We start from the raw sequence: 224,027 nt of genomic DNA, 5'->3' as shown, positions 1-224,027 counted from the left end.
GCCGGCCTGCCAGCCGCGCGGGGCCTTGAAGCCCGCGAGCACGACGCCGAGGGTCAGGCGCTCCTTGTCCGCCAGATAGCGACGGCCGACCTCGAACAGGCGGACGCTGGTGGCGCCGCGCTTGAGGTTGCGCTCCGCCGCCGCGAGCAGCCCCGGCAGCAGCGAGGGGCGCATGACCTTCATGTCCTCGCTGATCGGGTTGGCGAGCGTCCAGGCGCCGCCGCCGAACACCGCCGCCTGGGCTTCGGGGAGGAAGCTCCAGGTGATCGCCTCGTGGAGCCCGCGCGCGGCAGCGGTGCGGCGCATCCGGCGCTCGAGCTTCTGCTCGGGCGTGGCGGTGGGGGTCGCGACGCCGGGGGTGCGGGGCAGCGGGACCGACGGCACGTTGTCGATGCCGGCGATGCGGATCACTTCCTCGACGATGTCGGCCGGGCCGTCGACGTCGCGGCGCCAGCTCGGCGCGGTGACGTTCCAGTCGGCGTCGACCGCGAAGCCGAGCCCTTCGAGGATCGCGCGCTGACGGTCCGCCGCGACGGCGAGGCCGCCGAGCGTCTCCGCCAGATTCGGATCATAGCCGACGACCGCGCCGACCCTGGGCGGGGTGCCGCTGCGGGTCACTTCGCTCGGCGTGCCGCCGCACAGCGCCAGCACGAGCCGGGTGGCGATCGCCAGACCCTCGTCGAGGAACGCAGGATCGACGCCGCGCTCGAAGCGGGTGCGCGCATCGCTGGTCAGCAGCAGCTTCTGGCCGGTGCGGGCGATATGCTCGGGGTCGAAATAGGCGCATTCGATCAGCACGTCGGTCGTCTCGTCCGAACAGCCCGAATGCTCGCCGCCCATGATGCCGCCGATGTCGTGGACGGCCGTATCGTCGGCGATCACGGTCATCGAGTCGGTGAGGCTGTAGGTCTTGCCGTTCAGCGCCAGCACGGTCTCGCCGTCCTTCGCCTTGCGCGCGACCAGCCCGCCGGAGAGCTTCGCCATGTCGTAGACGTGGAGCGGACGGCCGAGCCCGAACATCACGAAGTTGGTGATGTCGACCAGCGCCGAGATGGGCTTCTGCCCCACTGCCTTGAGGCGCTGCTGGAGCCAGTCGGGCGACGGCCCGTTCTTCACGCCGCGCACGATCTGGCCGTAAAAGGCCGGGCAGCCTGCGGTATCGTCGGTGCGCACGTCCGGACCCGCGCCCTGCGGCACGATCGCCGGCAGCTCCGCCACCACCGCCTCGAGCGGCTTGAGCGTGCCGAGGCCCGCCGCGGCGAGATCGCGCGCAATGCCGCGCACGCCCATGCAGTCCTGGCGATTGGGCGTGATCGAGACGTCGATGACGGGATCGTCGAGGCCCGCATAGTCCGCAAAGGCCGTGCCGACCGGCGCATCCGCCGGCAGCTCGATGATGCCGTCATGGTCGTCGCCGAGCTCCAGCTCGCGGGTCGAGCACATCATGCCGTTCGATTCGATGCCGCGCACCGCCGCGACCTTGAGCGTCATGCCGTTGGCCGGCACCACCGCGCCGGGGAGCCCCAGCACGCCGACCAGCCCCGCCCGCGCGTTCGGCGCGCCGCAGACGACCTGCAACGGCCCCTCGCCGAAATCGACGCTGAGCACCTGCAGCTTGTCCGCCTGCGGGTGACGCTCGGCGGTGAGCACGCGGGCGACACGGAAGCCCTTCAGCCGTTCGGCGGGGTTCTCGACGCCTTCGACCTCGAGGCCGACATGCGTCAGCGCCTCGAGGATCTCGGTGAGCGACGCCTGGGTGTCCAGATGCTCCTTGAGCCAAGAGAGGGTGAACTTCATGCGCCGACTCCCCCGCTGAGCGTGGGTACGTCGAGCGCCGAGAAGCCGTAATGCCTGAGCCAGCGCAGATCGCCGTCGAAGAAGGCGCGCAAGTCGTCCATCCCATATTTGAGCATCGCCAGCCGGTCGACGCCGGTGCCGAAGGCGAAGCCCTGCCATTCGTTCGGATCGAGCCCGCAGGCCTCGATCACTCGCCGGTGCACCATGCCGCTGCCCAGCACTTCCATCCAGCCGCCGCCGGGCGCGTCGCCGCTGCCGCCGATCACGCGCTTGCCGTCCTTCCAGGTGAAGCCGACATCGACTTCGGCCGAAGGCTCGGTGAAGGGGAAATAGCTGGGGCGCAGGCGCAGCACGATATCGTCGCGCTCGAAGAAGGCCTTGAGGAAGGTCTCCAGCGTCCACTTCAGGTGACCCAGCGTGATGCCCTTGTCGATCACCAGGCCTTCGATCTGGTGGAACATCGGCGTGTGCGTCGCGTCCGAATCCGAACGATAGACGCGGCCCGGCGCGATGATGCGGATCGGGGGCTTCTGGCTCGTCATCGTGCGGATCTGCACCGGCGAGGTATGCGTGCGCAGCACCATCGGCCGCTCATGCTCGCCGGCGATGTAGAAAGTGTCGTGCATCGCGCGCGCCGGATGCGTCTCCGGAATGTTGAGCGCGGTGAAATTGTGCCAGTCGTCCTCGACCTCGGGACCGGAGGCGACGGTGAAGCCCAGATCGGCGAAGATCTCGGCCAGCTCGTCCATCACCTGGGAAACGGGGTGGACCGAGCCGGGCGCGACGCCGTCGACCGGCAGCGTCATGTCGAGCGTCTCGCTGGCGAGGCGCGCGTCGAGCGCGGCCTGTTCGAGCGCCGCCTTGCGCGCGGCCAGCGCCTCGGTCACCGCCTCGCGCAGCCCGTGGATGCGCGGCCCCTGCACCTGGCGCTCGTCGGCGCTCATGCCGCCCAGCGTCTTGAGCAGACCGGTGATCGCCCCCTGCTTGCCGAGCGCCTGAACGCGCACCGCCTCGAGCGCGTCGAGCGCCCCGGCGGCGTCGATCGCGGCGAGAAGATCGCTGCGCAGTTGATCGAGATCGCTACTCACTGTTCCTCCGTCCTTCCCGGCCCCGCGCGGGAAACGATGATGGCCCGCCGGCGCGGCGCGGTTGCGGCCATGCCCCGGCCCGCCGTGATGGCGCGGCGTTCGCCCTGCCCGTACCGGCTGCGCAAGCCCCGGATCAACCCCCCGCTTGGCCGCGGGTGGGACAGGATCAGCCGGTTTCGCCCGGCACGTCCGGCGACGGTTCGGCGCGGCCCTTGAACCCCTGTGCCACGACATACCATTCGACCGAGCCCTTGCGGCTGGCGGGCGGCTTGGCATGCTTCACCGTCGCGAAATTGCGCTTCATTTCGGCGACCAGCGTCGAATCGGCACCGCCCGCGAACACCTTGGCGACGAAATCGCCGCCGGGAACGAGCGTGCGCACCGCGAAATCGAGCGCGGTTTCGACCAGCGCCATCGTGCGCAGCGCATCGGTCTGCGGATGGCCGACCGTGTTCGCCGCCATGTCCGACACGATCAGGTCGGGCGCGCCGCCGAGTGATTCGATCAGCCGGTCGGGCGCGGCATCGTCCATGAAATCCATCTGGAGGATCACCGCACCCTCGATCGGATCGACGGGCAGCAGGTCGATGCCGACCACCGCCGCCTGCGGCAGCCGCCGCCGGACCACCTGCGTCCAGCCGCCGGGCGCGATGCCCAGATCGACGATGCGCTTCTTGCCGCGCAGGAAGCCGAACTTCTCGTCAAGCTCGATCAGCTTGTACGCCGCGCGGCTGCGATAGCCCTCGGCCTTGGCGCGACGCACATAGGGGTCGTTGAGCTGGCGTTCGAGCCAGCGCGTCGATTGTGCGGTGCGCCCGCGCGCGGTCCGCACGCGGACATGGCCGCCCCCGCCGCCGCGGCTCACAGCGTGTTCCCGCTGATGAGGCGGCGCAAAATGCCTTCACGAATACCGCGGTCGGCGATGCCGAGCCGTTCGGCGGGCCAAAGATCCAAGATCGTCTCCAGAATTGCGCAGCCCGCCACCACCAGATCGGCGCGTTCCGAACCGATACAGGGCACCTGGCTGCGTTCGGCCATGCTGAGCCCGGACAGCCGCTGGCTGACCGCGCGCATGGCGGCGGTGGGAATGATGAGGCCGTCGATCGCCGAACGGTCATAGGCCGGCAGGCCGAGATGGACGCTGGCAAGCGTGGTGACGGTGCCGCTGGTGCCGAGCAGCCGCGGCGTTCCCCGCGGCGGCCGCAGCCGCGCGGCAAAGGGTGCGAAGCTGGCGGCGACGCGCGCGCGCATTTCGGCATAGATCGCCGCGCCGCGTTCGGCGCCGTCGGCAAGCCCCACCGCCTCGGTAAGCGACACCACGCCCCAGGGCGCGCTGTGCCAGTCGAGCACGCGCGGCACCGGCGACCGCGAATCGATCAGGACCAGTTCGGTCGAGCCGCCGCCGATGTCGAACACGAGCGCCGGGCCGTCGCCGGGTTCGAGCAGCGCGTGGCAGCCGAGCACCGCCAGCCGCGCCTCTTCCTCGGCGCTGATGATGTCGAGCGCGATGCCGGTTTCGCGATAGACGCGCTGGATGAACTCCGGCCCGTTCGCCGCCTGTCGGCACGCCTCGGTCGCGACCGAGCGGGCGAGCGCGACATGGCGGCGCCTGAGCTTGTCGGCGCAGACGCGCAGCGCGGCGATCGTGCGTTCGATCGCGGCATCGGACAGGCGGCCGGTGGTGGCGAGCCCCTCTCCCAGCCGGACGATGCGCGAAAAGGCGTCGATGACGGCAAAGCCGCTCCCCTGGGGCCGCGCGATGAGCAGGCGACAATTGTTGGTGCCGAGATCGAGCGCGGCATAGTGCCGCGCCTCGGGCCAGCGCGTCTGCGGCTGGCGTGCCTGGGGCGGTCTGGGAACGGGGCGGGAAGCGCCGTTGTTCCGCCCGCGGGGCATTCTGGCGGAGCCATCCCCCATCGCTACAACTCACTCGATTCGATTGTTCTATCTATATCCGCCACAAAGGTTTGAACGCCTTCGCCCGGTGCTTGGTCGCGAGGCTAGCGCAGCCCCGCCGACAGGGCAAGGCACAGGCATCAAATCCCCCGTTGACAGACCCGACCGGGCCGCCTATCTGGCGCGCCTCCGATGCCCCGTCGTCTAAAGGTAAGACTACGGACTCTGACTCCGTCAATTGAGGTTCGAATCCTCACGGGGCATCCAGCTTTCCGGTATTATGGCGCAATTGCACCGGACTCCAAGGTGCTGAATCTGCGTTATTTTGTCCGCTATGGGCATCACAAACACTCGGCTGAACCTTGAGAACCAAGTCGCTCGCTACAAGGGCGAACGCGACGCCACTGCCGCACAGGTAGTGAGGATCGAAGCATCGATAGAATCGCTGCCGGCCCCCAAGGATCGTGTCGCGCACCTCGACAGCCTCATCACTGCCGCCGAACGACTTGTCCGGGAGAGCCAGCCCGACTGATCTGCCGACGCCGTTAAGCCGCTTCGGAAGACCGATCGAGATTCCCCTAGTCGCGTCTTGTTCTCGCACGAGCGGAGTGTTTTGACCGCAATATCGCGTATCCAAGTGGTGCTGGACGCATGAAAGGGCATCGGGGATGAGCATCGCTCAAGACATTTTCCGCTTGGCAACGTCCTCGACAGGTAAGGCCGCGATACTATCGACGTTCAGCGCCGGTCTTGGTTGGACCGCAAGTTTCGTCACCGGCTGGTGGAAAAGTCGAGATCGCTATCGCGCTTATGTCACATGGCAGACTGGAGAGACCATGTATGGCCCGCAAGAAATGCCGGTCATCATGATTCAGAGTATCCATTCGCTGCCGATCAACGTGACACGTGTTAGGATACGTAACGGCTTCCGATGGAGAACCAAAGCGTGGGCCTTCGACAGCGAGGACCCCGACTACCCGGACCTGCCTCGCGTGATAGAGCCTATGAAGCAAACTACCTTTTGGCTTAACGCGGACGCGCTCAACAATGCTGCCGAGCAGAGCCGCATACTGAACTGGTTGTGCGTTCCACGGGTGTACGTTGGTGTTGAAACTATGGGGCGAGGAGAACGGCTGTTCGTGGCCGAGGGAGGTCTTAAATGGGACGCCCGCCGGGATCGGTATCGCCGATGATTTCGGTCTTTCCAGAGAATGCCCGCGACCTGCTTGAGCCCTGCACGAAAGGGCTTCTTGGACGAATGCTGCGGAACCGGGGCTACAAGCTGGAGATCACACACTACAAGAAGGACAAGGGCCTATCTCGCGTCTACATGTATGATCCATGGCGGACCCCGCGCTCGTCCAAATCGGCACCTTCGAGAAGGGTGAGACGCACGATTGGGCTTCGATGTATGACGAAGCCACGTACCTGCACCTTGAGCGTAAGCGCGATGGGACCCGCTACGGCAAGTAGCCTACGTGCAACTCGACAAATTAGCTATATTCGGCCCGCGCGCGAAGCGGCACGTTGGTGCATTTGCTACCTAATACCGCAGCTTTCCGATATTAGGTAGCAAACGCGCCAAGATTCCCTCGCAAGAATCCGTTGGCGGCTGACGGTCTGCTGACGCATTCTCAGGGAATGATCACTTCATATTTCCTCATGCTATTCGCAGCGTCGGCAAGTCAAAGCGAATGGCGGCCAGTTCCGCCAGAGACCGACACCGCTTGGCTAGGATTTAGCGGTGCCATGCTGTCGATACGATCTGTCGACGATCCTTCGCGAAAGGGCACGGCAAGGCGACGGCTGACGTTAACGCTTCCAAATGGTCGAAAGCGTTCAATGCACTTGCAAGATGGCGGCGGTTACATCGGCAACAATGGGTTCAATCTGTACCATCTCGATCAGGACCAGTTCCTTTTGGTGAGTCGACGCGATTGTGTGCGGATCGATCCTATATGGGGGCAGCTTCAAAGGTGCGAACGATCTGCTGCTTGTGTCGCCAAACGACAGTATTTGGGTCGTTTTGACTGGATGAACGGCTTTGACCCGCCGCGCGGCAACTTTCATTTCGGGTTCCGGTATCTGCCGAGTTATGACGCCATAGAGAATGAAGGCTGCTAACGACGTTGGGTCCTAGGCAACCTGCCGATCACGAATCTACCGCGACCACGAGGTGAATGCGATTGGTGGGGGTCATCAAGCCGCTTCCCCGGGATTCGGCGAATCCGCCCCGCGCTCACGCGGCGCCGGCATCGTCATGCTGATGCGCGATGCGCACGGACGCGCCACGGGACGGCGCCGCATGCTTGATGCAGCGCCGCCCCGTGGCGACCGGAGATCGTGGCCGGGGGTCGGCGGGCCTCAGAAGCCCTTGCGCACCTGAGCCCCCGCCGATGCGGCGCGCTCGCCGCTGGCGCCGCGCAGCCCCAGGTTGAGCGCGAACGCCCAGTCCGAGGGCAGCCGGAGTTCGAGCGCCGGCGAGAGCGCGAACTGGTCGCGCGACCAGCCCTGCTCGCGCAGGCTGTAGGCCGAGAGGCCGGCAACATCGGCATAATCGACGCCCTGGCCGGCATTGCCGTTGAACTCGTGCTGCCATTCGCCGCGCAGCGTGGCGGACAGCAGGCCGATCGACAGCTGCCGGCGATAGGTGGTGCGGAAGCCGAGCACGCCGGTGGTGGAGCGGATATCGCGACGATCGTAGCGCAGATCGTAGATGCCGGCGCCGTGCTCGCGATAGGCGGCGAGCGTGCCGCTCATATATTCCGCCCGCCCGTAGAGCGACCACAGCAGCGGCCCGGCGACGCGCTCGATCCCCGCGGACAAGGCGCCGGTGGTGAAGCTGCCGTCGCGGCGGCTCGTCGCGGTGAGGCCGGTGGTCGCATCGAGACGGCGGACGTCGAAATCGAGCCAGCCGTGCGCGATCATCGCGTCGACGAACAGCCCGGACACCGGCGTGACGCTGCCATAGAGCGCGATCGTCGTCGCATCGCCGGCGACATGCCCCTTGCCGCCCGCAATCCGGCTGCCGTCATGGCCGAAGCCGCCGCCGATGCCGAGCGTGATGCCCCGGGCGACGCGCGCGTCGATGCCGCCGCTCACGCCCGCAGTCGTGGCGGTGATCCGCGAGCGACCGCTGGCCGCGTCGCGCGTGCTGATGTCGATCGACCCTCCGGTCCAGGCGGCAATGGCACCCCCGCAACGATCGGCGGCGGCGCGAGGCCGGCGCGCGGCGTCCCGCCCCGCCGGGTCGGGCCGCTTGGTGCCGCGCAGCGCGGCCAGGTCGGTCGTGTCCTTGCCGTCTGGCTGGTAGGCGCGACCGTCCGAGGCGCTGAGCCGCAGACCGTTGGCCGAGGCCAGGCAGTCGCCATGCAGTCCTTCCGCGCATCGCATGAAGTTCGCGACCTGCGCCCGCGAGAAGCGGCGCGCCGCCTCGGCCTGGGCGCCGTCGATCGCCTGCACCACCGCGTCCGCCGCAGGATCGGGACGGCGGGTGACGTCGACCGTCACCACTGCCGGCGCCGAGGTGCCGAACGCGTTGGTGAGCGTATAGGCGATCCGGATGGCGCCGCCGAAGCGGGCCTTGGGCGTGACCGTCAGGCGGAAGGTCCGTGCATCGGCCGGGCCGCCCGCCACGATCGCCGTGGCGGCCTGGTCCGCGGGCGTGACGCTCACGATCGTCGCGGCGGTGAAGGGGCCGTCGACCGCGCCGGCGGTGAGTTCGACCGAGACCGGCTGGCCGTCGATCGTGCTCGCGCTCTGGGCACGCGCGGTGGGCGCCCGTCCGACCACCTCGATCGCGACCGTGGCCGGTGTCGAGGTGCCGCCCGGGCCGACCGCGACGAACTGGAAGCTGTCGGCGCCCTGGTAATTGGCCTCGGGCGTGTAGACCGCGATGACCTGACCCGGAGCCGATCCGAGTGCCAGCGCCATCGCCAGGACGCCGCCGCCGCCGCGCATCGCCAGCGTGCGCGATATCGCGACGGTGCCATGCCGGGGCTGGGTGACGATGCGGATCTCGTCATACTGGCCGCTGACGAGGCTCGAAAGGTCGATGCCGACATTCTGGCCGGCCGCGGTCCGGGTGTTCGCCGGGACGGTGGCCGAGGTCGAATCCGCGGCGACCGGCGGCTGGGCCTTGATCGTGACCGTGTAGCGCGCCGAGCCGGTGGCGCCGTTCGCGTCGACGACGGTGACGGTGATCGTATCGGTGCCGGCGGTGGTCGGCGTGCCGGTGATCGCGCCGGTCGAGGCGTCGATCGTCAGACCGGCGGGAAGGCCGGCGGCCGTGAAGCGATAGGGCGCCATGCCCCCCGCGACCGTCAGGGTCTGGCTCCAGCCGGTGCCGGCGGTGCCCTCGGGCAGCGCGCCCGGCGCGGGGGTGAAGACCAGCGTCGGCGCGCCGACGGTGATGCTCACCGTGGCAGGCGCGCTCGTGCCCGAGGCGTTGGTCGCGGTGTAGGTGAAGCTGTCGGCGCCCGAATAGCCCGCGGTCGGCGTGTAGCGGTTCCAGCCTTGCGTTCCGAAGCCGATCAAACCCGCCATGAAAATTGCCGATCCCAAAAGAAGCAGCGTATTTCCTAGGCGGCACGGTTAACGAATCCTTCAAGGAGCCGTCCCCGGCTTGTACGGAATATTAGCACTACGTAGCCACGATCCTGAATTGGATCGAATTATTACAAATCGATAGCGTACGCGGCTGAGGAAATCGTACCGATGACGCAACAAACCTTGCACCTGCCGCCCCGATGGGCCCGCAACGACCATGGTCGCTTGCCGAGATTCTTGACGAGGACGCATCTTCGATCGTCAAATCCATGCCGGAGGGGCGGGCATTGCGCACGCCGATAACGGCCGGATCGTCGGCTTCGGTCGGCGCGTCCGTCCCCGCACCGCGCCGTGGATGCGACGGCGCATCGCGCGAGAATGCGAGGCACGAGGTCAGGCTCCAGGCGCCGTCCCAGGCTATCCGGGGCGACCGGATGCGCGGCCCGCAAGCCGCCGCGAAACCACCCCATCTTTGCAGCCGCGCGCGCTTGGGCTAAGGCCGGCATGTTCTGGCGGGGGATGAGGCAGCGCAAATTCGCGCCGCCGCCCCGGTGCTAGGCAAGGCAATCGCCGCGGCGCAAGGGGCCACGCCGCGCTGGATTTTCAGGACATGACGCAGCAGCAACACACCCCCTCTTCCGCCACGGCGCCCACCCATCGCCGCCCGTTCCTGCTCGCTTCGATCCACGATGTCGGACCGCGATCGGAAGCGCAGGTCGACCAGCTCGTCGACCTGTATGCGCGCCACATGGATGCGCCGCGCTATGCGATGCTGGTGGTTCCCGACCATTGGGGCGAGGCGCCGCTGGTGCCCGGGTCGCCCTTTGCCACGCGGCTGCGCGGCTGGGCCGATGCGGGCGTCGAGATGTTCCTGCACGGCTGGTTCCACCGCGACGACAGCGCGCATGCCGGCGCGGCGGAGCGGTTCAAGGCGCGCCACATGACCGCGGGCGAGGGCGAGTTCTTGGGCCTCGATTATGCCACCGCGCACGACCGGATGGCGCGCGGGCGCGCGCTGGTCGAGGACGTGATCGGGCGTCCGGTGACGGGCTTCATCGCGCCCGCCTGGCTTTACGGCGAAGGCGCGCGCGCCGCAGCGCGCGACCTGGGATTCGCGCTGGCCGAGGATCATATGCGCGTGTGGGAACCGGCGAGCGGGCGCATCGTCGCGCGCGGGCCGGTGATCACCTGGGCAAGCCGCAGCCGGTGGCGGATCGCATCGTCGCTGGCGGTCGCCGCCGCTGCGCGCGCGCTGTTGCCGCGGCGGCCGGCGATGCGAATGGCGGTGCATCCCGGCGACACGCGCGTGCCCGCGCTGCTGACCAGCATCGACCGCACGATCGCCGCGCTGTCGCGCGCGGGCGGTTTCGGCCGCTATGCCGACCTGATCGGGGGCGCCGGCTGATGCGCATCCTGGACGTCTGCGCCTTTTTCAGCCCCGAGGGCGGGGGCGTGAAAACCTATGTCCGCCGCAAGATGAAGGCCGGTGCGGCGCGGGGGCACGAGATCATCATCCTGGCGCCCGGCGCGCGCGACGAGATCGTCGAGGAGCGCGACGGCGCGGTGCTGGCGACGATCGCCGCGCCGCTGTTCCCGCTCGACCGGCGCTATCGCTATTTCGACGACGAGCCCCGGCTGCACGCCGCGCTCGACCAATGGCAACCCGACGTGGTCGAGGCGTCATCGCCCTGGGGCAGCGCGTCGATGGTCGCGCGCTGGCCCGGACCGGCGCGCAAGTCGCTGGTGATGCACGCCGACCCGCTTGCCGCCTATGCCTATCGCTGGTTCGGCAGCTTTGCCTCGCAACAGGCGATCGACTGGGGCTTCGCGCCCTTCTGGCAGCATCTGCGCAAGCTCGACGAGGGTTTCGACCTGGTGGTGACCGCGGGCCAGGACCTGACCCGGCGGCTGATCGAGGGCGGGCTGGAAAAGGTGGTGACGGTGCCGATGGGCGTCGAGCCGGGCATTTTTTCCCCCGACTATCGCGACGACGCGCTGCGCGCGCAGCTGCTCCAGCATTGCGACCTGGGGCCGGAGGCGACGCTGCTCATCGGGCTGGGGCGGCTGGGCGCCGAGAAACGCTGGCCGATGGTCATCCGCGCGTTCGAAGGCGCGGCGACGGCACGCCCGGTGGGGCTGGTGCTGTTCGGCAACGGGCCGCAGCACGAGCGCGTGCGGCGCGCGATCGGGTATAACCCGCACGCCAACCTGTTCGCCCCGATCAAGGACCGCGTGCGGCTGGCGCAGGTGCTCGCCAGCGCCGACGCGCTGATCCACGGGTGCGAGGCGGAGACCTTCTGCATGGTCGCGGCCGAGGCGCGCGCGAGCGGGCTGCCGCTGATCGTCCCCGATCGCGGCGGCGCATCGGACCAGTTCGTGCCGGGACGCGGCGCCATCTATCTGTCGGGCGACCAGGGCGACCTGCGGGACAAGATCGTCGATTTCGTCGCGGACGATCCCGCCGCGCATCGTGCACGCGCCACCGCCGATGCGGGGCAGGTGCGCACGATGGACGAGCATTTCCAGGAACTGTTCGACATCTACGCCAAGCAGCTCGTCCGGCGCGCCGCCTGACGGGCGGACGGCGCGCCGGGTACGCGCGGGCGATCAGCCAGTGGCCGCCGGCTGCGGCGCCGCCGCATCGGCCGCGCCACGGCGCGCGTGGCGGCCATAGACGCGTTCGAACAACGGGCTGGCCATCACCGTCGTGACCACCGCCATCAGCACCAGCATCGCGAACAGCCCGGGGCCGATGATGCCCTTTTGCAGCCCGATATTGACGATGATGAGCTCCATCAGCCCGCGCGCATTCATCAGCGCGCCGATGCCGAGCGCGGTGCGGTTGTCCTCCCCCGCAATCCGCGCGGCGAGCCAGCACGCACCGAACTTGGCAAGCACCGACCCGGCGAGCACCACGAGCGCGATCGCCAGCAGCCCGGGCGCGGTCATCAGGTCCATCCGCGTGTTGAGCCCCGAATAGGTAAAGAAGATGGGGAGCAGCAGCACGGTCGCGATTGGTTCGACCTGACGCTGAAGCGCCGCCGAGAAGCGCCCGCGCGGCATCACCACGCCGAGGATGAAGCCGCCGAAGATCGCATGGATGCCGATCGCGTCCATCAGGAAGGCCGACAGGCAGAAGGCGGCGAGCGTCAGCCCGAGCACCCCGCCGCCCATCGTCCCGTCGGCGCCGATCGCGCGGCCCAGCGGCGCGAACAGCCGCGGACCGAACAGCAGGATGAACGCGGCATAGGCGATCCCCCCGCCGATCGCGAGCAGCGCCACGCCCGCGCCGGCGCCGAAGGTGGCGAGCACGACCGCGAGCAGGCACCACGACACCGCATCGTCGAACGCCCCCGCGGTGAGCGCGAGCGCGCCGAGCCGCGTTCCCGCCAGCCCGCGCTCGGCGATGATCCGCGCCAGCATGGGGAAGGCGGTGAGCGCAATGCACGCACTGAGGAACAGCGTGGCGTTGAAACGCGAGATGCCCGCCGCGAACAGCCCCGGCGTCGCCACCAGCCACGGCGCGAGCACGATCGCGACGATCACCGGCACGCCGATCCCCGCCGCCGAGACGCCCACGGCGCTGCGCGCGCGCTCGCGGAAATGCGCGGGATCGAGCGCGTTGCCGACGAGAAACATGTACAGCCCGACGCCGAGCTGGGCCGCGGCATAGAGCAGCGGGCGGAGTTCGTTCGGAAAGACCAGCGCCTGGACCTGCGGCGCGACCATGCCGAACAGCGACGGGCCGAGCAGCACGCCGGCGATCATCTCGCCCACCACCTGCGGCTGGCCGAACCAGCGCCGTGCGATCCATCCCACGAGGCGGCTGGCGAGCAGGATGACGGCCAGCGCGAGGAAGAAGTGGACGCTGTAGTCCGCCGGCGCAAAGGTGCGCGCGCCGCCCGGCCCCGGCGGGCCATGCGCCACGAACGCATCGGCAAAGGCGCGCAGCGCGTCGTGAACCAGCGTTTCAGCCATCATTTCCCCCAACGATCTCTTGCGATGCCGGCCACTTCGGGGCGGTCATCGACGCCGCGTGTTGGCACGCCGCGCGATGCCTGGGAAGCCGGCAGGCGATCAGCCGGGCGGGATCCGGCGACGCCGCGGCTGGAGCGAGCCGAAATTGAGCCGGCGCGTGACGTTGTAGTCGAGCACCGCCATCACGAAATAGGCACCGAACTGGAACAGCCGCGTCCACCATCCCGACCGCGCGCGATGCAGTTCGGGCGTGATCCGTTCCGATCGCGCCGCCTCGCCGTCGACAAAGGCGCGGACATGCGCGGCAAAGGCGGGATCGTCGATCCGCAGCATCAGTTCGAGGTTGAGGAACATCGAACGGATGTCGAAATTGGCCGAGCCGATATGGACGACATCGTCGATCACGAAGAGCTTGGTGTGGAGCTTGGTCGGCAGATATTCGTAGATCTCGACGCCCTTGCGCAGCAGCCCCGCATAGGTGAAGCGCGCCGCCCAGACCGCGGCGCCGTGATCGAGCTTCGACGGCAGCACCAGCCGCACGCGGCCGCGCTGTCCCACCTTGTCGAGCCGGCGCAGCATCGCCGGGCTGGGCGCGAAATAGGCGGCCATCAGGTCGATCCGCCGCGCGTGCTGCATGTCGTGCTTGACCACGCGCGCCCAGGGCGAGAGCCGCCGCATCGGCCCGCCGAGCAGCCAGCGCGCCCGCCCGGCGGGCTCGCTCCAGTTGCGCAGCGTGCGGGCGAGCGCGCGCATCGGTGCGCGCGGCTGTTGCGCCCAGGCGGCGAGCGCGTCGAAATAGCCGACGAGCCGCTCGGCCGCCGGCCCTTCGACGAGCAGCCCCATGTCGCGCCACGCGCCCTCCTCGATCGTGCCGAAATAGTCGCTTTCGATGTTGAAGCCGCCGATGATGACGCGCGCCTCGTCGGCGAGCGCGAGCTTCTGGTGGTTGCGGAACAGATAACGCCGGCCGAGCCGCGGCACGAAGCGGCACATCTCGACCCCCGCCTCGGTCAGCGGCGCAAAGAAGCCGCGCTGCGCCGCGCCCTCGCTGCCCAGTCCGTCGACGATCAGATGGACGCGCACGCCGCGCGCCGCCGCGGCGATCAGCGCGTCGCGAACCGCGCGCCCGGCGGCGTCGTCGACATAGATGTAATAGAGGACGCGCAGGCTGTGCCGCGCCCCGTCGATGAGCGCGAGCAGCGCGGTCATGCGCGCCGGCCCCTCGGTCAGCAGCGTCAGCCGGTTGCCGTCGACCAGGTAGGGGGAGCCAGCGGCGTCCATCGCCGCACCATGGCCGGGCGCCGCGGCGGCGGCAAGCGGATCGGCGTCGGGCGCGAACGGCGCGGGCGAGGACCGGCGAATGGCAGCTTCCTTCCACGGCAAGAACGGACGGCGTGGCATCAATCGCCGAGCGCGCCCGAAGTTCAGCGACGGGCGGGCGCGGCGGTTTCCTTGACAAACCGCGCCCCCGCGCCTATTTCGCCGCCTTTCCCGGACACCCTTATTCCAAGGAAGCGTAGATGGCGCGCGTCACTGTCGAGGATTGCGTCGACAAGGTCCCCAACCGTTTCGACCTGGTGCTGTTCGCAGCGCAGCGGGCGCGGCAGATCTCGGGCGGCGCCGAACTGACGCTCGACCGCGACCGCGACAAGAACCCCGTCGTCGCGCTGCGCGAGATCGCCGAAGAGACGGTTTCGCCCAAGCAGCTCGAGGAAGCGGTGGTGACGAGCCTGCAGCGCGTCCAGATCGACGACGAGGAAGCCCCCGACGAGCTGGGCTCGCTGGCGGCGTCGGCAGAGGCGCTGCGGCTGACCGCGGCGGCCCCGCCCCGCAACCAGAATCTGGGCGCCGACTACGACGGCTGAGCCCGGGTCGACGACAAGCAGAACACCGCGAACGGCCCCGAAGCGATTCGGGGCCGTTCGTGTATCCGCCGCCGATGGCGCCCGATGCCCCCTCCCAATCGGGTGACGATCAGCGCCGATCGCGCGCGAAAGGCGCCGTTGCGCGCCACGCAGGGGCAGAAAGCCAGCAAAAAGGGCGCCGGAACCCGCGGTTCCAGCGCCCTTCCTGACTATCGGTCGTGTCCCGGTGCCTGGGGATCAGGCAGCCTGGGGCAGCGCCGCCTTCGCCTGTGCGACGATCGCGGAGAAAGCCTCCGCCTCGTGCATCGCGATGTCGGCCAGCACCTTGCGATCGAGTTCGACGCCCGCGAGCTTCAGCCCGTGCATGAACTGCGAATAGGTGAGGCCTTCGGCGCGGACGCCCGCGTTGATGCGCTGAATCCACAGCGCGCGGAACGAACGCTTCTTAACCTTGCGGTCGCGATAGGCATACTGGCCGGCCTTTTCGACGGCCTGACGCGCGATGCGGATCGTGTTCTTGCGACGGCCATAATAGCCCTTCGCCTGATCCAGAATCCGCTTGTGCTTCGCCTTGGTGGTCGTACCACGCTTCACTCGTGCCATTTTTCAGGACTCCCTTACTTCAGGCCGTAGGGCGCCCACGCCTTGACGTGAGCCACGTCGGCGTCGGCCAGCACGCTGGTGCCGCGGTTGGTACGGATATACTTCGCGTTGTGCGAAATCAGGCGGTGGCGCTTGCCGGCGACTCCATGCTTCACCTTGCCAGTGGCGGTGAACTTGAAGCGCTTCTTCACGCCGCTCTTCGTCTTGAGCTTGGGCATTTTCGTCTCCTTATGTTCGACGATTGCGGACAGCCGCGGCAGCCCTTGTGGCCGGACGGTCCCTCGATCGCGGAAAGCGGGGCGCATAGCGGAACCCCGGGGGCAATGCAACCGCCGCGGGCGCATGGCGACGGAACCGCGTGCGCCCCCAGCCTTTTTTGTCCCCATGGCCGCGCCCGACGCCCCGCCCGCCCCCGCTTCGCCCGCGCCGCGCGGCCACGAGTCGCGGCGGGCGATGCGCACCCCGGTCGCCGCGGCGATCGCCGTCGCGGCGACGCTCGCCGGACTGGTCGTGCTGGCCTGGGCGATCCTGTTCGTCACGCGCGGCCGCTTTCTGAAACACCCGTTCGAGCGAATCGCCAGCGCGCAGGCCAAGCGCCCGGTGCGCGTCGCGGGGGACTTCCAGCTCTATTTCGCGCCGTTCGACCTGCGCTTCGTCGCCGAGGGGCTGACGATCGCCAATCCCGACTGGGCCGGCCCCCGCCCCTTCCTCGCCGCGCGGCGAATCGACAGCCGCATCGCGAGCTGGTCGCTGCTGTTCGGGCGGCGGCGGATCAACTGGCTGGCGCTCGACGGCGCCGCGGTCGACCTGCGCTGGGACGCGGCGGGCCGGCGCAACAGCTGGACCTTCGGCGACGGCGGCGGCAAGCCGCTGGAGCTGCCGCTGATCCACCGCGCGCTCGTGGCGGGCACGATGCTGCAATATCGCGATCCGCGCGCGCGGATCGACGCGCAGGTCCGGCTGCACAATATCGAGGCGCGCGACACGCGCTTTGCCAGCGCGGTGGGATTCGACGGGCGCGGGACGATGCGCGGCGCGCCGTTCCGGCTGACGGGCGCGCTGCGCAGCCCCGACGCGACGCTGCGCGGCGGCCGCAACGCGCTGACGCTGCACGTCGAGGCGGTGGGCAGCACCGCCGACATCGCGGGGACGCTGCCCGGCGCGACCGAGATCGACGGCGCGATGCTGCGCATCGACCTGCGCGGGCGCAACCTGGCCGACGTCTTTGCGCTGGCCGGGATCGCGGTGCCCGACACGCGCCGCTATCGCCTGCAGTCGGCGGTCGAGCACCGGGCCGCGCAATGGCATTTCCGCGACCTGCGCGGCCGGTTCGGCGACAGCGACCTGGCGGGGACGCTCGACATCGCCGCGACGCGGCCGCGGCTGAAGCTGACCGCCGACCTCAACACGCGGCGGCTCGACATCCTCGATGCCGGGCCGTTCATCGGCTATGACCCGCAGCGGCTCGATGCCGAGGGCGCCAGGGGCGCGGTGCGGCGCGAGGGCGGCACCCCGCGCGTGCTGCCCGATGCGCGCCTGCGGATCGACGCGCTCGACAATTTCGACGCCGAGGTCCGCTGGAAGGTCGCGACCGTGCGCGCCGAGGCGTTGCCGATCGCGAACGTCACGCTGGGGCTGACGCTCGACCACCGGCTGTTGCGGCTCGACCCGCTCGACCTCACCGTCGCGCGCGGCGCCATCCGCTCGCAGATCGAGATCGATGCGCGCCAGCGCCCGGTACGCACGCGCTATGACATCCGCCTGTCGCCGACGCCGATGGGCGTGCTGCTCGCCGGGCTGGGCGTCGCCGAGGCGGGGACGACGGGAACGCTGAAGGCGCGCGCGCTGCTGACCGGACGCGGCGACAGCGTCCACGAATCGCTGGCCCATGCCGACGGACGGATCGCGGTGATCCTGCCCAAGGGCAGCTTCTGGACGCGCAACATCCAGCTTTCCGAGCTCGACCTCGGCGTGTTCGCGCAGAAGATGTTCGAGAAGAAGCTGACCGAGCCGGTGCAGATCAATTGCGGGCTGGTCGCCTTTTCGGTGCGCGACGGGATCGCGGCGGCCGACCCGATCCTGATCGACACGCAGAAGAACGTGATGCTGGGCCGCGGCGGCTTCAGTTTCCGCAACGAGAGCCTCGACCTTGCCTTTCGCGCCGACGGCAAGACGTTCAGCCTGTTTTCGGCGCAGTCGCCGGTAGGGATCGGCGGCCAGTTCGCGGCGCCGCGGCTGAACGTGCTGAGCCCCGAGCTGGTGGCGCGCGCGGGCGCCGGACTGGGGCTGGGGCTGGGGCTGGCGGCGAGCCCGGTGGCGGGCATGCTCGCCTTTGTCGATTTCGGCGACGCCAAGGCGGCCGATTGCGGCCCGGTGCTGGCGGGCGCCACCGCGCGCGGCCAGCGCGACACCAAGGGGCGACCGCGCGACGATGTCGGCCGCGGCACCCCCGCCAAGTCCGAAAGCGGGCAGGACGGCGCCGAGACACGCCGCGCCCAGCGCCACCGGTTCCTGGGGCTGTTCTAGACCCGCCCCGGACCCGCGGATCGTCCCGCCCGGCGCCGCGCGGCGCCGGACGGACGGAACGGCGCGATCAGTGCCCGCCGCGGCAGGCGAGCAGCTCGAGAATCTCGTCGATGCGCGCCGGATCGCCCGCGGCAATCACCTCGCCCGTGCTCGCGGCGGTGAGCGGATCGCCGTTCCAGTCGCACATGCGGCCGCCCGCGCCCTCGACCACCGGCACCAGCGCGGCGAAGTCGTGCAGCTTGAGCCCCGCCTCGACCACGATGTCGAGCCAGCCGCTGGCGACACAGGCATAGTTGTAGCAGTCGCCGCCGAGCACGGTGCTCATCACCGCGGCGTCGAGATGTTCGAAGGCGTGAAGCTGATCGTCGGCGAACAGCGCGGGCGAGGTGGTGCCGAGCACGGCCGAGCGCAGGTCGCGGCACGCGCGCGTCGCCGCGGGCTTGCCGTTGAACAGCGTCGGGCGCCCCGCGACGCCGATCCAGCGTTCGCGCGTGATCGGCTGATCGATCACGCCGAGCACCGGCCAGCCGTCGACGACGAGCGCGATCAGCGTGCCGAAGATCGGCCGCCCGGCGATGAAGGCGCGCGTGCCGTCGATCGGATCGAGCACCCATTGGCGCCCGCTTGTCCCCTCGCGCACGCCGAACTCCTCGCCATGGATCGCATCCTTGGGACATTCGGCGACGAGCAGGCGGCGCATCGCCTCCTCGGCCGCGCGATCGGCGAGCGTGACGGGCGAATCGTCGGACTTTGCCTCGACCCCGTGCTGTCCGCGGAAATAGGGTCGGATCGCGGCGCCCGCGGCGTCGGCGAGGCGCTGCGCCAGCGCAATGTCGGTTTCGGATACGGCCATGCCCGTCGCCTAGCCCGGCGGCGCGCGCTTCGCCAGCCGCGTTTTTTTCTCGCCATCGTCATAAAGCCCTGTCAACGCATGGGCGATGCGCCGCCTTGTCCTTTCGTCGCCCTGGCTTGCCGTCACCGCCATCGCCGCGCCCGCGGCGGCGCAGGTGCGCGCCGTGCCCGCGCAGCCCGCGTCCGAACAGGCCGCGCTGCGCGGCGTCGAGGTGTTCCTGGTCAACGAGGGGAGCACGCCCGCGAGCGAGCCCGGCCCGCGCGAGATCGAGGTGACCGCCGCCGACGGCACGCGGCTGAAGCTCGAGCGCGCGCCGGGGCCGGTGCCGGTGATCGCCCCCGGCGGCTTTGCCAAGGCGCGGTACGTGCCGGTGAGCCTGGTCCGCATGGTCCCCCCCGCCGACGCACACCCGCCCGCGCCGATCCCGCCCGGCGAGGTGCGCGTCGCGGACGACCGCGGATCGGCGTCGGGCTTTCTCGACCGCTTCGCACCGCACGAGCCCGTCTATGCCGCCGCCGGCGCGGGCACGGCGGGCGCCAAGCTGCAGTTCAGCTTTGCCTTCCGTCCCTTTGCCGAGGACGCGCCGCTGAAGCTCGGCGCGTTGCGCGTCGCCTATACGCAGACGATGTTCTGGGCGATCGACCGGCCGTCGGCGCCGTTCGTCGCGACGATCTATAGCCCCGAAGTCTATGCGCAGAGCGCGCTCGACGACACGGCGACGGTCGCGCTCGGCTATCGCCACGATTCGAACGGCGGCGACCCGGAACATTCGGTCGACCTCAACCGGCTGTTCATCCGGCTGGGCAAGCGGTTCGACCTGGGCGACGACTGGCAGCTCGACCTGGTGCCGCAGGCATGGGTCAACGTCGCGACCGTCGCGGCGGCGCGCGACGTCGTCGATTATTACGGCCAGGCCGGGCTGGGGCTGGCGATCGGCCGGCGCGACGGGCTGAAGCTGGCGCTCAACGCGCGCGGCAATTTCCGCACGCGCCGGGCAAGCGCCGAGGCGTTCGTCTCCTATCCGCTCGCGCGGATCGGCGGCGCCGGATTCTACCTCTTTGGACAGGTCTTCACCGGCTATGGTGAAGCGCTAGAGGATTATCGACGCAACCAGACGCGCGCGCGGTTGGGCATCGCACTGACGCGGTGAGCGGCGCGCCGACGAGACGACCACGAGGAGGGATGACCATGCGGATCAAGTCGCTTTTCGCCACCATCGCGCTGCCGATCGCCGCGCTGGGCCTTGCCGCGCCGGGGATCGCCGCGCTGGCGCCGGGGACCAGCGCCCCGCTGTTCACCGCGCCGGGCGCCGTCGCGGGCAAGCCGATGACGGTCGACCTGAAGGCCGCGCTGCGCAAGGGGCCGGTGGTGCTGTATTTCTTCCCCGCCGCCTTCACCCCCGGCTGCAACGCCGAGGCGCACGCCTTTGCCGAGGCGCTGCCCGAGTTCCGCAAGGCCGGGGCGAGCGTGATCGGGATGACCGCGGGCAATGTCGACCAGCTCGCGCGCTTTTCGAGCGAGCAATGCGCGGGCAAGTTCGCGGTGGCGGCGGCAAGCCCGACGATCGCGCGCGGCTATGACGTGCTGCGCCGCGCCGCCGACGGCAGCGTGGGGACAATGACGACGCGCACCAGCTTCGTGATCGCGCCCAGCGGCAAGATCCTGTTCGTGCACGACAATGCGAGTCCCGCCGACCATATCCGGCTGACGCTGGAAGCGGTGCGCAAGTATCGCGCGGCGAAAAAGGGATAGATCAAACTGGTTTAGTCCACGCTCACGCAAAATTAGCAGTTTGCGTGCAGCTTCGGCCCCCAGAAAACGGTCATGACGAAGTCTCACGGATTCGTCATGGCCGTGCATTGGGACCGATTGGGGGCTGGAAAGGCATATGGCCGGCGCGAAGGTGTTACGGTTCACGGGAAGCGGCGGCTTCTCGCAAAGCCTGTACGAACGCATCGGAAACTTCCTGTTCGACCAACGGCTTGCCGCGACTCCTGCAAACTATGCCTTTGCCTATCACCTGCTCGCCGACCCCGACGGGCCGCTGGCGCGCGCGGTCGATGCGCTGACCGAAGGCGGCGTGCGGCTGACCCAGCGCGACGTCGAATCGCTGGGCGTCGAGCTCCACCCCGAACCCGCCAAGCAGCCCGAGTCGGACGGCGGCCGCGCGCAGCGGGCCGAAGGGCTGATGGCGCGCACCCAGATGCAGGTCGAGGGATTCCAGGACATGGTGTCGGCGATGCGCGCCGAGACCGCCGATTTCGGCCGCAACCTGGCGGCGAGCGCCGAGGCGATCACGCGCAACGTCGATGCCGGCATTTACGAGACGCTCAACATCGACGAGGTCGCGCGGATCACCGGCGCGATGCTGCGGCGCGTGCGCACCGCCGAGGCGCGGCTGGAAGTCGTGACGCGCGAGGCGAGCGAACTGCGCCTAAAGCTGGAGGAAGCGCGCGACAATGCGCGACGCGACCCGTTGACCGACCTGCCCAACCGTCGCGCGTTCGAGGAAGCCTATGCCGCGCAGTCGGCGGCGGGCGCGGCGATCTGTATCGCGGTGTGCGACGTCGACCATTTCAAGTCGGTCAACGACCGGTTCGGCCACGCCGTCGGCGACCGCGTGCTCAAGGCGATCGGCGAGGTGCTGAGCCAGTCGTGCACCGGGCATCTGGTCGCGCGCTATGGCGGCGAGGAGTTCGCGGTGCTGTTCACCGGGCTTTCGGTCGACGAGGCGCGCGACACGCTCGACGTCGCGCGCAGCCGCGTCGCGGCCAAACGCTATCGGCTGCGCGACACCGACGCGCCGCTGGGCGAGATCACCTTTTCGGCGGGGCTGACGCCGGCGCGCGAAAACGAGGCCTATGGCACCGCCTTTGCGCGCGCGGACAAGCTGCTCTATCGCGCCAAGTCGGCGGGGCGGAACCGGCTTCAGTCGGAATAAATACCGCTATTCGGCGTTTTTCGCCATTATCGAATGGCGGAATTTGCGATTCCTTCCCGCGCCGGAAATACGAATCCTTGAAAATCAGCATGTTATAAAACTGGCACGAGGAATGCAAATCACTGGGTATCGACCGGATCGGCCGGTCGCGAAAATGCCCAAGGAGATTTGCCATGACCCGCATCGGTTCGTTCCAGCACAGCCTCGCTTTCGTCGGCGCGACGGTGATGACGCTTGCGATCCTCGCCTATTCGACGGCGATGCCCTTTGCCTGATCGCGGGCGGCGCAGCAATCCGCATCCCCCGAGCAATACCCGCACGGCGCCGCGCGCCGACCTGCCCTCCCGGCGCCGGCGGCAGCCCTGTCCCCGGGTCGTCCATCGAATCCCCGCGCGGGCCTGCCGCGATCCCGGCAGGCCCCGCCGCACCGACCAACCGCCTGTCGTGAAACGACATTTCCACTTTGTGACAGTTTTTCCCAAGGTTTACGCCGCGCCCATCAAACTCTTCCTATGAAGAGATAAGGCGACTGCCCGATCGCGCGGGGAAGCGATCGGATGCGTCACAGCCGCCGGGTTTCGTCCGCGTAAAAACCCCACGACACAAAGGGAAGTCCGACCGAAACCAGCATCGCCAAGTCCCCGTCCGCGATCCGCCCGTCACCGGGCATCCCCATTCCCAGCGTCCGACACGACCCCGTGCCGCATGATCCGCGTGATCGTGCGGGCGAGCGCCGTCACGCGGGCGCGGACAGGATCCCCCGCCGGCCCCTGGCCGGAACCTTCCTGCCGGGTCCGCCGGCAGCTTCACGACAGGAACCAAGAGACTTGAAAACCCAATCGACCCCGTTCCGCCGGACTGCATGGCGCCGCCGTGCGGTCCTGATGCTCAGCTCGGCGATCGTCAGCAGCGCCGGCCTGGCCGCGGCGCCCGCGATGGCCGACGTCGCGCCGCAGCCGATCGCGCCGCCGATGGCGCCGCCCGCGCCGATCGTCCTGACCCCGAGCTCGCAGCCGGGCTCGCCGGACTATGCCGCCGGCACGTCGGTGACGGTGACGGGCGGACTGGTCTCGTTCGGCGGTGATTCGACGCGCGACATGACGATCGGCACGACGATCATCGGCGACGGCGGCATCCAGAAGGACGGCACGAAGTCGATGCTGCTGAGCGCGCCCCAGAGCTATCAGGGCGGCACGGTGATCAACGGCGGCGAAGTGGTCGCGGGCGTGACGGGCGCGCTGCCCACCGGCGGGGCCGTGACGGTCAACACCGGCGGCACGCTGAAGCTGCAGACCGACCAGACGATCGGCGCGCTGTCCGGCAACGGCACGGTCCGGGTCGGCAATTCGCGCCTGACCGTCGGCGCCGACGGCAGCTCGAGCGAGTTCGCGGGCTCGATCCGCAGCGACGACATCCGTTACATGGGTTCGTGGAAGGTCTCGGACGGCCCGAACTATTTCACAGCGCCGCCGACCTATTCGGGCGTCGCGGCTGCGGCATTTCTGTTCGGCGGCAATGCGTCGAACTACATGATTTCGACCGTTTCCGACCAGGTCGCCGACATCAACCACAAGGCGTGGGTCGACGTCTATGGCTTGCCCACCGAGGAAGTGGCCGACGATTACTTCGTCGATACCGAGGGCCCCGGCTATGATACCGTCGGCGACACCTCTGCCTATATCAAGGACCACAGCAGCAACCAGATCAACTATGCGTTCGCCTATGAGGTCCTCAACGGCGGGCTGGCCAAGGTCGGCGCGGGCACGCTGACGCTTTCGGGCACCAACACCTATCTCGGCGTCACCGAGGTGATCGAGGGTACGCTCGCCGTTCGCGGCGGCGCGGCGATTTCGGACCAGTCGACGGTCGCGGTTTCGAGCGGTGCGACCTTCCATGTGATCGACGCCGAGACGATCGGCGGCCTGTCGGGCGAGGGCGCGGTCGTCATCGACCATGACCTGACCGTCAACACGGTGCCGCAGGTGGACCGGCGCGCCGAGACGAACGTGTTCAACGGCGCGATCTCGGGCGCGGGCGGGCTGATCAAGACGGGCGACGATTCGCTGCGCCTGGGCGGCACCAACACCTATACCGGCGGCACGCGCGTCGAGGGCGGCACGCTGATCGTCACCGCGCCGGGCGCGCTGACGCACGGCGGTGCGGTCGCGGTCAACGGCACCGGCACGCTGAAGCTCGAGGCCGACCAGACGATCGGCGGGCTGACCGGCAACGGCGCGATCAACCTGGGCAATTCGCGCCTGACCGTCGGCGCCGACGGCAGCTCGACCACCTTTGCCGGCTCGATCGGTTCGAAGGCGTTCGGCTTTGTCGGTTCGTGGAAGGTCTCGGACGGTCCGGCCTGGAGTTCGCATCCGGCCGTGCTTTCGGGCGTCGAGACGGCGGCACTGCTGTTCGGCGGCAATCCCGGCGACTATATGATCTCGACGGTTTCGGACCGGATCGAAGACATCAACCACCTGACCTGGGTGGACGGCTATGCCGCGCATAACCTGGCCCCCGTCGCCGAGACGGCGAAGTCGGACGCGGGCGCGCCCGGCTATGGCGGCCCGGGCGACTTTTCGGCCTATGTGAACGACGGCAGCCGCAAGACCAACTATGCCTTTGGCGACACGATCGGCACGGGCGGGCTGACCAAGGTCGGTGCGGGCACGCTGACGCTCACCGGCGTCAACACCTATATCGGCACGACCGAAGTGGCCGAGGGCACGCTGGCCGTCGCCGGCGGCCAGGCGATTTCGGACAAGTCGCAGGTACTCGTCGCCAAGGGCGCGACCTTCCACGTGATCGAAGCCGAGGCGATCGGCGGGCTGAACGGCGAGGGCACGGCGCAGATCGACCAGAACCTGACGATCAACGCCGCGGCCGACAGCGCCTTTGCCGGCACGATCACCGGCGCGGGCGGGCTGATCAAGACCGGCTCGGGCACGCTGTCGCTGACGGGCACCAACGACTATCGCGGCAACACGCTGATCGCGGCGGGCATCCTGCGCGGCAACGCGGCGTCGATCGCGGGTGACGTCGAGAACCACGGCGCGCTGATCTTTACCCAGAACGACGATGCGAGCTTTGGCGGCGTCATCTCGGGCGACGGTGGCGTCGGCTATGTCGGCACCGGCACGCTGCGCCTGACCGGCGCCAACACCTATACCGGCGTCACCGAGGTGGCGAACGGCCGCCTCGTCGCCAATTCGGCGATCATCCACGGCGATATCGGCACCGCCGCGGGCGGCACGTTCGAGTTCGCGCAGGATTTCGACGGGACGTTCGCCGGCGGGATCAGCGCGGCCGACGGCCGGATCGTCAAGTCGGGCACCGGCACGCTGACCGTCACCGGGATGCTGTCCGCCAAGGACGGCGTCGTCGTCGACGGCGGCCGACTGGTCGGGACGACCGAGAATCTGACCGGTCACCTGGTCAGCAACGCGACGATCGAGTTCCGCCAGGACGACTTCGGCTATTTCATGGGCACGATCGACGGCACCGGCACGCTGATCAAGTCGGGCACGGGCACGGTCCGGGTCATCGGCGCCCTCGCGACGGCGGGCGGCGTCAAGATCCTGGAAGGCGGGCTGACCGCCAGCCCCGACCAGCTCACGAGCGACGTCGAGAACCACGGCATCCTGACGCTCGCGTCGGAAGGCAACGGCACCTATGCCGGCAAGCTGACCGGCGAAGGCCAGTTCGTCACCTATGCCGACGAAGGCGCGATGACGCTGACGGGCGACTCGTCGGCCTTTACCGGCACGACGACGTCGGATGCGGGCGACATCGTCCTGTCCGGCGCGCTGGGCGGCACGGTCATCGTCCGTAACGGGATGAACTTCAACGTGGTCGGCCAGGGCAACCTGCTCGCTTCGGCGACGGTCGCCGGCACGCTGGGCTTCCTCGGCAACGGCGACACGACCTATGGCGGCGTGCTGAGCGGCAGCGGCTCGGTCGTCAAGCAGGGCGAGGGCACGCTGACGCTGACCGGCGCCAACAGCTTCACCGGCGCGCTGCGTGTCAACGAAGGCAAGGTGATCGGCGACACGACCAGCCTGACCGGGTCGATCGCGAACAACGGCACCGTCGAATTCGCCCAGGCGAAGGACGGCACCTATGCCGGCACGATCTGGGGTTCGGGCACGCTGATCAAGTCGGGCACCGGCGTCCTGACGATGTCGGGCGACGGCAGCGAGTTTGCCGGGCAGACGCACATCACCGACGGCAGCATCGTGCTGACCGGCACGCTGGCCGGCACGGTCCAGATCGACCGGACCGCGACGCTGCAGCTCGGCAACGACACCGCGACCGGCAACCTGCTGGCCAGCACGGTCAACAACGGCCTGCTGATCTTCGCGCGCCCCGACGACTATATCTATTCGGGTGCGCTGTCGGGCGACGGCACGCTGGTGAAGCGCGGCGACGGCGTGCTGACGCTGGCGGGCGACTATCAGTATCGCGGCGCGACCGTCGTGCAGGGCGGCAAGATCGTGATGCTGTCGGCGCTGCCGACCACCACCGACCTGCAGATGAGCAACGGCACGTTCGACCTCAACGGTCGTTCGCAGACCGTGGCGTCGCTGTCGGGTGAGGGCGGCCAGGTCGTCATTTCGCCCGAGACGGCGCTGACGATCAACCAGAACAGCACCACGCGCTATGCCGGCACGATCAGCGGCAACGGCATTCTGGTGAAGAGCGGCGCGGGCTCGCTCGACCTGCGCGGCGACAACGACTTCACCGGCAACGTCCAGGTGCAGGCGGGCCGACTGGCGGTCAACGGCAGCCTGGCGGGCAACATCGTCGTCGCGTCGGGCGGCACGCTGGGCGGCAACGGCACGATGGGCGGGATCATCTTCCGTCGCGGCGCCGTCGCGGCCCCGGGCAACTCGATCGGCACGATCCACTCGACGGGCAACGTGACGTTCGAGGCGGGCTCGGCCTATCAGCTCGAGGTCGATGCCACGGGTGCGGGCGACAAGATCGTCACCACCGGCCAGGCGATCATCCAGGGCGGCACCGTCCAGGTCGTGGCGGCAGCGGGCAACTACAAGCCGCTGACGCACTACACGCTGGTCAGCGCCGATCAGGGCGTGCAGGGCAAGTTCGAGGGCGCGACGTCGAACCTCGCCTTCCTGTCGCCGATGCTCGGCTATGACGCCAAGACGGTGTTCCTCGACCTGGTGCGCAACGACATCAGCTTCACCGACATCGCGGCAACCGCCAACCAGCGCGCCGTGGCCGGCAAGGCCAGCGGGCTGGGCGTCGCCAACCCGATCTATCGCGAGCTGATCTTCATGGATGCGGCGTCGGCGCGCGAGACGCTCGACCAGCTTTCGGGTGAGATCCACCCGTCGGCCCGCAACGCGATGGTCGAGGACACCGGGCTGGTCCGCACCGCGGTGCTCGACCGGATGGCCGATGCCGAACCGGCGCGCGGCGTGTGGCTGCAGGGCCTTGCCAACTGGAGCCAGAACGACTTCGACGGCAATGCCGCGCGCGAGAAGAGCGATACCCAGGGCATCCTGGGCGGTCTCGACATCGCGGTCGGCGCCGCCAAGGCGTGGCGCGTGGGCGTGGCCGGCGGCTATACGCATGACGATGTGACCGCGCGCAGCGTGGGCAGCACCGCCAAGGTGAAGAGCACGCACGTCCTCGGCTATGCTGCGGGTTCGATCGGCGGGTTCAAGCTCCGCATCGGCGGCGGCTATGCCCATGTCACCACCGACACGGTGCGCAACCTCGCGTTCGGGGCGATCGCCGAGACGCTCAAGGCCGACTATGACGCCAACCTGGTGCATGGCTTTGGCGAAATCGCCCGTCCGTTCGAGGTTTCGGGCGCGAAGGTCGAGCCGTTCGCCAATGTCGCGGTCGTCCATGTGGCGCGTGACGGCTTTGCCGAAAGCGCCGGCACCACCGCGGTGAAGGGCGGCAAAACCACCGACACGACCACCCAGTCGGCGCTGGGCACCCGGTTCGAGGTCGCGCCGATGGCGCGCCTGTCGATCCGCGGCAAGCTGGCCTGGGAGCATGTGTGGGGCACGCTGGCGCCCAAGGCCGACCTGGCGCTGACCGGCACCACGGGCACCTTCGGCGTCGCGGGTGCGTCGCTGTGGCGCAACGCCGGTGCGCTGGGCCTCGATGCCGTGCTGCGCGTGACCGACAAGGTCGCCGCCAGCGTCGGCTATGACGGCCGCCTGGGCACGCATGGCCAGGCCCACGCCGCCAAGGCGACGCTCTCGATCGCGTTCTGATCGACGCGTGGCCAGCCCCGGCCGGTCCGGGGCTGACCGCGACCGCGCGGCCCCGTCCGCCCGTCCCGCTCGACCGAGCGGGACGGGCGCGGCGGGGCCGATCGCGTTTCAGGGCTTCCGCCGCAGCGGACCCGCGCCCTGCCGAAGCCGGCGCCCCGAAGCGGACCCGCGCCGCCGCCGCAGGGGTTTCCCCGTCTGAGCCATCGCCAGCCGAGGAACCCGATCATGACCGACACCGAATTCGCCGCGCCGATCCATGAGGACGGCCTGCCCGGCCACGAATCGACGCTGGAGCCCAAGCCCGACTGGACGCCGCGCTTCCCCGGATCGGGGCGGCTGGCGGGCAAGGTCGCGATCGTCACCGGCGCCGACAGCGGCATCGGCCGGGCGGTGGCCGCGCTGTTCGCGCGCGAGGGCGCCGATGTCGCGATCCTCTATCTGTGCGAGCATGACGATGCCGAGCGGACGGCGCAGATCGTGCGCGACGAAGGCCGCGAGGCGCTGACGATCGCCGGCGACGTCGGCGACAAGGCGTTCTGTACCGACGCGGTGCGGCAGGTCATGGCGCGGTTCGGCCGGATCGACGTGCTGGTGAACAATGCCGGCGAGCAGCATCCCGACACCGACATCACCGACATCACCGAGGACCAGCTTCGCCGGACGTTCCAGACCAACATCTTCGGCATGTTCTTCATGGTGCAGGCGGCGTTGCCGCACCTGAACGACGGCGCGGCGATCGTGAACTGCACCTCGGTGACCATGTACCAGGGCTCGCCCGAGCTGCTCGACTATTCGAGCACCAAGGGCGCGATCACGGCGTTCACGCGCAGCCTGTCGATGAACCTGGCCGCGAAGGGCATCCGCGTGAACGCGGTAGCGCCGGGGCCGATCTGGACCCCGCTCAACCCCTCGGGCGGGGCCACGCCCGAAAAGCTCGAATCGTTCGGCGAGAGCACGCCGATGGGGCGGCCGGGCCAGCCGAACGAGGTCGCCCCGGCGTTCCTGTTCCTCGCCTGTGCCGATTCGAGCTACATGTCGGGGCAGGTGCTCCACCCCAATGGCGGCACCGTCGTCAACGGCTGACGAGCCCGGTCGCGACCGCCGCCCCCACCGGGCCGACCGGCGCCGCCTCGCCGCGCGAGTAGGTGCCGGTCAACAGCCCCGCGGCAAGGACATGGCCGCGCATCGCCGCCAGCATCGCGCCGCGGCCGAAGGCGTCGCCGAGTTCGGGCGCGGCATCGAGCGCGAAGAGCTGGAAGGCATAATGGTGCGGGCCATGGCCGTTGGGCGGATCGGGCGGCAGCCAGCCCTGGCCCAGCAGGCTGTGGCGCCCCGCCGCCGCGCCCGCCGCCGCCCCCGCTGTCGCAGGGTCATGCGCGCCGATCGCGCCTTCGCCCAGCATCCCCGCCGCCGGATCGATCCGCCAGGCGAGCGCGTGGACGAGCGGCTGCGGCGCGGGCGCGTCGGCATCCTCGACGATAAGCGCCAGCGCCGCGGTGCCGGCGGGCAGCGCGTACCACAGCAGCGGCGGCGACACGCCGTCGCCGTCGGCGGTGAAGCGTTCGGGCAACCGCGCCCCGTCGGCAAAGGCCGGGCTTTCGAGGCGGAGCCGCGCAAAGGGACCGAGCCCCGCCTGTGCGACCGCCAGCTTTTCCGGGCCGGCGCGCAAGCCGCGCAGCGCCGCGCCCAGCCAATGGGGAAGATGTTCGAGCATTGCCGCCTCCGGGACGCGCCCCCTGCCCCCAACGCGCGACCGGGCGCGACTATCCCGGCGGCACGCGGCCCGACCGCGCGGCATCGCCGTGGCTGGCGCCGCGCGGCGTCTTGGGCTAGCCCGCGGGCATGTCCGCACCCCATATCGTCGCCCTGGGCGGCACGCTCCGCCGGGAATCCTCGACCAGCCGCCTGCTCGCCGCCGCGCTCGCGCTCGCCGAGGAACGCGGCGCGCGCACCACGCTGATCACCGGGCCGGACCTTGCCTTTCCGCATTACGAGCCCGGCTGTGCCGAGGGGAACCCGGCGATCGAGCATTTCGTCGCGGCGCTGCGCAGCGCCGATGCGGTGATCGTCGGGTCGCCCGGCTATCACGGCACGCTGTCGGGGCTGGTCAAGAACGCGCTCGACTATGTCGAGGAGCTGCGCGGCGACAGCCGGGTCTATCTCGACGGGCGGCCGATCGGGCTCGTCGCGACCGCCGCCGGATGGCAGGGCGCGGTGTCGACGTTGCAGGCGCTGCGCATGGTGACGCACGCGCTGCGCGGCTGGCCGACGCCGATGGGGGTGACGGTCAACACCGCCGAGCCGGGCGACTGCGTCGCGCGCGCCGAGCCGGGGCTGCGCATCATGGTGGGGCAGCTTTTCGACTTTCTGGGACGCTGACGCCCCGCCGCGACGCCGTCTAGCGGTCGAACCAGTGGCGCCGCATGAAATAGAGCGTCACTGCCGCCGCGATCACCACGCAGAACAGGACCACGCCCCAAAAGGCCCAGGGCGCATGGGCATAGGGGATGCCGTCGACGTTCATCCCCAGCAGCCCGGTGACGAAGGTGAGCGGCAGGAAGACGAGCGCCACCACCGCGACGATGAGCGAGCGCTGGTCGATCTGTTCGGCGCGCAGATCGGTCAGCGTTTCGTGGATCAGCGCGGCGCGTTCACGGATGCTCTCGAGCTCCTCGGCCATGCGCGCGGCGCGGTCGGCCGCGGCGTTGAGGTGGAGCCGGTCGTCGTCGCGCAACCATTCGGCGGGCAGCCCAGCGAGCTTTTCGAGCGCCGCGCGCTGGGGGTTGAGAAAGCGGCGATAGCCGATCGCCTCGGCCCGCGCGGCGGTGACGGTGCGGCGCAGTTCGAACGCGTTGCGCGCCGCGATCCGCGCCTCGCAATCGTCGAGCGAATCGCCGAGCGCGGCGACGACGGGGTCGAGTTCCTCGGTGATCGCCAGCGCGATCGCGGCGATCAGGTCGCCGGGATCGAGCACCTGCCCCGCCTCGATCTGCGCGCGCACCGGGGCGAGCGCGTTAAGCGGCTTGCGCGTCACCGAGATCACGCGGCAACCGCGCGCATAGAGGCGGATCGAGGCGAGCGGATCGGACGCGGCCATCTTTTCGGACGAGAGGCCGCGCAGGTTGATTACCGCGCCGTCGCCGACGCCGTCGGAGCGCGGGCGCGTTTCGGCCGCGGTCAGCGCCTCGACCAGATAGGGCGACAGGCCGGCATTGTTGCCCAGCCAGCTGCGGGCGCGCGCATCGTTGGTGGTGAGGTGAACCCAGGCAAGGTCGGCATCGCTCCCCAGCGCCTCGTGCATCGGCACCGTGCGCGCGACGCCGCGTTCGACCAGATAGGCGAAACCGCTCATTCCCCTTCCACCTCCAGATCGACCGACAGGCCCGGCCCGGCCTCGGCCGGCGGCGCGGCGCAGACGATACGGGCGGCATCGGCGCGCGCGCGCGCGAGCAGCGCGGGCGGGACGTCGGGGCGATGATAGACACGCTCGGCCTGCGCGAGCGCGCGCGCCTGGCGCAACGTCAGCGAATCGGGATCGCCGTCGGCAAGGCGGATGCGGACGAGACCCGCCGGCCCGGCCGCCGCATCGCCTTCGAGCCAGCGCGCGACGGCGGCCGCGTCCCCGGCGCCGAGCGGATCGAGCGGACCGGCAAGCGCATCGGCGAGCGCCGCGCGGCGCGCGACCGGATCGGGCCAGCGCATCCGCATCGCCGCACGCGCCGCGCCGAGCGCGCGGGCAAGGCCGCCCAGCCCGACGGGCAACAGCGCCTCGAGCCGCTGGCGCAACGCCGCGGCGAGCCCGGCGGAGACGCCGCCGGTGCCGATCGCGACGATCACCGGATCGCGGTCGACGATCGCGGGCAGCGTGAAATCGCACAGGTCGGGCCGGTCGACCGTGTTGACGAGCAGCCCGCGCGCGCGCAGCCGCTGCACGACCGGCTCGGGATCGTCGCACGCCACGATCGCGAGTGCGGCGTCGACGCATGCCGGGCCCGCGCAGGCGGCATCGGCGTCGACCACCCGCGCCCCCGCGCGTTCGAGCAGCCGCCGTTTCGCCGCCGCGGCATCGCCCGAGCCGACGAGCACCACCGGGCGCCCCGCCAGCCGGACGAAGATCGGCAGCGCGGCCAGGCTCATGCCAGCCAGTCGGGGACGCGTTCCTCGGCCATGATCGTCTCGGCAGTGATGCGTCCCGCCACGACCTCGAACCGATCGCCCGATACCAGCACTTCGGGCACCAGCGGCCGGCTGTTGTAGGTGCTCGCCATCGTCGCGCCATAGGCGCCCGCGCTGCGCAGCACGGCAAGGTCGCCGGTGCGCACGCGGTCGATCTCGCGCCCCTTCACGAACACGTCGCTGCTTTCGCACACCGGCCCCGCGACATTGGCGACGAAACGCTCGCCGGTCGGCCGGACCGCGCAGAAGGCGTGATAGGCGTCATAGAGCGCCACGCGCGCCAGATCGTTCATCGCGGCGTCGACCACCACCCAGGGATGGACCGCGCCGGGCTTGACCCACAGCACCTCGGTGAGCAGCACGCCGGCATTGGCGGCGATGACGCGCCCGGGCTCGAACATCAGCTCGACGTCCCAGTCGCGCGTCACCCGTGCGACCATCGCGCCGAATTCGGCGGGCGACGGCGGCGCATCGTCGGGGCGATAGGGCACGCCCAGCCCGCCGCCCAGATCGACATGCGTGATCCGATGTCCGCGCGCGCGCAGATCGGCGACGAGTTCGCCGACGCGGACGAACGCGCGTTCGAGCGGGTCGAGGCTGGTGAGCTGGCTGCCGATATGGACCGCGATCCCGCGCAGATCGATGCCGGGCAGCGGCGCCAGCCGGTCGAAGATCGCCGGAACCTCGTGGATCGGCAGCCCGAACTTGTTGTCCTTGCGCCCGGTCGAGATCTTTTCGTGCGTGCCCGCATCGACATCGGGATTGACGCGGAGCGCCGCGGGCGCGCGCATGCCGCGCGCCTGGGCGAGCTCGGAAAGGACGATCCCCTCCTCCTCGAGCTCGAGGTTGAACTGGCCGATCCCGGCGTCGAGCCCCTGGGCGAGCTCGGCGCGCGACTTGCCGACGCCCGAGAACACGATCTCGGCCGCGGGCATCCCGCCCGCCAGCGCGCGCGCCAGCTCGCCGCCCGACACGACGTCGGCGCCGAAGCCCTCATTGGCGAGCAGGCGGAGCACCGCCAGATTGGGATTGGCCTTGATCGCAAAGGCGATGTGCTTGCGCGCGATGCCCGAAAGCCCGTCGCGGAAGGCGCGCGCGTGACGCTGAAAGGTGGCGGTCGAGTAGACGTAGACGGGGGTGCCGACGGCTTCGGCAATGCGGGCGAGCGGGACGTCCTCGACGTAGAGTTCGCCGTTCCTCAGCGTGAAATGGTCCATGGTTTCCGGTCAGTTTGGCGGCAGGTCGAATGTATCGCTCCGGCGCTCGTCAGTGGATTCGACCAGGCTGTCGCCACGTGCGGGCCGCGTCTGCGGCGGTGACTTGAGCAGGTCGTCGGGCGTGGGGGTGGCCTGTGCGCCATAGGGGGCGGGCGGCAGCGGCTTGCCCGGCGGCGGCGCGAGCCCTTCGCGGGCACCGCATCCGGTCAGCAGCAACGCCGCGGCGCCGATGGCGGCGACGGCCGTTAGCGCATGGCGTTTCATCCCCGTTCCTCCTGCCGACGTTTTCGTGCCGCGGCGATCGCGGCACGCACCCGCACCGGCGCGGTGCCGCCGAAGCTGGTCCGGCTGTTCACCGAGGCATCGACGCTGAGAACGTCATAGACGCGCGCATCGATCCGCGCATCCACCTGTTTGAGCGCGTCGATCGAGAGCTGGTCGAGGCGGACACCGTCGGCCTCGGCGCGGGCGACCGCCCGCCCGGTGATGTGGTGCGCCTCGCGAAAGGGCACCCCCGCCTCGCGCACCAGCCAGTCGGCAAGGTCGGTGGCGGTGGCAAAGCCGCTTTCGGCAAGCGCGCGCATCCGATCGGTGCGGAAGGTCGCGCTTTCGACCATGCCGGTCATCGCCGCGATCGACAGGCCGAGCAGGTCGTGCGCCTCGAACACCGGCGGCTTGTCGTCCTGCATGTCCTTCGAATAGGCGAGCGGCAGGCCCTTCATCGTCATCATCAGGCTGACGAGCGCGCCGGTGATCCGGCCCGAATGGCCGCGCACCAGCTCGGCCGCGTCGGGATTGCGCTTTTGCGGCATGATCGAGCTGCCGGTCGACCACTGGTCGGACAGCGCGACGAAGCCGAAGGGCTGGCTGGCCCAGACGACGAACTCCTCGGCGAGCCGGCTGAGATGGAGCGAGGCCTGCGCCGCCGCAGCCAGATAATCGAGCGCGAAATCGCGGTCCGACACCGAATCGAGCGAGTTGCGCGTCGGCCCGTCGAAGCCGAGCGCGTGCGCCGTCGCCTCGCGGTCGAGCGGAAAGCCCGTACCGGCCAGCGCCGCAGCGCCGAGCGGGCAGAGGTTCATCCGCCGCCGCGCGTCGGCGAAACGCGACCGATCGCGCTCGAACATCTCAACATAGGCCATCAGGTGATGGCCGAGCGTCACCGGCTGCGCGCTCTGGAGATGCGTGAAGCCCGGCATCACCGCATCGGCATGCGCGTCGGCGCGCGTCAGCAGCGCGTCCTGGAGCGCGCCGAGCGCGGCATGCGCCTGATCGATCGCGTCGCGGACCCACAGGCGGAAATCGGTGGCGACCTGGTCGTTGCGCGAGCGCGCGGTGTGCAGCCGGCCGGCGACGGGACCGATCTTTTCGGCCAGCCGCGCCTCGGTGAGCATGTGGATGTCCTCGAGCGCGAGGTCGTCGGGAACGCCGTTCGCGGCGAAATCGGCGGCGACGGCATCGAGTCCCGCCGCAATCGTCGCGGCGTCCTCGGCCGCCACGATGCCCTGCCGGCCCAGCATCGCCACATGCGCCTTGGAACCGCGAATATCCTGCTGCCACATGCGCTTGTCGAAGGGGATCGAGGCGTTTATCTCGCGCATCACCGCGGACGGACCCTCGGCGAACCGCCCGCCCCACATCGCATTGGAGCTGTCCTTGCGCTCAGTAATCCCGCTTCTCCTCGTCTTGGCGCCGCTGATTGCGGGCTGCGATAGGCAATCCGGCGACGCGCAGCAAGCGAACGCCGCGATGCCGGGCAATGCGAGCGCGGCCGCGGCGGCCCAGGCACCCGCGGCGGGCAAGCCCGACCGCAGCCACAAGGGGACCGCAGCACCGAGCTATGGCTTCACCGATGCGGCCGGCAAGCGCCACAGCCTGGCCGATTTTCGCGGCAAGCCCGTGCTCGTCAACCTGTGGGCGACATGGTGCGCGCCGTGCGTGAAGGAAATGCCGGCGCTCGACGCGCGCGCCGGCAAGCTGGGCGACGGGATCGTCGTGCTGGCGATCAGCCAGGACAGCGATGCCGCCAAGGCAAAGCGCTTCTTCGCCGATCGCGGCGTGCGCCATCTGGGGCTTCAGCTCGATCCCGAGTCGCAGTTCAGCTTCGGCATGGGCGTCAACCTGCCGACGACGATCCTCTATGATGCGACCGGGCACGAGCTGTGGCGGATCGCGGGCGATTTCGACTGGGCGGGCGACGCCGCCGCCGCGCTGATCGCCGAGGCGCGCTGACGCAACGGGCGCGGGCGCCTGCGTCCACGCCCGCCGCCCGGACGGCGCCTAGGCCATCGTGTTGATCGCCTTGCGGAACTGCGCGAGCGCAACCGCATAGAAAACCGCCCCGATCGCGAAGATCGCCGCAAGCTGCGGCCACACCACGCTGAGATCGGCACCGCGATACAGGATGCTCTGCGCCAGCTTGACGAAGTGCGTCGTCGGCGCCGCCAGCATCACGTTCTGGACGAACTGCGGCATGCTCTCGCGCGGGGTGCTGCCGCCCGACAACAGTTCGAGCGGAATGATCGTCAGGATGACGAGCAGGCCGAACTGCGGCATCGAGCGCGCGATCGTTCCCAGGAAGATGCCCATCGACGTCGTCGCGAACAGGTGCACCGCCGCGCCGAGCAGGAACAGCGCGATCGACCCCTCGATCGGCACGTGCATCGCCCCCTGGACGACGAAGGTCAGCGATGCCCAGGTCGCGACGAGCACGACCATTGCCATCGACCACACCTTGGCCGCCATGATCTCGAACGGAGTCACCGGCATCACGAGCAGATGCTCCACCGTGCCGTGCTCGCGCTCGCGGATCAGCGCGGCGCCCGTCAGGATGATCGAGAGCAGCGTGACGTGGTTGATCACCTGCATCACCGCGCCGAACCACAGCGAGGTGAGGTTGGGGTTGAACCGCGCGCGCACCGCCAGCCCGACCGGCACCGCGCTCGCGCGCTGGTTGCGCCGGGCAAAGGCATCGATCTCGTTGTTGACCATCTGCTGGATATAGGCGTTGCCCGAAAAGGCCTGCGTCATCCGCGTGGCGTCGACGTTGATCTGGATCTCCGGGTTGCGCCCGGCGAGCAGGTCACGCTGGAAATTGGGCGGGATGTCGAGGACGAAGGTGTAATCGCCCCGGTCCATCCCGGGATCGACGGCATCGCGCCCGATCAGCGCGGGCCGGGTGAAGTGCGGCGGGTAGAAGGCGCTGACGATCCGCTGCGACAGCGGCGACTGATCCTCGTCGACGATCGCGATCGGCGCGAGGTTGAGCGTTTCGGGAATCCCCGTCGCCGCGACATAGACCGACGCGGTGAACGCCCACAGGATCAGCGCGACCATCATCGTGTCGCGCCACAGGCTGCGCAGTTCCTTCACGCCGAGGCGGGCGATGTTCGAGACGCGCATGGTTCAATGCTCCTGCTTGCGGACCAGCGCGATGCCGAGCGCCATCAGCACCGGCGCCGTCACCGCGAGCGCGGCAAAGGCCCCCGGCAGATCGGCGACGCCCAGCGCCTTGCAGAACACGCCGCGGCTGATCGTCAGGATATGCGTGGCGGGATAGATCATGCCGACGATGCGGCCGGTGCCTTCGAGCGAGGCGACGGGAGTGAGCAGCCCGGAGAACTGGACCGCGGGCACGATGGTGCCGATCGCGGTGCCGAAGATCGCGGCGATCTGGCTCCGCATGAAGGTCGAGAAGATCAGCCCGATCGCCGTCGCGCTGAGCACGAACAGCAGCGAGCCGAGCGTGAGCGCGAAGAAGCTCCCCTTGATCGGCACCCCGAACACCGTCACCGCGAGCACGACGAGCAGCACGAAGTTGACCATCGCCAGCACGACATAGGGAAGCTGCTTGCCCAGCAGGAACTCGGTGCGCGTCACCGGCGTGACATAGAGGTTGATGATCGACCCCAGTTCCTTTTCGCGCACGACGCTCAACGCCGTCAGCATCGACGGGATCAGCAGCAGGAGAAGCGGAATCACCGCGGGAACGATCGCGACCAGGCTGGCGACGTCGGGATTGTAGCGATAGCGAGTCTCGAGCTGCGCCATGCCCAGCGCCGGGCGGACGCCCAGCTTGCGCTTCGCGAAGTCGGCCAGCCACGACAGGTGCATCGCCTGGACATAGGATTGCACGGTTTCGGCGCGGCTGGGCATCGACGCGTCGATCCACATGCCGACGGCGGGTGCGGCGCCGCGCTGAATGTCCCGGCCGAAATGTTCGGGCAGTTCGATCACCACCGCCAGCTCGCCGTCGCGCATCCGCCGGTCGAGCTCGGCATAGCTGTGCACCGGCGCATGCTCGACGAAATAGCGCGAGCCCGCGAGGTTGAGCGCATAGTTCTGGCTCGTCACCGAGCCGTCGCGGTCGAGCACGGCGAACGACAGCTTCTCGACGTCGAGGCTGATGCCATAGCCCATGATGAACAGCAGCACGATGCTGCCGACCAGCGCGAGCGTCGCGCGGATCGGATCGCGGCGCAGTTCCAGCGCCTCGCGATGCGTGTAGCTGAGCATCCGGCGCAGGCTGAAGCCGCCGCCGGCATCGTGACGCACGTCCGCATCGGCCACGCCCGCAGGGGCGGCGAGCGGATCGACGGCCTGGCCCGCATCGGCAGCGCCGGCGGCAGGTTCCGCCTCGCCCTCGAGCCCGCCGAGCCGGCGGAGATGGCCGATGAACGCCTCTTCGAGCGTCGGCGCACCGCTGTCGCGCACCACCGCCGCCGGCGTGTCGATCGTCAGCACGCGGCCGGTGTGCATCAGCGCGATGCGGTCGCAGCGCTCGGCCTCGTTCATGAAATGGGTCGAGATGAAGATCGTGACGCCGTCGTTGCGCGCCAGGTCGCTCATCATCTGCCAGAAGCCGTCGCGCGCGATCGGATCGACGCCCGAGGTCGGTTCGTCGAGGATCAGGATTTCGGGACGGTGGATCACCGCGACCGCCAGGCTCAGCCGCTGGCGCTGACCGAGCGGCAGGCTTTCGGGATAGGCGTCCATCAGCTCGTCGAGCCCGAAACGCGCCGCCATTTCGGCGACGCGACCCGCGACCTGCTCGCGCGGGACGTGGAAAAGCTGGGCGTGGAGCTCCAGATTCTGCCGCACCGTCAGTTCGGCATAGAGCGAGAAGGCCTGGCTCATATAGCCGACGCGCCGACGCGTATCGATGTCGTTGGGGTCGACCGCGCGGCCGAACAGCAACGCCTCGCCTTCGCTGGCGGGCAAGAGGCCCGTCAACATCTTCATCGTCGTCGTCTTGCCGCAGCCGTTCGAGCCGATGAAGCCGAAGATCTCGCCGCGCTCGATGCGGAAATCGACATGATCGACCGCGGCGAAATCGCCAAACCGCTTGGTCAGCCCGCGCGCCTCGATCGCGGGAACGCCGTCGGGCGCGGCGACGCGCGGCGGGATCACCACCGCACGATGCCCCTGGCGCTCGGCCTCGGGCAGCAGCGCGATGAATGCCTCTTCGAGCGTTGCGCAGCCGGTACGCGCGAGCAGTTCGGGCGCGGTGCCGGTCGCCAGCACCTTGCCGTCGTTCATCGCGACGAGCCAGTCGAACCGCGCGGCCTCCTCCATATAGGCGGTGGCGACGAGCACGCTCATTTCGGGGCGGCCGGCGCGGATGCGGTCGATCAGCTCCCAGAACTGCACGCGCGAGAGCGGGTCGACGCCGGTGGTCGGTTCGTCGAGCAGGAGCAGGTCGGGGTCGTGGATGAGCGAGCAGCACAGCCCGAGCTTCTGCTTCATGCCCCCCGACAGCTTGCCCGCTGGACGGTCACGAAACGGGGCCAACCCCGTCGCCTCGAGCAGCGCATCGATCCGCGCCATGCGCTCACGGCGCGACTGGCCGAACAGCCGCGCGAAAAAGTCGATATTCTCGAAGACCGAGAGCGTCGGGTAGAGGTTCTTGCCCAGCCCCTGCGGCATATAGGCGATGCGCGGACAGACCGCGCGGCGATGCCCGGCATCGGCCATGTCGCCGCCCAGCACCTCGACATGCCCCTGCTGGATCGACCGCGCACCGGCGACGAGCGAGAACAGGCTGGACTTGCCCACGCCGTCGGGGCCGATCAGCGCGACGGTCCGCCCCAGCGGCAGCGCCAGATCGACCGCGTCGAGCGCCAGCGTCGCGCCATAGCGCAGCGTGGCGCCCTCGAGGCGGGCAGCGAAGCTGCTCATTTCGCCGCGGCGTTCGGCGCCAGCTTGGCCGGCCAGGCGGCGCCCGGCGTCAACCGGACATAGGCCATGCCGGGCATCCCCGATTTGACCATTGCGCGATACTGGGCGGCGGTCCGGCGATCGATCGTGGCGCGGACGCGGAACATCAGCTTCTGGCGCTCATCCTTGGTCTCGACCGTCTTCGGCGTGAACTGGGCGACATCGGCGACGAACGAAATCCGCGCCGGGATCACCGTGTTCGGCGCCGCGTCGAGCACCAGCCGTGCCTCGTCGCCGATCCCCACGCGGCCGACCGCGCGTTCGGGCAGGAAAAAGGTGAGGTAGACATCGTTGAGATCGGTGAGGCTCAGCACCTTGCCGCCCGCGCCGACGACTTCGCCCGGCTCGGCGATGCGATACTGGACGCGGCCGTCGCGCGGCGCGCGGAGCACGGCATCGGCGATATCGGCATCGAGCCGCTGGATCGTCGCACGCGCCGCCTCGACATTGGCGCGCGCGCCGTTGACCTGCGAACGTGCGGTGTTCACCGCCGCCTCGGCCGCCTGGATCTGCGCGCGCACCGCCTCGGCCGCCGCCTGCGCGCCCTGAAGCCGCGCGCGATCGTCCTCCTGCTCCTGCCGCGGGGTCGCGCCGTCGGCGGCGAGCGCACTCGACCGGCCGAGATGCTGGCGCGCCAGCCCGACATCGGTCTGGCGCTGGCGAAGCTGCGCGATCATCGCGGCGCGCTGGCTCTGCGCCTGCGCGACCTGCGCCTCGGCCGACTGCACCATCGTCAGCGCCGCCTGCATCTGCGCCACCGCCTGCGCACGCTGCGCCTGCAGCGCGTCGATGTCGATGCGGGCGAGCACCTGCCCCGCCTTCACCGTATCGCCTTCGTCGACCAGGATCTCGCGAATGCGTCCGGGCGTCTTGGCAGCGATATCGACCTCGGTCGCCTCGATCCGGCCGTTGCCCGCGGCGATATCGTCGCCCAGCGGATCGCGCGTCAGCAGCCGCCAGGCGACAATGCCGCCGGCAACGACGATGGCGACGATCGCAAGCCGGATCGCCCATTTCTTCCAGCTGGTGTTCACGGATTTCGTCCCTGCGCTTGCGTGTCGGTAAAGGATTCGGGCGCGCCGCCGCCCAGCGCGGCATAGAGCGCGACGCCGCTCGCCAGTTCGGCCCGGCGGAGCTGGACGAGCTTCTGGCGCGCGCTGAACAGGTCGCGTTCGGCATCGAGCACTTCGAGATAGGCCGAACGGCCGGCATCGTAACGCAGCCGCGCCAGCCGCGCGCGCTCGGTCAGCGCCGCGATCGAGGCGTTGACCGTGCCGATCTGTTCGGCAAACCAGCGGCGCTGCGCCAGCGCGTCGGCGACGTCGCGAAATGCCTGCTGCACCGCGCGGTCATAGCCCGCGACGAGCTCGTCGCGCTGCGCCTCGGTATAGCGAAGATTGGCGTTGAGCTTGCCCGCGGTAAAGATCGGCAGCGAAATCGACGGGCGGAACAGCCAGACGCCGGTGCCGCTGTCGAACAGCCCGTCGAGATCGCGGCTGGTGGTGCCGCCCGCGGCCGTCAGGCTGATGCTCGGGAAAAATGCGGCACGCGCCGCGCGGATATTCGCCGAGGCGGCGCGCAGCCGGTGTTCGGCGGCGACGAGGTCGGGACGGTTGACGAGCAGGTCCGAGGGCAACCCGGTCGGGATCGACTGATCGAGACCGACCGCGTCGAGCGGACGCGTGAAATCGGCGTCGCGCACCGGGCCGCCGACGAGCAGCGACAGCGCGTTGCGGTTCTGCGCACGGGCAAGCTCGGTCGCCTGGATTTCGGCAAGCGCCTGCGTGCGCAGCGTCTCGGCCTGCGTCACCTCGACCTTCGACCCCGAACCGACCGCATAGCGGCGTGACAGGATGCGCAGCGATTCCTCGCGATTGGCGAGCGTGTCGCGCGCGAGCGCCAGCCGTTCGGCATATTCGCGATCGGCGAGATAGCCGGCCGCGACCTGCGCGACCAGGCTCGCCGCCAGCGCACGCCGCGCCTCGCCGCTGGCCAGATATTGCTCGAACGCCGCCGCGCGCTGGTTGCGCAGCCGGCCGAACAGGTCGACTTCCCAGCTGGCCATCGCGATGCCGTCATAGCTGGTCAGCGTGTCGTCGCGCAGCAGCCGGGCAAGATTGTCGGGCAGGCCGAGCTTCGTCATCCCCGCCGACGCGCTCGCCTGCGGCGCCAGATCGGCACCGCGGACCCGCACCGCGGCGCGCGCCTGGGCGATCCGGGCGGCCGCGGCGCGCAAGTCCTGATTGCTGGCGAGCGCGCGCGTGATCAGTGCCTGCAGCTCGGGCTCACGGAAAAAGTCGCGCCACCCGATCGTCGCGGCGGAAGGCGCACCCGCATCACGATCCGAATAATCCGGATAGCGGTCGGGCGCGGCGGCCGGCTGAGGCGCCGGTGCCAGCGCGCAGCCGCCGAGCAACGCCAGCGCCGCCGCCGATACCGCCCATTGCATCACCCGTTCGGCCAAGGTTCCGCTTCCCTGTTGGTGGACCAGAGATCGAAGGGCTACCGCGGTGCAGCATAGATCGGCATTGGGGATGGTACGGATGCGGCCGAACCGGCTGCGATCAGAACAGCCCGTCGTCGAAATCGTCGTCGTCGTCGGCCGCCGGTCTGGCCTCGGCCGCGATTTCGGCGGGGCCGCCCAGCGCGAACTGGCGATGGATCTCGCGTTCGCGCGCCATCGTGTAGCGCGCGGCAAGATCGTCGAGCAGCGGGGCCAGCCGCTCGCTCACCGCCTCGTCGGGATCGGTCGCGGCCGCTGCCAGCGCCTGGAGCGTCGCCGCAACGGCTTCGAGATCGCCGCCGAACGCCGCCTCGCAGTCGATATTGGCGGTGGTTTCGTGGAGGATCTGGGCTATCGCCGCGGCGTCATGGTCGAGCCCGGCCATGCCGTCGCGCATCCGCTGCGCCCCTTCGCGAATCAGGTCGAGCGATTCGCCGAGCGCCTGCCCGACGTCGCGCTCCGCATCGGCATCGGGCCCGCGGACCGCCAGCACCGCCCCCGCGAGCGCATCGACCGAGGCGCGGATCGTGGCCGAGATGTCGCTGAGCGTGTTGGCAAAGCTGCGGATTTCGGCCGCGACCATCGCCAGGCCGCGCCCCTCGGTTCCCATGCGGTTGCACCGCAGGTCGGTGTTCCACGCCATCTGGTGCACGTCCTGGTTGACGCGATGGACGGTGCCGAGCCGGCGGGCGAGCCGCTCCGCCGTGTCCGAGACGGTCGTGCCGAGGACCAGCGCGCGCTGGTCGGCATCGTGCAGCCGGGCGGTGACGGTGGCGATTTCCGCGACGCTCTGTTCCAGCTCGATCAGGAAGGCGCCCTCCTCGCCCTGTTCGCCCTCGCCCTGTTCGCGGATCTGGAGCAGCGCCGTGGCGCCGGGGCCGATCCCGCGGACATTGGCGGCAAGCACGCGCGCCTCGGCCTGAAATGCCGCGATCGTGTCGGCCGCCTGGGCGGCGAGCAGCGCGAGCACATGCGCGGCGACGGCATCGGCGACCGCGGGATCCGCGCCGTCGCCGCCGTCGCGGAACGCCGCCAGCAATCGCAGCCCCTGCGCGACATGTTCGAGCCGCTGGCGCGTGATGTCGCCGATCTGCATGGCACCGATCGCCAGCCCCACCTTGCCGCGCAGGTCGCGCGCGACCTCGGCGATGCGGGCGGCGCGCGCCGAATCGGCGGCCTGGTGCGCGCGCAACGCCGCGGCGTCGGCGGCAAGCTTGCGCGGAACGTGCGGGATCACCCGCGCGCATTCGCCCGCGAGCTGGCGGTCGACCTCGATCACCGCCGGGATTCCCGCCATCAGCCGGTCGATCTCGTCGGCGATGCCCGCCATTTCGACCTCGCCGACGTCGAGCCGCGCGAACATCGTGTCGGCAAAGGCCGAGAATCCCTCGGCCCCGGCGGCCGCGACCTTGATGTTCAGGCCGCAGATCCGGAGGAAATCGAGCGTGCGGTTGACCTGGGCGATATGGTCGCGCAGCGGCTTGGCCATCTGCTGGATGCGGGCCAGCGCCTCCTGGCGCGACGACTGCACCGTCGGCAGCCGTTCGAGCCGGTCGGCAGTCCCGCGCAGGTTCTCGACCGCAGCGTCGGCGGCGTCGCGCCCCAGCGCGTTGGTGACCCCCTCGAGCGCGGTCACGAGGTTCTCGACGATCGAATAGGCCTGGGCGAGCGCCTGCCCGGCGCCGACAAAGCGTTGGTCGATCGCCGCCGCAACTCGGTCGAGCGTCGCCTCGGCAGCGGCCAGCGACATTTCGGATTCGGGCGCAGGGTCGGGAATCGCAGCGGTGTACATCACCACATCCTCTGGCTGGGGCAGTGCCGGGCGACGGCTGCTGCCGTCGGCGCCGCGCCTGCGCGGTAAACGGTGCCGGTCATCGCGTCGTCGCCGCCAGCAGTTCGCGGGCGATATGGTCGAGCGGGATCACCCGGTCGGCGGCGCCGCGGGCGATCGCCTCCTTGGGCATGCCGAACACGATCGAGCTGGCTTCGTCCTGGGCAAAGGTGCGTGCGCCGGCCTGCTTCATCTCGAGCAGGCCGCGCGCACCGTCGTCGCCCATGCCGGTCATGATGATGCCGACCGCGTTCGATCCGGCCGCGCGCGCCGCCGAACGGAACAGCACGTCGACCGAGGGGCGGTGCCGCGACACCAGCGGCCCGTCGCGCACCGCGACGTGATAGCGCGCGCCCTGCCGCTCGAGCATCATGTGCTTGCCGCCGGGCGCGATCAGCACATGCCCGCGCAGCACCGGGTCGCCGTCGGCCGCTTCCTTCACGTCGACGGCGCACAGCGTGTTGAGCCGGTTGGCGAAGGCGCGGGTGAAATGTTCGGGCATGTGCTGGACGATCACCACGCCGGGCGCATTGGCGGGCAGTGCCTCGAGCACCTCGCGCAACGCCTCGGTCCCGCCGGTCGACGCGCCGATGCACGCGACCATCTCGGTCGTGCGGCTCATCGGACGGCCGCTGGGCGGCGGCAGCACCGCGTCGGCCGTCAGCTTCTGCGTCGGGGCGGCCGGTACCGGGCGCCGTGCCGCCGGACGGCCGCGAACGCGCGCGCCCGCCGCCGCCTTCACGACGTCGCGAATCTGGAGATGGTGCTCGGCAAGATGGTCGGCGACGCCGATGCGCGGTTTCAGGATCACGTCGACCGCGCCCGCCTCCATCGCCTGGAGCAGCGTCTCGGAACCTTCCTCGGTCAGCGACGAGCACATCACCACCGGCACCGGGCACTGCGACATCAGCTTCCGCAGAAAGGTGATGCCGTCCATGCGCGGCATCTCGACGTCGAGCGTGATGACGTCGGGCACCTCCTCGTGGATGCGCCGCGCCGCACTGAACGGATCGGACGCGGTGCCGATCACCTCGATCGCGGGATCTTCGGACAGGATCGCCGCCAGCGTCTGGCGCACGCTTGCCGAATCGTCGACGACCAGGACGCGGATCTTGCCTGCGGTCATGCCGGCCCCCGCTGAAAGACGGTGTTCGCCACCTGGCGGAGCGGCAGCGAGAAACCGGTAATCGATTCCGAATGGCCCAGGAACAGGAACCCGCCGGGCTCCAGGCAATCGACCAGTTGCGACACCACCTTGCGCTGCGTTTCCTTGTCGAAATAGATCAGCACGTTGCGACAGAAGATCAGGTGCATCGGGGCGCCGACGGGATAGCGGTCGTCCATCAGGTTGAGCTGCGCAAAGCCGATCGCGCTGCGCAGTTGCGGCACCATCCGGACTTCCTGCCGCGTGCGGTCGCGCGACGGCATCACATAGCGCTGGCGCATCGGCTCGGGCACCGGATCGATCATGTCGACCGAATAGATGCCCGTGCGGGCCGCCTTCAGCACCTCGGTATCCAGATCGGTGGCGAGGATGCCGAACCCCGGCTCGCCGTGCCGCGCGGCATAGTCGTCGAGCACCATCGCGATCGTATAGGGTTCGGGGCCGGTCGAGCAGGCGGCGCTCCATGCGCGCACGGTCCGCACCCCGTTTTCGACCAGTTGCGGCAGCGCGGTTTCGACCAGGAAGTCGAAATGCGCGGGCTCGCGATAGAAATCGGTCTTGTTCGTCGTCACCGCGTTGATGAGGTGCGGCCCCTCGCTCGCCAGCTGGTCCTCGGCGAACAGATAGTCGCAATACTGGTCGAGCGTCGCGACGCCGACGGCGCGCAGCCGACGGCGCAGCCGCCCTTCGAGCATGGTCTTCTTGCTCTCGGGCATCTTGATGCCCGAATAGCGGTAGATATAGCTGGCAAGCCGCGAGAAATTGCGCTTGCTCATCATGTCGGTGCCGGGGGTCGACGCGATGTCGAGCGCGGTTGCGGACACAGGGTCTACTCCGTGGGTACTGCCGGATGGACAGGCGATGGGGTTCGGAAGCGCGGGGCGGGGCGCCGCCCGCCCCGGAGATCCGGAGCAGGCGGCGCCGATCGGTTCAGGCGGCTCTGGACAGGGCGAGCGCCCCGGCCTCGTCGGCGGCAAAGATGCGCGCCATCTCGACCAGCACGACAAAGCCGTCGGCCCGCTTGATGACCCCGCCGATATAGTCGGAGGGCCAGCGGATGCCGATATCGGGTGCCGCCTCGACGTCGCCGGTGCGGAAGCTGCACACTTCGAGCACGCGATCGACGACAAGGCCCAGCATCAGCACGCGGTCCGGCAGCGGCACGTCGACCACGAGGATCCGCGTGCTCGGCGTCGGCTCGAAGGGGGCGAGCCCCAGCCGCATGCGGAAATCGATCGTCGTCACGCCCTGGCCGCGCATGTCCGTCAGGCCCAGCAGATAGTCCGGTCCGTTGGGGATGCGGAAGGTTTCGCGATAATCGAGGATCTCACGCACCAGCGCGACGGGCACCGCGAACACCTCGGCCCCGAGGCCGAAGGTCACGACCTGGATTTCGCCGCCGTCGCTCATACCGCCACCGCGTCGAAATCGGCATCGGCCGGATCGGGCCCGCCATTGACGAGATCGAGGGCAAAGCCGTGGACGCGCGCCTGCTGGTCGGCGACGCTGTTCGGCCGCGGCTTGGCGACCGGCTTGGCCGGGGCCGGGCGACGCGCGGCCGGAGCCGCCGCCGCGGCGCGAACCGCCGGACGGCGCGGCGCCTGGTTGGTGCCGTTGACCTTGAAATAGGCGATGCTGGCCTGGAGTTCCTCGGCCTGTGCGGCGAGTTCCTCGGAGGTTGCCGAAATCTCTTCCGACGCGCCCGCATTCTGCTGCGTCACCTGATCGAGCTGCTGGATCGCCTCGTTGATCTGGCCCGCGCCGATATCCTGCTCGCGGCACGCCGCGCTGATCTCGCTCACCAGTTCGGCGGTCCGGCGAATGTCGGGTACCAGCTTCGACAGCATGTCGCCCGCCTCGGCCGCGGCCTTCACCGTCTCGGCCGACACCGCGCTGATCTCCGCCGCCGCACCCTGGCTGCGTTCGGCCAGCTTGCGCACTTCCGACGCCACCACCGCGAAGCCGCGGCCATGCTCGCCCGCGCGCGCCGCCTCGACCGCGGCGTTGAGCGCCAGCAGGTCGGTCTGGCGGGCGATTTCCTGGACGATGCCGATCTTCTCGGCGATCGTCTGCATCGCGCCCACCGCACGATTGACCGCGACGCCGCTCGTCTCGGCATCCTTAGCCGACTGGCTGGCGATCTTTTCGGTCTGCGCGGCATTGTCGGCGTTCTGCTTGATGTTCGCCGCCATCTCTTCCATCGCCGCCGATGCCTGCTCGGCCGCCGCCGCCTGCTCGGTCGCGCCCTGCGACACCTGTTCCGAGCTCGACGACAGTTCCTGGCTGCCCGCCGACACATTCTCGGCCGCGACCGTCGCGTCCCCGACGACGCCGCGCAGCCGCTCGACCATGCGCACCAGCGCATTGCCCAGCGTGTCCTTGTCGGACATCGGCTTGTGCTGGACGGTCAGGTCGCCGTCGGCAATCTTGTCGGCCAGCGCCGCGCTGACGCGCAGGTTGGCGACCATGCCGTTGACCGTGTCGACCAGATCGCGGATCTCGTCGTTCGAATTGATCTGAACCTCCTGGCTCAGATCGCCGATCGCCACGGCACCGATCGCCGTCGAGACGCGACGCAGCCCGCCCGACACGATCCGCGAGATCCACACCGCGCCGGCCACCGCGATGAGCAGCGCCACCGCCGCCGCGACATAGAGCGTCGTCGCCGCGCTGGCATAAAGCGCGTTGGTGTCCTGGTCGGCCTTGGTCATCTGCTGCTTGGCCAGCGAGACGATCTGGTTCACGATCTCGTTCATTCCCGTCGCGATTTCACGCGACCGCGTGATCGAAAGCGTGCCCGCCTCGGTATTGCGATTGGCGAGTGCCAGCGACCGGATCTGGTCGTTCACCGGCACATATTCGTTGAACTTCGACTGGAGCTGAAGCCACACCGGCCGCCCCTGTTCGGACGCGATCGAAAGCCCCTTGGCAATCAGCGCCTGCGCCTCGTTGCGCGACTTCATCAGTTCGCCGTCGAACTTGCGCGTCAGCCCCTCGTCCTCGGTCAGCGCCATGTTCTTTTCCTGGCGCAGGACATAGCTGATCCGGGCGTCGACGCTTTGCGCGACTTCCAGCCGCTGGGCGGGACCGGCGATGACGTCGGAAATCGCCTGGTTGAGCATCGCCAGCCGCGAATTGGCGACCAGGACAACGACGGCCATCAACAGAATCAGGACACCGAAGGTAACGCCGAGCTTCAATTTGATCGTGGCGCGCATCTTATCGACCCTTTTTGAGAACGGAGGTGCGGGGCGCGGGGCGCCGCGTGGCAACGGCGCGCGCGATCACGCCGCCACCGCGTCGAAATCGGCATCGGCCGGATCGGGCCCGCCATTGACGAGATCGAGGGCAAAGCCGTGGACGCGCGCCTGCTGGTCGGCGACGCTGTTCGGCCGCGGCTTGACCGGCGACTTCGCCGAAGCCGGGCGACGTGCTGCCGCCGGGCGCGCGGCGGCGCGGCGCGGCTGGGCATTCCCGTTGACGCGGAAATAGGCGATGCTGGCCTGGAGTTCCTCGGCCTGCGCGGCGAGTTCCTCGGAGGTTGCCGAAATCTCTTCCGACGCGCCCGCATTCTGCTGCGTCACCTGATCGAGCTGCTGGATCGCCTCGTTGATCTGGCCCGCGCCGATATCCTGCTCGCGGCACGCCGCGCTGATCTCGCTCACCAGTTCGGCGGTCCGGCGAATGTCGGGTACCAGCTTCGACAGCATGTCGCCCGCCTCGGCCGCGGCCTTCACCGTCTCGGCCGACACCGCGCTGATCTCCGCCGCCGCACCCTGGCTGCGTTCGGCCAGCTTGCGCACTTCCGACGCCACCACCGCGAAGCCGCGGCCATGCTCGCCCGCGCGCGCCGCCTCGACCGCGGCGTTGAGCGCCAGCAGGTCGGTCTGGCGGGCGATTTCCTGGACGATGCCGATCTTCTCGGCGATCGTCTGCATCGCGCCCACCGCACGATTGACCGCGACGCCGCTCGTCTCGGCATCCTTGGCCGACTGACGGGCGATCTTTTCGGTCTGCGCGGCATTGTCGGCGTTCTGCTTGATGTTCGCCGCCATCTCTTCCATCGCTGCCGACGCCTGTTCGGCCGCCGCCGCCTGCTCGGTCGCGCCCTGCGACACCTGTTCCGAGCTCGACGACATTTCCTGGCTGCCCGCCGACACATTCTCCGCCGCGACCGTCGCGTCGCCGATCACGCCGCGCAGGCGCTCGATCATCGCGTTGACGTGCCCAAGCAGGTCGGCGATCTCGTCGCGGCCGGTGATCGCGACCGTGTGGCTGAGGTCGCCTTCCGAGACGCGCTGCATCGCCTCGCCCGCCCGGTTGAGACCGCGCGCGATCGTGAGCGAAACCCACAGCGCCGCACCCACCGTCAGGATCGTCGCCACGCCGCCCATCACGAACATGATCGTCCGCGCAAAGGCATAGGCCTCGGCCGCGTCGGTGCGCGCCTGCGTCATCATCTCTTCGTTGAGCTTGACGAGCGCCTCGACCGTCCGCGTCGCATCCATCGCGCGGTCACGGCCTTCGCCCATCGACAGCGTGGCGGCCGCGGCGCGATCGCTCTCGGTCAGCTGGACGACGCGATCCGAAATCTGGCGATACGCCTCCCACTGCTCGCCCAGCTTGGTCCAGTTGGGCTTGGCGCGCTCGGAAGCGATGCTCGTGCCCGATTCGATCAGCTGGGCGGTCTTGGCCTTCCAGCTGTTGTGGAGCCCCTTCAGCTCGCGGCGCTGCGCCTCGTTGGTCGAAAGCGTCAGGTTCTTTTCGGCGCGGATCACCATCGAGATGCCCGCATCGGCGGCGCGCGCCCGCGAAAGCTGGGCAGCGGGTCCGTCGAGGACCTGCCCGAAGCTGGCGTTCAGGTCGCCCATGCGCACGATGCCCAGCGTCATCACGCCGGCCAGGATCAGCAGCAAGACGCCGAACGCCGCCGCCAGTTTCAGTTTGATTGTTGCTCGCATTGCGGCTCTCATTCTCAATTGTTGGGAGAAAGCGCCGCGTCGCCGGCGCTGCTGTGGGACGCAAAGATCGCAAACAGGTCCGGCAGGACGACGATCCCGGTGGGGCGGCGCACAAGTTCGCGAACAAAGTCGCGGCGCCAGCGCATGCCGACGGCGGGGGGCTCCTCGCTCGCCGAACGATTCAGGGTGGCCACTTCGTGCACCTTGTCGGTGCGGATGCCGATCTGGGTCGGCTCGCCATGAAGCTCGAGTTCGATCACGACGATCCGGCTGTCGACCGTGGCCTCGGCCGGCGGCATGGCAAAGGCCAGCCGCAGATCGGCGATCGGGATGATCTTGCCGCGAAAGTTCACGACGCTGCGCACCAGCGGTGCGGCGCCGGGAACCCGCGTTTCGGGCAACAGGTCGAGGATTTCGCGGACGAGCATCGCCTCGACGGCGAAGGTCTCGTCGCCCAGGTCAAAGGTCAGGACTTCCAGATTACCTGCCTCGTCCCAGGAGGTCGCGGTGGGGGTGAGTGCTTCCTGCATGGTTTCAACCGGCTGCACGCAGCCGCTCCTCCTGGTGCTGGCCGGCGGTCACGAGCTGGACGACGTCGAGGATCAGCGCGACGCCGCCGTCGCCCAGGATCGTCGCCCCGGCGAAGGTGGACACGTCGCGATGGAGCGGCGACATCGACTTGATGACCGTCTGGTGGCTGCCGATGATCTGGTCGACGACCAGCCCGACGCGCTCCGCGCCGGTGGCGATGACCACGATCTTCTGGTGCGGATCGGGGCGCGTGCCCGTCTCGAACATCTCGCGCAGGCGCAGGAACGGCACGAGCCGGTCGCGCAGCGTGATGAAGCTGCGGCCGCGCGAGCGCAGGTCCTCTTCCAGGCTCAGCTCGAGGCATTCCTCGACCGCGGCGAGCGGGATGACATAGCGCCCCTCGCCGACGCGGACGAGCAGCCCGTCGATGATCGCCAGGGTAAGCGGGATGCGCAGCACCACGGTCGAGCCCTCGCCCGGCACCGAAGTGATGTCGATCGCACCGCGCAGGCTCTCGATCGTGCGCTTGACCACGTCCATGCCGACGCCGCGGCCAGACAGGTTGGTCACCGCCGCCGCCGTCGAGAAACCGGGATGGAAGATCATGTGCAGCAGCTCGGAATCGCTGATCTGCTGACCCGGCTGGAGCAGCCCCTGCGCCTCGGCCTTGGCACGCACGCGCTCGCGGTCGATCCCGCGGCCGTCGTCGCGGATGGTGATGAGCACCTCGCCGCCCGCCTGGTGCGCCGAAAGCCGCACCTGTCCCGCCGCCGGCTTGCCCGCGGCCAGCCGCTCCTCGGGCGTTTCGAGTCCATGGTCGCAGGCGTTGCGGATCAGGTGGACCATCGGGTCCGCCAGCCGTTCGATCACGGTCTTATCGACCTCGGTCGCCTCGCCCTCGGTCGAAAGCTCGATCGTCTTGCCGGTTTCGCGGGCAAGATCGTGCACCAGCCGGCGGAACCGGCTGAACAGGCTCGCCACCGGCACCATGCGCAACACCATCATCGTGTCGCGCAGTTCGCTGACCAGCCGTTCGATTTCCTCCGAGATCGAGCGCAGCACCATGTCGCCGCCGCTGCCGTTGGCCACCTGCGACAGGCGGCTGTGCACGATCACCAGTTCGCCGACGCGGTCCATCAGCTCGTCCAGGCGCTCGGCGGGGACGCGGACGCTCTCGCCCGCCTTGGCCGCCGCCTTCGCGGCACCGGGCGTCGCCGCGCCGGCCGCGGGGGCCTCGCCCGCGTCGGCACTCGACCCGGCCGGGGCCGCTGCCGCTTCAATCGCGGCGGCCGACGCCGGATCGTCGCCGCCCAGCGGCTCGATCGACAGCTCCATGTCGTCCATCACAAAGATGAACACGTCGTCGATGTCCTCGCGCGACACGTCGCCGACCAGCTCGACGTCCCAGCCGATATGGCACTCGACCGGCACCAGCGCGTCCAGCGGCGGCACCCGGTCGGTCCGCGCGACGATCCGGCATTCGCCGAGTTCGCGCAGTTCGTCGAGCAGCATCAGCGGGTTGGTCCCGTTCGCCATCGCCTCGGGCGGCAGCCGGAACGACAGGCGCCACCCCTTCGGCGCAGCGGGCGCCGTCACGGCGGGCACGCCCGAGGCCGCATCGACCTCGCGCTGGAGCTCGGCAAGGATCGCCGCCCCCGCCGCTTCCAGCCCGGCCCCGTCGCCGTCGACGAGTGCGCGCATATGATCCTTGGCCGAAAGGATCACGGCGACCAGGCCGTGCGTCGCCGGCGCCAGCCCCTTGCGCACCCGGTCGAACGCGGTTTCGCAGTGATGGGTGAAGCTTGCCAGCGCGTCGAACCCGAACATCGCGCCCGAGCCTTTGAGCGTGTGCAGCCCGCGGAAGACCGCATCGACCAGCGCGCGGTCGTCGAGCCGGTGGTTCAGGTCGAGCAGCCCCTGCTCGATCTGGTCGAGCAGGTCGCCCGCCTCGACGCGGAACGCCGCGATCGGATCGCCGTTCACCGGCCCAGCACCTTGCGCGAGACCTTGATCAGCTGTTCGGGGACGAACGGCTTGACCAGCCAGCCGGTCGCGCCGGCGGCCTTGGCCTGCTGCTTCATCGAATCATCGCTCTCGGTGGTGAGGAAGATGATCGGCGTGCCGCACTGGGCGGGGTCCTTGCGCAGTTCGCGGATCATCGTCAGCCCATCCATGTTGGGCATGTTGAGATCGGTGATGATCAGGTCGAACCGGCTGGCCTTGGCCTTGTTCAGCCCCTCCAGGCCGTCGCTGGCCTCGGTCACGCTGTAGCCCGCGCCGGTCAGCGCGATGCGGATCGCCATGCGCAGGCTGGGGGAATCATCGACGGTGAGGATGGAGGCAGTCATTGCGGGGATTCTCCGTGGAACCAGAAATCGAGGTCGTCGGGCGCGGCCGCGGCGAGGAAGCCGGCGCGCTCGAGCAGCGCCGCGATCGCAGGACCGGCGGGCTGGCGCAGGCGGATCGTCTTGCCGTCGCGCTGCGCCTGGTCGCGCGCGGCATGAATCAGCTGAAGAAAACTCAGATCGACTTCGGCGACATCGCCGGCGTCGAGCTCGATCTGATCGCCGGCCTCGAATCCATCGAGCAGCGCCTGACGAAGTTCGGCGATCGAACGGACGGTGACCGATGGAGATAATTCCACAACAACTGCCATAGCTGCCCTCTTGAAAAACAACTGGCTCGCCCAGGACAGGCTTGCAGACGCGATGATGGGATCACCTCTCCCTTTTTAGGAAAAGCGCGGACTAAAACGGTGTCGTAACGAGAAAATCTGGCAAAACGGCATTGGCCGCCGCCCCGGGAAGCGCGGAATCCCGCAGATTCCGTATACGCTTACCGCGCCGCAGCGCGATGCTTGCTGCAGTGCGGCACAAGTGCGGAATTACGCGTAGGCGCGGCGATTCAGGAAGCGGGGCCGATGCGCAGGCGTCGGTACGATGGCGGATACGGAGCAGACGCAACCGCAGCCGATGCGGGGCTCTGGGGTTGGGCGCGACAAGGCGTCTCGAAAATACCTCATCTCCGCTATGCCAGTGGTCCCACGAGGGGAGTTTAGGCGGGCCCCTTCGTCGATCATGGCGCCGCGTCGCGTAAAGAGTTCCGGCCTGCGGTGACGATCAAGCGCCAAGTGACTTCACCCGGTGAACGACACGCCATCGAATAGCCGAGCGGTCGAGGCGAATCGAATCGCCGAGAAGCAACCCGGAGGGGCTTCTCGGCGGCGACTGCATCCCAGCTATGCTTTGAACTCTATCGTCACACAGAAGGCAGAGGAGGGCGCCATCGTTTAGGCTGGAGAGCCTATCGTACGATGCTTTGGTTGCCCAAAACGCGTCAGACGATTCGCCGGACGGCATCATCACACGCCCGCCTACTTCGCCGGCTCGTCTATCTAGACGCTTCCATGATCTGGTGACGCCGAGTCGATCCGCTAGTCGAACAGGCTAGAAACGGAGCTTTCGTCGGCGATGCGGCGGACCGCCTCGGCGAGCAGCGGCGCGATCGTCAGGTGACGGATCTTGCTGCTCTCGCTGATGATCGCGTGGTTGCCGATCGAATCGGTGATGACGAGTTCGGCCAGCGCCGAACCGTCGACGCGCGCCACCGCGCCGCCCGACAGCACGCCATGGGTGCAATAGGCGACCACGTCCTCGGCCCCCGCGGCCTTGAGCGCGGCGGCGGCGTTGCACAGCGTGCCGGCCGAATCGACGATGTCGTCGATCAGGATGCAGAAGCGGCCGCGCACGTCGCCGATGATGTTCATCACCTCCGACTCGCCGGGGCGCTCACGCCGCTTGTCGACGATCGCGAGCGGCGCGTTGTTGAGCCGCTTGGCGAGCGAACGCGCGCGCACCACGCCGCCGACGTCGGGCGAAACCACCATCCACTTGCGGTCGGGAAAGCGCGACTGGATGTCGACCGACATCACCGGCGCCGCGAACAGATTGTCGGTCGGGATGTCGAAAAAGCCCTGGATCTGGCCGGCGTGCAGATCGACCGAGAGCACGCGGTTGGCGCCCGCGGTGGTGATCAGGTTGGCGACGAGCTTGGCCGAGATCGGCGTGCGCGGGCCGGGTTTGCGGTCCTGGCGGGCATAGCCGAAATAGGGGAGCACGGCGGTGATCCGCTTGGCCGATGCGCGCTTGAGCGCATCGATCATGATCAGCAGCTCCATCAGGTTGTCATTGGCGGGAAAGCTGGTCGACTGGACGACGAACACGTCCTCGCCGCGCACATTTTCCAGGATCTCGACGAAGATTTCCTCGTCGGCAAAGCGCCGGACGTTCGCCTTGGTGAGCGGAAGCTCCAGATAGTCGGCGATCGCCTGCGCGAGCGGCATGTTCGAATTGCCGGCCAAGAGTTTCATGTGTTCCGCGACCTCCCGTCCACCCGATGAACCATTTGCGATGATGCGCTGCACCGTGGCGCCCCGGCGCCGATGCGATTTGCGCACTCCCTTAGGCGCGTCGTCGCGCGGACGCAAAGGGGCATTGCCGCCCGGCCTGCGCCATCCTAGGTCGCGCGGATGACCGTCACCACCCGCTTTGCCCCCAGCCCCACCGGGACGCTGCACGTCGGCAACATCCGAACGGCGATCCATAACTGGTTGTTCGCACGGCGCCATGGCGGGCGCTTCCTGTTGCGGATCGACGATACCGACCGCGCGCGGTCCGAGGAGCGCCATGTCGAGGCGATCCGCGCCGATCTCGACTGGCTGGGACTGGTCCCCGACGGCGAGGCGCGCCAGTCGGCGCGGTTCGACCGGTACGAGTCGTGCTTTGCCGCGCTCGTCGCGTCGGGACGCGTCTATCCGGCTTACGAGACCGCGCAGGAGCTCGACCTGAAGCGCAAGGTGCTGCTGGGGCGCGGGTTGCCGCCCGTCTATGATCGCGCCGCGCTGGCACTCGGCGATGCCGAACGCGCGGCTTACGAGGCCGAGGGCCGCCGTCCGCACTGGCGCTTCCGGCTCGACCATGATGCGCCGATCCTGTGGGACGATCTGGTGCGCGGGCCGCAGCGGTTCGATCCGGCGCTGCTCAGCGATCCCGTTGTGCGCCGCGCGGACGGATCGTGGCTCTATCTGCTGCCGTCGGTGATCGACGATATCGACATGGCGGTCAGCCATGTCGTCCGCGGCGAAGACCATGTCTCGAACACCGCAAGCCAGATCCAGATGTTCACCGCGCTGGGCGCCGAACCGCCGGCCTTTGCGCACGAGGCGCTGCTCGTGGGCAGCGAGGGCAAGCTGTCCAAGCGGCTGGGCGCGTTGGGCGTCGCGGCGTTGCGCGAGGCAGGAATCGAGCCGCAGGCGCTGATCGCGCTGCTCGCGCGGCTGGGCACCAGCGATCCGGTCGAACCGCTGCCCGACCCGGCGCCGCTGATCGCCGGGTTCGACTTCGGGCGGTTCGGGCGCGCGCCGGCGCGGTTCGACGAGGCCGAACTCGCCCAGCTCAATGCGCGGATCGTCCATCAGCTCGACCATGCGGCGGTGCGCGACCGCCTCCCCGCCGGGATGGACCGCGCCGCGTGGGAGGCGATTCGCGGCAATCTGGAGCGCGTCGACCAGGCCGCCGACTGGTGGCAGGTGATCGAGGGGCCGTTCGACGCCCCGGCCCCCGCCGCCGAGGACCGCGATTTCCTGGCCGAGGCGGCGCGGATCGCGGGCGAAATCGACTGGTCGGGCGACCCGTGGCACGCGCTGACCGACGCGCTCAAGTCGGCGACGGGGCGCAAAGGCAAGACGCTGTTCCTGCCGCTGCGGCTGGCGCTGACGGGGCGCCCGCATGGACCCGACATGGCCGCGCTGTTGCCGCTGATCGGGCGGGAGCGGACGCTGGAGCGGCTGAACGCGTAACAAAATTACAAAATACCGCAAGTGTCGGTAATCCTATTGTTTCCGCGTTTGTGATGTTGTACCATCGCGCTTCCGGCGCTTTGCCGGGACGCAGCGATTGGGAGTGCATCATCATGTACGCCGATATGAGATATCATCCGCAACCGCACCGTGCCGCCGGCTTCGGTGGCGCGTTCGCCGTCAGCGCTCTGGTTGCCGCGGGGATGTTCCTGCTCGCCCCGCACATCCTGCCGCGTCCGAGGACCATCACGATGACGGGCACAAACATCCCGGCCGATCCACTGCCGCCCGCGCCGCCCCCCGAACCGCACGTCAAGACCGCGCCGCGCGCCACGACGCCGCTGCCCGTCGCCCCCGAACCGATCGTGCGCGACACCGGGTCGACGACGACGGTGGCGACGACGTCGACGATCGGCGACCCGCCGTCCCCCGGCCTTGTGGCCGACCCGGGTCCGGCGGTCCGCGCCGTCGAGCCGCCGCCGATGGTGATGCCGCCGCTGATCGCCGCGACGCCCGATCCGCGCTTTGCCGACGGTTTCCAGCCCGACTATCCCGGCATCGAACTGCGCGCCCAGCGCGAGGGCAGCGTGACGGTGCGCATCCGCATCGGCACCGACGGGCGCGTCAAGCAGGTCGAGGCGGTGCGCGCGACCAGCGCGGCCTTTCTGGATGCGACGCGACGTCAGGCGCTCGGCCGCTGGCGCTTCCGCCCGGCGACGCGTGGCGGCGAGCCGCAGGAAAGCTGGCGCGAGATGACGGTGCACTTTCGCCTGACCGGCGCGTAAGCCGCGCCGCGGGCGCCGCGCGGCATTTGCTCCGCGGCGCCCGCGCGCCTATCTGTGGGACGATGAGCTTCCTGCGCTATCTTTCCCCGTTCGCCGCCTATCGCGACCTGCGCTTCTTCCTTGCGCAGCGCCGGCCCTATCAGTTGTGGTTCCTGCTGCTCGCGCTGGCGGCGACGGCGGCGATCCTGTGGATGTTCTTCAAGGACTCGCAGTTCGAGAAGCCGTACAAGCCCAACATCATCTATGTCGAAAACTGGCCGATCACGCGCAGCGACGCCGAGATCAAGCGCCAGCAGGAGATCGACCTCGCCAAGCAGAAGATCCGCGAGGCCGAGGAGGCGCGCGCGCGCGAAAAGCATCGCCAGGAACTCAAGCAGGTCGACAGCGCGCTGAAGCAATGGGGGCTGTAGCCGACGACGCACGCTGGATGGCCGCGGCGCTGACGCTCGCCGAGCGGACGCGCGGTCGCACGGCGCCCAATCCCAATGTCGGCTGCGTGCTGGTGCGTGACGGCATCGTGGTCGGGCGCGGCTGGACGCAGCCGGGCGGGCGCCCGCATGCCGAGGCGATGGCGCTGGCGCAGGCCGGCGAAAAGTCGCGCGGCGCAACTTGCTATGTCACGCTCGAACCCTGTGCGCACCGCTCGTCGCGCGGACCGGCCTGTGCGGACCTGCTCGTCGCGGCGGGCGTGGCACGCGTGGTGATCGCGCTGCGCGATCCCGATCCGCGTACCGACGGACAGGGGGCCGCCCGGCTGGCGGCGGCGGGAATCGCGGTCGAATGGGGACCGGGCACGGCCGAGGCACGGGCCGTCATGGCCGGATTCTGCACGCGCCGGGGCCGCGGACGGCCGTTCGTCACGCTCAAGCTCGCGACCTCGCTCGACGGGTGCATCGCGCTCGCTTCGGGGGAGAGCCGCTGGATCACCGGCGCCGCCGCCCGTGCGCACGCGCACCTCGAGCGCGCGCGGCACGAGGCGATCCTGGTCGGGCGCGGCACCTTCGATACCGATGCGCCGCGGCTCGACGTTCGGCTGGCCGGACTCGCCGCGCGCAGCCCGGTGCGCGTGCTGCTGTCGCGCGGCGACGCGCCGCTTCCGCCGGGGTGGACGCGGATCGGCGCGCCCGATGCGATCGCGACGCTCGACGGCGTCGATCATCTGCTGGTCGAGGGCGGTGCCGGCGCCGCCGCGGCGTTCCTGCGTGCCGGGCTGGTCGACCGGCTGCTGCTCTATCGCGCGCCGATCCTGATCGGCGGCGGGCGGCCGGCGCTGGGCGACATCGGGCTGACCGATCTGGCGCAGGCACATGGGCGGTGGCGGCTGACCGACACGCGCATGCTTGGCAGCGATCGTCTGGAGGTCTACGCGGGCAACTGACATGTTCACCGGAATCGTCACCGACATCGGCACCATCGAGGCCGTCGAGCAGCCGCGCGACCTGCGCGTGCGCGTAGCCACCACCTATCCGACCGAGGCGATCGACCTTGGCGCATCGGTCGCCTGTTCGGGCGTATGCCTGACCGTGGTCGACAAGGGCGCCGGCTGGCTCGCGTTCGACGTGTCGGGGGAGACGGTGTCGCGCACCGCGGCGGGCCAGTGGACCGCCGGACGCCGGCTCAACCTGGAACGTGCGTTGCGGCTGGGCGACGAGCTGGGCGGGCACATCGTCACCGGCCATGTCGACGGCGTCGGCAAGGTCGCCGAGGTGTCCGAGACCGGCGGCTCGCTTCAGGTCGCGATCGTCGCGGGGCCGGCCATCGCGCCTTATGTCGCGGCAAAGGGCTCGATCACCGTCGACGGCGTCTCGCTGACCGTCAACGCGGTCGAGGATATCGCCGACGGCGTCAAATTCTGGCTCAACCTCATTCCCCATACCGCCGCCGTAACTACATTGGGCGACGTGAAGGCAGGCCAGCCCGTCAATCTGGAGATCGACGTCCTCGCCCGCTACCTGCAGCGCATGGAGTCGCTACGTGCCAAAAGCTGAACTGGCCCGTCTGAAGCACGGGTTTCTGTCCTCGCCGGAAGAGTTGATCGACGAGGCCCGCAACGGCCGGATGTTCATCCTGGTCGATGACGAGGATCGCGAGAACGAGGGCGATCTGGTGATCCCCGCGCAGATGGCGACCCCCGACGCCGTCAATTTCATGGCCAAGTTCGGCCGCGGGCTGATCTGCCTGGCGATGACCAAGGCGCGCGTCGACCAACTCGGCCTCGACCTGATGAGCCGCGCCAACGGCACGCGGCACGAAACCGCGTTCACCGTCTCGATCGAGGCGAAGGAAGGCGTCACCACCGGCATTTCGGCCGCGGATCGCGCGCGGACCATCTCGGTCGCGATCGACCCGACGCAGGGACGCGAAAGCATCGTCACCCCCGGCCACGTCTTTCCGCTGGTCGCGCGCGACGGCGGCGTGCTCGTGCGCGCGGGCCATACCGAGGCGGCGGTCGACGTCGCGCGCCTCGCCGGGCTCAACCCCGCCGGCGTGATCTGCGAGATCATGAAGGACGACGGGACGATGGCGCGGCTGCCCGACCTCATCTCGTTCGCCCAGTATCACAATCTGAAGATCGGCACGATCCGCGACCTGATCGCGTATCGCCTGCGCCACGACCATCTGGTCGAAAAGCGTGCCGAGGCCCGTTTCGACAGCCAGTGGGGCGGCGAATGGACCGCGATGACCTTCTGGAACCGCGCGACCGGCACCGAACAGATCGCGCTGGTGAAGGGCGAGATCGACCCGTCGCGTCCCACGCTGGTCCGCATGCATGCGCTGTCGCCCTTTACCGACCTGTTCGGCGAAGGCGGCGCGCGCGGCGGGCTGCTCCGCCGTTCGATGGAGATGATCGCCGCGGAAGGCGCGGGCGTCGTCGTCGTCATCAACCGTGCTCGCCCCGACCAGTTTTCGCGCGCGCTCCAGGCGCGGGCGGGCGAACTGGCGCCCAAGGAGATGGATGAACTGCGCGACTATGGCGTCGGCGCCACCATCCTCACCCAATTGGGCGTGCAGGACATGGTCCTGCTCACCAACACCCACCACACGCTGATCGGGCTCGACGGTTACGGCCTGTCGATCGTCGGTGAGCGTGCCATCGATCTGGAACGTTAATGGCCCGCGTCCTCATCCTCGAAGCGCGCTTCTATGCGCATCTCAACGACCTGCTGCTCGAAGGCGCGCGTGCCGCGATCGAGGCGGCGGGGCACAGCCACGAGACGATCACCGTCCCGGGCGCGCTCGAACTGCCGGGCGCGCTGGCGATGGCGGCCGAGACGGGGCGCTATGACGCCTATGTCGCGCTGGGCGTGGTGATCCGCGGCGAGACCTATCATTTCGAGGTGGTCTCGAACGAGAGCGCGCGCGGGCTGATGGCGCTGACGATGGACGGGCTGCCGATCGGCAACGGCATCCTGACGGTCGAGGACGAGGCCCAGGCGCTGGTCCGTGCGCGCCCCGACCAGAAGGACAAGGGCGGCGACGCGGCACGCGCCGCGCTCGCGATGCTCGCGCTCAAGCAGCGGCTCGGCTGACCGATGCAGCCGCCTCCCGGCCGCTACAAGGTGGTGGAGCGCGGGCGGCGGCTGGAGGTGATCGACAGCCGGACCGGACAGCCGGCCGCCGGCACGCGATCGCCGGTTCCACCGGCAGACGCGCCGCCGCGCGAGCCCGGCGCGGCGCCATCCCGCTGGGCGGGGCTTCGCCATCGACGGCCGCCGGCGGCGACGGCCTTCGTAACGCGCCCCTTCTATGATGCGCGCGCCCCACGGCGGGTGCCGATCAATTTTCGCGTGCGCGCGCGTTTCCGGACGCTGCGCTTCGCCATCGCCGTCGGTGTGGCGCTGTTCGTCGCCGCCAGCTTCCTGCTGTGGCCGGTGGTGCCGGTCGTCCCGATCGCCGCGCTGGCGGCGCCGCGGGTCCGTGAGACCCTGCGTGCCGCCAGTACGCGCTTCGTCGACGCGCTGATCGAGGAAGCGGGGGGCGATCAGGCTGGAACGCGCGCGTCCAGCGTCGGATAATCGACATAGCCCTCGCGTCCGCGGCTGTAGAAGGTCGCGATATCGGGCGTGTTGAGCGGCGCGTTCGCGCGGAACCGCTCGACCAGGTCGGGATTGGCAATGAACGCCCGGCCAAAGGCGATCGCGTCGGCCGCGCCGCCCGCCACGGCGGCCTGCGCCTCGGCCAGCGAATATTCCTGGTTGAGCACCAGCGGGCCGTCGAACACCTTGCGGATCGCGGGCGAGACGCGCGGCTGGTCGCTGCTGCCGAAGGTGCTGTCGGGACGCAGCTCGCGCAGTTCGAGGAAGGCGATGCGGCGCTCGGCAAGGAAGCGCGCCACCGGGACGAACAGCGCCTCGGGATCGCTGTCGATCACCCCTTGCGTGTCGCCGTTGGGCGACAGCCGCACCGCGGTCCGGTCCGCACCCACCGCGTCGATCAGCCGGTCGACCGCCTCGCGCAGCAACCGCGCGCGATTTTCGGGCGAGCCGCCATAATCGTCATCGCGATGGTTGCTGCTGTCGCGCAGGAACTGGTCGATCAGATAGCCATTGGCGGCGTGGAGCTGGACGCCGTCGAACCCGGCGCGGATCGCGTTGCGCGCGGCAGCGGCATAATCGTCGAGCACGCGGGCAATATCGTCGCGCGTCGCCGCGCGCGCCGCGGCATAGGGCTGCTTGCCGGCATAGGTGTGCGCCTGTCCCGGTGCCGTCGTTGCCGATGCCGAAAGCGGCGCGGCACCGTCGAGAAAGCTCGGATGGACGATCCGGCCCATATGCCACAGCTGGGCGAAGATGCGGCCGCCGGCGCGGTGCAGCGCGTCGGTGACCGGTTTCCAGCCCTCGACCTGCGCCTCGGTCCATAGCCCCGGCGCATAGGGCCAGCCCAGGCCTTCGCGGCTGATTCCGGTCGCCTCCGACAGGATCAGCCCGGCACCCGCGCGCTGGGCATAGTATTCGGCCATCACCGGCGTCGGCACATGCGCCTGCGTCGCGCGGCCGCGTGTCAGCGGCGACATCAGGATGCGGTTCGGCGCTTCGACGGCCCCCAGCTGGATCGGGTCGAACAGGCTTGGCATCGCAGGACTTCTCCCTCGAATGGAATGTGACGCGGGCGAGATAGGAAGCTAAGGGGGGCTATGCACGCAAGCCAGTCGCAAAGAAAAACTAATCGTCCGCAAAGCGTCGTGCCGGTAACGGCGCTGGTCGCGGTGGCGCTCGCCAATGTCGCGCTGGCGTCGGGGCCGCTGTTCGTTCGCCTGTCGGACGTCGGCCCGGTTTCGGCGGCGTTCTGGCGGATCACGCTGGCGACTCCCGTGCTGCTGGTCGCGGCGTTCGCGACCGGCGGACGCCCGATTCGTGCAGCGCAGGGGCTGTGGCTGGTGCTGGCGGTGGCCGGCGTCGCCTTCGCGCTCGATCTGGCGAGCTGGCACATCGGGATCGTGCGGACCACGCTCGCCAATTCGACGCTGTTCGGCAATTCGACGACGCTGATCCTGCCGATCTATGGCTTTCTCGTCGCGCGGGCATGGCCGACGCGGGCACAGGCGCTGGCGCTGGCGCTCGCCGCGATCGGCGGCGCGCTGCTGCTCGGGCGGTCGGCCGAATTGTCGTCGCGGCATCTCGCGGGCGATCTGTTCTGCCTGCTCGCGGGCGCGCTCTACACCATCTATCTGGTGCTGATGCGCCGCGCACGCGAGCGGATGGCGCCGCTGTCGGCGCTCGCGCTGTCGTCGATCGGGACGATCCCCGCGCTGCTCCTGCTCGCGCTCGCGCTTGGCGAGCCGGTGATCCCGCACAACTGGACGCCGCTGATCGCGCTGGCGGTCGTCAGCCAGCTCTTCGGCCAGGGGCTGATGATCTATGCGATCGGCTATCTGCCGCCGATCGTCGTCGGCATCGCGCTGTTGATCCAGCCGATCGTTGCGGCGACGCTGGGCTGGATCGTTTATGGCGAACGGCTGCAGGGGCCGGATTTCGTCGGGGCCGCGCTGGTGGCGGCGGCGCTGGTGCTGGTCGGCCAGGGTGCCCGGCGCGCACAGCGGGTTGCACCCGCCGCAGATGCGCCTAAATCGGAATGATGGATCTCGCCGACGCCACGCTTGACGAACTGCGCGACGCGCTCGCGCCGGTCATTGCCAGCAATGCCGCATTCGACGGCTGGAACGCCGATGCGCTGGGCGCGGCGGCGGACACGCTGGGCGTCGATCGCGACGTGGCCCGGCTGGCCTTTCCGGGCGGCGCGGTCGACATGATCGACGCCTGGTTCGCCGCGATCGACCGCGCCATGCTCGACCGGGTGACGCCCGAGGCGCTGGCGGGGATGAAGATCCGTCAGCGGATCACCGCGCTGGTCGAGGCGCGGCTGGCGATCCTCGCGCCGCAGCGCGACTCGCTGCGCCGTGCGCTCGCGATCCTGGCGATGCCGAACCATGTCGCGCGCGCCGCGCGGCTCGGCTGGCGTTCGGCCGATGCGATGTGGCGCGCGGCGGGTGATACCGCCACCGATTACAACCATTACACCAAGCGCGCGATGCTCGGCGGCATCTATGCCGCGACGATCGCGGTGTTCGTGCAGGACGAAAGCGCCGACTGGGCCGACACGCGCGCCTTTCTGGCACGTCGGATCGACGGGATCATGCGTTTCGAAAAGGCCAAGGCCGGATTTCTGGCGCGGACGCAGAATCGGCCGAGCCTTTCGCGCTTCATCGGGCGCCTGCGCTACCCGGTGGTCTGAGGACCGCGGGGTCGACCGCCTCCGGGCCCGCACGCAAACCCGCACGGCGCGCAAGCGGCCGGGCCGAAATTGCACTGGCGCAACCGACTTCTAATTGATAATCACTCGCAGCATGAACGTCGCCGCTGCGATCCCGATGCCCGTCCGACTTTCGCTGATGCCGCGCGACACGCCCGGCACGGTGGTTTCGGTCGAGTGGCAACTCCTGTCGGAACCCGAAGCGCGGCGTCTGCGCGAATTGGGGCTCGACGAAGGGGTCGAGGTGGCGCTGCTCCATCGCTCGGGGCTGCTCGGCGGCGGGCCGGTGGCCTGCCGCATCGGGCGGATGACCGTGGCGCTGCGCCGGCATGTTGCCGCCGCCATCCATGTGGGGCCCAAGGCGGACTGATCTGATGCATGCTACTCCCCTGGTTGCGCTTGTCGGCAACCCGAATGCCGGCAAGAGCGCGCTGTTCAATGCACTCACCGGCGCCCGGCAAAAGGTCGGCAACTATCCCGGCGTCACCGTCGAACGGCATTCGGGGCGGATCGCGCTGCCCGACGGCCGCCCCGTCGAGCTGGTCGACCTGCCCGGCGCCTACAGCCTGGAGCCGGCCAGCCCCGACGAGCAGGTGACGCGCGACGTGCTGTTCGGCCGTCAGACGGGCGAGCGGCTGCCTGACGCGATCCTCACCGTCGTCGATGCGTCGAACCTCGACAACCATCTGCGCTTCACGCTCCAGCTGATCGCGCTGGGCCTGCCCGTTGTCGTCGCGCTCAACATGATCGATCTGGCCGAACGCGACGGGCTCAAGCTCGACCCGGCCGCGCTCGAACGCGAACTGGGCGTGCCCGTCGTTCCCACCGTGGCGGTGCGCCGCCGCGGGCTCGACACGCTGAAGGAGCGTCTGGGCGAGCTGGTGCGCGACAGTGGCGGGCGACGCCCCGATCCGACCGTGCGGCACGATCTCGTCACGCTCCAGCGCCGCGCGCGCCAGATCGCGCAGGCGGTGACGGTGTCCGAAACCGCGTCGCGCCGCTGGACGCACCGCATCGACTCGCTGGTGCTCCACCCGGTGCTGGGGCCGCTGCTGCTGCTCGCGCTGATGTTCGTGATGTTCCAGGCGGTGTTCGCCTGGTCGCAGACGCCGATCGGCTGGATCGAGGATCTGATGGGCTGGATCGGGACCGAGGTGGGCAGTGCGCTGCCCCCCGGCGTGCTGCGCTCGCTGATCGTCGATGGCATCATCGCCGGCGTCGGCGCGGTGGTGGTGTTCCTGCCGCAGATCCTGATCCTGTTCGCGTTCATCCTCGTGCTCGAGGCCTCGGGCTATATGGTCCGTGCCGCCTTCCTGATGGACCGGCTGATGGCGAGCGTCGGCCTGTCGGGCCGCGCCTTCATCCCGCTGCTGTCGAGCTTCGCCTGCGCGGTGCCGGGGATCATGGCGACGCGCACGATCGCCGACGAGAAGGACCGGCTGACGACGATCCTGATCGCGCCGCTGATGACCTGTTCGGCGCGGCTGCCCGTCTATACGATCATCATCGGTGCGGTGATTCCCGATCGCGCGGTGCTCGCGGGCGTGGGGTTGCAGGGGCTCGTGCTGTTCGGCCTCTATATCACCGGCATCGCGGGGGCGTTCGTCGCCGCGCTCGTGCTGCGCCACACCGTCACGCGCGGTGCGACCAGCGGCTTCATGATGGAGATGCCGAAATACCAGCTGCCGCGGCTGCGCGACCTGGGCCTGGGGCTGTTCCAGCGCGCGAACATCTTCCTCACCCGGGCGGGCACGACGATCCTCGTCACCACCGTGGTGCTGTGGGCGCTGCTCAGCTTTCCCAAGCCGCCCGAGGGCAGCACCGTTTCACCGGTCAATTATTCGGTTGCCGGCCGCATCGCCAACGGGCTGCAGGTCGTGGTCGCGCCGATCGGGTTCAACCGCGACATGGCGCTGGCGGTGATCCCCGCAATGGCCGCGCGCGAGGTGGCGGTGGCGGCGATCGGCACCGTCTATGCCATCGACGATCCCGACGGCGATCAGGGCCGCGCCTCGATCCGCGAGAATCTGCGCACGCACTGGCGCCTGCCGAGTGCGCTCGCCTTCCTGATGTGGTTCGTGTTCGCGCCGCAGTGCATTTCGACGATCGCGGTGACGCGCCGCGAAACGAACGGGTGGAAGTGGCCGGCCTTCATGATAGGGTATCTTTTTGCCACCGCCTATGTTGCCGCCGGGGTGACCTATTGGACGGCGGTGGCGCTGGGACTTTAGGAGCAAGCTTTGGCGGGCAGTGTTAACAAGGTGATCCTGGTCGGCAACCTCGGTCGGGATCCCGAATCGCGGTCGTTCCAGAACGGCGGCAAGGTGGTGGAGCTGCGCATCGCCACCTCGGAAACGTGGAAGGACCGCCAGTCGGGCGAGCGCCGCGAAAAGACCGAATGGCACACGGTCAAGATCTTCAGCGAAGGGCTGGCGAACGTCGCCGAACGCTATCTGCGCAAGGGCAGCAAGGTCTATGTCGAGGGCCAGCTCCAGACGCGCAAATGGCAGGACCAGTCGGGCGCCGACCGCTATTCGACCGAAATCGTGCTGCAGGGTTTCAACGCGCAGATGGTGCTGCTCGACGGCCCCGGCTCGGGGGATCGTGCAGGCGGCGGTTCGCGTGGCGGCGGCGTGGACGAATGGGGTGCCGGCGGCGATGATTTCGGCGGCGGCAATGGCGGCGGCTTCGGCGGCGGCGCGCGCGGCGGCGGCAACTTCAATTCGGGCGGCCAGCGCGGCGGTGCCGGCGGCGGCGGCGCGGCGGGCGGCTTTGGCGGCGGCTTCCCCGACGATCTGGACGACGACGTTCCGTTCTGATCGCCGATCGCGCGACCGCGCTATCGAACCGGACGGCCCGGCGGCACCCTGGTGCTGCCGGGCCGTCGGCGTTTTCGGCGCGCGCGCGCCGATCAGCGACGCAGCAGGAACACCGCGTGCTCGGCCATCAGGTTGGCCATCGCCGATCCGGTCTGCTGGTCGCCCGAAAGAAACCAGCATCCCTCCACCACGATCCCGCGTTCGCGCAGCAGCGCGCGGAAATCGTCGATCGTCAGATGGTGGATGTTCGGCGTCGCATACCAGGCGACGGGCAGCAGCCGCGTCACCGGCATCCGTCCGCCGAACAGCAGCGACGCACGCACGCGCCAGTGCGCGAAATTGGGAAACGAGACAAAGGCGTGGCGGCCGATGCGCAGCAGCTGCTCGAGCACATGGTCGGGCCGCCGGGTCGTCTGCAGCGTCTGGCTGAGGATCGCATAGTCGAACCCGTGGTCGGGATATTCGCCCAGATCGCTGTCGGCATCGCCCTGGATCACCGAAAGCCCGCGCGCGACCGCGGCGGCGACATTGCCCGCGTCAAGCTCCAGCCCGCGCGCGTCGCAACCCTGGCGATCCCGCAGCGCCGCCATCAGCTCGCCGTCGCCGCAGCCGATGTCGAGCACGCGCGCGCCCGGCGCGACATGCGCGGCGATCACCGCCAGATCGGGGCGCAGGCTCATGCATTCTCTCCCGCGCGCAGAAAGCCGTCGACGACGCGGTTGAGCGCGGGGCTTTCGAGCAGAAAGGCATCGTGGCCGAAGGGCGAGCTCAGCTCGACAAAGCTCGCCGGCGCGCCCGCGGCATTGAGCGCATGCGCGATCATGCGCGATTCACGCGTCGGATAGAGCCAGTCGGTGTCGAAGCTGACGATGCAGAATCGCGTCGCCGACCCCCGGAACGCATGGGCGAGCACGCCGCCATGATCCTCGGCCAGGTCGAAATAGTCGAGCGCGCGGGTGATGTAGAGATAGGAATTGGCGTCGAAGCGGTCGGTGAACGCCAGCCCCTGGTGCCGCAGATAGCTTTCGACCTGGAAATCGGCGTCGAAGCCGAAGGTCTTGGTCTCGCGCGCCTGAAGCTTGCGGCCGAACTTGGCGGTCAGCCCCGCTTCGGAAAGATAGGTGATGTGCGCCGCCATCCGCGCGACGGCGAGCCCCGCCGAGGGCGGGTCGCCGCTGTCGTAATAATCGCCGCCGCGCCATTTGGGGTCGGCCATGATCGCCTGGCGCCCGACTTCGTGAAAGGCGATGTTCTGTGCCGAATGGCGCGGCGCCGACGCGATCACCACCGCCGAGGCGACGCGTTCGGGAAAGGTCGCGGCCCAGCTCAGCGCCTGCATCCCGCCCATCGATCCGCCGACGACGGCGAACAGCCGCGCGACGCCCAGATGATCGAGCAGCATCGCCTGCGCGCGCACCATGTCGCGGATGGTGATGACCGGAAATCCCATCGCCCAGGGCTTGCCCGTCGCCGGGTTGACCGTGGCCGGCCCCGACGACCCCAGGCAACTGCCGATGACGTTCGAACAGATGACGAAGAAACGGTCGGTATCGACCGGCTTGCCCGGACCGACCATTCGCGTCCACCAGCCGGGCTTGCCGGTGATCGGATGCGCCGAGGCGACATGCTGGTCGCCGGTCAGCGCGTGGCACAGCAGGATCGCGTTCGAACCGTCGGGCGCGAGCGTGCCATAGGTCTCATAGGCGATTTCCACGGGCGACAGCAGCACGCCGCCGTCGAGCCGCAACGGCCCCGGCAGCGTCACCGAACGGGCCAGGCCGAAGCGCGCATCATCCGACATGGTTCCCGGTTAGGAGCAGCAGCGCGCGGGTTCAAGCCGGGTTGATTCCCGCGGCCTTGCCATCGCCGGGGCTTTGCGCCATCGCGGCGGGCATGAACGCACCGCAGCCCAAGCCCTGGATTCTCGGCATCGCCCCCTATGTTCCCGGTCGGTCGACCACCGATTCGGGGGTGAAGGCCGTCAAGCTTTCGTCGAACGAGAACCCGCTCGGCACCGCGCCCGCCGCGCAGGCGGCGTTCGATTCGGCGCGCGGTTCGCTCGAACGCTATCCCGATGCCGGCGCGACGGCGCTGCGCGAGGCGATCGGCGCGCTGCACGGGCTCGATCCCGAACGGATCATCTACGGCACGGGCTCGGACGAGATCCTGCACCTTGCCGCGGGCGCCTATGCCGGTCCGGGGGACGAGGTGATCTATGTCCGCCACGGCTTTGCGGTCTATGACATCGCGGCGCGGCGCGTCGGCGCGACGCCGGTGATCGCGCCCGATCGCGACTATGCCACCGATGTCGACGCGCTGCTCGCCTGCGTGACCGATCGCACGCGCGTCGTGTTCGTCGCCAATCCGAACAATCCCACCGGCACCTATGCGCCGCGGGCCGAGATCGAGCGGCTCCACGCCGGCTTGCCGTCGTCGGTGCTGCTGGTGATCGACCAGGCCTATGCCGAATATCTGGCGCCGGGCGAGGAGGATGGCGCGCTCGCACTGGCCGCGTCGCATCCGAACGTCCTCGTCACGCGGACCTTCTCGAAAATCTACGGGCTTGCCGCCGAACGCATCGGCTGGGGCTATGCCGCCGCGCCGGTGATCGACGCGCTGCATCGCATCCGCGCGCCGTTCAACGTCACGATCGCCGGACAGGCCGCGGCGGTGGCCGCAATCGGCGCGCAGGATTTCGTCGCCGCAAGCCGCGAGCATAACCAGCGCTGGCGGGCCTGGCTTGCCGATCAGGTCGCGGCGCTGGGCAACCAGGGGCTGCGCGCGGTGCCCTCGCACGCCAACTTCCTGCTCGTGCTGTTCGAAGGCGCGGTGCGTGCCGAGACCGCCTATCACGCGCTGATGGCGCGCGGCTATATCGTCCGCTGGCTGCCGGGGCAGGGGCTGCCCGAAGGGTTGCGGATCACGATCGGCACCGAGGAAGAGGTGCGCGGGGTCGCGCAGGCGCTGCGCGAGATCGTGGCGGGCTGATGCTGCCCTTTGCGCGCGTCACCGTCATCGGGCTCGGGCTGATCGGCTCTTCGATCGCGCGCGCCGTGCGCCAGGCGATGCCCGACGTGCGGCTGGTCGGCCACGATGCCGACGCCGGCGTGCGGGCGGTCGCGCGCACGATCGGCCTGTGCGACGATGTCGCCGACACGCCGGGCGCCGCGGTGATCGACGCCGATCTGGTCGTCCTGTGCGTGCCCGTCGGGGCGATGGGCGCCGCCGCCGCCGCGATTGCCGCCGACCTCCCCGCCGATGCGGTGTTGAGCGACGTCGGATCGTGCAAGGAAAGCGTGATCGAGGCCGTCGCCGCCGCGCTCCCCGACGCGGTCTTCGTCCCTGCGCACCCGGTGGCGGGGACCGAGAACAGCGGGCCGGAGGCGGGCTTTGCCAGCCTGTTCCAGCGGCGCTGGTGCATCCTCACCCCGCCCGAGGGCTGTCCGCCGCTCGCGGTCGAGCGTGTCGCCGAATTCTGGCGGCGGCTGGGCGCCGATGTCGAACAGATGCCGCCGGCGCATCATGACCGCGTGCTCGCGGTCACGAGCCATCTGCCGCATCTCATCGCCTATACCATCGTCGGCACCGCGTCGGACCTTGAGGAAGTGACCCAGTCCGAAGTCATCAAATATTCGGCGGGCGGCTTTCGCGACTTCACGCGCATCGCCGCGTCCGACCCGACGATGTGGCGCGACGTGTTCCTCGCCAATCGCGAGGCGGTGCTCGACATGCTCCAGCGCTTCTCGGAGGATCTGAGCGCGCTGCAACGCGCGATCCGCTGGGGTGACGGCGATGCGCTGTTCGACCTGTTCACGCGCACGCGGGCGATTCGGCGTTCGGTGATCGACCAGGGGCAGGACGACGCCCGCCCCGATTTCGGCCGCGCGCCCGACCGCGCCGGCTGATCTTGCCTCGCCTGCGGTTCAGCGCGCGGCGTTGAAGGCGTTGATCCCGGCATGGACGCGCGCCTCCATCTCGGCGCGGGGCAGGCCCGGCGGGATCGGCGTACCGAAACGGAAGCGGATCGTGCCCGCCTGCTTGGCGCCGCGCCTGGGCCAGACATGGCCGCTCTGCACCGCCACCGGCACCACCGGGATCGCGAGCATCTTGTAAAGCCCCGCCAGCCCTGATCGCAGCGGCGGCTGCTCGCCCGGCGCGACGCGCGTGCCCTCGGGAAAGATCAGCACCGACCGGCCCTCGGCCAGCGCGGCGCGGGCATCGCGCATCATCGCGCGAAGGGCGCGGGCATTGGCGCTGCGTTCGACGACGATCACGCCATAGCGCCGCGCCGCCCAGCCCCAGAGCGGGATGGCGGTCAGCTCGCGCTTCATCACGGTGGCGGGCTGGCGCAGCATCCGCGTCAGCTCCAGCGCCTCGAACAGCGATTCATGCTTGGCGGCGACGAGCACCGGGCCGTCCGGAAGCGTGCCTTCGACTTCGGTGCGGATGCCCAGCAATGCGCGCGCCGAGACGCGCATCAGCAGCGTCCAGAAATCGGCATAGCCGCGGATCGCGCGCGTGCCCATCAGCGCGACGAGCGGCACCGCGACCACCATCGGCACGCTCAGCCCGTAAAAGAACAGCGAAAACGCGATCGTCCGCAGCCAGGGGATCAACGGCTCAGCCTCCTGCGCCGAGCCACAGGGCGAAACGGCGCACCAGATATTTGTGATATTCGCGCAGCAGCACCGTCCAGCTGGGGCTGTGCGGCCCGCTGCGCACCGCGTCGCCGACGATCTGCGCCTGACCGCGCAGCGCCGCCGCCAGTTCCATCCGCGCACGCGGCATGTGCCAGTCGGTCGTGACGAGCCGCACCGAGCGGAAGCGGTGGTCCTCGACCCAGCGCGCGGTCTCCTCGGCGTTCGAGCGTGTGTCGACCGCCTGCCAGCCCAGGTCGATACAGCACGCCATCAGTTCGGGCGCGATGCGGAACTGCGCGGCCAGTTCGGACGGGCGCACATCGGGGTCGACCCCGCTCACCAGCATCCGCTGCGCATGGCCTGCGCGCAGCATCGCCAGCCCGCGGTCGATCCGTCCGGGGCCGCCGGTGAGCACGACGATCGCATCGGTATCGCGCGCGTCGAGCGGCCGGCCGAGCGACAGCATGAAGGCGCCGAAGCCCAGCGCCCAGGCGACCGGAATCAGCAGCAGCGCGCGCCACATCACGGCATCCGCCCCAGCGTGCGCAGCACCGCGAACCGCGCGGCCAGCGTCGCGAGCAACGTGAACCCCGCCGGGATCGCGGCGAGCAGCAACCAGTCGCGCGGGCCCAGTGCGGCCGTGGCGATCATTTCCGAACCCAGCGTCGCCGCCTGGCGCTCGATCAGCCAGACGAGCGCGATCGCCGCGGCCGTTCCCACCAGCCCGCCGGCCAGCGTGTCGTGCGCGATGCGCCGTTGGAACAGGCGCGCGATCTGGACGTCGGTCGAACCCAGCATATGCAGCACTTCGATCGTATCGCGGTGCGTGTCCAGCCCCGCCCGCGCCGCGAGCAGCACGACCGCCGTCGTCGCGACGCCGATCACCAGCACCAGCCCGCCGGCAACGATCCCCAGCGTCGTCAGCAGGTCGCGCACCGGCGCCAGCCATTGCGCATTGCGGTCGACGCGCGCGCCGGGCGCGACCGCCGTCACCGCGCGCGCGGCGGCATCGACCGCATCGGGCCGGACGGTCACGTCGATCATCGCGGGCATCGGCAGATCGGGATCGAGCCCCGCAGTGCCCAGCCAGGGTTCGAGCAGCGCCGCCAGCCGCGCACGGTCGACCGGTGCCACCGCCTCGACCCCGGGCGTCCGGCGCAGCGCCTGCGTCACCGCGGCGACGCCGCGATCGCGCGCGGCGGCGTCGGTCTCGACCAGCTGCACCGTCAATTGTCCCGAAAGCGCGCGGTCGAGCCCGCCGATCGCGGTCGCCACCGCCAGCCCCAGCGCGGCGGCGATCACCGTCAGGAACAGCATGATCGCCATCACCCACGTCATCGCGCGCCCGCGGCGATGATCGTCGAGCAGTTCGCGTTCGGGAGCCTTGCGCCGGATGCCCAGGTTCATGCGGGCTCCGGCGGGTTGCGCAACAGCCCGGTGGGGTCGGTCAGGCGGCCGTGTTCGAGCCGCATCATCCGCGCCGCCGGGATGCGCTGGAGCAGGTGGAGGTCGTGCGTCGCCATCACCACGGTCGTTCCCAGCCGGTTGAGCGAATCGAACAGGTGGAGCAGCCGGTCGGCCATGTCGGGGTCGACATTGCCCGTCGGCTCGTCGGCGACCAGGATCTCGGGGCGCCCGATCACCGCGCGCGCGATCGCGATCCGCTGCTGCTCGCCGCCCGACAGCGTCGGCGGCCGCGCCTCGCTGCGCGCGCTCAGCCCGACCCAGGCGAGCATCTCGCGCACCGGCGCCTCGATCTCGGCCTCGGAAACGCCCGCGACGCGCAGCGGCAGCGCGACATTGTCATAGGCGGTAAGGTGCGGCACCAGCCGGAAGTCCTGCAGCACCACGCCGATCCGCCGCCGGAATCCGGGCAGCCGCGTGCGCGGCAGCGCGCCGGCATCCTCGCCGAACAGGTGGATCGTGCCGCGCGTCGGCCGCTGCGCGAGGTAAAGCAGCCGCAGCAGCGAGGTCTTGCCCGCTCCCGACGGCCCGGTGAGGAAATAGAAGGCGCCGCTCTTCAACGTGAAGCTGATGTCGCACAGCGTCTCCGCGCCCGTCCCATAGCGCAGCCCCACATTCTCAAACTGGACGATATTGGCCATGGGCCGGCGCTGACCCTTGCAGTGCGGAACCGAGCTTGCGGCATTGCACAGCCGCCCCGCCCGCTCAAGCGCAACGGGATGGCGGCCGCTCTTGGCAGTGCGCGTGCATGGGTCTAGAATCGCGCGACCGGCCACTGGGCAAGCCGGACTTAAGAGACACCGCGAATGATCCTGGAATGCAGCCAGTGCCGAACCCGCTACCTCGTCCCCGATAGCGCGATCGGGGCGGCGGGACGCACGGTTCGCTGCGCCAATTGCAAGCATAGCTGGTTCCAGGCCCCGCCGCTCGCCGATCTGGCGACGCGCGGCGCCTTCGCCCCCGCCGCGGCCTTTGCGGCGGCGGTGCCGCCGGTTCCCGCCGCGCCCGAGCCTGCGCCGCAGCCGGTCGAGGTCGCGCCCGCGCCGGTCGAACGGCCGACCCAATCCGGGACAGTCGTGTCGATTCCCGAGGCCGTCGAGCGCGCGGCGATCGCCGTGCCCGCGCCCGAGGTCGACGACGGCTTCGACCCCTTCGCCCCGCCGCCGCGGCGGACCCGGCCGCGCCGCAACCCGGCGCGCCGCTGGAACATCGCCGCCTTCCTCGCGGGCATCTCGATGCTGCTGGGCGCCGGCGCGATCTCCTATTGGGGCGCGCCCGGCCTCGCGGCGCAGCTCGGGCTGGGCATCGGCGCTGCCGACACCACGCTCCGCTTCGTCGACCGCAAGGTCGACCTGCGCATCCTCCCCGACGGCCGCCAGGCGCTGGTCGTATCGGGGCGCATCGTCAATCCGTCGGCGGCGAGCGAGCACGTCCCCGACGTCCGGCTTCAGCTCCTCAACGCCAGCGACGAGGCGATCTATACCTGGCGCGTGACGCCCGAAACGCGCGAGCTGGGGCCGCGCGCGGCGCTCGATTTCACCGCGGCCAAGGTCGATCCCCCCGCCAGCGCGCGTTCGCTCAAATTCTCGTTCGCGCACGAGCTCGGGCGCTGATCCAGCCCAGCCGCGCGCCGTTGAGCAGCGCCGCGGCCGCCATCCCCGCGCCCGATGCCAGCACCAGCGCGGCATCGCCCAGCCCGGCATGCACCAGCGCGATTCCCGCCCCGCCGGTGATCAGGAAAAAGGCGACGATGCCGTTGATCCCCGCCGCCACCTGGTCGCCCATCGAACGCAGCGCATAGACGAACACCACCTGCACGCCGTCGAACAGGATGAACGGCGCCCATAGCCGCAGCATCGCCGGCGCGATCGCATGCACCGCGCCGCTCGCGGGGAACAGCGCGACGATCGGCCCGGCGCCGAGCAGCAGCACGAGCGCGAGCGTTCCCGTCGCCGCGGCGGCAAGCCCCGCCGCGATCGCCGCGCGCCCGGCCGCCGCGACCGGGTCACCCGCCCCCATCGCATTGCCCGCGCGCACGCCCGCGGCCGATCCCAGCCCCAGCGCGACCGCAAAGGTCAGGTTGTGGATCGAAAACACGATCTGGAAAGCGTGCGCACTCGCATTGCCAAGCTGCGTCGAAAGCGCGATCAGCACCGAAAAGCCCACCAGCTCGAGCCCCGAGGCGAGCGCGGGCATCGCGCCGAACCGCGCCAGTCGCCCCACGCCCGCCAGCGCGCCGCGCCATCCGGTGGGGTCGATCCGCCGGACGCCGCGCGCCGCGGCATCGGGAAGCGTCCAGGCGGCAACGAGCATCCCGGCGGCCCCTGCGGCAGAGGCGATGGCGGTGGCGATCGCCGCGCCGGTCGCCCCCATCGCGGGCAGCCCCAGCGCGCCGATCGCGAGCGCCCAGGCGAGGACGGCGTTGAGCGGCAGCACCGCCAGGTTGACCACCGCGATTCGCCGCGGCCGGCTGACGCCCTCCAGAAAGAAACTCGCCGCGATCGTCACGAGCTGGAACGGATAGGCGAGCGCCATCACCCGCACGACACGCGCCGCCTCGGGCAGCACCGCGGGGGCCACGCCGACGGCGGCCAGCAGCCATGCCGCGCCGAAGAACAGCACCAGCGCACAGCCGAGCCCGACGATCGCGCCCAGCGCCAGCCCCTCGTGCAGCACGCGGCCGGTGGCGCCGGGATCGCGCGCGCCGTCCGCCCGCGCGGCAAAGACAAGAATGCCGGTCAGCGCGCCCAGCCCGACGACGATCCCCGGATAGGTGATCGTGCGGCTCGCGCCCAGCGCCGCCGCCTGCGCGGTGCCCGCCATCCCCACCACCACCACGTCGGTGATGTGCAGGATCGTCCAGTTGAGGCTGGTCAGGATCACCGGCCACGCCAGTGCAAGCAGATGCCGGGTCTCGGCGAGCGGGCGGGTGAGGCGCGTCATCACAGGAGGCGCTGAATAGGCGGGGAAAACATTTTTCGGAACCCGCATGGTTGGGCTTGCCAGCCCCAAAAGGCTTTGCTAGGGGCCGCTCCTCACCAGCGCCGGCCCAGCCGGCGAGTTTCACGTGCGGTCGTGGCGGAACTGGTAGACGCGCAACGTTGAGGTCGTTGTGGCCGAAAGGCCGTGGAAGTTCGAGTCTTCTCGACCGCACCATGAAACACCGGGCGCCCTTCGGGGCTCCCCTTTTTCTCCCCAAATCGTCGCTGCCGGCCGGGTCTGGCACAATTGTGCGACAAGTCGCGACTAGCCGGCCCGGGTGGGCGCCGTCCTGGCGCCGCGATGATGGCCGATTCTCGGGGAGTGACGCGACGATGCTGAAATGGGGATGTGCGACGATGGCGCTGATGGTGGGCGCGCTGCCGATGATGGCTGCGGCGCAGGACCAGCCCGCCCCCGCCCGCCCGCCGGCGTCGCCCCCCAATGATTCGGCCGGGGCCGGCGCGGTCGACGACGAGAACGAGATCGTCGTCACCGGCGAACTGCGCGGCGCGGTCAAAAGCGACATTCCGCCCGAAATCCAGCTCAGCCCCGCCGACGTCCGCGCCTATGGCGTGTCGAGCGTCGCCGACCTGCTCACCGAGCTCGCGCCGCAGACGGGCAGCGGTCGCGGCCGCGGCGGCGAGGCGCCGGTGATCCTGCTCAACGGGCGGCGCATCTCCAGCTTCGCCGAAATCCGCGACCTGCCGACCGAAGCGATCGCGCGCGTCGACATCCTGCCCGAAGAGGTCGCGCTCAAGTTCGGCTATGGCGCGAACCAGCGCGTCGTCAATTTCGTGCTGCGCGAACGCTTCCGCGCGCTGACGGCCGAGGCGCAGGGGTCGACGCCGACCGCGGGCGGCTATGCCACCGGCAAGACCGAGATCGGGCTGGTCAAGATCAGCCGCGACCGGCGGATCAACGTCAACATCGGCTATACGGCCAATTCGGGGCTGCGCGAGAACGAACGCGATATCCAGCCGAACAGCCTGTTCGATCCGCGCGGCAATGTGCGCGGGGTCAACGGTGCCGAACTCGATCCCGCGCTCAGCGCGCTCGCGGGAACGCGCGTCACGGTTGCGGGCGTCCCGGCCGGCGCGGCGACGGCGGCACCGGCGCTGGGCGATTTCGTCGCGACCGCCAACCAGCCCAATATCGGCGATCCCACCGCGCTGCGCACGCTCGTCGCGCCGGCAAAGACCTTCACGCTCAACGGCGTCTACAGCCAGAACCTGTCGAACAAGGTCGGCGCCAGCGTCAACGCCTCGCTCACCGCGAACCAGAGCCGCGCGCTCAACGGTCCCTATACCGCCACGCTGACGCTTCCGGGCGCCAATCCCTTCTCGCCCTTCGAAAACGATGTCGAGCTGCTGCGCGCCTTTCCCGATCTCGCGCCGCTGTCGCGCAGCAACAAGAGCCTGACGGCGCATGGCGGCGTCACCTTCAACGGCGACGGCACGCCCTGGGCGAACAACTGGCGCTGGTCGGTGATCGCCAATTACGATCGCACGACGACGCGCAGCGTCGCGACCACCGGGCTCGACGTCACGCCGATCCAGGCGATGATCGACGCCAACCTGCCCGGCTTCGACCCGTTCGGCACGCTGCCCGCGTCGCTGTTCACGCCGCTCCCCGCCGATGTCGCGCGCTCGACCGCATCGGTCGGCTCGGTTTCGGCGCTGTTCAACGGGCCGCTGGCCAAGCTGCCTGCGGGCGACGTCGCCACCGCGATCCAGATCGGCGGCATCACCAGCGATTTCGACAGCGAGACGCAGCGCAGCGGGCTGTTCCGCAAGAGCGACCTGTCGCGCGACAGCGGCAATGTGCGCGGCAATATCGACGTGCCGATCGCCAGCCGTCGCAACGGCTTCCTGTCGGCGATCGGCGACCTGTCGCTCAACGGCAATATCGAGGTCGAACAGCTTTCGGACTTCGGCACGCTCGTCACCACCGGCTATGGCATCAACTGGTCGCCGATCGCGCCGCTGCGGTTCATCGCGTCGGTCACCGACGAGGAAGGCGCGCCGACCGCCAACCAGCTCGGCGATCCGCTCGTCCCCAACGCCAATGTCCGCGTGTTCGACTATCGCCGCGGCGAAAGCGCGACGATCACCACGTTCACCGGCGGCAACCGCGCGCTGATCGCCGACAGCCGGCACGTCGTGAAGCTGGGGCTCAACTTGCGCCCGTTCGAAAAGGCCGATTTCAATTTCAGCGCCGATTATGTGACGAGCACGACGCGCAATCAGATTTCGAGCTTCCCCGCCGCCACCGCGGCGGTCGAGGACGCCTTCCCCGATCGTTTCCAGCGCGATGCGGCCGGACGGCTGCTCAGCATCGACAACCGGCCGGTCAATTTCGACCGCGCCGACCGCGAACAGTTGCGCTGGGGCGTCAACTTCTCGGTCCCGCTCGCCTCGAAGCTCGCCAAGCAGATCGAGGCGATGCGTGCCGCGCGCGAAGCGGCGCAGCGCGAGGGGCGGCCGCTGCCTGACGGCCCCGGCGGCCCCGGCGGCCCGGGCGGCCCCGGCGCGGCGGGCGGTCAGCCGCCGCGGCCGTCGGGCGGCTTTTTCGGCGGCCCGCGCGGCCCCGGCGGCGGCTTTGGCGGCCCGGGCGGCGGCGGCGGTGGCGGCTTCCGGCGGCTCGGCGGACCCAATGGCGCGCTGGCGGGGCGGATCCAGTTCAGCCTCTATCATACCTGGTATTTCAAGGATCAGGTCCGCATCCGCGCCAGCTTGCCCGTGCTCGACCTGCTCAACGGCGCCGCGACGGGGAGCGCGGGCGGTCAGCCGCAGCACGAGGTCGAGGCGCAGGCGGGCTTTGCGCGCGACGGGCTCGGCGTGCGGCTGATCGGCAAGTGGCAGAGCGCGACCGATGTCTATACCGGCGCGCTCGGCAGCACCGACCAGCTTCATTTCGGCAGCCTCGCGACGCTCAACCTGCGGCTGTTCGCGGATCTGGGGATGCAGCGCTCGCTGGTGCGCAACCATCGCTGGCTGCGCGGCACGCGCGTCACCTTCTCGGTCGACAATCTGTTCGACACGCGCCAGCGCGTGACCAACGGCATCGGCGAGGTGCCGGTCAGCTATCAGCCCGACCTGCTCGATCCGACCGGCCGCGTCGTTCGGCTGAGCATCCGCAAGCTGTTCTTCTGATTCGGCAGGCGATTCGGCACGGGCGGCGTCAGCGCGCCCGTGCCGGCTGGTCCATGATCCGGCGATAGAGCAGCGTGATCGCCACGCGGCGGTTGCGCGGGTCGGCGGGGGTGTCGACGATCAGCGGTTCGCGATCGGCGACGCCCTCGATCCGCTCGAACCGCGCTTCCGCCACGCCGCCGCTCGCCAGCCGGCGGCGCGTGGCTTCGGCACGCCCGCTCGACAGCATCCAGTTGTTCATCGCGCGCGGGTCGCCATAGCCCAGGCTGTCGGTATGGCCGCGGATCATGATCGGGTTCTCCAGCCCGCGGATCGATTCGGCGATCGTGCCGATCAGCGTGCTCGCGGCGGGGACGAGTGCGGTCGTTCCCAGGTCGAACATCGAGTAATTGGCGTCGTCGAGCAGGTCGATGCGCATCCCGTCGCGCGTCGGGACGAAGCGGACGTGCCGCGCCAGCCCGGCGAGCGCGGGGGTGGCGCGCATCCGCGCCTGGATGCGCCGCGCGGTGGCGTCGAAATTCTTCTGGTCCTGCGCGGTCAGCGCGCGCTGGTCCTTCAGCGTGCCTTTCTGCCCGGTGCCGACCTCGTTGCCGCCCGCGCCGCCGACGGGAACGGTCAGCGACTTGGTGCCCGTCTGCGACGCCTTGCTGGGATAATGGTCGCGCTGGTTGATCGCCTCGCCGCCGAACAGTCCGTTCGATCCGGCGCTGTTCTGGCGCAGCTCGACCAGCGTTGGCGCGAAATAGTCGGCGAGCGCCTTGCGCTGTTTCTCGGTCGTCGCGCCCAGCAGCCACATCAGCAGGAAAAACGCCATCATCGCGGTGACGAAGTCGGCATAGGCGACTTTCCACGCGCCGCCATGGTGCGCGGCATGCGCCTCGACATAGACCTTCTTGACGATGATGCGCGGCGGCTGGTTCGAACCGTGCGGAGCGCGGGCGGCGGCCATGGTCGGGTCAGCGTCCGCGCAGGCCGTCGAACACCTGGGCAAAGCCCGGCTGGTTCTCGTGCGCGATTCCCGATCGCGCCGCCTCGATCACCAGCGGCTGCGGATGGCCGTGGAGCGAGGCGATGATGATCTGCTTGACCATGGTGTAGATCGCGGCATCGGCGTCGATCACCTGCTGCAGCCGGCTGGCGAGCGGGGCGACGATGCCATAGGCGAGCAGCACGCCCATGAAGGTGCCGACCAGCGCCGATCCGATCATCGCGCCCAGGATCGCCGGGGGCTTGTCGATCGACCCCATCGTCTTGACCACGCCCAGCACCGCGGCGACGATGCCGAGCGCGGGCAGCGCGTCGGCGAGCCCCTGGAGCGTCGCCTGCGGGGCCTGCGCGGCGTGGTGATGGGTGCGGATCGCATTGTCCATCACCTCCTCGACCGCATGGACATCGAGGGTCCCCGAAGAGACCACAACGAGGCGTAAAGTGTCGGTAATCAGCCCGATCAGCGCCGGATCGGCAGCCAATCGGGGGTATTCTGCAAAGATCGGCGAGGCATTGGGAGCCTCGACATGGCTCTCGAGCGCGATCGGGCCTTCGGTCCGCAGCATCTTCATCAGCCGCGAAACGAGGAAGATCGTGTCGAGATAATCCTGCTTGCGATAGCGCGGCCCCTTGAACGCGCGCGCGAGTCCGGCGGCCAGCGCCTTCAGCGAAGTACCTGAATTTCCAATGATCAATGCGCCTGCGGCGGCCCCGCCGATGATCAGCATCTCGTGCGGAATCGCTTCCATCACCGGCCCCAGCGCGCCGCCGGTGATCGCGAATCCCCCGAACACCATCGCCAGCAGCACGACAAAGCCGATCAGCGGAAACATGGTGCGTCAAATCCCCCCGATGCCGGGCCGAAATCGGCCATTCCATGCTGTTAAACGGCCCGTCGGGCGCAAACTTGCGGATAAAAACGTGCGTTCGCTCAGCGCAGATAATCGAACAGCGACAGCCCGCTCAGCTTCGAAAAGCTCGCCTGCGTCGCCTGGAGCACGGTAAGCGTGCGCTGCAGCGCGATCGTCGCGCCGGCGATGTCGGTATCCTCGGTCGCGGCGCGCTGGCTCTCGCGTGCCTCGCCGACATCGGTAAGCCGCTGACTTTCCACATCAAGCCGCGCCGATCGCGCGCCGAGCGACGCGCGCGCGGTGGCCACGCTGGCAACGCTCGACTGGATTCCGGCCAGCGCCGCGCTCCCCGCCGCATGGACGTCGCCGCCGCTGCGAACTGCCGCGGCGAGCGTCCCCAGCACCGCAAAGATATCTCCCAGCGCGCGATTCCCCGTAACGCCCGTCTCGATCTGCGCGTCGGCGCCGATCGGCACCTGCGCCGCGCCCGCGCTGCCGACATAGGCGATGCTGCCATCGGCCGCCCGACGATAGGGCGGCTCGGTGGCGGTGCCGCCGAACAGCGGCTGGCCGTCCGGCCCCCTGTCGTTCGCAAGCCCAAGGATCGTCGTCAGCACCGCGTCGAGCTCGCTCCCCATCGCCGTCCGCTGGGCATCGGACAGGGTGCCGGTGGCGGCCTGCGCCGCCAGTTCGAGCGCACGCTGGAGCTGCGTCTCGATCGACCCGAGCGCCGCATCGCCGGCATCGAGCGTCGCCTGGGCGGCGCGGATATTGGCAGCGAATGCCCCATCCGCCTCTGTCGCGCCCGCCAGACTGCGCAACTGGCGGTAAGCGGCGGGTGAAGCCGAGGGGGCGGCGTAGCGCTTTTCGGTGCCGATCGACGTCTGGATCGCATCGGCATCGGCATAGAGGCGCGTCATTTGCGCCAGCGATCGATCGTAAAGCTGCGAAGTCGCGACGCGCATGGCGCTCCTCACCGGATGTTGAGCAGGGTTTCGAAGATGTCGCGGGCGGTCTGGATCACCTTGCTGCTCGCCTGATACGCCTTTTGAAAGCGGAGCAGGTCGACCGCCTCTTCATCGGTATTGACCGCACTGGCGGCATCGCGACTGCCGACGGCGCCGTCGTGCATCGCGCGTTGCGCCTCGCCGAGCGTTCGCCGCGCCGACAGCGCCGCGGCGTTGCCGGTCGTCAGATCGGCAATCGCGGCTGCGGCACCCGTTGTGCGCCCGAGCGCCGCGAGCGCGACCGCATTGCTGTTGTCGCGTCCGCCCGCGCCGCGTGCGGCAGCCGCGATTGCCGCGGGGTTGCCCATCACGAGCGATATTCGCGCGGGCGGGTCGCCGATCGCGAAGATCGGCTGCCCGGGCATTCCGTTGGCGTCGTCCCCCTGGGCCTGGACCTGGTTGACCGCATCGACGAACTGCGTCGCGACCGCGTCGAGCGCACGCGCGGCATCGCCGATCCGCTGCGCCCCGTCGGCGATTCCCGCGAGTGCGCCCCCCTGCGGGAGCAGCGGGCGGATACCGTCATCGCCATGGACGGCGAACGAGGCGCCGCCATCGTCGGCGCGGACATAGGTGAGCGTTGCCGCCTGATCGCCGCTGACGAGAAGCGGCCCGCCCGGCCCGCCCGCGCGAACCTGCGCGCGCCCCGCGGCGTCGAGCGTCACGTTGACGTCGCTGATCGCGCTCATCTGTTCGAGGATCGCGTCGCGCTGGTCGAGCAGTGCCGCCGATCCGCTGGTGCCGGCACTGCTGCGCCCGATGGCGCCATTGACGCGGGCCAGCGCCGCCGTGAGCGCGTTGAGCGAACCCACCGTTGCCTCCGCTTGCGCGTCGAGATCGCCCATCGCGGCGTCCAGCCCGGCGCGCGCGGTCGCAAAGGCGCCGGCCACGCCGGATGCGGTTTCAAGCAGCGTCGCGCGGGCGGCGCCGGCAGTCGGGTCGGCGGCGAGCCGTGTGGCTGCCGCGAAAAAGGCGTCGATCCGCGTGTCGACGGCGCTTGCCGACAGGCTGTTCTCGATCCGCTCGAGCCAGCCGATCCCGGCTTCGGTCCGGGCCAGATCGGCGCCGGTGCGTCGCACCTCGTCCTGGCGAAACGCGTCGGCCGTGCGCACCACCGCACTCGCGACGACGCCCGAGCCGTTGATCGTGCGGCTCTGCGCGCCCCCGGCGGCGCGCACCTCGTCGAGCCGTGTCGTTCGGCGGGCATAGCCCGCGACATCGGCATTGGCGATGTTCTCCGACGTCGTGGTGAGCGCCGTCTGATAGGCGCGGACACCCGAAGCGCCGATCGAAAGCAGGTCGCTCATCGCCGAGGCTCCTTCGACGCCGCATCGGCAGGCAGCGCGGCGTTGCGGCCGAGGAAATCGGTCATCGCGCGACCGATGCCGATCGGCGCATGCGCCGCCATCGCCTGTGCGAGTTGCTGATCCTGCATGTCGCGGAACTGCTGCTGCGCCTGGCTGTCGAACAGCCCGTCGGCGAGCCGCGCCTGGCGCATCGACTTGAGCATCATCCCGGTGAAGATCGCCTCGAACCGCTGTACCGCCGCATCGAGATTGGCGTGCGTCGCCAGCCGCGAACGATCGGGTGCGGTCGCCCCGGCGGGGGCGACGGTGCGCGCGGGCGGAACGACCATGCTCACAGCACCACCAGTTCGGCCTTGAGCGCGCCGGCTTCCTTGAGCGCCTCTAGGATCGCCACCAGATCGGCGGGCGATGCCCCGATGGCGTTCACCGCCTTGACGACGTCGGACAGCCGCGGGCCGGGATTGAACAGGAACATCGGACGTTTCTCCTCGGCAACGTCGACGGCGCTGTGCTGTTCGAGCGCGGTTTCGCCGCGGCTGAACGGCGCGGGCTGCGACACGCGCTGCATCTCGTCGATCCGGACGGTGAGTTTGCCGTGCGTGACCGCGGCAGGACTGACGCGCACCGCCGCGTTGATGACGACGGTGCCCGTGCGCGCGTTCACGATCACGCGGGCGGCCGCTTCACCGGGCTCGACGCGCAGATTCTCGATCTCCGCCATCATTTCGGCGCGGATGTCGGCGCCGGGCGGGGCCGTCACCGCGATCGACACGCCGTCGATCGCCCGCGCCCGCGCCGCTCCGAGGCGGGCGTTGATCGCGTCCTGGACGCGCTGCGCGGTCGTGAAGTCGGCGCGGGCGAGATTGAAGGTCAGCACCGGCGTCCGGTCAAAGCCGGTATCGACGGTGCGCTCGACGGTGGCGCCTTCGGGAATCCGGCCGCTCGAGGGTGTGTTGACGACGATCTTCGATCCGTCGGCCCCCTCGGCGCCGAGACCGCCGACCGCGAGATTGCCCTGCGCCATCGCGTAGATCTGGCCATCGGCGCCCATCAGCGGCGTGAGGATCAGCGTGCCGCCGCGCAGCGACTTGGCCTTGCCCATCGACGAGACGGTGATGTCGAGCTTTTGTCCGGGCTTGGCAAAGGGCGGCAGTTCGGCCGTCACCATCACCACCGCGGCATTCTTGAGCCCCGGCGCCGCACTGGGCGGCAGTTGCAGCCCGAAGCGCGAGGCGACGCCCTTCATCGACTGGACGGTATATTCCAGATTGTCGTCGCCGGTGCCCGGAAGCCCGACAACGACGCCATAGCCGGTCAGCTGGTTGCTGCGGATGCCCTGAAAGCTGCCGAGATCCTTGATCCGCTGCGCCAGCGCGGGCGCCGCGGGGAGGACGAGCGCCGGCACGGTGGCAAGGGCACATATCAGGCCAAGGAGAAGGGAACGCAGGCGCATCGGGGGCCTCCGGGTCAAAACGGGCTGATCATCTGGAAGAATCGGCTGAGCCAGCCCTGTCGGCTGGCGCGGGCGACATCGCCCTTGCCGGTATAGGCGATGCGGGCATCGGCGACGCGCGTCGAGGCGACGCGATTCTGCACGTCGATATCGGCGGGACGGACGATGCCGCGGATCTGGACGAACTCGTCGCCGCGGTTGAGCGTCACGCGCTTCTGGCCCTGCACCAGCATCGTGCCGTTGGGATAGACGGCGGCGACGGTCACGCTGATCTCACCCGACAGCGCATTGGCCTGATCGGCCGACCCCGTGCCCGAGAAGTTGCGCCCGCCGCTGAGCTTGGCGGCGCCCGCATCGAATGACAGTGGCCCCGATGCCGGCGGCGTCAGCGACAATCCGCCCGAACTGTCGAGCTTGGATCCCGCCGACTTGGAAGCGCTGGTGCGTTCGACGAGCACGATCGTCAGCGGATCGCCCACGCGGCGCGCGCGCTGCCCCTCGTACAGCGCGGCATAGCCGTCGCCGGGCTGGAAGATGGCGCCATTGGCGGCGGCTGGCGCGGTCGGGGGCGGGGCGAGCGTGGCGGAGAAATCCTCGACCACGCGCCGCCGCCCCTGTGCCTGCGCCGGCGGGGAAAGGGCCGCGAGGGCGAGCACGCCCACCAGCGCGACCGTGCACGCGGTGGCGGCGGCGCCGCGCGGGTCAGATGTTCTGGTTGACATATTTCAGCATCTCGTCGGTGGCCGAGATCATCTTGGAATTGACCTCATAGGCGCGCTGCGTCTCGATCATGTCGACCAGCTCCTGGACGACGTTGACGTTCGACGCCTCGAGCATGCCCTGGCGCACCTTGCCGCGCCCGTCCTGCCCGGGCGCGCCGAAGCTGGCGCTGCCGCTCGCAGCCGTTTCGGTGAGGTAGTTGTCGCCCATCGCCTGAAGCCCCGCCGGATTGGGGAAATTGGCGACCTGGATCTGGCCGAGCGTCGTCGCCTCGGTCTGCCCCTGCAGCTTCGCGCTCACCGTGCCGTCGAGGCCGATCGTGATCGCGGTGGCGCCTTCGGGAATCGTGATGCCGGGGCTGACCGGATAGCCTTCGGCGGTGACGATCGCGCCCTCCGCCGAACGCGAGAAGTTGCCGGCGCGGGTGTAGCCGAGCTGGCCGTTGGGAAGCTGAACCTGGAAATAGCCGTTGCCGTCGACCGCGAGATCAAGCGCATTGTCGGTCTGGCTGAGCGCGCCCTGCGTTTCGATCCGGCTGGTTCCCTGTACGCGCACGCCGGTGCCGAGGTTGAGCCCGGTCGCATAGCGCGTTTCGGCCGTGCTCGCGGCGCCGGGGGCGGTGACGACCTGATAGGCCAGCGTCTGGAACGACGCGCGATCGCGCTTGAACGCCGTCGTGTTGACGTTGGCGAGGTTGTTCGAAATCACCTGCATGCGCGTATCCTGGGCGTCGAGCCCGGTCCGCGCGATGTGCATTGCCGAAGATCCCATGGCGGCTGCCTCTCCTTGCTGTGGGCGTTACTGGCTCGACACGCGCATGATCGACGCGCCGCCTTCGTCCATGGTGCGGGCTTCCTTGAGCAGGTTGGCCTGCACCTCGTAGCTGCGCTGGTTCTCGATCATGTCGACCAGCGCCTGGGTCAGATTGACGTTCGACTGCTCGAGCGCCCCCGATTGGAGCCGCGCGTCCAGATCCTCGGGCAACGCGCCGCCGCCGCGGACGTGGAGCTGGTTGTCGAGCCCTTTGCTCGTCGCGCTTCCCGACGCGCTGACCAGCCGGATCCGGTCGATCACCTGCGGCTGGGCGGGGTCGCCGCCGGGCGGCACGATCGAAACCGTTCCGTCGGGCGCGATCGCGACCGATTGGAACGGCGGCAGGGTGATCGGCCCGCTTCCACCCATCACCGGCATGCCGTCGCCCGTCTCAAGCACCCCCGATGCGGCGACGTTCAGATCGCCGCGCCGCGTATAGGCCTCGCTGCCGTCGGCGGCCTGGATCGCGATCCAGGTGTCGCCCGACACCGCGATGTCGAGCGGACGTCCCGTCTGGACGATCGTTCCGGGCGCGCGTTCGAGATCGTCGACCTCCTCGGCCGCGAACTGGCGCGTTTCGAGCCCCTGCCCCTCGAGCACGACGCGGTCGAACCGCACCCGATCGGCGCGAAAGCCGATCGTCGAGGCGTTGGCGATGTTGTTCGCGATCGTGGCCTGCGCCTGCATCTGGCTGCGCAGGCCCGAAAGCGTGGTGTAGACGAGCCGGTCCATGGCCCCCGCCTTTCGTGCGCTCAGCTGCGCATGTTGAAGATGGTCTGCGAGATCTGGTTCTGCGTATCGAGCGCCTTGGCGTTAGCCTGATAATTGCGCTGTGCCGCGATCAGCGCGACGAGCTCGGCGGTCATGTCGACGTTCGACTGCTCGATCGCGCCCGACATCAGCGAGCCATAGCCGCCGTCGCCGGGCAGCCCCAGATCGGGCTGGCCCGACAGTCCCGATGCCGCCCAGCTGCTGTTGCCGAGCTGGCGCAGCCCCGCCGGATTGTCGAAGGTCGCGAGCACCACCTTGCCCAGCACGCGCGTGTCGCCATTGGAGAAGGTGGCGGTGACGGCGCCGTCCTCGCGCACCGCGACGCTCTGGAACTGGCCGACCGCGGCGCCGTCCTGATTGCGCGTGACGACGCTGAAGGCGTTGCTCGTCTGCGTGCTGCCGCCGAGATCAAGCGTGATCGGCTGGTTGGATGCGCCGCCCGCGGGGGCAAAGCCGTCGAGCGTCACCGGCGCGGCCGGGGCGATGCGCTTGCCGCTCGCGTCGAAACGCAAGGTGACCGGCCCGGCCGCGCCGCCCGATGCCGCCAGCGGCCGGTCGCCGACGAACGAATAGACGGCCCAGTCGCTGTTGCCGCTCGCATCGGCCGGCTGACGGACGAAATAGCTGGTGAGCGTCGCCGGGGTACCGGCGGCGTCATAGATCGTCGTCTGCGCCGAATAATTGTAGCTGTTGGGGTTCGACCGATCGAAGGCATAGGTCTTGCCCTGGAATGCGTCCGAACTGGCGGGTGCGCGCGCGCTCGACGACAGGTTCACGCCCAGCGCGACATTGGCCGTCGGTTTGGGCGCGCCGCTGGTTTCGGGCAGGCGCAGCGGCACGGTCGAATCGATCCCGGTGGCAATCACCGCACCGCTGCCGTCGACCGGATAGACCTGAAGCTGCTTGCCGAGCGAATCGACGACATAGCGGTTGCTGTCGACCGAGAAGCCGCCGTTGCGCGTATAGGCGATATCGCCGCTGGCGCCCGTTCCCTTGACGACGAAGAAGCCGTCGCCCGAAATCGCAAGATCGAGCGCCGAAGCCGAGGACTTGAAGCCGCCCTGGTCGAACGACTGGCGGATCGACTTGACGATCGTACCCGAACCCACCGTCTGGTTGGGGTTCGACGACGAGGTCGACGCGATCACGTCGGCGAACTGGGTCGCGCTTTTCTTGAAGCCGTTGGTCGCGACATTGGCGAGGTTGTGCGAGATCGTCGACAGGTCGGTCTGCGCCGCCTGGAGGCCGCTGAGCGAGGTGTAGAAGGACATGGGGTACAGCTCCTGAAAGGGGTCAGCCGATCTTGCGGACGGCGCTGGCCGGGACGGGACCGATGCCGAGCACGTCGAGCAACGGGGCACCGCCCGGCGGGACCGAGACGGCGGCGACGGGGGCCCAGACGAGGCTGCGCGCCGCCGGGCTGGCGTTGGTTCCGCTCGTGCGGACATGCACCTTGAACGGTCCCGACCCTGCGGGCGTGCCGCCGTCGGTGGTGCCGTCCCAGTCATAGGCCAGTGTCCCGGCGGGCTGGGCACCGAGGTCGAGCGTCTTGAGCGTGCGGCCGTCCTCGGCCTCGATCGTGACGGTCACGTTGGTTGCTGCGCCGTCGAGTTCGACCGCGCCCGCGATTCCGCCCGATGCCCGGGCATAGGCGGTGCTTCCTTCGGTCAGCACGGTGCGCCCGACAAAGCCGAGTGCATCGGCCGCTCCGGTATTGCCGAGCTGACCCGCGATCGACTTGAGCGTCGCGTTCATCTCGCTGACGCCCGATGCGCTGGTGATCTCTGCCATCTGCGAGACGAGCTGGTTCGTATCGGCGGGAGCGGTCGGATCCTGGTTCTTGAGCTGGGTGGTGAGGAGCGTGAGGAATTGCGACTGCGAAAAGCTGCCGTTCGTTCCGCCCGCTTCCCTGGCCGTCGACGCGCCGTTGCCGCTGCGCGCGATGCCGAGCTTGCTCAATGTGGTGTCGAAGCCGGTGCTGGTCATGCGTTTCGTCCCAAACGGAGGGTGTCGACGATCAGCGACTTCGCCGTCTGCATCACCTCGACATTGTTCTGGTAGCTGCGCGCGGTCTCGAGCATGTCGACCAGCTCGCGCGTTTCATCGACGGCGCTTTCCCAGACATTGCCGTCGCGATCGGCCATGGGGTTGCCCGGATCGTAGCGCCGGGTGGGCTCGCTGCCCGCGGTGACGACGCGGTCGACATCGACCGTCGCCATCCCGCTTGCCGCGTCATAGGCGGTGCGGAACACCGGCTTGATCGTGCGATAGGCGGCCTCGGCGCTCGAGGCGACGGTGCCGACATTGGCGAGGTTGGAGGCGGTGGTGTTCATCCGCACGAGCTGGGCCGACATCGCCCGCCCCGCGACCTGAAAGACCGAAAGCGGCTGGTTTCCCATCGTTTATTCCCCCCGCAGCGCCCGCGTGACCTGCGCGATGCGGCCGTTGAGGAAGGCGAGCGTGGTCTGATAGGCCACGGCATTCTCGGCAAAGGCGGTCTGCTCGGTCGAGAGTTCGACCGTGTTGCCGTCCTGCGATGGCTGAAGCGGGACGCGATAGCGCATCGCCGCGCCAGCCGCCTGATCGCCCGGCAGCCCGGCGGCGTCGGCCTGGGCGAGCGCGGCGTGGAAATCGAGGTCGCGCGCCTTGTAGCCGGGTGTCGACGCATTGGCGATGTTCGAGGCGAGCACGCCCATGCGCTGCGCGCGCAGCGCCAGTGCGGTGCCATGGATGCCGAACAGGCTGTCGCCGGCAAGGGCCATCGTGCTTCTCCCTGTGCGAGGACCGTCGGGGACGGCCGTCGCCTGTGTTCGGGCGAGAAAGAAGCAACAGGCGTGCCAAATGGCGCAAAAGCGGCGTCGACGGCGGCGATTGCGCGTCAACGGCAAGCGATTGCCGGGATGCGGCAAGGCGTTGCCGCCCGGGCGGACGGCCGCCGCGCCACGGCCGCGAGCGCGCGGCGATTGGCCCGGGCTTTGCAGAAGCGGCGCGCATGACCGGGAACCTGTTCGCCTCGTTATGGGATCCGCTTGCCTTTGCGCTTGTCGTCGGCGGCGCGCTGCTCTGCGCCTTGCTGCGGACACCGTGGGGCGATGCACGGCGCGCGATCCGTGCGTTGCCGCGGTTGTTCCGGCCCGGTTTCGCGGCCGAGCCGCTGCTCGACCAGCTCGCCGGGCTGGTGCGGATCGCGCGGCGGCACGGGGTGATCGCGCTCGACCGGGCGGTGATCGCCGATGCCGATGTGCGGCTGGGGGTCGAGGCGGCGGTCGATGGCGAGGATGCCGGGGCGATCGCGGCGCGGGTCGAGGCGGCGATCGCCGCGCGGCTGGCGCGGCAACAGGCGGCGGCGGCGTTCTGGGCAGCGGCGGCCGAGGCCGCGCCGGCGATGGGAATGGTGGGAACGCTGATCGGATTGGCGAGGATTTTCCGCGACTTGCAAGACCCGGCCGCGATCGGCGGGGCGATGGCGGTGGCGTTGCTGACGACGCTTTACGGGGCGTTGGTGGCGAGCCTGGTGGCGGGGCCGGTGGCGGCGCGGCTGGGCGCGCGGGCCGAGGCCGAGGCGGCGGGGCGGCGGCGGCTGGTGCGGCCGCTGGCGGCGCTGGCCGCATGAACGGGCGGCCGATCTGGCTGACGACGCTGGCCGACCTGGCGTTGCTCATCACCGGATTTCTTGTTTTTATTCAAGCGAATATGCGCAACCCCGCGCGCGTTGCGGCGGCGATGCAGGCCGGGTTCGGCGGTACGCGCACCCCCGGCGCGCTGGCGGTCGCGAGCGCCCGGGTGAGCGGCTTTGCCCCCGGTTCGGCGGCGCTGCCCGACACGCGCGCGGCGACCGAATGGGCGCTCAATGGCATGCGCGATCCGCGCGTTCGGATGACGATTACGGGCGAATGGGAGTCGGAAGAGGCCGATCGGCCGCAAAAAAACGCGCCCGGCATGCTGTTGGCCGTCGCGCGATGTCATGCCGTTGCGGCTCGACTGATCGCGAGCGGCGCGGTCCCCGCCGACCGCATCGACCTGGCGATCGCGCGCGGCGGCCGGCAGGTCACGCTGACGCTCGCCTATGCCGCGCCCCCCGCGCCGGGCGCCCCGATCCCGTTGTGCAAAGGAGAAGGCCGATGCCGATGATCCCGATGATCCCGATCCTCCCGATGACGCTGCTGGCGGCGGCGGCGGCGGCGCCGTCGCCGCAGACGCCGCCCGCGATCCAGTCGACCGCGGCGATCGACGCGGCGGTGGCGCGCTTTACCGGGCACCGGCTGGGCGAGCCGGGCGGCGCGCGCGCGGCGGTCGACCCGCGGCTGCGGCTGGCGGCGTGCGCCGCACCCGCGATCGAATGGCGCAGCGCCGCGCGCGACGCGGTGGTGGTGCGCTGTCCGGACCCGCAATGGCGGCTGTTCGTGGCGATCACCGCACCGACCCCCGCCCCGGCGGCCGCGGCGGCGCCCACGCCCACACCCACGCCGATACCCGCGACGGCACCCGCCCCCGCCGCCCGTCCCGCCCCCGCGCCGATCGTCGTGCGACGCGGCGACGCGGTGCTGGTCGAGGCGGGGGCCGAGGGCTTTGCCGTTTCGCGCGAGGGGGTGGCGATGAACGATGCCGCCGCGGGCGCGCGGCTGACGGTGCGGATCGACGAGACGCGCCCGCCGATCCAGGCGATCGCGGTCGCCGCGGGCCGCGCGCGGCTGCCCGGATGGGGCGACTGACGGCGCCCGCGCGGACGCCGCATCTTTTTTCGCCTTTTCGCTAAAGCCGCGCCGCGACCGGCCGTTTAGCGGGAGCGAGGGCAAGGCAAGGATTGCAGCCATGGTGGATCCGATCGGCAACAGGCCAGGCATGACGGGGCCGACGCGCATCGCGCCGGTGCGGACGGTCGCGCCGGCGTCGCCGGGCACCGCCGCGCTGCCGGGCGACCGGCTGGAGACCGACGCGGTCGGGCTGCGCCGTGCGCTCGCCGAGGCGCCGCCGGTCGATTCGGACCGCGTCGCCGAGATCCGCAAGGCAATCGAGAAGGGCGAGTTCCCGATCACCCCGGCGCGCATCGCCGATCGGCTGCTCGCGCTGAAGCTGAACTGGAACCCCAATGGCGCGGCGTGAGGCGATGATCGCGGTGATCGAGGCGCTGCATGCCGAGATCGCGGCGCTGCGCAGCGGCGAGGTGGCGACGCTGGAGACCGCGACGCGCGCCAAGCTGGCGGCGATCGACACGCTCGCCGCGCTCGACGGCGACGCCCCCGATGACGAGTTGCGCGCGCTGGCGATCGAGGCGCAGCGGCTGAACGAGACCGCGCGCGTCTATGTCAACCTGATGGCGGCAAATGTTCGCCGCCGCCTGCAACTTCTTTCCGGCGAGCCCGTCGCCGCCTATGCCCCCCGCGCCCCCGGCGGCGCCTTTGCCGGCGGCTATCCCGGCTGAAACGTCGCCGGCGCGCGCGCCGACCGCGCGCGATTGGCACGTGCCTTGCTGAACCCCTGTCGACCGCAAACTGGATCGGCAGGCGATGGACGCAGCGACAATCGATGACGGCAGGATGCACGCGCGATCGGCGATCGCCGCGGCGAGCCGCCGCACGGGAATCGATTTCAACTATCTGCTGGGGCAGGCGCAGCTCGAAAGCGGGATGCGCCCCGATGCGCGCGCCGCGACGTCGAGCGCGACCGGATTGTACCAGTTCGTCGAGCAGAGCTGGCTGGCGGTCGTCAAGCAGCACGGCGCCGACCACGGGCTGGGCTGGGCCGCCGATTCGATCCGGCGCGGCGCCAACGGGCGGCTGAACGTCGCCGATGCGGGGACGCGCGCGGCGATCCTGCGGCTGCGCAGCGACGCGAACACCGCCGCGCTGATGGCCGCCGAACATGCCGCCGACAATCGCGAGGCGATCGAGACGGGCACCGGCCGCAGCGCGACGGGCACCGACCTGTATCTCGCGCATTTCCTGGGGCTGGGCGGCGCGCGGCGGTTCCTGTCGGCGATGACCGCCGACCCCGACCGCGCCGCCGCCGGGCTGTTCCCAGCCGCGGCGCGCGCCAACCGCAACGTGTTTTACGACCGCGACGGCAGCGCGCGTTCGCTGGGCGCGATCTATCGCCGCTTTGCCGAGCGGCTCGACCGCGGCGCGGCGGCGAACGGCGCGACCGGCCGCGCGTCCGACGGTCTCGACGGGCTGGGCGGCGCGATCGGCATGGGCGCGGCCGAGCGGATCGCAGCGGGCGAGGCCGATGCCGAGGTGGTGCTGGGCAACGGCGCGGTGGGCGGCGACCGCCACTGGATCGCGACGACGCTGGCGCAGCTCCGCGCCGGGCGCGGCGCCGCGGCGATCGTCGACGGCACGGCGACCGGGGGCGGGGCGGGCGCGACGTGGGCAGCGGGGGCCGCGGGGGCCGCGGGGGAAGCGGCGACGCCGCTGCGCCCGACGCCGCAGACCGCGCGGCTCGCCTATCTGATGCTCGCGAGCCTGGGGGCGTGACGCGATGACGACGACGACGATGACGGGGCTTACCCCCCGCTTCGGCCCCGCGCTGCGCGGCACCGCCTTGCCGGTGGCGATCCTGCTGCTCGTCGCGCTGATGGTGGTGCCGCTGCCCGCGATGCTGCTCGACGCGTTCTTCATCATGAACATCACGATCAGCCTGGCGGTGCTGATGGTGGCGCTCAACGCCGAGAAGCCGCTGGATTTTTCGGCCTTTCCCACCGTGCTGCTGTTCGCGACGCTGTTCCGGCTGGGGCTCAACGTCGCGTCGACGCGCGTCGTGCTGGTCCACGGCCATGAGGGCGAGGCGGCGGCGGGGCACGTCATCGAGGCGTTCGGCACCTTCCTGATCGGCGGCGACTATGTCGTCGGGCTGTTCGTGTTCGCGATCCTGATCGTCATCAACATGGTGGTGGTGACCAAGGGCGCGGGGCGCGTTTCGGAAGTGAGCGCGCGCTTCACGCTCGACGCGCTGCCCGGCAAGCAGATGGCGATCGACGCCGACCTCAATGCCGGGCTGATCGCCCCCGACGAGGCGCGCGCGCGCCGCGCCGAGGTGGCGACCGAGGCCGATTTCTATGGCGCGATGGACGGTTCGTCGAAGTTCGTGAAGGGCGACGCGATCGCCGGGCTGCTGATCCTGGCGATCAACATCGTCGGCGGGCTGATCCTGGGCGTCGTCAGTCACAAGATGGCGGTGGGCGAGGCGGCGCAAACCTATGTCCTGCTTGCGATCGGCGACGCGCTGGTCGCGCAGTTGCCGTCGCTGATGCTGTCGATCGCCGCGGCGGCGATCGTCACCCGCGTCAATTCGACGCACGACCTGGCGGGACAGATCGGCAGCCAGTTCGGCAGCGAGCGGACATGGGCGCCGGTGGCGGGGATCCTGGCGCTGCTGGGCGTGCTGCCGGGGATGCCGCACCTCATCATCCTGACCGCCGCGGGCGCGGCGGGCGCGGCGGCGTGGAAGCTGCGCGGCCGGCGGCGCGCCGCCGAGGCGGCGCCGCCCGCGCCCGAGACCGCCGCCGACCCGTCGCGGATCGGCTGGGACGAGGTGACCGACGCGATCCAGGTGATGATCGACATCGGCTATGGGCTGGTGCCGCTGGCCGACGAGCGGCGCGGCGGCGCGCTGATGGGGCGGATCACCGGCGTGCGCCGCCAATTGTCGCGCGCGCTGGGCTTTGTGGTGCCGCAGGTGCGCGTGCGCGACGACATCAACCTGCCGCCCTATTGCTATCGCATCGTCATCGGCGGCGTGGTGGTGGGCGAGGACAGCGTCACGCCCGACGCGATGCTGGCGCTCGACACCGGCCAGGCGGCCGGGCCGATCGCGGGGCGCGCGGTGAAGGACCCGACCTTCGGCCTCGACGCGGTGTGGATCGCCGCGGGCGACGCCGATGCGGCGACGGGCGCGGGCTATCTGGTGGTCGATCCCGGCACGGTGATCGCGACGCACCTCAACCAGCTTTTGACGCAGCACGCCGCCGAGCTGCTCGGCCCCGACGAGGTGCAAGCGCTGCTCGACGGGCTGAAGGACCATGCCGGCGCGCTGGTCGCCGCGCTGTGCCCGCAGCCGGTGCCGCTGACGACGCTGACGCAGGTGCTGCGCAGCCTGCTGGCCGAGAATGTGCCGTTGAAGGAGTTTCGCCGGATCGCCGCGGCGATCGCGGCGGCGGCGCAGCGCACGCTCGACGCCGAGGAGATCGTCGAGGCGATCCGCCCGGCGCTGGGCGCGCTGATCGTCCAGCGGCTGTGCGGCGTGCGCGAGCCGTTGCGCGTGATGACGCTCGACGGCCAGCTCGAGGCGCTGCTCGGCCAGGCGCTGCGCGGCGACCCGTCGCGGCGCGCGATGATCGAGCCCGAGCTGGGCCGCCGCATCACCGACGCGTTGCAGCGCGCCGCCGCGCCGCTGATCGCCGAGGCGCGCCCCTTTGCCCTGGTCGTCCAGCCCGGCATCCGCATGGCGATGCGGCGGCTGGTGCGGCCGGTTCTTCCCGACACGCCCGTCATGAGCTTCTTCGAGGTGCCCGAGGACAAGGCCATCGAAGTCGTCGCCGTGATCGGCGCACCCGAGGCGATTGCCGCATGACCGCAGCCCATCCGCATCCCAGGCCCGCCTTTCCCGCGACCGGCGCCGCCGGCGCCGCCGGGCCGCTGACCTATCGCCCGCAGCCGCGCAGCGGGCCGGCGCAGGCGCAGGCGGCGCAGGAAGCGCTGGTGCGCCGCCACCTGCCGCTGGTGCGGCGGATCGCGTGGCACGTCCATGGCGCGATGAGCACGATCGTCGAGATCGACGACCTGGTGCAGGTGGGGCTCGTCGCGCTGATCGAGGCGGCGCGCAGTTTCGAGCCGCGCGGGACGGTGGCGTTCGAATCCTATCTGGCGACGCGGCTGCGCGGCGCGATGATCGACGAGCTGCGGCGCCAGGCGACGCTGACGCGCGGCGCGATGCGGCGACGGCGCGCCTATCAGCAGGCGGTGCAGGCGCTGACGGCGGCGACGGGCCGCGCGCCCGACGAGGCGGCGGTCGCGGCGCGGCTGGGCGTCAGCGTCGAGCGGCTGCGCAGCGACTATGCCACCGCCGAGGCGGTGCGGTTCGACCCGATCGACACCGAATATTCGGACGAATCGCTGCTGTTCGCCGACGATGCGCCCGATGCGTTCGAGCAACTGGCCGAGGCCGACCAGCGCGCCGCGCTGATCGCCGCGATCGCCGCGCTGCCCGAGCGCGAGGCGCAGGTGATCCAGCTTTATTATGTCGAGGAGCTCAACCTGGAGGAGATCGGCCAGGTGCTGGGCGTGGGCGCGGCGCGGATCTGCCAGATCAAGGCGGCGGCGCATGCCCGGCTGCGGCGCGCGCTGGCGCGGGCCGGCGGGTGAGCGCGGCGGCCGGCGGCGGCGCGAACGCGTTCGGCCCCGGGAACCATCCGGTCCCCGGGGCCTCGCGGCGCCGCACCTTCCCCACGAAAGCGCGGCGCGCGACCGGTCGCGGTGCCTGTCAGGGGGGCGACACCCCGGACCGGCGGGAGCGGTTACTTGAGCAGCGACAGCACGTTCTGCTGGCTCTGGTTCGCCTGGGCGAGCATCGCGGTCGACGCCTGGCTGAGGATCTGGGCCTTGGCGAGCGCGGTGGTTTCGGCCGAATAGTCGGTATCCTCGATCCGGCTGCGCGCGTCGCTGAGATTGGCGACGTTCGAGGTGAGGTTGCTCACCGCCGATTCGAGCTGGCTCTGGCCCGCGCCGAGCTTGGCGCGCGCGGTGTTCACCGTGGTGAGCGCGTCGTCGATCGTCTTGAGCGCGGTGCCCGCGGCGGTGTCGGTGCCGATGTCGACCGCGATGGCGGCGGTGAGGTCGAGCTTGGCGAAATCGAGCGTGACCGTGTCGGTCTTGTTCGCGCCGGTCTGGATGCTCACCGAGCCCGTGGTGCCGGCGGTGCCGTCGAACAGGTTGACGCCGTTGAAGTTGGTGTTGGTGAGCACGCTGGTGATCTGGGTCTGGAGCGCCTTGACCTCGGCCTGGAGGTTGGTGCGGTTGGCGCTCGAATAGGTGCCCGACGCCGACTGGACCGACAGCTCGCGGATGCGCTGGAGCATGTTGGTGACCTCGTCGAGCGCGCCTTCGGCGGTCTGCGCCATCGAGATGCCGTCATTGGCGTTGCGGATGCCCTGGTTCATGCCGCGGATCGAGGCGGTCATCGTCGAGGCGATGGCGAGGCCGGCGGCGTCGTCCTTGGCGCTGTTGATGCGCTTGCCGGTCGACAGCCGCTGCGATGCGACCGCGAGCGCGTGATCGGCCCGGGTCGAGGCATTGGCGGCGCGCAGCGCGGCGGTGTTGGTGGCGATTGCAGTCATTGGTTCGATCTCCCGTCCTGTGCCGGCATGCCCGCCCCCCCTGAACGGGAGCCCGGTGCCGTCGCGCCAAGGAACGGCCGGCGCGGCGGCGGCTTAAGCGGAAAATATCCGTCGCCCCTCGCGCGCGTGCGCGTAGACGCGCCCGGAGCAAAACGGAGCGATCCTGAGAAATTTTACGACGAATTAACCAACAATGTCGCAGACATGGCCCCAACAGAGGGGAAGTCCATGCGACGAATCGTTCCTTCCGCGGCCGTTCTTCGACAGGATTACGCGCTGGTTTCGGCGCTGCGCGCGCAGGGATTCGCGCTCGACGGCGATGATCGCACGGCGGGCAGCCTGTACCTGGTCCGCGCCGGCGAGGCGGTGACCGCGCCCGCGCGGACGCTGGTGATCGCGACGCGCGACGGCGACGGGCCGGGCGAGGCGGTGCCGTTCCGCGACGGCAACCCGGCGCGGCTGGGCTTTGCCGCGGGCGAGACGGCGATGGCGGCGGCCTATGCCAGCGCGATGCTGCGCGCGCCGTGCCAGCCGGTCGCGGCCGATCCCGAGAGCCTGGCGCTGCTCGCGCTGGCGGGGCGCGTCGCGGCATCGGACATCACCGTGCTGATCAACGGCCCGACGGGGACGGGCAAGGAAGTGCTGGCGCGCGCGATCCACCTCGATTCGGCGCGTGCCGAGCGCGGTTTCGTCGCGATCAACTGCGCCGCGCTGCCCGAGACGATGCTCGAGGCGATGCTGTTCGGCCATGTGAAGGGCGCGTTCACCGGGGCGTCGGCGGGCGGACAGGGATTTTTCCGCGCGGCCGACGGCGGCACGCTGCTGCTCGACGAGATCGCCGAGATGCCGCTGGCGCTCCAGGCCAAGCTGTTGCGCGCGTTGCAGGAGCGCGAGGTCGTGCCGATCGGCGGGACCGCGGCCGAGAAGGTCGACGTGCGCGTGATCGCGTGCGCCAATCGCGACCTGCAGGCCGAAGTGGCGGCGGGGCGGTTCCGCGCCGACCTGTATTACCGGCTGGCGGTGTTCCCGCTGACGACGCGCGCGCTGGCCGAGCGGCCGGGGGACATCGCCCCGCTCGCCGCCGCGCTGGTGCTGCGCCATGCCGGCGGGCGCGCGCGGCTGCCCTGGCTGACGCACGAGGCGCTGGCGGCGCTGGCGGCGCACGACTGGCCGGGCAATGTCCGCGAGCTGGAGAATGTGATCCAGCGCGCGCTGCTGCTGTGCGGCGACGGCGCGGCGATCGACGCCGGGCACCTGGTGTTCGACCGGCCCGCGCCTGCCCCAGCCCCAGCCCCAGCCCCAGCCCCTGCCCCTGCCCCTGCCCCCGCCTCCGGCGACGGGCCGGAGGATGCGCGGCTGAGCAATATCGTCCAGATGCACGAGTTCCAGGCGATCCGCGCGGTGCTGGCCGAATGCAACGGCAGCCGGATCGAGGCGGCGCGGCGGCTGGGGATTTCGGAGCGCACGCTGCGTTACCGGCTGGCCAAGGCGCGCGAGCGCGGCGCGGCGCTTGACCGGCCGCAACAGGCGATCGGCGCATGAGCGGGATCGAGGGCGCGATGGGCGTCGACCGCGTGCTGGCGCTGCGCCAGCAGATCCTCGAACGCAACGCCGCGCTGAGCCGTGCGGCGCAGGCCGGCGCGGCCGCGGCACCCGCCGCCGCGCCCGCGCCGGGGAGCGCCGCCGGCTTTTCGGCGGTGTTCGACGACGCCTTTCACGCGGTCAACGCCGCCCAGGCGCAGGCGAGCGCGCTGTCCGAAGCCTATGAGCGCGGCGAGACCGTCGACATCGCCAAGGTGATGCTGGCGCGCCAGCAGGCCTCGGTCGGGTTCGAGGCGACGCTGCAGGTCCGCAACAAGCTGTTGTCCGCATACAAGGACATCATGGCGATGCCGGTGTAAGCGATGAACGAGACGATCCTTCCCGCCGAACCGCGCGCGATCGCGCCCGCCGGTGCCGCCGGCGCCGGCCCGCTTGCCCCCGTGCTGGCGCGCGCGCAGGCGCTGGCGCAGCAGCCCGCGGTGCGGCGCAGCCTGCCGCTGCTGATGCTCGCCGGGCTGGTCGCCGCCGCGCTGCTCGCCTGGGCGATGCTGAGCACGCCCGCGCAGCGCATCCTGTTCGCCAGCCTGGCCGATGCCGACAAGGCGGCGATCACCACCGCGCTCGACGCCGCCAATATCCGCTCGCGGATCGACGCGGCGGGTTCGATCACGGTCGCCGAGGACGATTACCACAAGGCGCGGATGCTGCTGGCCGGGCAGGGACTGCCCAAGGCGGCGCCGGGCGGATACCAGATCCTCGACCAGCTTCCGATGGGCGTCAGCCGCGCGGTGGAAGGCGAACGGCTGCGCCAGGCGCGCGAGACCGAACTGGCGCGGTCGATCCAGGAGATCGACGCGATCGCCGAGGCGCGCGTCCATCTGGCGACGCCCGAGGCGTCGGCCTTTGTCCGCGACCGCGCACAGCCGTCGGCGAGCGTGATCGTGCGGCTGCACCCCGGCCGCGTGCTGGGCGAGGCGCAGATCCGCGCGATCGTCAACCTGGTCGCATCGTCGGTGCCGGGGATGCAGCCCGAGGCGGTGACGATCGTCGACCAGGCGGGCGCGCTGTTGTCGCGCCCCGGCGGCGGATCGGCGGGCGACGCGCGGATCGAGGCGCAGCGCCGCGTCGAGGACAAGCTGCGCACGCAGCTCGCCCAGTTGCTGACGCCGATGGTCGGCGCGGGCAATTTCACCGCCGAGGTGCAGGCCGAGCTCGACCTCGACGAGAACCAGGCGACGCGCGAAAGCTATGACAAGCAGGGCGTGGTGCGCGCCGAGCAGGGCAATTGGAGCGCCGCCCCGCGCGAGGGCCCGGCGGGGGGAATCCCCGGCGCGCTTTCGAACACGCCGCCGCCGGCCGCCGCGCTGACCGCGCCCAACGCGCCCAACGCGCCGCAGGGCGGCAAGCCGGGCGCGGCCAACGGCCCCGCCGCCGCGGCGGCCGCGGCACCCGGCGCCGCCGCGCCCGCACCGGGCATGGCCAAGGAAAGCGACAGTTTCGCCCGCAGCTATGAGACCGGCAAGCAGGTGTCGGTGACGCGCGCGACGCCGGGCGCGGTCAAGCGGCTGTCGGTCGCGGTGCTGCTGCGCGAGGAGCCGGGCAAGCCGCGCAGCCTGGCCGAGATCAACCAGATCAACGAACTGGTGCGCGCCGCGGTCGGCTATGACGCCGCGCGGCAGGACCAGGTGACGGTGGTGAGCCGCAAGTTCAGCACCGCCGCGAACGGCGATGCCGGTCCCGCCTGGTACGAGGCCGAATGGGTGCCGATGGCGGCGCGCAACGCGACCGCGATCGTGATCGCGCTGATGGTGCTGTTGCTGGGCGTGCGCCCCGCGCTGCGCGCGATCGGGCGCCGGCGTGACGCGGCGGCGGCGGGCGTGCCGACGCCGGACGGCGCGCTCGCGGGCGTACCGATGGCGGCGACCGGCGGCGACGCGGCGACGGGCGGCGCGGCGATACCGGCCCCGGCCGATCCCGCCGCGCGGATCGGGATGGTGCGCGCGCTGACGCGCGACGATCCGGCGCGCGCGGCGCTGGCGGTGCGCGACATGATCCGATCGGACGCGGCATGACCGCCGCGCGCGCGTTCAGCGGCGTCGAGCGCGCCGCGGTGCTGATGATGCTGGTGGGGGACGAGGAAGCCGCGGCGATCCTCCAGAAGCTCGACCCCGACGAGGTGCGCGCGCTGGGCAGCGCGATGTACGCCGTCGCCGATGTTTCCGAAGCCGAGATGCACGCCGCGATGGACGAGTTCGTCGCGCGCGCCGAGACGCGCACCGGTGTGACGTTCGACCCCGCGCCGCGCGTCGAGACGATCCTGACGCGCGCGCTGGGCCCCGAGCGCGCGGCGACGATGCTGGCGCGCATCCTGCCGCCCGAGGCGCGCGGCCGGATCGAGGCGCTGCAATGGTATGACCCCGCCGAGATCGCGGCGATCATCGCCGACGAGCATCCGCAGATCGGCGCGGTGCTGCTCGCGCAGTTCGATCCCGAAAGCGCGGGGAGCGTGTTCGAGCAGCTTCCCGAGGCGTTGCAGCCGCAGATCCTGCGCCGCGTCGCGCGGCTGGGCCCGGTCTCGCCCGAGGCGATCGCGACGATCGAGGCGATGCTGAAGCGCCGCGGCGCGACCGTGCGGCGCGCGCCCGAGGTGCAGATCGGCGGCACGCGCGAGGCGGCGCGAATCCTGTCGAGCGCGCGGCGGATGACCGAACAGCGCGTGATGCCGCGGCTGGCCAAGATCGACCGCGACGTCGCGCGCGCGATCGAGGAGGCGATGTTCGTGTTCGACCATCTGCTCGCGCTCGACGACAAGAACCTGTCGACGCTGATCCGCCAGGTCGATGGCGAGGTGCTGATCAAGGCGCTGAAGGGGACCGATGCGGCGACGCGCGAGCGTTTCCTGGGATGCATGTCGAGCCGCGCCGCCGACGGCATCCGCGACGAGATGGAGGCGCGCGGGCCGATGAAGCTCGCCGAAGCGCTCGACGCGCAGAAGGCGATCGTCGCGGTGGCGCGCGGGCTGGTGAAGGACGGAACGATCCGGATGCCGAACAAGGGCGGCGAGGACGAATATGTCTGAATTCGTCCCCGGCCTGTTGCCGCGCCGCGCCGCCGCGCCCGACTTCGTCCCCGCCTTTGGCCGCGGGCCGGCGTTCGCGGTCGCGCCGCGTCCCGGCGACGCCGCGCGGGTCGCCGAGGCGCCGGGTGCGGAGGCGGCGGCGGCCGGGACGGACGGCGGCGCGCGGATGGAACTTGCGGCGCCTGCGCCTGCGCCTGCGCCTGCCGCCGACGGGGCGGGCGAGGCGACGACGATGCCGCGGCCGCGCCATTTCCGCCCGGCCGATCCCGACGCCAATCCGACCGCGGGCTGGGATCCGTTCCGGGCGGCGGCGACGGCGGGGAGCGCGGCGGCGGCCGGGGATGCGATGGCGGATGCCGGGGCGGTGCTTGCCGCGGCGGCTCCGGCGACCGACGCGGCGGCGCGGGCGGCACTCGCGGCGCGGATCGCCGATGCCTTTGCCGCGGGACGCCAGATCGATCGCGCCGCGCTTGCCGAGCAGTTGCGCGCGACGGTGCTCCATCTGGTCGAGCAGATGCTGGGCGAGGCGGCGGTCGATCCCGAATGGCTGGGCGCGCGGATCGCCGCGGCGACCGCGCTGCTCGGCGAGGCGCCGGTGGGCGCGGTGACGATCCGGCTGCACCCGGCCGAATGCGATGCGGTCGCGCCGCTGCTGCCCGCGGGCGTCGCGGCGTGCGCCGATGCGACGGTCGAGCGCGGCGGCTTCGTCCTCGAAAACGCGGTGACGCGGATCGAGGAGGGGCCGGGCGCGTGGCTCGACCAGCTGCGCGCCGCGACCGCGGGCGTGCCGGTCCCGTCATGCTGACGCGGTTCGCGGGCGATTATCTGGCGACGCTGACCGCGCACGCGCCGGCGCCGCAGCCGCGCGTCGCGGGGCGGCTGGCGGCGTGCGACGGGCTGTTGATGGAGGCGGTGGGGCTGCGCCTGCCGGTGGGCACGGTGTGCGCCGTCGGCGACGCGCCCGCACCGATCGAGGCCGAGGCGATCGGCTTTCGCCACGGCCGGACGCTGTTGATGAATCTGGGCGGGCCGGCGCCGCTGTTGCCCGGCGCGGCGGTGCGGCCGATCGGCGCACCGGGCGAGGCCGAGGTGGGCGCGGCGCTGCTGGGCCGCGTGGTCGACGGCGCGGGGCGGCCGATCGACGGGCTGGGGCCGATCCGCGGCGCGGGGCGCTGGCCGCTTGCCGGGCGGATGCAGTCGCCGCTCGAGCGCGGCCGCGTGCGCGTGCCGATGGACGTCGGCGTTCGCGCGATCAACGGGCTGCTGACGATCGGCCAGGGGCAGCGCATCGGGATCATGGCGGGATCGGGCGTGGGCAAGTCGGTGCTGCTGGGGATGATGGTGCGCGCGGCGGCCGCCGACGTCGTCGTCGTCGGGCTGATCGGCGAGCGCAGCCGCGAGGTGGCGGACTTTCTGGAGACCAAGCTCGCCGGCGCGGCGCGGGCGCGATCGGTGGTGGTCGCGGTGCCCGCCAACCATTCGCCGGTGCTGCGCATCCGCGGCGCGATGCGCGCGACCGCGATCGCCGAGGCGTTCCGGGCGGAAGGGCGGCAGGTGTTGCTGATCCTCGACAGCCTGACGCGCGTGGCGCATGCCGGGCGCGAGATCGGGCTGGCGCTGGGCGAGCCGGCGTCGGCGCGCGGCTATCCGCCGTCGGCGATCGCGATGCTGCCCGGGCTGATCGAGCGCGCGGGCGTCGATGCGCAGGGGGGCGGGTCGATCACCGCGCTCTACACCGTGCTGGCCGACGGCGACGACGGCAACGACCCGGTGGTCGATTCGGCGCGGTCGATCCTCGACGGGCATATCGTGCTGAGCCGCGCGCTCGCCGAACGCGGCGTCTATCCCGCGATCGACCTGGGGCCGTCGGTGAGCCGGGTGATGGGCGACATCGTCGCCCCCGACCACGCCGCGGCGGCGCGGGTGCTGCGACGGCACCTCGCCACTTATGAGGAGAATCGCGACCTGGTGCTGATGGGCGCCTATCGCCCCGGCGCCGACGCCGCGATCGACGCCGCGATCGCCGCGCATCCGGCGGTGCTCGACTATATCCGGCAGGAAGCGGGGACGCAGGTTTCGATCGCCGAGGCGGTGGCCGAGCTGACCGGCGTGTTCGGCGATGGCTGAACGCGGCGACGGCGCCCGGCTGGCGCGGCTGCACCGCGTGCGGCGGCGCCAGTCGCTGCTCGCCGAGGCCGAGGCGGCGCGCGCCGCGGCGGTGCTGGCCGATGCGCAGGCGCTTGCCGAACGGATCGCGCGGCTGGCGGCGGCGACCGTGCCGGTGGCGGCGACGACGCCGGTGCCCGCGGCGATGCTGGGCGCGGCGGCGCATCTGCGCGCACGGCTCCACGACAGCGCGGCGGCGGCGGCCGAGCGGATCGCGACGGCGGATGCCGCCTGTGCCGCGGCGCGGGCGACGGCGCAGGCCGCCGAGCGCGACCGGCGCGCGGTCGAGAAGCTGGGCGAACGCGCGGCGGCGGCGGCGCGGCTGCGCGAATTGCGGCGGCTGGAGGCGATGCCCGCGCCCGCGCGGCCAAAACGGCACGGTCCTTGCTGAACCCACCGGCGAACGAGGTTTCGCTGCGAGGGGGTTCGATTGACGGCGCTGGCACCGATGACGGGCATGACGATCGCCGAGGGCGCGCGCCCGGCCGTGCCGCCGCGGCGCGGCGCGGGCTTTGCCGTGGCGATGGGCGCAGCCGCGCGCGGCGCGACCGGCGCCGACGCGGCCGGCGCGCCCCCGGGCGCGGGCGATCCGGCCGCCGAGGCCGCGCTTGCCGCGCAGGGGCAGGCCCTTGCCGGGGGCGGCAAGATCTTGCCGGGGTTGCCGGGCGCGGCCGACGGTGACGCGGTTCCCGACGCGGCGACCGACACGGCGGTTGACGTGGCGGAGGCGCCGCCGGCGGACGGGGCGATGCCGGGCTATGGCTGGTTCGCAGCGCTGCTCGTCCCGCCGCCCGCGCCCGCGCCGGACGGCGAAGGCGGGGCAGCGGTGCCGGCTGCGGCGACGGCGGCGACGCCGCCGGGTGCGGCGGGCGCGGCAGTCGTCGTCGGCGATGCGCTCCCCGGCGCGAAGCCCGACCCGGCACCCGAAGCGGCCGCGGGACGCGCGCAGGACGTGCCCGGCGCGCTGGCGGCGGGGCTGCACGCGTTGAAGGGGGTGATCGTCGCACCCGACCGCGCGGCGGCGGCGGCGACGACGGCCCGGCCGATGGCCGAGGGCAGCGGCGCGGCGCGCGCGGCGACGACGCTGGAGATGCTCGCCCCGCAGATCCGCGAGGCGGCGGGCACGGTGCGGATCGGCGATGCGGGCACGACGGACACGCCGGGCGAGGCGGTCGCGGTGCCGACGCTGTCCCCCGCGACCGGCGCGGCGATGGCGCCGCACCAGGTCGTCGCCAAGGCCGCGGTGCCCGAGGCGGCGATCGACACGCGCCGCGCCGAATGGATCGAGACGATGGTGGCGCGGATCGAGACCGCGCGCGAAGCGGCCGATGCCGCGGGCGGGCCGACGCGGCTGCGGCTGGCGCCGGCGGCGCTGGGCGGCGTCGAGGTCGCGATCCGGCACGAGGGCGAGCGCGTCCACCTGCATTTCCAGGCCGAGACCGCCGCGGCGCGCCAGTTGCTGAGCGAGGCACAGCCGCGGCTTGCCGAGATCGCCGAGGCACGCGGGCTGCGGCTGGGCCAGACGAGCGTCGCCGACGGGCAGGCCGGACAGGGCGGGCACGATCCCGGCCCGCGCCGCCCGCCCGAGCCGGCGCCGCCGCCGTCCCGCCCGGCGCCGTCGCGCGCCGCCGCCGCGGATGCCGCCGCCGATGCCGATGCGCGGATCGCCTGATCCGCACGGCCCGACCATCAGGGGAGATCGACATGTCCGACAACAAGCCCGACAACAAGGATGCGAGCGCGCCCGCCGCGCGACGCCGGCCGATGCTGCTGATCGTGGGCGCGCCGGTGCTGGTGCTGCTGCTCGGCGGCGGAGGGGCGGCGGTCTATGCGATGCAGGCGGGGTGGTTCGGGGCGCACGGCGCCGCGGCGGCCGACGACCGGCCGCGGCTGCTCCCCAAGCGCGAGGAGGCGCGTGCGTCGCTGGGCGAGGGCGGGCATGGCGAGGGCGCCGACAAGCCCGGCGCGCACGGGCGGCCGACCCCCGAGGGGCAGGGCGGTGACGCCTATGCCTCGAGCTATTACCCGCTCGAGAAGGAATTCACCGCCAACCTGCAGGACAGCGTCCATTTCGTTCAGGTCGGGATCGCGGTTTCGACCCCCTATGACACGCGCGTGCTCGAAAACATCAAGACGCACGAAATCGCGATCCGGTCGGCGGTGCTGATGGCGCTGGGCGAAACCAGCGAGGACGAGGTGTTTACTGCCGAAGGCAAGAAACGAATTCAGACGCGACTGGTGAAGGCGATCAACGCCGTCCTTCAAGAGAAGGAAGGATTTGGCGGCGTGAGTAACGTCTACTTTACCAATTTCATCGTTCAGTGAACGAAGATGGTTAACGACGCCGATCCGATCGAATCGAACGCGATGCCGGGCCTGCGCGGCCGGGCGGCGCATGCGCCGGTCCTGATCGGCGCCGACGCGGGCGCGGCGATCGACCTGGCCGCCGTGCAGGCGGTGGGCACGCGACTGGTCAAGGCGCTGGTGCCGATCGTCGCGCCGATGCTGCGCGACCTGGCGGGCGGCTGGGCGGCGCCGGTGCAGGTGATGCGGCTGGGCGCCTATCGCGCGGCGCGCGGCGGAACCCCGACGGCGTGGCAGCCGCTGGACATCGCGGGATCGCACAGCCCGATGCTGATCGCGCTCGACGCCGCGCGCGTGCTGCAGATGCTCGACGGATTTTTCGGGGGCGAAGGCGCCGCGCCGGCGAGCGTGCCCGCGACGCTGAGCCCCGCGGCCGAGGCGCTGGTCGCGCGGCTGGCGGCACAGCTTGCCCCCGCGATCGCGGCAGCGTGGGCGCCGGTGGCGACGATCGCGCTCGCACCGGTGGCTGACGCGGCGATCGACGCCCCCGCGCTCGACGACGACGAGGCGGTGATCGTCGCGCCGCTGTGCCTGGCCGGCGCGTCCGGCATCGCGGGCGACCCGGAGGCGCCGACGGACGGCGCCGGAGCCGGGTCGGGCGCCGACGCGGCGATGACGATCGACCTGATCTATCCGTTGCGCGCGGTGCGTGCGCCGCTGACGCGCGAGGCCGCCGGTCCCCGCGGCGCGGCGCCGCCGGCATGGCGCGCCGGGCTGACGCGCGCGGCGATGGACGTGACCTTTCCCGTGCGTGCGGTGCTGGCCGAACCGGTCGTTCCGCTCGCCCGGCTGCTCGATCTGCGTGCGGGCGATGTGCTGCCCATCGATTTCGGACCGGAGGTGCCCGTGACCGTGGCCGACCGCCGGCTGGGCTGGGGGGTGGCGGGCACCGCGCACGGACGCGCGGCGGTGCGCCTGACCCTGCTCGAACCGCTTAGCGAAGAGGATCTGCGATGAACGACATGACCGGCGGCTTTGCGGCCGAGGCGGCGACGGCCAATTTCCGGCTGCTCCAGGACGTGCCCGTGCGGCTGACGGTGGAGATCGGCGCGCGGCGGCTGACGCTGCGCGAACTGCTCGCGCTGGGCGAGGAGAGCGTGATCGAGCTCGACCGCGACGCGGGCGATCCGCTGGACGTGTTCGTCAACGGCACGCTGATCGGCCGCGGCGAGGTGGTGACGGTGGGCGAGAAGTTCGGCATCCGCATGACCGAACTGGTGAGCCCCGAGCAGCGGGCGATCCGCGCATGATGTGGGCGTATCTGCTCAAGCTCGCGATCCTGCTGCCGCTCGTCTGCGGGCTGCTCGTCGGATGCCTTTACGCCTGGCGCAAGCTGGAGGCGCGGTTGCCGCGCGGCCAGAGCCAGCGGCTGGTGCAGGTGCAGGAGACGATGCTGCTGTCGCCGGGACTGCGGCTGGCGGTCGTCGAGTTCGAGGGCCGGCGGCTGCTCGTTTCGGTGAGCCGCACCGGCGTCACGCTGGTCGATCGGGCGGGCGCATGAGCCGCCCCGCCCGCACCCCCGCCCGCAGCGCCGCCCGCCGGGTCGCGGCGGGGGCCGCCGCGCTGGCCGTGCTGGCGCCCGCGCTGGCCCGCGCCGCGCCCGCCGCGGTCGCGAACGCCGCCGCCAACGCCGCCGCCCGCCCCGGTGTCGGCGACGCGATCGATCGCGCGCTGGGCGATCTGGGCGGCGGCAACGCGCCGCTGAGCCTGTCGCTCCAGGTGCTCATCATCATGGGGCTGCTGACGGTGCTGCCGGGCATCCTGCTGATGATGACGAGCTTCACGCGCATCCTGATCGTGCTGTCGCTGCTGCGCCAGGCGCTGGGGCTCCAGCAGACCCCGCCCAACCAGGTGCTTGTCGGGCTGGCGCTGTTCCTGAGCTTCTTCGTGATGGCGCCGGTGATCAACAGCGCCAACACCAGCGCGATCCAGCCCTATGCCGAGGGACGGATCGGCGCGACCGAGATGATCGCGGGGACCGGCCGCGCGCTGCACGGCTTCATGATCCACCAGACGCGCACGCGCGACCTGAAGATGTTTGCCGACATGGCGAAGAGCGGCCCCTATGCCCGCCCCGACGACGTGCCGTTTTCGGTGCTGCTCCCCGCCTTTGTGACGAGCGAGCTCAAGACCGCCTTTTCGATCGGGTTCCTGATCTTCCTGCCCTTTCTGGTGATCGACCTGGTCGTGGCGACGGTGCTGATGAGCCTGGGGATGATGATGCTGTCGCCGAGCGTGATCTCGTTGCCGTTCAAGCTGTTGCTGTTCGTGCTCGTCGACGGCTGGGCACTGACGATGGGGTCGCTTGCCGCCAGTTTCGGAGGCGCGTGATGGACGCGGGCTATTTCCTGACCGCCGCGCGCGAGGCGATGTGGATCCTGGCGCTGGCCGCCGCGCCGATCCTGATCCCCGCGCTGCTCGCCGGGCTGATCCTGGGCATGGTGCAGGCCGCGACGTCGATCCAGGAGCAGACGCTGAGTTTCGTTCCCAAGCTGATCGTCGTCGGGCTGAGCCTGGCGGTGTTCGGCGGGATGATCCTGGGGCTGATCGGCGATTTCACCACGAGCATCTTCGAACGCATCCCCGAGCTGGTGCGATGACCGGCGGGCGGCGCGCGCGATGATGGGGTTCGGCCTGTCGATCGAGCCGCAGCTGTGGGCGCTGCTGTTCGTGATGGTGCGGATCGGCGCCGCCTTTGCCGCCGCGCCGGTGTTCGGCGCGGTATCGGTGCCGCTGCCCGCGCGGATCGCGCTGAGCGGCGCGATCGGCGTGCTGGTGCTGAGCACGAGCAAGATCGTGCCGCCGCCGTTGGTACTGGCACCCGCAACGATGCTGGCGATCGCGGGCGAGGCGCTGATCGGCGTGGCGATCGGGTTCGTGCTCCAGATCGCCTTTGCCGCGCCGTTCGTGGCGAGCGAGGTGATCGGATCGGCGATGGGAATCGGCTTTGCCAGCGCGATCGACCCGGCGAGCGGTCGGTCGACCGCGGCGCTGGGCCAGTTCCTGTCGCTGTTGCTGACGGTGCTGTTCCTCGCGATGGACGGGCACCTGCTGCTCGTCGACCTGATCGTGCGCAGCTATGCCGCGCTGCCGCCGGGACGGTGGATCGCGGCCGACCGGCTGTTCGGCATCGCGATGTTCGGCGGCTATGCCTATCTGGCGGGACTGTTGCTGGCGCTGCCGGTCGGTTTCCTGCTGCTGTGCCTCAACGTCGTGATCGGGATGCTGTCGCGCGCGGCGCCCGCGCTCAACCTGTTCGCAGTGGGGCTGCCCGCCAGCCTGATCGCCGGCATCCTGGCGCTGCTCGTCGCGCTGCCCGCGATGGGCGATTATCTGCTCGTCATCGTCGATGCCGCGCTCGACGCGGTGCCGCGGCTGGTGTTCGGCTGATGGCGGAGAGCGCAGGCGAACGCACCGAAGCCCCGACACCCAAGCGCCGCCGCAAGGCGCGCGAACAGGGGCAGGTGCTGCGGTCGCGCGACTTCGGCACCGCGCTGGGGATGCTCGCCGGATGCGCCTGGCTCGCCTGGGCCGGGCCCGAGCTGATCGCGGCGTGCCGCGACCTGATGGTGGCGGCGTTGCAGTTCGGCCGCGCCGATATCGAGCATTTCGAGCCGTGGCGGCCGCTGGTCGTCGCGGGATGGCGGCTGGCGCCCGCGCTGGCGACGCTGTTCGCGCTGTCGATCGCGGCGGCGGTGCTGGGCCAGGCCGGGCTGGGCGCGCTGACGTGGAACGGCGGGCTGATGGCGCCCAAGGCGTCGCGGATCAACCCGGCGGCGGGGCTGGCGCGGATGTTCGGTCCCGGCGGGTGGATCGAGCTGGGCAAGTCGCTGCTCAAGCTCGTGCTGCTGGGCGGGGTGGGCGGATGGATGCTGGCGCGGCTGGCGCAACCGTCGATCGGGCTGATCGCCGCCGACCTGCCCGCGACGCTGGCGGCGATGGGCGGGCATTTCGTTGCGCTGATGGCGGCGATGGCGGCCGGGCTGGCGGCGATCGCGGCGATCGACGTGCCGGTGCAGATGCTGCGCCACCGGCGCCAGCTGCGCATGACCAAGCAGGAGGTGAAGGAGGAGCATCGCGAGAGCGAGGGTTCGCCCGAGCTCAAGGCGGCGCAGCGCCAGCGGCAGCGCCAGATCCTGAAGGGCGGGTTCCGCAAGGCGTTGACCGAGGCGCATGTGGTGCTGACCAACCCCACCCATTTCGCGGTCGCGCTGCGTTATGCGCAGGGGCGCGACACGGCGCCGGTGGTGGTGGCGCGCGGGCGCGGCGCGACGGCGCTGGCGATCCGCGAACTCGCCGCCGAGCTGGCGGTGCCCGTGCTCGAATATCCGCAGCTCGCGCGCGCGGTCTATTACACCAGCCGCGACGGGCAGGAGATCCGCGACGACCTGTACCTGGCGATCGCGACGGTGCTGGCATTCGTGATGGGCGTGAATGCGCGTGCGGGGGCGGGTGCGGCGCCGCCGCCGGTACGCGTCCCGGCATCGGCGCGGTTCGACGAGAACGGCCGCCATGTCCCCGAGGCGCGCGGATCGGCCTAAAGCCCGGCGGGCCGCGGCCGTTTAGCAAGGCAGGAGGGATGCCATGCCATCGATCGCGACAACGCTGGGCGCCGGATCGGGCGTCGACACCAAGAAGCTGGTGTCCGACCTGGTCGACGCATCCTTTGCCAACCGCAACAAGCTGCTCGCCGACCGCAACGCCGCGCTGACGACGCAGATTTCGACCGCAGGGCAGCTCAAGAGCGGGATCGCGCGCTTTGCCTCGGCGCTGGAAACGCTGGCGGCGGGCGGGAGCCTCGCCGCGCAGCCGGTGAGTTCGAACGCCGCGATCGCGAGCGTGTCGCGGCTGAACGGCAGCGGCGCGGCAACCGGCGCCGATGCGACGCTGGAGGTCCGGCGGCTGGCGCAGGGACAGGTGAGCGCGAGCGATCCGTTCGCCGCCGGCGCGACGACGCCGCTGGGCGGCGGCACGCTGACGCTGCGCTTCGGCAGCGCGAGCGTCGTCGACGGCGCGATGCAGGGCTTTGCCGCCGACGGTGCGGCGCCGGTGACGATCGCGATCGACCCCGCCCGATCGACGCTGACCGACATCGCCGCGGCGATCAACGCGGCGGACAGCGGCGTGCGCGCGTCGATCGTCACCGACGGCGCGGGCGCGCGGCTGGTGCTGAAGGGGCCGAGCGGCGCGAACCGCGGCTTCACGCTCGACGCCGACGGCGCACTTGCCGGGCTGGCGGTGGGACCGGGCGCCGCAGCGAGCCGCGTGACGAGCGCCGCGCAGGATGCCGAGCTGGTGCTCGACGGGGTGACGCTGCACGCCCCCGCCAACCGCGTCGACGGGCTGATCGACGGCGTGCGGATCGACCTTGCCGCCGCCGCGCCGGGCGTGCGCGTGACGATCACGACGACGACCCCCGACGCGGCGATCACCCAGGCGGTGAGCGACGTGGTCGATACCTATAACGCGCTGTTCGCGTCGGTGGCGGCGGCGGTCGATCCCAAGAGCGGGACGCTGCGCAGCGATCCGGCGGCCAAGGCGCTGCTGCGCGGGCTGAAGGCGATGACGCTGACGCCGCTGGTCGCCGGTGCGGCGGCGGGTGCGCCGGCGACGCTGGCCGACCTGGGCGTGGCGACGCAGCGCGACGGGACGCTGAAGCTCGATCCGGCGCGGCTGCGCGGCGTGATCGCGGCGCAGCCCGCGGCGGTGACGGCGATCCTTGCCGAACCGGGCGGGCTGACCGCGCTGGTCGGGCGACTGGCGGCGGACGCGGCGAGCGCCGACACCGGGCTGGGCGCGAGCGAGGCGGGGTACAACCAGGCGCTGTCGCGCAACGCCGAGGCGCAGACGCGCAGCGACGGCCAGGCCGAGCGGATGCGGACGCGGATGACGCAGCAATTCGCGTCGATGGACACGCGCGTCGCGGCGTACAAGGCGACGCAGAGCTTTCTGACGCAGCAGGTCGATTCGTGGAATGCGAGCCGCCGGTGATGGGACGTTACGCCACGCGGCTGGCGGCCGACCCCGCCGCCACCTATCGCGAGATCGACCTTGCCGGGCGCACCAGCGGGGCCGATCCGCACGCGCTGACCGGCCTGCTCTATGCCGAGGCGGCGGCGGCGCTGCGCGCGGCGGCATGCGCGACCGAACGCCGGCAATGGGCGGTCAAGAGCGAGCGCGTCGCGCGGGCGACGGCGATCCTGTTCGCGCTGGAGGCGGGACTGGATTTCGCGCGCGGGGGCGCCGTCGCACGGACGCTGGCGACGCTCTATCACGGGCTGCGCGGGCAGGTGGTGCAGGCGAGCATCGGCAGCGACCCCGCGCCGTTCCGCGCGGTCGCCGCCGAGATCGACGACGTGGCCGGCGCCTGGGCCCGGCTTCGCCCGGCGGGATAGGCCCGCCGGGACGCGACCGGTCAGAGGTCGAGCTTTTCGTATTCGGCCGGCGGCTGGATGCCCTCCATCCGCTCGCTGAGCAGCGGCCGGAAGCTGGGGCGGCTCTTCATCCCGATATACCAGCGCTTGGCGAGCTCGTGGCTCTTCCAGTCGATCCCGCCCAGATAGTCGGCGATCGAGATCTGCGCGGCCGCGGCAAGATCGGCGAGGCTCATCGTCGCGCCCGCGAGCCAGGTGCGGTGGTCGAGCAGATAGTCGATATAGTCGAGATGCGCGACCGCGGCCTTCATCGCCTCGCGCAGCGCCTTGGCGTCGGGCGCGGTCTTGTAGACGAGCCGCTTGATCATGCGTTCGTGGAGCAGCGGCGCGGTGATGTCGCCGAAGAAATGCGTGTCGAACCAGATCACCAGCCGGCGGATCTCCGCGCGATCGGTCGCGGTGCCGTTGAGCATCGCCGACTTGCTGACCGTTTCCTCGAAGAATTCGCAGATCACGGTCGAATCGATCAGCGTGACGCCGCGTTCGGTATCGACCATCACCGGCGTCTGGCCGGTGGGGTTGAGGTCGATGAACTCGTCGCGGCGCTGCCACGGCGATTCGCGGACGGGCTCATAGCCGATCCCCTTCTCACCCAGCAGCAGGCGGACCTTGCGCGAGAAGGGGCAGAGCGGGAATTGGTAGAGTTGCCACATGGCCGAACGCTTTAGGCCCGCGGGCGCAGCGGCGTAAAGGCGCGACGTGCCGCGCACGGCCCCGTCCCCGCCGGCATCGGGCGGAACGGGGCCGGACGGGGCGGCGCGACGCTCATTCGGCGGCGACCGCCTCGGCATGATCGTCGAGCGGATGCGCGAGGCGCGAGAGCATCTCCCGCGGCACGACCTGCCAGAAATGGCCGAGCACCTGCTCCCAGTCCTCGATCAGTCCGCGCGACCAGCGGCTGTCGGTCGCCTCGGCGTGCTGGAGCACCAGTTCGCGCAGCCGCGCCTCCCAGTGCGCCGAAGCAACGCGCTGCCAGACGATGCTTTCGGGGTTGGCGTGCCGGGCGAAGCTGCCGTCGGCGTCGTAGACGAACGCCATGCCGCCGGTCATGCCCGCGCCGAAGTTCATGCCGACGCGGCCCAGCACCACCGCGGTGCCCCCGGTCATATACTCGCAGCCGTTCGCGCCGCAGCCTTCGACCACGACGTCGGCGCCCGAGTTGCGCACCGCAAAGCGCTCGCCCGCCTGGCCCGCCGCGAACAGCCGGCCCGAGGTCGCGCCGTAGAGCACGGTGTTGCCGATGATCGTGTTCTTCCACGATTCGATCGGCGAGCTGACCATCGGCCGCACGACGATGACGCCGCCCGACAGCCCCTTGCCGACATAATCGTTGGCGTCGCCGAACACCTCGAGCGTGATGCCCTTGCACAGGAACGCGCCGAGCGACTGGCCCGCCGAACCGCGCAGCCGGACATGGACATGGCCGTCGGCGAGCGTCGACATGCCGAAGCGGCGCGTCACCTCGGACGACAGGCGCGTGCCCACCGCGCGATGCGTGTTGCGCACCGAATAGGTGAGCTGCATCTTCTCGCCGCGCGCAAAGACGGGTGCGGCGTCCTTGATCATCTGGGCATCGAGGCTGTCGGGCACCGCGTTGCGGAAGGTGGCGAGGCTGAAGCGGCGATTGGCCTCGTCGGCATCGACCTTGGCGAGGATCGGGTTGAGGTCGAGATCGTCGAGATGCTCGGCGCCGCGGCTGACCTGGCGGAGCAGCTCGGTGCGGCCGATCACCTCGTCGAGGCTCTTGCAGCCGAGCCGGGCGAGGATCTCGCGCACTTCCTCGGCGATGAAGCTCATCAGGTTGATGACCTTTTCCGGCGTGCCGACGAACTTCTGGCGCAGCCGCTCGTCCTGCGTGCAGACGCCGACCGGGCAGGTGTTCGAATGGCACTGGCGCACCATGATGCAGCCCATCGCGACGAGGCTGAGCGTGCCGATGCCGAACTCCTCGGCGCCGAGGATCGCGGCGATGACGATGTCGCGCCCGGTCTTGAGCCCGCCGTCGGTGCGCAGCGTCACGCGGCCGCGCAGCCCGTTGAGCGTGAGCGTCTGGTTGACCTCCGACAGCCCCATTTCCCACGGCGTGCCGGCGTACTTGATCGACGTCATCGGCGAGGCGCCGGTGCCGCCGACATGGCCCGAGACGAGGATCACGTCCGCATGCGCCTTTGCGACGCCCGCCGCGACGGTGCCGATGCCCGCCGAGCTGACCAGCTTGACGCACACCCGCGCGCGCGGATTGATCTGCTTGAGGTCGTAGATGAGCTGCGCCAGATCCTCGATCGAATAGATGTCGTGGTGCGGCGGCGGCGAGATCAGCGTGACGCCGGGCGTCGCGTGGCGCAGTTTGGCGATGAACTCGGTGACCTTGAAGCCCGGGAGCTGGCCGCCCTCGCCGGGCTTGGCGCCCTGGGCGACCTTGATCTCGATCTCGTCGCAGGCGTTGAGATATTCGGCAGTGACGCCGAAGCGGCCCGAGGCGACCTGCTTGATCGTCGAGTTGGCGTTGTCGCCATTGTCATAGGGCGTGTAGCGGCTGCGGTCCTCGCCGCCCTCGCCCGACACCGCGCGCGCGCCGATACGGTTCATCGCGATCGCCAGCGTCTCGTGCGCCTCGGGGCTGAGCGCGCCGAGCGACATGCCGGGGGTGACGAAGCGCTTGCGGATCTCGGTGATCGCCTCGACCTGGTCGATCGGCACGCCCTCGGCCGGATAGTTGAATTCGAGCAGATCGCGCAGATAGACCGGCGGCATGTCGCGCACGCCGCGCGAAAAGGCGAGATAGCCCGAATAGCTGTCGGTCGCGACCGCGGTCTGGAGCTGGTGCATCAGCTGCGCCGAATAGGCATGCGTCTCGCCGCCGTTGCGCTGGCGATAGAAGCCGCCGATCGGCAGCGTCGCGACCGCGCCGTCGAACGCCGCCTGGTGGCGCAGGATCGCCGACAGATGGAGCGAGGCATAGCCTTCGCCCGAAATCTTGCTCGGCATGCCCGGGAACAGGTCGTTGACCAGCGCGCGGCTGAGCCCGACCGATTCGAAGTTGTAGCCGCCGCGATACGAGCTGATGACCGCGATCCCCATCTTGGAGAGGATCTTGAGCAGCCCTTCCTCGATCGCCTTGCGGTGCCGCTGGAGGCAATCGGCGACGCCGAGATCGCCGAACAGCCCGCGCGACTGGCGGTCGATGATCGCCGCCTCGGTCAGATAGGCGTTCACCGTGGTCGCGCCGACGCCGATCAGCACCGCATAATAATGCGTGTCGAGGCATTCGGCAGCGCGCACGTTGATGCTGGCATAGGAACGCAGCCCGCGGCGGACGAGGTGCGTGTGCACCGCGGCGGCGGCGAGCACCCCCGCGATCGCCACGCGGTCGCGCCCGATATGTTCGTCGGTGAGGAACAATTCGGTCCGCCCCGCACGCACCGCCTGTTCGGCCTCGTTGCGGATGCGCATGATCGCGGCGCGCAGCGCATCGGCGCCGCCCGCAGCGTCGAAGGTGCAGTCGATTTCCGCCGCCTGCGCGCCGAAATGCGCCTTGAGCCGCGTCCAGTCGGCATTGGTGAGCACCGGGCTGTCGAGCACCAGCACGCGGCTGGCATTCGCCTCCTTGTCGAGGATGTTGGCGAGGTTGCCGAAGCGCGTCTTGAGCGACATCACATGGCGTTCGCGCAACGGGTCGATCGGCGGGTTGGTGACCTGGCTGAAATTCTGGCGGAAGAACTGGCTGATGAGGCGCGGCTTGTCCGAAATGACCGCGAGCGGCGTGTCGTCGCCCATCGACCCGATCGCTTCCTTGCCCGCCTCGACCATCGGCGCGAGGATCAGTTCGAGATCCTCGAGCGTCTGGCCCGCCGCGACCTGGCGGCGCGCGAGCTCGGCGCGGTCGCGGATCGGGGTGTCCGCCTCGACCCGGGGCAGGTCGTCGATCGTCAGGAAGCCCTGGATCATCGCCGCATAGTCGAGCTCGCCCGCGATCCGGTCCTTGATCGCCTGGTCGTCGAACAGCTCGCCGCGATCGAGGTCGATCGCGATCATCTGGCCCGGCCCCAGCCGTCCCTTGGCGAGCACGCTCGATTCGGGAACCTGGACCATGCCCGTTTCCGAACCGACGATCAGCAGCCCGTCGGCGGTGCGCGTGTAGCGCAAGGGGCGCAGCGCGTTGCGGTCCATCCCCGCGACCACCCAGCGGCCGTCGGTCATCGCGAGCGCGGCGGGGCCGTCCCACGGCTCCATCACGCTGGCGAGATACTGGTACATCGCCTGGTGCGTCGCCGCGGTATCCTCGCCCAGCGATTCGGGCACCAGCATCAGCTTGGCGGTGGGGGCGTCGCGGCCCGAGCGGCAGATCGCCTCGAACACCGCGTCGAGCGCGGCGGTATCCGACGCGCCCGCCGGGATCACGGGCTTGATGTCCTCGCTATGCTCGCCGAACGCGATGCTCGCCATCTTGATCTCGTGGCTGAGCATCCAGTTCTTGTTGCCGCGGATGGTGTTGATCTCGCCATTGTGCGCGAGGCAGCGGAACGGCTGCGCCAGCCACCATTGCGGGAAGGTGTTGGTCGAATAGCGCTGATGGAAGATCGCGACGCGGCTGACGAAGCGCTCGTCCTTGAGGTCGGGATAGAAGTCCGACAGCGATTCGGCGAGGAACAGCCCCTTGTAGATGATCGAGCGGCACGACAGCGAGCAGATGTAGAAGCCGCCGACCTGCGCCGCGATCACGCGCTTTTCGATGCGGCGGCGGATCAGGTAGAGCTGGCGCTCGAACTCGGCGGCGTCCATTGCCGTGGGTTCGGGCCCGGCGATCATGATCTGTTCGATCTCGGGCCGGGTCGCCTGCGCCTTCTGGCCGATCACCGCGACGTCGACGGGCACCTGGCGCCAGCCATAGATGGTGTAGCCCGCGTCGATGATCTCGCTCTCGACGATCGTGCGGCACGTTTCCTGCGCCGACAGGTCGGTGCGCGGAAGGAAGATCATGCCGACCGCGAGCCGGTTGGGGAGCATGCGGTGCCCCGAAGCGGCGATCGCCTCGTCGAAGAAGCGCAGCGGCAGGTCGACATGGATCCCCGCGCCGTCGCCGGTCTTGCCGTCGGCATCGACCGCGCCGCGGTGCCACACCGCCTTGAGCGCGTCGATCGCCGACTGGACGACGCGGCGGCTCGGCTGGCCGTCGGTCGCGGCGACCAGGCCGACGCCGCAGGCATCGCCTTCGAATTCGGGGCGGTACATGCCCTCGCGGGCGAGGCGCTCGCGCTCGGCGGCCAGCGTCTTGGTCATCACTTCCTGTCCTGTTCTGCGGCGAGCTTTGCCGCCATCGCCTGGGCGCGTTCGGCCACGCCCTGCATCGCCTGGGTCATCATCGCGCGCTGTGCGGCGAGGATGTCGGGATCGCCCATGATGGTGGGCGCCTGTTCGGCGTAGAGCCGGCCCGTCGGCGTATCGAAAAAGGCCGCAATCTCGTTGAGCTGCGCCTCGGTGAAGCGGCGGGCATAGGCGCGCGCCATCGCCGTGCGCAGCGTGGGCAGCGCCTGTTTGACGATGGTGCTCGAGCGCGCGATCTCGTCCGCGACAAAGGCGTCGAGCGCCGCCCTGGCCTTGGGGTTGCGGGCAAAGGCCGCCTTCAGCTCGGGCGCCTGCGCCATCGCGGCGTGCAGATTGCCCATCGTCGGCCGGATCATCTGGTCGATCATCGCCTCGGCACGGTCCGCGGGCAGCAGTCGCGTGATGAGTTGCGTCGCGGCCGCGACCCGCACGGGATCGGGCGCGGCGGCGGTTGCCGGGGCCGGTGCCAGTGCCGGTGTCGGTGCGGCATTCTGCGCTGCGGCAGGCGTGGCGACGACGAGCGCCGCGACAAGGCAGAGCATGCGACGGCGGATCATGCCAGGCTCTCCGCAGGCTGGGCGGCGACGGCCGCGGATGCGGGCCGGGAGGCCGCGGCGGATGCGCGCGCCTGAAGCCAGCCATGCATGTGCGCCGCCACGTCGCGCCCGTCGCGGATCGCCCAGACGACCAGGCTGGCGCCGCGCACGATGTCGCCGGCGGCGAACACGCCGTCGAGGCTGGTCATCATCGTCTTGCCGTCGGTGCGCAGCGTTCCCCAGCGCGTGACGCCGAGTTCGTCGGCACCGAACAGCCGGGGCAGATCCTCTGGCTCGAAACCGAGCGCCTTGATGACCAGATCGGCCTTGAGCTGGAAACCGCTGCCCGGATCGGGCTCGGGGGCGCGTCGGCCCGAGGCGTCGGGCGCGCCGAGCCGCATCCGGCTGGCGCGGACGCCGGTGACGCGGGCATCGCCGTCAAAGGCGTCGGGCGCGGAGAGCCAGACGAACTCGACGCCCTCCTCCTCGGCATTGGCGACCTCGCGCTGCGAGCCGGGCATGTTCGCACGGTCGCGGCGATAGAGGCACTTCACGCTGGCGGCGCCCTGGCGAACCGCGGTGCGGACGCAGTCCATCGCGGTGTCGCCGCCGCCGATCACGACGACATGCTTGCCCAGCGCGTTGAGGCTGCCGTCGTCGAACGCGGGGACGGCATCGCCGAAGCCCTTGCGGTTCGACGCGATCAGATAGTCGAGCGCGTCGACGATTCCCGCCGCGCCGACGCCGGGCGCCTTGATCGCGCGCGGCTTGTAGACGCCGGTGGCGATCAGCAGCGCGTCGTGGCGCGCGCGCAGTTCGGCAAGCGTCGCATCCGCGCCCACCGCAAAGCCGAGATGGAAGTGGATGCCGGCCTGCTCGAGCCGGGCGACGCGGCGCATCACCACTTCCTTTTCGAGCTTGAAGCCCGGAATGCCATAGGTGAGCAGCCCGCCCGCACGGTCGTGCCGGTCATAGACATGCACGTCATAGCCCTCGACGCGCAGATATTCGGCGGCGGTGAGCCCGGCGGGACCGGCGCCGATGATGCCGACCGACTGGCCGCGGGCGCGCCCGACCGCGACGGGGGCGACCCACCCCTTTTCCCAGGCGGTGTCGGTGATGAACTTTTCGACCGAGCCGATCGTGACCGCGCCGTGCCCCGAGAACTCGATCACGCAATTGCCCTCGCACAGCCGGTCCTGCGGACAGATGCGGCCGCAGATCTCGGGCATCGTCGAGGTGCTGTTCGAGAGCTGATACGCCTCCTCGAGCCGGCCTTCGGCGGTGAGCCGCAGCCAGTCGGGGATGTGATTGTGGAGCGGGCAGTGCACCGAACAATAGGGCACGCCGCATTGCGAGCAGCGCCCCGCCTGCGATTCCGCCTCGGGCGGCGCGAAGCGGTCGGCGATTTCCTTGAAATCCTTCGCGCGCGGCGCCGCGGGGCGCTTCGACGGGTACGCCTGGGGGCGCGTCACGAACTTGAGCATGGGATTCTCGGCCATGCGCGTTCGATACATGCGTGAGTTGGGCGAGTCACGCAAAAAATGGAAAGTATGGCAGTCTTGCTGTCTTAAAATATCGGGGGTGCAGACGGCGCGGGATCTTGCTGCATTTTGATCCCGCACAATGAGTCCGAATCGGTCCTATCGCATCGAGAGCCACACCAGCGCGGCGGCGCCGGCGACGATCCGGTACCAGGCGAACGGCGCAAAGCCGTGCCGGCTGACGATGCCGACGAACCATTTGATGACGAGCAGCGCGACGACGAACGCGACGACGAACCCGACCGCGATCTCGCCCCAGCCGACGCGGCCGGTGGTGAGCGTGCTGCCGTTCTTCGCGAGTTCGAGCACGGTCGCGCCGAGCATCGTCGGGATGGCGAGGAAGAAGCTGAACTCGGCCGCGGTGCGGCGTTCGACGCCCAGCGACAGCGCGCCCATGATCGTCGCGCCCGAGCGGCTGACGCCGGGGATCATCGCGAGGCACTGGATGAAGCCGATGCCGAGCACGCGCACCACCGGGATCTCGGCGATACCGACGATGTCGGTACGGCGGATCAGCCGCTCGATCACCAGGATCGCGATGCCGCCGACGATCAGCGCGATCGCGACGACGCGCGGGGCGCCGAGCAGCGCCTCGATATGCTTGTGCAGCGCGAGCCCGATCACCGCGGCGGGCAGGAACGCGATGAGCAGGTTGCGCAGGAAGCGCCACGACACCGGATTGCGTTGCAGCAGCCCGACCGCGACCGCCCAGAAGGTCCGCCAATAGAGCACCAGCACGGCCAGGATCGCGCCGAGCTGGATGACCACGTTGAACATCGCCCATTGCTGGGCGTCATAACCGAGCAGCTCGCTGGCAAGGATCAGGTGCCCCGTCGACGAGACGGGCAGGAATTCGGTGACGCCTTCGACGATCCCGAGCAGGATCGCGACAATCAGTTCGGTCATGGCTTACTGGCTCCCCTGGCAGCAAGACGCCGCCGCCGTGGGTGGGACGGCGGCGGCGTTGCGGGTTGCGGAAAACGGAACGACGGCTCAGGCAGCGCGGCTGAACTGGCCGAAGCGGCCCTGCGGACAGAACCGCACCAGCCAGTCGGGCGCGACGGTGCCGACCGGGGTGGGGACGATGCCCAGCGCGTCGAGCCCCGGCGCGCCGGCCGGGACGACATTGTCGTGCTGGAGCATGCGCCACTGGTCGCGCGTGATCGGCGATCCCGGCAGCGCGGCGAGCAGCGCGCCCGCCGCGTCGGGAAGCGTGACGAAATGCGGGCGACGGCAGGTCGCCGCAGCGATCCAGCGCAGCAGCTCGATCATGCTGAACACCTCGGGCCCGCCGACCGAATAGGTCTGGCCGCCATGGCGTTCGGGATCGCCGAGCGCGGCGACCACCGCCTGGGCGACGTCGATCACATAGACGGGCTGGAAACGGACCTGCGGGCGCAGCACCGGCACCACCGGTGCGCCCGCGATCATTCCGGCAAAGCGGTTGAGGAACGCGTCCTCGCGCCCGAAAATCACCGAGGGGCGCAGGATCGTGGCACCGGCGAAGCCGTCGCGCAGCGCCGCCTCGCCTTCGCCCTTGGTGCGGCCATAGGCCGAATCGGACGCGGCATCGGCGCCGAGCGCAGAGATATGGACGAGCGCCTTCACGCCCGCGCGCGCTGCCGCCTGCGCGACGTTGCGTGCGCCGTCGACATGCACCGCCTGCATCGGCCCGAAGGTGCCGGTGAGGTTGACGACCAGATCGGCGCCGTCGACCGCGCGGGCGACCGTATCGGCACGCGTGACGTCGGCCGCGACGAACTGGGTATGGCCGAGCCCGCCGAGCGGCTTCAGAAACCAGGCGTCGCGCGGCCTGGGCTGCGCCACGCGAATGCGCGCACCCGCGCGATAGAGTTCCTGTGCCACATAGCGGCCCAGAAATCCGCCGCCGCCAAACAGCGTTACCAGCCTGTCCTTCATGCCTGCCTCTTGAGGTTTCGCCTGCCCTCCCCATGCCGCGCACGCGCCCAAACGGCAAGCCGCGAAGGATGCGGGGGCGGCGGCATGCGCCGAACGGCGTGCGCGGCACGGGTGCGGCAACGATTTTCGCAGGCCCCGCAAATTTCTGGAAATTGGGCGTTGACAACACCCCGACCCCTCCCCTAGAGGCCGCGGCCTACCCCGTGCCCAGATGGCGGAATTGGTAGACGCACCAGCTTCAGGTGCTGGCGATCGCAAGGTCGTGGAGGTTCGAGTCCTCTTCTGGGCACCATTTTCCCCTGACGGGCGGAAACCGCGGATTTCCTGAGTTTTTGGCAGCCGGTGGCACATAATCCTGTCACAGACGAAGGTGCGCCGAAATTGGGCCGGAAGTCCTATCTGATTCCCCGAAACGGGCGCTGGTACGATAACCGCGCCTTTCCGAAAGAGCGGAACCGCGAGCTTGATCACGGCCACTTGCATTCCCCGGCGCCAGCCTAAGCGTGGGAGGAGGCGGTCACGGGCAACCTGTTCACCGTGGCCAACACCACGGATCGGCTCGGCAGGAACCAGATAGACGACTTCCCGCCGTTCGCAGCGCGCGTGCTGGACGCGGAAGGGATCGTGGTCGACACGACGTCCCGCGCCCACCGGACATTGTTGCCGCTGCTGATGCGGGCGAACAAGGAGCTGGCAGCAATCGACCTCGCTCGCCTCAAGGGCGACTTCGGCCACCAGCCAAGCGATCCGATAATGCTCGCGGCACTGGACCATCGAACGCCCCGCCAGCACGCCATCGCCGACCTTATCTGCGAGTATCGGCCTCCCAAGGAGCAAAAGCGCCGGTGGGGCCAACCCACCATCACGGCGCACAAGCCCGTGTACAGGCTCCTGCGAAAGACCTTCGGGGACACCCGCGACTTGCGGACCATCGGCCGCGAGGATGGGCGCCACCCGTTCAACATGATCGTTGGCATGCCGATGAACCTCGGAAAGACGAAGGCACTCGACGGGCTTACCATTGTGTAGGCCATTGAGAAGAATCGCGCGTAGGGGCTGCCCACCATCAGCCCGACGACCATCAACGCCCGCTACGTCACCTTTGTGAAGGCGATGTTCACCCGCATCGGTGCGCCCGTCTGATCACCGGTATCGTCCGCGAGGCCTGCGGTGAAACTCAGGCAGCATGGTACGGACAGGCATTCACCGAGGGCGCTGATCGTCACGTTGAAATCAATGCTGCCAGTCAATTCCCGCCCGATATGAAAGCGAGGCCGCAGGTCCGGTAGCTGCTGTTCGGGGTTGAGGCCGGCAGCGCGGGTGAGCGAGCGCATGCGCGCCTGCGACAGGCGCCGCGCGAGTTCCTGCGTGACGTGCCCCCTGATTGTTACCACTCAGGGGGAGAGTCCGGCTCCTTCATGATGGTTGGTTGAGGGGATGGCAACGAGTCCGGGGGCATGCCCCCGGGGACGCTGGCCGGCGATCTCGGCGGGGGTCTTCCCGCTCGATTTCGAGTGCGGCCTGACGGGGTTGTAATCGTCCCCCAGCCACAGCGCGCGCGTCGCCACCACTTGCGTGCAACCAGCGTCGCTTGCACATGCGTGCAACGCAACGCATGCTCGCGGCCATGGACGAGGATTACAGCGGGCAGGTGGCGGTGCTGTTCCTTTCGGAGCACACCGGCGAGGACCCGGAAAGCTATGCGGCGATGGCCGCGCGGACGGAGGCGCCGGCGGCGCTGCAGCCCGGCTCTCACGGCGTCGACAGCCTGTCGGCGGGTGCGGCGGGAATCACGATCCGCCATTGGACTGACGCGGCGAGCGCGGTAGCGTGGCGGCATCATCCCGCGCACAGCGCCGCGCGCGCCGCGGGGCGCCGCCGCTGGTATCGCCCTTCCCGGCTGCACGCCGCGACGATCGACCGCAGCCATGGCTGGGCGCGCGTGTGAACCGGGCGCGGATCGACGGCACCTTCGCGCTGCTGTTCACCGTGATGCTCGCGATCGCCGCGGGCAACACCGCGCTGCAATCGGTGCTGCCCGCACTCGGCCGATCGCTGGGCGCCGCCGATACCACCGTCGCGGCGGTGTTTTCGGTATCGGCGCTGCTGTGGGTGATCGCCGCCCCCTATTGGGCGCGCCGGTCGGACCGGCAGGGGCGACGCGCCATGGTGCTGCTCGGCGTCGCCGGGTTCACGCTGTCGCTGTTCCTGTGCGGACTTTCGCTCGCGCTCGGCATCAACGGCGTGCTCGCGCCGGCGAGCTGTTTCCTCGCCTTTATCGGCGCGCGCGTCGTCTATGGGCTGTTCGGCTCGGCGGCGCCGCCGGCGGTGCAGGCGATCGTCGCGGGGCGGACCAGCCGCGAGGCGCGCACGCGCGCGCTGACGCTGCTCGCCTCGGCATTCGGGCTGGGAACGATCCTGGGGCCGGCGATCGCGCCCTATCTGGTGCTCGGCCGCGCCTGGCCCGGCGGGCCGCAGATCGGGCTGGCCGGCCCTGCCTTCGTCGCCGCCGCGATCGGCGCGGCGATCTTCGTCGCGGTGCTGCGCCTGCTGCCGCGCGACGCGCACGCCGCCCCGGGCGCGGCGATGGGCTATCCCTCGATCGGCGGCCAGGCGACCGGCGCGAGCGTCACCGCCGCGACCGCGCCCCGCGGCGGCCGGATCGCCACCTTCGACGCGCGGATCCGCGGGTGGATGGTCGTCGGGCTGGTCGCAGGCCATGCGCAGGCGATCGTCGGCCAGACGATCGGCTTCCTCGTCATCGACCGGCTGGGGCTGGCCCCTGCCCGCGCGCTCGAACCCACCGGGCTGGTGCTGATGATCGGCGCGGGATCGACGCTGCTCGCGCAATGGGGGCTCATCCCGCTGCTCGACCTGCGCCCGCGCGCACTGGTGCTGGCGGGGGCGGGCCTTGCCGGGGCGGGATGCCTGATCGTCGCCGCGGCGCCCGGGCTCTATGCGATCGCGCTCGGCTATGCGCTCGCCTCGCTCGGCTTCGGCTTCGCCCGGCCCGGCTTCACCGCGGGCGCCTCGATCGCGGTCGATGCCGCAACGCAGGGCGCGGTCGCGGGCAAGGTGACCTCGATCAACGGCGCGGCCTTCGTGCTCGGTCCGTCGATCGGCATCGGGCTCTACCAGCTGTGGCGGCCGTTGCCCTATCTGGCCACGGCCGCCGCGCTGCTCTGCCTGCTCGGCTATGCCGCGCTCACGCTTCGGAATCGCGCGGACGCAGCATCCCGGGGGTGATGAAGCCGATCGGCTGGATCGCCGCCGCCTGCTGCTTCAGCCGCCCCGACATGGCGGCATAGTCGGCCTCCATCTCGGGCGTCACCGTGGCGCGCGATTCGGCGAGCGCCGCTTCGAAATGCGCCATCGTGACGCGCTGCGTCGCCAGCGATTCGCGCAACGCCACCAGTCCGGCGCGGCGCACCACATCCTCCAGGTCGGCGCCGGTGAAGCGTTCGGTGCGCGCCGCCACCGCACCCAGGTCGACATCGTCGGCGAGCGGCATCTTCGCCGTCTGGATGCGCAGGATGCGCTCGCGCCCGCCACGATCGGGCACGCCGACATAGACCAGTTCGTCGAACCGCCCCGGCCGCATCAGCGCCGGATCGATCAGGTTGGGCCGGTTGGTCGCACCGATCACCACCACCGACTGCAGCTCCTCCAGCCCGTCCATCTCGGCAAGGATCGTGTTGACCACGCGCTCGGTCGCCTGCGGTTCGCCCAGCCCGCCGCCGCGCGCGGGAACAAGGCTGTCGAGCTCGTCGATGAAGATGACGCACGGCGCCACCTGACGCGCACGGGCGAACAGCCGCGCGATCTGCTGCTCGCTCTCGCCATACCATTTCGACAAGAGGTCGCTCGACTTGGTCGCGATGAAATTGGCCTGCGCCTCGCGCGCCACGGCCTTGGCGAGCAGCGTCTTGCCCGTGCCGGGCGGGCCATAGAGCAGAAAGCCCTTGGCCGGGCGGATGCCCAGCCGCCGGAACGCATCGGGATCCTTGAGCGGCAGCTCGACGCCTTCCTTCAGCCGCATCTGCGCATCGTCGAGTCCGCCGACATCGTCCCAGCGGACCTGCGGCGCCTGCACCATCACCTCGCGCATCGCCGAGGGCTGGACCCGCTTGAGCGCCTCGAGGAAATCCTCGCGCGTCACCGCCAGCGTCTCGAGCACCTCGGCCGGGATGCTGCCGTCGGCCAGGTTGAGCCGCGGCATGATCCGGCGCACCGCCTCGATCGCCGCCTCGCGCGCGAGCGCGGCCAGGTCGGCGCCGACAAAGCCATAGGTGGTGCGCGCCAGCTCATCGAGGTCGACCGCCTCGGCGATCGGCATGCCGCGCGTGTGGATGCCCAGGATCTCGCGCCGGCCGCGCTCGTCGGGAACGCCGACGACGATCTCGCGGTCGAACCGGCCGGGGCGGCGCAGCGCCTCGTCGATCGCGTCGGGGCGGTTGGTCGCCGCGATCACGACGATGTTGGCGCGCGCCTCCAGCCCGTCCATCAGCGTCAGCAACTGCGCGACCAGCCGCTTTTCGGCCTCGCCCGACACCTGGCCGCGCTTGGGCGCGATCGAATCGATCTCGTCGATGAACACGATCGACGGCGCGTTCTTCGCGGCCTCCTCGAACACCTCGCGCAGCCGCTTTTCCGATTCGCCATAGGCCGAGCCCATGATCTCGGGCCCGTTGATCAGATGAAACTGCGCGTCGCTCTCGTTGGCGACCGCCCGCGCCAGCCGCGTCTTGCCCGTCCCGGGCGGCCCGTGGAGCAGCACGCCCTTGGGCGGATCGACGCCGAGCCGCTGGAACAGCTCGGGATAGCGCAAGGGCAGCTCGACCATCTCGCGAAGCTGGTCGATCGTCGCGCCCATGCCGCCGATGTCGTCATAGGTCACGTCGGCGCGGCGGCTTTCCTTGGGTTCCTCATATTCGGGGCGCAGCTCGACCTCGGTATTCTCGTCGATATGCACCACGCCGCGCGGCACCGTGGCGATCACCGCCAGCCGGATCTCCTGCAACGCATAGGCGGGCGCGCGCAGGAACTGGGCGACGTTGGGGGGCACGTCGGCACGCTGGTGCGCCACCGTCGCGATCGTGTCGCCGGCGGTCAGCGGCCGCCCGAAAAAGGTGCGCTGCAGCGCGTGGCTCGATCCCTGCAACCGCAGGTTCTGCTGCGCGGGCGCAAAGATCACGCGCGTCGCGGGCTTCGATTCGGCGCGGCGCACCTCGACGAAATCGCCCGATCCGACGCCCGCATTGGCACGCTGGAGCCCGTCGATGCGCAGCAGTTCGAGCCCTTCGTCCTCGGGATAGGGCATTACCGCGCGCGCCGGCGTGGCCCGCTTGCCCACAATCTCGATCACGTCGCCCTCGGCGATGCCGAGCGCTGCCATCAATGCGCGCGGAAGATGCGCCAGCCCGCGGCCGCTGTCTTCGGGACGCGCATTCGCGACCTGCAACCGGCGGCCCCGTGGTTCGTCGTCTGCCATTCGTTGATCCCTATCCGGCATGAGACGGGAACATAGGAAGCAGCGCGCGGTGCCGGGAGAGGGGCAAAAAAAATGGCCGGTCAACAAGGACCGGCCGGGAAAGTTTTAGGAGAGGATGCCTGAAAGGCCCGTTCTATGTGCACTGCGGCGAACAATTGTGCAAGTGCGAAATGACTCCGACAAGATTGCAAAGGTTGCAATCATTGGTGCGTCGCGCGATAATCGTCCCAAGGGTGGAGGGGCCGATCCGCACGCGCGGGCCGGTCGATTCGCCCGTGATGCACTGCACAAGAAGCGGATATGCGAAGGCTCCCTCCCCTCACTGCGATCGAAGCGTTCGTCCAGGTTGCCCGGCTCGGGTCGATCAAGGCGGCGGCCGAGGAGCTGGCGCTTTCGTCGCCCGCGCTCAGCCGGCGCGTCCAGGCGCTCGAACGCTTTATCGGCAAACCGCTGTTCGAACGGCGCCACCAGTCGCTGCGGCTCAACGACGATGGCGAGCGCCTGCTGGGGCTGATCGCCCCCGCGCTCGACGCGATGGCCGACGGCGTCGAGACGATGACGAGCGGCAGCGAACTGCTCCGGCTGCGACTCGGCATCCCGCCGCTGTTCGCGACGCAACGGCTGCTGCCGCTGCTCCCCGAAATGAAGCGGCGGCATCCCGAACTGCATCTCGACATCGATTCGGGAACGCATGCGCTGGCGCGGCTCGGCGACGGGCTCGACGCCGCGATCGTCATCGCGCGCGATGTCGATCCGGGGCTGCACGCGCGCCGGCTCGACCGGCATCGCGTCTATGCGATCGGCACGCGATCGATGGTCGAAGGCCCCACGCCGATCACGCGCCCCGAACAGCTCGCGACGCTGACCGCGCTCGTCCATCGCGAGATGCCCGAACTGTTCACCGCATGGCGCGCGGCGATCGACATGCCCGAGCTCGAGCCTGTGGCGATCGACCTGTTCGATTCGGGAACGTTGCTGCTCGAAGCGGCGGCGCAGGGGCTGGGCGTCGCGTTTCTGCTCGAATCGCATTTCGAGGCGGCGCGCGACGAGCGCCTGGTGCGGCTCTTCCCCGATACCGAGGTCGAAAGCCCGTACAGCTACTGGTTCGTGTGCCGTCCGCGCGCGCTCGGGCAACGGCCGGTGCGCGTCTTCTACGACTGGCTGGTCGACACGCTGAAACCCGAATGACCGCGCGCCCGCCGGGGCGGGCACGCGGCATCGGTTGCCGGGGCGGCGTGTCCGCCCCCGGTCTTGCCGGGGCTCAGGCGGTGCGCATCCGCACGATCTTGCCCGGCGTGTGCGGCGGCTCGCCCTTGGGGAGCGCGTCGACATGCTCCATGCCCTCGGTCACCTCGCCCCACACCGTGTACTGGCCGTCGAGGAAGCGCGCGTCGTCGAAGCAGATGAAGAACTGGCTGTTGGCGCTGTTCGGATCCATCGTGCGCGCCATCGAGCACACGCCGCGGACATGCGGGGCGTTGCTGAATTCGGCCGGCAGGTTGGGCTCCTTCGAACCGCCCATGCCCGTGCCCGACGGATCGCCGCCCTGCGCCATGAACCCGTCGATCACGCGGTGGAAGACGACGCCGTCGTAAAAGCCGTCGTCGGCGAGCTTGGCGATGCGGGCGACATGCTGGGGCGCGAGGTCGGGCCGCAGCTTGATGTGAACGTCGCCGGTTTCCAGCGTCATCACAAGGTTGGTCGGTTCGGACACGGTCCATTCTCCTGCGAGTTGTCGCGTCGTCCTACGCATAGCCCGGGGGAGTTGCAAATCGGGCGCGGCAGTGGCAGCGGGCGGGGCTGGGTTCGTGCGCAGGAGATCGGACGATGAGCGAAACCGAACTTCACGCCGAGGCGCATGACCGTCCCGCCGACAGCGAGCTCGACGAGGACGACCGGCTCAAGCCCGCCTTCGTCAATGCCGTGCTCGAAGCGGTCGCCGCGGGCGATACCGAGGCCGCGCGCGCGCGCGTCGAGCCGCTCCATCCTGCCGACATCGCCGACCTGGTCGAGCTGACCCCCACCGAGCAGCGTCCGGCGCTGGCCGCGGCGATTTCGGACCTGATCGATGGCGACGTGCTGGCCGAGATGAACGACTGGGTGCGCGAGGCGCTGGTCGACGCGCTCGAGCCGCACCAGGTCGCCGACATCGCCGCCGAACTCGATACCGACGATGCCGTCGCGATCATCGAGGACATGGACGCCGACGATCAGCGCGAGGTGCTGCGCGCGCTCGATCCCGACGATCGCGCCGCGATCGAGGAGGCGCTGTCCTATCCCGAGGAGACCGCCGGCCGCCTGATGCAGCGCGAGCTGATCGCGGTGCCCGAACACTGGACCGTCGGCCATGTCCTCGATTTCCTGCGCTCGCACGAAGAGCTGACGACCGACTTCTGGGAAATCTATGTCGTCGATCCCGGCCACAAGCCGGTCGGCACCTGCGCGCTGTCGTGGATCCTGCGCGCGCCGCGCTCGGTTTCGGTCAGCGACGTGATGAAGCGCGAACAGACGCTGATCCCGGTCGACATGGACCAGGAAGAGGTCGCGCTGCGCTTCCAGAAATACGCGCTCATCTCGGCGGCGGTCGTCGATGCCAACGGCCGGCTCGTCGGCATGATTACCGTCGACGACATCGTCCACATCATTTCCGAAGAGGCGGGCGAGGACATTCTGCGCCTGTCGGGCGCGGGCGAGGGCGACATCAACCAGCCCGTGCTGCTGACGGTGCGCACGCGGCTGACCTGGCTGTTCGTCAACCTGGGCACCGCAATCCTTGCGGCGTCGGTGGTCGGGCTGTTCGAAGGCGTGATCGCACGCTTCGCGCTGCTCGCGGTGCTGATGCCGATCGTGTCGGGGATGGGCGGCAATGCCGGCACGCAGACGCTGGCCGTCGTGGTGCGCGCGCTCGCGACCAATCAGCTCACCAGTTCGAACACGCTGCGCATGATCCTGCGCGAACTGTCGATCGCCGCGGCCAACGGCGCCGCGCTCGGCGTCGCGATCGGCATCGGCACGATGCTGATCTACGGCATCCCCGCGCTCGCGCTCGTGATCGGCATGGCGATGGTCATCAACAACCTGATCGCGGGCCTGTCGGGCGTGCTGATCCCGGTCACGCTCGAAAAGGCGGGGGTCGATCCGGCGGTGTCGTCGGCGGTGTTCGTGACGATGATGACCGACGTGATGGGCTTCTTCACCTTTCTGGGGCTGGCGACGCTGGTCGGGCTGGGCGGCTGACGCGGCACGAATCCCCGACGGACGGGTTGATTGCGCCGCGCGTGAGGGCCAGATCGGTCGCCGTGTCCCTCCATCTCACCAAGGTCGCCTTCGGCTGCGACAGCGTCGATTTCCTCCAGTCGCGGCTCGAATCGCGCGCGGCCGACGGCGGCGCCGTCGCGCTGACGACGCGCTACCTGCCCAAGCGCCATGCCGAGATCGTCGGCGGATCGCTGTTCTGGATTCTCAAGCACCAGCTCGTCGGGCGCTCGCCGATCCTCGGTTTCGGCGAGGCGGAGGGCGGGCGCACCGCGATCCTGCTCGCGCCGCAGCTGATCCGCGTCGCGCCGCGGCCCAAGCGCGCGCATCAGGGCTGGCGCTATCTCGAAGGCGCCGACGCGCCGCCCGATCTCGACGATGCGGCGGCGGGGGTCGACGCGCTGCCGGCCGATCTCGCCCATGCGCTCGGGGCGCTGGGGCTGCTCTGATCGCGCGCGCCGCGGCTCAGTTGGCGAGCTGCGGAAAGGTGTTGCGGAACGCCGTCACCTTGGGCTTGTCCCAGCGCACGACATAGGGGTGCATCGGGTTGCGCCAGAAAAAGTCCTGCTGCGCCGCCTCGGCCGGAAAGAAGCGTCCGGTCTCGATCCGCGTCACGATCGGCCGCGGATAGACGCGCGCCTTGCCGAGCTGCTCGATATAGGCCTGCGCGACGCGGCGCTGTGCCTCGTCCTGCGCAAAGATCGCCGATCGAAAGGCCGGGCCGCGGTCCGGCCCCTGCCGGTCGCGCTGCGTCGGATCGTGCGCGACCGCGAAAAAGATGCGCAGCAGCGTCCCGAAACTCACCTTGGCGGGGTCATAGACGATCTGCACCGCCTCGGCATGGCGCGTGCGGGCGCCGACGACCAGCCCGTGCCGCGCGGTCGCCGCGGTGCCGCCGGCATAGCCGTTGGTCACCGAATGGACGCCGCGCACCGACTGGAATACCGCCTCGAGTCCCCAGAAATTGCCGCCGGCCAGCACCGCGACCTGCTCGTCGCCGGTGGCGGGCACGTCCTGTGCGGGCGGCGGGATCGGCACCGCCCGCGGCACGCGCGCGCCCGCGGTCAACAGCGTCACGGCCGCGATCGCGGCCAATACCCGGTTCGTCCTGCGCCCCATGGCCGCGACGATCGGACGAATCGCGGCTCAGCGCAAGGCGGCGCAGGCGTCCTGGATGCGCGTGCACGCCTCGCGCAGCAGCGTTTCCGAGGTCGCATAGCTGATCCGCATCGCCGGCGAGAGGCCGAACGCGCCGCCATGCACCGCCGCCACGCGCGCCTCGTCGAGCAGATAGCCGATCATCGCCTCGTCGGTGTCGATCACCTGCCCCTTGGGCGTCGTCTTGCCGATCAGCGCGGCGAATTCGGGATAGACATAGAAGGCGCCCTCGGGCGTCGGGCAGGTCATGCCCTCGATCGCGTTGAGCATGCCCACGACCAGGTCGCGGCGCTGCTGGAACGCGCGCGCGCGGTCGCGCAGGAACGACTGATCGCCGGTCAGCGCCGCGGTCGCCGCCGCCTGCGCGATCGAACAGGGGTTCGACGTCGACTGCGACTGCAGCTTGGCGATCGCCTTGATCAGCTCGGCGGGGCCGCCCGCGAAGCCGATCCGCCAGCCGGTCATCGCATAGGCCTTGGAACAGCCGTTGACGGTGAGCGTGCGCTCGTACAGCGACGGGCACACCTGCGCGATCGTCGCGAATTCGAAACCGTCGTACAGGATGTGCTCGTACATGTCGTCGGCGAACACCCACACGTGCGGATGGCGTTCGAGCACCTGGCCCAGCGCCTTCAGCTCGTCGGCCGAATAGGCGGCGCCGGTCGGGTTCGACGGCGAATTGAGGATCACCCACTTGGTCTTGGCGGTGATCGCGCGATCGAGCTGCTCGGGGGTGATCTTGTACCCCTGGTCGGCGCCCGCCGCGACGAACACCGGCTTGCCGCCCGCGAACTGGACGACGTCGGGATAGCTCACCCAATAGGGGGCGGGTACGACGACCTCGTCGCCCGGATCGAGCGTCGCGACCATCGCGTTGAACAGCGTGTGCTTGCCGCCGACATTCACCGTGATCTGCGCGGGGGCGTAATCGAGCCCGTTGTCGCGCTTGAACTTCAGCGCGATCGCCGCCTTCAGCTCGGCGGTGCCGTCGACATTGGTGTATTTGGTCTTGCCCGCGCGGATCGCCTCGATCGCGGCGTCCTTGACGAAGTCGGGCGTGTCGAAATCGGGCTCGCCCGCGCCCAAGCCGATCACGTCGATGCCCTGCCGCTTGAGTTCGAACACCCGCGACGTCATCGCGAGCGTGGCCGAAGGCTGGATGCGCTGAAGCGCGGCGGAGATCTGCATGACGGTCGCCTTTCGCGGTAGCTGTGCGCGCGCCTATAGGGCGGCGGCTTCGCTGTCCGCAACTGTAACGGCTGAAACCAGTCCGCGCACCGAATTGCCCAGCAAAAATCCGCCCGCCAGGTCGGCGGCGGTCAGTTCGCCCTCGATCGCGCGGCCCGTCGCGATCAGTTCGGCGCGCAGCACGCCGGGAAGCAGCCCGCGCGCCAGCGGCGGCGTCACCAGCACGTCGCCGCGCGGCACGAACAGCGAGGTGAAGCTGCCCTCGGTCAGCCGCCCGTCGCGATCGGCGAACACCACCTCCCAGCAACCGGGCCGCGCGCGCCGCGCCGCGTCGTAAAAGCCGCGCCGGCTCGTCTTGTGGCGCAGCCGGAAATCGTCGGGCGCGACCGGCAGCGGCACCACCGCGGCGCGCACCGGCAGCTCGGGCGTCACCGGCAGCGGGGCGATCCCCACCGCGATCGCGCCGCGCGGCGACAGCACCAGCCGCACGCGCGCGGGCGTGCGCAGCCGGAATGTCGCCGCCTGCAACTCGTTGCGCGCGCTGTGCCGGTCGAAACGAAAGCCCAGCGCGGCGGCGCTCGCCTTCATCCGCGCCAGATGGCGCTCGAGCAGCGCGATGCCGTCGACGGGGTCGAAGCGCATCGTCTCGATCAGGTCGAACCCCGGCTCGCCCGCAGTGACGAAGCGCCCCTTGGCAAGGCACTCGGCCCATTCCTCGTCGACATCCGAATCGGCGACCACGCCCGAGCCGAGCCCCAGCGTCGCCATGTCGTCGCCCGCGCGAAGGTGGAGCGTGCGGATCGCGACGTTGAACGCCGCCCCTGCCCCGCCCGCGTCGATCCGGCCGATCGCGCCGGTATAGACGCCGCGCGGCGCCGCCTCGACCTCGTCGATGATCGCCATCGCGCGGCGCTTGGGCGCGCCCGTCACCGAACCGCAGGGGAACAGCGTGTCGAGCACGTCGACCGCGTCGCGCGCGGGGTCGAGCGTCGCGGTGACGGTCGAGACGAGCTGGTGCACCGTCGGATAGCGTTCGACCGCGAACAGGTCGGGCACGCGCACGCTGCCCGGCTGCGCCACGCGCGCCAGGTCGTTGCGCATCAGGTCGACGATCATCAGATTCTCGGCCTGCTGCTTCGGGTCGCGCGCCAGCGCGGCGGCACGCGCGGCGTCCTCGGCCGGGTCGGCGGCGCGCGCCGCGGTCCCCTTCATCGGCCGCGCGACGAGCGCGCCGTCGGTCAGCGTGAAGAACAGTTCGGGCGACAGGCTCAGCAGCCAGTCCTCGCCCGTCGCCACCAGCGCCCCCTGCCCCGCCGCCGCCCGCGCGCGCAGCAGCGCATAGAGCGCCGCCGGACCGCCCGCGACCGGCACCTCGGCCTGGAAGGTCAGGTTGGCCTGATAGATGTCGCCCGCGCGGATATAGTCGATCACGCGCGCGAACGCCGCGCCATAGTCGGCGCGCGACACGCGCGGGCGCGGCGCGGCGGCAAAGGCGCCGGCAGGATCGGGCAACAACGCGGCAACGCCGTCGGCGTCGAGGCGCGACGGCGCCTGAAACAGCCCGAACCACAGCCGCGGCACCGCGGCCTCAGCCGCTCCCGCCGCATCGCGCGCTTCGGCATGCAGGTCATAGGCACAGAAGCCCGCGGCATGCAGGCCGTCGCGGACACCCGCGCGCACCCGGTCGAGCGCCGTCGCCACCGCCGCCGCGTCGCGCGCCGTGACGATTTCGACCGGATCGGCATAGAGCCGCGCACCGGCATGGCCGGCGCGCGCGTCGTCGAGCAGCACGAACGGGGGATCGGGCAAGCGCATGGTCGTCCCGAAATGCAGGCCCCGCGCGCCGACGGCAAGGCCCATGTTGCCCCGGATGGCGCCGCCGCCTATCTCGTCGTCCATGCCGAACCCTGCCCAGCAGGCGCCGTTGCGCGCCACGATCGTCCCGGTGACGCCGTTGCAGCAGAACTGCACGCTGCTCTGGTGCACCGCCACGATGCGCGGCGCGCTGGTCGATCCCGGCGGCGATCTCGACCGGCTCCAGGCCGCCGTCAGCGCGAACGGCGTGACGGTCGAAAAGATTCTCGTCACCCACGGCCATATCGATCATTGCGGCCAGGCGGGCGAACTGGCCCGCACGCTCGGCGTCCCGATCGAAGGCCCGCACGAGGCCGACCGCTTCTGGATCGCGCGGCTCGCCGACGACGGGATGCGCTACGGCATCCGCGGCGCGCCGTTCGAGCCCGATCGCTGGCTGGTCAACGGCGATACCGTGACCGTCGGCGACCTCACGCTCGACGTCTATCACTGCCCCGGCCACACGCCCGGGCATGTCGTTTTCCACCACGCGCCCTCGGCGCTCGCGATCGTCGGCGACGTGCTGTTCCAGGGGTCGATCGGCCGCACCGATTTCCCGCTGGGCAATCATCAGGATCTGATCGATTCGATCACCGGGCGGCTGTGGCCGCTCGGCGACGCGACCGTGTTCGTCCCCGGCCACGGCCCGGCGAGCAATTTCGGGCACGAGCGCCGGACCAACCCCTTCGTCGCCGATTCGGTGCTCGCCGGCGCCGCCTGACGGGCCGCGCGCCGGCAAGCGGCCGGCGCGACGCGACCATCCGCGCGTTCAGCGCAGCGGGTTGAGCCCCGAATAGCCGAGATAGGTGGCATAGCCGGCCAGCCCCAGCATCACCGCCCAGGTGATGAGGATCCCGCCCGCGCGGCCGGGGCGCCATCCGTCCATGCCGATTCCGTGCAGCACGCGGCCGATCACGAACAATGCCGCCGCGACCCACAGCCAGAACTGCGTCCCCTTGGCGAGTTCGATCAGCGCGAGCAGCGCCAGCGTCAGCGGCGCATATTCGATGAAGTTCGCGTGCGCGCGCATCCGCGCGGCGACTCGCGCGTTGCCGCCGTCGCCGTTCATCACCTTTTCGCGGATTCGCAGCTGGACGACTCGCAGCGCGAGCCAGAAATTGACGAGCGCCAATGCGCCCGCCATCGTCAGGGCAACAGGCAGAAAGAACATGTGGTTTGATCTCCCCCGGGGAAGGTCGCTCCCTGCCACCTCCGGCTTATGCTTGCAACGCGGCACGAATCCGCTATACGCGCGGGCTCGCTTCGTGACCTGTCCGCTGGTCCGGCGAGCGGCCGGCCCCGCCGTCGCTTGCCCGAACCGGTATGCGGGCGTATCGCGACCCTATTCAAGTGCTTGCTGATAAAGGTGCCTAAATGGCCGTTCCGAAGAGAAAGACCTCGCCGTCGCGGCGTGGCATGCGTCGGGCGCACGATGCGCTCAAGGTCGAGGCGTTCCAGGAATGCCCGAACTGCGGTGAGCTGAAGCGTCCGCATCACCTGTGCACGGCGTGCGGCCATTATAACGGCCGCGAGATCACGTCGGTCGAGGCCTGATCCCACGTCCGAGACCAAAGGGCCTGCCCGCATGACCATGACCTCGCGAATCGCCGTCGATGCGATGGGCGGCGACGAGGGGGTGGCGGTGATGCTGGCTGGCGCTGCGCTTGCGCGTCGTCGCTACGAGGGGATGGAATTCCTCCTCGTCGGCGACGAATCGCGCATTCGCGACGAGCTGCGCCAGCATCCCGAACTCACCGCCGCGTCGGAGATCGTCCACGCGGCCGATGTCGTTCACGCCGATGAAAAGCCCAGCCAGGCGCTTCGCCGTGCCCGCACCACGTCGATGGGAATCGCCATCGATCTGGTGAAGCAGGGGCGCGCCGGCGCGGCCGTGTCGGCGGGCAACACCGGCGCGCTGATGGCGATGGCCAAGCTCGCGCTGCGCACGATGCCGGGAATCGATCGGCCGGCGCTCGCCGCGCTGATGCCGACGCTCGGCACCAACGACAGCGTGATGCTCGATCTCGGCGCCAATACCGAAGTCGATGCCCGCAACCTCATCCAGTTCGCGGTGATGGGCGCCGCCTATGCCCGGATCGCGCTCGATCTCGAGACGCCGCGCGTCGCGCTGCTCAACATCGGGACCGAGGAGATGAAGGGCACCGAAAGCATCCGCGAGGCGTCGGCGGCGCTGCGCGAGGCGGCGCATCTTCGGCTCGACTTCCGCGGGTTCATCGAGGGCAATCGCCTGTCGCAGGGCGATGTCGACGTGATCGTGTGCGACGGCTTCTCGGGCAATATCGCGCTCAAGACGGCGGAGGGGACGGCCAAGTTCGTCGCCGACCTGTTGCGGCGCGCGTTCAGCAGTTCGCTGCGGTCGAAGGTCGGTTTCCTGATCTCGCGCCCCGCGACCGAGCTGCTGCGGCATCATCTCGATCCCAACAACCATAATGGCGCCATCTTCCTGGGGCTCAACGGCATCGTCGTGAAAAGCCATGGCGGCGCCAATGCCGTCGGCGTCGACACCGCGATCGGTTTCGCGGCAAAGACGCTGCGCGACGATCTCAACCGGCGGATCGCCGAAGACCTGGGTAATTTCGAGGCAAGGGCGGCGTGACGATTCGGTCGGTCATCAAGGGTACGGGCGCAGCGCTTCCGCAGCGCCGGGTTTCGAACGACGAGCTTTCGCAGACGGTCGACACGACCGACGAATGGATCGTCGAGCGGACGGGGATTCGTTTCCGCCACATCGCCGGCCCCGACGAGACGACGGGCACGCTCGCGACCGCCGCGGCGCGCGCCGCGCTCGACTCGGCCGGGCTGCAGCCGGGCGAGATCGACCTGATCGTGCTCGCGACCGCGACTCCTGATCAGACCTTTCCGGCCACCGCGACTCGCGTCCAGGCCGCGCTCGGCATCGACGACTGCGTCGCGTTCGACGTCGCGGCGGTGTGCTCGGGCTTCCTCTATGCGCTCCAGGTCGCCGACTCGATGATTCGCGCGGGCGCGCATCGCCGTGCGCTGGTGATCGGCGCCGAAACCTTCAGCCGGATTCTCGACTGGGAGGATCGCGGCACCTGCGTGCTGTTCGGCGACGGCGCCGGCGCGATCGTGCTCGCGGCCGAGGAAAGCGATCCGGCGAACGGGCCGGGCATCCTCGCCACGCGGCTCCATGCCGACGGCCGCCACAACGAGCTGCTCTATGTCGACGGCGGGCCGTCGACCACGGGCACCGTCGGCAAGCTCCGCATGAAGGGGCGCGAGGTGTTCCGCCACGCCGTCGTCAACCTGGCGTCGGTGATGGAAGAGGCGCTGGCGGCGGCGGGGCTCGCCTCGGCCGACGTCAACTGGGTGGTGCCGCACCAGGCGAATGCCCGCATCCTCGACGCGACCGCGCGCAAGCTGGGACTGGCGCCCGAACAGGTGATCGTCACCGTCGATCAGCATGCCAACACCTCGGCCGCCTCGGTCCCGCTCGCGCTCGATACCGCGGTGCGCGACGGGCGGATCCGCCGCGGCGATCTGCTCGTGCTCGAGGCGATGGGCGGCGGCTTTACCTGGGGTGCGGCGGTCGTCCGTTTCTGATCTTTTCGGACCGCGGGCGGCCCATCCTCCGTATGTTTCCGGATTGTATCTGCGCCAATTGCGATTGCGGTACAATTTGCTAAGGTTAGCCGGTCAACTCAATTTCTTAAGGGCCTGGTCTAATGTCGAGCGCAGCCACGCTGACCCGCGCGGAACTCGCTGAATCGCTCCACCGCGAGGTGGGGCTTTCGCGAGCCGATGCCGCCAGGCTGGTCGAACAGATCCTCCAGCACATGTGCGAGGCTCTCGCCCGCGGCGAGAATGTGAAGATCTCCGGTTTCGGCAGCTTCATCCTCCGCGACAAGGGCGAGCGCGTCGGGCGCAACCCCAAGACGGGGATCGAGGTGCCGATCGCGCCGCGCCGCGTGCTGACCTTCCGCGCCAGTCAGATGATGCGCGACCGCATCGTCGCTGCCGGCTGAGGCAGTCCCCGGTGCCCGGCTCGGTCAAATCCGCCGGCGCGTTGCTCACCATCGGAGAACTGGCCGAACAGATCGGCCGGCCGCAGCATATCCTGCGCTATTGGGAGACGCGCTTTCCGCAACTGCGCCCGCTCACGCGGGCCGGCAACCGGCGCTATTACCGCGCCGACGACGTCGCGCTGGTCCATCGCATCCACCATCTGCTCGCGAACGAGGGCTATACGATCCGCGGCGTCCAGAAGCTGCTCGAATCCGAACGCAGCGCCCGGTCGGGTCGCAACCGGACCCGGGCGCTCGAAACGATCCGCGACGATCTCGCCGCCGCGCTCGCCGACGACGACGATCGCTGACCCCGCCCGCGCTCAGGCGGCGTCGGGGCCCAGGCTGGGATCGAGGTCGCGCGGGCGGATGAACCGGACCAGGTCGCCCGTGCCGTCGCGCACGGCGTCCCAGTCGGCGACGTCGAAGCGGATCTGCGCCAGCGTCGCGGTCGGATATTTGGCCTCCACCCGGTCGCGCAGCGTCCCGCCCGGCGGAACCAGGTCGAGCACCAGTTCCTCCAGCCCCGGATTGTGCCCGACGACGAGCACCTCGTCCGCCGCTCCGGCGCGCTCCTGCACCACCTCCAGGATCGTTCCCGCCGAAGCCAGGTAGAGCCGCTTGTCCCACACCGGCTCGATCGCGCGGCCATAGCCCGCCGCCAGATGGTCGATCGTCTCGACCACGCGCAGCGCGGGCGAGGCGAGCACGCACGCAAAGCGCAGCCCCAGGTCGCGCAGGTGCAGCCCCATCATCGCCGCGGCGCGCTGCCCCTTGGGGTTGAGCGGGCGGTCGAAATCGCGGGCTACGGGATCGTCCCAGCCCGATTTGGCGTGGCGCAGCAGCGTGAGCGTCTTCATGCGTCCCCGGTCGTCGCGGTTGCGGGTGCCTCATGCCGCAACCGGGCCGCCAAGGAAAGCCGCACGCGCACCACCGCCTCGTCGAGCGGGACGCGCCGCACCGGCGTCCCCGCCGGAAACGCGCCGAGCAGCCGCGACGGCATCGCCGCCGACAGCAGCACGAACGTGCCATGGTCGTCGGCACGGCGGATCAGCCGCCCGAACGCCTGCGCCAGCCGCGCGCGCACGATCCGGTCGTCATAGGCGCTGCCGCCGTTGGCCAGCCGCCGCGCCGCGTGGAGCACGCTCGGCTTGGGCCACGGCACGCCCTCCATCACCACCAGCCGCAGCGAGTCGCCCGGCACGTCGACGCCGTCGCGCAGCGCGTCGGTGCCGATCAGCGACGTGCGCGGATCGTCGCGAAAAATATCGACCAGCGTGCCCGTGTCGATCGGGTCGACATGCTGGGCGAGCAGCGGCAACCCCTCGCGCGCCAGCCGGTCGGCGATGCGCGCATGCACCGCGCGCAGCCGCCGGATCGCGGTGAACAGCCCCAGCGTGCCGCCCCCCGCCGCGACGATCAGCTGGGCATAGGCGTTGGCCAGCGCCGCCACGTCGCCGCGCTTGACGTCGGTGACGATCAGCACCTCGGCCTGGCCGGCATAATCGAACGGGCTCGCCGCCTCGAACCGGATCGGCGCGTGCGGCAGGTGGACCGCGCCCGAACGCGCCTCGGCCACCGCCCAGTCGCCGCCGGCACGCAGCGTCGCCGAGGTGATGAGCACGCCCTGCGCGGGTTCGAGCACGGTGCGCGCAAACGGCCGCGACGGGTCGAGCCAGTGGCGGTGCAGCCCCACATCATATTCGCGCCCCTCGACGCGATCGACCGCCAGCCAGTCGACATATTCGGGATCGGCCGGCCCGCCGATCCGCGCGATCAGCGCCAGCCACGCCGCCACCGTCTCGGCGCGCCAGGCCAGCGACGCGATCGCGCCCTCGATCCGCGCCCGCGCCGGCCCGTCCATCCAGTCGGGCGCCTCGTCGAGCACCGCCTGGAGTCGTCGCCCCAGCCGCAGCATCGGCCGCAGCAGCGCGTCGAGCGCCGCCCCCGCAGGCGCCGCCGCCTCGACCAGCGCCGCGTCGGGCTCGGCCAGCTCGGTCTCCAGGCCATAGCCCGCCTCGCCCGCCGCCTGCGTGTCGCGGGCATAGACAAAGCCGCGCACCGCCGCGAGCAGCGCCTCGACCGGCCCGAACGGCTCGCCCTCATGGATGCGCTGGAGCCATTTGTCGGCGGGGAGCGCCTGCGCCGCCTCGATCGCCTCGGCGATCGCGCGCGCGCCCTCCTCGTCATAGCTCGCGACGTCCGAAAGCCGCGCCGACAGCCCGCGCCGCCGCCCGCGCGATCCCGCTTCGGGGCCGATCACCCATCGCCGGATCTCGATCGCCTCCTGCCCGGTCAGCGCGGCGGCGAACATCGCGTCGGCGGCGTCGAACAGGTGATGCCCCTCGTCGAACACATAGCGCGTCGGCCGCGTCCCCGATTCGCGCCCGCGCGCGGCGTTGACCATGACGAGCGCATGGTTGGCGATGACGATGTCGGCGCCGGCCGAAGCGCGCGCAGCGCGTTCGATGAAGCATTTCCGGTAATGCGGGCACCCGGCATAGATGCACTCGCCGCGCCGGTCGGTCAGCGCGGTCGATCCGTTGCGACGGAACAGCGTCGGCAGCCAGCCGGGCAGGTCGCCGCCCACCATGTCGCCGTCGGCGGTGAACGCCGCCCAGCGCGCCACCAGTTGCGCCAGGATCGCCGCGCGCCCGGCAAAGCCGCCCTGAAGCGCATCCTCCAGGTTGAGCAGGCAGACATAATTCTCGCGGCCCTTGCGCGTGACGATCCGCGTGCGCCGCATGCCCGCATCGGGGAACAGCCGGTCGCCCTCGCTCCCCAGCTGGCGTTGCAGCGCCTTGGTAAAGGTCGATACCCACACCGCGCCGTCGGCCTGTTCGGCCCAGACCGAGGCGGGGGCGAGATAGCCGAGCGTCTTGCCGATTCCCGTCCCCGCCTCGGCCAGCACCAGGTTGGGCGAATCGCGATGCACGCGCGGCGCGAACGCCGCCGCCGCCGCCGCGGCATAGTCGCGCTGGCCCTGACGCCGTTCGGCGCCGTCGCCGGTCAGCCGCGCCAGCCGGGTCGCGACCGCCTCGGGATCGATCGGCACGATGCGCGGGGCGGGGCGGGGGGGCGCCTCTTCCCATTCGGGCAGCTTGGAAAACAGCCAGCGTTCGGCGCGCTCGGGCCGGGCGAGGCGCGGGTTGAGCGCCGCCGCCCACGGCCAGCGCAGCCGCGCGAGCGACTGGAGCGCGTGCCACGCCCCCTCGCGCTCGGGCCAGCCCGCGGCATCGGCGCCGGTCAGCGCGAGCAGCGCCTCGGCCGCATCGCGCAGGAACGCCGCGACCGCGCCGTCATCGGCGGGCGGCGCAATCCCCACCGCGCGCGCCAGCCCGCGCGGCGTCGGCACCATGAAGCGCGCCGGCCGCAGAAAGGCGAACAGCTCGAGCAGGTCGAGCCCGTTGATCTCGGGATGCCCCAGCCGCTGGCCGATCAGCGGCGCGTTGAGCATCAGCACCGGCGTATCGGCGGCGACGCGGATCGCCTCGCCGCGGCCGATCGCGCGCGTTCCCTCGGCCGTGGCGATCCACACGCCCGAATGGCTGGCGTGAAGCGCGGGGTAGGGGAGCGGCGGCAACATCGTCATCCCGGCTTGTACACCTTGCGTTCCGGTTGAACAGGGGGCGTGCGGCGGGCCGATCGCACAGGAACAGGGACAGGGACAGGGACGGGGAACGGGCACAGGCACGCGCACCGGCGCGCGCCTGCCCACTTCGCCCCTTCCAATGTAGGAACCGGCTTCGCATAAGCTGGTCGATGGACCCGTCGCCCGCCCCGCCCGCACGCCCGATGCCGTCTCACGCCGCGCCCGACCGCGCCGCACCCGACTCGCTGCACCCCGCTGCCGCGCCGCCCGAAGCCACGCCGCCCGATCTCGCATCCTCGGCCGCCACACGCGGCGACGCTGCAATCGGTGACGCTGCAATCGGTGACGCTGCAATCGGTGACACCGCAACCGCCGACGCCGCAACCGGCGACGACGCGCTGCCGCCGATTCCCGATTTCGATCCGGTGCCGGTCACGCGGCGCCGCCGCGACGGCTGGACGCCCGAACGCCAGCGCGGCTTCATCGCCGCGCTCGCCGAAACCGGGCTGGTCGCCACCGCCGCGCGCCGCGTCGGCATGGGCGTCACCTCGGCCTATCAGCTACGCCGCCGCCCGGGCGGCGCGGGCTTTGCCGCGGCGTGGGACATGGTGCTCGAAGAAGCGCGCGAACGCGCGCTCAGCTATCTGGTCGACCGCACGCTCAACGGCACCACGCGCCCGCGCTTCTATCGGGGCCGTTATGTCGGGACGATCCATGGCTATGAAACGCGCGCCGCCTGTGCGGTGGTTCGCGCCGCCTTCGCGACCGGCCCCGTCCCCTGGGCACGCAAGCCAAAGTGAAACGATGCAACGCACCTCCCTTCACTTTGCCGCGCTGCCTGCCGCGTCGACGCGTCAGAGGCGCCAGTGAAACACGTGACGCCACGTCGCCGGCACCGCGGTCCCCGACTCGTCGCGCTTCGGCTTGAAGCGTGCGCGGGCGAGCATCAGCTCGCAGGTGCGCGCGTCGAGCGACGGGACGCCGCTCGACGTCACGACCGTGCAACCGACGGGACACCCCTCCGCCGAAAGCGCGAGTTCGAACTCGACGTCGCCGGTCTGGCGTCGGCGGCGTGCATCGGCGGGATAGTCGTCCGCAGTCACCCAAGGCCCATTGGCGCGCGGCTTGGTGCATTCGGGTGTCGTCGTCATCGCTGCCATGGCAACCAGCGCCGTCAGAATCATCGGTCTTTCCCCCTCTGGATCGCGGTCCCCCGGCCCGGAACGCTGTTCCGCCGTCCGCCCGGTCACGATGATTGCCGAAGCCCGTCGAAGCAACCCCCGCCGCCCGCGCGGCAACAGCGCAAAGCGATTGCACGCAATTGCATCCTTGGCCCGAAAACGGCAGAGGCAGGGGACCATGAGCAACGTCACTCCCGAACTCCGCGCCGCAGCGCTCGTCTCCAAGGCCTGGCCCTATGAAGAGGCGCGCAAGCTGCTCAAACGCTATCCCCAGATCGCATCGGGTGGCGCGCCGGAGAAAGGCCATGTGCTGTTCGAAACCGGCTATGGCCCCTCGGGCCTGCCGCATATCGGCACGTTCAACGAAGTGCTGCGCACCACCATGGTCCGCCGCGCCTTCGAGAGCCTGTGCGACGTGCCGACCCGGCTGATCGCGTTCAGCGACGACATGGACGGGCTGCGCAAGGTGCCGGACAATGTGCCCAATCAGGAAATGCTGCGCGAGCATCTCGGCAAGCCGCTGACCCAGGTGCCCGATCCGTTCGGGAAATATGAGAGCTTCGCGCACCACAATAATGCGCGGCTGCGCGAATTTCTCGACCAGTTCGGCTTCGAGTACGAATTCGCCTCGTCGACCGACTATTACACCGGCGGCCGCTTCGATGCGGCGCTGAAGGGCGTGCTGCGCCACTATCAGGGCATCATGGACGTGATGCTGCCGACGCTCCGCGCCGAGCGCCAGGCGACCTATTCGCCCGTCCTGCCAATCAGCCCCAAGTCGGGCATCGTGCTCCAGGTGCCGGTCGAGGTCGTCGATGCCGAGGCCGGCCTCATTGCCTTCGAGGACGAGGGCGAGCGGATCGTCCAGTCGGTGCTCGGCGGCAAGGCCAAGCTCCAGTGGAAGGTCGACTGGGCGATGCGCTGGGTCGCGCTCGACGTCGATTACGAAATGGCGGGCAAGGACCTGATCGATTCGGTCACCCAGTCGGGCAAGATCGCCCGCGTGCTCGGCGGCCGCCCGCCCGAGGGCTTCAACTACGAGATGTTCCTCGACGAAAAGGGCGAGAAGATCTCCAAGTCCAAGGGCAACGGCCTCAGCCTCGAACAATGGCTGACCTATGGCCCCGAGGAGAGCATCGCCTTCTACGCCTATCGCGAGCCCAAAAAGGCCAAGCAGCTGCACCTGGGCGTCATCCCGCGCGCGATCGACGAATATTGGCAGTTCCGCGGCAACTATGCCGGCCAGCCGATCGAGCAGAAGCTGGGCAACCCCGTCCACCACATCCACAATGGCGAGCCGCCGGCGGAGACGCTGCCGGTCACCTTCGGGCTGCTGCTCAACCTCGTCGGCGTGATGGGCGAGGCGACCAAGGAGCAGGTCTGGGGCTATCTGACCAATTATGTCCCCGATGCGAATCCCGAAACCTATCCGGCGCTCGACCGGCTGATCGGCTATGCGCTTGCCTATGCCCGCGACTTCGTCGCGCCCACGCTCAAGAAGCGGGCGCCGGTGGGCGTGGAGATCGAGGCGCTCAAGCGCCTCGACGCCGAACTCGCCGCGCTGCCCGCCGATGCGACGGCCGAGGCGATCCAGGATCAGGTCTACGAGATCGGCAAGACCGGCGGGTTCGAGACTCTGCGCGACTGGTTCAAGGCGCTGTACGAGACGCTGCTCGGCTCCGAACAGGGGCCGCGCATGGGCAGCTTCATCGCGCTCTACGGCATCGAAAACAGCCGCAAGCTGATCGCCGAGGCGCTGGCGCGCGCGGCCTGACGGCGGCGGCGGCGCGGCGGTTTTCGGACGCGCCGGCCCCGGTTTGGGGAGACGCCGCCGGGCTTGCGGGTTAGGAAGGGGGTGCGGCCCGGTCGGGTCGCCTCTCCCCCCTGTGTTGCGCCAAAGGAAACCCCATGGCCCCCAAGCTCATCAGACGCGCCCGGTCGGCGACCCGCGCCTTTCTGCACAGCGAGGCGGCGGGGGGGATCATCCTGATGGCGGCGGCGGCGGCGGCGATGGTCGTCGCCAACCTGCCGGGGCTCGCCGACACCTATTTCCACACGCTCCACGCCGAAACCGGCCCGGTCATCAGCCCGGCGGCGGGGCCGATGACGGTGCATCTGTGGATCAACGATGCGCTGATGGCGGTGTTCTTCCTGCTCGTCGGGCTCGAGATCAAGCGCGAGTTCGTCGACGGCCGGCTGGCGAGCTGGGATCGCCGGCGGCTGCCCGTGCTCGCCGCGGCGGCGGGGATGGCGGTGCCGGCGGCGATCTATCTGGCGGTGGTGAAGGGAACACCGGGGCTCGGCAATGGCTGGGCGATTCCGGCTGCGACCGACATCGCCTTTGCGATCGGCGTGCTCGCGATCCTCGGCCGCCGCGCGCCCGCCTCGCTCAAGCTGTTCCTGACGACGGTGGCGATCGTCGACGATATGGGCGCGGTGACGATCATCGCGCTGTTCTACACCGCCCAGATCGACTTCGTCGCGCTGGCGATGGCCGCCGTCGTGCTCGCCGCCATGTTCGCGCTCAACCGGGCGGGGGTGAAGCGGCTGGCGGTCTATCTGGCGCTCGCGGCGCTGCTCTGGCTGTTCGTGTTCCGCTCGGGCGTCCATGCGACGATCGCCGGCGTGCTCGCCGCGTTGGCCGTGCCGATCACGCGCTCGCCGGGTGCGCCCGACGACGCCGATTCGCCGCTCCACCGGCTCGAACATGCGCTCCATCCCTGGTCGGCGTTCCTGATCGTGCCGCTGTTCGGCTTCGCCAATGCGGGCGTGTCGCTCAGGGGAATGACCCCCGCCGTGCTGGTCGAGCCGCTGCCGCTCGCGATCGCGATGGGGCTGTTCCTCGGCAAGCAGGTGGGGATTTTCGCCAGCGTGTGGGTGGCCGACCGCACCGGATTCGCCGCCAAGCCGGGCTGGGCGAGCTGGCCGCAAATCTATGGCGTCTCGCTGCTCGCCGGGATCGGCTTCACGATGAGCCTGTTCATCGGCGGCCTCGCCTTTCCGGGCCACGAACTGCTGGTCGACGAGGTCAAGATCGGCGTGCTGGCGGGATCGCTGCTCGCCGCACTGGCGGGCTTCCTCGTGCTGCGGCTCAGTCCGCCGCGCCGCGTCCTCGCGCAGAAGCTGCTCGAACGCCGCCACAACGGCGCCGGCTGACGGGGGATTGCCGGGCTCAGCCGCGTGTGGCGGCGAGCCCGGTGGGGCCGCGCCCGGCGCGGCGGCGCGGGTCGGCGAGCATCGCCACGCACCAGATCAGGAAGCCGCCAAAGGCAAGTCCCGCGCCGACATAGCCGGTCGAGGTCCAGCCCCATCCCGCCGCGATCGCCATCCCGCCCAGCAACGGCCCCAGCGCGTTGGCAAAGTTGAACGCCGAATGGTTGAGCGCCGCCGCCAGCGCCTGCGCCTCGCCCGCCACGTCCATCAGCCGCGTCTGAAGCACCGTGCCCAGCGACCCGGTGAACCCGATCGCCACCACCGCCACCGCGATCGACCAGAACTGCGTCGCGGCAACGGGATAGGCGAGCAGCGCCGCGGTGCTGCCGAGCAACAGCGCCGCTGCCGTCGGCATCAGCGCCCGGTCGGCGAAGCGCGGCACGATCAGGTTACCCGCCGTCATGCCGGCACCGAACAGCATCAGCACGATCGAGATCGTCGCCGGCGTCACCCGCGTCACCGCCAGCAGCGTCGAGGCGATATAGGTGTAGACGCAGAACACGCCGCCAAAACCGATCGCGCCAATCCCCAGCGTCAGCCATACCTGCGCATTGCCCAGCGCCGACAGTTCGCGCAGCGGGCTCGCCCGCGGATCCGGCACGTCGCGCGGCGCAAAGGCATAGACCAGCAGCGCCGTCACGAGCGCCAGCGCCGCGACGATGCCGAAGCCCCAGCGCCACCCCAGCGCCTGACCGAGCAGGTTGGCGACCGGTACGCCGAGCACGGTCGCAACGGTCAACCCCAGCATCACGCGCCCCACCGCCTGCGTCCGCTGCGCATAGGGAACGAGCGACGCCGCCACGAGCGCGGCGATCCCGAAATAGGCCCCGTGCGGCAATCCGCTGAGGAACCGGAACGCCAGCATCGCCCGATAGCTGGGCGCAACCGCGCTGAGCGCGTTGAACAGCGCGAAGGCCGCCATCAGCCACAGCAGCACCGTCCGCCGCGACCGCCGCGCCGCGATCACCGCCAAGAGCGGCGCCCCGACCACCACGCCAAGTGCATAGGCGCTGATGACGTGCCCCGCCGTCGGTTCGTCGATGCGAAGCCCGCGCGCCATGTCCGGCAACAGGCTCATCGTCGCGAACTCGGTCGTTCCGATCGCGAAGCCGCCCATTGCCAGGGCGAAGTGGACGAGCGCGACGGGCGCCGCGCGCGAGGTGGCGGAAGCAGTCATGGCGGCCAAGTGGCTATGCTGCACCGCAGCGTCAACCACAGCCATGATCGGCAGTTGACGAGAAAAATTCGTGAGCGGCGGCGGCAACCGTTCCGCTGTTCGGGCTTTATGGTGGGTTGGGCCGTACCTTGACGGGCGGCGCCGATACGAAAAAGGCCGCCCGCAAGCCGAAGCTCGGGGCGGCCCGTTCAAGCCGATCGCGATCGGATCAGAGCTTGCTGGTCAGTTCCGGAACCACCGTGAAGAGGTCGCCGACCAGGCCGATATCGGCGACCTGGAAAATCGGCGCGTCCTCGTCCTTGTTGATGGCGACGATCGTCTTCGAATCCTTCATGCCCGCCAGGTGCTGGATCGCGCCGGAAATGCCGACCGCGACATAGACTTCGGGGGCGACGATCTTGCCGGTCTGGCCGACCTGATAGTCGTTGGGGGCATAGCCCGCATCGACGGCGGCGCGGCTCGCGCCGATCGCGGCACCGAGCTTGTCGGCGAGCGGATCGATGATCTCGTGGAACTGCTCCGACGAGCCGAGCGCACGACCGCCCGAGACGATGATCTTCGCGCTGGTGAGTTCCGGACGCTCCGACACGGCGATTTCGGCGCCGACAAAGCTCGACAGCCCCGCATCGCCCTTGCCAGCAAGCGCTTCGACCGGCGCGCTGCCACCGGTGGCGGCGGCCTTGTCGAAGGCCGTACCGCGCACGGTAATCACCTTCTTGGCATCGCTCGACTGCACGGTCGCGATCGCGTTGCCCGCATAGATCGGGCGCGTGAAGGTGTCCGGACCCTCGACCGAGAGAATGTCCGAGATCTGCATGACGTCGAGCAGCGCGGCGACGCGCGGCGCGACATTCTTGCCGGTGGTCGTCGCGGGCGCGAGGAACGCGTCATGATCCGCCATCAGCGCGGCGACCAGCGGCGCGACATTTTCGGCCAGCGCGTTGGCATAGGCTGCATCGTCGGCGAGATGGACCTTGGCCACACCCGCGATCTGCGCGGCGGCATCGGCAACGCCGGCGCAGCCCTGGCCGGCCACCAGCAGATGAACCTCGCCGAGCTTCGCCGCGGCGGTGACGGTTGCAAGCGTCGCATCCTTGACGCTCTTGTTGTCGTGTTCGACCCAGACGAGCGTCTTCATCACGCGACTCCCATGCCCTTGAGCTTTTCAACCAGTTCGTCGACGCTGCCGACCTTGATCCCGGCCTGGCGCTTGCCCGGCTCGGTGACCTTGAGCGTCTTGAGCCGCGGCGTGACGTCGACGCCGTAATCGGCGACGGTCTTCTTCGCGACCGGCTTGGTCTTTGCCTTCATGATGTTGGGCAGCGTCGCATAGCGCGGCTCGTTGAGGCGCAGGTCGGTCGTGACGATCGCCGGCAGCTTCAGCGAAACGGTCTCGAGGCCGCCATCGACCTCGCGCGTGACCTGTGCATGGTCGCCCGCAATCTCGACCTTCGACGCGAACGTGCCCTGACCCCAGCCGAGCAGCGCGGCCAGCATCTGGCCGGTCTGGTTCGAATCGTCGTCGATCGCCTGCTTGCCCAGGATGATCAGCCCGGGCTGTTCTTCCTCGGCAACCTTGGCGAGCAGCTTGGCGACCGCCAGCGGTTCGACCTCGTCGTCGCTCTGGATCAGGATGCCGCGGTCGGCGCCCATTGCGCGCGCGGTGAGCAGCACGTCGGTCTCGGCCTTGGCGACGCCGATCGTCACCACGACAACCTCGGTCGCCACGCCCTTTTCCTTCAGGCGGACCGCTTCCTCGATCGCGATCTCGTCAAAGGGGTTCATGCTCATCTTGACGTTGGCGAGGTCGACGCCCGTGCCATCCGCCTTCACGCGGGGTTTAACGTTGTAGTCAAGCACACGCTTGACCGGGACCAGGATCTTCATCGCGTCCTTCCTGTCTGCCGGGAATATACCCCTGACAATTGGGTTACGTTTACGCGAACGTCAACCGCTCGCATGCGATTCGGCGTACGCCGCGATCAGCGTGCCGAAGGATTCCGGGGACGGAAATTTTGGATAGCTGTACGAAGCGCCAGTCGCCGCCCAGGGCAACGCTTCGTCGGTATAGGATTCAAGGAAAGGCGGTGCCGCCGGGGGCGAGTCGAGCATCGTCGTGCGCAGGTTGACGAAGGCGTCCAGCCCGTCGGGGCGCGTGAACAGCCAGCTCTTGCAGTAATCGCAATGGAAGTGCCGGGCATCGCCGTGCAACCCGCCAAGGACCGGCTCTCCCGCGAGGATCACGAACGCCTCGGCCGGATAAAGGCTGCTGAGCGAAAAGGCGCTGGCCGTCATCCGCTGACAGCCGGTGCAGTGGCAGGCCATGGTGACGAGCGGCGCGCCCGTCACCTGGAACCGCACGCGACCGCAACGGCAGCCGCCCTCGGCCGTCTCGACAACCGGGGCGGCCACGTCGCTCACGCCGCCTTCTTGACCTCCGCCACGATCTTCTTCGCAGCATCGCCCAGGTCGTTGGCCGGGACGATCGGCAGGCCCGAATTGGCCAGGATGTCCTTGCCCTGCTGGACGTTGGTTCCTTCGAGGCGAACCACCAGCGGCACCGAGAGGTTCACTTCCTTGGCGGCCGCGACGATGCCCTCGGCAATGATGTCGCAGCGCATGATTCCGCCGAAGATGTTGACGAGGATGCCCTCGACCGCGGGATCGCTGAGGATGATCTTGAACGCCGCCGTCACCTTCTCCTTGCTCGCGCCGCCGCCGACGTCGAGGAAGTTGGCGGGGAAGGCGCCGTTGAGCTTGATGATGTCCATCGTCGCCATGGCCAGGCCCGCGCCGTTGACCATGCAGCCGATGTTGCCGTCGAGCTTGATGTAGGCGAGGTCGTACTTCGACGCCTCGAGTTCCATCGGATCCTCTTCGGTCTCGTCGCGCAGTTCCATCAGATCCTTGTGGCGGAACATCGCGTTCGAATCGAAGCCGACCTTGGCGTCGAGCACCATCAGCTTGCCCTGCTCGGTGACCGCGAGCGGGTTGATCTCGATCTGCGACGCGTCGGTGCCGAGGAACGCGTCATAGAGCTTCGACGCGACGTTGGCCGCCTGCTTGGCAAGGTCGCCCGTCAGTTCGAGCGCGGCGGCAACCGCACGGCCATGGTGCGGCATGAAGCCCGTCGCCGGGTCGATGTCGATCGTGTGGATCTTTTCCGGCGTGTCGTGCGCGACGGTCTCGATGTCCATGCCGCCCTCGGTCGAGGCGACCATCGAGATACGCCCGGTAGCGCGGTTCACGAGCAGCGCGAGATAATATTCCTTCGCGATGTCGACGCCGTCGGTGATGTAGAGGCGGTTGACCTGCTTGCCGGCCTCACCCGTCTGAACCGTGACGAGCGTGTTGCCCAGCATCTCGGACGCGTGCTGGCGCACTTCGTCGGCGGTCTTGGCGAGACGGACGCCGCCCTTGGCATCGGCAGGCAGTTCCTTGAACTTGCCCTTGCCGCGGCCGCCGGCGTGGATCTGTGCCTTGACGACATAGAGCGGCCCGGGAAGCTTGGCCGAAGCGGCCACGGCCTCGTCGACGCTCAGCGCCGCAAAGCCGGCAGGCACCGGCACGCCGAACTTGGCGAGCAATTCCTTGGCCTGATATTCGTGAATGTTCATCGCTGAGGCGCCCTTCGCTTGCGAATATCGGTAATGTGGAGCCTGCCTAAAGCACAGGCGCAGGCGCGAATCCACCCCCGCGAAACTGCCGAGCCCCGGCGGAGCCGAATCGGCTCTGCCCGCAGGCGCCGCGATGTGCGGCGCCACGCGAGTCCTGACGGTATCGTTTACATGGCGGCGGCCGGCCCAGGACCGCGAATCAGCGCGTCAGCGATCGAGCCCGGTCGCGCACACGGCCGCCGCACTGGTCGTGACGCTCAGGATTTCCGGGTCGCCGAGCGCCCGCACACGATGAAGGAACTGCGAAACCGATTCGGACTTCGACGCGCGCGGCAGGTCGGCAAGGCGCAGCAGCTGCTTGAGCGACAGCCGGTCGGCCATCCGTTCGGCCATGCATCCCGCCAGCGGCCGCGGCAGCCCGGCGTTGACCAGCCCCGAGCGCAATCGCGCCTCGGGCACGGCGCAGCCCGAAAGCAAAAACGCCGCCATGAGGAATATTCCGACTCTCGTCCGCATCGCCGCGGCTCGCTATAGCGAAGCCATGCACCCTGCAATCGGATTCCTGCTGTTCGCCGCCACCGTCGCCGGGATGGAGGGCTTTGCCTATGCCGCGCATCGCTGGGTGATGCACGGGCCGGGCTGGTTCCTGCACAAGAGCCACCACCGCCCGCGCACCGGCCCGTTCGAACTCAACGATCTTTATGCGGCCATCTTTGCGGTGCCGTCCTTCATTCTGCTGCTCGGGGGGGTGCAGCTCGGCTGGTGGCCCGGTTTCACGTGGATCGGTGCCGGCATCGCCGCCTATGGCGCGATTTATTTCGGTTTCCACGACGTGATCGTGCACCGCCGCATCCACCATCGTTATGTCCCGCGCTCGCGCTACATGAAGCGGATCGTCCAGGCGCACCGGCTGCACCACGCGATCGAAAGCAAGGAGGGCACGGTCAGCTTCGGTTTCCTGTGGGCGCCGCGCCCGGAGGTGCTCAAGGCCCAGCTCCGCCGCTCTCCGGGCACGCCGCGCCGCGCCAACGCGGATTGACGCGCGCGCCCGCCGGGCACACATGAAAGAGCATGGAACCGCTGAACCTTTCCGAGTCCGAGTGGCGCAAGCGGCTGACTCCCGAGCAATTCCATGTCCTGCGTCAGGCGGGCACCGAACGCGCCTTTTCGGGCCACTTCACCGACAACAAGGCCGATGGCGTCTATCGTTGCGCCGGATGCCAGCTCGAACTGTTCGACAGCACCGAGAAATATGATTCGGGATCGGGCTGGCCGAGCTTCACCAGCCCCGTCGCGGCAGATCATGTCACCGAACATGCCGACAACAGCCACGGCATGCGCCGCGTCGAGGTGCGATGCGCGCGCTGCGACGGCCATCTGGGGCATTTGTTCCCCGATGGGCCGCCCCCCACCGGGCTGCGCTATTGCATCAATTCGGTCTCGCTCGATTTTCGTTCACGCAACGGCAACACGGGCAGCGCTACGCGATAGGGCGTTTGCGGCTGCAATCCTTGTGAGCCGCGCCATTAGGGCTTAATCCACCCAACCCGATGCGCCTGAAATCGAACAAGACACCGCGCGGCGCCAGACCGCGCCCTCCCGGCCGCTGGAAGCGGATCGCCCTGTGGACGCTGGGCACGGGCGGCGCGCTGGCGCTGATCGCGCTCGTTGCGCTGATCGTCGCCGTCTATTCGACGCGCGCGACGCTCCCAAGCTATGACGAACTCAAATCGTCGCCCAACGGACAGATGATCCGCGTCCATGCTGCCGACGGCACCGTGCTCGTCTCGCTCGGGCCGAGCTATGGCGAATGGATCAAGTACGATCAGATCCCGCAGGTGATGAAGGACGCGATCGTCGCGGTCGAGGACCGGCGTTTCGAGCATCATTGGGGCGTCGATCCCTGGGGACTGGCGCGCGCGGTGCGCATCGGCATCGCCAATCGCGGATCGGGCAAGCGGCTGCAGGGCGCATCGACGATCACGCAGCAGGTGGCGCGCACGATCTTCCTGTCGAACAAATATGATTTCGGCCGCAAGATGCGCGAGGCGATGCTGGCGCTGGCACTCGAACGCAAGTTCAGCAAGCAGCAGATTCTCGAACTCTATCTGAACAAGGTCTATTTCGGCGGCGGCGCGTATGGCATCGACGCGGCGAGCCGCAAGTTCTTCGGCCATCCCGCGACCAACCTTACGCTGGCCGAGGCCGCGGTGATCGCCGGCCTCGTCAAGGCGCCGTCGCATTACTCGCCGACCGCCGATGCCGAGGCCGCCGTGGGCCGCGCGAGCGTCGTGCTCAGCGTCATGGCCGAGACCGGCAAGATCAGCCAGGCGACCGCCGCGTCGACCGATCCGCACAGCGTCCGCATCGCCCCCGAGCCCAAGCAGAACAGCGTGCGCTACTTCACCGACTGGGCGCTGCCGCAGCTCGAGGTGCTGATCGACGAGAGCGAAGCCCCGCTCGAGGTGTGGACGACGCTCGATCTCAACATGCAGCGCGCGGCCGACGACGCGATCCGCGCCAATGCGCCCGACGGCGCGCAAGGGGCGCTTGTCAGCCTCGATCGCGACGGCGCGGTTCGCGCGATGGTCGGCGGCAAGGATTATGTCGCGTCGATCTACAACCGCGCGACGCAGGCCGAACGCCAGCCGGGTTCGGCGTTCAAGCTGTTCGTCTATCTCGCCGCGCTGGAGGCGGGGCATAAGGTCGACGACGTCGTGGTCGACGAGCCGGTTTCGATCAACGGCTGGAGCCCGCGCAACAGCTCGGGCCGTAATTCGGGCGAGATGACGCTGCGCACCGCCTTTGCCTATTCGATCAACACCGTCGCGGCAAAGCTGGGCCAGGAAGTCGGCTTCGCGACGGTGGCCAGCATGGCCCGGCGGTTCGGCATCACCACGCCGATCAACACCCAGCCGGCGATGGTCCTCGGCACCTCGAACGTCCGGCTGATCGACATGACGCGCGCCTTCGCCTCGGTGTCGCAAAAGGGCGTGGCAGTGACCCCCTATGGCATCACGCGGGTCACCGCGAACGGCAACGTCATCTATCAGCACGAGGTCGATACCAGCCACGTCCTCGTCGCCCCCTATGTCGCGGCGCAGATGACCGACCTGTTGCAGACCGCAGTCAACACCGGCACCGGCCGCGCCGCGCAGATCGGACGTCCGGTCGCGGGCAAGACGGGGACGACCACGTCGAACAAGGACGGCTGGTTCCTCGGCTTTTCGAGCGGGCTGACGACGGGCGTGTGGATGGGCCGCGACGATGCGCGGATGGTCCCCGGCCTTCAGGGCGGCACCGCCCCGGCGCGTGCCTTTGCCGCCTTCATGCGCAAGGCGGTCGCCAACCGTCCGGTGGAGGCGTTCGAGACGCAGGTGACGCTGCCCGAATGGCAGCTCGAGCCCGAGGACAATGCCTATTTCACGCCCGACAATGGCGCGATGGTCGATCCCGACGGCAATCCGCTGCCCGAAGGGCCGATGCCCGCGCGCCCGCCGCTCGACGCGCCGCCTCCGCCGGGCGGCCAGCAGAACGACGACCGGCTCGATCAGGCTTGGATCGACCGGATGACCGGCCGCGCGCCCCCGCAACCCAACCGTTCGCCGCAGGCCGGCCGCCCGGCCGGGCGCGATGCGACGCGGACGCCGCCCGCCGATCGCGGCCAGGCCAATCCGCGCGAGGGCGACGGCGACGGGTTCTGACCCGCACCGTCGCGCGCGTTCATTCGCTTGGGTCGTGAGCCTGGGCGCCGACCCAGTGCAACGCGCTGCCATGGCGACGCAGCCATGCCCGCGCCGGCGCCGGATCGGCTTCGAGCAGCGTCGCCACCAGCCGATGGAATGCCGGTGCGTGGTTCATATGGACCCGGTGCGCCACTTCGTGCGCGACCGTTGCCTGGCGGACGAAATCGGGCGCGAGGATCAGTCGCCAGCTATAGCGGATCGCTCCCGACGAAGCGCAGCTTCCCCAGCGCCCGCGCGGATCGCCGACCGATACGCGTGTTACCGAAACCCCAAGCCTTTCGGCAAACGCTGCCGTCTCGGCGCTGAGCAGATCGAGCGCTTGCGCGCGCAGCCATCGTTCGATCCGGCGCCCCACGCCGTCGCGCGGACCGCCGACGCGGAGCATCGCGCCATCGAGCGCCGGCGCCCTCGACGCCGCTTCGTCCCAGGCAATCGTCACCGACCGCCCGCGAAAGGGAAAGCTGCCCCCTGGCACCAACGGCGTGGCACCGGGAAGCCGCGCCTGCTGGGCCGCGATCCATTCGCGCTGCGCCTCGACCCAGCGAAGCGCATGCGGCAGCGAGGCGCGCGGCGGCAGGGTCAGGCGAACCCGCCCGTCGCGCGGATCGACGGTCAGACGCAGCCGGCGGGCGCGCGCGCTGCGCACGACCTCCACCGGCACCGTCAAAGCGGTCGGTCCACCAGATGATGTTCGAAATCGCCCGCGTCATCCTCGGAGATCGTCCAGCCGCGGGTCGACTGGCCGGCGGCGTGCACCGCCTCGGGATCGCCACAAACCAGATAGTGCCATTCGGGCAACGGCTCGCCTGCAGCGCGAAGGCGGTACGCACAGGTCGACGGCAGCCATTCGATCGAATGGACGTTGCGTGCATTCAGCCGCACGCATTCGGAAACAAAGGCGTGGCGATGGCGATAATTGCTGCACCGGCCCATCCGGCGATCGAGCAGGCGGCACGCCACGTTGGTCGCGAGCAGCTCGCCCGTATCCTCGTCCTCGAGCTTATGGACACAGCATTTGCCGCACCCGTCGCACAGCGCCTCCCATTGCGCGCGATCGAGCTTCTCCAGCGGCGTGTTTTCCCAGAAACGCTCGCTCATCGCGCCCAGTGCCGGACCTGATCGGCGATCGCCCGCCCGTCCTGATCGAGCGGCAGCGACGCGATCGGTTCGCCCTGCGGTCCCATCAGGAACGCGACCGCGACATGATCGACCAGATAGCCGCCGCCGGGACCGGGCGGCTGTTTCTTGTAATAAACCGCATAACGGCGCGCGACATCCGCCACGGCCTGCGGGCTGCCCGTCAGCCCGACGACGCCGGGATGGAAATTCGCGACGAACTGGCGCAGCGCCGCGGGCGTATCGCGCTCGGGATCGACGCTGATGAAAATCGGCACGACGCGCTTGGCGATGCCCGGCGCCTCCTTGTCGAGCAGCCGCATCGCCTGGCCGATCTTCTGCATGTCGGTCGGGCACACATCGGGGCAATAGGTGTAGCCGAAATAGACGATGCGATAGCGGCCGTTGAAATCGGTATCGCGCACCGTCCGGCCATTCTGGTCGGTGAGCACGAACGGACCGCCGATATGCGCTCCCGTCAGCGGCGGCTTGCTTTCACCGCCGCCGCAGGCGGCGAGCGGCGCGGCGAGCAACGCCGCGGCGACCAGGCGAGACATGCTATTCATGGTGCCGCCCCAGATGATCTGTTAGACCCCCGGTTGCAAGAACGGGTCCGAGCAAAAGGTTCAATTGCGTCATGCTGTTTCGTGCTTCCTGCGCCGCCATCGCCGCTGCCCTGATGCTGGGCGCCGTCCCCGCGGCCGCGCAACAATTTTCCGATAGCTATGAGTTTCTGGAGGCGATCCGCAAGGCGGACGGCGCCAAGGTCAACAAATATCTGCAGGACAAGGGGCTGCGGATCGTCAACACGCGCGACCGCGAGAGCGGCGAGGGCGCGATCCACATCGTCACGCGGCGCGAGGATCTGCTGTACCTGCGCGTGGTGCTTCAGCAGGACGAGGTCAACGTGAACCTTCAGGACCGGCGCGGCAACACCGCGCTGCTGCTCGCTGCCGACCGCGGCTGGAGCGAGGGGGTCGACACGCTGGTCAAGTACGGCGCCAATGTGAACCTGCCCAATGCCGCCGGCGAGACGCCGCTGATCCGCGCGGTGCAGGCACATGACGAACGCGTCGTCGCCGCGCTGCTCAAGGCCGGCGCCGATCCCGACCGCGCCGATTTCCTGACGGGCAAGTCGGCACGCGACTATGCCCGCGACAATGCGCGCTACCCCGGCGTGGTCAAGCTGCTCAACGATGCGCCCAAGGCAGCGAAGGGCGCGGCGGGACCGCGGCTCTAAGCGTGTGGCCGGCGTCGTGTCCGGCCTCCCCGGACACGGCGCTTGAACGGCTAGAATCCAACCCCGGCGTCGGGATCGACATGCTGAATCACCCGGCGCGCGGCGCGGCGGGCGAACGACAGCGTGCATTTGCGCCGCGCAGCCGAGCCCAGCGGCACCGTCGCCGCCTCGCGCATCACCGCCGCGTCATAGCGGTCGGCAACGATCAGCCCCGCCCGTTCGGGCAACAGCCCCGGCTGTTCGAACGGACGAAGATCGAATCCTCCGGGCACCGCCCAGAAGAAGCGGTCGCAATAGGGCAGATATTCGGGCCATTTGGCGTCGCCGAGCAGGTCGGCACGCGACACCTTGATCTCGACGATGACGATATTGCCGCGCGCATCGATCGCCATCAGGTCGGCGCGACGGCCATTCTCGAGCGGGACTTCGGCCAGGGCCACGCAGTCGTGGCGAAGCAGCATCCGGCACACGCCGCGGACGACATCGGGCGCCTGCATGCCCATCGGCGACGGCGCCGCCGTCTCTGCGTCAACCTCGATCGACATGCGCGCGGCATAGAACATTCATGGAACAAACAAAAGCCCCGACGCATCGCATCGGGGCTATCACAGTCTTGTGCACATTTTAGCGCTCCTCGGTCCGGCCGAGGACGGACGCGATCAGCGATAGAAAATGTGGTTGCCGACGGTCGCGACCCGGTCGCGGTTGAAGCCGCCGCCGCGCGCATAACGCGCATGAAAATAGAGCGCTTCGTTGGCCGGGCTTTCCCACAGATCCTTCTGCGCGACCTGCGCCACTGCCAGTGCACGGCGCCACTGGGCGTTGGCCGGCGGCGAGGGCAGGCGGCCGCCGCGCACGAACGAGAACTGGCCCGGCTGCGCGAGCACGCCGCACACCGTGGTCGGGAACCGGCCCGAGCGCGTGCGGTTCAGCAGCACTTCGGCAACCGCCAGCTGGCCCGCGAGCGGTTCACCCTTGGCCTCAAAATAGATGCCGGTGGCAAGGCAACGGAGTTCGCTGTCGGATTCGGCCGGAACGACCTGCGCTTCGACGGCCGCGAGCAGCGTCTCGTAATCCTGGTCTTCCTGGAGCGCCGCCTGGGGTAGCGGCTGGACAATTTCGCCGTCCTTACGGACCAGCTGGGCTGCCTGGGGCAGCGCGGGAACCACATGGTGTTCCTGGACGTTGACGCTCTGAACCTGTGCAGCCTGGCCATTGGCCGGCTCGGCGGGCGTCCCGTCGAGCGTTGCGGCGTTGGCTAGAGCCGCAAAGCAAAAGGTCAGCACCGCGAAACCCGCGGCGCGGAAGCGCAACTTCATACAAGACTTTGACTGTGCGGTTGGTGCACGGCCGCCCCCTGATCATCGTCCGATGATCCCCTCTGGGCCGCCGGGCCTCCCCCCGACTGCGTAACCGATCGACTTCACACCCCGGTCGGCACAACGCGATTGAACGTCATCGGCCTTTTCCCGATCGGCGCGCGACCGTCAACCGAATGTCATCGTTTCAGCGGCGAACCGTTCGGCGCCTGCGATATCCAGTTCGACGACCCACAGGTCGGGATCGCGGCTTCGCCGGCGGCGCCAATAGTCGGTCGCATCGGCATCGTCGGCGAGCGTATCCGGTCCGGTGGGCCGAAGCCCGCTGGCGCCGTCTGGCCCCAGACCACGCTCGAAAAACCGCGGATTCTGGCCTTTTTCCAGGCAAAGGAAGAGGACGGCACCCGATGTTGCGTCACCGCGGGCAAGGATTGCGGCGTTGCCGCCCGCCGCGGCGACCCGGCGGATCACCGCGCTGACCAGCAGCCCGGCGGCAGGACGCGGATTCATTCTGCAGCCGGCGCTGCCGTCGCATAGCCGGGCAGCGTCGCCAGCGGGATTCGCGATCGCATGAAGGTGCCGGTGCCCCGCGCAACCTCCTCGCCCTCGGCGTCGATCAGGCGCGCTTCGGCAACGAAAACGCGCCGCTGGCCGCTCACCCACCGCCCTTCGGCAATGATCGGCCCCTCGCTGAGCGGCCGCGTGAACAGCAGGTTGAACTGCGTCGTCAGCAGGAAACGATCGGTGACGAGGCTGTTGGCGGCGTAAAAGGCCGCGTCGTCGAGCATCTTGAAATAGGCGGTGCCGTGGACCGCGCCACCGGCATGGAAGAAGCGCCGGTCGACCGCAAAGCGGATCCGCGCAAGGCCGCTTTCGGGAATCTCGAGCACCGATTCGAACAGCCGGTTGATCGGCGCGGCGGCATAGAGCGATTCGAGCGCGCGGAAATGGGCGGCCGCGCCAAAGGGTTCAGGCTGCGTCACGCGCCTCCACCCCGGTCAACAGCGCGAACAGCGCATCGGGCGAGCCCGCGCCGCGCAGCTTTGCCGCGAAGGCGCGATCGCGCAGCCGACGCGATACGCTGGCAAGCGCCTTGAGATGGTCCGAGCCCGCGTCGGCGGGCGACATCAGCATGAACACCAGGTCGACGGGCAATTCGTCGACCGCCCCGAAATCGACCGGTTGCGCCAGCCGGGCAAAAACGCCGACGACATGGTCGAGCCCCGCCAAACGGCCGTGCGGAATCGCGATTCCTGCGCCGAATCCGGTCGATCCCAGCTTTTCACGCTCGGTCAGCGTATCGCACACCGCACGTGCGTCGAGCCCCCAAGCGCGTTCGGCCGCAGCGCCGAGTTGCTGGAACAGGGCCTTCTTGCTGGTCGCACCCAGATCGGCGAGCACCGATTCGGGAGAAAGCAGGGTGCTGAGTTCGGTCATCAATCGTCCAAGCCGTTGGAAAGGGCGGCGCGTCGCCGCGCCGCCGCGATCTTTCCCCTAGGCGGACGCGCGGTTGGGCTCAACCCAGCCGATCGTGCCGTCGCCGCGGCGATAGACCATGTTGTACGTACCCGTACCCGCGTTACGGAACAGCAACGCATTGGTGTTGCGCAAATCGAGCATCATCACGGCGTCCGAAACGGTGGTTTCGGGCACGTCGACGCGCGTTTCTGCGATCACCAGCGGGGCCTCGCCGGGCTCCTCGTCCTCGCGCGGCTCCTCGAACAGCGTATAGCCGGCATTGTCATACGCGCCGGTTTCGGCAAGCGCGTTGACGACGCCCGGCTGGCGATCCTTGATCCGGCGCATATAGCGGCGAAGCTGCTTGTCGATGCGCTCGGCCGCGCCGTCAAAGGCGCCGTGCGCCTCCATGCCCTGGTTGGTCGCCTTGAGCACCAGCCCCTGCATGACGTGCATCACAATGTCGCAGGTGAAGCCGGAATCGCGCGGGCCGCGGCCGAACGTGACGGTGGCCGAAAGCGAGCGCGCGAAATACTTGTCCGCGATACCCTGGATCCGCTGCGTGACCTGTGTCTGCAGCGCGCCGCCGGTTTCGACCTGGTGGCCCGAGATTCGGATATCCATGGACTTTTCCTCCTATCGTTGATCGCGCCCCGTACTTGGGATGGGGTCGCCCCGGCGAATCAGCCGGTTTGTGCACCTTCCCAGAGCGGGTTCTCCAATACTTTGACAAAGGCCGCATGCCGTTCGAGTTCCTCGGCCGACGGCGCGAAGTGTCGCGGCGGGCGCACTTGCGCGCGAACGGGCGCCTCGATGCGCGTTTCGACGACCACCGGCTTGTCGACGGCGAGGCCCAGCGTGATCTGGCGCCCCCCGGTGAGTTCGACATAGACCTGAGCGAGCAGCTGGGCGTCGAGCAGCGCGCCGTGCAGCGTGCGGGCGCTCAGGTCGATCCCATAGCGCGAACACAGCGCGTCGAGCGTGTGCTTCGACCCCGGATGGCGAACCCGCGCGAGCGCCAGCGTATCGACCATCCGGTCCAGCGAAACGATCGGCCGGCCGCACCGGCCCAGTTCGCCGTTCAGGAAGCTGAAGTCGAACCCGGCATTGTGCGCGACGAGCGGCACATCGTCACCGATGAAGTCGAGCAGATCCTCGACCACCGCCTCGAACGACGGCTTGTCGGCAAGGAAGGCGTCGGACAGTCCGTGGACGTTGAACGCCTCCACCGGCATCGGCCGTCCGGGATTGATATAGGTATGGAAGGTGCGGCCGGTCATCACCCGGTTGTGCAGTTCGACACAGCCGATTTCGACCAGCCGGTCCCCCCCTGAAAAGCTGAGGCCGGTTGTTTCGGTGTCGAACACGATTTCACGCATGCCCCCTTTATTGGGCGGGCGCGGCCCTTAGGCAAGCGATCAGCGCCCGTACGTGTTCGCGCGTAGCGTCGATCGAACCGCCCGTCGGAATGACGAAATCGGCGCGCGCGCGCTTTTCCGCGTCGGGCAGCTGGCGTGCAAGGATCGCATCGAGGCGCTCTGCGGTCATCCCCGGCCGCGCCAGCACGCGCGCGCGCTGCACCGCGGCTTCGGCCGAGACGACCGCTATCTGGTCGACCTGCTGCCATCCGCCCGCCTCGAACAGCAACGGCACGTCGAGCACGACGACCGGCGCATCGGCATGCCGCGCAAGAAACGCGGCACGCGCCGCCGCGACCGCCGGATGCACGATCGCCTCCAGGCGGGCGAATGCCTCCGGATTGCCGAACACCGCCTCGCCGAGCAGCGTGCGGTTCACGCCCAGTTCGCTCGTCGTGTCGGGAAACGCGGCCTCGATCTCGGCCACCAGCGCACCGCCCGGCCCCTGCAGGTGATGCACGATCGCATCGGCATCGAACACCGGCACGCCCGCTTCCTCGAACATGCGCGCCACGGTCGACTTGCCCATGCCGATCGACCCGGTGAGGCCTAGGACGATCATGCCGTCAGCAAGGCCCGCAATTCGTCGTCGCGATCGCGCGGCGGTTCGGCGCCGAAGAACAGCTCGAACGCATAGGCTGCCTGGCCGATCAGCATTTCGAGCCCGTCGACGGTATCCAGATCGCGCGCGCGCGCCGCCGCCAGCAACGGCGTCTCGAGCGGCGCATAGACAATGTCATAGACGATCGCATGCTCGGGCAGCGGATCGAGGTCGAGCGCCAGCGGCGGTTGCCCCGCCATGCCCAGCGGGCTGGCATTGACGAGCAGGTCAGCGCGCGGCAGCGGCGCGGCAAGCGGCTGCGCATCGCCCTTCAGTCCGAAATGCGAAAGCAGCGCGGCCGCCTTCAGGACGTTCCGGTTGAGGATCGTGACCTGCCCCACGCCGATCCGGGCGAGCGCGAACAGCACCGCGCGCGCCGCGCCGCCCGCACCGATCACGACGGCGTGCCCGCCCGCAAGCGGCACCTCGGCGAGCGGCGCATAAAAGCCCGCCGCGTCGGTGTTGGTCCCCACCACCGCGCCGTCCTCGGCACGAAAGGCGGTGTTGATCGCCCCGATCGAGCCGCGGATATCGCCGCGATCCTCGACATGGTCGAGCGCCGCTTCCTTGTGCGGGATGGTGATGTTGCACCCGCGCCAGTCGGGGTCGGCGCGGCGCTCGGCAAAATAATCGGCGAGCCGGTCGGGCGTTACCGCGAGCGCGCGATAATCGGCGTCGATTCCCAGCGCATCGAGCCAGAAGCCGTGGATGCGCGGCGACTTGCTGTGCGCGATCGGATCACCGATGACTTCGGCATAGGGTTTCATCGGTCAAGCACTCCACGGACCCGCAGATAATCAAGGATCGGCAGCATCGGCATGCCGAGGATGGTGAAATGGCTGCCCTCGATCCGTGCAAACAGCTGCACGCCCGGGCCTTCCATGCGATAACAGCCGACGCACCCGGCAATGGCGGGCCATTCGCGGTCCAGATAGGCCTCGATAAAGGCGTCGCTGAGCGGACGGACATGCATCCGGGCGCGATCGACGTGCCGCCACACCGCGCGATTGCCCTCTGCGATCACGGCAGCGCTGAACAGGTCGTGCCGCCGGCCCGAAAGCCGGCGCAGATGCTCGGCCGCCTCGTCGCGCGACGTCGGCTTGTCGAGCAGCGTGCCGTCCTCGATCGCCACCACCGAGTCGCAACCGAGGACCAGCGCCGCAGGATCGAGCCGCGACAATTTGAGCGCCTTGAGTTCGGCAAGTGCATCGGCAAGTCCGCGCGCATCGATGCCCTGCGCCAGCAGCGACGCCTTGGCAGCCTCCTCGTCGACCTGGGCCGCCGCCGCCTCATGCGGCACCCCGGCCGCGTCGAGCATCGCGCGACGCGACGCGCTTTGCGAAGCGAGCACCAGCCTCATGCGTTCTTCCTCCGCAGGTTGCGTTCGTTGCACAGCTGGATGATCGCCGCCGCCGTCTCCTCGATCGAACGCCGGGTGACGTCGATCACCGGCCAGCCGCGATCGGCAAACATCCGGCGCGCGAACGCGATCTCGTGCTGAACCGAATGCTGGTCGACATAGGCGGTCTCCTGGCTCTGGTTGAGCAGCAACAGGCGGTTGCGCCGGATCTGCACCAGCCGGTCGGCGCTGGTCGTCAGCCCGACGATCAGCGGGTTGCGCAGCGAATAGAGTTCGGCCGGCGGCGGCGATTCGACGACGATCGGGATATTGGCGGTCTTGTACCCGCGATTGGCCAGATAGATCGCGGTCGGCGTCTTCGACGAACGCGAAACGCCCGCTAGGACAATGTCGGCCTCTTCCCAGTCCTCGGCGCCGATCCCGTCATCGTGCGCGATCGTGAACTGGATCGCGTCGACGCGCGCGAAATAGGCGGCGTCGAGCGTGTGCTGGCGCCCAGGCCGCGCCTTGGCTTCCTGGCCCAGCAGGTTGGACAGCGCGTGGCTGACCGGATCGAGCGGGGCGATCGCCGGCAGCCCGAGTGCGCGGCAGCGGGTCTCGAGCATCCGGCGAATGTCGCTGTTGACCAGGGTAAAGATCACCAGCCCCGGATTTTGCGCGATTTCCTGGAGGATCCGCTCGAGATGCGCCTCGCTGCGCACCATCGGCCAGAAATGCCGGAGCGGTTCCACATCGTCGAACTGCGCAAGCGCCGCCTTGGCGATGTTCTCGAGCGTCTCGCCCGTCGAATCCGAGAGCAGGTGGAGATGCAGCCGCATCAGCGCGGGGACGAGTCTGTGGATAACATGGTGCACGCTCGCTAGCGCAACCGGTGCCTGCGGCCAAGCACCGCGGAATCGAGTCCGTCGTGGGTGATTCGTCCACAACCGCATCCCCAGCGGCGGGTTCCGATCCACAGCCTGTGGATAGCGTGAATCAATTCCCCGAATCCGTGGAGTTCCGGGTGGCGCAAGGAGTCAATCTGTTGGCAATGCGGGGGCAATGCGATTAGCCACAGCTTTCACGCGCCAACAGACTCCAACAGACTCTGAGAATCAGATTCTCTTTTGATTTAGGAAGGCGGATCCCCTGAGCATCGTGACCACCAAGCCCCTGCTCGCGACCCTGCGCGGCGAAAAACTGTCGATTCCGCCCGTCTGGCTCATGCGCCAGGCCGGTCGTTACCTTCCCGAATATCGGGCGCTCCGGGCCGAAAAGGGCGGATTCCTCGCGATGGCCATGGACAGCGCCGCCGCCGCAGAAATCACGCTTCAGCCGATCCGGCGGTTCGGGATGGACGGCGCGATTCTGTTTTCCGACATTCTGGTCGTGCCGATGGCGCTGGGACAGCGGCTGTGGTTCGAAACGGGCGAAGGCCCCCGGCTGGCGCCCGTGATTCAGGGCCAGTCGGCGCTCGACCAGCTCGAATCCGATCCGGCGCTGCTCGATCCGATCTACGAAACGGTGCGTCGGGTCCGCGCGCAGCTTCCCGCGCACACCACCTTTCTGGGCTTTGCAGGCAGCCCCTGGACGGTCGCGACCTACATGATCGCGGGGCAGGGCAGCCGCGAACAGGCCGAGGCGCGGCGGCTCGCCTATCGCGATCCTGCGATGATGCAGGCGCTGATCGACCGGATCACCGAGACGACGATCGACTATCTCGCGGGCCAGATCGCGGCGGGCGTCGAGGCGGTGCAACTGTTCGACAGCTGGTCGGGCAGCCTTTCGCCCGCGCAGTTCGAGCAATGGGTGATCGCCCCGACGGCACGCATTGCCGCGGCGCTCCATGCCCGGGCGCCGCACGTTCCCGTGATCGGCTTTCCGAAGGGGGCGGGCGGCAAGCTGCCGGCCTATGCGCGCGAAACCGGCGTCGATGCGGTCGGCCTCGACGAGACGGTGGACCCGTACTGGGCTGATTCGGCGCTGCCGCAGGGGTTGCCGGTTCAGGGCAACCTCGATCCGCTCGCGCTCATCGCCGGCGGTTCGGCGCTCGACACCGCAATCACCGCGATCCTCGGCGCGTTCGAAAACCGGCCGCATGTGTTCAATCTCGGCCATGGCATCCTGCCCGACACGCCGATTGCGCATGTCGAGCAACTGCTTCTCCGCCTGCGCGGGGAACCGGCATGAGCGGTCTGCTCGGCGGCGCCTATCTGTGGGTGAAGGCGTTCCACATCATCTTCGTCATCTTCTGGATGGCGGGGCTGTTCATCCTGCCGCGATACCTCGTGCACCATCAGGAGGCGCTGGGAAGCCCGCAGGCGGCCGATTGGGTGCGGCGGGAGGCGTTGCTGCGCCGGATGATCCTTACCCCCTCCCTGGTCGTCGTATGGGCGCTGGGGCTGCTGCTCGCGGCGCATCTGGGGCTCTTCGACGGACAGCCGGGGCTGGGCTGGCTGCACGCCAAGCTGACGCTGGTCGTCCTGCTCAGCGGCTATCATGGCTGGGCGGTGGCCTATGCGCGTCGGCTGGCCCGCGGCGAGGGACGTCTCTCTTCGCGCACGCTGCGCATCGTCAACGAACTGCCGGCGCTCGCGGCGATCGGGATCGTCATCCTGGCGGTGGTCAAACCGTTCTGATCGAATCACAGCGTTCAAGCGCAGCGCCCGCGAATCGGCAGCCGCTTGGCGGTTGACTTGACGCGGGCGCAGACCTAATTCGTGGCAAAGGCGCCGGTCCTCCGGCGCGTCTTTCCTTTTCAGCCTCGCATTTCGCGCGTTTCCCGCCGATCGACGCTTCTCCCACCGCCGTACAGCAGCAGCCGGACTCTCCATGCACCTCAAGGACCTCAAGAAAAAAGCGCCCGCCGAACTCGTCACCATGGCTGAGGAGCTTGGCGTCGAGAGTGCGTCGACATTGCGCAAGCAGGATCTGCTCTTCGCGATCCTCAAGGCTCAGGCCGAAAACGGCGATCAGATCATGGGTGTCGGCACGATCGAGGTGCTGCCCGACGGGTTCGGCTTCCTGCGCTCGCCCGAGGCGAATTACCTGGCCGGCCCCGACGACATCTATGTCTCGCCCAATCAGGTCCGCAAATACGGACTTCGCACCGGCGATACGGTCGAGGGTGAAATCCGCGCACCCAAGGATGGCGAGCGCTATTTCGCGCTGACCCGCCTCGTGTCGGTCAATTTCGATGATCCCGACGCAGTACGTCACCGCGTAAACTTCGACAACTTGACCCCTCTCTATCCCGAGGAAAAGCTCCGGCTCGACACGCTCGACCCGACGGTCAAGGACAAGTCGGCGCGTGTGATCGACATCGTCGCGCCCCAGGGCAAGGGCCAGCGCGCGCTCATCGTCGCGCCGCCTCGCGTCGGCAAGACCGTGCTGCTCCAGAATGTCGCCAAGGCGATCACCGACAATCATCCCGAAGTCTTCCTGATCGTGCTGCTCATCGACGAGCGGCCCGAGGAAGTCACCGACATGCAGCGCTCGGTGAAGGGTGAAGTCATCAGCTCGACCTTCGACGAGCCGGCCTCGCGCCACGTCCAGGTCGCCGAAATGGTGATCGAAAAGGCCAAGCGCCTCGTCGAACACAAGAAGGACGTGGTGATCCTGCTCGACTCGATCACCCGTCTCGGCCGTGCCTACAACACCGTCGTGCCCAGCTCGGGCAAGGTGCTGACCGGCGGTGTCGACGCGAATGCCCTCCAGCGCCCGAAGCGCTTCTTCGGTGCCGCACGCAACATCGAGGAAGGCGGTTCGCTCTCGATCATCGCCACCGCACTGATCGACACCGGCAGCCGTATGGACGAAGTGATCTTCGAAGAGTTCAAGGGTACCGGTAACTCGGAAATCGTCCTCGACCGCAAGGTGGCGGACAAGCGCATCTTCCCGGCGCTCGACGTCGGCAAGTCGGGTACCCGCAAGGAAGAGCTGCTCGTCGAAAAGTCCAAGCTCACCAAGATGTGGGTGCTGCGCCGCATTCTCATGCAGATGGGCACCGTCGATGCGATGGAATTCCTTCTCGACAAGATGAAGGATTCGAAGACCAACGACGACTTCTTCGACTCGATGAACCAGTAAGCCGGCGGTGCGGACGGCGACGTCCGCGCCCCGCGGCGGCCGAGCGTCGTTACGCCCGCACGGGCTATGCGCCTCGTGCGCTTCGGTTTAGGGGAGGGGCATGATCGACCTGTTCCTCACCGCCGCTGCCGCCAGCACCGGGATCGGCTCGCCTGCCGATATCTGGGGCCACATCGTCGCCGATTTCGCCAATCTGGACAGTCCCAAGGCGCTGTCGGCCTTTCTTCAGGTCGTTCTCATCGACATCACGCTCGCCGGCGACAATGCGATTGTCGTCGGTGCGCTCGCCGCCGGTTTGCCCGCGGATCAGCGCCGCAAGGTCATCCTGATCGGCATCGCCGCGGCGCTCGTGCTGCGCATCGTATTTGCGCTGGTCACCAGCTTCTTGCTCGGAATCATCGGCCTGGTCTTTGCCGGCGGGGTGCTGCTGCTGTGGGTCGCGTGGAAGATGTATCGCGAACTTCATCCGCCGCGGGGGGCTGAGACGCCCGACGATCCCAGCGATGATGATGTCTCGGGTATCCGTCCGGCGAAGAGCTTTGTCGGCGCGGCCTGGGCGGTGGCGCTTGCCGATGTCAGCATGAGCCTGGACAATGTCCTGGCGGTCGCGGGTGCCGCGCGCGAGCATCCGGGTATCCTGATCATCGGGCTGCTGCTCGCCGTCGCGTTGATGGGGGTCGCGGCGAACGTCATCGCCAAATATATCGATCGCTACAAATGGATCGCCTATGTCGGGCTGACCGTCATCGTTTATGTTGCGGGCAAGATGATCTATGAGGGGCTTACCGACCACAAGATCGGGCTGCTTCAGCTTTTCGCCTGATGCGATGAGAAAAGGGCCGGGAGCATCGCTCGCCAGCCCTTTTTCATGCGTGTCGCAGCTTCCGCTCAGCCAAGATGCTCGGCGAAGAAGTCGCGCGTGCGCTGATCGGCCTGTTGTGCCGCAGCCTCCGAACGGCGCTTGCCCATCTCGGCGGCAAAGCCGTGGTCCTCGCCCGGATAGTCGATCAGCGTCACCCGCGGGTGATCGTCAAGCCCGGCATGCATCTTGGCCTGCACGTCGGGCGTGACGAAGTGATCGGCGCCCGCGATATGGAGGAGCAGCGGCTTGGCGATGGCGTGTTTCTCGTCGAGCAGATTGTCGATGCCCACACCGTAATAACCGACCGATGCGTCAATATCGGTCCGTGCCGCCGTCATATAGGCCAGCCGCCCGCCAAGGCAGTAGCCGACGACGCCGACCTTGCCTTCGGCACCGATACGCGCGCGCGCCGCATGGATGCTCGCCTCGATATCGGCGATGCCCAGATCCTGGTCGAACTTCCCCATCAGGGCGAGCGCACGCTGGAACTGATCAGGGACATCGGGATCGAGTTCGACGTTCCGCTCGATCCGCCAGAACAGGTCGGGCGCGATCGCCAGATATCCCTCCGCGGCCCAATCGTCGCACTTCTTGCGGATTCCCGGGTTCACACCGAAAATCTCCTGGATGACGATCACCGCAGCACGCGGCGTTCCTGCCGGCTCGGCAAGATAGGCGTCGAACGCATCCTTGCCGTCGCGCGTCTCCACACGGATCATACCCGTCATAGCAACGTTCCTCTCGCATGATGCCGCTCGTGATCGAGCAGCCAGAGCTTGGTCGCGGGTCCGTCGCCCGCCGAATAATGACCCAGTGCGCCGTCCGCGCCGAGCACCCGATGGCACGGCACGACGATGGGGAAGGGGTTGCGCGCACAGGCCTGGCCGATCGCTCGTGCGCTCGATCCGATCTGGTGGGCGAGCATCCCGTAGCTGATGGTCATGCCGTATTCGATTGAGACGAGCCCGGCGCGCATCGCCGCTCCGCGCCGGGTCGTTGCAGGGGCTAGCGGCACGTCGAACTCGGTTCGTTCGCCCGCCAGCCACTGCGCGATCTGCTCGGCGCCCCGTCGCACGGCATCCGCACTGCCGCATCGCTCGGCGCCGCCATCGGCGAGAATCATGATCCGATGGAGTTGCGCGTCGTCGCCCTCGATGCGGATGGCGCCGATGGGCGTTGCGATCAGGGCGTGGTCGCGCGCATACATGGCGATGGCCCTAGCAGTGCGCATGGGGCCCCCTCAAGCGGAGAAGCGGCGATGAAGATCAATGTCGAGGTCGAATGCACGCCCGAGGAAGCGCGTCGTGCCATGGGGTTGCCCGACCTCTCGCCGGTTCATGAACGCTATATCGCGATGATGGTCGAGGCGATCGACAAGCAGGGTAGTCCCGAAGCGTTCGAGGCGCTGCTTCGCAATTGGGCGCCGATGGGCGAGGCGGGGATGAAGCTGTGGCGCGGGCTGTTCGAGGCGAGCACTGGCGGGGGCACCAAGTCGGGCAGCTGAGCGATGGATACGATTTTCGCGTTGTCGAGCGGGACGCTCCCCGCCGGGATTGCAGTGGTGCGCATCAGCGGCCCCGACGCCTTTGCCGCGGCGCAGGCGCTGGCAGGAAGTCTGCCCGAGCCTCGCCGCGCCGCCGTCCGGGCGCTGCGCGACGCGGATGGCACGCTGCTCGACCGCGGTCTGGTGCTGTGCTTCCCCGGGCCGGCAACCGCGACGGGCGAAGATCTGTGCGAGCTGCATCTGCATGGTGGACGCGCGGTGGTCCGCGCGGTCGAGGCGGCGTTGGCGCGTCGGCCGCGGTTGCGTCAGGCCGAGCCGGGGGAGTTTACGCGCCGAGCGCTGATGAATGGGCGCATCGATCTCAGCGAGGCCGAAGGGCTGGGCGACCTGCTGACCGCAGAGACGGAGGCGCAGCGGCGGGTCGCATTGCGTGCGGCCGAAGGCGGAATCCGACGTGAGGTCGAGCAATGGACCGCTGCGGCACTCGGGATATCGGCGGCAGTCGAAGCCGTGCTCGATCATGGCGATGAGGCTGACGTCGTCGATACCGGCGGGGACGATCCGCTTCCGGCCTTGCGCGCGCGTTCTGCGGAATTGGCGGGCGCGATCGCTGCCGTCGTGGCGCGGCCACCTGTCGAACGACTGCGCGACGGGTTTCGAGTCGTGCTGGCGGGGCCGCCCAACGCGGGCAAGTCGACGCTGCTCAACGCGCTCGCCGGACGCGAGGCGGCCATTGTTTCGCCGCTCGCGGGCACGACGCGCGACCGGATCGAGGTGCCGGTTTCACGTGGAACGTTCGCCTTCGTCTTTATCGACACCGCAGGCCTGCACGATGCACCCACCGATGTCGTCGAGGCGATCGGGATCGATCGCGCGCAGGACGCAATCGCTGCCGCCGATCTAGTGCTCTGGCTGGGCGACGGGCCGCCGCCGCAGCATCCGGGGTTGGTGCGCGTGTATCCGCGCGCCGATCTGCCCGAGCGGAAGGGCGGCGGAAGCGGCGATGCCGTGCGCGTCTCGGCGGCAACGGGGGCGGGGGTCGACACGCTCTGGGCCGAAATCGAGCGACGGGTTGCACCGCTCGCGCCGCCGCCGAATCTGCCCGCGCTCAACCAGCGCCAGCGTGCGCTCGCAAGTCAGGCGGCCGATGCACTGGACCGCGCCGCCGCGTTGACCGACCCGCTGCTGTTTGCCGAGGAGGTGCGCGCGGCCCTGCGCAGCTTTGACGCGATCACCGGGCGGGCCGGGGTCGAGGCAATGCTCGATGCGCTGTTCAGCCGCTTCTGCATCGGCAAATAGGCCCCCGAGTTTCACGTGGAACAGCGTGGCGCGGGCGAACGCTTTTGACGTTCGCCTCGTCACCCGCTAAGCGCCGGAACACATGCAATTCGATGTCATCGTGATCGGTGGCGGCCATGCCGGTACCGAGGCAGCGGCCGCCGCCGCGCGCCGTGGGGCGCGCACTGCGTTGCTCAGCTTCGACCTTGCGAAGCTGGGCGCGATGTCGTGCAACCCCGCGATCGGTGGTCTCGGCAAGGGGCATCTGGTCCGCGAGGTCGACGCCTTTGACGGTCTGATCGGCCGCGCCGCCGATGCTGCGGCAATCCATTACCGGATGCTCAATCGGTCCAAGGGCACCGCCGTTCAGGGGCCGCGCGTCCAGGCCGATCGTCGGCGCTATGCGGGCGCCATCCAGGCAATGCTTGCGGCGCAGCCGGAGCTGACGCTTGTTGCGGGTGAGGCTGCGGCGCTGATCGTCAACGGCGGGTGCGTCGTCGGGGTGCGGCTGCGCGACGGAACGGCGTTGGCGTCGCGCGCGGTTGTACTCGCTACCGGCACCTTCTTGGGCGGTCGCATTTTTCGCGGCGAAGAGCAGCTCGAGGGAGGGCGGATCGACGAAGCGGCGGCGACTGAACTCGCGGCGCAGTTGCGCGAACTCGCCCTGCCGATGGCGCGGCTGAAGACCGGCACGCCGCCACGGCTGGACGGGCGGACGATCGACTGGGCGCGCCTTGCCGAACAGCCTTCGGATGTCGAGCCCTGGACGATGTCGCCGATGACGTCGCGGCGACTGCTGCCGCAACTTCATTGCGGCGTGACGCGGACGACGCTCGCGACGCACGACGCGATCCGCGCGGGGCTCGATCGGTCGCCGTTGTTCAGCGGTGCGATCGAGGGGCAGGGGCCGCGCTATTGCCCTTCGATCGAGGACAAGATTCACCGCTTCGGCGATCGTGACGGTCATCAGGTTTTCCTCGAACCCGAAGGGCTCGACACGCCGCTCGTCTATCCGAACGGGCTTTCGACCTCGCTGCCTGTCGACGTGCAGGGGGCGATGATTGCCTCGATTCCGGGGCTCGAGCAGACGAGCATCGTCACACCAGGCTATGCGGTCGAATATGACTATATCGACCCGCGCGCGCTCGACGCGACGCTCGGTCTGGCTGCCATGCCCGGCTTGTTCTTCGCCGGCCAGATCAACGGCACGACCGGTTACGAGGAAGCGGCGGGGCAGGGGCTGGTTGCCGGCATCAACGCGGCGGGTCACGCGCTCGGGCTCGCACCCTTGGTGCTTGATCGTGCCACCAGCTATCTGGGCGTGATGATTGACGACCTCGTCCTCCACGGCGTTACCGAGCCCTACCGGATGCTTACCGCCCGCGCCGAGTTCCGGCTCCGACTTCGCGCCGATAATGCCGAAACCCGGCTTGGCCCCATTGCGGACGAAGCGGGTGTGCTGGGTGCTGAACGGCGGGCGCGGCTTGAAGCGCGCACGGCGACGCGCGCGCTGCTCGATCGTCATTATGCCGTACCCGTCACCGCCTCGGCGTTGCGCGCGCGCGGCGCCGACGTCGCGCTCGACGGCGGACGGCGATCGGCGCGCGACTGGCTACGCTTTCCCGCGGTCACGCTCGCGCATTTGGGGCCGCAGCCCGATGTCGATCCGGATCTGCTCGCCGAGTTTGTCGAAGACGCGCGCTATGCGCCCTATCTCGAACGCCAGGCTGCCGACGTTGCTCAACTTCGCGCGAATGACGCCATCGTGCTTCCGGAGGCGCTGGACTATGCTGCCATCCCCGGCCTGTCGAACGAGATGGTCGAGCGCCTCGGCGCGGCCCGTCCCGCAACGCTCGGGGCCGCCGCCCGCGTTCGCGGGATCACCCCCGCGGCGCTCTCGGCGATCCTGCTTCATGCGCGGCGGCCGCGGCCATGACCGAGGCTGAAGCCCGTCGCTGGATCGCGGACCGGTTCGGCGTTTCACGTGAAACGGCGGTCGCTGCCTTCGGTGAAATGCTGCTCGAAGAGGCGCGCCACCAGAACCTGATCGCCGCCTCGACCTTCGAGACGCTGTGGACCCGACACCTGCTCGATTCGGCGCAGCTTGTCCCGCTGGCGGAGGGGGCAGGCGCGGGCGCGTGGCTTGATATCGGCAGCGGCCCCGGTCTGCCCGGGCTTGTCGTCGCGCTGCTCACCGATCGCCCGATCGTGCTGGTCGAACCGCGAGCGAAGCGCGTCGACTTCCTTCGGCGCGCGAGCGACGCTCTGGGTCTTACCGCGCGCGTGACGCTCGTGCAGGGCAAGATCGAAGGCTGGTCGGCCCCGGCGCCGGCGGCGGTGATCTCTGCACGTGCGGTCGCAGCATTGCCGGCGCTGCTCGCTGCAGCGCGACATTGTGCGAGCAAAGATACCGTCTGGTTGCTGCCGAAAGGCCGCAATGCACAATCAGAGGTGGAAGCCGCGCGCGCGAAGTGGCAAGGTCGGTTCCACGTGGAGCCAAGCCTCACGGAAATGGAATCCGGAATCGTGGTGGCCCGGGGGGTTCAGCCAAGATGATCTGCATTGCGATCGCCAATCAGAAGGGCGGCGTCGGCAAGACGACGACTGCCATCAATGTCGGCACCGCGCTGGCCGCGACCGGCAAGCGCGTGCTGCTGATCGACCTTGATCCTCAGGGCAATGCCTCGACCGGGCTGGGAATCGGCCGGGCCGAGCGCGAGTATTCGACCTATGACCTGCTCGTCAGCGACGCCAATCTTGAGGACGTTGCCGTGCCGACCAAGGTGCCCGGCCTCGATATCGTTCCGGCGACCCAGGATCTGTCGGGGGCCGAAATCGAACTGATCGAGTTCGATGCCCGCACGCACCGCCTCGATGCCGCGGTCGCCCGCCATCAGGGTGGACGCTGGGACGTGGTGCTGGTCGATTGTCCGCCGTCGCTGGGGCTGCTGACGATCAACGCGATGGTCGCCGCACACGCGCTGCTCGTGCCGCTCCAGTGCGAGTTCTTCGCGCTCGAAGGGTTGAGCCAGCTGCTCACCACCGTTGAACGGATTCGCAGCCGCTTCAATCCGGGCCTGTCGATCCTGGGCGTTGCGCTGACGATGTACGATCGTCGCAATCGCCTGACCGATCAGGTCTCGGACGATGTTCGGGCCGTATTGGGGCGAGTGGTGTTCGACACGGTGATTCCGCGCAACGTGCGTCTCTCCGAAGCGCCGAGCCACGGCGTTCCCGCGCTGATCTATGACCACAAGTGCGCCGGCTCCGAAGCCTATATCGCGCTCGCCCGCGAAGTCATCGAACGCCTGCCCAAGCTGAAGAAAGCCGCATGACCGATTCCGCAGCCGCCCCTCGCAAACCGCGTCCCGGCCTTGGCCGCGGGCTTTCGGCACTGCTCGGCGAATCGGTTCCCGAAGCGCCGATCAGCCGCGGCGGTGAGGCGGAGACGCCCGCCGGCGTGCGGATGCTGCCGGTCAGCGCGCTCGCGCCGCATCCCGATCAGCCGCGACGTCATTTCGATGAGGCCGCGCTCGAGGAACTCGCCCAGTCGATCGCCAAGCGGGGCGTGATCCAGCCGATCGTCGTTCGCCCGCACGGCCACAGCTATCAGATCGTTGCCGGCGAACGCCGCTGGCGGGCGGCGCAAAAGGCGCGGCTGCACGAAATCCCTGTGCTCGTCCGCGACCTCAGCGACGCCGACACGATGGAAATCGCGCTGGTCGAGAACATCCAGCGCCAGGATCTCAACGCGATCGAAGAGGCCGAGGCCTATGCCCGGCTGATCCGCGAATTCGGCCATACGCAAGAGGCGCTCGCGCGGCTCGTCCACAAATCGCGCAGTCACGTCGCCAATCTGATGCGTCTGCTCGATCTGCCGCAGCCGGTGCGCCAGCTCGTGATCGACGGCGAGATCGAGATGGGGCACGCCCGCGCGCTGATCGGCGCGCCCAATGCCGAAAAGCTGGCGCGGATGGTCGCCGACAAGGGGCTTTCGGTACGCGAGGCCGAAAAGCTTGCGCGCGAGGCCAAGCCCTCCAAGCGCAAGGCGGGAGCCGAAGCGGCGGCGCCGCGCGATGCCGATCTTGCCGCGCTCGAGGCGCAGCTCGGCGACGTCCTCGGCCTCAAGGTTCAGGTGAACCATTCGGCCAAGGGCGGCACGCTGGTCATCAGCTATTCGACGCTCGATCAGCTCGACATGGTTTGCCAGCGGTTGACCGGCGAGGGGATCTGACGCCGGCCCACGTCGCCGTGCGATGTTTCATGTGAAACATCGCCAACGGGCGGGCCAGGCGCCGTTCCCTCTCTGTTCGAATGGCGCTAAAGGCAGGCGATGGCCGCGCCGCCGATCCGCAAGATCATCCATGTCGACATGGACGCCTTTTTCGCGTCGGTCGAACAGCGCGATTGTCCCGAACTGCGCGGCCGCCCGGTTGCGGTGGGCCATGCCGGTGCGCGCGGCGTCGTCGCGGCGGCAAGCTATGAGGCGCGTCGCTTCGGCGTTCGCTCGGCACTGCCTTCGGTCACGGCGTTGCGGCGATGTCCCGACCTGCTGTTCGTTCCGCCGCGGTTCGACGTCTATCGCGCCGTGTCGCGTCAGATCCACGCGATCTTCGCCGACTATACCGATCTGATCCAGCCGCTCTCGCTCGACGAGGCCTATCTCGACGTCACGGCCAACCGGCGCGGCATCGCCACCGCCTGGGCGACCGCGAAGGAGATCCGGGCGCGCATTCTCGACGAGACCGGGCTGACCGCGTCGGCAGGGATTTCATACAACAAGTTTCTGGCCAAGCTCGCGTCGGATCACCGCAAGCCCAATGGCCAGTTCGCGGTGACTCCGGAAATGGGGCCCGCCTGGGTCGAAACGCTGCCGGTCGCCCGCTTTCATGGCGTCGGGCCGGTGACCGCGCGGCGGATGCACGCGCTGGGGATCGAGACGGGTGCCGATCTGCGCGCCTGCTCGCTGGCGTTCCTCGCCGAACATTTCGGCAGCTCGGCCGCCTGGTACCATGCCATTGCCCGCGCCGAGGATGATCGGCCCGTCGAGGCGCATCGCCAGCGCAAGTCGAGCGGTTCCGAGGTGACGCTGCCTGCCGACACGCGCGACTCGCAAGCAATCGAGTCCGCGGTCGTCGCCGAGGCCGATTCGGTCTGGGCCTGGTGCGAAAAGGCCCAGATCTTCGGCCGCACCGTGACGGTGAAGATCAAATATGCCGACTTTCAGCAGATCACGCGCAGCCGCAGCTTCGCGCTACCGGTGGATTCGCGCGAAGGGCTCCACCGGGCGGCATGCGCATTGCTGCACAGCGTGCTGCCCGCCGCGAAGGGGATTCGCCTCGTCGGCGTCACCGTCTCGAACCTCGAACCGGGCGCTGCCGGACAGACCGAAGGCCTGCCGCTGTTCGACGGGCTCAGTCGTCGTTGAAGAGCAGGCGATAGCTGCATCCCGCGAGAACGGCGCCCGGGTGCGAACTGACGGTCGAGACGTTGAGGCTGATCTGAATCCGCCCCTGGAACGCGGGGCTGCCGCCGTCGAACGGCGAATCGGTGACAATCCGCTCGCCCATGAACTTGGTCGGTCCGGCAACGACCGGCTTGATGCCCAGCGTGCGGGCCAATGCCGCAGGGTCGCCGTCCGCGAAGATCGCGAGCATGCCCGAACTGGTGAGCGCGATCCGGTTGGTCGTGCGCCCGAACACCTCAATCGGCCGGTCGGTGCGGTATTCGGCCAGAAAGGGATTGCGCGATTCGATCTTGTGAACGCCATAGCGACGCCACGCATCGGGATTGTCGTGGAACCACAGACCAAAGCCGTTCCAGCTTGGCAGGTCGCTCTTGCACGCGATCAGGTCGGTGAGCGGCAAGGCAGAGGGATCGAAGCCTTCCTCGTCCGCGGCGCCGCTCCCCGCGAGCAGCAAGGCGGCGACCGCCGCCGACAGCATCCCGTTCACTGCGCGTCGGTCGGTACGAGGAACAGGATCGCCAGGTCCCGCGTCGGGCGCCAGTTTGCCTTGCGCATCTCGAACCGCGTCGCATCGAGCTTGCGGACGCCGTCGCCGCAGAAACTCACCAGGTCCCGTGGATTTTCCTTGTCGATCACAAGGCGAAAGCTGCCGATCGGCTTCTTCCAGTTGGCGCCGGTGGTCAGCACATAATCGACCCACTGCTCGGTAAACGGCTCCTCGCGCGTCTGGCGCGCGCGGCGCACCGCCGCGATCAGGCTGGCGTCGGCGCAATAACGCTGCACCGTTTCCGCGCCATAGGGCGTGCCCAGCCCCGTCGCGACGGTACCGCCGACCGACGGGGTATAGCGATGCTCGACCGTGATCGGACGCCCGGCAGGAAAGGTCTGCATCCAGTGATAGGTGGCCCGCATCGACCAGATCGGCGCGTCGTCCTCGCTCAGCAGCTTCAGCCGCTGTCCCTCGGCCCGCTCGGCGGGAGTCAGCCGTGCGATTGCCGCTTCGGTCGCGGCCAGGTGCGGGGCGATCGGCACATGGTGCGCGCGCAGCCACGCGGTCTGCTCGCGACCGCCGGCAAAGGCGCGCTGTTCCAGTTCGGCCTGCACGCGCTTGCCGTCGACCTCGGTCGCAAAGCCCAGGAAATTGTCCGAATCGGGCTGCGGTACCGATACGTCCTGATAGTTGAGCACCTCGCCTTCCAGCACCGGCATCGGAAAGGCGACGCGGACGGTCACGTCGCGCCCGCTCGTATTGGCGAACACATAGCGTACCCGCACCGCCTTGCGCGAAATGAACAGATCCTCGCTGCGCATCTCGATCGCATCGGTACGGGTCAGCTCAAGCCCGCCGGCGGCGAGCTGCGCGGTCGTGTCGTTGGCAAGCGCGGGCGCTGCGGCGGCGAGCAGCAGTCCGGCGATCAGGAGAGGGCGCAAACGGGGTCTCCGAAGCTGGCGGCGGAACAGGAGTCCGGGCTAGCCTGCTTTGCGCCCGCTTGGAATCACCCCGTCCCGCGAATCGTCGCATCGCGCCGGGTGCGGGGCGAGGGGGGCGGGACGGTCAGCCGCGTGCCCGTGCTGCGGCGCGCGCGATCGTCGTACATTCGGCTTCGGCGAGCACTTCGCCGGCGCTGCCCGAATGCATCAGGTTGCGCTCGGTCTCGCGGAGCCGGTCGATGGCGCGCGCGATCTGTGGCGCGCTCCAGCGGCGCAGCGCGCGGCCAGTCGCGGCCTTTTCCTTGAAGAAGACGCGGTGCTTTTCCAGCACCGATTCGATCGTGCCGCCCTGGTCCAGGTCGGCGCGCATCTCGGCCAACGTCATCAGTCGCCGCACCAGCTGGCGCAGCAACGGAATCAGCGAGCCGCCGCCCTCACGCAGCGCCGCGAGCTCCTTGCCCAGCGCATCGAGCCGCCCGTCGAGGATCGTCGCGATCGTCGCGAACAGTTCGGGCTCGCCCAGCGCCGCGCCGATCGCGTCGAGCGCGTCGTTGTCGGCGTCGCGCGGCGCCTCAGGGCTGGCATCCAGATAGAGCGCCAGCTTCTCGATCTCGCGCGTCAGCACCGCGCGATCGCCGCCGGTCGCCGCGATCAGCCGATGCGGCACGTCGCCCAGCAGCCGCAGCCCGTGGTCGCGCGCGATCGTCGTCGCCATCCGGGCGGCTTCGGGGCCTTCGGGAATATAGCAGGCAAAGGCCGCCGCCACCGGCGATCCGATCGCCGTCTTGACGAGCTTGCTCGTCGTCTTGAGCCCGGGGCCAATCGCGACCACCGGATTGCCTGCCTGTTCGGCGGCAAGCAGCAGCGCGATCGCCTCGCTCGCGCCGTCATCCACCGGCTGGATGCGGATCAGCCGTGCACCGCCGAACAGCGAAAAGGCCGCGGCCTCATCCGCCAGCTTTCCCGGCTGGTCGCGCAGCGCACGCGGCTCGATGTCGACGCGTTCGACGTCGGAGCCAAGCGCGCGCGCCAGCCGGTCGGCCAGGTCGGCTGCGCCGGCCTCGTCGGGACCGTGGAGCAGATAGAGGCGAGTGCGAGGATCGGGTTTGTCGACGGCGGCGCGGATCTGCGACGCGTTGAGCTTCATCGCGCGGGGGCCGTTCCCGCCGGCGTCGCGGGGGCAGCCCCCGAACGGGCATAGCGCGCGATCCGCCCGACGATCTGGTCGGCGACAATGCCGGACAGCCGTTCAAGCGCGGTGCGCTCGGCCGCGATCGTCGCATATTCCGATCCGACGACGTCGATGCCCGCGTCCGATCCCGCCGTCGCGTCGAGCACCACCGCGCCGTTCGCCAGGTCGATCAGCTGATAGCGCGCGCGCAGCGTCCGTCGCTCGCGCGCGACGCTGTCGTCCGATCGGACGCCCAGGCCGCCGATCTGGTCGTCGAGCCGCACCTGGAGCCGGTAACGCGGCGTCTGCGCATTGCCCAGATGGATGCGATCACGCAGCGCGTTGGCGACGAGCCAGCCCGACTGGCCCTCGATCGGCGCCACCTCGACGCCCGACAACAGCGACTGCACGCGCCCGCCTTCGCCGCCCTCGTACAGCGGATGAAAGCCACAGCCGGTCAGCGCAAGCGCGACAGCGGCGAGGGGGACGAACCGCTTCATGCGACGATGTTCACCAGTCGGTCGGGCACGACGATCACCTTGCGCGGAGCCTTGCCTTCGAGCAGCCGGACGATCTTGTCCGCCGCCAGCGCCGCGGCCTCCACCGTCTCGCGTGCGGCGCCCTTGGGCATTACCAGCGTGTCGCGCAACTTGCCATTCACCTGGATTGCGATCGTCACTTCGTCGTCGATCAGCAGCGCCGGGTCGACCGCGGGCCATTCGGCATCGGCGATCAGGCCCGTCTCGCCCATCGCCGCCCAGGCCTCTTCCGCAATGTGCGGCACCATCGGCGCGACGACGCGGACCAGCGTGCGGATGGCGGCGGTACGCGACGCGGAGGGCTTGGCCTTCTCGATCGCACCGGTCAACTCATAGAGCTTGGCGACGGCCTTGTTGAAGGTCAGCGCCTCGATGTCCTCGGCGACGCCGGCGATCGTGCGGTGGAGCTTGCGGTCGAGATCCTTGTCCTCGCCCTCGGCTGCCTCCAGCCCGTCGAACAGGCGCCACAGCCGGTTGACGAAGCGCCAGGCGCCTTCGATGCCGCTCTCGCTCCATTCGAGGTCGCGCTCGGGCGGGCTGTCGGAGAGCACGAACCAGCGGGTCGCGTCCGCGCCATACTGGTCGACGATCTCGGTCGGATCGACGGTGTTCTTCTTCGACTTCGACATCTTTTCGACGCGGCCGACGATCACCTCGGCGCCGCTGTCGGTCAGATAGGCCGATCCGTCGGCGCGGAACGAGACCTGGCGCGGCTCGAAATAGACTTTCCGCTCCAGCCCCTCATGCTCTTCGAGCTGATAATAGCTGGCGTGCGTCACCATGCCCTGGGTGAACAGCCCCGCGAACGGCTCGGCCACGTCGATGCGGCCGATATGGCGCAGCGCGCGGGTGAAGAAGCGGGCGTAGAGCAGGTGCAGAATCGCATGCTCGACGCCGCCGATATACTGGCCGACCGGCAGCCACTGCTCGGCCACCGCCTTGTCGAACGGCTTGTCCGAGGGCTGGCTGGCGAAGCGCAGGAAATACCAACTCGAATCGACGAAGGTGTCGAGCGTGTCGGTCTCGCGTCGCGCGGGCTTGCCGCACTTCGGGCAATCGACATGCTTCCAGGTCGGGTGGCGATCCAGCGGGTTGCCGGGGATGTCGAACGAGACGTCCTCGGGCAGCGTGACCGGCAGCTGGTCCTTGGGCACGCCGACGGGGCCGCAATCCTCGCAATGGATGATCGGGATCGGGGTGCCCCAGTAACGCTGGCGGCTGACGCCCCAGTCGCGCAGGCGCCACACGGTGCTGCCTTTGCCCCAGCCGCCTTCCTCGGCGCGGCGGATCACTTCGCGCTTGGCATCGACGACGTCCATGCCGTCGAGGAAGTGCGAGTTCACCAGCGTGCCGGGGCCGGTATAGGCCTCGGTGCCGTCGAACTTGGGATCGGTCTTGTCGCCTTCGGAGACGACGCGGCGAATCGGCAGATGGTATTTGGTCGCGAATTCGAAGTCGCGCTGGTCATGCGCCGGCACGCCGAACACGGCGCCGGTGCCATAATCCATCAGCACGAAGTTCGCGATGTAGACCGGAATTTGCCAATTGGAATCAAAGGGATGCTGCGCGGTGAGCCCGGTGTTCCAGCCGAGCTTTTCCTGCGTCTCCAGCTCGGCGGCGGTGGTGCCGCCCTGCTTGCAGCGCTCGATGAACGCCTGGACCTCGGGGTTGCCCGCCGCGAGCGCTTGCGCGATCGGATGGTCCGCCGCGATCGCGACGAAGCTTGCGCCGAAGATCGTGTCCGGGCGCGTGGTGTAGACGGTCAGCCCTTCGCCGTTCGACAGGCTCCAGGTAAACTGCAGGCCTTCGGATTTGCCGATCCAGTTTTCCTGCATCAGCTTCACCTTGTCCGGCCAATGCTCGAGGCCCTTCAGCCCTTCGAGCAGGTCGTCGGCGAAATCGGTGATCTTGAGGAACCACTGGTTGAGCTTGCGCCGCTCGACCAGCGCGCCCGAGCGCCAGCCGCGCCCGTCGATCACCTGCTCGTTGGCGAGCACGGTCATGTCGACGGGGTCCCAGTTGACCGCGCTTTCCTTGCGATAGACCAGGCCGGCTTCATACAGGTCGAGGAACAGCGCCTGTTCCTGGCCGTAATAGTCGGGCTCGCAGGTGGCGATCTCGCGCGTCCAGTCCAGCGCGAAGCCGAGGCGCTTGAGTTGCGCCTTCATCGTCGCGATGTTCTGGCGGGTCCAGGCGCCCGGATGGACCTTCTTTTCCATCGCGGCATTTTCGGCCGGCATGCCGAAGGCGTCCCACCCCATCGGATGGAGCACTTCCATGCCCTTCATCCGGCGGAAGCGCGCCAGCACGTCGCCCATCGTGTAGTTGCGCACATGGCCCATATGGATGCGCCCCGAAGGATAGGGGAACATCTCGAGCACATAGGACTTGGGCTTGGGGCTGTCGTCGCGGGCGGCAAAGGTGCGGCGATCGTCCCACACCTTCTGCCAGGCGGCGTCCGCCTTGAGCGGATTGAAGCGCGACACGCGGGTACTTCCTTCGTGATGATTGGAAAACGGGGCGGGGCGGCACGGCGCCCCGCCGAACAGGGGATCAGTTGCTGACGGCGGCGCGGCGCAGGTCGCGTGCGCGGGTCAGGATGATGTCTTCAAGCTTCTGGACGGTCGCGGCCTGCACGGGGGCATTCACCCACTGGCCTGCCGTCTGCACCTGGCGGAGCGCCGCGACGCGCAGCGCATCGGCGCGCAGATCCTGGTCGAGGATCGTCACCGTCACCTTCATGCGCTCGGTCGGCGTGTTGGGGTTGATGTACCAGTCGGTTACGATCACGCCGCCTGCCGAGTCCGTCTGGAGCAGCGGCATGAAGCTCAGCGTGTCGAGGCTGGCGCGCCACAGATAGGCGTTGACGCCGATTGTCGTCACCTTCGACGCCGCCAGATCGGCATCGGGACGGTGGCGATGGCCGCACGCGGCGACGGAGAGAGCAAGCGACCCGAGGATCGCGGTGCGCAACAGGCGGTTCATCGACATTCCTAAAAGGCGGTGAAACAGGTGCAGCATCTATAGGCGCTGATATGGCGGGAGCAAGGCGGCAGGTGTGTCGTCGCGACTCGCCGGCGGCATCGCGTGCCGCGCCGCCGGCGCGTGACGACGTCGCCGATGCGCAAACCCGCACCGACTCTGTGTGCATGTTGCAACAGTTGCACGAAAAATGTCGGCGGCAGTGGAACCGCGGCCCGCTTCCGTGGTAGGCGTTAGCAACAGGAAGGGATCGAGTCATGCGAGTGTCGCGCTGGATGACGGGAACAGGGCTGGGGGCGCTTTGCGCCGCCGCGGCGCTGCTCGCCCCTGCGCTTCAGGCTCGCGAGAATGGCCGCATCCTGCGTCCGCTGGTCCGTCCGGTGGTCTCGGTCGCCGAAGGGGTGGCCGCCTTCACGCCCGCCGCCGCCGATCCCAAGCTTGCGGCGATGCTCGCGCGCTCGGGCATCGCGGGCAACGGCTTCCGTTTCACGCCGTCGCAGGCATCGCAGGCGATCAGCCGCGACGTCAGCGTCGCGGCGCGGGGTCGCGTCAGCGCTGTTCCGCGCCTCAACGCGAACAACGAAGCGGTGGCGATGCCGTCGGTTGGAATCGCACCGATCGCCTATAATCTCGGCGTCTCGGTCGGCTGGAAGAAGCTGGCGGTAACGGGCGATGCGGCCCGCGCCGAATTGCCCGTTGCGTCGGGCAATCGGGATCGCGCCAATCTGGGCGTCAGCTATTCGCCCGCGCGCGTCACGGCGCGCCTCCAGTCGGTCGAGGATCGGCCGCTCGCCAACACGCCGGTGCTGCTGGGCGGTGACAAGCCCAGCTATTCGATCGACGTCGGCGGCTCCTACGCGCTCACGCGCAACATCGATCTGACCGCGGGCGTCCGCGCCAAGTCGGATCGTGAGCGGCTGGTGCGCATGAACGAGGATCGCCGCGACAGCCAGGGCGTCTATGTGGGCACTGCCTTCCGCTTCTGATCGGCGCTGCCGCGGCTGAGTACGCGACTTCTTTTCCAGCTTCCGGTTACCCGATCCAGCCGTCGATCGCCGCCCAGCCGTGCAGCGGCAATCCTTTCAGCCGTTGCATCCGCCGGGCATCCATCCCGCCCAGCGCGATGACCGGCACCGTCAGCCCCGCGATCATCCGCGCCAGCCTCAGCGGCCCCAGTCCCGCCGCGCCGGGGTGCGAGCGCGTGGCAAAGACCGGCGACGCGAACACCAGATCGGCACCGGCGCGGATCGCCGCCACCGCCTCGCGCCGCGAATGGACCGGGCGCGTGTGAAGCCCCGGCGCGGCCCGGCGCGGGCGGCTGGCGCCATGGCGTCCATCGGCACGGCCCAGCCGGTCGTCGCCCGCGACCACCAGCACCAGTCGCCGCTGTCGGGCGACGCGCCGCACGCGCTCGAACAACGCCCGGCGCTCGGCCGGCGGAAGGCGGTAATGGCGAAACACCACGCCGCTGCCGCGCGGCAATCGCGCGAGCGCCGCCCACAGCGCGTCGCCCAGCCGCTCATCGGTCATCAGCCACAGGCGCGGGATGGGGTGGCGGGGTCGCATCGCCCCGCCTATAGCGCGGCTCATGTCCAGTGACGACGCCTCGCTCCGCCTTGCCGATGTCCGCACGCATATCGCGCGTGCCGCCCGTATCGCCGGCCGCCCCGCCGACGGGGTGACGCTGATCGCGGTCTCCAAGACCCACGACGCCGCCGCCATCGCGCCGCTGATCGCCGCGGGACAGCGCGTGTTCGGCGAAAACCGCGTTCAGGAAGCCGCGGGCAAATGGCCTGCGCTGCGCGAGACGACCGACGGAATCGCGCTTCACCTTGTCGGCCAGCTTCAGTCGAACAAGGCCGAAGAGGCGGTCGCGCTGTTCGACGCGATCCATTCGGTCGATCGCCCCTCGCTCGTCACCGCGCTGGCCCGCGCGATGGACCGCACGGGGCGCCGCCCCGCATGCTTCCTTCAGGTCAATATCGGCGCCGAGCCGCAAAAGGGCGGCTGCGAGATCGAAGCGCTGCCCGCGCTGCTCGACGCGGCCCGCGCGGCAACGCTGCCGGTCGCGGGACTGATGTGCGTGCCGCCGGTCGGGCTCGAATCGGCGCCCTATTTCGCGCTGCTCGCCAAGCTGGCGCGCGATCATGCGCTCGACGGGCTCAGCATGGGCATGTCGGGCGACTATGAAACCGCGGTCACGCTGGGCGCGACGCATGTCCGCGTCGGCACCGCGCTGTTCGGCGCGCGCGGCTAGGCGCCGGTTTCAACTCCTGACGACGGGCGGACTTTCCCGATGCTCTCCACGCGCTTCCAGGCGATCCTGTTCGATTTCGACGGCGTGCTCATCGAAAGCGAATATGCCGGCAACAAGCAGATCGCCGATTATCTGACCGCGATCGGCCATCCCACCACGCCCGAAGAGTCGATGTCGAACTTCATGGGGCTGTCGGGCGACGCCTTTTACGGCGCGATCGAAAACTGGATCGGACGCCCGCTCCCGCACGATTTCCATGCGGCGCGCGCGCTCGAGGATGCCCGCGCGCTGGCCGAGGGGCTTCCCGAGGTCGCGGGGGCGCTCGACTTCCTCGAATCGCTTCCCGCCGACCTGCCGCGCGCGATCGCCTCGTCGAGCTCGACTCAATGGATCGACGCGCATCTTCGCCATCTCGGCGTGCGCGACCTGTTCGGCGACAAGATCTTCAGCGGCCGCGAGCATGTCGCGAACGGCAAGCCCGCGCCCGATCTCTACCTCCACGCCGCCGCGGCGCTGGGCGTGCCGATCGAGGCTTGCGTGATCCTCGAGGATTCGCCGGTGGGCGTGACCGGCGCTGTCGCCTCGGGCGCGACGGTGATCGGGCTGTGCGCCGGCCTGCATTGCGCGGCGGACCATGGCGAGCGCCTCCGCGCGCTGGGCGTCCAGCATATCGCCCATGATTTCGACGAGGTCGCGCGGCTGATCGCCTGAACCCTGCGCCTGCATTCGCAGGCGTACAGGGGTGATCAGAACGCGTGCCCGGTCCGGTCGCGCTTGGTCGCCAGATACCGCGCGTTGTGCGGATTCGCCGGCAGCACGTGCGGCACGCGTTCGAGCACGTCGACCCCGGCGGCGCGCAGCGTCTCCACCTTTTGCGGGTTGTTGGTCAGCAGCCGGATGCGCGGCTGGCCGAGCAGGGTCAGCATCCGCGCCGCGACGCGGAAGTTGCGCGCGTCGATCGCAAAGCCGAGCCGGGTGTTGGCGTCGACCGTGTCAAAGCCCTGATCCTGCAGCGCATAGGCGCGCAGCTTGTTGATCAGGCCGATGCCGCGGCCTTCCTGGCGCAGATAGAGCAGGATGCCCCAGCCGCTCCGGGCAATCTCGGCGATCGCCGCCTTCAGTTGCGGCCCGCAATCGCACTTCAGGCTGCCGAGCATGTCGCCGGTCAGGCATTCGCTGTGGAGCCGCACCAGCGGGGCTTCGCCGTTGGGCTGGCCGATCAGCAGTGCGACATGCTCGCCCGGCATCTCGTCGGTGCGAAACGCGACGATCTCGGCATCCTCGGCGGCCTCGACGGGCAGCCGCGCGCGCCCGACGATGCGCAGCCGGTCGGCATCTTCATGTGCGTCGATGTCCGCCAGCGTGATCGCGTCGGTCGCGTCGCCCTCCAGCACGAAGAAGGCGGGCAGCAGCCCCGCGATCCGTGCGAGTTGGAGCGCCGCCTCGGCGGCATCGGGCTGCACGACCGGAACGGCGCGGAACGGCCCTTTCAGCGGGGTGGCAAGGTCGAATTGCGGGTCGGCGAGCGCGGTCGCCGCATCGAAGTCGAGCCAGTCGACGCGCTCGATCAGCACCGGCGCGTCCGGGGTCGCCGCCTCGCGCTGGTTGGCGAGCTTGAGCGTCGCTGCACGGCCCGCCGAAAGCAGCACCGGCGCGGTTCCGGCTGGGTCGAAACGCGCCAGCCGCTCGGCATCGCCCGTTTCGACCGCGAGCAGCCTCAGCGTGCCCGCCGCGCCGCGGATCGCGATCGGCCAGCCGCGGCGCAGCGCGTCGACGGCCTCGGCGGCGGCACGCGCGTCGCTCAAAAATCGAACTCCGTGACGATCGGCACATGGTCCGACGGCTTGACCCACGATCGGCACGGCTCGCACACGCGGTGCGCAACGGCTTTGTCGGCCACGCTGCGCGACGCCCACATATGGTCGAGCCGACGCCCGCGGTCCGATGCCGCCCAATCCTTCGCGCGATAGCTCCACCAGGTATAGCAGCGCGCGGGTGCGGGGATGAATTGCCGCCCCAGATCGACCCAGTCGTGCGCGGCGAACAGCCGCCCCAGCGCCTCGACCTCGATCGGCGTGTGGCTGACCACGTCGAGCAACTGCTTGTGGCTCCACACGTCGCATTCGAGCGGCGCGATATTGAAATCGCCGGTCAGGATCGTCGGCCGGTCGATCCCCGCCGCCCATTCGGTCATCCGCCCGACGAAATCGAGCTTCTGTCCGAACTTGGGGTTCACCTCGCGATCGGGGACGTCGCCGCCGGCGGGGACGTACACATTTTCCAGCCGCACGCCGTTGGGCAGCCGCACGCCGACATGCCGCGCCTCGGCATTGTCCTGCCAGTCGAACCGCGCATCCTCGACCAGCGGCACGCGGCTCAGGATCGCGACGCCGTGGTGCATCCGCTGGCCATGCTTGACGATATGGTCATAGCCGAGCGCGCGGAACGGCGCCTCGGGGAAATCGGCGTCGATCACCTTGGTTTCCTGCAGGCACAGGATATCGGGTGCCTCTTCCTGCAGAAACTGTTCGACGATGCCGATCCGGAAGCGGACCGAATTGATGTTCCAGGACGCGATCTTCACGTTCGCGGATGTAGCGACCCCGGCGGCCGAGCGCCAGCGGCAGCAACGCCGCCGGATCGCGATTTCGCGGCAAGCGCGGCCGGGAAGGCCCCAAATGGAAAGGCCCCCGCTCCGGGGGCAATGGAGCGAGGGCCGACCTAGCGTTCGTCACGCAGGCGGGAAACGAAACAATCCGGGCAACAGGGGGAAAATCCCGGCCTAGTTCCGTATCCGCAGCATCCTTTTAGGCACGGCTACCTGTCGCGAACATGAACGATTGCGAAAAAGCGTCAGCGTCCGCGCGGCCCCTGCGGGCGCGGGTCGTTCCAGCGGAACGTTCCGTCGCTCACCTCGACGTTCACGCGCTGGTTCGACAGCCGGATCGTGGTGCGGTTGTTCTGCGAATCGAGCGCGACCCAGCCCTGGAGCAACAGCCCCGCCGGTGCCGACGCGTCCTTGCGGAAGATCAGCGTGATCCGCCCATATTCGGGATGGCGCGTGTCATGCACCTCCACCGAAACGATTCGCGGATCGCCGCTCGGCTGGATGCGGGCAAAGCTGCCGATGTCGCGATTGGGGTCGAGCAGCACCGCCAGCGGCGAATTGCCGATCGGCCAGCGATTGACCTGGCTAACCTGATAATCAATGAAATACAGGCTCTTGCCGTCCGCGACGATCAGCTGGGGCACGCCCTTCTGATACTGGAACCGGATCTTGCCCGGGCGCTTCAGCGTCATCGTGCCGGTCAGCACCCGGCCGTTGCGGTCGGTCTGGCTGAAGCTCGCCGTCATGCTCGAAACGCTCTTCAGATGCTGCTGCACCTGGGCGAGTTCGCCCGCCGGCGCCGCGGCGACCAGCGCCGGGGCGGCAAGCGCAAGGGAAAGGGCAAGCGGCCGTGCAAACACGTCTTTTTCTCCAATATGCCTCGGGGGTCCGCGCTAGGCGCGGCGGATTGAACCCCTGCTGAACCCTTCGTCCGGCGAAACGATCCGGTCCCCGCGGCGCGCTACAGCGGGCGTCCGTCGGTATCCATCAGCACCTCGCGCCGGCCGACATGGTCGGGTTGCGACACCAGCCCCTCGCGCTCCATCCGCTCGATCAGCCGCGCCGCCGAGTTGTAGCCGACGCGCAACTGGCGCTGCAGCCACGACGTCGACGCCTTCTGGCTCTCGGCGACGAGTTGCACCGCGCGGCGATACAGCTGCTCCTCGGGCGAATCGTCGCCATCGGGCTCGCCGTCGAGCTTGAAGCCGCCGTCCGCCGGCTCCTCGGTGACGGCCGAGATATAGTCGGGCGCTCCCTGCGATCGCCAGAAATCGGCCACCGCCTGCACTTCCTCGTCGCTGACGAACGGGCCGTGGACGCGCGCGATCTGCTTGCCGCCGGGCATGTACAGCATATCGCCCTTGCCCAGCAGCTGCTCGGCGCCCTGTTCGCCCAGGATGGTGCGCGAATCGATCTTCGACGTGACGTGAAAGCTGATCCGCGTCGGCAGGTTGGCCTTGATGACGCCGGTGATGACGTCGACCGACGGGCGCTGCGTCGCCATGATGAGGTGGATGCCCGCCGCGCGCGCCTTTTGCGCCAGCCGCTGGATCAGGAACTCGACTTCCTTGCCCGCCGTCATCATCAGGTCGGCCAGCTCGTCGACGATCACGACGATCTGCGGCAGCGGCTGGAGGTCGAGCGTCTCCTCCTCATAGATCGGCTTGCCCGTGTCGGGGTCATAGCCGGTCTGCACCTTGCGCCCCAGCGTCTGCCCCTTGGCCTTGGCCTGGCGCACCTTGTCGTTGAACCCGGCGAGGCTGCGGACATTGACCGACGCCATCATCCGATAGCGGTCCTCCATCGTCTCCACCGCCCATTTGAGCGCGCGCACCGCCTTGGGCGGATCGGTGACGACGTCGGCGAGCAGATGCGGAATGTCCTTGTACATCGACAGTTCGAGCATCTTGGGGTCGATCATGATCATCCGGCACTGGTCCGGCGTCAGCCGGTAGAGCAGCGACAGGATCATGCAGTTGAGCCCCACCGACTTGCCCGACCCGGTCGTGCCGGCGACGAGCAGGTGCGGCATCGGCGCCAGGTCGGCGATCACGGGATCGCCCGCGATGTTCTTGCCCAGCACGATCGGCAACGACGCGCCCTGGTCCTCGAAGCTCTGGCTGCCGATCAGCTCCTGCAGGTTCACCGTCTCGCGCTTGGCGTTGGGCAGCTCGATGCCGATCACCGTGCGCCCGGGGATCGTCGCGACGCGCGCCGAGATCGCCGACATGTTGCGCGCGATGTCGTCGGCAAGCTGGATGACGCGGCTCGCCTTGATCCCGCTCGCGGGCTCCAGCTCGTACATCGTCACCACCGGGCCGGGGCGCACTTCGACGATCTGGCCCTTGACGTGGAAATCCTCGAGCACGCTCTCGAGCAGCCGGGCGTTGCGCTCCAGCGCGGCCTTGTCGATCGCGGCATTCTGGTTGGGTGCCGGCGCCTTCAGCAGGTCGATCGGCGGCAGCTTGTAGCTGTCCTTGAAATCCAGGCTGTCCTGCACCGGCGGCTTGGTGCGCGCAGGCGAGGGGGCCAGGTTCCGCTCGGCGATCACGGGGCCGGGCCGGTTGTCGGGTACCACCTGCTTGCGCGGCTCGGCCGGTTCGCGCAGCTCGCGGCGGCCACCTGCACGCAGCCCCCAGCGCGGCGCGGGCGCGTCGTCATCGTCGTCGTCGCCGAATGCCGCATCGTCCTCCGCCGCGGCGTCGCCCGCGTCGAACGCCGCCGGGCCGCTCAGCCGCGCCGGCTGGTGCGCCAGCCGCAGCGCGGGCAGGTGCAGCCCGCCCTCGGGCATCCGCACGCCCAGGCTGCGCCACCACAGCACCAGTCCGGCGAGTGCGAACACCAGCCCCAGCCCGCGCTCGGTCCAGAAGACGATATCGGCATCGCCGATCAGCGCGGTGCCCCAGCGGAACACTGCGGTGATCGCCCATCCGACCACGCCGCCCCAGCCGCCGACGAGCCACAGCACCGCGTCGCTCGAGAAAAAGGCGAGCGCGGTCGACATCAGCACCACGCCGCCCAGCACGCCCGCAAGCATCCGGCCCCACCGGCCGACGGGGCGATCGCGCATCAGCCGCGCGGCGATCACGAATCCCGCCGGTGCGATCAGCCCCACGGGCAGCCCCAGCAGCGCGAGCAGCAGGTCGGCGATCCACGCCCCCGGCGTGCCCAGCAGATTGTGCGCAGGGCCGCCCGACGCAGTGTTCAGCGACGGGTCCTGCGGGTGATAGGTCAGCAGCGCGAGCAGCAGCGCAAAGGTCGCGGCAAAGATCAGCGCGCCGCCGATCAGCGTCCCGCTGCGGCGGGCGCCAGCCTTCATCGTGTCGCGGAACAGCGACGGTTGTGCGCGGGACGCCATGTCGTCCGGCCTCCGGATTGTCAGGAACAGGCGGCAAAGCATCGTCGCTGGCGAGTCCCGCGTCAAGATGGACCTGTTTTGTACCGGATTCGCCGTGCCGGTGCCGCGCATGGGCTGGTGCGCGCCGCCGACTGTGCTACGGACGGCACCATGGAACGCGCGGATGTCCTCATTCTGGGCGGCGGGCTGGTCGGCAGCGCGCTTGCGGTGGCGCTCGATGCGCATGGTCTCTCGTCGATCGTCGTCGATCCTGCCGATCCCGAACGGATCCTGGCGGCCGAATTCGACGGGCGCGCCTCGGCCATTGCCGCCGCGCCGCTGCGCATGTTCGAGGCGATCGGCGTCGCGCCGCGGCTCGCCGGGCTCGGCTGCCCGATCGAAAGCATCCGCGTCAGCGACGGGCTGGCGCCCGGCAAGCTCGATTTCGAACCCGATGCCGACGAGACGGCGCTCGGCGTGATGTTCGAGAACCGCGTGCTGCGCACCGCGCTGTTCCAGGCGGCACAGGCGGCGCCGCGCGCCGATGTGCGGATGCAGACGCGCGCCGTCGCGGTCGAACGCGGACCGACGGGTGTCACCGCCACGCTCGATTCGGGTGCGGTCGTCCATGCGCAGCTGCTCATCGCCGCCGAAGGGCGCAATTCGCCGACGCGCGAGGCCGCGGGGCTCAAGGTCGCGCGCTGGACCTACGACCATGCCGCGATGATCGCCACGGTCGGCCATGCGCGCAGCCACGAAAACACCGCGTTCGAGATTTTCTATCCCGAAGGGCCGTTCGCGATCCTGCCGCTTCCCGACGATGCGCACGGCCATCGCTCGGCAGTGGTGTGGACGGTCAAGGGCCGCGATGCCGATGCGCTCAAGCGCATCTCGCCGCGTGCCTATATGGCCGAAATGGAAAAGCGCATGGGCGGCTTCCTCGGCACGCTCGGCCCGCTTTCGGCGCGGTCGAGCTATCCGCTCGGCTTCCACCACGCCGCCTGGATCACCGCCGATCGGCTCGCACTCGTCGGCGACGCCGCGCACGGCATCCATCCGATCGCGGGGCAGGGGGTCAATGTCGGCTTCCGCGATGTCGCCACGCTCGTCGAGGTGCTCGTCGACGGCAAGCGGCTGGGGCTCGATCTCGGCGATCCGCAACTGCTCGCGCGCTATCAGCGCTGGCGCGGGCTCGACACCTTCATGGTCGCGCTGGCGACCGACGGGCTGACGCATCTGTTCGGCGTGCCCGGGCGCGCGGCCTCGCTCGTCCGCCGGATCGGGCTGTCGGCGGTCGACCGGCTGCCGCCGCTCAAGCAGTTCTTCATGGCCGAGGCGCGGGGCGAGAGCGGCGACGTGCCCAAGCTGCTTCAGGGCATCGCCGCCTGATCGCACCCGGTCACGGCATGGTGTAACGCCGGCCCTTGCCGGCGCGCCGGTGCCGCAATGGAAGAAGTTCGGCCGGCGGGGTTCAGTCGGCGGCGGTGCCGGTGCCGTCCAGGCCATCCAGCGGAATCGCCGCCTCGACCAGCAGCACGGGAACGCCGTCGCGGATCGGATAGGCGACGCCCGCCGCGTCGGATACCAGCCGGCCGCGCTCGGCGTCGTGGCGCAGCGGCGTGCGCGTCGCGGGGCAGACGAGCTTGGCGAGCAGCCAGGGATCGATCGTGTCGGTCATTGCAGCGTGATTCCGTCCTCTTCGCCGCGCCGCCCGAAAAACTGCATCAGCTGGATCACCAGTTCGGCGCGCGTGTCGAGGTCGGGCGCCTCGAGCAGCGCCTGCTTGGCGGCGACGTCGAACGGCGCGATCTGGGCGATGCCGTTGACCAGCGATTCGTCGTCGAGCCGTGCCACCGCAGTCCAGTCGACCGCATAGCCCAGCGCATCGGCAAAGCGCCGTGATTCGCGCTCCAGCGCCGCGCGCGCGCCCAGCGACAGCAGCTCGCTCTCGCCGATCGGCTCCAGCGCCGCCTCGACCTGGCGAAACGGCGTCGTCACCGCCAGCTCGCGCAGCACGGTGAACCGCGTCAGGCCTTCGAGCACGATGTCGTACCGGCCGTCCTCGTGCGCCTCGACCTCGGCGATCCGCCCGACGCAGCCCGTGTCGAACAGCGTCGGCGGCTCGGCCGAATCGCGCGGCTGGATCATGCCGATGCGGCGGTCGCGCGCCAGCGAATCGGAAATCATCGCGCGATAACGCGGTTCGAAGATGTGCAGGGGCAGGTGCAGGCGGGGGAACAGCAACGCCCCCGCCAGCGGAAACACCGAAAGCCGCGTGATCGTCATCCGAACAGGATCGCGGACAGCTTGCGCCGCTGCGCCGAAACCCAGGGGTCTTCCAGCCCCACCGCCTCGAACAGCTTCAGCAGCCGCTGGCGTGCCGCGCCCTCGTTCCATTCGCGGTCGTCGCGGACCATCGCCAGCAGCGTGTCGGCCGCCGCGTCGCGCTCGCCCGCCGCCATCAGCCCGCCCGCCAGTTCATAACGCGCGTCCATGTCCTCGGGATGCGCCGCGACATGCGCGCTCAGCCGGGCCAGATCGCCGACCGGCTGCGCCTCGCGTGCGATCGCGATCGCGGCCCGGGCGCGTTCGACCTCGGGCATCCGCGCCGCCTCTTCGGTCAGCGCCGCGATCGTCGCCTCGGCCTCGTCGGTCCGGCCCAGCGCGACCAGCGCGCGCGCGCGTCCCGCCGCCACCGCGCCATGCCCCGGCGCCATCGCGTCGATCTGGTCAAAGATCGAAAGCGCGCGCTCGGCATCGCCTTCGCCCAGCACCTGCTCGCCCATCGCGATCAGCGGCTCGATCTCGGCTTCGGCCTCCGCCTCGGCGCTCTGCACCGGGATCTGGCGCAGGATCTGGTCTAGCATCGTGCGCAGCTGCGATTCGGTGCGCGCCGAGGTCAGGTCGGCGACGAGCTGACCCTGGAACATCGCATAGACGGTCGGGATCGACCGCACCTGGAACTGCGCGGCGATGAACTGATTCTTGTCGACGTCGATCTTGGCCAGCCGCACGCCCTTGCCGGCATAGTCGGCGGCGACCTTTTCGAGCACGGGGCCCAGCGCCTTGCACGGGCCGCACCACTCCGCCCAGAAGTCGATGATGACGAGCTCGTGCATCGACGGTTCGACGATGTCGCGACGGAATGCGTCGACGGCTTCCTTCTCGGCGGTGCTGAGTCCAAGCGTGGCCAACGGAAAGGCTCCCAGGATTGATCGTTCGGTTGGTCGTCTATGTGGGCGTTCGCGCCGCGTGCGCCAAGCATTTTCAAAAAAGTGATTTGGGGGGTTGCGCGCCCCGAAACACGTTGCTAGTTGGCGCGCCTCAGCCCGGCCGGCTCGAACGACGAACCGGCCTTTGACGCCAGAGCGGGCGTAGCTCAGGGGTAGAGCACAACCTTGCCAAGGTTGGGGTCGAGGGTTCGAATCCCTTCGCCCGCTCCAGCGTTGACCGTAGAGGCATCGGCTCCGGTCTACGGCTTTTTCCTTCCCTGCAGGCCTTTATACCGATCAACGTCGTCCCGTCGTCGCGGCGGTATCATGCTTGCGTCGGAACCCGATCCGCGCTTTCCGGTTGGTCGGGTCGATCAGGACGGGAACGAATCATGCGATTTTCGGCATTTGCGCGCGCCTCTGCGGCGTTCTTCATCGCGATCATGGGGGTGGCCGCGACGCCCCCCGCCGCGGCGCAATCGCGCCCCTCGGTTTGGCGCAACCCGTCGAACAGCGTGCATGTCCGCACCGAACCCTGCGGCGCCGCGATGTGCGGCGTCGTCGTCTGGGCAAGCGAGAAGGCGATCGCCGATGCGCGGCGCGGCGGCACGCCGGCGCTCGTCGGCACGCGGCTCTTCCGCGATTTCCGCAAGACCGGGCCGAACGACTGGGAGGGCAAGGTGTTCATCCCCGATCTCGGCGTCACGCTGTCGGGGACGCTGACGCTGGTCGGGCGCGATCAGATGGTCGGCAAGGGCTGCGTTGCGCGCAATCTCGGCTGCCGCAGCCAGACCTGGACGCGAATCGGCAACTGATTCGCCGATCCGCGCGGCGCCCGGCCGCGCTCAGGCGTCGTTGGCGGGCCGGCGCGGGCTCGGCCGGTCGGCGACCATCCGTTCGCCGTCGATCACGATCGGACAGGCGAGCCCCGGCACGCCCTCGCGCACGATCTGCATCCCGCGCGCACGCACCTGCGGATCGGCGAACACCTCGTCGATCCGGTTGATCGGCCCGGCGGGGACGCCCTCGGCCTCCAGCGCCTCGTACAGCGCCGCCTTGGGCCAGCGCGCGATCGCCGCGGCCAGCGCGGGGATCAGCTCGGCGCGATTCGTCACGCGCCCCGGATTGGTCGCAAAGCGTGCATCCTCGTGGAGCGTCAGCCCCAGCACGCCGCACAGCCGTGCGAACTGCCCGTCATTGCCCACCGCGATGATCAGGTCGCCGTCCTGCGTCGCGAACGCCTGGTACGGCGCCAGGTTGGCATGGCCGTTGCCCATGCGGTGCGGCACCTTGCCGCTCGCCATCCAGTTGAGCGCCTGGTTGGCGAGCACGCCCACCTGCGTGTCGAGCAGCGCCATGTCGATATGCGCGCCGGTGCCGGTCGCGTCGCGCCGACGCAGCGCCGCCAGGATCGCCACCGCCGAATAGACGCCGGTGAACAGGTCGACATAGGCGACGCCCGCCTTTTGCGGCGCGCCGTCGGGCTCGCCGGTCAGGCTCATCGCCCCGCCCATGCCCTGGATGATGAAGTCATAGCCCGCGCGCCGGGCATAGGGGCCGGTCTGGCCGAACCCGGTGATCGAACACACCACCAGCCGCGGGTCGGCGGCGCGCAGGCTGGCGGCATCGAGCCCGTATTTGACCAGCCCGCCGACCTTGTAGTTCTCGATCACCACATCGGCGTCGGCGATCAGCGACCGCACCCGCGCCTGCCCCTCGGGCGTGGCGATGTCGATCGCGACCGACTGCTTGCCGCGGTTGCACGCGTGGAAATAGGCCGCGTCGCGATTCTCGCCCGCGGCGTCGTGCAGAAAGGGCGGGCCCCAGTGGCGCGTGTCGTCGCCCGCGCCGGGACGCTCGATCTTGATCACCTCGGCGCCCAGGTCGGCGAGCAGCTGCCCGCACCACGGCCCCGCCAGGATGCGGGCCAGCTCGACGACCCTGATCCCCGCCAGCGGCTTCATGCGCCCGCGCCCGTGCGACCCGCCCCCTGCATCAGAACGCGGCGATCCCGGTGATCGCGCGGCCGAGGATCAGCGCATGGACGTCGTGCGTGCCCTCATAGGTGTTCACCGTTTCAAGGTTGATCGCGTGGCGCAGCACGTGGAACTCGGCCGAAATGCCGTTGCCGCCATGCATGTCGCGCGCAACGCGGGCGATCGCCAGCGCCTTGCCGCAATTGTTGCGCTTGAGGATCGAGATCGTCTCGGGCGCCAGCGTCCCCTCGTCGAACATCCGCCCGGCGCGCAGCGCGCCCTGCAACCCCAGCGCGATCTCGGTCTCCATGTCGGCCAGCTTCAGCTGCACGATCTGGTTGGCGGCGAGCGGCCGGCCGAACTGCTTGCGGTCGAGCGTATATTGCCGCGCCGCGTGGAAGCACGCCTCGGCGGCGCCCATGCTGCCCCAGGCGATGCCATAGCGCGCGCGGTTGAGGCAGCCGAACGGCCCCTTCAGCCCCTGCACATGCGGCAGCAGCGCGTCCTCGCCCACTTCCACGCCGTCCATCACGATCTCGCCGGTGATCGACGCGCGCAGCGACAGCTTGCCCTCGATCTTGGGGGTGGAAAGGCCCTTCATCCCGCGCTCGAGCACGAATCCGCGGATCGCGCCGTCATGCGCGTCGCTCTTGGCCCACACCACCATCACGTCGGCGATCGGCGAGTTGGTGATCCACATCTTGGCGCCGGTCAGGCGATAGCCGCCGTCGATCTTCTCGGCGCGCGTCCGCATCCCCGCCGGGTCCGAGCCAGCATCGGGTTCGGTCAGCCCGAAACAGCCGACCCATTCGCCCGTGGCGAGCCTGGGCAGATATTTCTGCTTCTGTTCCTCGCTGCCATAGGCGTTGATCGGGTGCATCACGAGCGAGCTCTGCACGCTCATCGCCGAACGATAGCCCGAATCGACGCGCTCGACCTCGCGCGCCACCAGGCCATAGGCGACATAGCCCAGCCCGGCGCCGCCATAGGCCTGCGGAATCGTCGGCCCCAGCAGCCCCAGCGCACCCATTTCCGACATGATCGCGCGGTCGAACGTCTCGTCGAGATAGGCGCGGGTGACGCGCGGCAACAGCTCGCCCTGCGCGTAATCGCGCGCCGCGTCGCGCACCATCCGCTCCTCGTCGGTCAACTGCGCGTCGAGGCCGAACGGATCCTCCCAGTCAAAACGACCCATCTCTGCCATGTCTGTCCTTTCCTGATTCGTGCGGTCGCGCGGCCGTGCGCGCGTCTTATGGATTGGCCGGCGCACCGGCGGGGGCGGGCGCCGTGACGGGCGGGGCGCCGCGCGCGGGCAGCGGCAGCGCCGCGATCGCGGCGGCCTCGATCGTCGTCAGCGCGTGGCGCGCGGCGATATAGCGGCGCGCCGCCGCCGCCCAGCTTCCGGCATAGGCGGCGCCGGGCAGGTGCATCACTTCGGCCAGCGCCGCCTCGACCTGCCCGGCCTCCAGCGCGCGTTCGGCGCGCGCCAGCCGGTCGGCGGGGCGCGGGCTCGGCGAATCGGCCTCGCGCAGCACGACCAGGTCGGTCAGCAGCCGGCGGGCATGCGTGAACATGCCGTCGTCGGGGCCGCTCATCAGCCGCGGCTCCAGCGTCGACAGCGCCAGCCGCAGATCCTCGATCGAAACCGGATCGGCCGCGGCGTTCAGGATCGCGGCGACGGCGGCGGGCTCGCGCTCGCCGAAACGCTGGCGGAGCTGCGCCGCCAGCGGCCCCAGCGGGACGCCGCGGTCGAGTGCGCGGCGCACCGAAAGCGCGATCAGCAGCTGCTCGGCCCGGCTCGCCTGCGTCGCGGCGATGCGCGCGCTGCCCTCGATGTCGTGCAGCCGCAGGTCGAGCGCGTCGAGCCGCGCCGCCAGCGCCTGTTCGCGCGCGCCCAGCGTCGCCAGGTCCGATGCCGGCATCGCCGCGCTGCCCGCGGGCGGCGGCGCGGCCGGGGCGGCGAGCGCAGGGGTCGGGCGCGGCGCGGGCCGCTGCAACGGGCTCACCCCCAGTTGATAGGCGCCGAAGGTCACCGCAACCCCGGTGGCGAAGGAAAGGCCGCCGATGACGTAAAAGGCGCGCGCGCCGGGCCGGTCGGCAGGCGCCGTCGAAAGGGGAGCGTCGCTCATGCGCCCTTATTCCCCCGCCGGGCGCGCGCGGTCAATCGGCGAGCGTGCGCGCCAGCGCGATCAGCGTGTCGGTATCGGGCGACGGGGCGATTCGCACCGTCTGCCATCCGGGGCCGGCGGCACGCGCCGCCGCCTCGCTGATCGCCACCACCGCGATCGTCGGGCGCAGCGCCGCCGCCAGCGTCGCCAGCCGCGCCGCCGCGCGCGGCGACTGGACCAGCGCGACGCTTCCCGCCAGCACCGCGCGCCCCGCCGGACCGGGCTCGACCGGCTCGCTGGCATAGACGATGCGCGTGTCGGCGATGATCGGGTCGGCCACCGCGACATGCTCGCGCCCGGCAAGCCGCAGCGCGCGGCGCACGCCCGCGTCGCGGCATGCGGCGATCAGCGCGGCGGCGCCGTGCGCGCCGGTCATCGCCACGTCGAACCCCGCCGCCGCCGCCGCGTGCGCCGTCGCGCTTCCCACCGCATGCACCGGCAGGCTGCGCAGCGTCGCCAGCCCGGCGCCGCCGTGGCGCACCGCATTGGCGCTGGTCAGGATCAGCGCGTCGAACGCCGCAGGGTCGGGCGCGGTCCACGCGACCGGTCGCACCGCGAACAGCGGCACGCGCACCGCGGGCAATCCCGCTGCCTCGATCCGTTCGGCGAGCGCGGCATTGCCCGGCTCGGGGCGCAGCACCGCGATCGGGCGCGTCATCCGCCGAACAGCCGGCGGATGCTCTCGGGCGCGCGCGCGATCAGGTCGTCGGCCGCCGCTACCGAAACCGCGGGATCGAGCGGTGCCCCCTCGACCTGCGCGCTCACCTGTTCGCTGCCGTCGGCGGCGAACAGCTCGGCGCGCAGCGTCAGGATCGCGCCCTCGATCGTCGCCAGCGCCGCGACCGGCGAATGGCAATCGGCGTTGAGCGCGGCGAGCAGCGCGCGCTCGGCGAGCACGCAGGCATGCGTTTCGGGGTGGTCGATCGCGCCCAGCAACGCGCGCGCCGCGCCGTCGTCGCGCCGGCATTCGATCCCCACCGCGCCCTGCGCCGGCGCGCACAACATCGTGTCGAGCGGGATCGGCGTCCCCACATCGTCGCGCCCCAGCCGCGCGAGCCCGGCCGAGGCGAGCAGCGTCGCATCGGCCTCGCCCGCCGCCAGCTTGGCCAGCCGGGTATCGACATTGCCGCGGAACAGCACGGTGCGCAGGTCGGGGCGCAGCCGCCGGATCTGCGCGGCGCGGCGCGGCGAGCTGGTGCCGACGACGCCGCCTTCGCGAATCGCCGCGATCGACGGCGCGCCGACCAGCCGGTCGCGCACATCGGCGCGCGGCAACATCGCCGCGATCGCGATCGCCTCGGGGCGGATCGTTTCGACGTCCTTCATCGAATGGACCGCACAGTCGATCTCGCCGGCCAGCAGCGCGCGGTCGAGTTCCTTGGTCCACAGCGCCTTGCCGCCGATCTCGGCCAGCGCGCGGTCCTGCACCTTGTCGCCGGTGGTGCGGATCACGACGATCTCGAAATCTTCGGGCGGCCGGCCATGCGCGGCGGCCAGCGCCGAACGGACCATATTGGCCTGGGTGAGGGCGAGCGGCGAGCCGCGGGTACCAAGTCGAAACTGTGCCATGGCTTGTGCTAATGCCCCTTCGGTCTAGATGGATGCAATGGCACTCATTCTCGGACTTGAATCGAGTTGCGACGAAACGGCCGCCGCGCTGGTGACCGGCGATCGCACCATTCTGGCGCACAAGCTTGCGCGGCAGGAGGAATTTCACCGCCCCTATGGCGGCGTCGTCCCCGAAATCGCGGCGCGCGCGCATGTCGAGATGCTCGGCCCGCTCGTCGAATCGGCGCTGGCCGAGGCGGGGGTGACGCTCGCCGATGTCGATGCGATCGCCGCGACCGCCGGTCCCGGGCTGATCGGCGGGGTGATGGTCGGACTCGTCACCGGCAAGGCGCTCGCGCTCGCTGCGGGCAAGCCGCTGATCGCGGTCAACCATCTCGAAGGCCATGCGCTGTCGCCGCGGCTCGGCGATGCCGCGCTCGACTTTCCCTATCTGCTGCTGCTCGTCTCGGGCGGCCACTGCCAGTTGCTGCTCGTCGAAGGCGTCGGGCGTTATCGCCGGCTCGCCACCACGATCGACGACGCCGCGGGCGAGGCGTTCGACAAGACCGCCAAGCTGCTCCAGCTCGGCTTCCCCGGCGGTCCCGCGGTCGAGGCGGCGGCGGCGCGCGGCAATCCGCGCGCGGTGCCGCTGCCGCGCCCGCTCGTCGGCTCGGGCGAGCCGCATTTCTCGTTCGCCGGGCTCAAGAGCGCGGTGGCGCGTGCGGTGAACGATTACAGCGCCGAGGATCTCGCCGCGTCGTTCCAGCAGGCGGTGGTCGATTGCCTGGTCGATCGCACGCGGCGCGCGCTCGGCGGCGTGCGCCCGACCGCGCTCGTCGTCGCGGGCGGCGTCGCCGCGAACAAGGCGGTGCGGACCGCGCTCGAGGCGCTGGCGGCCGAACATGGGCTGCGCTTCGTCGCGCCGCCGCTGTGGCTGTGTACCGACAATGGCGCGATGATCGCCTGGGCGGGCGCCGAACGCTTCGCCCAGGGGCTCACCGATCCGCTCGACACGCCGGCGCGGGCGCGCTGGCCGCTCGATCCGGATGCGGAAAAGGTGCGCGGGGCAGGAGTGAAGGCATGAGGATCGGCGTGATCGGCGGCGGCGCCTGGGGCACCGCGCTGGCGCAGGTGGCGGCGCGCGGCGAGCGTCCCGTCACGCTCTGGGCGCGCGAGCCCGAGGTGGTCGACGGCGTCAACCGCGACCATGAAAACCGCGCTTTCCTTCCCGGCGTCGCATTGTCGCCGGCGATCCGCGCGACGGCCAGCCTCGGCGATCTCGCCGGGTGCGACGCGCTGCTCGTCGTCGCGCCCGCGCAGCATGTCCGCGCGGTGCTTGCCGAAACTGCGGTGGGGACCACGCCGCTCGTGTTGTGCGCCAAGGGGATCGAGGCGGGGACGCGGCTGCTCGTCGGCGAGGTGGCGCGCAGCGTCGCGCCGCAGGCGCCGATCGCGGTGCTCTCCGGCCCGACCTTCGCGAACGAGGTGGCGGCGGGCAAGCCCACGGCGGTGACGCTTGCGTGCGAGGATGCGGACTTGCGCACGCGGCTGATCGAACGCCTCGGCGCGCCTGCCTTCCGCCCCTATGCCTCGGCCGATGTCGTCGGGGCAGAGATCGGCGGTGCGGTGAAGAACGTGCTCGCCATCGCCTGCGGCGTCGTCGAGGGCGCGGGGCTCGGCCTCAACGCGCGCGCCGCGCTGATCGCGCGCGGCTTTGCCGAAATGACGCGCTTCGGCCTCGCGCGCGGCGCGCAGGCGGAAACGCTCACCGGGCTGTCGGGGCTGGGCGACTTGGTTCTCACCTGCTCGTCGACCAACTCGCGCAACTTCTCGCTCGGCGTCGGGCTGGGGCAGGGGCGGCGCGCCGCCGATCTGCTCGCCGATCGCCGGACGGTGGCCGAAGGCGCCTTCACCGCGCCCGTGCTGCGCGAGGCGGCGGCCGAGGCGGGGGTCGACATGCCCGTCACCGCCGCGGTCAACGCGCTGCTCGAAGGGGCGCCGGTCGCCCAGGTGATCGACGCGCTGCTCAGCCGTCCGCTCAAGGCCGAGGCGGTCTGAGCTGCATCGTCGTTTTTTCTCAATGACTTAGGGTGAACTTGCCGGCCGGCCGACAAGTTGTTGCACCCTAAACTTCCTAAACTTCGGGCTCAGAAATCGACGGCGATTCCCTTGAGCTCCCAGTCGCCATAGCGAACCGGGTCCTTGCCCAGCGGGTCGTTCTCCGGCCGCCGTGCCGGTTCGGGTGCCGGCACCGGCGGGCTCTTGGACAGATATGCCGGCGGCGTCACATGCTCGGGTCGCTTGCCCATCGGGATTGCCTTCCTTGGTTGCCCATCCCACATCGACACCCGAAGGAGCTGGGTCAAGTGAACGGGTTCAAGACGGTGATGCTGCTGGCGGCGCTGACGGCGCTGTTCATGGCATTGGGCTACACGCTCGGCGGTACCGGCGGCGCGGTGATCGCGCTGCTCGTCGCTGCGGCGATGAACCTGTTCACCTTCTGGAATGCCGATCGCATCGTGCTGTCGATGCACGGCGCGCAGGAGGTCGACGGCCGCACCGCGCCCGAACTGGTCGGCATCGTCCATCAGCTCGCGGCGCGCGCCGGATTGCCCGCGCCGCGCGTCTATCTGATCGATTCGCCGCACCCCAATGCGTTCGCCACCGGGCGCGACCCCGAACATGCCGCGGTCGCCGCGACCACGGGGCTGCTCGCGCTGCTCGATCGTGACGAGGTCGCCGCGGTGATGGCGCACGAACTGGGGCATGTCCGCAACCGCGACACGCTCATCATGACGATGGTCGCGACGATCGCGGGCGCGATTTCGATGATCGCCAATTTCGGCCTGTTCTTCCGCGATTCGGAAGGGCGCGGACCCGGGCTCGCGGGGCTGCTCGCGGTCCTCGTCGCGCCCTTTGCCGCGATGATCGTCCAGCTCGCGATCAGCCGGACGCGCGAATATGGCGCCGACCGGGCGGGGGCGGAGATCTCCGGCAATCCGCGCGCGCTCGCCTCGGCGCTTGCCAAGCTCGCGCAAGGGGCGCAGGCGGTGCCCAGCCCCGTCGCCGAACGCGTGCCGGCGGCGGCGCAACTCTATATCGTTCCGGGCCTGACACGGGGGGACAGCTTGTTTTCGACGCACCCGGACACCGGGAACCGCATTGCCGAACTCGAACGGCTCGCCGCCGCGATGGGCGCTCCCCGGGTGCAGCGCGCGCCCGAATGGCCCAGCCGGCCCGGCGCGCTTCCCGTCGCGCCGCGCCCGGGTTCGGGAATACCGCGCACGCGACGCGGTGCCAGCGCGCTCGATCCGCTGTCGCGGCGCTGACCCTTGGCCCGTCCCGTGCCTGCCAAGGCGACGCCCCCCGGCGTCCCCGCCCGCCGCGCCGCGCTGCGGCTGCTCGATGCCGTGCTGCGTCGCGGCCTCGCGCTCGAATCGGCGCTCGACGCCGCTGCCCAGGGGCTCGCGCCCAATGACCGGGGCCTCGCCCACGCCATCGCCGCCGAGGCGCTGCGCCGGCTGGCCGATCTCGACGCGCTGATCGATTCGGCGACGCGTCAGCGGCTGCCCGACGATGCCAAGGCGCGCTTCGCGCTTCGCATCGCGCTGGTGCAGGCGATCGCGCTCGGCACCCCCGGCCACGCCGCGATCGCCACCGTGTTGCCGCTCGTCGACGGCGGCCCGCGCAAGCTCGTCCACGGCGTGTTCGGCACGTTGATGCGCCAGGGCGTGACGCTGCCCGAAGTGCCCGCGCTTCCGGCGGCTGCGGTCGAACGCTGGACGCGCCATTGGGGCGCTGCGACGGTCGCGGCGGCAGCCCGCGCGATTGCGGTGCCGCCGCCGCTCGATCTGACGCTCCGTCCCGGCGCGGCAGCGCCCGGCGAGGGGACGGCGCTGCTTTCGGGCCATTGTCGCCTGCCGGCGGGGCAAGATGTTCCCGCGCTCGCCGGTTTCGCCGAGGGCGACTGGTGGGTTCAGGATCTGGCCGCGTCGCTTCCTGCCCGGCTGATCGGCGCGGGCGCCGGGTCGGCGCTCGACTTGTGCGCGGCGCCCGGCGGCAAGACGCTGCAGCTCGCCGCGGCGGGCTGGGCGGTGACCGCGGTCGATATTTCCGAAGCGCGGCTGGCGCGGCTCCACGCCAATCTCGAACGGACCGGGCTCGCCGCCCGCGTCGTCGCGGCCGACCTTCTCCGCTGGGCACCCGAAACGCCTGCCGATGCCGTGCTGCTCGATGCGCCGTGCAGCGCGACGGGCATTTTCCGGCGTCATCCCGACGTGCTGCACCGCGTCCGGCCCGCGCTGATCGCCGAAATGGCGGCGCTTCAGGCCCGGCTTCTCGATCGTGCGGCCGGCTGGGTGCGGCCGGGCGGCGTGCTCGTCTATTCGACCTGTTCGCTCGAGCCCGAGGAAGGCGAGGCCCAGCTCGCGCGCTTCCTGGATGCGCATCCCGATTTCGCACTGCGGCCGGTTCGCGCCGACGAACTGCCCGGCGGGATTGCGCCGCGCGCGGACGGTGCCGTGCGGTTGTTGCCGGGGATGCTCGCCGAACAGGGTGGGCTCGACGGCTTCTTCATCGCGCGTTTCGAACGTCGCGCGGGCTAGCGGCGGGCGGGGCCGCGCGATTTTTGTTTCATGTGAAACGGCATCGCCCCGCCCGAATCCGTAACGTCAGTCTCCGCATTCCCCGCCAAGTTGCAGACTTTGCATGTGAAAACGACGCGCTGCGCAAGTCTCGCCCCCTATAATTGAGCTGACCGTCGCGAGGCGATGCGGGCGCCTGCCGCCCTTCCTCCTCCGGCGACGATGGGCGGGGCCGTAACCCGCGATGCGTTCCATCTCAGGGGAGGATGAAGCTCATGTTTGGCTTACGACTGGGCGCGTCGGCGCGCCACGATGCAATGACCCTCGCCGAGGCCGCCGGCGCCTCGATTTTCCAGAACGCCTATGATCCGATGCACGTCATCCGCAACGGCATCCTCGTCGAATGCAATCCGGCCTTCGAACGCGTCATGGGCTATCGCCGCGACGAGATGATCGGCAAGTCGCCCGTCGTGCTCTCGCCCGAACGCCAGCCCAACGGCCGCACCTCGGCCGATCTCGCGGTCGAGGTGATCGGCAAGGCGATGCAGGAGGGCCGCAACCGCTTCGAATGGATGCACGTCGCCAAGGACGGCAGCCCCGTTCCGGTGATCGCCACGCTGATCCGCGACGTGCTGCATGGCGAGGAGGTGCTCGTCTCGATCCTCCAGGATCAGACGACACAGCGCGACATGATCGACCAGCTTTCGGCCGGCCTCGCCGCGCTCGCCGACGGCGATCTCAGCCACCGGCTGACCCGGCCCTTCATCGCCGAATATGAGGCGTTGCGCGAAAACTATAACCGCTCGGCAGAGGGGCTGACCACCCTGATCGGTGCCGCGGCCGCCAGCACGCAGACGATCGCGTCGGGCGCCGCGGAAATCGCGCGCGCCTCCGAGGATCTGGCGCGCCGCACCGAAAGCAATGCCGCCAGCCTCGAACAGACTTCGGCGGCGATGGCGCAGATCGAGGCGCGCGTGCGCGGCGTCGCGGCGACGGCGGTCGAAACCGCCGAACGCGCCACCGCCGCGACCGGCGTGGTCGAAACCGGCCGCAGCACCGCCGAGCAGGCGGTCGAGGCGATGCGCCGCGTCGCCGAAAGCGCCGAGGGGATCGACGGCGTGATCGAGGGACTCGACAAGATCGCCTTCCAGACGCGCGTTCTCGCGATGAACGCCGCGGTCGAGGCCGGTCGTGCGGGGGAGGCGGGCCGCGGCTTCGCGGTCGTCGCCGATCTCGTCTCCGCGCTCGCGATGCGCGCCGAGGAGGAAGCCAAGCGCGCCCGCGACCAGCTCACCGTGACGCAGAGCCAGGTGCGCTCGGCGGTCGCGGCGGTGCAGAATGTCGACGCGGCGCTCACCGATATCCGCGGCAATGTCGGTGCGTTCGAACAGTTGCTCGGCACGATGGTCCGCGACAATCAGGCCCAGGCGTCGGCGGTCACCCAGATCACCGCCGCGATCGGGACGATGGACCGCGCGACTCAGGAAAATGCTGCGATGGTCGAGGAAACCTCGGCTGCCGCGCGCAACCTGCTCAACGAGGTCGACGTGCTCAACGACCAGTCGTCGCGGTTCCGCCTTGCCGCGGCACCGTCGCCGGCGTTCCGGGCGGCGCCGGCCGTTCGCCGCATGGCGGCACCCGTCCTCCACTGACGCGCGCCTTCCGCCCGGCGGCCGGATGCTGCCGGGCGGCGGCCGATCAGTGTTCGCGGAACGACGACCAGAAACTGCCGATCAGCGGTTCGAGCGCATAGTCGAGCGCGGTGCGGCGGCGCAGCGGGATCAGCACCTCGACCGGCATGCCCGCGCGCAGGCTGAAATCGGCCCCGCGCACCTGCCGGATCAGCGCGAGCTGCGAAGCGGGCACCAGCACCTCGGCGGTGAAATAGCTCTGTCCCGACTTCTCGTCGGTGAAGGCGTCCGCCGAAAGCCGCGTCAGCCGTCCTTCCAGGTTGGGCAGCGTCCGTTCGTGGAGGCCGGGGAACTTGACGAGCGTGCGCATTCCCGGCCGCAGATCGTCGGCATCGTCGGGCGCGATCCGCGCCTGCACGCGCAGCTCGCGCTGTTCGGGAACGATCTGCATCAGCTTCTGCCCCGGCGAGATCACGCCGCCGGGCGTGAAGACCGAAAGCCCGACCACCGCGCCCGTGGCGGGTGCCCGGATGCGCGTGCGCTCGAGCTGGTCGCGCGCCGCGGCCCAGCGCGGCAACGCCTCGCCCAGCCGGATGTCGACGTCGCGCAGGTCCGATGCGGTGCGTTCGCGAAAGCTGCGTTCGGCCTCGAGCGCCTGGATCTGGCTCTCGCGGGCGGCGCCGCGCGTCTGCGCCACGCTGGCGCTGTACTGGCCGCGCTGTCCCTCCAGTTCGGCGCGGGCGCGCTCCAGTTCGCGCATCCGCGTCTGCGAGACGAAGCCGCGGTCGGCGACCGGGCGCAGCGCAGCGATCTGTTCGTTGATGATCCGCAGCTGTTCGCGCGCCGCCACGGCCTGTTCGCCATAGCCGCGCCCCTGTTCGCCCGACTGCGCGGCGCGTTCGGACAGCGCACCGCGCTGCGCCGCCAGCACCGCCCGCCGCGCGTCGAGTTCGGTCTGCTGCATCCGCAGCGCAAGCGCGGCCTCCGCCTGGTCGGCACCCCGATAGGTGGCGAATTCGGCGGGGGCGGTCACGTGCGCATCGCCCAGTTGCTCGGCCTGCAGCCGCGCGCGCTGCGCGAGCAGGCGGATCGCCTGTGCCGCCAGCCCGCGTTCCTGCGCCTGCACCTCGGCGGCGGCGAGTTCGATCAGCAACTGGCCGCGCACCACGCGCTGCCCCTCGCGGACATGGATCGCGCGCACCACGCCGCCGTCGCGGTGCTGCACCGCCTGCGGCTGGCCCGCGACCTCCAGCACGCCCGAGGCATAGGCGGCGGCGTCGAGCCGCACGAATGCCGCCCAGCCGAGGAACAGGATGAAGAACAGCGCGCCGATCGCGATTCCGATCCGGATCTCGCGCCGCGGTTCGCCCATCTGGACAAGCGCCTGCGCGGCGGGGGCCGCAACGATCGCGCCGCCGTCGGCGGCGGGGGGCAGGGTGATGGCCGTCATGCTTTGCTCGCCGGTTGCTGGATGACACGCCGCGTCGGCGGCGGCGGGGCGATCTTGGGCAGAACCTCGTCGCGCGGGCCGAACAGCGCAACGCGGCCGTCGCGAAGCACCAGGATGCGGTCGACCACGGGCAGGATGCCCAGCTTGTGCGAGACGATCAGGATCGTCTTGCCTTCGGCCTTGAGCGCGCCGAGTGCCGCGACCAGCGCGGCGTCGCCTTCGGCGTCCAGATGCGCGTTGGGCTCGTCGAGCACGAGCAGCGCGGGGTCGCCGAACACCGCGCGGGCGAGCGCGATGCGTTGCGCCTGCCCCGCCGAAATGCCGCGCCCGCCCAGCCCCAGCCGGTGGTCATAGCCCTGCGAGAGATGGCGGATCAGCGGGTCGGCGCCCACCTTCTCGGCGGCGGCGACCACCGCGGCGTCGATCGTCGCGCGGTCGCCGCCGGTCTCGCCCGAAAAGCGGGCGATATTCTCGCCCACCGTTCCCGCGAACAGCGCCGAATCCTGCGGCAGATAGCCGATATGGCGTGCCAGCCGCTCGGGATCCCAGTCGCGCGTGTCGGCACCGTCGATGCGCACCACGCCGCGATCGGGCGTCAGCGCGCCGGCAATCGCGCGCGCCAGCGTCGACTTGCCCGCACCGCTGGGGCCGACGATCGCGATCAGTTCGCCCGGCTGGATCGCGATCGAGATGCCGCCCAGGATCGCGCCGTCGCGCGCATCGTTGAGCACGGTCAGCCCTTCCAGCGTCAGCGCCCCGCGCGGCGGCGGAAGCTGGGTCGGGATCATGGTCTGCGCAGGTCCGGCAAGCAGTTCGGCGAGATTGGCCTGGCTCTGGCGCGCCTGGACGATCGTGCGCCAGGTGCCGATCAGCTGCTCGATCGGCGCCAGCGCGCGGGCGATGAGGAAGGACGAGGCAAAGATCGCGCCGCCCGAAATCTGGTTGTTCACCGCCAGCAGCGCGCCGAGCCCCAGCGCGAGCGACTGCAGCGCCATCCGCGTGAACTTGGTCGCGGTCAGAAAGCTGCCGCCGGCAAAGCTCGCCTCGGTCTGCGCGGTCAGCATCGCCTCGCGCTGACGAAGCTGGCGCGCCACCAGCGCGCGGCGCATCCCCAGCGCCCGCACGCTGTCCGCCGCGCTCAACAGCGCGTCCTGGCTGGCATAGGATCCGCTGGCGATCGCCTGGGCGCGGTCCAGGCGCGCGCGCGTATGGCGCTCGTTGGCCCAGGCGAGCAGCGGCAGGATGGCGCAGCCCAGGATCGCGACGCCGCCGATCGCGGGATGCACCAGGAAACAGACAAGGATGTAGATCGGCATCCACGGCGCATCGAACAGCGCCAGCACGGCGGGGCCGGTCAGCCCGGCGCGCATCGTGTCGAAATCGCGCAGCGCCTGGCGCGCGGTCGGCAGGTCGGGCTGGCCCAGCGTCGCGTCGAGGATGCGCGGCGCCAGAATCGTGTCGAGCCGGATTCCCGCCCGCACCAGCAGCCGCGCGCGGACCCGGTCGAGCAGCGCCAGCGTCGCCAGCGCGAACAGCAGCACCATCGTCAGGAACAGCAGCGTCTGCATCCCGCGCGTCGGCACCACGCGGTCATAGACCTGGAGCATGTAGAGCGTGGGGGCGATGTAGAGCAGGTTGACGAGCGCGCTGAACGCCGCCGCTGCAATGAAATGGGGGCGGCACTGCGTCAGCGCCGCCCGGAGTATGGCCGATTCGGCCGTCTTCGTCATGCGAGTGCATTCCTGTCGCGTGCTGCGCGGCCCGGACGACCGCGCAGCACGGGCTGACAATGATCAGCCGGTCGAGTCAATCGGTCAGAAGCCGTGCGAAAGATCGACCAGCTTCGGCCCCGATTCGAACAGGCCCGACAGCACGCCGCCGCTCAGGCTGCCGCCAAAGCCGGGGTCGTTGCTCGTATAGCCGTCGGGCGCGCCGAAGGTGACGGCCTTCACGTCGTGGACACCCAGCAGCGTCACGCTGGTGCCGCCGGTGAAGGTCAGCGTCAGGTCGGCGATCCCGTCGCGGTTGACGTCGCTCACCGTCGATCGGGTCAGGCTGATCCCGTCGAGGATGATCTGGTCTTCCGCGGTGTTGAAGTCGGTGATCGTGTCGCTGCCTTCGCTGCGACCGAAGTGGAAGCTGTCAGCCCCGGCACCGCCGGTCAGCGTGTCGTTGCCCGCGCCGCCGAGCAGGATGTCCCGCCCGTCGCCGCCGAACAGCTTGTCGTTGCCCGCCCCGCCATAGATGCGGTCGTTGCCGGCATCGCCGTACAGCGTGTCGTCGCCATTGTTGCCCGACAGCACGTCATGGCCGTCGCCGCCATAAATGGTGTCGTTGCCCAGGCCGCCGTCGATCAGGTCGTGGCCGCCCATGCCATAGAGCGTGTCGTTGCCGGCGTTGCCGTACAGCGTGTCCTCGCCCGCGGTGCCGGTGATCGTGTCGGCATAGATGGTGCCGATCCGCGTCACCCCGTCGGCGATGGCGGTCACCGTCACCGAAACCATCGCCGTGCTCACCATGCCATGGCCGTCGGTGATGGTGTAGGTGAAGTGGTCGACGAACTTGCTCCCCGGCGCGAGCACGTCGAAGATGTCGCTGTCGGCCGAATAACGCAGCGTCTGCGTCGTCGGGTCGAACGCGATGCTCCCCAGCGTCCCCACCGTGTCGATGTCGACGATCGTCAGCGTCTGGCCGGCGTCCGGATCATGGTCGTTGCCGAGCAGCGCCGCCCACAGATTGCCCGTGGTCGCGTCCTCGTCGACCTTGATGCCGTCGGCCTCGGCCACCGGCGCCTCGTTGACGTCGCCAACGAGCACGTTGAAGCTCGCCTCGCTCGCCAGCCCATGCGCGTCGATCGCCTTGCCGACGATCGTGTAGCTGGCCGCGGCTTCGTGATCGAGCGGCTGGGTGGTGGTGACGATGCCGGTCTTGGCATCGACGGCAAAGCGGCCGCCGGCATCGTCCGCCAGCGCGTAATGGATCGCGTCGCCATCGGGATCGCTCGCCGAAAGCTTGCCGACCACGGTGCCCGCGGGCAGGTTCTCGTCGACGCTCGCATGGCTCAGCGCCAGGCCGGTCGGCGCCTCGTTGACGTCGTTGACCTGGACGGTGAAGCGCGCCTCGCTCGCCAGCCCGCCCGCATCGGTCGCCTTGCCGGCGATCGTGAAGCTCGCCGCCGCCTCATGGTCGAGCGCGACGGTGGTGGTGACGATGCCCGTCTTGGCGTCGACCGCAAAGCGACCGCCGGCATCGTCGGTCAGCGTATAGGTCAGCGCCTCGCCGTCGGGATCGGTCGCGGCGAGCGTGCCGACGACGCTTCCCGCCGGCAGATTCTCGTCGACGCTGGTGCCGTTGAGCGTCAGCGCGCCCGGCGCCTCGTTGACATTGTCGACCGCGACGGTGAACCCCGCCTGCGTCGACAGGCCGGTCTGGTCGGTGACCTTGGCGACGATGGTCAGGCTCGCGACCGCCTCATGGTCGAGCGCGACGGTGGTGGTGACGATGCCGGTCTTGGCGTCGACCGCGAAACGCCCGCCGGCATCGTCGATCAGCGTATAGGTCAGCGTGTCGCCCGGCGTGTCGGTCGCCGAAAGCGTGCCGACGACGGTGCCCGCGGGCAGGTTCTCCGCGACGTGCGCGTTGCTCAGCGCCAGCTGGGTCGGCGCCGTTGCGAACGACAGCAGCGCCACCTGCGGATCGTGGTCCGACGGGCGGTTGCCGCCGAATTCGGCATTGATGTGCACCGAATCGATCTGCGCGTTCTTCAACAGCCCGGCGGTGACGAGGATGTTGTCGATCTGCTGCGCATTGCCCTCGAACATATAGCTGTACCGCTCCTCGGCGGGCATCAGCGAGTTGAGGTTGGTGAGCACGCCGCCCTTGGCCGGGTCGGTGAGCTGCGTCTGCGCGTCCTCGAAGTAAAAGCCGTTCCAGTCGCCGAGCACCGCGATGTTGAGCGACGGATCGGCGGCGAGGTGGTCGTTGACATAGGCCTTGACCCCCGCCGCCTGCGCGGTGCGTGCGGCATCGCCCGCATTGGCCGCCGGCTGGTTGTTGCCCCACAGCGGATCGCTGCCGCCACGCGAGGTGAAGTGGACGTTGATCGTGGTGATCTTCTGCCCCGCGAACTCGAACTGCGCGACCAGCGGCTTGCGGCTGCCGTTATAGGCGGCGCCGTCGATCAGCTCGGCGCTGCCCTGGACATAGGACACGCGGTCGAGATTGTAGAGATAGCCGCTGCGGATGTTGCCGTTGGGCTCGCCGCCGGTCGAATTGGGCGTGGTCGGGGCGATCTCGATATAGGCATAATGCAGCCCCGACGCGGCATAGATCGCGTCGATCAGCCCCTTGGCCGTCACCGTGCCGGACAGGTCCGACCCCGTGCCCGCGCCGTCGGCGTCCTGGATCTCCTGCAGCGCGATGATGTCGGGCGCGCGCAGGTTGTTGACGATGTCCTTCGCCAGGATGTCGAACTTGTTGTCCGACGCATCGAGATTCTCGACATTGTAGCTTGCGATCGACAGGTGCGTGGCATCGCCCTGCAACGCGGTCTGCTCGCGCTCGATCGTGACGTCCTTGGTCACCGTCACGGCATCGGTGACGAGCACTTCATAGTTGCTGAAGGCATAGTTGACGATGCCGGTGACGCTGCTCAGCTGGTCGCCGATCGAATAGCCCGGCTTGTATCCGGCAAAGATGGCGCTGTCGTCGTCGAGCTGGATCTTCTCGGGGTTGTAGTCGCCCGCCGAGATGGTGATGCCGCCGCGGTCGTTGACCCCGGTCGCCCCATGGCCGAGCGACGCGACCACGTCGGTCTCGCCGTAATTGTTGGTGTTCGACACGACCTGCGGCGTCTCGATCGTGACGCGCATGCCCTCCAGCGATTCCCAGAAATCGATGCCGTCATGCGCCGGGTCGAAATTGGTCAGGTGGTCGCTGTCGATCGCCTGGCTCGGCGGCAGCACGCCGTGCTCGCCGATCAGCACCGCCGCGGGCAGCGCGTTGCCGCTGCTCTCCACGGTCACCTTGGGCGCGGTGATCTCCGTGACGCTCAGGCTCTTGGCGTCGGCGGCATATTCGGTGACGGTGCCCTGCACCGACACGCCGTCGCCCACCGCCACCTTGGGCGCGGTGCTCGTGAAGACGAAGATCGCGTCCGACGTGCGCGAATCACCGTCGCCCACCGCCGACTGGAGGTAGAAGCCGTTGCTGTCGACCGCGGTGACGATGCCCGTCGTCACCACCGTCTGCCCGACATAGGCAGAGACATGGCCGGCGCCCTGGATCTCGCCGATCGAAAGCGACACCGAATCGTCGTTGACGATCGTGCCCGTCGCCTGCGCGACATCGACGACGACATTGCCCGTCGTCGCGCCCAGCTTCACCGTCAGCGTCTCGTTGCGTTCGCTCAGCGTATCGCCCGCGACCGGCACGACGATCTGCTTGCTATATTCGCCCGCCGCGAAGGTGACGGTGCCCGAAAGCACCGCGCCCGGGGCCAGATCGGCGGCGTCCGCGGTGCCGTTGAGCAGCACCTGATAGTCGACGCTCGCCGCGCTCGCGCTGCCGCCGGCGCGATGCACCGTGAACACCATGTTGGTGGTGCCGCTGTTGCCTTCGGTCACGCGCGCGTCGTCGATGCGCAGATGGCCCGGGCCGGTCGCCGACAGGATCGTCTGGCCGTCGTTGAGCGAGCCGAAGCTGTCGGCCGATGCCGGCGCCCAGGTAAAGTCGCCCGCGCTCGAACCCGCGCCCTTGAGCTGGAGCGAGAAGCCGGCGCCCGGAGCGGGCTCCTCGGCGACGCCGATGTCGGTGCTCGTCACGCCTGCGGCCGGGGTGCCGGCGGCGGCGGTGAAGGTGCCTTCATACGACAGCAACTGGATCACCTTGCCGTCGGGCGCGATCAGCGCCACGCCGTCGGCGGCGCCGTTCTGCAGCCCCGCGCGCGGAAAGGCGAGCGCGCCAAAGCCGTTGCCCTCGTCGTCGATCACGCCCGAAAGCGTCAGCGTGTCATAGACGGGCGCCGCATCGGGCGTGTTGGTGCCGTTGTAGAAGACGAGCTTGTACCCGGTCAGGTCGGTGCCCGCGGTGCCCGCGATCTCGATGCCCTCGCCGACATCGGTGCTGCTGTTGTCGTAATGGATCTCGTTGATGAACACATTGGCCGGGCCGGCGGGCGGCGCGGCATCGTCGTTCACGATCGTGCCCGTCGCGGCGGCCTTGGTGATCGACGCGCCGCCCGTCGCACCGCTCAGCGTGACGGTGAAGGTCTCGTCGGCTTCGAAGCTCGTGTCGCCGGCGACCGGGATGCGGATCTCCGCCTTGGTCTGCCCGTCGGCGAAGGTCACCGTGCCGGTGGTGGCGGTGCCGCTGGCCAGGTCGGCGGCATTGGCCGGGTTGGCGCCCGTGCCGAAGCCGATCGACCAGGTCGCGCTCACCGCGCCGGTGCTGCCCGCGTCGCGCGTGACGGTGAACACCAGGTCGCGCGTGCCGCTGTCGCCTTCGGTCACGGCCGCGTCGGCGATGCTGAGCGTCCCCGGCGTCACCGGCGTCGCATTGGCAAAGGTCTGGCCGACGTTGACGCCGCCCGGCGTGTCGTCGTTGATCAGCGCCCAGGTGAAGTCGCTCGCCTTGGTGCCGCTGCCGACCAGGCCGATCGACGTGCCGTTCTTGGTACCGTCCTCGTACACGCCGACATTGGTGCTGGTCATGCCCGCCGCGGGGCCGTCGACGGCGGTGAAGGCGCCCTCATAGCTGATGAACTGCACCACCGCGCCGCTCGCATCGACCAGTGCGATGCCGTCGGGCTCGGTCGCGCCCGTCGAGCCGCCGTTCTGCATGCCGTTCGCCGGCAGCGCGAGCTGAACCGTGCCGAAACCGTTCTGCTGGTTGGGCAGCGCCCCGTTGAGCGAATAGGTCGCATAGACCTTACCCGAGGTGGGATTGCCGTTGTACAGCACCACCTTCCAGCCGGTCAGGTCGGCGCCTGCCGCGCCGGCGATCTCGACGAACTCGCCGACATCGGTGCCGGCATTGTCGTAGTGAAACTCGTTGATGAAGACGTTCGTAGCCATCGCGTGCCCCCTGCAGGATGCCGCGCGCTGCCTTCGAGTGCTCGAACGCCCCCGTCTGCAACGCGCGGATTGAAACGAACCCGGGGGCTAGGCGGGGTGCATGACATGATTGTTTCAATCGCGGCACTTCCGTGCCGAAAGGTGCATTTTGCGGTAACCAATTTTCTCGGTCAGCAAAAACAGTCGCTTAGCGGAAATTGTGCAGTAAAGCGGGGTCGTGCCGGTGCCAAAACGGGGCAGCCGGGACGACAGGCGCGTCTGCGTCAGCCTGCAATCACGGCCCGGTCGAGGTCGCTGCGCGTCGCCGCGGCGAGGAATTGCCCGACGGGGCGCGGCGGCGAGAACAGATAGCCCTGGATCAGCGTACACCCCATCGCGCGCAGCGTGGCGAGCTGGCGCGCGGTCTCGACGCCTTCGGCGACGCACAGCAGGTCGAGCGTCCGGCACAGCTCGACGACGCTCATCGCGATCGACCGGCTGCCGGGATCGTCGAGGTCGTTGATGAAGCTGCGATCGAGCTTCACCTTGTCGAGCGGCAGGCGGTGGAGGTTGCTCAGGCTTGACTGGCCGGTGCCGAAATCGTCGAGCGCGATCTTGATGCCGTTCGCGCGCAGCCCGCGCAGCGCCTGGATCGCGGCCTCGGTGTCGCGCATCACCGCGGTTTCGGTGACCTCGATCCACAGCCGCGCCGGATCGACGCCGCTGCGCGCCACCGCATCGACGATCGCGGCCATCGTCGCGCGCGAGGTCAGGTCGCAGGCGGAGATGTTGACCGAAAGCGAGATCGTGTCGGGCAACCGGGCCAGCAGCGCGAGCGCGCGGCGGACGATCACCAGCGTGATGCGGTGGATCAGGCTGCTGCGCTCGGCGATGGTGATGAACGCGGTCGGGCTCACCGGCCCCAGCCGCGGGCTGTCCCATCGCGCCAGCACCTCGCCGCCGATCATCTGCCCGGTGCGGGCATCGACGATCGGCTGGACATGGATGTCGAGCTCGTCGTCGAGCACGCAGGCCTGCAGCTCGACCTCGATCGCCTGCTCGTCGCGCACCGCCTTTTCGAGTTCGGGGGTGAAGGTCACGATCGTCCCCGGCCGCTGGCGCTTGGCGTGATACAGCGCGTGGTCGGCGCGTTCGGCAAGCGCGCGCGCGCTCGTATCGGCTTCGGTGAGCGACGCGAGCCCGATCGACGCGCCGACGCTCATCTGCCGGTCGCCCAGCCGCACCGGCAGCGCCACGGCGTCGCACAGCCGCTGCGCCAGGATCTCGCTCGCATGCGGGTCGATCCGCGTGATCATCGCGAACTCGTCGCCGCCCAGGCGATAGATCATCGCCTGCGCCCCCGCCGTCGTCTGCAGCCGCGAGGCGACCTCGGCAAGCAGCTCGTCGCCGACATGATGGCCGAAGGTATCGTTCACCGGCTTGAACCGGTCGAGGTCGATGATGCCGACCGACATCTGGCCGATACGCGCCCCGCCGTCGATCGCGCTGTTCAGATCGGCATAGAATCGGCGGCGGTTGGCAAGCTGCGTCAGGCTGTCGGTCATCGCGATCTGGCGGTTGGCCTCGTTCAGCCGGACGAGTTCGGCATGCTGCCGCGCCAGCTCCTGCCGCGCGCCGATCTCGCTGCGAAAGCTGCCGAACGCGTTGAACAGCACGCGCATCAGCACCGCGAGCACCAGCAGCACGTTGACCGTGATCGGCGCGAACGCCCAATGCTGCTGGTCGAGCACGTCGATCCAGAACGCCGGCAGCACGCACACCGCAACCACCACCGCGGCCTGCGGCAACGGCGTCAGGCAGAAGATGCAGCCGATCACCGTGGTCGACACATAGAGCGCGACGTGCGCGTGCTCATAGATCCCGCCATAGCGCGACAGCATCGACGACCAGATGACATAGGCCGTGCCGAACACCGCCGCGAGCACGGTCAGCGTGCGCAACAGCCGCTGCGCGCGCACAGGGTCGACGATCGGGCGCGAGCGGCTCCAGTAGATCAGCCGCGCCAGCGTCGCCCCGAACAGCACCAGAGGCACGCTGAAGGTGAGCAGCGGCGGCGCCAGGCTGGCATGGGTGATCGCGATCGCCAGCGAATTGATCAGCAACAGGCCATAGAGCAGCGGAATCTGCCGGCGCAGTTGCTCCGCCTGGGCAAGCGCCAGCGTCGGATCGTTCCCGATCTCCGCAAACCACAGGAAAAGCCTACGCACGAAATCCGCTCCCGATTCAGCAACATCACCCTTGCGCCGCCCGGGTTAACCGCTCCTGCGAAGCCGCCCCTGTAGAAATACGGGAAATCGCTGCAGACCGTCTCACTCGGCCGCGATCGCCTCGACATGCGGCCGCCCCGGCGCGTCGCCGTCGTGATTGCCGAAATAATGATGCACCTCGGGGCGGTTCTTGCGCCGATCGACCGCGACCGGCGTCGCCCGGCGGCGGCGTTCGAAACGGAACGCGCCCGCGCGCTCGGCAAGTGCTGCCACATCGCCCGAAAGATGGTTGGTCGCGGCCGACGTCTGCTCGACCATTGCGGCATTCTGCTGCGTCGCGCGGTCCATCTCCTGCATCGCGCGGGCGATCTCGCTCACCGACGCCGACTGCGCGCCGTTGAATGCGCTCAGCTGGCCGAGCAGGTCGTGCACCGTCACGACGTCCTGCGAGATCGCCATGAACGCCTCGTCGGTCTCGCGGACGGCGCCTGCCGCCACGGCGATCTCGTCCTGCGTGCTCGTCAGCAGCTCGCGGGCGCGGCGCGCCTCTTCCTCGGCGCGCATCGCCAGCGCGCCGACCAGGTCGGCGACGACGGCGAAGCCGCGGCCCGCCTCGCCTGCGCGCCCCGCCTCGACGGCGGCGTTCATCGCCAGCACGCGCGTCTGGAACGAAATCTTGTCCAGCCCCTCGATCACATGGTCGATGTTGCGCGCGCGGTCGTTCACCCGGTCCATCGCCTGTACCGCGCGATCGGCCTTGGCGCGGCCCGTCTCGACACAGGCGATCGCCTCGTCGGCGCGTGCCACGGTGTTGCGGGCGACGGTCATGCCCTCCTCGATCTGGCGCTCGATCTGCTGCAGCGAACCCGTTGCCTGCGCGATGTTGTTCGCGGTCACCTCGGTTCGCGTCGCCAGGTCGCCCGATGCGTCGGCGATCTCGCGCGCGCCCTGGCGAATGCCGTCGGCGCTTTCGCTGACCAGCTGGATCATCTCGCGCAGCGCACCCACCGCCTGGTTGATGTCCTCCTTCAGCACGGCATAATCGCCGGGCAGGTCGTCGGTGACGAACTGGGTCAGGTCGCCCTCGCGCAGCGCCATCAGCCCCTTGCTCAGCGCGGCCGTGACATGCCTCTGCTGCGCCAGGTGCTGCGCATCGGCCTCGGCGCGCGCGACGCTCGTCTCGTGGAACGCGGCAAAGGCCTTGGCGATCTCGCCGATCTCGTCGGCATGGTCCTGATAGGGCACCGTCTCCGATTCACCCGCGGCAAGCCGGTGGGCGACCTCGCCCAGCGTCGCGACGGGCCGCAGCACGCGCCGCTGCATCGTGATGAAGAAATGCCCGGCAAGCACGGCCAGTGCCAGCCCCACCAGCGCCGCGATCGTCAATGCCAGCGTGAATTCGTGCGCCGCCTCCTGCTTGATGGCGGCCTGTTCGGTGGTCGCGCGCTGGACGAGCGTGTCGATGGCGGCGCGATGGCGCGCATAGCCGGCGGAGAGCTGGGCATAGCTTTCGCGCGCGGTGCGCACGTCGCCGGCGGTCATCGCGGGGATGAACCGGTCTTCCAGTTCGCGCCAGAAGCCGTCCGCCGCCGGCGTGGCGCGCTCGATCAGCAGTTGCTTGAGCGGCGCGGGCAGCGGCGATTGCTTCCAATAGGCGATCCGTTCGTCGTCATAGCTGCGGTGCAGCGCGGCCAGCCGCCGTGCGCCGTCCTGGACCCGGCCGGGATCGTTCAGGATCAGCGTCGCCTCCAGATAGGGTTCGATGATATAGGCCGGCGGCGGCAGGATATCGGCGATCAGGTCGGCATTTTCCTGCTGGGCCTGCTCGACCGCCCCGCCGATGCGGATACGGTCGAGCCGCCAGGCGGCGAGCGACCCGCCGACCACCAGCAGGATCATCATCGCCAACGCACTTTTCCGGACGAACGCAGAGATACTCATTCGTGATTCCTCAACCCAGGAATCGCGGACGCAAACCTCCCCCTCGCTGGCGGTCGCGCGAACAAATCTGCCTCATTGTAGAGGCGTCGGCGTTGCCGAAGGCCGACGCCATGGCTCGCGGAAACTACCTAGTCGGCACGCCCTTGCGCGGCGGCGGGGGCGGGGCGGTGCCGGCCTGTTCCACGTGGATCACCGCTCCGGTTCAAATCACGCCGGTCGCGCGTGCCGTCTGGGCACGGTCAGCACTCGACGACGTTCACCGCCAGCCCGCCCAGGCTCGTCTCCTTATATTGCGAGCGCATGTCCTCGCCCGTCTGGCGCATCGTCTCGATCACGGCGTCGAGCGAGACGATATGCGTCCCGTCGCCGCGCAGCGCGAGCGCGGCGGCGTTGATCGCTTTCACCGCGCCCATCGCATTGCGCTCGATACAGGGAATCTGCACCAGCCCGCCGATCGGGTCGCAGGTAAGGCCCAGATTGTGCTCCATGCCGATCTCGGCGGCATTCTCGATCTGCGCGTTCGATCCGCCCAGCGCCGCGGTCAGCCCCGCCGCTGCCATCGAGCAGGCGACGCCCACCTCGCCCTGGCACCCCATTTCGGCGGCCGAGATCGATGCGCGCAGCTTGTACAGGAAACCGATCGCCGCCGCGGTCATCAACAGCGTGCGGCTCCCCTCGCGCGTCGCGTCGGGGCAGAAGGTCTCGTAATAGTTGAGCACCGCCGGCAGCACGCCCGCGGCGCCGTTGGTCGGCGCGGTGACGACGCGGCCGCCCGCGGCATTCTCCTCGTTGACGCTCAGCGCGTACAGGCTGACCCATTCGAACACCTGGGCGGGGCTCGCCGTCGCCGCCGCGCCCAGAGCTGTCTTCAACGCCTGCGCGCGGCGCCGCACGTTCAGTCCGCCGGGCAGCGTTCCCTCCTGCCGGCACCCCCGCGCGATACAGTCGAGCATCGCCTGGCGCACGCCGTCGACAAAGGCTTCGGTCTCGCTGCGCGCGCGGAACGCGTCCTCGTTGCGCCACATGATCTCGGCGATCGTCAGCCCGGTCTCCGCGCCGATCGCCAGCAGCTCGGCACCCGATCCAAAGGGGTGGGGGAGCGTCAGGTTGCGCTGGCCGGGGCCCTGCTCGGCCTCGCCCTCGACGCGGATCGCGCCGCCGCCGATCGAATAATAGACGCGTTCGATCGTGCTGCCGTCGGCATAATCGGCGCGGAACCGCATCGCATTGGGGTGCGCCTCCAGGAACACGCCCGTCTCGAAACGCAGGTCGTCGTCCGCGTCGAACGGCACCGCGCCGATTCCCGCCAGCCGCAGCGTCCGCTCGACGCGGATCTGCGCGACCTGCGCCGGCGCGGCATCGGGGTCGACCGTCTCGGGCTGCCATCCGGCGAGGCCCAGCAGCACCGCCACATCGGTGGCATGGCCGTGGCCGGTCAGCGCCAGCGACCCGTAAAGCGTGCAGCGCACGCGCTGCGGCAAACCGGTCGCGGTGGCGATGGCGGCAAAGGCGGCGGCGGCGCGCATCGGCCCCACCGTGTGCGAGCTCGACGGGCCGATGCCGATCGTGAACAGGTCGCGGACCGAAAGCGGCGCGGCGGCCGGGGCGAATCGCGAAGACAAACGGGGCACTCCTTCCAGGCCGGCCGTGCCGGCGGTTCGGATGCCCCCTCTGTCCTTTTGCCTGAGATCGTTATCCCGTCGGCGGGCGCGGGGCCTTGCCCTGCCTCTCTCCAGAGTATGTCGGTCAGCCGGTCCTTTTGCCTGAGAGTTTCCGGGGCGGTTGCTCCTTCGGCGCCGGCTGTGCCGGTCTCTCCCGTTCTGACCGTCACTTGATCGGGGGGATTGCGCGGCCAGTCAACCGCCTGCGGCACCGTGGTGCGACGGCCCGAATGGCGTCGCGGGCGGCTTGGCGTTATGGGGGGCGCATGCTCCGACTTTCCGAACTGCGACTGCCGCTGGGACACCCCGCGGAGGCTCTGCCGGCCGCCATCCTCGATCGCCTCGGCATTGCGGCCGACGATCTGATCGAATGGACGATCGCGCGGCGCGCCAACGACGCGCGCCGCAAAAGCGCGATCCAGATGGTCTATTCGATCGACCTCGTGCTCCGCGACGAGGCGGCGGTGCGCGCGCGCTTTGCCGGCGACCATAATCTGAAGCCGACGCCCGACACCGCCTATCGCCTCGTCGCGCATGCGCCCGCCGACTATGCCGGCCCGCGCCCGGTCGTGATCGGTGCCGGGCCTTGCGGGCTGTTCGTGGCGCTGGTGCTCGCGCAGATGGGGCTGCGACCGATCGTCCTCGAACGCGGCAAGGTGGTGCGCGAACGCACCAAGGACACCTGGGGGCTGTGGCGGCGCGGCGTCCTCGATCCCGAATCGAACGTCCAGTTCGGCGAGGGCGGTGCGGGCACCTTCTCCGACGGCAAGCTCTACAGCCAGATCAAGGATCCGCGCCATCTCGGCCGCAAGGTGCTCACCGAATTCGTCAAGGCGGGTGCGCCCGAGGAGATCCTGACCGAGGCGCATCCGCATATCGGCACCTTCCGCCTCGTCTCGATGGTCGAGAATATGCGCGCGACGATCGAATCGCTCGGCGGCGAATATCGCTTCGGCACGCGCGTCGAGGATTTCGACATCGCGACCGCACCCGACGGTTCGCGGGCGCTGCGCGGGCTTCATCTTCACGACGGCGGCTATCTCGCCGCGACGCATGTCGTGCTCGCGGTCGGGCATAGCGCCCGCGGCACCTTCCAGGCGCTTCACGATCGCGGCGTCTATATGGAGGCCAAGCCCTTCTCGATCGGCGTGCGGATCGAGCATCCCCAGAGCTGGATCGACCGCGCGCGCTACGGCAATTGCGCGGGCCACCCCGATCTCGGCGCGGCGGCCTATGCGCTGTCGCATCACTGCAGCAACGGGCGCACCGTCTACAGCTTCTGCATGTGTCCCGGCGGGCGCGTCGTCGCCGCCACCTCCGAGCCGGGGCGCGTCGTCACCAACGGGATGAGCCAGTATTCGCGCAAGGAGTTCAACGCCAATTCGGGGCTCGTCGTCGGCATCGACCCCGACCGCGACTATCCCGGCCATCCGCTCGCCGGCATCGCGCTTCAGCGCCGGCTCGAATCGGCGGCGTTCGTCGCGGGCGGCGGCACCTATCAGGCGCCGGGGCAAAAGGTCGGCGACTTCCTCGCCGGCCGTGCGTCCGAAAGCTTCGGTGCGGTGATCCCCTCGTACAAGCCCGGCGTACATCTCACCGACCTCGCGCAGGTGCTTCCCGACTTCGTCGTCGCCGCGATGCGCGAGGCGCTGCCCGTCTTCGGTCGCCAGATCGCGCGCTATGACGATCCCGATGCCGTGATGACGGGGGTGGAGACGCGAACCTCGTCGCCGGTGCGGATCACGCGCGGCCGCGATCTGCAAAGCCTCAACACCGCCGGCCTTTTCCCGGCGGGAGAGGGCGCGGGCTATGCGGGCGGCATCCTTTCGGCGGGTGTCGACGGGATCAAGGTCGCCGAAGCGGTCGGACAGGCGCTTCTCGGCTGAGTCCGGCGCGCGATTCGCCGCCGATTCGCGCGGCGATTCGCCCGGACGGCCATCTGGAAAGCCTCAAACAAACCTTCCAAACCGATGGAATGGCTTGGAAAAACGTCGAAAACCGGGGTCGCTGTCCGAAAACCGCAACAAAAGTGAAAAAGCGTGTTGACGGGTTTGGAGGTGGCCCATATATGCCGCTCCACCGACGCGGTGCTCTTCACTGAACGGCGCGGCGGTCACCGAAAATCAGGCGCATGGGTCGCCCCGAGAAAAAGGGGAATGACGGTGCGTCGGTTTTTGTCGCTCTTTGACATTGTGATTTTGATGAAGGGACATGTGGGCGGCGGCTCCGGGTTCCGGCGGCTTCTAGGCGCTGGGTACTCGGTAAAAGCTTAAGCCGTTTCGCATAGTCCTTACACGTTTCCATACGTGAAGATTTGTGCAGGAACGGCTCCTGGAAATGAGCTGCTTCTGCCTCGCACATTCCGGCGGGGTAGGGGTGGAACATCAAACTTGAGAGTTTGATCCTGGCTCAGAACGAACGCTGGCGGCATGCCTAACACATGCAAGTCGAACGAAGGCTTCGGCCTTAGTGGCGCACGGGTGCGTAACGCGTGGG

At 69.7% G+C, this 224,027-nt stretch carries 213 protein-coding genes, 4 tRNA genes, 1 rRNA gene and 1 riboswitch (1 of these 219 running past the window's edge); of the genes, 101 read left to right on the top strand and 117 right to left on the bottom strand.

Annotation, left to right across the window (positions count from 1 at the left end; translation table 11 throughout):
- The 4 genes from pheT to ACT3CF_RS01075 form a co-directional block, all read right to left on the bottom strand.
- Positions 1-1,797, bottom strand: the 5' portion of a protein-coding gene (pheT, locus tag ACT3CF_RS01090) for a phenylalanine--tRNA ligase subunit beta (RefSeq protein ID WP_478419874.1). It extends 582 nt beyond the left edge of the window; the window shows 1,797 of its 2,379 coding nt (coding positions 1-1,797); the start codon lies at positions 1,795-1,797; the stop codon falls past the left edge of the window.
- Positions 1,794-2,885, bottom strand: coding sequence for a phenylalanine--tRNA ligase subunit alpha (gene pheS / locus ACT3CF_RS01085; RefSeq protein WP_478419873.1), 1,092 nt, complete (start codon positions 2,883-2,885; stop codon positions 1,794-1,796). The genes pheT and pheS overlap by 4 nt, the downstream gene beginning before the upstream one ends.
- Before the next feature lie 166 nt (positions 2,886-3,051).
- A complete protein-coding gene (locus ACT3CF_RS01080) occupies positions 3,052-3,750 on the bottom strand; it encodes an RlmE family RNA methyltransferase (RefSeq protein WP_478419872.1) in 699 nt (232 codons plus the stop codon).
- Positions 3,747-4,781: a Ppx/GppA phosphatase family protein gene (locus ACT3CF_RS01075; protein ID WP_478419871.1), complete on the bottom strand. Its 1,035-nt coding sequence runs from the start codon at positions 4,779-4,781 to the stop codon at positions 3,747-3,749. Before ACT3CF_RS01075 ends, ACT3CF_RS01080 begins: the two co-directional genes overlap by 4 nt.
- 193 nt (positions 4,782-4,974) lie before the next feature.
- Here ACT3CF_RS01075 and ACT3CF_RS01070 point away from each other — a divergent pair.
- Positions 4,975-5,048: transfer RNA gene (locus ACT3CF_RS01070), tRNA-Gln, on the top strand.
- Positions 5,049-5,449: 401 nt separating this feature from the next.
- On the top strand, positions 5,450-5,974 hold the full coding sequence (locus ACT3CF_RS01065; RefSeq protein ID WP_478419870.1) for a hypothetical protein: 525 nt from the start codon (positions 5,450-5,452) through the stop codon (positions 5,972-5,974).
- A 1,171-nt stretch (positions 5,975-7,145) separates the two neighbouring features.
- Here ACT3CF_RS01065 and ACT3CF_RS01060 read toward each other — a convergent pair.
- Entirely contained in the window at positions 7,146-9,326 is a 2,181-nt protein-coding gene (locus ACT3CF_RS01060; RefSeq protein ID WP_478419869.1) for an autotransporter family protein, read from the bottom strand.
- A gap of 613 nt (positions 9,327-9,939) precedes the next feature.
- Between ACT3CF_RS01060 and ACT3CF_RS01055 the strand changes: the two genes are divergently transcribed.
- Positions 9,940-10,734, top strand: a complete 795-nt coding sequence (locus ACT3CF_RS01055; RefSeq protein WP_478419868.1) for a DUF2334 domain-containing protein — start codon at positions 9,940-9,942, stop codon at positions 10,732-10,734.
- Positions 10,734-11,903, top strand: coding sequence for a glycosyltransferase (locus ACT3CF_RS01050; protein WP_478419867.1), 1,170 nt, complete (start codon positions 10,734-10,736; stop codon positions 11,901-11,903). The genes ACT3CF_RS01055 and ACT3CF_RS01050 overlap by 1 nt, the downstream gene beginning before the upstream one ends.
- Positions 11,904-11,936: 33 nt before the next feature.
- On the opposite strand, the gene ACT3CF_RS01045 is transcribed toward ACT3CF_RS01050, so the two are convergent.
- Together ACT3CF_RS01045 and ACT3CF_RS01040 are read right to left on the bottom strand one after the other, a co-directional pair.
- The gene (locus tag ACT3CF_RS01045) at positions 11,937-13,310 is read right to left on the bottom strand and encodes a cation:proton antiporter (RefSeq protein ID WP_478419866.1); all 1,374 of its coding nucleotides are present in this window, start codon (positions 13,308-13,310) and stop codon (positions 11,937-11,939) included.
- A 96-nt stretch (positions 13,311-13,406) separates the two neighbouring features.
- Entirely contained in the window at positions 13,407-14,588 is a 1,182-nt protein-coding gene (locus tag ACT3CF_RS01040; protein ID WP_478421304.1) for a phospholipase D-like domain-containing protein, read from the bottom strand.
- 239 nt (positions 14,589-14,827) lie between these two features.
- On the opposite strand from ACT3CF_RS01040, the gene rpoZ reads away from it, so the two are divergent.
- On the top strand, positions 14,828-15,172 hold the full coding sequence (rpoZ, locus tag ACT3CF_RS01035; RefSeq protein WP_478419865.1) for a DNA-directed RNA polymerase subunit omega: 345 nt from the start codon (positions 14,828-14,830) through the stop codon (positions 15,170-15,172).
- Between the two features lie 237 nt (positions 15,173-15,409).
- On the opposite strand, the gene rplT is transcribed toward rpoZ, so the two are convergent.
- On the bottom strand, positions 15,410-15,775 hold the full coding sequence (gene rplT / locus ACT3CF_RS01030; protein WP_478419864.1) for a 50S ribosomal protein L20: 366 nt from the start codon (positions 15,773-15,775) through the stop codon (positions 15,410-15,412).
- Positions 15,776-15,789: 14 nt separating this feature from the next.
- Positions 15,790-15,993, bottom strand: coding sequence for a 50S ribosomal protein L35 (gene rpmI / locus ACT3CF_RS01025; protein ID WP_110152511.1), 204 nt, complete (start codon positions 15,991-15,993; stop codon positions 15,790-15,792).
- 166 nt (positions 15,994-16,159) lie between these two features.
- On the opposite strand from rpmI, the gene ACT3CF_RS01020 reads away from it, so the two are divergent.
- On the top strand, positions 16,160-18,301 hold the full coding sequence (locus tag ACT3CF_RS01020; protein WP_478419863.1) for an AsmA family protein: 2,142 nt from the start codon (positions 16,160-16,162) through the stop codon (positions 18,299-18,301).
- 67 nt (positions 18,302-18,368) lie between these two features.
- On the opposite strand, the gene hisN is transcribed toward ACT3CF_RS01020, so the two are convergent.
- Complete coding sequence (gene hisN, locus ACT3CF_RS01015; RefSeq protein ID WP_478419862.1) at positions 18,369-19,154, bottom strand: histidinol-phosphatase; 786 nt, start codon at positions 19,152-19,154, stop codon at positions 18,369-18,371.
- Positions 19,155-19,239: 85 nt separating this feature from the next.
- Between hisN and ACT3CF_RS01010 the strand changes: the two genes are divergently transcribed.
- The 5 genes from ACT3CF_RS01010 to ACT3CF_RS00990 all read left to right on the top strand — a co-directional run bounded on the left by ACT3CF_RS01010 (position 19,240) and on the right by ACT3CF_RS00990 (position 29,432).
- Positions 19,240-20,304 (top strand): phospholipase A, encoded by a 1,065-nt coding sequence (locus ACT3CF_RS01010; protein ID WP_478419861.1) that lies wholly within the window; start codon positions 19,240-19,242, stop codon positions 20,302-20,304.
- 38 nt (positions 20,305-20,342) lie between these two features.
- Positions 20,343-20,906, top strand: coding sequence for a peroxiredoxin (locus ACT3CF_RS01005; RefSeq protein WP_478421302.1), 564 nt, complete (start codon positions 20,343-20,345; stop codon positions 20,904-20,906).
- A 136-nt stretch (positions 20,907-21,042) separates the two neighbouring features.
- Entirely contained in the window at positions 21,043-22,095 is a 1,053-nt protein-coding gene (locus tag ACT3CF_RS01000) for a GGDEF domain-containing protein (RefSeq protein ID WP_478419860.1), read from the top strand.
- An 827-nt stretch (positions 22,096-22,922) separates the two neighbouring features.
- Positions 22,923-28,349, top strand: coding sequence for an autotransporter-associated beta strand repeat-containing protein (locus ACT3CF_RS00995; protein WP_478419859.1), 5,427 nt, complete (start codon positions 22,923-22,925; stop codon positions 28,347-28,349).
- Between the two features lie 225 nt (positions 28,350-28,574).
- Positions 28,575-29,432 (top strand): glucose 1-dehydrogenase, encoded by an 858-nt coding sequence (locus tag ACT3CF_RS00990; RefSeq protein ID WP_478419858.1) that lies wholly within the window; start codon positions 28,575-28,577, stop codon positions 29,430-29,432.
- On the opposite strand, the gene ACT3CF_RS00985 is transcribed toward ACT3CF_RS00990, so the two are convergent.
- Positions 29,422-30,063, bottom strand: a complete 642-nt coding sequence (locus tag ACT3CF_RS00985) for a YbhB/YbcL family Raf kinase inhibitor-like protein (protein WP_478419857.1) — start codon at positions 30,061-30,063, stop codon at positions 29,422-29,424. The two genes, ACT3CF_RS00990 and ACT3CF_RS00985, sit on opposite strands and share 11 nt — an antisense overlap.
- Before the next feature lie 128 nt (positions 30,064-30,191).
- On the opposite strand from ACT3CF_RS00985, the gene ACT3CF_RS00980 reads away from it, so the two are divergent.
- A complete protein-coding gene (locus ACT3CF_RS00980) occupies positions 30,192-30,728 on the top strand; it encodes an NADPH-dependent FMN reductase (protein ID WP_478419856.1) in 537 nt (178 codons plus the stop codon).
- Positions 30,729-30,747: 19 nt separating this feature from the next.
- Here the strand turns inward: ACT3CF_RS00980 and ACT3CF_RS00975 are convergent, their stop codons facing one another.
- The 5 genes from ACT3CF_RS00975 to argH are packed head-to-tail and all read right to left on the bottom strand — an operon-like array spanning position 30,748 to position 35,382.
- Positions 30,748-31,701 (bottom strand): zinc transporter ZntB, encoded by a 954-nt coding sequence (locus ACT3CF_RS00975; RefSeq protein ID WP_478419855.1) that lies wholly within the window; start codon positions 31,699-31,701, stop codon positions 30,748-30,750.
- Positions 31,698-32,486, bottom strand: coding sequence for a precorrin-2 dehydrogenase/sirohydrochlorin ferrochelatase family protein (locus ACT3CF_RS00970; protein WP_478419854.1), 789 nt, complete (start codon positions 32,484-32,486; stop codon positions 31,698-31,700). Before ACT3CF_RS00970 ends, ACT3CF_RS00975 begins: the two co-directional genes overlap by 4 nt.
- On the bottom strand, positions 32,483-33,742 hold the full coding sequence (lysA, locus tag ACT3CF_RS00965) for a diaminopimelate decarboxylase (RefSeq protein WP_478419852.1): 1,260 nt from the start codon (positions 33,740-33,742) through the stop codon (positions 32,483-32,485). The genes ACT3CF_RS00970 and lysA overlap by 4 nt, the downstream gene beginning before the upstream one ends.
- Positions 33,743-33,751: 9 nt before the next feature.
- Positions 33,752-34,006 carry a hypothetical protein gene (locus tag ACT3CF_RS00960; protein WP_478419850.1) on the bottom strand — a complete coding sequence of 85 codons (255 nt, stop codon included), beginning with the start codon at positions 34,004-34,006 and terminating at the stop codon, positions 33,752-33,754.
- Entirely contained in the window at positions 34,003-35,382 is a 1,380-nt protein-coding gene (gene argH / locus ACT3CF_RS00955; protein WP_478419849.1) for an argininosuccinate lyase, read from the bottom strand. The genes ACT3CF_RS00960 and argH overlap by 4 nt, the downstream gene beginning before the upstream one ends.
- Before the next feature lie 109 nt (positions 35,383-35,491).
- Here argH and ACT3CF_RS00950 point away from each other — a divergent pair, with 109 nt between their 5' ends.
- Positions 35,492-35,974, top strand: coding sequence for a TlpA family protein disulfide reductase (locus ACT3CF_RS00950; protein WP_478419848.1), 483 nt, complete (start codon positions 35,492-35,494; stop codon positions 35,972-35,974).
- Between the two features lie 48 nt (positions 35,975-36,022).
- Here the strand turns inward: ACT3CF_RS00950 and ACT3CF_RS00945 are convergent, their stop codons facing one another.
- The 15 genes from ACT3CF_RS00945 to ACT3CF_RS00875 form a co-directional block, all read right to left on the bottom strand.
- On the bottom strand, positions 36,023-37,144 hold the full coding sequence (locus tag ACT3CF_RS00945; protein ID WP_478419847.1) for an ABC transporter permease: 1,122 nt from the start codon (positions 37,142-37,144) through the stop codon (positions 36,023-36,025).
- A 3-nt stretch (positions 37,145-37,147) separates the two neighbouring features.
- Complete coding sequence (gene rbbA, locus ACT3CF_RS00940; RefSeq protein WP_478419846.1) at positions 37,148-39,919, bottom strand: ribosome-associated ATPase/putative transporter RbbA; 2,772 nt, start codon at positions 39,917-39,919, stop codon at positions 37,148-37,150.
- Positions 39,916-40,992 (bottom strand): HlyD family secretion protein, encoded by a 1,077-nt coding sequence (locus ACT3CF_RS00935; protein WP_478419845.1) that lies wholly within the window; start codon positions 40,990-40,992, stop codon positions 39,916-39,918. The genes rbbA and ACT3CF_RS00935 overlap by 4 nt, the downstream gene beginning before the upstream one ends.
- Positions 40,989-42,422, bottom strand: coding sequence for an efflux transporter outer membrane subunit (locus ACT3CF_RS00930; protein ID WP_478419843.1), 1,434 nt, complete (start codon positions 42,420-42,422; stop codon positions 40,989-40,991). Before ACT3CF_RS00930 ends, ACT3CF_RS00935 begins: the two co-directional genes overlap by 4 nt.
- Positions 42,423-42,522: 100 nt before the next feature.
- On the bottom strand, positions 42,523-44,253 hold the full coding sequence (locus ACT3CF_RS00925) for a hypothetical protein (protein ID WP_478419842.1): 1,731 nt from the start codon (positions 44,251-44,253) through the stop codon (positions 42,523-42,525).
- A gap of 79 nt (positions 44,254-44,332) precedes the next feature.
- Positions 44,333-45,418, bottom strand: a complete 1,086-nt coding sequence (locus ACT3CF_RS00920) for a protein-glutamate methylesterase/protein-glutamine glutaminase (protein WP_478419841.1) — start codon at positions 45,416-45,418, stop codon at positions 44,333-44,335.
- Positions 45,415-46,233, bottom strand: coding sequence for a CheR family methyltransferase (locus ACT3CF_RS00915; protein ID WP_478421301.1), 819 nt, complete (start codon positions 46,231-46,233; stop codon positions 45,415-45,417). The genes ACT3CF_RS00920 and ACT3CF_RS00915 overlap by 4 nt, the downstream gene beginning before the upstream one ends.
- A gap of 154 nt (positions 46,234-46,387) precedes the next feature.
- Complete coding sequence (locus tag ACT3CF_RS00910; protein WP_478419840.1) at positions 46,388-46,867, bottom strand: chemotaxis protein CheW; 480 nt, start codon at positions 46,865-46,867, stop codon at positions 46,388-46,390.
- Entirely contained in the window at positions 46,864-48,675 is a 1,812-nt protein-coding gene (locus ACT3CF_RS00905) for a methyl-accepting chemotaxis protein (RefSeq protein ID WP_478419839.1), read from the bottom strand. The genes ACT3CF_RS00910 and ACT3CF_RS00905 overlap by 4 nt, the downstream gene beginning before the upstream one ends.
- A gap of 66 nt (positions 48,676-48,741) precedes the next feature.
- Positions 48,742-50,418: a methyl-accepting chemotaxis protein gene (locus ACT3CF_RS00900; RefSeq protein WP_478419838.1), complete on the bottom strand. Its 1,677-nt coding sequence runs from the start codon at positions 50,416-50,418 to the stop codon at positions 48,742-48,744.
- Between the two features lie 14 nt (positions 50,419-50,432).
- On the bottom strand, positions 50,433-50,948 hold the full coding sequence (locus tag ACT3CF_RS00895) for a chemotaxis protein CheW (RefSeq protein WP_478421300.1): 516 nt from the start codon (positions 50,946-50,948) through the stop codon (positions 50,433-50,435).
- A 4-nt stretch (positions 50,949-50,952) separates the two neighbouring features.
- A complete protein-coding gene (locus ACT3CF_RS00890; RefSeq protein ID WP_478419837.1) occupies positions 50,953-52,932 on the bottom strand; it encodes a chemotaxis protein CheA in 1,980 nt (659 codons plus the stop codon).
- Positions 52,929-53,297: a response regulator gene (locus ACT3CF_RS00885; RefSeq protein ID WP_478419836.1), complete on the bottom strand. Its 369-nt coding sequence runs from the start codon at positions 53,295-53,297 to the stop codon at positions 52,929-52,931. Before ACT3CF_RS00885 ends, ACT3CF_RS00890 begins: the two co-directional genes overlap by 4 nt.
- Positions 53,294-53,605, bottom strand: a complete 312-nt coding sequence (locus ACT3CF_RS00880; RefSeq protein ID WP_478419835.1) for an STAS domain-containing protein — start codon at positions 53,603-53,605, stop codon at positions 53,294-53,296. Before ACT3CF_RS00880 ends, ACT3CF_RS00885 begins: the two co-directional genes overlap by 4 nt.
- A gap of 777 nt (positions 53,606-54,382) precedes the next feature.
- Positions 54,383-55,318, bottom strand: a complete 936-nt coding sequence (locus ACT3CF_RS00875) for a ribose-phosphate pyrophosphokinase (RefSeq protein ID WP_478419834.1) — start codon at positions 55,316-55,318, stop codon at positions 54,383-54,385.
- Between the two features lie 159 nt (positions 55,319-55,477).
- Here ACT3CF_RS00875 and gltX point away from each other — a divergent pair, with 159 nt between their 5' ends.
- The 8 genes from gltX (at position 55,478) to ACT3CF_RS00835 (ending at position 61,607) form a co-directional block, all read left to right on the top strand.
- On the top strand, positions 55,478-56,806 hold the full coding sequence (gltX, locus tag ACT3CF_RS00870) for a glutamate--tRNA ligase (protein WP_478419832.1): 1,329 nt from the start codon (positions 55,478-55,480) through the stop codon (positions 56,804-56,806).
- Between the two features lie 251 nt (positions 56,807-57,057).
- A complete protein-coding gene (locus ACT3CF_RS00865; RefSeq protein ID WP_478419831.1) occupies positions 57,058-57,591 on the top strand; it encodes an energy transducer TonB in 534 nt (177 codons plus the stop codon).
- A 62-nt stretch (positions 57,592-57,653) separates the two neighbouring features.
- Positions 57,654-58,001, top strand: coding sequence for a hypothetical protein (locus ACT3CF_RS00860; RefSeq protein WP_478419830.1), 348 nt, complete (start codon positions 57,654-57,656; stop codon positions 57,999-58,001).
- Complete coding sequence (ribD, locus tag ACT3CF_RS00855; protein ID WP_478419829.1) at positions 57,989-58,969, top strand: bifunctional diaminohydroxyphosphoribosylaminopyrimidine deaminase/5-amino-6-(5-phosphoribosylamino)uracil reductase RibD; 981 nt, start codon at positions 57,989-57,991, stop codon at positions 58,967-58,969. The genes ACT3CF_RS00860 and ribD overlap by 13 nt, the downstream gene beginning before the upstream one ends.
- 1 nt (position 58,970) lies before the next feature.
- The gene (locus ACT3CF_RS00850) at positions 58,971-59,579 is read left to right on the top strand and encodes a riboflavin synthase (protein ID WP_478419828.1); all 609 of its coding nucleotides are present in this window, start codon (positions 58,971-58,973) and stop codon (positions 59,577-59,579) included.
- The gene (gene ribB, locus ACT3CF_RS00845; protein WP_478419826.1) at positions 59,566-60,702 is read left to right on the top strand and encodes a 3,4-dihydroxy-2-butanone-4-phosphate synthase; all 1,137 of its coding nucleotides are present in this window, start codon (positions 59,566-59,568) and stop codon (positions 60,700-60,702) included. Before ACT3CF_RS00850 ends, ribB begins: the two co-directional genes overlap by 14 nt.
- Positions 60,702-61,121: a 6,7-dimethyl-8-ribityllumazine synthase gene (gene ribH, locus ACT3CF_RS00840; protein WP_478419825.1), complete on the top strand. Its 420-nt coding sequence runs from the start codon at positions 60,702-60,704 to the stop codon at positions 61,119-61,121. The genes ribB and ribH overlap by 1 nt, the downstream gene beginning before the upstream one ends.
- Before the next feature lie 3 nt (positions 61,122-61,124).
- Positions 61,125-61,607 carry a hypothetical protein gene (locus tag ACT3CF_RS00835; protein ID WP_478419824.1) on the top strand — a complete coding sequence of 161 codons (483 nt, stop codon included), beginning with the start codon at positions 61,125-61,127 and terminating at the stop codon, positions 61,605-61,607.
- Here the strand turns inward: ACT3CF_RS00835 and ACT3CF_RS00830 are convergent.
- Positions 61,574-62,665 carry an alkene reductase gene (locus tag ACT3CF_RS00830; RefSeq protein ID WP_478419823.1) on the bottom strand — a complete coding sequence of 364 codons (1,092 nt, stop codon included), beginning with the start codon at positions 62,663-62,665 and terminating at the stop codon, positions 61,574-61,576. The two genes, ACT3CF_RS00835 and ACT3CF_RS00830, sit on opposite strands and share 34 nt — an antisense overlap.
- A gap of 60 nt (positions 62,666-62,725) precedes the next feature.
- On the opposite strand from ACT3CF_RS00830, the gene ACT3CF_RS00825 reads away from it, so the two are divergent.
- The 5 genes from ACT3CF_RS00825 (at position 62,726) to ssb (ending at position 67,160) form a co-directional block, all read left to right on the top strand.
- Positions 62,726-63,667 (top strand): DMT family transporter, encoded by a 942-nt coding sequence (locus ACT3CF_RS00825; protein ID WP_478419821.1) that lies wholly within the window; start codon positions 62,726-62,728, stop codon positions 63,665-63,667.
- A complete protein-coding gene (locus tag ACT3CF_RS00820; protein ID WP_478419820.1) occupies positions 63,667-64,323 on the top strand; it encodes a COQ9 family protein in 657 nt (218 codons plus the stop codon). The genes ACT3CF_RS00825 and ACT3CF_RS00820 overlap by 1 nt, the downstream gene beginning before the upstream one ends.
- Positions 64,324-64,435: 112 nt before the next feature.
- Positions 64,436-64,711 carry a FeoA family protein gene (locus tag ACT3CF_RS00815; protein WP_478419819.1) on the top strand — a complete coding sequence of 92 codons (276 nt, stop codon included), beginning with the start codon at positions 64,436-64,438 and terminating at the stop codon, positions 64,709-64,711.
- 4 nt (positions 64,712-64,715) lie between these two features.
- The gene (gene feoB / locus ACT3CF_RS00810) at positions 64,716-66,572 is read left to right on the top strand and encodes a ferrous iron transporter B (protein ID WP_478419818.1); all 1,857 of its coding nucleotides are present in this window, start codon (positions 64,716-64,718) and stop codon (positions 66,570-66,572) included.
- A gap of 9 nt (positions 66,573-66,581) precedes the next feature.
- On the top strand, positions 66,582-67,160 hold the full coding sequence (ssb, locus tag ACT3CF_RS00805; protein ID WP_478419817.1) for a single-stranded DNA-binding protein: 579 nt from the start codon (positions 66,582-66,584) through the stop codon (positions 67,158-67,160).
- 92 nt (positions 67,161-67,252) lie between these two features.
- Here ssb and metW read toward each other — a convergent pair whose 3' ends face one another.
- Both metW and metX read right to left on the bottom strand, forming a co-directional pair.
- Positions 67,253-67,840, bottom strand: a complete 588-nt coding sequence (gene metW, locus ACT3CF_RS00800) for a methionine biosynthesis protein MetW (RefSeq protein WP_478419816.1) — start codon at positions 67,838-67,840, stop codon at positions 67,253-67,255.
- Positions 67,837-68,961, bottom strand: a complete 1,125-nt coding sequence (metX, locus tag ACT3CF_RS00795; RefSeq protein ID WP_478419815.1) for a homoserine O-acetyltransferase MetX — start codon at positions 68,959-68,961, stop codon at positions 67,837-67,839. Before metX ends, metW begins: the two co-directional genes overlap by 4 nt.
- 92 nt (positions 68,962-69,053) lie before the next feature.
- On the opposite strand from metX, the gene hisC reads away from it, so the two are divergent.
- Positions 69,054-70,148, top strand: coding sequence for a histidinol-phosphate transaminase (gene hisC / locus ACT3CF_RS00790; protein ID WP_478419814.1), 1,095 nt, complete (start codon positions 69,054-69,056; stop codon positions 70,146-70,148).
- Positions 70,148-71,065 (top strand): prephenate/arogenate dehydrogenase family protein, encoded by a 918-nt coding sequence (locus ACT3CF_RS00785; protein WP_478419813.1) that lies wholly within the window; start codon positions 70,148-70,150, stop codon positions 71,063-71,065. Before hisC ends, ACT3CF_RS00785 begins: the two co-directional genes overlap by 1 nt.
- Before the next feature lie 18 nt (positions 71,066-71,083).
- Here ACT3CF_RS00785 and ACT3CF_RS00780 read toward each other — a convergent pair whose 3' ends face one another.
- Genes ACT3CF_RS00780 through ftsE form a run of 4 tightly spaced genes read right to left on the bottom strand, consistent with a single transcriptional unit; the run spans position 71,084 to position 73,905 of the window.
- Positions 71,084-71,773, bottom strand: a complete 690-nt coding sequence (locus ACT3CF_RS00780) for a lysophospholipid acyltransferase family protein (RefSeq protein WP_478421299.1) — start codon at positions 71,771-71,773, stop codon at positions 71,084-71,086.
- Positions 71,774-71,780: 7 nt separating this feature from the next.
- Positions 71,781-72,326, bottom strand: coding sequence for a YdcF family protein (locus ACT3CF_RS00775; protein WP_478419812.1), 546 nt, complete (start codon positions 72,324-72,326; stop codon positions 71,781-71,783).
- A complete protein-coding gene (locus tag ACT3CF_RS00770) occupies positions 72,323-73,207 on the bottom strand; it encodes a cell division protein FtsX (RefSeq protein ID WP_478419811.1) in 885 nt (294 codons plus the stop codon). Before ACT3CF_RS00770 ends, ACT3CF_RS00775 begins: the two co-directional genes overlap by 4 nt.
- Entirely contained in the window at positions 73,204-73,905 is a 702-nt protein-coding gene (gene ftsE, locus ACT3CF_RS00765) for a cell division ATP-binding protein FtsE (protein WP_478419810.1), read from the bottom strand. The genes ACT3CF_RS00770 and ftsE overlap by 4 nt, the downstream gene beginning before the upstream one ends.
- Before the next feature lie 165 nt (positions 73,906-74,070).
- On the opposite strand from ftsE, the gene ACT3CF_RS00760 reads away from it, so the two are divergent.
- Positions 74,071-74,877 (top strand): zinc-ribbon domain-containing protein, encoded by an 807-nt coding sequence (locus tag ACT3CF_RS00760; RefSeq protein ID WP_478419809.1) that lies wholly within the window; start codon positions 74,071-74,073, stop codon positions 74,875-74,877.
- On the opposite strand, the gene ACT3CF_RS00755 is transcribed toward ACT3CF_RS00760, so the two are convergent.
- Positions 74,843-76,207 (bottom strand): MATE family efflux transporter, encoded by a 1,365-nt coding sequence (locus ACT3CF_RS00755; protein WP_478419808.1) that lies wholly within the window; start codon positions 76,205-76,207, stop codon positions 74,843-74,845. The genes ACT3CF_RS00760 and ACT3CF_RS00755 overlap by 35 nt on opposite strands.
- Before the next feature lie 126 nt (positions 76,208-76,333).
- Between ACT3CF_RS00755 and ACT3CF_RS00750 the strand changes: the two genes are divergently transcribed.
- Positions 76,334-76,420, top strand: a tRNA-Leu gene (locus tag ACT3CF_RS00750).
- Between the two features lie 158 nt (positions 76,421-76,578).
- Positions 76,579-79,398 (top strand): TonB-dependent receptor, encoded by a 2,820-nt coding sequence (locus ACT3CF_RS00745; RefSeq protein ID WP_478419807.1) that lies wholly within the window; start codon positions 76,579-76,581, stop codon positions 79,396-79,398.
- Between the two features lie 28 nt (positions 79,399-79,426).
- Here ACT3CF_RS00745 and ACT3CF_RS00740 read toward each other — a convergent pair whose 3' ends face one another.
- From ACT3CF_RS00740 to flgB, 13 genes are all read right to left on the bottom strand, one after another.
- The gene (locus ACT3CF_RS00740; RefSeq protein WP_478419806.1) at positions 79,427-80,347 is read right to left on the bottom strand and encodes a flagellar motor protein MotB; all 921 of its coding nucleotides are present in this window, start codon (positions 80,345-80,347) and stop codon (positions 79,427-79,429) included.
- Positions 80,348-80,354: 7 nt separating this feature from the next.
- Positions 80,355-81,218, bottom strand: a complete 864-nt coding sequence (motA, locus tag ACT3CF_RS00735; protein WP_478419805.1) for a flagellar motor stator protein MotA — start codon at positions 81,216-81,218, stop codon at positions 80,355-80,357.
- A gap of 98 nt (positions 81,219-81,316) precedes the next feature.
- Positions 81,317-82,201 carry a flagellin N-terminal helical domain-containing protein gene (locus ACT3CF_RS00730; RefSeq protein WP_478419804.1) on the bottom strand — a complete coding sequence of 295 codons (885 nt, stop codon included), beginning with the start codon at positions 82,199-82,201 and terminating at the stop codon, positions 81,317-81,319.
- 8 nt (positions 82,202-82,209) lie between these two features.
- On the bottom strand, positions 82,210-83,550 hold the full coding sequence (gene flgK, locus ACT3CF_RS00725) for a flagellar hook-associated protein FlgK (RefSeq protein WP_478419803.1): 1,341 nt from the start codon (positions 83,548-83,550) through the stop codon (positions 82,210-82,212).
- Positions 83,547-83,879: a rod-binding protein gene (locus tag ACT3CF_RS00720; RefSeq protein ID WP_478421298.1), complete on the bottom strand. Its 333-nt coding sequence runs from the start codon at positions 83,877-83,879 to the stop codon at positions 83,547-83,549. The genes flgK and ACT3CF_RS00720 overlap by 4 nt, the downstream gene beginning before the upstream one ends.
- Positions 83,880-83,881: 2 nt before the next feature.
- Complete coding sequence (locus ACT3CF_RS00715) at positions 83,882-85,003, bottom strand: flagellar basal body P-ring protein FlgI (protein WP_478419802.1); 1,122 nt, start codon at positions 85,001-85,003, stop codon at positions 83,882-83,884.
- Between the two features lie 14 nt (positions 85,004-85,017).
- The gene (locus tag ACT3CF_RS00710; protein WP_478419801.1) at positions 85,018-85,725 is read right to left on the bottom strand and encodes a flagellar basal body L-ring protein FlgH; all 708 of its coding nucleotides are present in this window, start codon (positions 85,723-85,725) and stop codon (positions 85,018-85,020) included.
- Positions 85,706-86,494: a flagellar basal-body rod protein FlgG gene (gene flgG, locus ACT3CF_RS00705; protein ID WP_478419800.1), complete on the bottom strand. Its 789-nt coding sequence runs from the start codon at positions 86,492-86,494 to the stop codon at positions 85,706-85,708. The genes ACT3CF_RS00710 and flgG overlap by 20 nt, the downstream gene beginning before the upstream one ends.
- A 27-nt stretch (positions 86,495-86,521) precedes the next feature.
- The gene (locus tag ACT3CF_RS00700; RefSeq protein ID WP_478419799.1) at positions 86,522-87,268 is read right to left on the bottom strand and encodes a flagellar basal body rod protein FlgF; all 747 of its coding nucleotides are present in this window, start codon (positions 87,266-87,268) and stop codon (positions 86,522-86,524) included.
- A 20-nt stretch (positions 87,269-87,288) separates the two neighbouring features.
- Positions 87,289-88,578, bottom strand: coding sequence for a flagellar hook protein FlgE (gene flgE, locus ACT3CF_RS00695; protein WP_478419798.1), 1,290 nt, complete (start codon positions 88,576-88,578; stop codon positions 87,289-87,291).
- Positions 88,579-88,600: 22 nt separating this feature from the next.
- A complete protein-coding gene (locus ACT3CF_RS00690; protein ID WP_478419797.1) occupies positions 88,601-89,293 on the bottom strand; it encodes a flagellar hook assembly protein FlgD in 693 nt (230 codons plus the stop codon).
- On the bottom strand, positions 89,290-89,706 hold the full coding sequence (gene flgC / locus ACT3CF_RS00685; protein WP_478419796.1) for a flagellar basal body rod protein FlgC: 417 nt from the start codon (positions 89,704-89,706) through the stop codon (positions 89,290-89,292). Before flgC ends, ACT3CF_RS00690 begins: the two co-directional genes overlap by 4 nt.
- A 3-nt stretch (positions 89,707-89,709) precedes the next feature.
- Entirely contained in the window at positions 89,710-90,069 is a 360-nt protein-coding gene (gene flgB, locus ACT3CF_RS00680; protein WP_478419795.1) for a flagellar basal body rod protein FlgB, read from the bottom strand.
- Between the two features lie 230 nt (positions 90,070-90,299).
- Here flgB and ACT3CF_RS00675 point away from each other — a divergent pair, with 230 nt between their 5' ends.
- The 8 genes from ACT3CF_RS00675 to ACT3CF_RS00640 all read left to right on the top strand — a co-directional run bounded on the left by ACT3CF_RS00675 (position 90,300) and on the right by ACT3CF_RS00640 (position 96,666).
- Entirely contained in the window at positions 90,300-90,920 is a 621-nt protein-coding gene (locus tag ACT3CF_RS00675) for a MotA/TolQ/ExbB proton channel family protein (protein ID WP_478419794.1), read from the top strand.
- Positions 90,917-91,438: a flagellar motor protein MotB gene (locus ACT3CF_RS00670; RefSeq protein WP_478419793.1), complete on the top strand. Its 522-nt coding sequence runs from the start codon at positions 90,917-90,919 to the stop codon at positions 91,436-91,438. Before ACT3CF_RS00675 ends, ACT3CF_RS00670 begins: the two co-directional genes overlap by 4 nt.
- A complete protein-coding gene (locus tag ACT3CF_RS00665; protein ID WP_478419792.1) occupies positions 91,429-92,019 on the top strand; it encodes a flagella basal body P-ring formation protein FlgA in 591 nt (196 codons plus the stop codon). The genes ACT3CF_RS00670 and ACT3CF_RS00665 overlap by 10 nt, the downstream gene beginning before the upstream one ends.
- A 100-nt stretch (positions 92,020-92,119) precedes the next feature.
- On the top strand, positions 92,120-92,410 hold the full coding sequence (flgM, locus tag ACT3CF_RS00660; protein WP_478419791.1) for a flagellar biosynthesis anti-sigma factor FlgM: 291 nt from the start codon (positions 92,120-92,122) through the stop codon (positions 92,408-92,410).
- A complete protein-coding gene (locus tag ACT3CF_RS00655) occupies positions 92,397-92,729 on the top strand; it encodes a flagellar protein FlgN (protein WP_478419790.1) in 333 nt (110 codons plus the stop codon). The genes flgM and ACT3CF_RS00655 overlap by 14 nt, the downstream gene beginning before the upstream one ends.
- Positions 92,730-92,844: 115 nt before the next feature.
- The gene (locus ACT3CF_RS00650; protein WP_478419789.1) at positions 92,845-93,780 is read left to right on the top strand and encodes a lytic transglycosylase domain-containing protein; all 936 of its coding nucleotides are present in this window, start codon (positions 92,845-92,847) and stop codon (positions 93,778-93,780) included.
- 4 nt (positions 93,781-93,784) lie between these two features.
- Positions 93,785-95,875, top strand: coding sequence for a flagellar biosynthesis protein FlhA (flhA, locus tag ACT3CF_RS00645; protein WP_478419788.1), 2,091 nt, complete (start codon positions 93,785-93,787; stop codon positions 95,873-95,875).
- A complete protein-coding gene (locus ACT3CF_RS00640) occupies positions 95,872-96,666 on the top strand; it encodes a sigma-70 family RNA polymerase sigma factor (RefSeq protein WP_478419787.1) in 795 nt (264 codons plus the stop codon). Before flhA ends, ACT3CF_RS00640 begins: the two co-directional genes overlap by 4 nt.
- Positions 96,667-96,818: 152 nt before the next feature.
- On the opposite strand, the gene ACT3CF_RS00635 is transcribed toward ACT3CF_RS00640, so the two are convergent.
- Entirely contained in the window at positions 96,819-97,637 is an 819-nt protein-coding gene (locus ACT3CF_RS00635) for a flagellin N-terminal helical domain-containing protein (protein WP_478419786.1), read from the bottom strand.
- Positions 97,638-97,865: 228 nt separating this feature from the next.
- Between ACT3CF_RS00635 and ACT3CF_RS00630 the strand changes: the two genes are divergently transcribed.
- The 18 genes from ACT3CF_RS00630 to ACT3CF_RS00545 are packed head-to-tail and all read left to right on the top strand — an operon-like array spanning position 97,866 to position 113,183.
- A complete protein-coding gene (locus ACT3CF_RS00630; protein ID WP_478419785.1) occupies positions 97,866-99,179 on the top strand; it encodes a sigma-54 interaction domain-containing protein in 1,314 nt (437 codons plus the stop codon).
- A complete protein-coding gene (fliE, locus tag ACT3CF_RS00625; protein ID WP_478419783.1) occupies positions 99,176-99,538 on the top strand; it encodes a flagellar hook-basal body complex protein FliE in 363 nt (120 codons plus the stop codon). Before ACT3CF_RS00630 ends, fliE begins: the two co-directional genes overlap by 4 nt.
- 3 nt (positions 99,539-99,541) lie before the next feature.
- Positions 99,542-101,251, top strand: coding sequence for a flagellar basal-body MS-ring/collar protein FliF (gene fliF / locus ACT3CF_RS00620; RefSeq protein ID WP_478419782.1), 1,710 nt, complete (start codon positions 99,542-99,544; stop codon positions 101,249-101,251).
- Complete coding sequence (fliG, locus tag ACT3CF_RS00615; RefSeq protein ID WP_478419781.1) at positions 101,248-102,258, top strand: flagellar motor switch protein FliG; 1,011 nt, start codon at positions 101,248-101,250, stop codon at positions 102,256-102,258. The genes fliF and fliG overlap by 4 nt, the downstream gene beginning before the upstream one ends.
- Positions 102,251-103,063 (top strand): FliH/SctL family protein, encoded by an 813-nt coding sequence (locus ACT3CF_RS00610; protein WP_478419780.1) that lies wholly within the window; start codon positions 102,251-102,253, stop codon positions 103,061-103,063. Before fliG ends, ACT3CF_RS00610 begins: the two co-directional genes overlap by 8 nt.
- The gene (locus tag ACT3CF_RS00605; protein WP_478419778.1) at positions 103,057-104,385 is read left to right on the top strand and encodes a FliI/YscN family ATPase; all 1,329 of its coding nucleotides are present in this window, start codon (positions 103,057-103,059) and stop codon (positions 104,383-104,385) included. The genes ACT3CF_RS00610 and ACT3CF_RS00605 overlap by 7 nt, the downstream gene beginning before the upstream one ends.
- Complete coding sequence (locus tag ACT3CF_RS00600; protein WP_478419777.1) at positions 104,378-104,815, top strand: hypothetical protein; 438 nt, start codon at positions 104,378-104,380, stop codon at positions 104,813-104,815. Before ACT3CF_RS00605 ends, ACT3CF_RS00600 begins: the two co-directional genes overlap by 8 nt.
- A 39-nt stretch (positions 104,816-104,854) precedes the next feature.
- The gene (locus tag ACT3CF_RS00595) at positions 104,855-106,096 is read left to right on the top strand and encodes a flagellar hook-length control protein FliK (protein ID WP_478419776.1); all 1,242 of its coding nucleotides are present in this window, start codon (positions 104,855-104,857) and stop codon (positions 106,094-106,096) included.
- Positions 106,097-106,128: 32 nt separating this feature from the next.
- Positions 106,129-106,749, top strand: a complete 621-nt coding sequence (locus tag ACT3CF_RS00590) for a flagellar basal body-associated FliL family protein (protein ID WP_478419775.1) — start codon at positions 106,129-106,131, stop codon at positions 106,747-106,749.
- Positions 106,750-106,755: 6 nt separating this feature from the next.
- The gene (locus ACT3CF_RS00585) at positions 106,756-107,745 is read left to right on the top strand and encodes a FliM/FliN family flagellar motor switch protein (protein ID WP_478419774.1); all 990 of its coding nucleotides are present in this window, start codon (positions 106,756-106,758) and stop codon (positions 107,743-107,745) included.
- The gene (fliN, locus tag ACT3CF_RS00580; RefSeq protein ID WP_478419773.1) at positions 107,742-108,038 is read left to right on the top strand and encodes a flagellar motor switch protein FliN; all 297 of its coding nucleotides are present in this window, start codon (positions 107,742-107,744) and stop codon (positions 108,036-108,038) included. Before ACT3CF_RS00585 ends, fliN begins: the two co-directional genes overlap by 4 nt.
- The gene (locus ACT3CF_RS00575; protein WP_478419772.1) at positions 108,035-108,289 is read left to right on the top strand and encodes a flagellar biosynthetic protein FliO; all 255 of its coding nucleotides are present in this window, start codon (positions 108,035-108,037) and stop codon (positions 108,287-108,289) included. The genes fliN and ACT3CF_RS00575 overlap by 4 nt, the downstream gene beginning before the upstream one ends.
- Positions 108,286-109,119, top strand: coding sequence for a flagellar type III secretion system pore protein FliP (gene fliP / locus ACT3CF_RS00570; protein WP_478419771.1), 834 nt, complete (start codon positions 108,286-108,288; stop codon positions 109,117-109,119). Before ACT3CF_RS00575 ends, fliP begins: the two co-directional genes overlap by 4 nt.
- Positions 109,119-109,388: a flagellar biosynthesis protein FliQ gene (gene fliQ, locus ACT3CF_RS00565; protein WP_478419770.1), complete on the top strand. Its 270-nt coding sequence runs from the start codon at positions 109,119-109,121 to the stop codon at positions 109,386-109,388. Before fliP ends, fliQ begins: the two co-directional genes overlap by 1 nt.
- 19 nt (positions 109,389-109,407) lie before the next feature.
- A complete protein-coding gene (gene fliR, locus ACT3CF_RS00560; RefSeq protein ID WP_478419769.1) occupies positions 109,408-110,178 on the top strand; it encodes a flagellar biosynthetic protein FliR in 771 nt (256 codons plus the stop codon).
- Complete coding sequence (locus ACT3CF_RS00555; RefSeq protein ID WP_478419768.1) at positions 110,178-111,329, top strand: EscU/YscU/HrcU family type III secretion system export apparatus switch protein; 1,152 nt, start codon at positions 110,178-110,180, stop codon at positions 111,327-111,329. Before fliR ends, ACT3CF_RS00555 begins: the two co-directional genes overlap by 1 nt.
- 43 nt (positions 111,330-111,372) lie before the next feature.
- Positions 111,373-112,779 carry a flagellar filament capping protein FliD gene (gene fliD / locus ACT3CF_RS00550; RefSeq protein WP_478419767.1) on the top strand — a complete coding sequence of 469 codons (1,407 nt, stop codon included), beginning with the start codon at positions 111,373-111,375 and terminating at the stop codon, positions 112,777-112,779.
- Positions 112,779-113,183 carry a flagellar export chaperone FliS gene (locus ACT3CF_RS00545; protein WP_478421296.1) on the top strand — a complete coding sequence of 135 codons (405 nt, stop codon included), beginning with the start codon at positions 112,779-112,781 and terminating at the stop codon, positions 113,181-113,183. Before fliD ends, ACT3CF_RS00545 begins: the two co-directional genes overlap by 1 nt.
- Before the next feature lie 20 nt (positions 113,184-113,203).
- On the opposite strand, the gene ACT3CF_RS00540 is transcribed toward ACT3CF_RS00545, so the two are convergent.
- The 6 genes from ACT3CF_RS00540 to ACT3CF_RS00515 form a co-directional block, all read right to left on the bottom strand.
- Positions 113,204-113,875, bottom strand: coding sequence for a glutathione S-transferase family protein (locus ACT3CF_RS00540; protein WP_478419766.1), 672 nt, complete (start codon positions 113,873-113,875; stop codon positions 113,204-113,206).
- 112 nt (positions 113,876-113,987) lie between these two features.
- Positions 113,988-118,502 carry a glutamate synthase large subunit gene (gene gltB / locus ACT3CF_RS00535; RefSeq protein ID WP_478419765.1) on the bottom strand — a complete coding sequence of 1,505 codons (4,515 nt, stop codon included), beginning with the start codon at positions 118,500-118,502 and terminating at the stop codon, positions 113,988-113,990.
- Complete coding sequence (locus ACT3CF_RS00530) at positions 118,502-119,104, bottom strand: DUF2059 domain-containing protein (RefSeq protein WP_478419764.1); 603 nt, start codon at positions 119,102-119,104, stop codon at positions 118,502-118,504. The genes gltB and ACT3CF_RS00530 overlap by 1 nt, the downstream gene beginning before the upstream one ends.
- Complete coding sequence (locus ACT3CF_RS00525) at positions 119,101-120,585, bottom strand: NAD(P)-dependent oxidoreductase (protein WP_478419763.1); 1,485 nt, start codon at positions 120,583-120,585, stop codon at positions 119,101-119,103. Before ACT3CF_RS00525 ends, ACT3CF_RS00530 begins: the two co-directional genes overlap by 4 nt.
- Positions 120,586-120,726: 141 nt before the next feature.
- Positions 120,727-121,533 carry an undecaprenyl-diphosphate phosphatase gene (locus ACT3CF_RS00520; protein WP_478419762.1) on the bottom strand — a complete coding sequence of 269 codons (807 nt, stop codon included), beginning with the start codon at positions 121,531-121,533 and terminating at the stop codon, positions 120,727-120,729.
- A gap of 87 nt (positions 121,534-121,620) precedes the next feature.
- Entirely contained in the window at positions 121,621-122,547 is a 927-nt protein-coding gene (locus tag ACT3CF_RS00515; protein WP_478419761.1) for a complex I NDUFA9 subunit family protein, read from the bottom strand.
- 205 nt (positions 122,548-122,752) lie between these two features.
- On the opposite strand from ACT3CF_RS00515, the gene ACT3CF_RS00510 reads away from it, so the two are divergent.
- Together ACT3CF_RS00510 and ACT3CF_RS00505 are read left to right on the top strand one after the other, a co-directional pair.
- A tRNA-Leu gene (locus tag ACT3CF_RS00510) sits at positions 122,753-122,839 on the top strand.
- Positions 122,840-123,084: 245 nt separating this feature from the next.
- A complete protein-coding gene (locus tag ACT3CF_RS00505) occupies positions 123,085-123,576 on the top strand; it encodes a hypothetical protein (RefSeq protein ID WP_478419760.1) in 492 nt (163 codons plus the stop codon).
- A gap of 62 nt (positions 123,577-123,638) precedes the next feature.
- Here the strand turns inward: ACT3CF_RS00505 and ACT3CF_RS00500 are convergent, their stop codons facing one another.
- On the bottom strand, positions 123,639-123,881 hold the full coding sequence (locus tag ACT3CF_RS00500) for a hypothetical protein (RefSeq protein ID WP_478419759.1): 243 nt from the start codon (positions 123,879-123,881) through the stop codon (positions 123,639-123,641).
- Positions 123,882-124,162: 281 nt separating this feature from the next.
- Between ACT3CF_RS00500 and ACT3CF_RS00495 the strand changes: the two genes are divergently transcribed.
- Positions 124,163-124,495, top strand: a complete 333-nt coding sequence (locus tag ACT3CF_RS00495) for an antibiotic biosynthesis monooxygenase (protein ID WP_478419758.1) — start codon at positions 124,163-124,165, stop codon at positions 124,493-124,495.
- Positions 124,496-124,539: 44 nt separating this feature from the next.
- On the top strand, positions 124,540-125,793 hold the full coding sequence (locus ACT3CF_RS00490) for an MFS transporter (protein ID WP_478421294.1): 1,254 nt from the start codon (positions 124,540-124,542) through the stop codon (positions 125,791-125,793).
- Here the strand turns inward: ACT3CF_RS00490 and ACT3CF_RS00485 are convergent.
- Positions 125,753-128,038: a CDC48 family AAA ATPase gene (locus ACT3CF_RS00485; RefSeq protein WP_478419757.1), complete on the bottom strand. Its 2,286-nt coding sequence runs from the start codon at positions 128,036-128,038 to the stop codon at positions 125,753-125,755. The two genes, ACT3CF_RS00490 and ACT3CF_RS00485, sit on opposite strands and share 41 nt — an antisense overlap.
- A 300-nt stretch (positions 128,039-128,338) precedes the next feature.
- Here ACT3CF_RS00485 and ACT3CF_RS00480 point away from each other — a divergent pair, with 300 nt between their 5' ends.
- Entirely contained in the window at positions 128,339-129,226 is an 888-nt protein-coding gene (locus ACT3CF_RS00480; protein ID WP_478419756.1) for a LysR substrate-binding domain-containing protein, read from the top strand.
- Between the two features lie 73 nt (positions 129,227-129,299).
- Here ACT3CF_RS00480 and ACT3CF_RS00475 read toward each other — a convergent pair whose 3' ends face one another.
- Positions 129,300-129,728, bottom strand: a complete 429-nt coding sequence (locus ACT3CF_RS00475) for a peptidylprolyl isomerase (protein ID WP_478421293.1) — start codon at positions 129,726-129,728, stop codon at positions 129,300-129,302.
- A gap of 137 nt (positions 129,729-129,865) precedes the next feature.
- Here ACT3CF_RS00475 and mgtE point away from each other — a divergent pair, with 137 nt between their 5' ends.
- Together mgtE and ACT3CF_RS00465 are read left to right on the top strand one after the other, a co-directional pair.
- Positions 129,866-131,275, top strand: a complete 1,410-nt coding sequence (gene mgtE / locus ACT3CF_RS00470) for a magnesium transporter (RefSeq protein WP_478419755.1) — start codon at positions 129,866-129,868, stop codon at positions 131,273-131,275.
- Between the two features lie 62 nt (positions 131,276-131,337).
- Complete coding sequence (locus ACT3CF_RS00465; protein WP_478419754.1) at positions 131,338-131,742, top strand: DUF1489 family protein; 405 nt, start codon at positions 131,338-131,340, stop codon at positions 131,740-131,742.
- A gap of 16 nt (positions 131,743-131,758) precedes the next feature.
- Here the strand turns inward: ACT3CF_RS00465 and msrA are convergent, their stop codons facing one another.
- Genes msrA through pabB form a run of 3 tightly spaced genes read right to left on the bottom strand, consistent with a single transcriptional unit; the run spans position 131,759 to position 135,454 of the window.
- Positions 131,759-132,412 carry a peptide-methionine (S)-S-oxide reductase MsrA gene (msrA, locus tag ACT3CF_RS00460; RefSeq protein ID WP_478419753.1) on the bottom strand — a complete coding sequence of 218 codons (654 nt, stop codon included), beginning with the start codon at positions 132,410-132,412 and terminating at the stop codon, positions 131,759-131,761.
- 27 nt (positions 132,413-132,439) lie between these two features.
- A complete protein-coding gene (locus tag ACT3CF_RS00455; protein ID WP_478419751.1) occupies positions 132,440-133,639 on the bottom strand; it encodes a pyridoxal phosphate-dependent aminotransferase in 1,200 nt (399 codons plus the stop codon).
- Between the two features lie 33 nt (positions 133,640-133,672).
- A complete protein-coding gene (pabB, locus tag ACT3CF_RS00450; protein ID WP_478421292.1) occupies positions 133,673-135,454 on the bottom strand; it encodes an aminodeoxychorismate synthase component I in 1,782 nt (593 codons plus the stop codon).
- An 82-nt stretch (positions 135,455-135,536) separates the two neighbouring features.
- On the opposite strand from pabB, the gene ACT3CF_RS00445 reads away from it, so the two are divergent.
- On the top strand, positions 135,537-136,214 hold the full coding sequence (locus ACT3CF_RS00445) for an MBL fold metallo-hydrolase (RefSeq protein WP_478419750.1): 678 nt from the start codon (positions 135,537-135,539) through the stop codon (positions 136,212-136,214).
- Between the two features lie 48 nt (positions 136,215-136,262).
- Here the strand turns inward: ACT3CF_RS00445 and ACT3CF_RS00440 are convergent, their stop codons facing one another.
- The gene (locus ACT3CF_RS00440; protein WP_478419749.1) at positions 136,263-136,664 is read right to left on the bottom strand and encodes an MAPEG family protein; all 402 of its coding nucleotides are present in this window, start codon (positions 136,662-136,664) and stop codon (positions 136,263-136,265) included.
- 203 nt (positions 136,665-136,867) lie between these two features.
- Here ACT3CF_RS00440 and rpmF point away from each other — a divergent pair, with 203 nt between their 5' ends.
- From rpmF to ACT3CF_RS00415, 5 genes are all read left to right on the top strand, one after another.
- Positions 136,868-137,047: a 50S ribosomal protein L32 gene (gene rpmF / locus ACT3CF_RS00435; protein WP_478419747.1), complete on the top strand. Its 180-nt coding sequence runs from the start codon at positions 136,868-136,870 to the stop codon at positions 137,045-137,047.
- A 31-nt stretch (positions 137,048-137,078) separates the two neighbouring features.
- Positions 137,079-138,110, top strand: a complete 1,032-nt coding sequence (plsX, locus tag ACT3CF_RS00430; protein WP_478419746.1) for a phosphate acyltransferase PlsX — start codon at positions 137,079-137,081, stop codon at positions 138,108-138,110.
- On the top strand, positions 138,107-139,078 hold the full coding sequence (locus ACT3CF_RS00425; RefSeq protein WP_478419745.1) for a beta-ketoacyl-ACP synthase III: 972 nt from the start codon (positions 138,107-138,109) through the stop codon (positions 139,076-139,078). The genes plsX and ACT3CF_RS00425 overlap by 4 nt, the downstream gene beginning before the upstream one ends.
- A gap of 122 nt (positions 139,079-139,200) precedes the next feature.
- A complete protein-coding gene (locus ACT3CF_RS00420; RefSeq protein WP_478419744.1) occupies positions 139,201-139,500 on the top strand; it encodes an integration host factor subunit alpha in 300 nt (99 codons plus the stop codon).
- An 11-nt stretch (positions 139,501-139,511) separates the two neighbouring features.
- On the top strand, positions 139,512-139,850 hold the full coding sequence (locus ACT3CF_RS00415; protein ID WP_478419743.1) for a MerR family transcriptional regulator: 339 nt from the start codon (positions 139,512-139,514) through the stop codon (positions 139,848-139,850).
- 12 nt (positions 139,851-139,862) lie between these two features.
- On the opposite strand, the gene ACT3CF_RS00410 is transcribed toward ACT3CF_RS00415, so the two are convergent.
- Both ACT3CF_RS00410 and ACT3CF_RS00405 read right to left on the bottom strand, forming a co-directional pair.
- Entirely contained in the window at positions 139,863-140,399 is a 537-nt protein-coding gene (locus ACT3CF_RS00410) for a SixA phosphatase family protein (protein ID WP_478419742.1), read from the bottom strand.
- Positions 140,396-143,125: an ATP-dependent DNA helicase gene (locus ACT3CF_RS00405; RefSeq protein WP_478421290.1), complete on the bottom strand. Its 2,730-nt coding sequence runs from the start codon at positions 143,123-143,125 to the stop codon at positions 140,396-140,398. The genes ACT3CF_RS00410 and ACT3CF_RS00405 overlap by 4 nt, the downstream gene beginning before the upstream one ends.
- Positions 143,126-143,301: 176 nt before the next feature.
- Here ACT3CF_RS00405 and ACT3CF_RS00400 point away from each other — a divergent pair, with 176 nt between their 5' ends.
- Positions 143,302-143,931, top strand: a complete 630-nt coding sequence (locus ACT3CF_RS00400; protein ID WP_478419740.1) for a hypothetical protein — start codon at positions 143,302-143,304, stop codon at positions 143,929-143,931.
- Positions 143,932-143,985: 54 nt separating this feature from the next.
- On the opposite strand, the gene ACT3CF_RS00395 is transcribed toward ACT3CF_RS00400, so the two are convergent.
- Positions 143,986-144,315 (bottom strand): energy transducer TonB, encoded by a 330-nt coding sequence (locus tag ACT3CF_RS00395; RefSeq protein ID WP_478419739.1) that lies wholly within the window; start codon positions 144,313-144,315, stop codon positions 143,986-143,988.
- Positions 144,316-144,490: 175 nt separating this feature from the next.
- Between ACT3CF_RS00395 and ACT3CF_RS00390 the strand changes: the two genes are divergently transcribed.
- Positions 144,491-146,086 carry a lysine--tRNA ligase gene (locus ACT3CF_RS00390; protein ID WP_478419738.1) on the top strand — a complete coding sequence of 532 codons (1,596 nt, stop codon included), beginning with the start codon at positions 144,491-144,493 and terminating at the stop codon, positions 146,084-146,086.
- A gap of 134 nt (positions 146,087-146,220) precedes the next feature.
- Positions 146,221-147,468, top strand: coding sequence for a Na+/H+ antiporter NhaA (gene nhaA / locus ACT3CF_RS00385; RefSeq protein ID WP_478419737.1), 1,248 nt, complete (start codon positions 146,221-146,223; stop codon positions 147,466-147,468).
- A gap of 16 nt (positions 147,469-147,484) precedes the next feature.
- Here nhaA and ACT3CF_RS00380 read toward each other — a convergent pair whose 3' ends face one another.
- The 6 genes from ACT3CF_RS00380 to ACT3CF_RS00355 form a co-directional block, all read right to left on the bottom strand.
- Positions 147,485-148,702: an MFS transporter gene (locus ACT3CF_RS00380; protein WP_478419736.1), complete on the bottom strand. Its 1,218-nt coding sequence runs from the start codon at positions 148,700-148,702 to the stop codon at positions 147,485-147,487.
- A 208-nt stretch (positions 148,703-148,910) separates the two neighbouring features.
- A complete protein-coding gene (locus ACT3CF_RS00375; RefSeq protein ID WP_478419735.1) occupies positions 148,911-149,840 on the bottom strand; it encodes an electron transfer flavoprotein subunit alpha/FixB family protein in 930 nt (309 codons plus the stop codon).
- Positions 149,840-150,589, bottom strand: coding sequence for an electron transfer flavoprotein subunit beta/FixA family protein (locus ACT3CF_RS00370; RefSeq protein ID WP_478419734.1), 750 nt, complete (start codon positions 150,587-150,589; stop codon positions 149,840-149,842). Before ACT3CF_RS00370 ends, ACT3CF_RS00375 begins: the two co-directional genes overlap by 1 nt.
- 60 nt (positions 150,590-150,649) lie before the next feature.
- Positions 150,650-151,123 (bottom strand): GFA family protein, encoded by a 474-nt coding sequence (locus tag ACT3CF_RS00365; protein ID WP_478419732.1) that lies wholly within the window; start codon positions 151,121-151,123, stop codon positions 150,650-150,652.
- A complete protein-coding gene (gene sucC, locus ACT3CF_RS00360) occupies positions 151,120-152,319 on the bottom strand; it encodes an ADP-forming succinate--CoA ligase subunit beta (protein WP_478419731.1) in 1,200 nt (399 codons plus the stop codon). The genes ACT3CF_RS00365 and sucC overlap by 4 nt, the downstream gene beginning before the upstream one ends.
- Positions 152,320-152,526: 207 nt before the next feature.
- Positions 152,527-152,808 (bottom strand): hypothetical protein, encoded by a 282-nt coding sequence (locus ACT3CF_RS00355; RefSeq protein ID WP_478419730.1) that lies wholly within the window; start codon positions 152,806-152,808, stop codon positions 152,527-152,529.
- A gap of 52 nt (positions 152,809-152,860) precedes the next feature.
- Between ACT3CF_RS00355 and ACT3CF_RS00350 the strand changes: the two genes are divergently transcribed.
- From ACT3CF_RS00350 to ACT3CF_RS00340, 3 genes are read left to right on the top strand one after another with little or no spacing between them, the layout of a single operon-like run.
- The gene (locus tag ACT3CF_RS00350) at positions 152,861-153,358 is read left to right on the top strand and encodes a sterol desaturase family protein (protein ID WP_478419729.1); all 498 of its coding nucleotides are present in this window, start codon (positions 152,861-152,863) and stop codon (positions 153,356-153,358) included.
- A gap of 32 nt (positions 153,359-153,390) precedes the next feature.
- Positions 153,391-153,810, top strand: coding sequence for a peptide-methionine (R)-S-oxide reductase MsrB (msrB, locus tag ACT3CF_RS00345; RefSeq protein WP_478419727.1), 420 nt, complete (start codon positions 153,391-153,393; stop codon positions 153,808-153,810).
- A gap of 59 nt (positions 153,811-153,869) precedes the next feature.
- Entirely contained in the window at positions 153,870-156,023 is a 2,154-nt protein-coding gene (locus tag ACT3CF_RS00340; protein ID WP_478419726.1) for a transglycosylase domain-containing protein, read from the top strand.
- A 19-nt stretch (positions 156,024-156,042) separates the two neighbouring features.
- On the opposite strand, the gene ACT3CF_RS00335 is transcribed toward ACT3CF_RS00340, so the two are convergent.
- Genes ACT3CF_RS00335 through ACT3CF_RS00325 form a run of 3 tightly spaced genes read right to left on the bottom strand, consistent with a single transcriptional unit; the run spans position 156,043 to position 157,747 of the window.
- Complete coding sequence (locus ACT3CF_RS00335) at positions 156,043-156,732, bottom strand: M48 family metallopeptidase (RefSeq protein ID WP_478419725.1); 690 nt, start codon at positions 156,730-156,732, stop codon at positions 156,043-156,045.
- Positions 156,729-157,163, bottom strand: a complete 435-nt coding sequence (locus tag ACT3CF_RS00330; protein WP_478419724.1) for a YcgN family cysteine cluster protein — start codon at positions 157,161-157,163, stop codon at positions 156,729-156,731. Before ACT3CF_RS00330 ends, ACT3CF_RS00335 begins: the two co-directional genes overlap by 4 nt.
- A complete protein-coding gene (locus tag ACT3CF_RS00325; RefSeq protein WP_478419723.1) occupies positions 157,160-157,747 on the bottom strand; it encodes an SCO family protein in 588 nt (195 codons plus the stop codon). The genes ACT3CF_RS00330 and ACT3CF_RS00325 overlap by 4 nt, the downstream gene beginning before the upstream one ends.
- A gap of 71 nt (positions 157,748-157,818) precedes the next feature.
- On the opposite strand from ACT3CF_RS00325, the gene ACT3CF_RS00320 reads away from it, so the two are divergent.
- Positions 157,819-158,421, top strand: coding sequence for an ankyrin repeat domain-containing protein (locus ACT3CF_RS00320; protein WP_478419722.1), 603 nt, complete (start codon positions 157,819-157,821; stop codon positions 158,419-158,421).
- Positions 158,422-158,471: 50 nt separating this feature from the next.
- Here the strand turns inward: ACT3CF_RS00320 and ACT3CF_RS00315 are convergent, their stop codons facing one another.
- The 11 genes from ACT3CF_RS00315 to ACT3CF_RS00265 form a co-directional block, all read right to left on the bottom strand.
- Positions 158,472-158,966, bottom strand: a complete 495-nt coding sequence (locus ACT3CF_RS00315) for an MmcB family DNA repair protein (protein WP_478419721.1) — start codon at positions 158,964-158,966, stop codon at positions 158,472-158,474.
- Positions 158,967-159,080: 114 nt separating this feature from the next.
- Positions 159,081-159,740 (bottom strand): cell wall hydrolase, encoded by a 660-nt coding sequence (locus tag ACT3CF_RS00310; RefSeq protein WP_478419720.1) that lies wholly within the window; start codon positions 159,738-159,740, stop codon positions 159,081-159,083.
- Positions 159,741-159,908: 168 nt separating this feature from the next.
- On the bottom strand, positions 159,909-160,250 hold the full coding sequence (locus ACT3CF_RS00305) for a DUF1491 family protein (protein WP_478419719.1): 342 nt from the start codon (positions 160,248-160,250) through the stop codon (positions 159,909-159,911).
- Complete coding sequence (locus ACT3CF_RS00300; RefSeq protein ID WP_478419718.1) at positions 160,247-160,723, bottom strand: PaaI family thioesterase; 477 nt, start codon at positions 160,721-160,723, stop codon at positions 160,247-160,249. Before ACT3CF_RS00300 ends, ACT3CF_RS00305 begins: the two co-directional genes overlap by 4 nt.
- Positions 160,710-161,177 (bottom strand): PTS sugar transporter subunit IIA, encoded by a 468-nt coding sequence (locus tag ACT3CF_RS00295; protein WP_478419717.1) that lies wholly within the window; start codon positions 161,175-161,177, stop codon positions 160,710-160,712. The genes ACT3CF_RS00300 and ACT3CF_RS00295 overlap by 14 nt, the downstream gene beginning before the upstream one ends.
- A gap of 57 nt (positions 161,178-161,234) precedes the next feature.
- Positions 161,235-161,822: a ribosome hibernation-promoting factor, HPF/YfiA family gene (gene hpf, locus ACT3CF_RS00290; protein ID WP_478419716.1), complete on the bottom strand. Its 588-nt coding sequence runs from the start codon at positions 161,820-161,822 to the stop codon at positions 161,235-161,237.
- Positions 161,823-161,881: 59 nt separating this feature from the next.
- The gene (dnaQ, locus tag ACT3CF_RS00285) at positions 161,882-162,577 is read right to left on the bottom strand and encodes a DNA polymerase III subunit epsilon (protein WP_478419715.1); all 696 of its coding nucleotides are present in this window, start codon (positions 162,575-162,577) and stop codon (positions 161,882-161,884) included.
- 7 nt (positions 162,578-162,584) lie between these two features.
- Positions 162,585-163,178 carry a dephospho-CoA kinase gene (gene coaE / locus ACT3CF_RS00280; protein WP_478419714.1) on the bottom strand — a complete coding sequence of 198 codons (594 nt, stop codon included), beginning with the start codon at positions 163,176-163,178 and terminating at the stop codon, positions 162,585-162,587.
- Positions 163,175-163,984 (bottom strand): shikimate dehydrogenase, encoded by an 810-nt coding sequence (gene aroE, locus ACT3CF_RS00275; RefSeq protein WP_478419713.1) that lies wholly within the window; start codon positions 163,982-163,984, stop codon positions 163,175-163,177. The genes coaE and aroE overlap by 4 nt, the downstream gene beginning before the upstream one ends.
- Positions 163,981-164,577, bottom strand: a complete 597-nt coding sequence (locus ACT3CF_RS00270) for a Maf family protein (protein ID WP_478419712.1) — start codon at positions 164,575-164,577, stop codon at positions 163,981-163,983. The genes aroE and ACT3CF_RS00270 overlap by 4 nt, the downstream gene beginning before the upstream one ends.
- Positions 164,574-165,395, bottom strand: a complete 822-nt coding sequence (locus tag ACT3CF_RS00265) for a pyruvate, water dikinase regulatory protein (RefSeq protein WP_478421288.1) — start codon at positions 165,393-165,395, stop codon at positions 164,574-164,576. Before ACT3CF_RS00265 ends, ACT3CF_RS00270 begins: the two co-directional genes overlap by 4 nt.
- Positions 165,396-165,705: 310 nt before the next feature.
- On the opposite strand from ACT3CF_RS00265, the gene hemE reads away from it, so the two are divergent.
- The 4 genes from hemE (at position 165,706) to ACT3CF_RS00245 (ending at position 169,468) form a co-directional block, all read left to right on the top strand.
- The gene (hemE, locus tag ACT3CF_RS00260) at positions 165,706-166,746 is read left to right on the top strand and encodes a uroporphyrinogen decarboxylase (RefSeq protein ID WP_478421286.1); all 1,041 of its coding nucleotides are present in this window, start codon (positions 165,706-165,708) and stop codon (positions 166,744-166,746) included.
- Entirely contained in the window at positions 166,743-167,195 is a 453-nt protein-coding gene (locus ACT3CF_RS00255) for a CopD family protein (protein WP_478419711.1), read from the top strand. Before hemE ends, ACT3CF_RS00255 begins: the two co-directional genes overlap by 4 nt.
- A gap of 193 nt (positions 167,196-167,388) precedes the next feature.
- The gene (rho, locus tag ACT3CF_RS00250) at positions 167,389-168,645 is read left to right on the top strand and encodes a transcription termination factor Rho (protein WP_478419710.1); all 1,257 of its coding nucleotides are present in this window, start codon (positions 167,389-167,391) and stop codon (positions 168,643-168,645) included.
- A gap of 100 nt (positions 168,646-168,745) precedes the next feature.
- A complete protein-coding gene (locus tag ACT3CF_RS00245) occupies positions 168,746-169,468 on the top strand; it encodes a TerC family protein (protein ID WP_478419709.1) in 723 nt (240 codons plus the stop codon).
- A 65-nt stretch (positions 169,469-169,533) separates the two neighbouring features.
- Here the strand turns inward: ACT3CF_RS00245 and ACT3CF_RS00240 are convergent, their stop codons facing one another.
- Together ACT3CF_RS00240 and ACT3CF_RS00235 are read right to left on the bottom strand one after the other, a co-directional pair.
- Positions 169,534-170,235: a dienelactone hydrolase family protein gene (locus tag ACT3CF_RS00240; protein ID WP_478419707.1), complete on the bottom strand. Its 702-nt coding sequence runs from the start codon at positions 170,233-170,235 to the stop codon at positions 169,534-169,536.
- Positions 170,232-170,714, bottom strand: coding sequence for a methylated-DNA--[protein]-cysteine S-methyltransferase (locus tag ACT3CF_RS00235; RefSeq protein ID WP_478419706.1), 483 nt, complete (start codon positions 170,712-170,714; stop codon positions 170,232-170,234). Before ACT3CF_RS00235 ends, ACT3CF_RS00240 begins: the two co-directional genes overlap by 4 nt.
- A gap of 51 nt (positions 170,715-170,765) precedes the next feature.
- Between ACT3CF_RS00235 and ACT3CF_RS00230 the strand changes: the two genes are divergently transcribed.
- The 7 genes from ACT3CF_RS00230 (at position 170,766) to dinB (ending at position 177,717) form a co-directional block, all read left to right on the top strand.
- Positions 170,766-171,011, top strand: coding sequence for a DUF6489 family protein (locus ACT3CF_RS00230; RefSeq protein WP_478419705.1), 246 nt, complete (start codon positions 170,766-170,768; stop codon positions 171,009-171,011).
- A gap of 3 nt (positions 171,012-171,014) precedes the next feature.
- Positions 171,015-172,310 carry a tRNA uridine-5-carboxymethylaminomethyl(34) synthesis GTPase MnmE gene (mnmE, locus tag ACT3CF_RS00225; RefSeq protein WP_478419704.1) on the top strand — a complete coding sequence of 432 codons (1,296 nt, stop codon included), beginning with the start codon at positions 171,015-171,017 and terminating at the stop codon, positions 172,308-172,310.
- Positions 172,311-172,392: 82 nt separating this feature from the next.
- Positions 172,393-174,225 (top strand): tRNA uridine-5-carboxymethylaminomethyl(34) synthesis enzyme MnmG, encoded by a 1,833-nt coding sequence (mnmG, locus tag ACT3CF_RS00220; protein WP_478419703.1) that lies wholly within the window; start codon positions 172,393-172,395, stop codon positions 174,223-174,225.
- Positions 174,222-174,845 carry a 16S rRNA (guanine(527)-N(7))-methyltransferase RsmG gene (rsmG, locus tag ACT3CF_RS00215; RefSeq protein ID WP_478419702.1) on the top strand — a complete coding sequence of 208 codons (624 nt, stop codon included), beginning with the start codon at positions 174,222-174,224 and terminating at the stop codon, positions 174,843-174,845. Before mnmG ends, rsmG begins: the two co-directional genes overlap by 4 nt.
- Positions 174,842-175,624: a ParA family protein gene (locus ACT3CF_RS00210; protein ID WP_478419701.1), complete on the top strand. Its 783-nt coding sequence runs from the start codon at positions 174,842-174,844 to the stop codon at positions 175,622-175,624. Before rsmG ends, ACT3CF_RS00210 begins: the two co-directional genes overlap by 4 nt.
- Positions 175,621-176,523 carry a ParB/RepB/Spo0J family partition protein gene (locus ACT3CF_RS00205; RefSeq protein ID WP_478419700.1) on the top strand — a complete coding sequence of 301 codons (903 nt, stop codon included), beginning with the start codon at positions 175,621-175,623 and terminating at the stop codon, positions 176,521-176,523. Before ACT3CF_RS00210 ends, ACT3CF_RS00205 begins: the two co-directional genes overlap by 4 nt.
- Before the next feature lie 99 nt (positions 176,524-176,622).
- Positions 176,623-177,717: a DNA polymerase IV gene (gene dinB, locus ACT3CF_RS00200; protein WP_478419699.1), complete on the top strand. Its 1,095-nt coding sequence runs from the start codon at positions 176,623-176,625 to the stop codon at positions 177,715-177,717.
- On the opposite strand, the gene ACT3CF_RS00195 is transcribed toward dinB, so the two are convergent.
- The 6 genes from ACT3CF_RS00195 to ACT3CF_RS00170 form a co-directional block, all read right to left on the bottom strand.
- A complete protein-coding gene (locus ACT3CF_RS00195) occupies positions 177,704-178,243 on the bottom strand; it encodes a hypothetical protein (protein ID WP_478419698.1) in 540 nt (179 codons plus the stop codon). The genes dinB and ACT3CF_RS00195 overlap by 14 nt on opposite strands.
- Complete coding sequence (locus tag ACT3CF_RS00190; protein WP_478419697.1) at positions 178,240-179,187, bottom strand: DUF4424 domain-containing protein; 948 nt, start codon at positions 179,185-179,187, stop codon at positions 178,240-178,242. The genes ACT3CF_RS00195 and ACT3CF_RS00190 overlap by 4 nt, the downstream gene beginning before the upstream one ends.
- 124 nt (positions 179,188-179,311) lie before the next feature.
- A complete protein-coding gene (holA, locus tag ACT3CF_RS00185; protein ID WP_478419696.1) occupies positions 179,312-180,334 on the bottom strand; it encodes a DNA polymerase III subunit delta in 1,023 nt (340 codons plus the stop codon).
- A complete protein-coding gene (gene lptE / locus ACT3CF_RS00180; protein ID WP_478419695.1) occupies positions 180,331-180,858 on the bottom strand; it encodes an LPS assembly lipoprotein LptE in 528 nt (175 codons plus the stop codon). Before lptE ends, holA begins: the two co-directional genes overlap by 4 nt.
- Positions 180,855-183,383, bottom strand: coding sequence for a leucine--tRNA ligase (gene leuS, locus ACT3CF_RS00175; RefSeq protein WP_478419694.1), 2,529 nt, complete (start codon positions 183,381-183,383; stop codon positions 180,855-180,857). The genes lptE and leuS overlap by 4 nt, the downstream gene beginning before the upstream one ends.
- Positions 183,384-183,450: 67 nt before the next feature.
- The gene (locus ACT3CF_RS00170; RefSeq protein ID WP_478419693.1) at positions 183,451-183,882 is read right to left on the bottom strand and encodes a DUF3576 domain-containing protein; all 432 of its coding nucleotides are present in this window, start codon (positions 183,880-183,882) and stop codon (positions 183,451-183,453) included.
- A 254-nt stretch (positions 183,883-184,136) separates the two neighbouring features.
- Here ACT3CF_RS00170 and ACT3CF_RS00165 point away from each other — a divergent pair, with 254 nt between their 5' ends.
- Positions 184,137-184,865, top strand: a complete 729-nt coding sequence (locus ACT3CF_RS00165) for a hypothetical protein (protein ID WP_478419692.1) — start codon at positions 184,137-184,139, stop codon at positions 184,863-184,865.
- Positions 184,866-184,911: 46 nt separating this feature from the next.
- On the opposite strand, the gene ACT3CF_RS00160 is transcribed toward ACT3CF_RS00165, so the two are convergent.
- Complete coding sequence (locus tag ACT3CF_RS00160; RefSeq protein WP_478419691.1) at positions 184,912-185,445, bottom strand: thiamine phosphate synthase; 534 nt, start codon at positions 185,443-185,445, stop codon at positions 184,912-184,914.
- 22 nt (positions 185,446-185,467) lie between these two features.
- Between ACT3CF_RS00160 and ACT3CF_RS00155 the strand changes: the two genes are divergently transcribed.
- Together ACT3CF_RS00155 and ACT3CF_RS00150 are read left to right on the top strand one after the other, a co-directional pair.
- Positions 185,468-186,136 (top strand): YggS family pyridoxal phosphate-dependent enzyme, encoded by a 669-nt coding sequence (locus ACT3CF_RS00155; RefSeq protein WP_478419690.1) that lies wholly within the window; start codon positions 185,468-185,470, stop codon positions 186,134-186,136.
- Between the two features lie 39 nt (positions 186,137-186,175).
- Positions 186,176-186,847 (top strand): HAD family hydrolase, encoded by a 672-nt coding sequence (locus ACT3CF_RS00150; protein WP_478419689.1) that lies wholly within the window; start codon positions 186,176-186,178, stop codon positions 186,845-186,847.
- A 35-nt stretch (positions 186,848-186,882) separates the two neighbouring features.
- Here ACT3CF_RS00150 and ribA read toward each other — a convergent pair whose 3' ends face one another.
- The 4 genes from ribA to ACT3CF_RS00130 form a co-directional block, all read right to left on the bottom strand.
- Positions 186,883-187,941 (bottom strand): GTP cyclohydrolase II, encoded by a 1,059-nt coding sequence (gene ribA / locus ACT3CF_RS00145; RefSeq protein ID WP_478419688.1) that lies wholly within the window; start codon positions 187,939-187,941, stop codon positions 186,883-186,885.
- Positions 187,938-188,720, bottom strand: a complete 783-nt coding sequence (locus ACT3CF_RS00140) for an exodeoxyribonuclease III (RefSeq protein WP_478419687.1) — start codon at positions 188,718-188,720, stop codon at positions 187,938-187,940. The genes ribA and ACT3CF_RS00140 overlap by 4 nt, the downstream gene beginning before the upstream one ends.
- Before the next feature lie 269 nt (positions 188,721-188,989).
- Entirely contained in the window at positions 188,990-189,604 is a 615-nt protein-coding gene (locus tag ACT3CF_RS00135; protein ID WP_478419686.1) for a LolA family protein, read from the bottom strand.
- Positions 189,605-189,705: 101 nt separating this feature from the next.
- A complete protein-coding gene (locus tag ACT3CF_RS00130) occupies positions 189,706-192,102 on the bottom strand; it encodes an FtsK/SpoIIIE family DNA translocase (RefSeq protein ID WP_478419685.1) in 2,397 nt (798 codons plus the stop codon).
- A 150-nt stretch (positions 192,103-192,252) separates the two neighbouring features.
- On the opposite strand from ACT3CF_RS00130, the gene ACT3CF_RS00125 reads away from it, so the two are divergent.
- Positions 192,253-193,470, top strand: coding sequence for a UbiH/UbiF/VisC/COQ6 family ubiquinone biosynthesis hydroxylase (locus ACT3CF_RS00125; RefSeq protein ID WP_478421285.1), 1,218 nt, complete (start codon positions 192,253-192,255; stop codon positions 193,468-193,470).
- 82 nt (positions 193,471-193,552) lie between these two features.
- Here the strand turns inward: ACT3CF_RS00125 and ACT3CF_RS00120 are convergent, their stop codons facing one another.
- The 3 genes from ACT3CF_RS00120 to ACT3CF_RS00110 are packed head-to-tail and all read right to left on the bottom strand — an operon-like array spanning position 193,553 to position 195,275.
- On the bottom strand, positions 193,553-193,759 hold the full coding sequence (locus ACT3CF_RS00120) for a Trm112 family protein (protein WP_478419684.1): 207 nt from the start codon (positions 193,757-193,759) through the stop codon (positions 193,553-193,555).
- Positions 193,756-194,367 carry an LON peptidase substrate-binding domain-containing protein gene (locus ACT3CF_RS00115; RefSeq protein WP_478419683.1) on the bottom strand — a complete coding sequence of 204 codons (612 nt, stop codon included), beginning with the start codon at positions 194,365-194,367 and terminating at the stop codon, positions 193,756-193,758. The genes ACT3CF_RS00120 and ACT3CF_RS00115 overlap by 4 nt, the downstream gene beginning before the upstream one ends.
- Complete coding sequence (locus ACT3CF_RS00110) at positions 194,364-195,275, bottom strand: tetratricopeptide repeat protein (protein ID WP_478419682.1); 912 nt, start codon at positions 195,273-195,275, stop codon at positions 194,364-194,366. Before ACT3CF_RS00110 ends, ACT3CF_RS00115 begins: the two co-directional genes overlap by 4 nt.
- Before the next feature lie 174 nt (positions 195,276-195,449).
- Between ACT3CF_RS00110 and ACT3CF_RS00105 the strand changes: the two genes are divergently transcribed.
- Positions 195,450-195,524 (top strand) — tRNA-Gly (locus ACT3CF_RS00105).
- Positions 195,525-195,685: 161 nt separating this feature from the next.
- Complete coding sequence (locus tag ACT3CF_RS00100; protein WP_478419681.1) at positions 195,686-196,108, top strand: DUF2147 domain-containing protein; 423 nt, start codon at positions 195,686-195,688, stop codon at positions 196,106-196,108.
- 30 nt (positions 196,109-196,138) lie between these two features.
- Here the strand turns inward: ACT3CF_RS00100 and ACT3CF_RS00095 are convergent, their stop codons facing one another.
- From ACT3CF_RS00095 to hemC, 5 genes are read right to left on the bottom strand one after another with little or no spacing between them, the layout of a single operon-like run.
- Positions 196,139-197,257: a CaiB/BaiF CoA transferase family protein gene (locus ACT3CF_RS00095; protein WP_478419680.1), complete on the bottom strand. Its 1,119-nt coding sequence runs from the start codon at positions 197,255-197,257 to the stop codon at positions 196,139-196,141.
- 31 nt (positions 197,258-197,288) lie between these two features.
- Positions 197,289-198,473: an acyl-CoA dehydrogenase gene (locus ACT3CF_RS00090; RefSeq protein ID WP_478419679.1), complete on the bottom strand. Its 1,185-nt coding sequence runs from the start codon at positions 198,471-198,473 to the stop codon at positions 197,289-197,291.
- A 46-nt stretch (positions 198,474-198,519) separates the two neighbouring features.
- Positions 198,520-199,398, bottom strand: coding sequence for a hypothetical protein (locus tag ACT3CF_RS00085; protein WP_478419678.1), 879 nt, complete (start codon positions 199,396-199,398; stop codon positions 198,520-198,522).
- 31 nt (positions 199,399-199,429) lie between these two features.
- Entirely contained in the window at positions 199,430-200,095 is a 666-nt protein-coding gene (locus ACT3CF_RS00080; RefSeq protein WP_478419677.1) for a uroporphyrinogen-III synthase, read from the bottom strand.
- On the bottom strand, positions 200,092-201,006 hold the full coding sequence (hemC, locus tag ACT3CF_RS00075; RefSeq protein WP_478419676.1) for a hydroxymethylbilane synthase: 915 nt from the start codon (positions 201,004-201,006) through the stop codon (positions 200,092-200,094). Before hemC ends, ACT3CF_RS00080 begins: the two co-directional genes overlap by 4 nt.
- A gap of 37 nt (positions 201,007-201,043) precedes the next feature.
- Here hemC and tsaD point away from each other — a divergent pair, with 37 nt between their 5' ends.
- On the top strand, positions 201,044-202,069 hold the full coding sequence (tsaD, locus tag ACT3CF_RS00070; RefSeq protein WP_478419675.1) for a tRNA (adenosine(37)-N6)-threonylcarbamoyltransferase complex transferase subunit TsaD: 1,026 nt from the start codon (positions 201,044-201,046) through the stop codon (positions 202,067-202,069).
- Positions 202,066-203,043 (top strand): NAD(P)H-dependent glycerol-3-phosphate dehydrogenase, encoded by a 978-nt coding sequence (locus ACT3CF_RS00065; protein WP_478419674.1) that lies wholly within the window; start codon positions 202,066-202,068, stop codon positions 203,041-203,043. Before tsaD ends, ACT3CF_RS00065 begins: the two co-directional genes overlap by 4 nt.
- Before the next feature lie 89 nt (positions 203,044-203,132).
- Here ACT3CF_RS00065 and ACT3CF_RS00060 read toward each other — a convergent pair whose 3' ends face one another.
- Complete coding sequence (locus ACT3CF_RS00060) at positions 203,133-203,294, bottom strand: DUF1674 domain-containing protein (RefSeq protein WP_478419673.1); 162 nt, start codon at positions 203,292-203,294, stop codon at positions 203,133-203,135.
- 57 nt (positions 203,295-203,351) lie between these two features.
- On the opposite strand from ACT3CF_RS00060, the gene htpX reads away from it, so the two are divergent.
- The 3 genes from htpX (at position 203,352) to ACT3CF_RS00045 (ending at position 207,220) form a co-directional block, all read left to right on the top strand.
- Complete coding sequence (gene htpX, locus ACT3CF_RS00055; protein WP_478419672.1) at positions 203,352-204,314, top strand: zinc metalloprotease HtpX; 963 nt, start codon at positions 203,352-203,354, stop codon at positions 204,312-204,314.
- 3 nt (positions 204,315-204,317) lie between these two features.
- Positions 204,318-205,589 carry an RsmB/NOP family class I SAM-dependent RNA methyltransferase gene (locus tag ACT3CF_RS00050; protein WP_478419671.1) on the top strand — a complete coding sequence of 424 codons (1,272 nt, stop codon included), beginning with the start codon at positions 204,318-204,320 and terminating at the stop codon, positions 205,587-205,589.
- Positions 205,590-205,834: 245 nt separating this feature from the next.
- A complete protein-coding gene (locus tag ACT3CF_RS00045) occupies positions 205,835-207,220 on the top strand; it encodes a methyl-accepting chemotaxis protein (protein ID WP_478419670.1) in 1,386 nt (461 codons plus the stop codon).
- A 46-nt stretch (positions 207,221-207,266) separates the two neighbouring features.
- On the opposite strand, the gene ACT3CF_RS00040 is transcribed toward ACT3CF_RS00045, so the two are convergent.
- The 6 genes from ACT3CF_RS00040 to ACT3CF_RS00015 all read right to left on the bottom strand — a co-directional run bounded on the left by ACT3CF_RS00040 (position 207,267) and on the right by ACT3CF_RS00015 (position 221,492).
- Positions 207,267-208,649, bottom strand: a complete 1,383-nt coding sequence (locus tag ACT3CF_RS00040; RefSeq protein WP_478419669.1) for an HlyD family type I secretion periplasmic adaptor subunit — start codon at positions 208,647-208,649, stop codon at positions 207,267-207,269.
- A complete protein-coding gene (locus tag ACT3CF_RS00035) occupies positions 208,646-210,379 on the bottom strand; it encodes a type I secretion system permease/ATPase (protein WP_478419668.1) in 1,734 nt (577 codons plus the stop codon). Before ACT3CF_RS00035 ends, ACT3CF_RS00040 begins: the two co-directional genes overlap by 4 nt.
- 84 nt (positions 210,380-210,463) lie before the next feature.
- The gene (locus ACT3CF_RS00030; RefSeq protein WP_478419667.1) at positions 210,464-215,722 is read right to left on the bottom strand and encodes a cadherin domain-containing protein; all 5,259 of its coding nucleotides are present in this window, start codon (positions 215,720-215,722) and stop codon (positions 210,464-210,466) included.
- Positions 215,723-215,985: 263 nt separating this feature from the next.
- Positions 215,986-217,929 (bottom strand): putative bifunctional diguanylate cyclase/phosphodiesterase, encoded by a 1,944-nt coding sequence (locus ACT3CF_RS00025; protein WP_478419666.1) that lies wholly within the window; start codon positions 217,927-217,929, stop codon positions 215,986-215,988.
- A gap of 102 nt (positions 217,930-218,031) precedes the next feature.
- Positions 218,032-219,870 (bottom strand): methyl-accepting chemotaxis protein, encoded by a 1,839-nt coding sequence (locus ACT3CF_RS00020; RefSeq protein WP_478419665.1) that lies wholly within the window; start codon positions 219,868-219,870, stop codon positions 218,032-218,034.
- A gap of 239 nt (positions 219,871-220,109) precedes the next feature.
- On the bottom strand, positions 220,110-221,492 hold the full coding sequence (locus tag ACT3CF_RS00015; RefSeq protein WP_478419664.1) for an L-serine ammonia-lyase: 1,383 nt from the start codon (positions 221,490-221,492) through the stop codon (positions 220,110-220,112).
- Between the two features lie 120 nt (positions 221,493-221,612).
- A riboswitch (glycine riboswitch) is annotated at positions 221,613-221,698 on the bottom strand.
- A 99-nt stretch (positions 221,699-221,797) separates the two neighbouring features.
- Between ACT3CF_RS00015 and ACT3CF_RS00010 the strand changes: the two genes are divergently transcribed.
- Entirely contained in the window at positions 221,798-223,417 is a 1,620-nt protein-coding gene (locus ACT3CF_RS00010) for an NAD(P)/FAD-dependent oxidoreductase (RefSeq protein ID WP_478419663.1), read from the top strand.
- Between the two features lie 500 nt (positions 223,418-223,917).
- A 16S ribosomal RNA gene (locus ACT3CF_RS00005) occupies positions 223,918-224,027 on the top strand; the annotation flags it as partial.

The sequence above is a fragment of the Sphingomonas chlorellae genome (assembly GCF_056485145.1).
This window is presented reverse-complemented; position numbering and strand designations above follow the sequence as displayed.

Excerpts from the sequence above, each read along its gene's own strand:
- ACT3CF_RS01075 (WP_478419871.1), bottom strand. The coding sequence starts at position 4,781 with ATGCCCCGCGGGCGGAACAACGGCGCTTCCCGCCCCGTTCCCAGACCG.
- ACT3CF_RS01065 (WP_478419870.1), top strand. The coding sequence starts at position 5,450 with ATGAGCATCGCTCAAGACATTTTCCGCTTGGCAACGTCCTCGACAGGT.
- ACT3CF_RS01060 (WP_478419869.1), bottom strand. The coding sequence starts at position 9,326 with ATGGCGGGTTTGATCGGCTTCGGAACGCAAGGCTGGAACCGCTACACG.
- ACT3CF_RS01055 (WP_478419868.1), top strand. The coding sequence starts at position 9,940 with ATGACGCAGCAGCAACACACCCCCTCTTCCGCCACGGCGCCCACCCAT.
- ACT3CF_RS01050 (WP_478419867.1), top strand. The coding sequence starts at position 10,734 with ATGCGCATCCTGGACGTCTGCGCCTTTTTCAGCCCCGAGGGCGGGGGC.
- ACT3CF_RS01045 (WP_478419866.1), bottom strand. The coding sequence starts at position 13,310 with ATGATGGCTGAAACGCTGGTTCACGACGCGCTGCGCGCCTTTGCCGAT.
- ACT3CF_RS01040 (WP_478421304.1), bottom strand. The coding sequence starts at position 14,588 with ATGGACGCCGCTGGCTCCCCCTACCTGGTCGACGGCAACCGGCTGACG.
- rpoZ (WP_478419865.1), top strand. The coding sequence starts at position 14,828 with ATGGCGCGCGTCACTGTCGAGGATTGCGTCGACAAGGTCCCCAACCGT.
- rplT (WP_478419864.1), bottom strand. The coding sequence starts at position 15,775 with ATGGCACGAGTGAAGCGTGGTACGACCACCAAGGCGAAGCACAAGCGG.
- rpmI (WP_110152511.1), bottom strand. The coding sequence starts at position 15,993 with ATGCCCAAGCTCAAGACGAAGAGCGGCGTGAAGAAGCGCTTCAAGTTC.
- ACT3CF_RS01020 (WP_478419863.1), top strand. The coding sequence starts at position 16,160 with ATGGCCGCGCCCGACGCCCCGCCCGCCCCCGCTTCGCCCGCGCCGCGC.
- hisN (WP_478419862.1), bottom strand. The coding sequence starts at position 19,154 with ATGGCCGTATCCGAAACCGACATTGCGCTGGCGCAGCGCCTCGCCGAC.
- ACT3CF_RS01010 (WP_478419861.1), top strand. The coding sequence starts at position 19,240 with ATGCGCCGCCTTGTCCTTTCGTCGCCCTGGCTTGCCGTCACCGCCATC.
- ACT3CF_RS01005 (WP_478421302.1), top strand. The coding sequence starts at position 20,343 with ATGCGGATCAAGTCGCTTTTCGCCACCATCGCGCTGCCGATCGCCGCG.
- ACT3CF_RS01000 (WP_478419860.1), top strand. The coding sequence starts at position 21,043 with ATGGCCGGCGCGAAGGTGTTACGGTTCACGGGAAGCGGCGGCTTCTCG.
- ACT3CF_RS00990 (WP_478419858.1), top strand. The coding sequence starts at position 28,575 with ATGACCGACACCGAATTCGCCGCGCCGATCCATGAGGACGGCCTGCCC.
- ACT3CF_RS00985 (WP_478419857.1), bottom strand. The coding sequence starts at position 30,063 with ATGCTCGAACATCTTCCCCATTGGCTGGGCGCGGCGCTGCGCGGCTTG.
- ACT3CF_RS00980 (WP_478419856.1), top strand. The coding sequence starts at position 30,192 with ATGTCCGCACCCCATATCGTCGCCCTGGGCGGCACGCTCCGCCGGGAA.
- ACT3CF_RS00975 (WP_478419855.1), bottom strand. The coding sequence starts at position 31,701 with ATGAGCGGTTTCGCCTATCTGGTCGAACGCGGCGTCGCGCGCACGGTG.
- ACT3CF_RS00970 (WP_478419854.1), bottom strand. The coding sequence starts at position 32,486 with ATGAGCCTGGCCGCGCTGCCGATCTTCGTCCGGCTGGCGGGGCGCCCG.
- lysA (WP_478419852.1), bottom strand. The coding sequence starts at position 33,742 with ATGGACCATTTCACGCTGAGGAACGGCGAACTCTACGTCGAGGACGTC.
- ACT3CF_RS00960 (WP_478419850.1), bottom strand. The coding sequence starts at position 34,006 with ATGAAACGCCATGCGCTAACGGCCGTCGCCGCCATCGGCGCCGCGGCG.
- argH (WP_478419849.1), bottom strand. The coding sequence starts at position 35,382 with ATGTGGGGCGGGCGGTTCGCCGAGGGTCCGTCCGCGGTGATGCGCGAG.
- ACT3CF_RS00950 (WP_478419848.1), top strand. The coding sequence starts at position 35,492 with ATGCCGGGCAATGCGAGCGCGGCCGCGGCGGCCCAGGCACCCGCGGCG.
- ACT3CF_RS00945 (WP_478419847.1), bottom strand. The coding sequence starts at position 37,144 with ATGCGCGTCTCGAACATCGCCCGCCTCGGCGTGAAGGAACTGCGCAGC.
- rbbA (WP_478419846.1), bottom strand. The coding sequence starts at position 39,919 with ATGAGCAGCTTCGCTGCCCGCCTCGAGGGCGCCACGCTGCGCTATGGC.
- ACT3CF_RS00925 (WP_478419842.1), bottom strand. The coding sequence starts at position 44,253 with ATGTACACCGCTGCGATTCCCGACCCTGCGCCCGAATCCGAAATGTCG.
- ACT3CF_RS00920 (WP_478419841.1), bottom strand. The coding sequence starts at position 45,418 with ATGACCGCAGGCAAGATCCGCGTCCTGGTCGTCGACGATTCGGCAAGC.
- ACT3CF_RS00915 (WP_478421301.1), bottom strand. The coding sequence starts at position 46,233 with ATGAGCAAGCGCAATTTCTCGCGGCTTGCCAGCTATATCTACCGCTAT.
- ACT3CF_RS00910 (WP_478419840.1), bottom strand. The coding sequence starts at position 46,867 with ATGAGCGACGGCGGCGAAATCCAGGTCGTGACCTTCGGCCTCGGGGCC.
- ACT3CF_RS00905 (WP_478419839.1), bottom strand. The coding sequence starts at position 48,675 with ATGCGCGCCACGATCAAATTGAAGCTCGGCGTTACCTTCGGTGTCCTG.
- ACT3CF_RS00900 (WP_478419838.1), bottom strand. The coding sequence starts at position 50,418 with ATGCGAGCAACAATCAAACTGAAACTGGCGGCGGCGTTCGGCGTCTTG.
- ACT3CF_RS00895 (WP_478421300.1), bottom strand. The coding sequence starts at position 50,948 with ATGCAGGAAGCACTCACCCCCACCGCGACCTCCTGGGACGAGGCAGGT.
- ACT3CF_RS00885 (WP_478419836.1), bottom strand. The coding sequence starts at position 53,297 with ATGACTGCCTCCATCCTCACCGTCGATGATTCCCCCAGCCTGCGCATG.
- ACT3CF_RS00880 (WP_478419835.1), bottom strand. The coding sequence starts at position 53,605 with ATGGCAGTTGTTGTGGAATTATCTCCATCGGTCACCGTCCGTTCGATC.
- ACT3CF_RS00875 (WP_478419834.1), bottom strand. The coding sequence starts at position 55,318 with ATGAAACTCTTGGCCGGCAATTCGAACATGCCGCTCGCGCAGGCGATC.
- gltX (WP_478419832.1), top strand. The coding sequence starts at position 55,478 with ATGACCGTCACCACCCGCTTTGCCCCCAGCCCCACCGGGACGCTGCAC.
- ACT3CF_RS00865 (WP_478419831.1), top strand. The coding sequence starts at position 57,058 with ATGACGGGCACAAACATCCCGGCCGATCCACTGCCGCCCGCGCCGCCC.
- ACT3CF_RS00860 (WP_478419830.1), top strand. The coding sequence starts at position 57,654 with ATGAGCTTCCTGCGCTATCTTTCCCCGTTCGCCGCCTATCGCGACCTG.
- ribD (WP_478419829.1), top strand. The coding sequence starts at position 57,989 with ATGGGGGCTGTAGCCGACGACGCACGCTGGATGGCCGCGGCGCTGACG.
- ACT3CF_RS00850 (WP_478419828.1), top strand. The coding sequence starts at position 58,971 with ATGTTCACCGGAATCGTCACCGACATCGGCACCATCGAGGCCGTCGAG.
- ribH (WP_478419825.1), top strand. The coding sequence starts at position 60,702 with ATGGCCCGCGTCCTCATCCTCGAAGCGCGCTTCTATGCGCATCTCAAC.
- ACT3CF_RS00835 (WP_478419824.1), top strand. The coding sequence starts at position 61,125 with ATGCAGCCGCCTCCCGGCCGCTACAAGGTGGTGGAGCGCGGGCGGCGG.
- ACT3CF_RS00830 (WP_478419823.1), bottom strand. The coding sequence starts at position 62,665 with ATGCCAAGCCTGTTCGACCCGATCCAGCTGGGGGCCGTCGAAGCGCCG.
- ACT3CF_RS00825 (WP_478419821.1), top strand. The coding sequence starts at position 62,726 with ATGCACGCAAGCCAGTCGCAAAGAAAAACTAATCGTCCGCAAAGCGTC.
- ACT3CF_RS00820 (WP_478419820.1), top strand. The coding sequence starts at position 63,667 with ATGGATCTCGCCGACGCCACGCTTGACGAACTGCGCGACGCGCTCGCG.
- ACT3CF_RS00815 (WP_478419819.1), top strand. The coding sequence starts at position 64,436 with ATGAACGTCGCCGCTGCGATCCCGATGCCCGTCCGACTTTCGCTGATG.
- feoB (WP_478419818.1), top strand. The coding sequence starts at position 64,716 with ATGCATGCTACTCCCCTGGTTGCGCTTGTCGGCAACCCGAATGCCGGC.
- metW (WP_478419816.1), bottom strand. The coding sequence starts at position 67,840 with ATGAGCCTGCGCCCCGATCTGGCGGTGATCGCCGCGCATGTCGCGCCG.
- metX (WP_478419815.1), bottom strand. The coding sequence starts at position 68,961 with ATGTCGGATGATGCGCGCTTCGGCCTGGCCCGTTCGGTGACGCTGCCG.
- hisC (WP_478419814.1), top strand. The coding sequence starts at position 69,054 with ATGAACGCACCGCAGCCCAAGCCCTGGATTCTCGGCATCGCCCCCTAT.
- ACT3CF_RS00785 (WP_478419813.1), top strand. The coding sequence starts at position 70,148 with ATGCTGCCCTTTGCGCGCGTCACCGTCATCGGGCTCGGGCTGATCGGC.
- ACT3CF_RS00770 (WP_478419811.1), bottom strand. The coding sequence starts at position 73,207 with ATGAACCTGGGCATCCGGCGCAAGGCTCCCGAACGCGAACTGCTCGAC.
- ftsE (WP_478419810.1), bottom strand. The coding sequence starts at position 73,905 with ATGGCCAATATCGTCCAGTTTGAGAATGTGGGGCTGCGCTATGGGACG.
- ACT3CF_RS00760 (WP_478419809.1), top strand. The coding sequence starts at position 74,071 with ATGATCCTGGAATGCAGCCAGTGCCGAACCCGCTACCTCGTCCCCGAT.
- ACT3CF_RS00755 (WP_478419808.1), bottom strand. The coding sequence starts at position 76,207 with ATGACGCGCCTCACCCGCCCGCTCGCCGAGACCCGGCATCTGCTTGCA.
- ACT3CF_RS00745 (WP_478419807.1), top strand. The coding sequence starts at position 76,579 with ATGCTGAAATGGGGATGTGCGACGATGGCGCTGATGGTGGGCGCGCTG.
- ACT3CF_RS00740 (WP_478419806.1), bottom strand. The coding sequence starts at position 80,347 with ATGGCCGCCGCCCGCGCTCCGCACGGTTCGAACCAGCCGCCGCGCATC.
- motA (WP_478419805.1), bottom strand. The coding sequence starts at position 81,218 with ATGTTTCCGCTGATCGGCTTTGTCGTGCTGCTGGCGATGGTGTTCGGG.
- ACT3CF_RS00730 (WP_478419804.1), bottom strand. The coding sequence starts at position 82,201 with ATGCGCGTCGCGACTTCGCAGCTTTACGATCGATCGCTGGCGCAAATG.
- flgK (WP_478419803.1), bottom strand. The coding sequence starts at position 83,550 with ATGAGCGACCTGCTTTCGATCGGCGCTTCGGGTGTCCGCGCCTATCAG.
- ACT3CF_RS00720 (WP_478421298.1), bottom strand. The coding sequence starts at position 83,879 with ATGGTCGTTCCGCCCGCGCGCACCGTCGCCCCCGCCGGGGCGACCGCA.
- ACT3CF_RS00715 (WP_478419802.1), bottom strand. The coding sequence starts at position 85,003 with ATGCGCCTGCGTTCCCTTCTCCTTGGCCTGATATGTGCCCTTGCCACC.
- ACT3CF_RS00710 (WP_478419801.1), bottom strand. The coding sequence starts at position 85,725 with ATGTCAACCAGAACATCTGACCCGCGCGGCGCCGCCGCCACCGCGTGC.
- flgG (WP_478419800.1), bottom strand. The coding sequence starts at position 86,494 with ATGGGATCTTCGGCAATGCACATCGCGCGGACCGGGCTCGACGCCCAG.
- ACT3CF_RS00700 (WP_478419799.1), bottom strand. The coding sequence starts at position 87,268 with ATGGACCGGCTCGTCTACACCACGCTTTCGGGCCTGCGCAGCCAGATG.
- flgE (WP_478419798.1), bottom strand. The coding sequence starts at position 88,578 with ATGTCCTTCTACACCTCGCTCAGCGGCCTCCAGGCGGCGCAGACCGAC.
- ACT3CF_RS00690 (WP_478419797.1), bottom strand. The coding sequence starts at position 89,293 with ATGACCAGCACCGGCTTCGACACCACATTGAGCAAGCTCGGCATCGCG.
- flgC (WP_478419796.1), bottom strand. The coding sequence starts at position 89,706 with ATGGGAAACCAGCCGCTTTCGGTCTTTCAGGTCGCGGGGCGGGCGATG.
- flgB (WP_478419795.1), bottom strand. The coding sequence starts at position 90,069 with ATGGCCCTTGCCGGCGACAGCCTGTTCGGCATCCATGGCACCGCACTG.
- ACT3CF_RS00675 (WP_478419794.1), top strand. The coding sequence starts at position 90,300 with ATGACCGGGAACCTGTTCGCCTCGTTATGGGATCCGCTTGCCTTTGCG.
- ACT3CF_RS00670 (WP_478419793.1), top strand. The coding sequence starts at position 90,917 with ATGAACGGGCGGCCGATCTGGCTGACGACGCTGGCCGACCTGGCGTTG.
- ACT3CF_RS00665 (WP_478419792.1), top strand. The coding sequence starts at position 91,429 with ATGCCGATGATCCCGATGATCCCGATCCTCCCGATGACGCTGCTGGCG.
- flgM (WP_478419791.1), top strand. The coding sequence starts at position 92,120 with ATGGTGGATCCGATCGGCAACAGGCCAGGCATGACGGGGCCGACGCGC.
- ACT3CF_RS00655 (WP_478419790.1), top strand. The coding sequence starts at position 92,397 with ATGGCGCGGCGTGAGGCGATGATCGCGGTGATCGAGGCGCTGCATGCC.
- ACT3CF_RS00650 (WP_478419789.1), top strand. The coding sequence starts at position 92,845 with ATGCACGCGCGATCGGCGATCGCCGCGGCGAGCCGCCGCACGGGAATC.
- flhA (WP_478419788.1), top strand. The coding sequence starts at position 93,785 with ATGACGACGACGACGATGACGGGGCTTACCCCCCGCTTCGGCCCCGCG.
- ACT3CF_RS00640 (WP_478419787.1), top strand. The coding sequence starts at position 95,872 with ATGACCGCAGCCCATCCGCATCCCAGGCCCGCCTTTCCCGCGACCGGC.
- ACT3CF_RS00635 (WP_478419786.1), bottom strand. The coding sequence starts at position 97,637 with ATGACTGCAATCGCCACCAACACCGCCGCGCTGCGCGCCGCCAATGCC.
- ACT3CF_RS00630 (WP_478419785.1), top strand. The coding sequence starts at position 97,866 with ATGCGACGAATCGTTCCTTCCGCGGCCGTTCTTCGACAGGATTACGCG.
- fliE (WP_478419783.1), top strand. The coding sequence starts at position 99,176 with ATGAGCGGGATCGAGGGCGCGATGGGCGTCGACCGCGTGCTGGCGCTG.
- fliF (WP_478419782.1), top strand. The coding sequence starts at position 99,542 with ATGAACGAGACGATCCTTCCCGCCGAACCGCGCGCGATCGCGCCCGCC.
- fliG (WP_478419781.1), top strand. The coding sequence starts at position 101,248 with ATGACCGCCGCGCGCGCGTTCAGCGGCGTCGAGCGCGCCGCGGTGCTG.
- ACT3CF_RS00610 (WP_478419780.1), top strand. The coding sequence starts at position 102,251 with ATGTCTGAATTCGTCCCCGGCCTGTTGCCGCGCCGCGCCGCCGCGCCC.
- ACT3CF_RS00605 (WP_478419778.1), top strand. The coding sequence starts at position 103,057 with ATGCTGACGCGGTTCGCGGGCGATTATCTGGCGACGCTGACCGCGCAC.
- ACT3CF_RS00600 (WP_478419777.1), top strand. The coding sequence starts at position 104,378 with ATGGCTGAACGCGGCGACGGCGCCCGGCTGGCGCGGCTGCACCGCGTG.
- ACT3CF_RS00590 (WP_478419775.1), top strand. The coding sequence starts at position 106,129 with ATGTCCGACAACAAGCCCGACAACAAGGATGCGAGCGCGCCCGCCGCG.
- ACT3CF_RS00585 (WP_478419774.1), top strand. The coding sequence starts at position 106,756 with ATGGTTAACGACGCCGATCCGATCGAATCGAACGCGATGCCGGGCCTG.
- fliN (WP_478419773.1), top strand. The coding sequence starts at position 107,742 with ATGAACGACATGACCGGCGGCTTTGCGGCCGAGGCGGCGACGGCCAAT.
- ACT3CF_RS00575 (WP_478419772.1), top strand. The coding sequence starts at position 108,035 with ATGATGTGGGCGTATCTGCTCAAGCTCGCGATCCTGCTGCCGCTCGTC.
- fliP (WP_478419771.1), top strand. The coding sequence starts at position 108,286 with ATGAGCCGCCCCGCCCGCACCCCCGCCCGCAGCGCCGCCCGCCGGGTC.
- fliQ (WP_478419770.1), top strand. The coding sequence starts at position 109,119 with ATGGACGCGGGCTATTTCCTGACCGCCGCGCGCGAGGCGATGTGGATC.
- fliR (WP_478419769.1), top strand. The coding sequence starts at position 109,408 with ATGATGGGGTTCGGCCTGTCGATCGAGCCGCAGCTGTGGGCGCTGCTG.
- ACT3CF_RS00555 (WP_478419768.1), top strand. The coding sequence starts at position 110,178 with ATGGCGGAGAGCGCAGGCGAACGCACCGAAGCCCCGACACCCAAGCGC.
- fliD (WP_478419767.1), top strand. The coding sequence starts at position 111,373 with ATGCCATCGATCGCGACAACGCTGGGCGCCGGATCGGGCGTCGACACC.
- ACT3CF_RS00545 (WP_478421296.1), top strand. The coding sequence starts at position 112,779 with ATGGGACGTTACGCCACGCGGCTGGCGGCCGACCCCGCCGCCACCTAT.
- ACT3CF_RS00540 (WP_478419766.1), bottom strand. The coding sequence starts at position 113,875 with ATGTGGCAACTCTACCAATTCCCGCTCTGCCCCTTCTCGCGCAAGGTC.
- gltB (WP_478419765.1), bottom strand. The coding sequence starts at position 118,502 with ATGACCAAGACGCTGGCCGCCGAGCGCGAGCGCCTCGCCCGCGAGGGC.
- ACT3CF_RS00530 (WP_478419764.1), bottom strand. The coding sequence starts at position 119,104 with ATGATCCGCCGTCGCATGCTCTGCCTTGTCGCGGCGCTCGTCGTCGCC.
- ACT3CF_RS00525 (WP_478419763.1), bottom strand. The coding sequence starts at position 120,585 with ATGGCCGAGAATCCCATGCTCAAGTTCGTGACGCGCCCCCAGGCGTAC.
- ACT3CF_RS00520 (WP_478419762.1), bottom strand. The coding sequence starts at position 121,533 with ATGACCGAACTGATTGTCGCGATCCTGCTCGGGATCGTCGAAGGCGTC.
- ACT3CF_RS00515 (WP_478419761.1), bottom strand. The coding sequence starts at position 122,547 with ATGAAGGACAGGCTGGTAACGCTGTTTGGCGGCGGCGGATTTCTGGGC.
- ACT3CF_RS00500 (WP_478419759.1), bottom strand. The coding sequence starts at position 123,881 with ATGCGCTCGCTCACCCGCGCTGCCGGCCTCAACCCCGAACAGCAGCTA.
- ACT3CF_RS00495 (WP_478419758.1), top strand. The coding sequence starts at position 124,163 with ATGCTCGCGGCCATGGACGAGGATTACAGCGGGCAGGTGGCGGTGCTG.
- ACT3CF_RS00490 (WP_478421294.1), top strand. The coding sequence starts at position 124,540 with ATGCTCGCGATCGCCGCGGGCAACACCGCGCTGCAATCGGTGCTGCCC.
- ACT3CF_RS00485 (WP_478419757.1), bottom strand. The coding sequence starts at position 128,038 with ATGGCAGACGACGAACCACGGGGCCGCCGGTTGCAGGTCGCGAATGCG.
- ACT3CF_RS00480 (WP_478419756.1), top strand. The coding sequence starts at position 128,339 with ATGCGAAGGCTCCCTCCCCTCACTGCGATCGAAGCGTTCGTCCAGGTT.
- ACT3CF_RS00475 (WP_478421293.1), bottom strand. The coding sequence starts at position 129,728 with ATGACGCTGGAAACCGGCGACGTTCACATCAAGCTGCGGCCCGACCTC.
- mgtE (WP_478419755.1), top strand. The coding sequence starts at position 129,866 with ATGAGCGAAACCGAACTTCACGCCGAGGCGCATGACCGTCCCGCCGAC.
- msrA (WP_478419753.1), bottom strand. The coding sequence starts at position 132,412 with ATGGGGCGCAGGACGAACCGGGTATTGGCCGCGATCGCGGCCGTGACG.
- ACT3CF_RS00455 (WP_478419751.1), bottom strand. The coding sequence starts at position 133,639 with ATGCAGATCTCCGCCGCGCTTCAGCGCATCCAGCCTTCGGCCACGCTC.
- pabB (WP_478421292.1), bottom strand. The coding sequence starts at position 135,454 with ATGCGCTTGCCCGATCCCCCGTTCGTGCTGCTCGACGACGCGCGCGCC.
- ACT3CF_RS00445 (WP_478419750.1), top strand. The coding sequence starts at position 135,537 with ATGCCGAACCCTGCCCAGCAGGCGCCGTTGCGCGCCACGATCGTCCCG.
- ACT3CF_RS00440 (WP_478419749.1), bottom strand. The coding sequence starts at position 136,664 with ATGTTCTTTCTGCCTGTTGCCCTGACGATGGCGGGCGCATTGGCGCTC.
- rpmF (WP_478419747.1), top strand. The coding sequence starts at position 136,868 with ATGGCCGTTCCGAAGAGAAAGACCTCGCCGTCGCGGCGTGGCATGCGT.
- plsX (WP_478419746.1), top strand. The coding sequence starts at position 137,079 with ATGACCATGACCTCGCGAATCGCCGTCGATGCGATGGGCGGCGACGAG.
- ACT3CF_RS00420 (WP_478419744.1), top strand. The coding sequence starts at position 139,201 with ATGTCGAGCGCAGCCACGCTGACCCGCGCGGAACTCGCTGAATCGCTC.
- ACT3CF_RS00410 (WP_478419742.1), bottom strand. The coding sequence starts at position 140,399 with ATGAAGACGCTCACGCTGCTGCGCCACGCCAAATCGGGCTGGGACGAT.
- ACT3CF_RS00405 (WP_478421290.1), bottom strand. The coding sequence starts at position 143,125 with ATGTTGCCGCCGCTCCCCTACCCCGCGCTTCACGCCAGCCATTCGGGC.
- ACT3CF_RS00400 (WP_478419740.1), top strand. The coding sequence starts at position 143,302 with ATGGACCCGTCGCCCGCCCCGCCCGCACGCCCGATGCCGTCTCACGCC.
- ACT3CF_RS00395 (WP_478419739.1), bottom strand. The coding sequence starts at position 144,315 with ATGATTCTGACGGCGCTGGTTGCCATGGCAGCGATGACGACGACACCC.
- ACT3CF_RS00390 (WP_478419738.1), top strand. The coding sequence starts at position 144,491 with ATGAGCAACGTCACTCCCGAACTCCGCGCCGCAGCGCTCGTCTCCAAG.
- nhaA (WP_478419737.1), top strand. The coding sequence starts at position 146,221 with ATGGCCCCCAAGCTCATCAGACGCGCCCGGTCGGCGACCCGCGCCTTT.
- ACT3CF_RS00380 (WP_478419736.1), bottom strand. The coding sequence starts at position 148,702 with ATGACTGCTTCCGCCACCTCGCGCGCGGCGCCCGTCGCGCTCGTCCAC.
- ACT3CF_RS00375 (WP_478419735.1), bottom strand. The coding sequence starts at position 149,840 with ATGAAGACGCTCGTCTGGGTCGAACACGACAACAAGAGCGTCAAGGAT.
- ACT3CF_RS00370 (WP_478419734.1), bottom strand. The coding sequence starts at position 150,589 with ATGAAGATCCTGGTCCCGGTCAAGCGTGTGCTTGACTACAACGTTAAA.
- sucC (WP_478419731.1), bottom strand. The coding sequence starts at position 152,319 with ATGAACATTCACGAATATCAGGCCAAGGAATTGCTCGCCAAGTTCGGC.
- ACT3CF_RS00355 (WP_478419730.1), bottom strand. The coding sequence starts at position 152,808 with ATGGCGGCGTTTTTGCTTTCGGGCTGCGCCGTGCCCGAGGCGCGATTG.
- ACT3CF_RS00350 (WP_478419729.1), top strand. The coding sequence starts at position 152,861 with ATGCACCCTGCAATCGGATTCCTGCTGTTCGCCGCCACCGTCGCCGGG.
- msrB (WP_478419727.1), top strand. The coding sequence starts at position 153,391 with ATGGAACCGCTGAACCTTTCCGAGTCCGAGTGGCGCAAGCGGCTGACT.
- ACT3CF_RS00340 (WP_478419726.1), top strand. The coding sequence starts at position 153,870 with ATGCGCCTGAAATCGAACAAGACACCGCGCGGCGCCAGACCGCGCCCT.
- ACT3CF_RS00330 (WP_478419724.1), bottom strand. The coding sequence starts at position 157,163 with ATGAGCGAGCGTTTCTGGGAAAACACGCCGCTGGAGAAGCTCGATCGC.
- ACT3CF_RS00325 (WP_478419723.1), bottom strand. The coding sequence starts at position 157,747 with ATGAATAGCATGTCTCGCCTGGTCGCCGCGGCGTTGCTCGCCGCGCCG.
- ACT3CF_RS00320 (WP_478419722.1), top strand. The coding sequence starts at position 157,819 with ATGCTGTTTCGTGCTTCCTGCGCCGCCATCGCCGCTGCCCTGATGCTG.
- ACT3CF_RS00315 (WP_478419721.1), bottom strand. The coding sequence starts at position 158,966 with ATGTCGATCGAGGTTGACGCAGAGACGGCGGCGCCGTCGCCGATGGGC.
- ACT3CF_RS00310 (WP_478419720.1), bottom strand. The coding sequence starts at position 159,740 with ATGAAGTTGCGCTTCCGCGCCGCGGGTTTCGCGGTGCTGACCTTTTGC.
- ACT3CF_RS00305 (WP_478419719.1), bottom strand. The coding sequence starts at position 160,250 with ATGAATCCGCGTCCTGCCGCCGGGCTGCTGGTCAGCGCGGTGATCCGC.
- ACT3CF_RS00295 (WP_478419717.1), bottom strand. The coding sequence starts at position 161,177 with ATGACCGAACTCAGCACCCTGCTTTCTCCCGAATCGGTGCTCGCCGAT.
- hpf (WP_478419716.1), bottom strand. The coding sequence starts at position 161,822 with ATGGATATCCGAATCTCGGGCCACCAGGTCGAAACCGGCGGCGCGCTG.
- dnaQ (WP_478419715.1), bottom strand. The coding sequence starts at position 162,577 with ATGCGTGAAATCGTGTTCGACACCGAAACAACCGGCCTCAGCTTTTCA.
- coaE (WP_478419714.1), bottom strand. The coding sequence starts at position 163,178 with ATGATCGTCCTAGGCCTCACCGGGTCGATCGGCATGGGCAAGTCGACC.
- aroE (WP_478419713.1), bottom strand. The coding sequence starts at position 163,984 with ATGAAACCCTATGCCGAAGTCATCGGTGATCCGATCGCGCACAGCAAG.
- ACT3CF_RS00270 (WP_478419712.1), bottom strand. The coding sequence starts at position 164,577 with ATGAGGCTGGTGCTCGCTTCGCAAAGCGCGTCGCGTCGCGCGATGCTC.
- ACT3CF_RS00265 (WP_478421288.1), bottom strand. The coding sequence starts at position 165,395 with ATGCGGCTGCATCTCCACCTGCTCTCGGATTCGACGGGCGAGACGCTC.
- ACT3CF_RS00255 (WP_478419711.1), top strand. The coding sequence starts at position 166,743 with ATGAGCGGTCTGCTCGGCGGCGCCTATCTGTGGGTGAAGGCGTTCCAC.
- rho (WP_478419710.1), top strand. The coding sequence starts at position 167,389 with ATGCACCTCAAGGACCTCAAGAAAAAAGCGCCCGCCGAACTCGTCACC.
- ACT3CF_RS00245 (WP_478419709.1), top strand. The coding sequence starts at position 168,746 with ATGATCGACCTGTTCCTCACCGCCGCTGCCGCCAGCACCGGGATCGGC.
- ACT3CF_RS00240 (WP_478419707.1), bottom strand. The coding sequence starts at position 170,235 with ATGACGGGTATGATCCGTGTGGAGACGCGCGACGGCAAGGATGCGTTC.
- ACT3CF_RS00235 (WP_478419706.1), bottom strand. The coding sequence starts at position 170,714 with ATGTATGCGCGCGACCACGCCCTGATCGCAACGCCCATCGGCGCCATC.
- ACT3CF_RS00230 (WP_478419705.1), top strand. The coding sequence starts at position 170,766 with ATGAAGATCAATGTCGAGGTCGAATGCACGCCCGAGGAAGCGCGTCGT.
- mnmE (WP_478419704.1), top strand. The coding sequence starts at position 171,015 with ATGGATACGATTTTCGCGTTGTCGAGCGGGACGCTCCCCGCCGGGATT.
- mnmG (WP_478419703.1), top strand. The coding sequence starts at position 172,393 with ATGCAATTCGATGTCATCGTGATCGGTGGCGGCCATGCCGGTACCGAG.
- rsmG (WP_478419702.1), top strand. The coding sequence starts at position 174,222 with ATGACCGAGGCTGAAGCCCGTCGCTGGATCGCGGACCGGTTCGGCGTT.
- ACT3CF_RS00210 (WP_478419701.1), top strand. The coding sequence starts at position 174,842 with ATGATCTGCATTGCGATCGCCAATCAGAAGGGCGGCGTCGGCAAGACG.
- ACT3CF_RS00205 (WP_478419700.1), top strand. The coding sequence starts at position 175,621 with ATGACCGATTCCGCAGCCGCCCCTCGCAAACCGCGTCCCGGCCTTGGC.
- dinB (WP_478419699.1), top strand. The coding sequence starts at position 176,623 with ATGGCCGCGCCGCCGATCCGCAAGATCATCCATGTCGACATGGACGCC.
- holA (WP_478419696.1), bottom strand. The coding sequence starts at position 180,334 with ATGAAGCTCAACGCGTCGCAGATCCGCGCCGCCGTCGACAAACCCGAT.
- lptE (WP_478419695.1), bottom strand. The coding sequence starts at position 180,858 with ATGAAGCGGTTCGTCCCCCTCGCCGCTGTCGCGCTTGCGCTGACCGGC.
- ACT3CF_RS00170 (WP_478419693.1), bottom strand. The coding sequence starts at position 183,882 with ATGAACCGCCTGTTGCGCACCGCGATCCTCGGGTCGCTTGCTCTCTCC.
- ACT3CF_RS00165 (WP_478419692.1), top strand. The coding sequence starts at position 184,137 with ATGCGAGTGTCGCGCTGGATGACGGGAACAGGGCTGGGGGCGCTTTGC.
- ACT3CF_RS00160 (WP_478419691.1), bottom strand. The coding sequence starts at position 185,445 with ATGCGACCCCGCCACCCCATCCCGCGCCTGTGGCTGATGACCGATGAG.
- ACT3CF_RS00155 (WP_478419690.1), top strand. The coding sequence starts at position 185,468 with ATGTCCAGTGACGACGCCTCGCTCCGCCTTGCCGATGTCCGCACGCAT.
- ACT3CF_RS00150 (WP_478419689.1), top strand. The coding sequence starts at position 186,176 with ATGCTCTCCACGCGCTTCCAGGCGATCCTGTTCGATTTCGACGGCGTG.
- ACT3CF_RS00130 (WP_478419685.1), bottom strand. The coding sequence starts at position 192,102 with ATGGCGTCCCGCGCACAACCGTCGCTGTTCCGCGACACGATGAAGGCT.
- ACT3CF_RS00125 (WP_478421285.1), top strand. The coding sequence starts at position 192,253 with ATGGAACGCGCGGATGTCCTCATTCTGGGCGGCGGGCTGGTCGGCAGC.
- ACT3CF_RS00120 (WP_478419684.1), bottom strand. The coding sequence starts at position 193,759 with ATGACCGACACGATCGATCCCTGGCTGCTCGCCAAGCTCGTCTGCCCC.
- ACT3CF_RS00115 (WP_478419683.1), bottom strand. The coding sequence starts at position 194,367 with ATGACGATCACGCGGCTTTCGGTGTTTCCGCTGGCGGGGGCGTTGCTG.
- ACT3CF_RS00100 (WP_478419681.1), top strand. The coding sequence starts at position 195,686 with ATGCGATTTTCGGCATTTGCGCGCGCCTCTGCGGCGTTCTTCATCGCG.
- ACT3CF_RS00095 (WP_478419680.1), bottom strand. The coding sequence starts at position 197,257 with ATGAAGCCGCTGGCGGGGATCAGGGTCGTCGAGCTGGCCCGCATCCTG.
- ACT3CF_RS00090 (WP_478419679.1), bottom strand. The coding sequence starts at position 198,473 with ATGGCAGAGATGGGTCGTTTTGACTGGGAGGATCCGTTCGGCCTCGAC.
- ACT3CF_RS00085 (WP_478419678.1), bottom strand. The coding sequence starts at position 199,398 with ATGAGCGACGCTCCCCTTTCGACGGCGCCTGCCGACCGGCCCGGCGCG.
- ACT3CF_RS00080 (WP_478419677.1), bottom strand. The coding sequence starts at position 200,095 with ATGACGCGCCCGATCGCGGTGCTGCGCCCCGAGCCGGGCAATGCCGCG.
- hemC (WP_478419676.1), bottom strand. The coding sequence starts at position 201,006 with ATGGCACAGTTTCGACTTGGTACCCGCGGCTCGCCGCTCGCCCTCACC.
- tsaD (WP_478419675.1), top strand. The coding sequence starts at position 201,044 with ATGGCACTCATTCTCGGACTTGAATCGAGTTGCGACGAAACGGCCGCC.
- ACT3CF_RS00065 (WP_478419674.1), top strand. The coding sequence starts at position 202,066 with ATGAGGATCGGCGTGATCGGCGGCGGCGCCTGGGGCACCGCGCTGGCG.
- ACT3CF_RS00060 (WP_478419673.1), bottom strand. The coding sequence starts at position 203,294 with ATGGGCAAGCGACCCGAGCATGTGACGCCGCCGGCATATCTGTCCAAG.
- ACT3CF_RS00045 (WP_478419670.1), top strand. The coding sequence starts at position 205,835 with ATGAAGCTCATGTTTGGCTTACGACTGGGCGCGTCGGCGCGCCACGAT.
- ACT3CF_RS00040 (WP_478419669.1), bottom strand. The coding sequence starts at position 208,649 with ATGACGGCCATCACCCTGCCCCCCGCCGCCGACGGCGGCGCGATCGTT.
- ACT3CF_RS00035 (WP_478419668.1), bottom strand. The coding sequence starts at position 210,379 with ATGACGAAGACGGCCGAATCGGCCATACTCCGGGCGGCGCTGACGCAG.
- ACT3CF_RS00030 (WP_478419667.1), bottom strand. The coding sequence starts at position 215,722 with ATGGCTACGAACGTCTTCATCAACGAGTTTCACTACGACAATGCCGGC.
- ACT3CF_RS00020 (WP_478419665.1), bottom strand. The coding sequence starts at position 219,870 with ATGAGTATCTCTGCGTTCGTCCGGAAAAGTGCGTTGGCGATGATGATC.
- ACT3CF_RS00010 (WP_478419663.1), top strand. The coding sequence starts at position 221,798 with ATGCTCCGACTTTCCGAACTGCGACTGCCGCTGGGACACCCCGCGGAG.